Source organism: Lachnoclostridium sp. An76 (genome assembly GCF_002161355.1).
Taxonomy (GTDB): domain Bacteria; phylum Bacillota; class Clostridia; order Lachnospirales; family Lachnospiraceae; genus Mediterraneibacter; species Mediterraneibacter caccavium.
Genome location: NZ_NFHL01000005.1, coordinates 57,672 through 237,672, shown reverse-complemented (window position 1 = coordinate 237,672; position 180,001 = coordinate 57,672). Strand labels below are relative to the sequence as shown.

Annotated in this window: 178 protein-coding genes, 3 tRNA genes and 5 pseudogenes (1 of these 186 running past the window's edge); 135 read left to right on the top strand and 51 right to left on the bottom strand. The window is 49.5% G+C overall.

Annotated features, from left to right (window positions below):
• Window positions 1-84: 84 nt before the first annotated feature.
• Together istB and istA are read right to left on the bottom strand one after the other, a co-directional pair.
• On the bottom strand, window positions 85-840 hold the full coding sequence (istB, locus tag B5G27_RS11055) for an IS21-like element helper ATPase IstB (RefSeq protein WP_242958187.1): 756 nt from the start codon (window positions 838-840) through the stop codon (window positions 85-87).
• Complete coding sequence (gene istA / locus B5G27_RS11050) at window positions 837-2,291, bottom strand: IS21 family transposase (protein WP_206608963.1); 1,455 nt, start codon at window positions 2,289-2,291, stop codon at window positions 837-839. Before istA ends, istB begins: the two co-directional genes overlap by 4 nt.
• Before the next feature lie 220 nt (window positions 2,292-2,511).
• On the opposite strand from istA, the gene B5G27_RS11045 reads away from it, so the two are divergent.
• The 11 genes and pseudogenes from B5G27_RS11045 to B5G27_RS10995 all read left to right on the top strand — a co-directional run.
• Entirely contained in the window at window positions 2,512-2,949 is a 438-nt protein-coding gene (locus B5G27_RS11045) for a hypothetical protein (RefSeq protein ID WP_143449702.1), read from the top strand.
• The gene (locus tag B5G27_RS11040; protein WP_087178918.1) at window positions 2,946-3,125 is read left to right on the top strand and encodes a hypothetical protein; all 180 of its coding nucleotides are present in this window, start codon (window positions 2,946-2,948) and stop codon (window positions 3,123-3,125) included. The genes B5G27_RS11045 and B5G27_RS11040 overlap by 4 nt, the downstream gene beginning before the upstream one ends.
• 103 nt (window positions 3,126-3,228) lie before the next feature.
• Window positions 3,229-3,477 (top strand): Mor transcription activator family protein, encoded by a 249-nt coding sequence (locus B5G27_RS11035; RefSeq protein WP_087178917.1) that lies wholly within the window; start codon window positions 3,229-3,231, stop codon window positions 3,475-3,477.
• A 114-nt stretch (window positions 3,478-3,591) separates the two neighbouring features.
• Window positions 3,592-4,368, top strand: coding sequence for a hypothetical protein (locus B5G27_RS11030; RefSeq protein ID WP_143449700.1), 777 nt, complete (start codon window positions 3,592-3,594; stop codon window positions 4,366-4,368).
• 73 nt (window positions 4,369-4,441) lie between these two features.
• Window positions 4,442-4,813 (top strand): hypothetical protein, encoded by a 372-nt coding sequence (locus B5G27_RS11025; RefSeq protein ID WP_087178915.1) that lies wholly within the window; start codon window positions 4,442-4,444, stop codon window positions 4,811-4,813.
• Between the two features lie 23 nt (window positions 4,814-4,836).
• The gene (locus B5G27_RS11020; protein ID WP_087178914.1) at window positions 4,837-5,037 is read left to right on the top strand and encodes a cold-shock protein; all 201 of its coding nucleotides are present in this window, start codon (window positions 4,837-4,839) and stop codon (window positions 5,035-5,037) included.
• A gap of 67 nt (window positions 5,038-5,104) precedes the next feature.
• Window positions 5,105-6,193: a phage minor head protein gene (locus tag B5G27_RS11015; protein ID WP_087178913.1), complete on the top strand. Its 1,089-nt coding sequence runs from the start codon at window positions 5,105-5,107 to the stop codon at window positions 6,191-6,193.
• A 13-nt stretch (window positions 6,194-6,206) separates the two neighbouring features.
• Window positions 6,207-6,365 carry a hypothetical protein gene (locus B5G27_RS16050; protein ID WP_162611236.1) on the top strand — a complete coding sequence of 53 codons (159 nt, stop codon included), beginning with the start codon at window positions 6,207-6,209 and terminating at the stop codon, window positions 6,363-6,365.
• Window positions 6,366-6,559: 194 nt separating this feature from the next.
• The gene (locus tag B5G27_RS11005; protein ID WP_087178911.1) at window positions 6,560-6,970 is read left to right on the top strand and encodes an HK97 gp10 family phage protein; all 411 of its coding nucleotides are present in this window, start codon (window positions 6,560-6,562) and stop codon (window positions 6,968-6,970) included.
• A gap of 448 nt (window positions 6,971-7,418) precedes the next feature.
• Window positions 7,419-7,589, top strand: coding sequence for a hypothetical protein (locus tag B5G27_RS16045; RefSeq protein ID WP_162611235.1), 171 nt, complete (start codon window positions 7,419-7,421; stop codon window positions 7,587-7,589).
• A 167-nt stretch (window positions 7,590-7,756) separates the two neighbouring features.
• Window positions 7,757-8,074 (top strand): annotated as a pseudogene (locus tag B5G27_RS10995) (23S rRNA (uracil-5-)-methyltransferase RumA); the annotation flags it as partial.
• Window positions 8,075-8,135: 61 nt separating this feature from the next.
• On the opposite strand, the gene B5G27_RS10990 reads toward B5G27_RS10995, so the two are convergent.
• Entirely contained in the window at window positions 8,136-8,360 is a 225-nt protein-coding gene (locus tag B5G27_RS10990) for a hypothetical protein (protein WP_087178909.1), read from the bottom strand.
• Between the two features lie 183 nt (window positions 8,361-8,543).
• On the opposite strand from B5G27_RS10990, the gene B5G27_RS10985 reads away from it, so the two are divergent.
• Window positions 8,544-8,867: a SymE family type I addiction module toxin gene (locus B5G27_RS10985; RefSeq protein WP_087178908.1), complete on the top strand. Its 324-nt coding sequence runs from the start codon at window positions 8,544-8,546 to the stop codon at window positions 8,865-8,867.
• Between the two features lie 6 nt (window positions 8,868-8,873).
• Window positions 8,874-9,155 (top strand): hypothetical protein, encoded by a 282-nt coding sequence (locus B5G27_RS10980; protein ID WP_087178907.1) that lies wholly within the window; start codon window positions 8,874-8,876, stop codon window positions 9,153-9,155.
• A gap of 46 nt (window positions 9,156-9,201) precedes the next feature.
• On the opposite strand, the gene B5G27_RS10975 is transcribed toward B5G27_RS10980, so the two are convergent.
• Window positions 9,202-9,894 carry a hypothetical protein gene (locus B5G27_RS10975; RefSeq protein WP_087178906.1) on the bottom strand — a complete coding sequence of 231 codons (693 nt, stop codon included), beginning with the start codon at window positions 9,892-9,894 and terminating at the stop codon, window positions 9,202-9,204.
• 230 nt (window positions 9,895-10,124) lie between these two features.
• Window positions 10,125-10,283, bottom strand: coding sequence for a hypothetical protein (locus B5G27_RS16040; RefSeq protein WP_162611234.1), 159 nt, complete (start codon window positions 10,281-10,283; stop codon window positions 10,125-10,127).
• Window positions 10,284-10,774: 491 nt separating this feature from the next.
• On the opposite strand from B5G27_RS16040, the gene B5G27_RS10970 reads away from it, so the two are divergent.
• The 8 genes from B5G27_RS10970 to B5G27_RS15860 all read left to right on the top strand — a co-directional run bounded on the left by B5G27_RS10970 (window position 10,775) and on the right by B5G27_RS15860 (window position 23,335).
• The gene (locus B5G27_RS10970; protein WP_087178905.1) at window positions 10,775-10,978 is read left to right on the top strand and encodes a helix-turn-helix domain-containing protein; all 204 of its coding nucleotides are present in this window, start codon (window positions 10,775-10,777) and stop codon (window positions 10,976-10,978) included.
• Between the two features lie 39 nt (window positions 10,979-11,017).
• On the top strand, window positions 11,018-12,442 hold the full coding sequence (locus tag B5G27_RS10965; protein ID WP_087178904.1) for a HamA C-terminal domain-containing protein: 1,425 nt from the start codon (window positions 11,018-11,020) through the stop codon (window positions 12,440-12,442).
• Window positions 12,442-15,075, top strand: a complete 2,634-nt coding sequence (locus B5G27_RS10960) for a DEAD/DEAH box helicase (RefSeq protein ID WP_087178903.1) — start codon at window positions 12,442-12,444, stop codon at window positions 15,073-15,075. The genes B5G27_RS10965 and B5G27_RS10960 overlap by 1 nt, the downstream gene beginning before the upstream one ends.
• A gap of 88 nt (window positions 15,076-15,163) precedes the next feature.
• Window positions 15,164-16,987, top strand: a complete 1,824-nt coding sequence (locus tag B5G27_RS10955) for a class I SAM-dependent DNA methyltransferase (RefSeq protein WP_087178902.1) — start codon at window positions 15,164-15,166, stop codon at window positions 16,985-16,987.
• Entirely contained in the window at window positions 16,984-18,144 is a 1,161-nt protein-coding gene (locus tag B5G27_RS10950) for a restriction endonuclease subunit S (RefSeq protein WP_087178901.1), read from the top strand. Before B5G27_RS10955 ends, B5G27_RS10950 begins: the two co-directional genes overlap by 4 nt.
• 44 nt (window positions 18,145-18,188) lie before the next feature.
• The gene (locus B5G27_RS10945; protein ID WP_087178900.1) at window positions 18,189-21,329 is read left to right on the top strand and encodes a type I restriction endonuclease subunit R; all 3,141 of its coding nucleotides are present in this window, start codon (window positions 18,189-18,191) and stop codon (window positions 21,327-21,329) included.
• Window positions 21,330-21,356: 27 nt separating this feature from the next.
• Window positions 21,357-23,144, top strand: a complete 1,788-nt coding sequence (locus tag B5G27_RS10940; protein WP_087178899.1) for a GmrSD restriction endonuclease domain-containing protein — start codon at window positions 21,357-21,359, stop codon at window positions 23,142-23,144.
• 11 nt (window positions 23,145-23,155) lie between these two features.
• Window positions 23,156-23,335 (top strand): hypothetical protein, encoded by a 180-nt coding sequence (locus tag B5G27_RS15860; RefSeq protein WP_143449699.1) that lies wholly within the window; start codon window positions 23,156-23,158, stop codon window positions 23,333-23,335.
• On the opposite strand, the pseudogene B5G27_RS10935 reads toward B5G27_RS15860, so the two are convergent.
• Window positions 23,317-23,823 (bottom strand): annotated as a pseudogene (locus B5G27_RS10935) (hypothetical protein); the annotation flags it as partial. The gene B5G27_RS15860 and the pseudogene B5G27_RS10935 sit on opposite strands and share 19 nt — an antisense overlap.
• Before the next feature lie 30 nt (window positions 23,824-23,853).
• On the opposite strand from B5G27_RS10935, the gene B5G27_RS10930 reads away from it, so the two are divergent.
• The 10 genes and pseudogenes from B5G27_RS10930 (at window position 23,854) to B5G27_RS10885 (ending at window position 32,592) form a co-directional block, all read left to right on the top strand.
• The gene (locus B5G27_RS10930) at window positions 23,854-24,138 is read left to right on the top strand and encodes a hypothetical protein (protein ID WP_156885080.1); all 285 of its coding nucleotides are present in this window, start codon (window positions 23,854-23,856) and stop codon (window positions 24,136-24,138) included.
• Window positions 24,139-24,149: 11 nt separating this feature from the next.
• Window positions 24,150-25,097, top strand: a pseudogene (locus tag B5G27_RS16925) (hypothetical protein); the annotation flags it as partial.
• Window positions 25,080-25,244 (top strand): annotated as a pseudogene (locus B5G27_RS17080) (phage holin family protein); the annotation flags it as partial. The pseudogenes B5G27_RS16925 and B5G27_RS17080, both read left to right, overlap by 18 nt.
• Before the next feature lie 112 nt (window positions 25,245-25,356).
• Window positions 25,357-25,602: a sigma factor-like helix-turn-helix DNA-binding protein gene (locus B5G27_RS16920; RefSeq protein ID WP_087178897.1), complete on the top strand. Its 246-nt coding sequence runs from the start codon at window positions 25,357-25,359 to the stop codon at window positions 25,600-25,602.
• A 737-nt stretch (window positions 25,603-26,339) separates the two neighbouring features.
• Window positions 26,340-27,632: an IS110 family transposase gene (locus tag B5G27_RS10910; protein ID WP_087178074.1), complete on the top strand. Its 1,293-nt coding sequence runs from the start codon at window positions 26,340-26,342 to the stop codon at window positions 27,630-27,632.
• Window positions 27,633-28,288: 656 nt separating this feature from the next.
• Window positions 28,289-29,185 (top strand): GrpB family protein, encoded by an 897-nt coding sequence (locus B5G27_RS16780; protein ID WP_087178896.1) that lies wholly within the window; start codon window positions 28,289-28,291, stop codon window positions 29,183-29,185.
• Between the two features lie 71 nt (window positions 29,186-29,256).
• The gene (bsh, locus tag B5G27_RS10900; RefSeq protein ID WP_087178895.1) at window positions 29,257-30,267 is read left to right on the top strand and encodes a choloylglycine hydrolase; all 1,011 of its coding nucleotides are present in this window, start codon (window positions 29,257-29,259) and stop codon (window positions 30,265-30,267) included.
• 96 nt (window positions 30,268-30,363) lie between these two features.
• Window positions 30,364-30,651: a phage holin family protein gene (locus B5G27_RS10895; protein ID WP_242958294.1), complete on the top strand. Its 288-nt coding sequence runs from the start codon at window positions 30,364-30,366 to the stop codon at window positions 30,649-30,651.
• 154 nt (window positions 30,652-30,805) lie between these two features.
• Complete coding sequence (gene aroE / locus B5G27_RS10890; protein WP_087178894.1) at window positions 30,806-31,681, top strand: shikimate dehydrogenase; 876 nt, start codon at window positions 30,806-30,808, stop codon at window positions 31,679-31,681.
• Window positions 31,678-32,592 carry a DMT family transporter gene (locus B5G27_RS10885; RefSeq protein ID WP_087178893.1) on the top strand — a complete coding sequence of 305 codons (915 nt, stop codon included), beginning with the start codon at window positions 31,678-31,680 and terminating at the stop codon, window positions 32,590-32,592. Before aroE ends, B5G27_RS10885 begins: the two co-directional genes overlap by 4 nt.
• Before the next feature lie 88 nt (window positions 32,593-32,680).
• On the opposite strand, the gene abc-f is transcribed toward B5G27_RS10885, so the two are convergent.
• Entirely contained in the window at window positions 32,681-34,186 is a 1,506-nt protein-coding gene (gene abc-f / locus B5G27_RS10880) for a ribosomal protection-like ABC-F family protein (protein ID WP_087178892.1), read from the bottom strand.
• Between the two features lie 456 nt (window positions 34,187-34,642).
• Here abc-f and B5G27_RS10875 point away from each other — a divergent pair, with 456 nt between their 5' ends.
• The 4 genes from B5G27_RS10875 (at window position 34,643) to B5G27_RS10860 (ending at window position 39,585) form a co-directional block, all read left to right on the top strand.
• Window positions 34,643-35,479, top strand: a complete 837-nt coding sequence (locus B5G27_RS10875; RefSeq protein ID WP_087178891.1) for a class I SAM-dependent DNA methyltransferase — start codon at window positions 34,643-34,645, stop codon at window positions 35,477-35,479.
• A 42-nt stretch (window positions 35,480-35,521) separates the two neighbouring features.
• The gene (hslO, locus tag B5G27_RS10870) at window positions 35,522-36,397 is read left to right on the top strand and encodes an Hsp33 family molecular chaperone HslO (RefSeq protein ID WP_087178890.1); all 876 of its coding nucleotides are present in this window, start codon (window positions 35,522-35,524) and stop codon (window positions 36,395-36,397) included.
• Between the two features lie 134 nt (window positions 36,398-36,531).
• Window positions 36,532-38,454, top strand: a complete 1,923-nt coding sequence (locus B5G27_RS10865; protein WP_087178889.1) for an NAD(+) synthase — start codon at window positions 36,532-36,534, stop codon at window positions 38,452-38,454.
• A gap of 96 nt (window positions 38,455-38,550) precedes the next feature.
• Window positions 38,551-39,585 (top strand): molybdopterin-binding protein, encoded by a 1,035-nt coding sequence (locus tag B5G27_RS10860; protein WP_087178888.1) that lies wholly within the window; start codon window positions 38,551-38,553, stop codon window positions 39,583-39,585.
• Window positions 39,586-39,638: 53 nt separating this feature from the next.
• Here B5G27_RS10860 and B5G27_RS10855 read toward each other — a convergent pair whose 3' ends face one another.
• Window positions 39,639-40,529 (bottom strand): AraC family transcriptional regulator, encoded by an 891-nt coding sequence (locus B5G27_RS10855; protein WP_087178887.1) that lies wholly within the window; start codon window positions 40,527-40,529, stop codon window positions 39,639-39,641.
• Between the two features lie 127 nt (window positions 40,530-40,656).
• Between B5G27_RS10855 and B5G27_RS10850 the strand changes: the two genes are divergently transcribed.
• From B5G27_RS10850 to B5G27_RS10825, 7 genes are all read left to right on the top strand, one after another.
• On the top strand, window positions 40,657-42,909 hold the full coding sequence (locus B5G27_RS10850) for a glycogen/starch/alpha-glucan phosphorylase (protein ID WP_206608994.1): 2,253 nt from the start codon (window positions 40,657-40,659) through the stop codon (window positions 42,907-42,909).
• Between the two features lie 13 nt (window positions 42,910-42,922).
• On the top strand, window positions 42,923-44,449 hold the full coding sequence (malQ, locus tag B5G27_RS10845) for a 4-alpha-glucanotransferase (RefSeq protein WP_087178886.1): 1,527 nt from the start codon (window positions 42,923-42,925) through the stop codon (window positions 44,447-44,449).
• A gap of 299 nt (window positions 44,450-44,748) precedes the next feature.
• Entirely contained in the window at window positions 44,749-44,880 is a 132-nt protein-coding gene (locus tag B5G27_RS16640; RefSeq protein ID WP_275533041.1) for a hypothetical protein, read from the top strand.
• 322 nt (window positions 44,881-45,202) lie between these two features.
• Window positions 45,203-45,526 carry a PadR family transcriptional regulator gene (locus tag B5G27_RS10840; RefSeq protein ID WP_087178885.1) on the top strand — a complete coding sequence of 108 codons (324 nt, stop codon included), beginning with the start codon at window positions 45,203-45,205 and terminating at the stop codon, window positions 45,524-45,526.
• Entirely contained in the window at window positions 45,523-46,287 is a 765-nt protein-coding gene (locus tag B5G27_RS10835) for a DUF1700 domain-containing protein (RefSeq protein WP_087178884.1), read from the top strand. The genes B5G27_RS10840 and B5G27_RS10835 overlap by 4 nt, the downstream gene beginning before the upstream one ends.
• Before the next feature lie 3 nt (window positions 46,288-46,290).
• Window positions 46,291-47,190, top strand: coding sequence for a DUF4097 family beta strand repeat-containing protein (locus tag B5G27_RS10830; protein WP_087178883.1), 900 nt, complete (start codon window positions 46,291-46,293; stop codon window positions 47,188-47,190).
• A 54-nt stretch (window positions 47,191-47,244) separates the two neighbouring features.
• Window positions 47,245-47,433 carry a PspC domain-containing protein gene (locus B5G27_RS10825; RefSeq protein ID WP_087178882.1) on the top strand — a complete coding sequence of 63 codons (189 nt, stop codon included), beginning with the start codon at window positions 47,245-47,247 and terminating at the stop codon, window positions 47,431-47,433.
• Between the two features lie 159 nt (window positions 47,434-47,592).
• Here the strand turns inward: B5G27_RS10825 and B5G27_RS10820 are convergent, their stop codons facing one another.
• The 3 genes from B5G27_RS10820 to B5G27_RS10810 form a co-directional block, all read right to left on the bottom strand.
• Window positions 47,593-48,768 (bottom strand): SpoIIE family protein phosphatase, encoded by a 1,176-nt coding sequence (locus B5G27_RS10820; protein WP_087178881.1) that lies wholly within the window; start codon window positions 48,766-48,768, stop codon window positions 47,593-47,595.
• A 2-nt stretch (window positions 48,769-48,770) separates the two neighbouring features.
• Window positions 48,771-50,480, bottom strand: coding sequence for a [Fe-Fe] hydrogenase large subunit C-terminal domain-containing protein (locus tag B5G27_RS10815; protein WP_087178880.1), 1,710 nt, complete (start codon window positions 50,478-50,480; stop codon window positions 48,771-48,773).
• Window positions 50,481-50,563: 83 nt separating this feature from the next.
• Entirely contained in the window at window positions 50,564-51,421 is an 858-nt protein-coding gene (locus tag B5G27_RS10810) for an AraC family transcriptional regulator (RefSeq protein WP_087178879.1), read from the bottom strand.
• 206 nt (window positions 51,422-51,627) lie between these two features.
• Between B5G27_RS10810 and B5G27_RS10805 the strand changes: the two genes are divergently transcribed.
• The 5 genes from B5G27_RS10805 to B5G27_RS10785 all read left to right on the top strand — a co-directional run bounded on the left by B5G27_RS10805 (window position 51,628) and on the right by B5G27_RS10785 (window position 58,956).
• A complete protein-coding gene (locus tag B5G27_RS10805; RefSeq protein WP_087178878.1) occupies window positions 51,628-52,911 on the top strand; it encodes an ABC transporter substrate-binding protein in 1,284 nt (427 codons plus the stop codon).
• Window positions 52,912-52,929: 18 nt separating this feature from the next.
• On the top strand, window positions 52,930-53,802 hold the full coding sequence (locus B5G27_RS10800; protein WP_087178877.1) for a carbohydrate ABC transporter permease: 873 nt from the start codon (window positions 52,930-52,932) through the stop codon (window positions 53,800-53,802).
• Window positions 53,802-54,644, top strand: coding sequence for a carbohydrate ABC transporter permease (locus B5G27_RS10795; RefSeq protein WP_087178876.1), 843 nt, complete (start codon window positions 53,802-53,804; stop codon window positions 54,642-54,644). The genes B5G27_RS10800 and B5G27_RS10795 overlap by 1 nt, the downstream gene beginning before the upstream one ends.
• Before the next feature lie 108 nt (window positions 54,645-54,752).
• Window positions 54,753-56,945: an alpha-galactosidase gene (locus B5G27_RS10790; protein ID WP_087178875.1), complete on the top strand. Its 2,193-nt coding sequence runs from the start codon at window positions 54,753-54,755 to the stop codon at window positions 56,943-56,945.
• A gap of 4 nt (window positions 56,946-56,949) precedes the next feature.
• A complete protein-coding gene (locus tag B5G27_RS10785; protein WP_087178874.1) occupies window positions 56,950-58,956 on the top strand; it encodes an alpha-amylase family protein in 2,007 nt (668 codons plus the stop codon).
• 181 nt (window positions 58,957-59,137) lie between these two features.
• Here the strand turns inward: B5G27_RS10785 and B5G27_RS16635 are convergent, their stop codons facing one another.
• Window positions 59,138-59,269 carry a hypothetical protein gene (locus tag B5G27_RS16635; RefSeq protein ID WP_275533040.1) on the bottom strand — a complete coding sequence of 44 codons (132 nt, stop codon included), beginning with the start codon at window positions 59,267-59,269 and terminating at the stop codon, window positions 59,138-59,140.
• Between the two features lie 641 nt (window positions 59,270-59,910).
• Window positions 59,911-60,507 (bottom strand): GTP pyrophosphokinase, encoded by a 597-nt coding sequence (locus B5G27_RS10780; RefSeq protein ID WP_087178873.1) that lies wholly within the window; start codon window positions 60,505-60,507, stop codon window positions 59,911-59,913.
• Between the two features lie 335 nt (window positions 60,508-60,842).
• On the opposite strand from B5G27_RS10780, the gene glnA reads away from it, so the two are divergent.
• From glnA to B5G27_RS10755, 5 genes are all read left to right on the top strand, one after another.
• Window positions 60,843-62,174 (top strand): type I glutamate--ammonia ligase, encoded by a 1,332-nt coding sequence (gene glnA, locus B5G27_RS10775; protein ID WP_087178937.1) that lies wholly within the window; start codon window positions 60,843-60,845, stop codon window positions 62,172-62,174.
• 110 nt (window positions 62,175-62,284) lie between these two features.
• Window positions 62,285-62,833: an ANTAR domain-containing response regulator gene (locus tag B5G27_RS10770; RefSeq protein WP_087178872.1), complete on the top strand. Its 549-nt coding sequence runs from the start codon at window positions 62,285-62,287 to the stop codon at window positions 62,831-62,833.
• A gap of 147 nt (window positions 62,834-62,980) precedes the next feature.
• On the top strand, window positions 62,981-63,817 hold the full coding sequence (dapF, locus tag B5G27_RS10765) for a diaminopimelate epimerase (protein ID WP_087178871.1): 837 nt from the start codon (window positions 62,981-62,983) through the stop codon (window positions 63,815-63,817).
• 123 nt (window positions 63,818-63,940) lie between these two features.
• Window positions 63,941-64,012: transfer RNA gene (locus B5G27_RS10760), tRNA-Gln, on the top strand.
• 36 nt (window positions 64,013-64,048) lie between these two features.
• Window positions 64,049-64,122: transfer RNA gene (locus B5G27_RS10755), tRNA-Pro, on the top strand.
• 69 nt (window positions 64,123-64,191) lie between these two features.
• On the opposite strand, the gene B5G27_RS10750 is transcribed toward B5G27_RS10755, so the two are convergent.
• The 10 genes from B5G27_RS10750 to B5G27_RS10705 form a co-directional block, all read right to left on the bottom strand.
• Window positions 64,192-65,493: a tyrosine-type recombinase/integrase gene (locus tag B5G27_RS10750; RefSeq protein WP_087178870.1), complete on the bottom strand. Its 1,302-nt coding sequence runs from the start codon at window positions 65,491-65,493 to the stop codon at window positions 64,192-64,194.
• A gap of 51 nt (window positions 65,494-65,544) precedes the next feature.
• Window positions 65,545-66,414, bottom strand: coding sequence for a rolling circle replication-associated protein (locus B5G27_RS10745; protein WP_087178869.1), 870 nt, complete (start codon window positions 66,412-66,414; stop codon window positions 65,545-65,547).
• Between the two features lie 271 nt (window positions 66,415-66,685).
• Entirely contained in the window at window positions 66,686-66,886 is a 201-nt protein-coding gene (locus tag B5G27_RS10740) for a hypothetical protein (RefSeq protein WP_087178868.1), read from the bottom strand.
• Window positions 66,870-67,664, bottom strand: a complete 795-nt coding sequence (locus B5G27_RS10735) for an FtsK/SpoIIIE domain-containing protein (protein ID WP_087178867.1) — start codon at window positions 67,662-67,664, stop codon at window positions 66,870-66,872. Before B5G27_RS10735 ends, B5G27_RS10740 begins: the two co-directional genes overlap by 17 nt.
• Window positions 67,664-68,206, bottom strand: coding sequence for a hypothetical protein (locus tag B5G27_RS10730; protein ID WP_087178866.1), 543 nt, complete (start codon window positions 68,204-68,206; stop codon window positions 67,664-67,666). Before B5G27_RS10730 ends, B5G27_RS10735 begins: the two co-directional genes overlap by 1 nt.
• On the bottom strand, window positions 68,184-68,603 hold the full coding sequence (locus tag B5G27_RS10725; RefSeq protein WP_087178865.1) for a hypothetical protein: 420 nt from the start codon (window positions 68,601-68,603) through the stop codon (window positions 68,184-68,186). Before B5G27_RS10725 ends, B5G27_RS10730 begins: the two co-directional genes overlap by 23 nt.
• A 169-nt stretch (window positions 68,604-68,772) precedes the next feature.
• The gene (locus B5G27_RS10720; protein ID WP_087178864.1) at window positions 68,773-69,198 is read right to left on the bottom strand and encodes a helix-turn-helix domain-containing protein; all 426 of its coding nucleotides are present in this window, start codon (window positions 69,196-69,198) and stop codon (window positions 68,773-68,775) included.
• A 537-nt stretch (window positions 69,199-69,735) separates the two neighbouring features.
• Window positions 69,736-70,371: a hypothetical protein gene (locus tag B5G27_RS10715; RefSeq protein ID WP_087178863.1), complete on the bottom strand. Its 636-nt coding sequence runs from the start codon at window positions 70,369-70,371 to the stop codon at window positions 69,736-69,738.
• 100 nt (window positions 70,372-70,471) lie between these two features.
• Window positions 70,472-70,696 carry a hypothetical protein gene (locus tag B5G27_RS10710; protein WP_087178862.1) on the bottom strand — a complete coding sequence of 75 codons (225 nt, stop codon included), beginning with the start codon at window positions 70,694-70,696 and terminating at the stop codon, window positions 70,472-70,474.
• A 50-nt stretch (window positions 70,697-70,746) separates the two neighbouring features.
• Window positions 70,747-72,255 carry a hypothetical protein gene (locus B5G27_RS10705; RefSeq protein WP_087178861.1) on the bottom strand — a complete coding sequence of 503 codons (1,509 nt, stop codon included), beginning with the start codon at window positions 72,253-72,255 and terminating at the stop codon, window positions 70,747-70,749.
• Window positions 72,256-72,463: 208 nt separating this feature from the next.
• On the opposite strand from B5G27_RS10705, the gene B5G27_RS16915 reads away from it, so the two are divergent.
• The 19 genes from B5G27_RS16915 (at window position 72,464) to purD (ending at window position 90,185) form a co-directional block, all read left to right on the top strand.
• Window positions 72,464-72,640: a helix-turn-helix domain-containing protein gene (locus B5G27_RS16915; protein ID WP_334293393.1), complete on the top strand. Its 177-nt coding sequence runs from the start codon at window positions 72,464-72,466 to the stop codon at window positions 72,638-72,640.
• A 567-nt stretch (window positions 72,641-73,207) separates the two neighbouring features.
• Window positions 73,208-74,083, top strand: a complete 876-nt coding sequence (locus tag B5G27_RS10695) for a polysaccharide deacetylase family protein (protein ID WP_242958293.1) — start codon at window positions 73,208-73,210, stop codon at window positions 74,081-74,083.
• A 99-nt stretch (window positions 74,084-74,182) separates the two neighbouring features.
• Window positions 74,183-76,894: a translation factor GTPase family protein gene (locus B5G27_RS10690; RefSeq protein WP_087178859.1), complete on the top strand. Its 2,712-nt coding sequence runs from the start codon at window positions 74,183-74,185 to the stop codon at window positions 76,892-76,894.
• A gap of 112 nt (window positions 76,895-77,006) precedes the next feature.
• Window positions 77,007-77,627, top strand: a complete 621-nt coding sequence (locus B5G27_RS10685; protein WP_087178858.1) for an ECF transporter S component — start codon at window positions 77,007-77,009, stop codon at window positions 77,625-77,627.
• A gap of 144 nt (window positions 77,628-77,771) precedes the next feature.
• Window positions 77,772-78,452 carry a CD225/dispanin family protein gene (locus B5G27_RS10680; RefSeq protein WP_087178857.1) on the top strand — a complete coding sequence of 227 codons (681 nt, stop codon included), beginning with the start codon at window positions 77,772-77,774 and terminating at the stop codon, window positions 78,450-78,452.
• A 3-nt stretch (window positions 78,453-78,455) separates the two neighbouring features.
• A complete protein-coding gene (locus B5G27_RS10675) occupies window positions 78,456-78,923 on the top strand; it encodes a DUF2752 domain-containing protein (RefSeq protein ID WP_087178856.1) in 468 nt (155 codons plus the stop codon).
• Window positions 78,924-78,934: 11 nt separating this feature from the next.
• A complete protein-coding gene (locus B5G27_RS10670; protein ID WP_087178855.1) occupies window positions 78,935-79,459 on the top strand; it encodes a DUF4234 domain-containing protein in 525 nt (174 codons plus the stop codon).
• Window positions 79,460-79,695: 236 nt separating this feature from the next.
• Window positions 79,696-80,622: an orotidine-5'-phosphate decarboxylase gene (pyrF, locus tag B5G27_RS10665; protein ID WP_087178854.1), complete on the top strand. Its 927-nt coding sequence runs from the start codon at window positions 79,696-79,698 to the stop codon at window positions 80,620-80,622.
• Between the two features lie 62 nt (window positions 80,623-80,684).
• Entirely contained in the window at window positions 80,685-81,467 is a 783-nt protein-coding gene (locus B5G27_RS10660; RefSeq protein WP_087178853.1) for a dihydroorotate dehydrogenase electron transfer subunit, read from the top strand.
• On the top strand, window positions 81,467-82,369 hold the full coding sequence (locus B5G27_RS10655; RefSeq protein ID WP_087178852.1) for a dihydroorotate dehydrogenase: 903 nt from the start codon (window positions 81,467-81,469) through the stop codon (window positions 82,367-82,369). Before B5G27_RS10660 ends, B5G27_RS10655 begins: the two co-directional genes overlap by 1 nt.
• Window positions 82,370-82,692: 323 nt before the next feature.
• Window positions 82,693-83,373: an orotate phosphoribosyltransferase gene (gene pyrE / locus B5G27_RS10650; protein ID WP_087178851.1), complete on the top strand. Its 681-nt coding sequence runs from the start codon at window positions 82,693-82,695 to the stop codon at window positions 83,371-83,373.
• A gap of 13 nt (window positions 83,374-83,386) precedes the next feature.
• Window positions 83,387-83,536, top strand: a complete 150-nt coding sequence (locus tag B5G27_RS16155) for a hypothetical protein (RefSeq protein WP_164488450.1) — start codon at window positions 83,387-83,389, stop codon at window positions 83,534-83,536.
• 142 nt (window positions 83,537-83,678) lie between these two features.
• Window positions 83,679-84,143 carry a VanZ family protein gene (locus tag B5G27_RS10645; protein ID WP_087178850.1) on the top strand — a complete coding sequence of 155 codons (465 nt, stop codon included), beginning with the start codon at window positions 83,679-83,681 and terminating at the stop codon, window positions 84,141-84,143.
• Window positions 84,127-84,501 (top strand): DUF6142 family protein, encoded by a 375-nt coding sequence (locus tag B5G27_RS10640; RefSeq protein ID WP_242958292.1) that lies wholly within the window; start codon window positions 84,127-84,129, stop codon window positions 84,499-84,501. The genes B5G27_RS10645 and B5G27_RS10640 overlap by 17 nt, the downstream gene beginning before the upstream one ends.
• Entirely contained in the window at window positions 84,501-86,612 is a 2,112-nt protein-coding gene (locus B5G27_RS10635) for an aminopeptidase (protein ID WP_206608993.1), read from the top strand. Before B5G27_RS10640 ends, B5G27_RS10635 begins: the two co-directional genes overlap by 1 nt.
• Window positions 86,600-87,109: a 5-(carboxyamino)imidazole ribonucleotide mutase gene (gene purE, locus B5G27_RS10630; protein ID WP_087178848.1), complete on the top strand. Its 510-nt coding sequence runs from the start codon at window positions 86,600-86,602 to the stop codon at window positions 87,107-87,109. The genes B5G27_RS10635 and purE overlap by 13 nt, the downstream gene beginning before the upstream one ends.
• Window positions 87,110-87,182: 73 nt before the next feature.
• On the top strand, window positions 87,183-88,208 hold the full coding sequence (gene purM / locus B5G27_RS10625; RefSeq protein ID WP_087178847.1) for a phosphoribosylformylglycinamidine cyclo-ligase: 1,026 nt from the start codon (window positions 87,183-87,185) through the stop codon (window positions 88,206-88,208).
• Window positions 88,209-88,291: 83 nt separating this feature from the next.
• Entirely contained in the window at window positions 88,292-88,900 is a 609-nt protein-coding gene (gene purN / locus B5G27_RS10620) for a phosphoribosylglycinamide formyltransferase (RefSeq protein WP_242958296.1), read from the top strand.
• Between the two features lie 13 nt (window positions 88,901-88,913).
• Window positions 88,914-90,185, top strand: a complete 1,272-nt coding sequence (purD, locus tag B5G27_RS10615) for a phosphoribosylamine--glycine ligase (protein ID WP_087178845.1) — start codon at window positions 88,914-88,916, stop codon at window positions 90,183-90,185.
• Window positions 90,186-90,366: 181 nt separating this feature from the next.
• Here purD and B5G27_RS16630 read toward each other — a convergent pair whose 3' ends face one another.
• Both B5G27_RS16630 and B5G27_RS10610 read right to left on the bottom strand, forming a co-directional pair.
• Window positions 90,367-90,498, bottom strand: coding sequence for a hypothetical protein (locus tag B5G27_RS16630; protein WP_275533039.1), 132 nt, complete (start codon window positions 90,496-90,498; stop codon window positions 90,367-90,369).
• A gap of 30 nt (window positions 90,499-90,528) precedes the next feature.
• A complete protein-coding gene (locus B5G27_RS10610) occupies window positions 90,529-91,545 on the bottom strand; it encodes a glycosyltransferase family 2 protein (RefSeq protein WP_087178844.1) in 1,017 nt (338 codons plus the stop codon).
• 152 nt (window positions 91,546-91,697) lie between these two features.
• Between B5G27_RS10610 and B5G27_RS10605 the strand changes: the two genes are divergently transcribed.
• The 3 genes from B5G27_RS10605 (at window position 91,698) to B5G27_RS10595 (ending at window position 95,803) form a co-directional block, all read left to right on the top strand.
• A complete protein-coding gene (locus tag B5G27_RS10605) occupies window positions 91,698-92,921 on the top strand; it encodes a 6-phosphofructokinase (RefSeq protein ID WP_087178843.1) in 1,224 nt (407 codons plus the stop codon).
• 113 nt (window positions 92,922-93,034) lie between these two features.
• Window positions 93,035-94,780, top strand: coding sequence for a S8 family peptidase (locus B5G27_RS10600; RefSeq protein WP_087178842.1), 1,746 nt, complete (start codon window positions 93,035-93,037; stop codon window positions 94,778-94,780).
• Window positions 94,781-94,891: 111 nt separating this feature from the next.
• Window positions 94,892-95,803, top strand: a complete 912-nt coding sequence (locus tag B5G27_RS10595; RefSeq protein ID WP_087178841.1) for an AAA family ATPase — start codon at window positions 94,892-94,894, stop codon at window positions 95,801-95,803.
• A gap of 85 nt (window positions 95,804-95,888) precedes the next feature.
• Here the strand turns inward: B5G27_RS10595 and B5G27_RS10590 are convergent, their stop codons facing one another.
• Window positions 95,889-97,148, bottom strand: coding sequence for an IS110 family transposase (locus tag B5G27_RS10590; RefSeq protein WP_087178009.1), 1,260 nt, complete (start codon window positions 97,146-97,148; stop codon window positions 95,889-95,891).
• Between the two features lie 316 nt (window positions 97,149-97,464).
• On the opposite strand from B5G27_RS10590, the gene B5G27_RS10585 reads away from it, so the two are divergent.
• Both B5G27_RS10585 and B5G27_RS10580 read left to right on the top strand, forming a co-directional pair.
• Window positions 97,465-98,253 carry a PD-(D/E)XK nuclease domain-containing protein gene (locus tag B5G27_RS10585; protein ID WP_087178840.1) on the top strand — a complete coding sequence of 263 codons (789 nt, stop codon included), beginning with the start codon at window positions 97,465-97,467 and terminating at the stop codon, window positions 98,251-98,253.
• Between the two features lie 150 nt (window positions 98,254-98,403).
• Entirely contained in the window at window positions 98,404-99,150 is a 747-nt protein-coding gene (locus B5G27_RS10580) for a LytR/AlgR family response regulator transcription factor (protein ID WP_087178839.1), read from the top strand.
• A gap of 12 nt (window positions 99,151-99,162) precedes the next feature.
• On the opposite strand, the gene B5G27_RS10575 is transcribed toward B5G27_RS10580, so the two are convergent.
• Window positions 99,163-100,818: a sensor histidine kinase gene (locus B5G27_RS10575; RefSeq protein ID WP_162611233.1), complete on the bottom strand. Its 1,656-nt coding sequence runs from the start codon at window positions 100,816-100,818 to the stop codon at window positions 99,163-99,165.
• 128 nt (window positions 100,819-100,946) lie between these two features.
• Between B5G27_RS10575 and B5G27_RS10570 the strand changes: the two genes are divergently transcribed.
• On the top strand, window positions 100,947-101,513 hold the full coding sequence (locus tag B5G27_RS10570) for a hypothetical protein (protein WP_087178837.1): 567 nt from the start codon (window positions 100,947-100,949) through the stop codon (window positions 101,511-101,513).
• Entirely contained in the window at window positions 101,489-101,821 is a 333-nt protein-coding gene (locus tag B5G27_RS10565) for a hypothetical protein (RefSeq protein ID WP_087178836.1), read from the top strand. The genes B5G27_RS10570 and B5G27_RS10565 overlap by 25 nt, the downstream gene beginning before the upstream one ends.
• 113 nt (window positions 101,822-101,934) lie before the next feature.
• Here the strand turns inward: B5G27_RS10565 and B5G27_RS10560 are convergent.
• Window positions 101,935-102,990: pseudogene (locus tag B5G27_RS10560) on the bottom strand (tyrosine-type recombinase/integrase); the annotation flags it as partial.
• Between the two features lie 33 nt (window positions 102,991-103,023).
• Here B5G27_RS10560 and B5G27_RS10555 point away from each other — a divergent pair.
• Window positions 103,024-103,350, top strand: coding sequence for a hypothetical protein (locus B5G27_RS10555; RefSeq protein WP_242958298.1), 327 nt, complete (start codon window positions 103,024-103,026; stop codon window positions 103,348-103,350).
• Between the two features lie 68 nt (window positions 103,351-103,418).
• On the opposite strand, the gene B5G27_RS10550 is transcribed toward B5G27_RS10555, so the two are convergent.
• The 4 genes from B5G27_RS10550 to B5G27_RS10535 all read right to left on the bottom strand — a co-directional run bounded on the left by B5G27_RS10550 (window position 103,419) and on the right by B5G27_RS10535 (window position 107,818).
• Window positions 103,419-104,315: an ABC transporter permease gene (locus B5G27_RS10550; protein WP_164488449.1), complete on the bottom strand. Its 897-nt coding sequence runs from the start codon at window positions 104,313-104,315 to the stop codon at window positions 103,419-103,421.
• A complete protein-coding gene (locus tag B5G27_RS10545; RefSeq protein WP_070088321.1) occupies window positions 104,312-105,226 on the bottom strand; it encodes an ABC transporter ATP-binding protein in 915 nt (304 codons plus the stop codon). The genes B5G27_RS10550 and B5G27_RS10545 overlap by 4 nt, the downstream gene beginning before the upstream one ends.
• Before the next feature lie 560 nt (window positions 105,227-105,786).
• Window positions 105,787-107,079, bottom strand: coding sequence for an IS110 family transposase (locus B5G27_RS10540; protein WP_087178074.1), 1,293 nt, complete (start codon window positions 107,077-107,079; stop codon window positions 105,787-105,789).
• Window positions 107,080-107,437: 358 nt separating this feature from the next.
• The gene (locus tag B5G27_RS10535) at window positions 107,438-107,818 is read right to left on the bottom strand and encodes a TnpV protein (protein WP_087178933.1); all 381 of its coding nucleotides are present in this window, start codon (window positions 107,816-107,818) and stop codon (window positions 107,438-107,440) included.
• 343 nt (window positions 107,819-108,161) lie between these two features.
• Between B5G27_RS10535 and B5G27_RS16445 the strand changes: the two genes are divergently transcribed.
• The 5 genes from B5G27_RS16445 to bilS all read left to right on the top strand — a co-directional run bounded on the left by B5G27_RS16445 (window position 108,162) and on the right by bilS (window position 113,600).
• Window positions 108,162-108,728 (top strand): hypothetical protein, encoded by a 567-nt coding sequence (locus B5G27_RS16445; protein ID WP_242958291.1) that lies wholly within the window; start codon window positions 108,162-108,164, stop codon window positions 108,726-108,728.
• Between the two features lie 168 nt (window positions 108,729-108,896).
• Window positions 108,897-110,648, top strand: a complete 1,752-nt coding sequence (locus B5G27_RS10525; protein WP_087178834.1) for an ABC transporter ATP-binding protein — start codon at window positions 108,897-108,899, stop codon at window positions 110,646-110,648.
• Window positions 110,641-112,413, top strand: coding sequence for an ABC transporter ATP-binding protein (locus B5G27_RS10520; RefSeq protein WP_087178833.1), 1,773 nt, complete (start codon window positions 110,641-110,643; stop codon window positions 112,411-112,413). The genes B5G27_RS10525 and B5G27_RS10520 overlap by 8 nt, the downstream gene beginning before the upstream one ends.
• Window positions 112,414-112,498: 85 nt before the next feature.
• Window positions 112,499-112,975: an NUDIX hydrolase gene (locus B5G27_RS10515; RefSeq protein ID WP_087178832.1), complete on the top strand. Its 477-nt coding sequence runs from the start codon at window positions 112,499-112,501 to the stop codon at window positions 112,973-112,975.
• Window positions 112,941-113,600: a flavodoxin family protein BilS gene (gene bilS, locus B5G27_RS10510; protein ID WP_330399051.1), complete on the top strand. Its 660-nt coding sequence runs from the start codon at window positions 112,941-112,943 to the stop codon at window positions 113,598-113,600. The genes B5G27_RS10515 and bilS overlap by 35 nt, the downstream gene beginning before the upstream one ends.
• A 130-nt stretch (window positions 113,601-113,730) precedes the next feature.
• Here bilS and trhA read toward each other — a convergent pair whose 3' ends face one another.
• From trhA to rbr, 6 genes are all read right to left on the bottom strand, one after another.
• Window positions 113,731-114,390, bottom strand: coding sequence for a PAQR family membrane homeostasis protein TrhA (trhA, locus tag B5G27_RS10505; protein WP_087178831.1), 660 nt, complete (start codon window positions 114,388-114,390; stop codon window positions 113,731-113,733).
• Between the two features lie 144 nt (window positions 114,391-114,534).
• Entirely contained in the window at window positions 114,535-115,479 is a 945-nt protein-coding gene (gene arcC / locus B5G27_RS10500; RefSeq protein ID WP_087178931.1) for a carbamate kinase, read from the bottom strand.
• A gap of 217 nt (window positions 115,480-115,696) precedes the next feature.
• A complete protein-coding gene (locus B5G27_RS10495; protein WP_087178830.1) occupies window positions 115,697-117,274 on the bottom strand; it encodes a DUF975 family protein in 1,578 nt (525 codons plus the stop codon).
• Between the two features lie 148 nt (window positions 117,275-117,422).
• Window positions 117,423-117,507, bottom strand: a tRNA-Leu gene (locus tag B5G27_RS10490).
• A gap of 165 nt (window positions 117,508-117,672) precedes the next feature.
• Window positions 117,673-119,109 (bottom strand): ISLre2 family transposase, encoded by a 1,437-nt coding sequence (locus B5G27_RS10485; RefSeq protein WP_162611232.1) that lies wholly within the window; start codon window positions 119,107-119,109, stop codon window positions 117,673-117,675.
• A gap of 235 nt (window positions 119,110-119,344) precedes the next feature.
• Window positions 119,345-119,944, bottom strand: a complete 600-nt coding sequence (gene rbr, locus B5G27_RS10480; protein ID WP_087178828.1) for a rubrerythrin — start codon at window positions 119,942-119,944, stop codon at window positions 119,345-119,347.
• 364 nt (window positions 119,945-120,308) lie between these two features.
• On the opposite strand from rbr, the gene B5G27_RS10475 reads away from it, so the two are divergent.
• The 15 genes from B5G27_RS10475 (at window position 120,309) to B5G27_RS10390 (ending at window position 135,095) form a co-directional block, all read left to right on the top strand.
• A complete protein-coding gene (locus tag B5G27_RS10475; protein ID WP_087178827.1) occupies window positions 120,309-121,646 on the top strand; it encodes an IS110 family transposase in 1,338 nt (445 codons plus the stop codon).
• A 303-nt stretch (window positions 121,647-121,949) separates the two neighbouring features.
• Window positions 121,950-122,660 (top strand): sulfurtransferase-like selenium metabolism protein YedF, encoded by a 711-nt coding sequence (yedF, locus tag B5G27_RS10470; RefSeq protein WP_087178826.1) that lies wholly within the window; start codon window positions 121,950-121,952, stop codon window positions 122,658-122,660.
• 17 nt (window positions 122,661-122,677) lie between these two features.
• Complete coding sequence (gene selD / locus B5G27_RS10465) at window positions 122,678-123,844, top strand: selenide, water dikinase SelD (protein ID WP_087178825.1); 1,167 nt, start codon at window positions 122,678-122,680, stop codon at window positions 123,842-123,844.
• A 1-nt stretch (window position 123,845) separates the two neighbouring features.
• Window positions 123,846-124,778: a selenium metabolism-associated LysR family transcriptional regulator gene (locus B5G27_RS10460; RefSeq protein WP_087178824.1), complete on the top strand. Its 933-nt coding sequence runs from the start codon at window positions 123,846-123,848 to the stop codon at window positions 124,776-124,778.
• Between the two features lie 218 nt (window positions 124,779-124,996).
• Window positions 124,997-126,163 (top strand): aminotransferase class V-fold PLP-dependent enzyme, encoded by a 1,167-nt coding sequence (locus tag B5G27_RS10455; protein ID WP_087178823.1) that lies wholly within the window; start codon window positions 124,997-124,999, stop codon window positions 126,161-126,163.
• A 611-nt stretch (window positions 126,164-126,774) separates the two neighbouring features.
• Window positions 126,775-128,694, top strand: a complete 1,920-nt coding sequence (tet(W), locus tag B5G27_RS10445; RefSeq protein ID WP_002586627.1) for a tetracycline resistance ribosomal protection protein Tet(W) — start codon at window positions 126,775-126,777, stop codon at window positions 128,692-128,694.
• Between the two features lie 50 nt (window positions 128,695-128,744).
• On the top strand, window positions 128,745-129,512 hold the full coding sequence (locus B5G27_RS10440; RefSeq protein WP_002586626.1) for a class I SAM-dependent methyltransferase: 768 nt from the start codon (window positions 128,745-128,747) through the stop codon (window positions 129,510-129,512).
• A 171-nt stretch (window positions 129,513-129,683) separates the two neighbouring features.
• A complete protein-coding gene (locus B5G27_RS10430; protein WP_002586616.1) occupies window positions 129,684-130,106 on the top strand; it encodes a sigma-70 family RNA polymerase sigma factor in 423 nt (140 codons plus the stop codon).
• Window positions 130,099-130,311 (top strand): helix-turn-helix domain-containing protein, encoded by a 213-nt coding sequence (locus B5G27_RS10425; RefSeq protein ID WP_002586615.1) that lies wholly within the window; start codon window positions 130,099-130,101, stop codon window positions 130,309-130,311. The genes B5G27_RS10430 and B5G27_RS10425 overlap by 8 nt, the downstream gene beginning before the upstream one ends.
• A 497-nt stretch (window positions 130,312-130,808) precedes the next feature.
• On the top strand, window positions 130,809-131,207 hold the full coding sequence (locus B5G27_RS10415; RefSeq protein WP_087178822.1) for a plasmid mobilization protein: 399 nt from the start codon (window positions 130,809-130,811) through the stop codon (window positions 131,205-131,207).
• Window positions 131,179-132,804, top strand: a complete 1,626-nt coding sequence (locus B5G27_RS10410) for a relaxase/mobilization nuclease domain-containing protein (protein ID WP_002596230.1) — start codon at window positions 131,179-131,181, stop codon at window positions 132,802-132,804. The genes B5G27_RS10415 and B5G27_RS10410 overlap by 29 nt, the downstream gene beginning before the upstream one ends.
• Window positions 132,794-133,180, top strand: a complete 387-nt coding sequence (locus B5G27_RS10405) for a cysteine-rich VLP domain-containing protein (RefSeq protein ID WP_002596231.1) — start codon at window positions 132,794-132,796, stop codon at window positions 133,178-133,180. Before B5G27_RS10410 ends, B5G27_RS10405 begins: the two co-directional genes overlap by 11 nt.
• A 132-nt stretch (window positions 133,181-133,312) precedes the next feature.
• Entirely contained in the window at window positions 133,313-134,047 is a 735-nt protein-coding gene (locus B5G27_RS10400) for a replication initiator protein A (protein ID WP_087325174.1), read from the top strand.
• Entirely contained in the window at window positions 134,044-134,886 is an 843-nt protein-coding gene (locus B5G27_RS10395; RefSeq protein WP_002596233.1) for an ATP-binding protein, read from the top strand. Before B5G27_RS10400 ends, B5G27_RS10395 begins: the two co-directional genes overlap by 4 nt.
• Before the next feature lie 14 nt (window positions 134,887-134,900).
• A complete protein-coding gene (locus B5G27_RS10390) occupies window positions 134,901-135,095 on the top strand; it encodes a transposon-encoded TnpW family protein (RefSeq protein WP_002596234.1) in 195 nt (64 codons plus the stop codon).
• 64 nt (window positions 135,096-135,159) lie between these two features.
• On the opposite strand, the gene B5G27_RS10385 is transcribed toward B5G27_RS10390, so the two are convergent.
• A complete protein-coding gene (locus B5G27_RS10385; RefSeq protein WP_002596235.1) occupies window positions 135,160-135,360 on the bottom strand; it encodes a hypothetical protein in 201 nt (66 codons plus the stop codon).
• 225 nt (window positions 135,361-135,585) lie between these two features.
• On the opposite strand from B5G27_RS10385, the gene B5G27_RS10380 reads away from it, so the two are divergent.
• The 11 genes from B5G27_RS10380 to B5G27_RS16625 all read left to right on the top strand — a co-directional run bounded on the left by B5G27_RS10380 (window position 135,586) and on the right by B5G27_RS16625 (window position 145,666).
• The gene (locus tag B5G27_RS10380) at window positions 135,586-137,202 is read left to right on the top strand and encodes a recombinase family protein (protein WP_002596236.1); all 1,617 of its coding nucleotides are present in this window, start codon (window positions 135,586-135,588) and stop codon (window positions 137,200-137,202) included.
• Window positions 137,203-137,346: 144 nt separating this feature from the next.
• Window positions 137,347-138,444, top strand: coding sequence for a YedE family putative selenium transporter (gene yedE / locus B5G27_RS10375; RefSeq protein WP_087178821.1), 1,098 nt, complete (start codon window positions 137,347-137,349; stop codon window positions 138,442-138,444).
• 10 nt (window positions 138,445-138,454) lie between these two features.
• Complete coding sequence (locus B5G27_RS10370) at window positions 138,455-138,658, top strand: sulfurtransferase TusA family protein (protein ID WP_087178930.1); 204 nt, start codon at window positions 138,455-138,457, stop codon at window positions 138,656-138,658.
• A 13-nt stretch (window positions 138,659-138,671) separates the two neighbouring features.
• Window positions 138,672-138,914 carry a DUF3343 domain-containing protein gene (locus tag B5G27_RS10365; RefSeq protein ID WP_087178820.1) on the top strand — a complete coding sequence of 81 codons (243 nt, stop codon included), beginning with the start codon at window positions 138,672-138,674 and terminating at the stop codon, window positions 138,912-138,914.
• A gap of 175 nt (window positions 138,915-139,089) precedes the next feature.
• A complete protein-coding gene (locus B5G27_RS10360; RefSeq protein ID WP_087178819.1) occupies window positions 139,090-140,250 on the top strand; it encodes an ABC transporter ATP-binding protein in 1,161 nt (386 codons plus the stop codon).
• On the top strand, window positions 140,234-141,100 hold the full coding sequence (locus tag B5G27_RS10355) for an ABC-2 transporter permease (protein WP_087178818.1): 867 nt from the start codon (window positions 140,234-140,236) through the stop codon (window positions 141,098-141,100). Before B5G27_RS10360 ends, B5G27_RS10355 begins: the two co-directional genes overlap by 17 nt.
• A gap of 12 nt (window positions 141,101-141,112) precedes the next feature.
• Window positions 141,113-142,636: a Gldg family protein gene (locus B5G27_RS10350; protein WP_087178817.1), complete on the top strand. Its 1,524-nt coding sequence runs from the start codon at window positions 141,113-141,115 to the stop codon at window positions 142,634-142,636.
• A complete protein-coding gene (locus B5G27_RS10345; protein WP_087178816.1) occupies window positions 142,633-143,571 on the top strand; it encodes a DUF4340 domain-containing protein in 939 nt (312 codons plus the stop codon). The genes B5G27_RS10350 and B5G27_RS10345 overlap by 4 nt, the downstream gene beginning before the upstream one ends.
• A 142-nt stretch (window positions 143,572-143,713) precedes the next feature.
• Complete coding sequence (locus tag B5G27_RS10340) at window positions 143,714-144,121, top strand: hypothetical protein (protein WP_087178815.1); 408 nt, start codon at window positions 143,714-143,716, stop codon at window positions 144,119-144,121.
• Window positions 144,122-144,165: 44 nt separating this feature from the next.
• Window positions 144,166-144,888: a J domain-containing protein gene (locus B5G27_RS10335; RefSeq protein ID WP_087178814.1), complete on the top strand. Its 723-nt coding sequence runs from the start codon at window positions 144,166-144,168 to the stop codon at window positions 144,886-144,888.
• Between the two features lie 646 nt (window positions 144,889-145,534).
• Window positions 145,535-145,666, top strand: a complete 132-nt coding sequence (locus B5G27_RS16625) for a hypothetical protein (RefSeq protein WP_275533029.1) — start codon at window positions 145,535-145,537, stop codon at window positions 145,664-145,666.
• Window positions 145,667-145,871: 205 nt separating this feature from the next.
• On the opposite strand, the gene hydG is transcribed toward B5G27_RS16625, so the two are convergent.
• From hydG to B5G27_RS10315, 3 genes are all read right to left on the bottom strand, one after another.
• Window positions 145,872-147,293, bottom strand: a complete 1,422-nt coding sequence (gene hydG / locus B5G27_RS10325) for a [FeFe] hydrogenase H-cluster radical SAM maturase HydG (protein ID WP_087178812.1) — start codon at window positions 147,291-147,293, stop codon at window positions 145,872-145,874.
• A gap of 71 nt (window positions 147,294-147,364) precedes the next feature.
• Complete coding sequence (hydE, locus tag B5G27_RS10320; protein ID WP_087178811.1) at window positions 147,365-148,459, bottom strand: [FeFe] hydrogenase H-cluster radical SAM maturase HydE; 1,095 nt, start codon at window positions 148,457-148,459, stop codon at window positions 147,365-147,367.
• Complete coding sequence (locus B5G27_RS10315) at window positions 148,456-148,704, bottom strand: TM1266 family iron-only hydrogenase system putative regulator (RefSeq protein WP_087178810.1); 249 nt, start codon at window positions 148,702-148,704, stop codon at window positions 148,456-148,458. Before B5G27_RS10315 ends, hydE begins: the two co-directional genes overlap by 4 nt.
• A 455-nt stretch (window positions 148,705-149,159) precedes the next feature.
• Here B5G27_RS10315 and B5G27_RS10310 point away from each other — a divergent pair, with 455 nt between their 5' ends.
• The 4 genes from B5G27_RS10310 (at window position 149,160) to B5G27_RS10295 (ending at window position 152,589) form a co-directional block, all read left to right on the top strand.
• On the top strand, window positions 149,160-149,846 hold the full coding sequence (locus tag B5G27_RS10310; RefSeq protein ID WP_087178809.1) for a response regulator transcription factor: 687 nt from the start codon (window positions 149,160-149,162) through the stop codon (window positions 149,844-149,846).
• Between the two features lie 77 nt (window positions 149,847-149,923).
• A complete protein-coding gene (locus tag B5G27_RS10305) occupies window positions 149,924-150,850 on the top strand; it encodes an ABC transporter ATP-binding protein (RefSeq protein WP_087178808.1) in 927 nt (308 codons plus the stop codon).
• A complete protein-coding gene (locus tag B5G27_RS10300; RefSeq protein ID WP_087178807.1) occupies window positions 150,843-151,697 on the top strand; it encodes an ABC transporter permease in 855 nt (284 codons plus the stop codon). The genes B5G27_RS10305 and B5G27_RS10300 overlap by 8 nt, the downstream gene beginning before the upstream one ends.
• A 1-nt stretch (window position 151,698) precedes the next feature.
• Window positions 151,699-152,589: a sensor histidine kinase gene (locus B5G27_RS10295; protein WP_087178806.1), complete on the top strand. Its 891-nt coding sequence runs from the start codon at window positions 151,699-151,701 to the stop codon at window positions 152,587-152,589.
• A 117-nt stretch (window positions 152,590-152,706) separates the two neighbouring features.
• Here B5G27_RS10295 and B5G27_RS10290 read toward each other — a convergent pair whose 3' ends face one another.
• Window positions 152,707-153,081 carry a DUF3783 domain-containing protein gene (locus B5G27_RS10290; RefSeq protein ID WP_087178805.1) on the bottom strand — a complete coding sequence of 125 codons (375 nt, stop codon included), beginning with the start codon at window positions 153,079-153,081 and terminating at the stop codon, window positions 152,707-152,709.
• A 168-nt stretch (window positions 153,082-153,249) separates the two neighbouring features.
• Here B5G27_RS10290 and B5G27_RS10285 point away from each other — a divergent pair, with 168 nt between their 5' ends.
• From B5G27_RS10285 to B5G27_RS10255, 7 genes are all read left to right on the top strand, one after another.
• Window positions 153,250-153,504: a YlmC/YmxH family sporulation protein gene (locus B5G27_RS10285; protein ID WP_087178929.1), complete on the top strand. Its 255-nt coding sequence runs from the start codon at window positions 153,250-153,252 to the stop codon at window positions 153,502-153,504.
• 68 nt (window positions 153,505-153,572) lie between these two features.
• Complete coding sequence (nrdR, locus tag B5G27_RS10280; protein ID WP_087178928.1) at window positions 153,573-154,022, top strand: transcriptional regulator NrdR; 450 nt, start codon at window positions 153,573-153,575, stop codon at window positions 154,020-154,022.
• A gap of 18 nt (window positions 154,023-154,040) precedes the next feature.
• Window positions 154,041-154,802 (top strand): tRNA pseudouridine(38-40) synthase TruA, encoded by a 762-nt coding sequence (gene truA / locus B5G27_RS10275; RefSeq protein WP_087178804.1) that lies wholly within the window; start codon window positions 154,041-154,043, stop codon window positions 154,800-154,802.
• Window positions 154,803-154,878: 76 nt separating this feature from the next.
• Window positions 154,879-155,634 carry an exodeoxyribonuclease III gene (locus B5G27_RS10270; protein WP_087178803.1) on the top strand — a complete coding sequence of 252 codons (756 nt, stop codon included), beginning with the start codon at window positions 154,879-154,881 and terminating at the stop codon, window positions 155,632-155,634.
• Window positions 155,635-155,710: 76 nt separating this feature from the next.
• Complete coding sequence (locus tag B5G27_RS10265; protein ID WP_087178802.1) at window positions 155,711-156,823, top strand: CobW family GTP-binding protein; 1,113 nt, start codon at window positions 155,711-155,713, stop codon at window positions 156,821-156,823.
• A gap of 17 nt (window positions 156,824-156,840) precedes the next feature.
• Entirely contained in the window at window positions 156,841-157,788 is a 948-nt protein-coding gene (locus B5G27_RS10260) for a TIGR03943 family putative permease subunit (protein WP_087178927.1), read from the top strand.
• Window positions 157,789-157,888: 100 nt separating this feature from the next.
• Entirely contained in the window at window positions 157,889-158,848 is a 960-nt protein-coding gene (locus tag B5G27_RS10255) for a carbohydrate kinase family protein (RefSeq protein WP_087178801.1), read from the top strand.
• Window positions 158,849-158,955: 107 nt separating this feature from the next.
• On the opposite strand, the gene B5G27_RS10250 is transcribed toward B5G27_RS10255, so the two are convergent.
• Window positions 158,956-159,963 (bottom strand): YeiH family protein, encoded by a 1,008-nt coding sequence (locus B5G27_RS10250; RefSeq protein ID WP_087178800.1) that lies wholly within the window; start codon window positions 159,961-159,963, stop codon window positions 158,956-158,958.
• A gap of 360 nt (window positions 159,964-160,323) precedes the next feature.
• Here B5G27_RS10250 and B5G27_RS10245 point away from each other — a divergent pair, with 360 nt between their 5' ends.
• The 3 genes from B5G27_RS10245 (at window position 160,324) to B5G27_RS10235 (ending at window position 162,972) form a co-directional block, all read left to right on the top strand.
• On the top strand, window positions 160,324-161,199 hold the full coding sequence (locus B5G27_RS10245) for a LysR family transcriptional regulator (protein WP_087178799.1): 876 nt from the start codon (window positions 160,324-160,326) through the stop codon (window positions 161,197-161,199).
• Between the two features lie 101 nt (window positions 161,200-161,300).
• Window positions 161,301-162,047, top strand: coding sequence for an ABC transporter ATP-binding protein (locus B5G27_RS10240; protein ID WP_087178926.1), 747 nt, complete (start codon window positions 161,301-161,303; stop codon window positions 162,045-162,047).
• The gene (locus tag B5G27_RS10235) at window positions 162,037-162,972 is read left to right on the top strand and encodes a SufB/SufD family protein (RefSeq protein ID WP_087178798.1); all 936 of its coding nucleotides are present in this window, start codon (window positions 162,037-162,039) and stop codon (window positions 162,970-162,972) included. Before B5G27_RS10240 ends, B5G27_RS10235 begins: the two co-directional genes overlap by 11 nt.
• 86 nt (window positions 162,973-163,058) lie before the next feature.
• Here the strand turns inward: B5G27_RS10235 and glpK are convergent, their stop codons facing one another.
• Complete coding sequence (gene glpK / locus B5G27_RS10230; protein ID WP_087178797.1) at window positions 163,059-164,555, bottom strand: glycerol kinase GlpK; 1,497 nt, start codon at window positions 164,553-164,555, stop codon at window positions 163,059-163,061.
• Window positions 164,556-164,620: 65 nt separating this feature from the next.
• Window positions 164,621-165,097, bottom strand: a complete 477-nt coding sequence (locus B5G27_RS10225; RefSeq protein ID WP_087178796.1) for a YbaK/EbsC family protein — start codon at window positions 165,095-165,097, stop codon at window positions 164,621-164,623.
• Between the two features lie 283 nt (window positions 165,098-165,380).
• Here B5G27_RS10225 and B5G27_RS10220 point away from each other — a divergent pair, with 283 nt between their 5' ends.
• The 3 genes from B5G27_RS10220 to B5G27_RS10210 all read left to right on the top strand — a co-directional run bounded on the left by B5G27_RS10220 (window position 165,381) and on the right by B5G27_RS10210 (window position 167,106).
• A complete protein-coding gene (locus B5G27_RS10220; RefSeq protein ID WP_087178795.1) occupies window positions 165,381-165,917 on the top strand; it encodes an adenylate kinase in 537 nt (178 codons plus the stop codon).
• Window positions 165,918-165,986: 69 nt separating this feature from the next.
• Entirely contained in the window at window positions 165,987-166,844 is an 858-nt protein-coding gene (locus B5G27_RS10215) for a PD-(D/E)XK nuclease family transposase (protein WP_143449697.1), read from the top strand.
• 124 nt (window positions 166,845-166,968) lie between these two features.
• Window positions 166,969-167,106, top strand: a complete 138-nt coding sequence (locus B5G27_RS10210) for a helix-turn-helix domain-containing protein (RefSeq protein WP_087178793.1) — start codon at window positions 166,969-166,971, stop codon at window positions 167,104-167,106.
• 599 nt (window positions 167,107-167,705) lie between these two features.
• Here B5G27_RS10210 and B5G27_RS10195 read toward each other — a convergent pair.
• The 5 genes from B5G27_RS10195 to B5G27_RS10175 all read right to left on the bottom strand — a co-directional run bounded on the left by B5G27_RS10195 (window position 167,706) and on the right by B5G27_RS10175 (window position 171,481).
• On the bottom strand, window positions 167,706-168,572 hold the full coding sequence (locus B5G27_RS10195) for an aminoglycoside 6-adenylyltransferase AadE (RefSeq protein ID WP_001255868.1): 867 nt from the start codon (window positions 168,570-168,572) through the stop codon (window positions 167,706-167,708).
• A gap of 174 nt (window positions 168,573-168,746) precedes the next feature.
• Complete coding sequence (locus tag B5G27_RS10190; protein ID WP_087178791.1) at window positions 168,747-169,292, bottom strand: AAA family ATPase; 546 nt, start codon at window positions 169,290-169,292, stop codon at window positions 168,747-168,749.
• A 232-nt stretch (window positions 169,293-169,524) separates the two neighbouring features.
• Window positions 169,525-170,094 carry a DNA-3-methyladenine glycosylase I gene (locus B5G27_RS10185; protein ID WP_005934810.1) on the bottom strand — a complete coding sequence of 190 codons (570 nt, stop codon included), beginning with the start codon at window positions 170,092-170,094 and terminating at the stop codon, window positions 169,525-169,527.
• Between the two features lie 39 nt (window positions 170,095-170,133).
• Window positions 170,134-170,934, bottom strand: a complete 801-nt coding sequence (locus tag B5G27_RS10180; protein ID WP_087178790.1) for a helix-turn-helix domain-containing protein — start codon at window positions 170,932-170,934, stop codon at window positions 170,134-170,136.
• Window positions 170,935-170,968: 34 nt separating this feature from the next.
• Complete coding sequence (locus tag B5G27_RS10175) at window positions 170,969-171,481, bottom strand: GNAT family N-acetyltransferase (protein ID WP_087178789.1); 513 nt, start codon at window positions 171,479-171,481, stop codon at window positions 170,969-170,971.
• Window positions 171,482-171,855: 374 nt separating this feature from the next.
• Here B5G27_RS10175 and B5G27_RS10165 point away from each other — a divergent pair, with 374 nt between their 5' ends.
• The 8 genes from B5G27_RS10165 to B5G27_RS10130 all read left to right on the top strand — a co-directional run.
• Complete coding sequence (locus B5G27_RS10165) at window positions 171,856-172,269, top strand: cysteine-rich VLP domain-containing protein (RefSeq protein ID WP_058722955.1); 414 nt, start codon at window positions 171,856-171,858, stop codon at window positions 172,267-172,269.
• 111 nt (window positions 172,270-172,380) lie between these two features.
• Window positions 172,381-172,776: a replication initiator protein A gene (locus tag B5G27_RS10160; protein ID WP_008666017.1), complete on the top strand. Its 396-nt coding sequence runs from the start codon at window positions 172,381-172,383 to the stop codon at window positions 172,774-172,776.
• 183 nt (window positions 172,777-172,959) lie between these two features.
• Window positions 172,960-173,904, top strand: a complete 945-nt coding sequence (gene mobV / locus B5G27_RS10155) for a MobV family relaxase (protein WP_087178788.1) — start codon at window positions 172,960-172,962, stop codon at window positions 173,902-173,904.
• A 72-nt stretch (window positions 173,905-173,976) separates the two neighbouring features.
• On the top strand, window positions 173,977-174,171 hold the full coding sequence (locus tag B5G27_RS10150) for a hypothetical protein (protein ID WP_002334813.1): 195 nt from the start codon (window positions 173,977-173,979) through the stop codon (window positions 174,169-174,171).
• Between the two features lie 144 nt (window positions 174,172-174,315).
• Window positions 174,316-175,893: a recombinase family protein gene (locus B5G27_RS10145; RefSeq protein WP_246612237.1), complete on the top strand. Its 1,578-nt coding sequence runs from the start codon at window positions 174,316-174,318 to the stop codon at window positions 175,891-175,893.
• Between the two features lie 52 nt (window positions 175,894-175,945).
• Complete coding sequence (locus B5G27_RS17075; protein WP_087178786.1) at window positions 175,946-176,329, top strand: DUF6442 family protein; 384 nt, start codon at window positions 175,946-175,948, stop codon at window positions 176,327-176,329.
• A gap of 88 nt (window positions 176,330-176,417) precedes the next feature.
• Window positions 176,418-176,888 (top strand): SdpI family protein, encoded by a 471-nt coding sequence (locus tag B5G27_RS10135; RefSeq protein WP_087178785.1) that lies wholly within the window; start codon window positions 176,418-176,420, stop codon window positions 176,886-176,888.
• A gap of 136 nt (window positions 176,889-177,024) precedes the next feature.
• Window positions 177,025-180,001, top strand: the 5' portion of a protein-coding gene (locus tag B5G27_RS10130; protein WP_087178784.1) for a choice-of-anchor I family protein. It continues 587 nt past the right edge of the window; the window shows 2,977 of its 3,564 coding nt (coding positions 1-2,977); the start codon lies at window positions 177,025-177,027; its stop codon lies off the right edge, out of view.

Below are 180,001 nucleotides of genomic sequence, written 5' to 3'. Positions count from 1 at the left end.
TGTTTTTTGTCAAGTACTTTTCCCTGAAAAAAGCGTCGGAATTCCCTTTTTTCAGCAAGGGATTTTCCCTGCCTTCAGCGGGCATTATGCATCCCTGCGCATGAGGGCGTGCTCCATTCGGTAGCTTTTCCCCTCGAAGATCAATAAATGTCCGTGATGGACAAGCCGGTCGATCATTGCAGCGGCCATCTGGTCATCCGTAAAGATCCCTCCCCATTTTGAGAATTCCAGATTGGTTGTCAGGATCAGGCTCTTGCTCTCATAGCTGTCAGATATAACACGGAACAGCAGCTGGGATCCGTCCTTATCGACTGGTACATATCCCCATTCATCCAGTATGAGCAGGTCAAGGCTGCGGAGATCCCGCAGAAGGCGCTCCAGCGTCCCGTTTTTCCGCGATTCCGCAAGCCTCAGCACAAGTTCTGTTACGGTATAAAACTTCGTCTTGTAACCGAGATTGCAGGCCTTTACGCCGGCTGCGATTGCCATATGGGTTTTACCGATGCCCACTGGACCGTAAAGCACAAGATTCTTTTTCCCCGGGACAAACTCAAGGGTTTCCAGTTCCTCCCTGCTGAATGCAGGGGGAAATTTTACGCAGTGATAGCTGTACCCCTCAAAGGTCTTATAGGTTGGGAACCCGGCCCGTTTAATCAGACGTTTTCGTCGGTTTTCATCCCGGAGAGTCAATTCCGCCTGCAGCAGTTCCAGAATAAACTCCAGCTGCTTCTGCGTCCCTTTTTCCCGGCAGATCTCTGAAATCCTGCCCGAAAGGAAGAGCTGCCGGCTTGCTCCAAGGATCTGTGTACAGAAATCCTCTTTCATCTTCGGTGTCATCATGAAACAGTGTCTCCTTCCTTCAGAAACATATCATCATATACTGCAAGGGATGGGCCTGCCTCCGGCGGTGTATAAATGCCATATCCGGTAATCCTTGCGGCAAGCACGGAAGCATCACAGATGTTAATACTGCCTCTTGTACAGGCCATCTCCATAGCGCTGGCCGCTGCTTGAAAGCCGTACTGGCTGGTCAGCTCATTCATGATCCGGAGGCAGTCCTTCAGTTTCTCTTTCGGCTGGGCATCCATGTAAGCCCTTAAAGCATCCGGTGTTTCGCGGCGCAGCCCGCTGTTTCCCCATGCTCCGGAGTTTTTCATCAGGACAGCCAGCGTGGTACTGTAATCGCTGATATCCGTGCGGTTATCTCCGTAAGCGCGCCGGTGAGTCGTGACGACCTGTCCGCCTTCTGTAAGAATGTCAACGGTATGGGCACGAATTCCCACCAGCACCTGTTTGTTTGCGTTTTCCGGCCTGGTAGAATAGAAATGCTTTCCATCCATACAGACTTTGCCGAAACCATCCGCTTTCAGCCATTCATATCGGCAGACATCGAACCGTTTTGGCGGCAGCATCAGGAGGGCTTTCCTGTCTTCTTCAAACAATTCCCGGATAGGGATCTGTTTCTTATAATGGAGTTCGGAAGCTTTCTTTTCATGGCGGGCAAGCAGCTTCCGGTTGTACTTCTCTATCTCATTGAAATGCGGGACCGGAACAAACAGGTTCGCACGGTTATAATCAACCTTGCGCTCCACATTCCCTTTTTCCCAGCCGGAATAGGGGTTGCAGAAGCGCACCCGGAAGTGATAATGGGCTCGGAAACGGGAGAAAAGTTCTGATTCATGGATCGCATCGCCAATCCGCCGCCCGACACCGGTTGCATTGTCAAAGATCAGTAACGGCGGTACGCCGCCGATAAATTCAAAGATATCCTGCAGGCCCTGGCAGACACACTCCGCAGTTTCTCCGCCGAATACCTGGCTGTATCCATCATTGCTGTAAGGGAACGACACGGTCAGATATTTCTTGCGGCAGAGCTTCCCGGCCTCATAAAAGTCAGCTTCCCCAAAATCAACTTGTGCAGGTCCGGGATCCCAGATCAGTTCCAGGTTTGCTTTCTCCGTTTGGATGGAACGGCATTTCTTCATGTAGCGTTGGACAATGCTGTAACTCCCGGTATAGCCATGTTCCTCCACGAGACGCTCATAGACTCTCTGAGCGGTATGGTGCTGCTTTCGCCAATGTTTCTTGTCTTCGTCCAGCCACTCCTGGATGATGGGCTTGAAGGGATCCAGTTTGGATGGCTTCTCCTGGATAACGGGTGGCTGCGGTGAGAAATCATCCTGCGCAAGATACTTGCGTATCGTTTTGGGATCAGCACCTGTTTTTTTAGAGATTTCACTGATCCGGTATCCACAATTGCTCAAGTCTTTGATATGATTGATTTGGGACATAGTGAGCATCTTCCTTTCCTCCTTTATCTTTGGTGGTGCTTAGATAAAGGATAAATATAATGTAAAGGGGAATCAATATGTCCCGCTTTATTTAGGGAATTTCCCTTGCTTTTTTCAGGGAATTCTGACGCTTTTTTTCGGTAAATTTAGTGTATCATAAACAATCATAAGCAAGATAAGGGGGTTGCACAACCTAAAGTATGAGAAGGTACTTTATAAAGTGTATATCCAGTTTAAGGCTTTTCCACAGATCGCCAGTGAATTAAAGCATGGTGTTGGGTGGATCAGAAGACTGCATGATGATGCAGTACAGGAATTTTCAGAAGTACACAGGGATTTTTTTAATGAATGGGTGATTGACCACATGAAGAACAGTGAACAGATCAAAGAACTGATGAACCGTATTTTAGAGGTTCAGCGAAAGAAACAGCAGATACTTGATGAAGAAGCGGAGATAAAGGCGGCAATTCTGGAACAAATGCAGGAAAATCAGGTTGAAAAACTGGAAAACGCCAACATAAAAATCAATTATGTGGAGAAGTTCGCCAGAAGGACAGTAGACGGGAAGAAGTTAAAAGAACTATACCCTGATGCTTTCCGGGATTGCACCCATGTAACGGAGATATCGCCGCATATAAGGGTTAAGGTGTTGGCATGAGCGCAGATTTAAAAGTGGTCTATTTGTTGGACAGTGTGGAAGTAAAGCGGAACATGACGCAATTACAGCTTGCCGATCTGCTGAAAAATGATGATGTGCTGCTGTTGTCTGTAAACGCTCCGACAGTGAAACACTATCGCAGGAAGAAAAAGGGTGGCAGATCGGTGGCAAAATAGCCCATGATCTGCCTGATTTGTTTGGAATACGCTGACTTTATGGGAGATAATCAGGCTGATTTCCACAACAAATAATTATTGAAACCCGGAAAGGCGGGATAATATGAGTAAAAATGAACGTGCGTTGAACAAACTGAAATCACTGGTTGATGCGGACGTATACATAAAACTGTTGGTCATGTTCGCCGGGGAAACGATTTATTTTCCGGCAGCAGGATCACCAAAGGACAAGCAGGAAAGGAACAGGGCAATCCAACAGGAATATTACAGCGGTGCAAGTGTACCTGATCTGATGGAACTATACGGACTGTCTGAAAGCCAGATCAGAAGGATTATAGCAAAAGTGGGGTAGCATTTTGTTACCTCATTTTTTCTGTCATTTTCTAAGAAAGTGGAAGGTGCGGCAGTAATTTTCTTATGATACAGTTGTTTTATAACAAATATATCAAAAGAAAGGTAGATGGATATGGAACTTGAAAAGTATGTCAAAGCGACCAAAGAAATCATCTGGAACGCCTATTCAGAGATAGAAGCGGCGTTAATGGAACGTGATACAGCGCTTGAAAATCTGAAAGTGTCAGGATGGAAATTTTCAGAAGATGGAATAAGCAAAGAACGGGAAAGTATTATCAGTAAGTTCAATACTGATACACAGACGGCGGTTGCAAATTGCCGGGCTGCTATTCAGAAGCAGAAAGACGGCTACATGAAGGAAGTGCATGATTATTACACACCGGACGGTAGCAAGATTGATCTGAACTTGATGAATCTGATCAAAGCGGGTTTTCAGATGTCGATTGATGAACTCATTGAACTTATCGAAAAGTATAGTGATAATCCTACTATGCTTCGGGTGATTGAAAAATATGCCGCTGAACAGAAGATGATTGGAGAACTTAACAAAAAATCTGCTGATTATGCGGTTGCTTTTATGAAGGCGAGAAATGCGGGAAAAGCGGAAGAAAAGATTTTTGATACCTTTGTGCATCTGTCTTGTGAAGGAATGCGGCACCCGGATGAACATTATACAATGTTTCAGTCTCGGCTTGATGGTTATGAAGAAGACGCAGTTTTAAGCCTGCTGAAAGCAAAAATTTATAAGGATGATGCAACGCAGCAGAGAATTGACCAGATTGAAGCTGAACAGCTTCAGAAGCATAATGATGTAAGAAAAGGGAAGTTCTGGAAACCGGAAATAACGATCACAAGAAAAACTTTTGAAAGTCGTAAAAATCCGTGGTAATTATGGCGGCGCAGAAGAAAGGAAACCAAAGAAATGACTGGAAACATTAATTAAAGAAGGGAGTTGAAAAATTATGTATACCCATAATGATCTTGCAAGCGATTGTGATGCGATTCGGAAGAAGATTGAAAGTACAGACATAACAGAAGAAACATTTGCAGAAATTGAAGAGTCTCTAAGGGCTTTGATTCCAAAAGAAAATGTGGTGTATCAGCAGATTCTTGATCTGGTACAACAGGCGAATGAAATGTGTAAGTTGCACCGGGCAATCCCCGCAACAATTAATTCTGTATATCGTGATCTGAAAATAAAGAAACTTGAAGCGGACGGCGTTGACTTGTCAAATAGTTATAACCGCAATCAGAAGTATGGTAGTTATATTGAACATTGCCTTTCTTGGGCGGGAATACCATTAAAGGTTGAATTAAAGAAAAGCTATCGTTGATAGAGAGAAAGGAAATCAAGGAAATGACTGGAAAGATTACATATTTCAATAATGAGCGAGGATTTGGATTTATCGCAGATGATGAAAGCAATCAGTCTGTATTTGTCCATATCTCACAGATTACTGGAACCAATGGCGATTATCCGGCGGTTGGTCAGCGTGTAGTATATGAGACACGGGAGACAGAGAAGGGAACCGCTGCGGCTGACGTCAGATTTATTTAAGTTATCTTTGGTGGTGGCTGTGGTAGTTCCCGGCTGCCACCATTGATTTTTAGGAGCGGTGAACGTTATGAATAAACGACAGAAAGAAGTGCTTCAAGCGCAGCTTGACAGCGAAAATGATATCATAAAAAAATTAAAACGGGCTTTTGAACGGGCGAAAAAAGACTGTGAAAAGAAAATTGCTGAATTAAATAGCCGGACGGATATGCAGAATTTACAGACGATCATATACCAAAGAAAATATCAGGAAGTTTTGAAAAAGCAGATTGAAGCGGCTTTGAAAGATTTGACAGACCACACATATAAGAATATACAGGAGTATTTACAATCCTGTTATGAAAACGGTTTTCTTGGTGTGTTGTACGATATCAGGGGGCAGGGTGTTCCGCTGATATTCCCGATCAATCAGGAACAGGTTGTGAAAGCTCTACAGACTGATACAAAATTATCAGAAGGTATGTATGAAAGACTTGGGGAGAGCACGCAAAAATTGAAAAGTTCAATACAGGCTGAACTATCAAGGGGAACGGCTAACGGTTCGTCATGGCTTGAAATGGCGGTGGAGATCACCAAAGGTATGAACAGTCCGTTCAGAGTAGCGTTAAATAATGCTATCAGAATCGCCCGGACAGAAGGACACCGCATACAGAACGAATCTGCTTTCCATGCACAGCAGGAAGCAAAAGACAGAGGTGCGGAAGTCGTAAAAATGTGGGATAGCACCCTTGACGGAAAAACAAGACCACATCATAGACAGCTTGATGGACAAATAAAAGAAATAGGTGAACCTTTTGAGATTGCAGGGCGCAAAGCTATGTATCCGGGTGATTTTGGTATTGCATCAGAAGATATTCAGTGCAGATGTTATTCCCTTCAACGTGCCAGATGGATGTTAGAGGGCGGTATCTGCAAGATGAATAATTTTTCTAAGCAGCTTGAATCTTTTGAGGATAAAAAATCTTATGATGATTTCAAGAAAGATTTCTTCTCAAAAGAAAATATCCAGTATATGAACTATGTTGATCTGCTGCGTGAGAGGTATCAGACAAAATATTTTGATGAAAAATTATTGAACAGGCTGACAGACCGGGAATATAACCAATATATTAAGCTGCTGAATGCAACCCCGATCTATAAGCGGTCTGACTATAAATAAGGGGGGGGCGGTTATGGCTATGACGGATATTTTGGAGATAATGCAGCAGATGGCGCATAAAAGGGTTAGTACCACCACCAAAGAAGAGATTGACAGGGCTTTATCAGAAAATAGTTGTTTGAGTCCAGAAGAAGCGTTGCAGGTGTTGGAAGAAATTCCAACAGATGACTGAAATAGGGGTGATTAGATGTTTGCAAAGAGAAAATTAAAAAGAATCTTGTCGGAAATCAACCGTTATGATGAAGAAACACAGACTTATTGTAAAAATCTTATTTTAAGGGTGTTCCGTTCGTGCGACAGCAGAAGACAGAAATGCAGATTTGTTAAAATGGTATATACCAGAATGAAAAAGGCGGGTGTATTTTAATGTCATTACAGTTTGAAGATAACAGTGCAGAGGTAAAAAGACGCTTGTCTGAAAGCCTGATAAGATTTCTGTATGAAGCGGGCGGTGATCTTACATCACAAATTCAGCAGAATAGCAGAGTGGACACCGGACAAACTAAAGGGTCATATAAGTATAAGGTCAATGAGTCTGATCTGACTGCAATAGTTGGAAGTAACCTTGAAAATGCGATCTGGGAAGAATTTGGAACAGGTGAATATGCCCTGAAAGGAAATGGGCGTAAAGGCGGTTGGGTGTATAAGGACGCTAAGGGCAAGTATCACCACACTTACGGTAAATCACCGAATAGACCAATGCATCACGCATATACGGCAAGTAAGACGGCATTGAAAAGGCGATTAGAAGAGATTATCAAAAGCGGTATGAAATAGGTTATATAAGCAATGAGAAAGCAAAGGCGAAGAAATATCCGTCTTTGCTTTTTTCATGGCTATATGGCGATTATATGAGTTGTCAGAGGTATAAGAACATGGTAGAATATGGGCAGGGAATAACCGTGTTGCAGGGTGGCTGACCTCTATTCTTACATAGAATGGGGGTGGTGCTGATGGACAAGAAACCTTTTGATTTCAAAGACCTGATAGCTTTCGGGATGTTCATTTTGGCATTGCTGACATTCGTTTTTACGTTCTGTCGATAATGTTTTTAGGCATAGAAAAACCACCCCGGTAACTTTGGCGAGTGAAGAGGTGGTAATTTCTATGTTGCTATTTACTTCATAAGGTCAACCCCTTGTGGGCGGTTGTTCCCTTTTCACTTATAATATAACACGATTGTTCAGCGTGTTCAATAGGAAATTCAGTGTTGCGGGTGATCTCTATGGAATTACAGAAAGCGTTAGAAGAATATGAAAAATACTTTGGTGAAAGGTATTTCTTTTATATTGGATTTCAGAAAACGGATGAAGAGATTATTTCAGAAATCCAGAAGTGCATCAGTACGGGGAAGAAGCAACGCCCGCCAAAGTATGAAGATGATTTGATTTATTGATATGGTGGCGTTGCCACCCTTTTGCCACCCGCTGAGAATATCCCACACAAGCGCAGACAGACCCGAAACACTGAACTATTAAAAAATGCCTTGCTTTCAAGCCTGTCAGCGGACGCACAAAAGCGCACATATCTCTTAAATACTGAACTTTTTAGCGGTTATGACAAACGGTGCATGTGGAGACGGTTTGCCTTTTGTCCCAACGCAAGCCGGATACGACAATTGAAGTGGATCTGGATATCTCAGAGCTTGAAGTATCCAGTGCGGAAACCAAGGCAACCTATGAAGAAATCAAGTCCTACGTGTTGAAAAAATTCGGGCTGAAAGTGTCAAACCTGTATATCGCCCAGGTCAAAAGAGAATGCGGAATTGTGGAGAGGATCAATTATAATCTTCCGAAGACGGAGGGGAACAGAGTTCCTCAGTGCCCGGAGGATAAGAGAAAAGCCATCAAGGATGCGTTCATACATTTTCAGATGATTTAGAAAGAAAAGGCAGTCAGGAATCAGATCCCGGCTGCCTTGTTCATTGTAGTTTCGATTGTCATCATTTCTTTTTTGGTTCCTTGTCGCGAGCCATTGTTTCGTCAATCGCTCTGTTAATGAAGGCGGTGGTGCTTTCACCCATTTCCTGAGCGTGCTGCTGAACCTCTGTGCGGTGCTCAGGAGTCATTCTAACCTTCACCTCTACGAATTTATCAATATAGCGCTTATTAGCTGCCTTACGAGCCTCTGTGAGGGTTCTGTGGCGGCTGTCCTTTTTCTCTGCCATGTTCTTATTCTCCTTGGGGATGGATTTTTACACAAAATGAGTATAACACACTTTTGGACATGCGACCATACATTTTTTCTTGACGGACATGCGACTATGTCCTATAATACGAATTATGGGACATGCGACCATATCCCAACAAAAAACAGCATATGACAATCAATGAAAAAGGAGGACCTCAGAATGGCAAAGAAAAAAGAATACAGATCACTTAAGATCAGCAGCATTTGGAACTATGGAAGTAATCCTTCTCCGCAGCTCAGACTTCAGGGACGGTGGCTGGAAGAGCTGGGCTTCCAGATCGGCGAGGCAGTGCTGGTAAAATGCGAGGACGGAAAGCTTATCATCACGCCGGATACTATGATAGCCGAGACGGAGAGCAGGGAGAAGGAATTCCTTGATAGAGAGATGGCTTTGCTCCAGAAGAGATTTGACGCTGAGAAGCAGAAGATCCGGCAGCAGATTGTGGCGGAGAGGGAGGCTATGTATGTGGCGGAAGGAAGGTGATCGCCTATGTTTGATGCAAATGAACTTGCTTCTCTGGACTCAAACTATTTTACCGTTATCTACAAGGATATCTATGATGTAACCATCAAATCCAATAACACCGGTCACTACTGGAGCCTGCACAGTCCGGGCTATCCGGAGCCGGGAACAGTTATCATCTTTCATTCGCATTTTGCTTCCTGCCCTTACCATCAGCATGGAAGGGCGATCAGTCTGAGACAAGCGGTAAAAAGCATTAAGAGCCATGACCGTTTCCAGCTCAATGGGCGTAAGCCGGTCAGAAGATAAAAGAGTGGCGCTATCGGAACGGATCCGACAGCGCCATTCGTGTGTTTTACAGTTCGAGGAACTTCTTCGTCAGTTCTTTCGCTGCGTTGATTTCCTGATAGCCACGGGACGGCTTCAGACCGAGCTCAGCAATGATCTGTTCTTTTGAGTAGTCCTGCCTGCCGAGGGTGACGATCTTGGCGTAACGGGGGCTGATTTTGCCCAGGTATTCCACCAGCTCCGTGAAGAGTGTTTCGAGAATCGCTTCTTCCTCAACATTTACATTGGGATCCGCGATGTCGAGACCGACAGTGTTGCCGTCCTCATCTTCGTGGGTGTCCTGGAAGGATGTGAACTGGATGAAGTCCTCACGGCTCTTGAAGCGCGGAAGGTGCTCTGCACGTCTGGGGCAGCCCTTGCAACGGTTCTCCTTGCTGCAGAGGATCGGAAAGCCTTCGTTATCCCATCCGAGAACGCATCTGCCGGGACGGAGCTCCGGGTGCTCTTCAAAATAGTCGTTGATGCCGGAATAGTAGAGGGAGAGCATCTTGTTGAAATCAGCTTCGTCCACCACCATGAATCCGACTCTGAACGGAACACCGTAGTGCTTCCAGGTTCTCAGGTTCTCCGGAATGATCGTGTTGTTACTCTGGAATTCTGCATCCGAGATCAGAACCGGTGCGAGAACTTTGCCTTCAGTTACGGGAGTTCCATCATAGGAACTGTACTTGTTGCAATATTCAATTGTAATCTTAGCCATTTTGATTTCCTCCGTAGATTGGCTGTGGAGGAAACCAAGCGGCTGTTATTCATTTGTTCTTTCAGATGACCGTTCATAGGGATCCTCCTACAAATCGGTCAGCTGCTCTACTTGAACTGACACCTGCAAGTTGCTTCGCTTTGGGTGGCGGTAGAGCACCTCACTTTGTGCACAAGATCGGCAACCACCCGCGGCGAAGAGCCTTTTATTGCCATGCTCAGGGCATTTGATTAGTCTACTGACATCTGGTACAGTTCCCCAAACACTTCTGAATAGTCGGAAGGATTCAGGTCTTCTGAACAAGTGGCACCATACTTTTTGAAAACAAATTCAACTGCTTCAGCACCGTATTTCTTTTCAGCTTCAGCGGCTGTGTTTTCAATATTCATGAGCCAGTCTTCTTTACTGAGTTGACACATATTGGCTACCTTTTACCTTTCTATGCGTCAGCCGTCCTATGAGCTTCGGCATGGATTGATAAAGAAGGCTTGGCGACTTTCGGACACAGCTTGATCGGAACTGCTCATCGCCTGGTTGCTGCCTTCACCAATAAATTACGGCATTTTCCGATGAGATCCCATGACAAGGGACTTGGCATTGACTTGGCATACTTGGCAATTTCAGGTGATGGGGATTTGGCACTCAAGACAGGCAAAAGGTGTATGAGTATCAGTTGGAACAAGCAGTTTAGAGAAAACGGAAGCATGTACAGAGACACTAATTTTTAAAAATTTATTAATAGTGAATTGAAATTCTGTTTTGGCAAAACGGACTTGGAGATAAGTGATTTCAACTTGCGAAAAGTGGATTTTTATGATATGCTACTCAAGATAGGGATAGTATACATAGATTTAAGCTCTGGATTAGCGGAGGAAACCAAATGAAATTTAGCTATAGCAAACTATGGAAGATACTAATCGACAAGAAGATGATGAAGAAAGATTTGATGGCGAAAGCGACCATCACATCTTCTACTATGGCTAAGATGGGGAAGGATCAGCCGGTCAGCATGGAGGTTCTTGGCAGGATATGCGAAGCTCTGGACTGTAACTTCGGTGACATAGTGGACTACATCAAAGAATAATGTGGAGATTTGAAATATTCATGGGAAGGAGGAATCAGTGTGAAACGAATTTGCTTCGGTACATTTATTAAAGTACTGCTGTTGTGCAAAGATCCGTTGCAGGATGTAAAACAACATAAATTTGGTCAAACACTCATTTCCTCCGTTAATGAACTACACGGTCAGTATGTGGATGAAACTACAATCTCTAATTATGCAAGATGCGAAAGGTCGCTTGCCTCGGAGATAACAACAGCCACTGCATCCGCCAACAGGGACTATGTGGTGGACTATTTTGAGAAGAAAATTGTTCCTCAGCTTGACATAGAGACTCTTAAGAAGGGAATTTGTGCTTTTAAGGACATAATCCGCAATGATGATATCGAGGATCCTCTTTTTAAGAATCCGGATGTCACGAGAGAGCAGTGGCTTCGTAAGCTTGTATTTGTTCCTTCGGAAGTGCTGGCGGATCTGTTTTTGATTGCCGGTAAGGTAGAAAACCACTATGGGAAAGAATCGGTGGCATATATCGACAGAGCCTATATAGACTCTTTTGCGTCAGATGCTTCTAGTATTACCTTCAACGCCAGAGTGATTGCGCCTGATGTGATTCTGACAAAGACTCTTCAGGAGAAATATTTCTGCAGGGCCTTTATGCCTGTAGTAGATGGAAACCTACAGATAAAAGGACATAACCATATAAAAGCCTTCAGATACCGCATAGAGTCGAATAGATTCGACTATACGTGGTTGAGAAAGCTTTTGAATGCAAATATAGGCAGATATGTTTTTAACCGTGCTGAGATTGAGAAATATCTGAAGGATGATGTTGAGAGCCTGGGAATGGAGGCGGCTCAGTACGTAAGAGCACATGCCACAGGTAATGAACTGGGAGAGATGCTGATCTACGCCTTTCTGGAGGAAGTACTTAAAGCTCCCAAGCTTATGAGTGCTATTGAATTGAGTACAGAACATCGTTGCTCCGGAATTCATTTTTTAACGATTCCCGGATCAAATACAACGTATGAACTGGTTTACGGAGCATCAAACCTCCAAGGTAATCTTGAGCGTGCTGTGGATCAGGCGTTTGAGGTAATTGAAAAGCTGAGATCGGATCGTTTGTCCGGCATGGAGCTAGTTAATAGTGCAGAATTTAATAAGTCAATTGATATAACAACCGCACATCTAATCAAAAAAATTGTGATACCTGAAGATGGCGGCGATTCTGGTGCCGGTACTGCTTACGGTGTTTTCCTTGGATATACACTTGATCTGAATCCGGAAGACTTCAGCCGTGATGAATATACAAATGCGGTAGTTAAGAGGATTGAGCAGGACATTGAAAAAGCACTTGTACGAGTTCAGGAGAGAATAGCTGATCTTAAGATGGGCGCGGATTCTTTTTACATATATGTTCTTCCGTTTAATGATGCGGATAACGACAGGAGTTCTATTATGACTGAACTTATAGGGGGTACCGCTTGATGGAAATGACAACAATCGGTGCCGCTATCTATAAGGACATCGAACAAAATGAATATCTCAATAAGCTGTACGATAATTTGCTTTTCAACTATGGTTTGCAGCTTTTTGGGCTTAAAGATGTAAAAGCAAGGGAATTGAATGTTCGGGATCTGTTGCGATTTGCCGACATTCTGTCAAAGTCGGTTGATGCCGAAAAGGCTGAACAGCATAAGCTAATGGCGCAAGAAATCGTGGCTCTTCTTCATGCGCTTGACCCGGAGGATGAGCGGATACGATATTATTTAGGATCCGTCTTGACAAATGTTACAAATTTCAGAGGTATGAACATAAAGGCTGCGGATTATAGAAGCAGTGAGCTCTATGAGAGGTTGTTCACTCAGTTCAGCCAGGACTATTTGCGTATACCAGCAGCTCCCGACAAATACTTTTTCAAGGCGCAAAAAGAGATATACGACAAATTCTCTGCGAAGTTCCTGAGTTATTCCGCTCCGACATCGCTGGGCAAGTCCTATGTGATGAGGATGTACATAAAGGAGAAGATAGAAAAATACGGAGATGGCAATTTTACAATAGTAGTGCCTACTAAGGCTTTGATCAACGAAGTGACTGCCAACATAACAGAAGACTTGGGGAATATCCTGTATGAAAAGAACTACAGAATAGTTACCTCAGCTGGTGCAGTCGCACTTGAGGAAGAGCATAATTTCATCTTTGTCATGACACCGGAACGGTTGCTTTATCTTCTGATCCTCCTGCCGGATATGCCGATGGAATACTTATTCGTTGATGAGGCACATAAAATATCACAGAGAGATGATAGAAGTGCTTATTACTACAAGATCGTGGATATGCTGGCGAAAAGAGACCATGCGCCGCATATTATCTTTGCGTCTCCCAATATTCCTAATCCGGACATCTACCTGCAGCTTGTGACGGAAAAAGGAGAAGGAGAAAGCTTTACTCTTGCGACAAGGTTTTCTCCGGTCAATCAGGAAAAATTCCTGATCGATTGCAAAGGGCATGATCTCTATTCATATAACGAGAGTACACAAAAGCTCACAAAGCTTTCCTCTTTTGATCCGAACAAGGAATTGCTTGATTTTGTTCGAGAAATCGGAGAGGGAAAGCGGAACATTATATATTCAAACAATAAAGACAGGGTGATCGAATACGCTTTGGCATATGCTGATCCTTTGGATCCACTTCCGGATTTGGAGCTGCAACAGTTAGCTGAGGATATTCGAAATGAGGTTCACAGCTACTATTATCTGGCGGATATTATCACGAAGGGTGTTGCGTATCATATGGGATATCTGCCGGCAACCATCAGAGTGAGAATTGAACTGCTTTATAAAAAGGGTTCCATCAAGACGTTGTTCTGCACCAGCACATTGCTTGAAGGGGTAAATCTCCCTGCGGATAACCTATTTATCACAAGCCATAAAAACGGTGGCGATATGGGACCGGTGGATTTCAGGAACCTGATGGGACGCGTAGGAAGAATAGAGTTTAATTTGTACGGGAATGTATTCCTTGTTGCGATAAAGTGGCGGACGAATAAGGAAAAATTCTTGTCTTTGCTGAAGGAGGAAATAGAACCGCAGAAGCTGTCGCTTGTTACAGCTCTGAGCGATGAACAGAAAGAGAAGATTGTGAGAACGCTGGAAAGTGGCAATACAGAGCTTTTGAAAGAACCGGACCAGTCTCCAAACGAGTACTCTCTTATTCGTAAGTTCAGCAATATACTTTTGAAAGACATTGTGAATGAGCGACAAAGCAGAGTGAGAAAAGAGTTTGCAGAATATCTGAAGCCGGAAGTGGAGAAAAAGATCGTAGACCGATTCCGTGATACAGAGAATCCAATGGATGAAGATATCACGCTGTCAGTAGATCAAACCGAAAAACTTCAAGATAGAATCAGGGCGGGACTACATTATCCGTCAATCCATATTGGCGGAAAGGCAAACTATACCGAATTGTATAATTTCCTGGTTGAGTTATGCGAGATCTTCAAGTGGGAAACATACGAGATGGATACACTTGGCTATAGAAATAAAGAGAGCAATGACCTGACAAGACTGAAGCATTATGCGTTCGTGCTCAACCAGTGGGTATCCGGTATGCCCATAGAGAGAATGGTGGCTAATCAGATTGTGCAGAATGAGGAAATAAACAGACTGCATGAGGAGGATCCGATAAGAAATAAAAAGCAGGCCCTTGTTAAGTATCGGGGGCATTATGTTGTCTTTGAAAAAACACCGGAGCATGTAAATGCTCTTATTGGAAATATGCTGGAGGACATCGAGGATATTATCCTTTTCAGGATATCAAACTATTTCCTTAGGTTTTCCAAGGAATATAGAGCGGTGCACCTGGACGAGGCATTTATGGATTGGTATGAGTTTGTTGAGTACGGATCTACAGATCCTACCGCAATCTGGATTCAAAGAAACGGCTTCACGCGTGAGGCTGCGACATATATGACTGCCAAAGGAAGAGACTATGTTATTCGCACGAAAGATGGAAAACTTCGTATCAGAGGCGAACTTCTTGAAATTGAGAACCAGAGCATCAGAAGGGAAGCGGAGCAGATAAGGTATAACAGCCCAGAGATTTTTGTGTATCAACAATGACCAAGTCCGTTTTTTGGGACAGCATATAGAATAGAATGAAAGTGAAGGAGTGTAAGCTCCACAGAGACAAACAGTTGGAGGAAAGATAATGGACAACAAGAGCATAAAAAAATTGGAGGCAGACCTTTGGGAAGCTGCGGATCTATTACGTCAGGGATCTAAGCTCACTTCTCAGCAGTACTGTATGCCGGTACTGGGTTTGCTGTTCCTTAGATATGCATATAGCAGATTTAAGAAGGTGGAGGAAGAGATCCTGAAGGACAGACCTGTCAGGAATGGTCGCGTAATGCCTGTAGAAGCCTCCGACTTCGCGGAGAAGAGCGCTCTATATCTTCCGAAAGAAGCACAGTATTCATACCTTGTAAATTTGCCGGAAGATATCAAGGCAGCGAATATCGTTGCTGAAAACGGGCAGCAGATGAACAGTCTGGGAGAGGTCGTGAACCATGCGATGGAGCTGGTTGAGGCTCAGTCTGAACAGTTGGCCGGCGTTCTTCCGAAAGAATATACCAATTTTGCTGATGATCTGTTGGCAGAGTTGCTGCGTATCTTTAACAATAATGCTCTTGATGATGTGGGCGGCGATGTCATCGGACGCATCTATGAATATTTCCTCAGTAAGTTTGCTCCGGCAGTGGCATCTGATGACGGCGTATTCTTCACACCGAAGTCACTGGTAAAAATGATTGTTAATATTTTGGAACCGACTTCCGGTGTGCTGGCGGATATTGCTTGCGGCAGCGGTGGTATGTTCGTGCAATCCGGCGATTTCGTCAATAGTAAGGGAATGTCTGCTAATAAGGCTATGACGTTCTATGGGCAGGAGAAAGTAGAGTACAATGCTCAGCTCTGCCTTATGAATATGGCTGTTCATGGGCTGACCGGTGTTATCAAGTCTGGAAATGAAGCGAACACCTTCTATAATGATGCTCATAATCTTGTGGGTTGCTGTGATTACGTGATGGCAAATCCCCCCTTCAACGTGGACAAGGTAAAAGCAGAAGCTGCCCAGAATGCTGGAAGATTACCGTTCGGGTTGCCGGGCGTGAACAAGGCAAATGAGATCGGCAACGCAAACTATTTGTGGATCTCTTATTTCTATGCTTATCTAAACGAGACCGGAAGAGCCGGTTTTGTCATGGCTTCTTCAGCAACAGACAGTCAGGGAAAAGATAAGGATATCAGAGAACAACTGGTCAAGACCGGTCATGTGGATGTCATGATCAGCGTTGGTAATAATTTCTTCTACACAAAGAGCCTGCCTTGCAGTCTGTGGTTTTTCGACAAGGGAAAGGCAGAAGACCTTAAAGACAAGGTGCTGTTTATCGATGCCAGGAATTATTTCACGGTTGTAGATCGTACCCTCAATGAATGGAGCGACTGGCAGCTGAAAAACATGAATGCCATTGTGTGGCTGTATCGTGGAGAAACTGACAAGTATCGGCAGCTTATTGAGGAATACCATTCTGTTCTTGGAGAAGGTGATTTTGAGGAGATCCTTCATGCTCAGGAGGATCATATTAAAGAACTGAGAAGTGAGGCTAAGGCCGATGCGGACTCTGCTGCCAAGAAGGACAAGAAAAGGATCCAGGCTGAGTTTGATGAGAAGATTGCCGAACAGGAAGAACAGCTCACGATAGCCAAAGAGGCCGTATGGCTTTACAGCAAATTCGGTGATGGAGAGTATCAGGATGTTCCGGGATTCTGCAAGATTTCTACTCAGACTGAAATTGAAGAAAAAAGCTGGTCCTTGACTCCGGGAGCATATGTTGGTGTTGCTCCAATCGAGGATGACGGTGTTGATTTCCATGAGCGTATGGGTGAAATCCATGAAGAATTGTTGAAACTTCAGGAAGAAAGCAATCAGCTGATGGATACCATCTCACAGAACATGAAGGAGATGGGATTATGAAGAATTGGGAAAGTGTAAAGCTTGGGGACCTTTATGAGGTCCATAACGGACTGTCAAAAGGCGGTAAGTTTTTTGGCAGCGGATATCCATTTCTTACGTTTTCAACTGTGTTCAATAACTATTTTCTGCCGGAAGAATTAACTGATTTCGTGCAATCCACAGAAAAAGAGCGTGAGAGCTATTCCATCCTGCGTGGAGACGTATTCGTTACAAGGACAAGTGAAACATCCGATGAATTAGGAATGAGTTGTGTTGCGCTAAAGGATTATCCAAACGCCACTTATAACGGTTTCACAAAAAGGATGAGACCGATCACTGACAGAGTACTTCCGGAGTATATTGGATACTATATGCGGATGCCAAGCTTCAGGGGTGAGTTTCAAGCCTTCTCAACAATGACAACACGAGCGAGCCTGAAGAATGAAGATCTTCTGAGTCTCGAAGTGAAGCTTCCAGAGATTGGTGAGCAAAAGAAAATTGCGGGAATTCTATCAGCGTATGATGCATTGATTTTGAACAATCAAAAGCAGATCAAATTACTGGAGGAAGCGGCACAGAGACTTTATAAGGAATGGTTTGTGGATCTTCGTTTTCCAGGACACGAGAATACAGAGATCCTTGATGGTATTCCTGCTGGTTGGAGAATTGAAGAAGTGGGAAAACTTATTGGTAAGGTCCCACGAACTACGCAAATAATGACTGCCAACTACCATAAGTCGGGCAAAATACCGATCATAGATCAAAGCAAGACATTTATCGCGGGATATACAGACGATGAGACTGCATTGGTTGATCTAGGAGAACCAGTTATAGTATTCGGCGACCATACCAGAATTCTAAAGTATATTCAGTTCCCATTTGCCAAAGGGGCAGATGGAACTCAACTCATTGTTAGCGCAAATAAGAATATGCCGCAATCGCTACTTTATTGTGGACTTGTAAATATTGACTTATCAAATTATCACTATGCCAGACATTTTAAATATTTGAAAGCAGAATCATTACTGGTGCCGATAATTGATATAGCTAAACAATTTGATGAGTATGCAGGTGACTTGTTTAAAAGAATACAGGTTTTGCGCGATGAGATTTCAAGTGCAACTGAAGCCAGAGATCGTCTGCTCCCAAAGCTGATGTCAGGTGAAATAGAACTGTGAGGTCAGTATAATCCTCAGAAACGATTACAAGGAGGGCATCCCTTATGAAATATGAATACTCCGAAAATGTTTTAGTCCAGGACAGCGCGGCAGCTCTTATGCATGATGAGCTGGGGTGGGATGTCGTCTTTGCCTATAATCAGGAAGTGTTGGGGGAGAACGGTACTCTTGGCAGGAAGGATTATCATGAAATTATTCTGTGGAGATATTTTAACCAGGCTCTGAAAAAACTGAATCCGTGGATTACGGATGCACAGATCACAGAGGCAAGGCAAACGCTTTCGTCATACCTATCGTCAGCATCATTGCTTCAGATCAACGAAGAGAAGTATTTCATGATCCGTGATGGTATTCCTGTAACAGTTAAAAAGCCAAACGGAAAGACAGAAGAAAAGAAGGCCATTGTAATCGACTTTAATGATCCTGATAATAATCATTTCCTTGCTGTTAAGGAACTGAAGATTCACGGAGATCTTTACCGTAGACGGACAGATATCGTTGGCTTTGTAAATGGCCTGCCGCTTTTGTTCATAGAACTGAAGCGGAATGATGTTGATGTGGAGAATGCTTATACAGATAACTACACAGATTACCAAGATACCATCCCGTTTCTGTTCTATTATAACGCCTTCCTTATGCTTTCCAACGGTATGGAGGCGAAGGTTGGAACACTAGGCAGCAAATATGAATTCTTTCATGAGTGGAAGCGTCTGTCCGAGGACGATGAAGGTAGCGTGGCGCTGGAAACCATGCTCCGTGGTATTTGCAAGAAGGAGAATTTCCTTGATCTGTATGAGAACTTTATTCTTTATGATCATTCCGATGGAAAGACTGTAAAGATTCTGGCAAGGAACCATCAGTATCTGGGAGTAAATGAAGCAGTGAAGGCATATGGAGAACGCCAGCTTCGTGAAGGTAAGCTGGGCGTTTTCTGGCACACGCAGGGATCGGGCAAGAGCTATTCTATGCTGTTCCTTTCACAGAAGATCCGCAGGAAATTCCCTGGATCTCCGACGATTGTTGTATTGACAGACCGTGATGAGCTGAACAAGCAGATCTGCGGTACCTTTGAGGCTTGCGGTCTTCTTGGTAAGACAGAAGGCAAGAAATTTATGGCGACAAGCGGAACGGATCTTGTTAATAAACTGAAGGGCAATCCGAGCTTTATATTCACACTGATCCAGAAGTTTAATAAGCCGGATGAGCCGCCGATCTATCCCGATCATGATATCCTCATCATTTCGGATGAGGCCCACCGTAGCCAGTATGGAGTATTCGCTGATAATATTGAAAAGCTGCTTCCTACAGCATCTCGCATCGGATTTACCGGAACACCGCTGTTATCCTCCAATGAGATTACGGCCAGGACATTCGGTGGCTATATTTCCGTATACGACTTTAAGCGCGCTGTAGAAGATAAGGCTACGGTTCCGCTTTATTACGAAAACCGTGGCGATAAGATAAAGGAGATCAAGAATCCGGACATCACGGATAAGATTCTGGATGCCATTGAAGAAGCCGATCTGAATCCGGATCAGGCTGAAAAGGTAATGCACGAATTTGAGAAGGAAGTACATCTTCTGACAGCAGAGCCACGTCTGCGGGCAATCGCAAAGGATTTTGTCGGGCATTACAGTGATCTGTGGACTACAGGAAAGGCTATGTTCGTCTGCCTGAATAAGGTCACGTGTGTCCGTATGTACAACTTCGTACAGGAATACTGGCAGGAGGAAATCAAAGCACTTGAACAGAAGATTGCAAGTACCGTTTCTGATCAGGAGCAGATGGAACTGTCCAGGAAGCTGAAATGGATGAAAGACACCGAAATGTGTGTGGTCATAAGTCAGGAGCAGAATGAGATCCAGACCTTTAAGAAGTGGGATCTGGATATTCTGCCGCATAGGACAAAAATGGAGAAGCGGGAACTTGATAAGGAATTCAAGGATTCCGACAGCAATTTCCGTGTTGTTTTCGTTTGTGCGATGTGGCTGACCGGTTTTGATGTTAAGTCATTGTCTTGTCTTTATCTGGATAAGCCTCTGAAGGCACATACATTGATGCAGACAATCGCCAGAGCAAACCGTGTCGCAGCCGGCAAGAGCAACGGTCTCATCATCGATTATATAGGTATTGTCGGAGCCTTGAAGAAGGCGCTGAATGATTATACAGCAAATAAGAACGGGCGGAACGCAATCGATCCGACCGTCAATAAAGAAGAACTGATTCAGCAAATCATAAGAGCTGCCGCAGATGCAAAGCAACTGCTGGCAGGGCATGATTTTGACCTGGATGCGCTGATCAAGGCTGAGAATTTTAAGAAAATGGCTTTGCTTAAGGATGGGGCAGAAGCAATGTGCTCTGATCCGGATACTAAGAAATCATTTGATACATACGCGAATGAGATCAGCAGACTTGTTAAGTATCTTGATCGTAATGATGTTACTCAGGATGTCCGTGATCAGACGGATGCTATCTGCGCTATTTTCCGGGAGATGCAGAAGAAGCGCAAACATATTGATACGACAGATCTGATGGTGGAAATCAACCACATCATCAATGAAAATGTGGAGATCGAGCATCAGGAGGGCGAAGGCCTGGTGGAATCCCGCCGCTTTGATATAAGTCAGATTGATTTTGATCTGCTGGCAGCAGAGTTCGCAAAGGTGAAGAGAAAGAATCTGATGATTAAAGACCTAAATGATCTGGTTCAGGAGCGCTTATCAAAGATGATGGCGGTGAATCCTTCACGCGTTGATTATTATGTCCGCTATATGGGAATCATCGAAACCTATAATGCGGAGCAGGATCGGACAACCATAGAGAAGACCTTTATGGAGCTGATGGATCTGGCAAAGAGTATGTCAGAGGAAGAGCAGAGATATGCCCGTGAAGGGTTCTCCAGTGATGAGGAGCTGTCGATTTATGACCTGCTTTTCTCAGAGAATCTGTCGAAGAGCGATATAGATAAGATCAAGAAGATGTCCAAAGACCTGCTTCAGAAAATAAAAGAGAGAATCGCCGGTATGGATCACTGGACAGATAAGCAGGAGACCAGGGCAGCAGTTGATGTTCTGATCAGAAATGTGCTTTATGAAGAGATTCCGGACAGTATGTTTGATCGGCTGGAAGCATACCGGAAGGCTATATACGAACATATTTATACGCACTATAAGCAGGCGGCGTAATCAATAACTGTTAGGAGGGCTATATCAATGCCGGAGATTTTTAGTAACACAACGCTGACGGTGAATCAGCTGATCGAAAAGATTGATACAGGAGAACTGGGGCTCCCGGAGCTTCAGAGGCCTTTTATTTGGAAGGATACAAAGGTTCGTGATCTTTTTGATTCAATGATGCGCGGGTATCCGATAGGATACTTAATGCTCTGGGAATGCCCGACACTTGAAAAGAAAAAATCCATTGGCGTAGATGCTCACAGTTATGACTCTCCTAAGGAAGTTATTATTGATGGCCAGCAGCGCTTGACATCTCTTTATGCAGTAATAAAGGGTAAGAAGGTCATTAATTCAAAGTTTGATGAAAAGGCAATCATCATTTCTTATTGCCCGCTGGAGAATAAGTTTGAGGTTGGTACCAATGCGACTAAAAGAGATCCGGAGTGGATATACAACATAAGTGAGCTGTTTACAACCAGCAATGCTTTTAAGTATACCGGAGATTTTATCCAAGCGCTTAAGAATTATCGTGAATCGAAGGAAGGAACACTGACGGATGATGAGCAGGCGGTGATTGCCGATCATATTAATGGTGTGTTCAACCTCAAATCACATACACTCCCGATTTTCAGTATTAAGTCGAATGCGGAAGAGGAAGATGTTTCAGAAATATTTGTACGAGTGAATTCTGGTGGAGTACCGCTGAAGCAGAATGACTTCATTTTAACCTTGCTTTCGCTGTATTGGGATGAAGGCCGGAGAGAGATCGAAGCTTTCAGCAAGGAATCCACCGCACCTGCAAAGGGAAAGACGACGTCCTACAACCAGCTTACAGTTGTGAATCCACAGGACATTGTTCGAGTGGTTATTGCGTATGCTTTTGACAGAGCCCGTCTGAAATATGGATACAAGTTGCTTCGTGGTGCAGACTTTGATAAGAAGGGTGCCGTAGATGAGGATCTCCGCATTGAAAGATTCGATACATTAAAGGCAAAGCTTCCGGACGTTCTGGATGTCCATACATGGCATGAGTTCTTGAAAGCAATAATGAATGCTGGATACTTATCGGGCGATATGATTCTTTCCGGAAATGCAATCTACTATACATATGCCCTGTATCTGATAGCGAAGCACCGCTTCGATGCGTCATACAACGACAATATGCATCTTACGTCATTGTGGTTCTTCTATGCTTCATTGATTTCGCTGTATACCGGATCGTTCGAGTCTACAGTGGAAAGTCACTTGAACAGCATAAAGGAACTGAAGACTCTGGATGAGTATAAGCGTTTTATTCTTTCCAGAGTAAATGAAAGACTTACCAATGATTACTTTGATATTACGCTGCTTGGATCTGAGGGTCTGGCCGTATCTGGTAGAGGAAACAATGCATGGAATGCATATGTCGCCTCTCTGAATATTATGAATGCAAAGATCCTGTTCTCAAAGAGCAGCCTGTTGGTATCAAAGTTGTTTGAGCCGGGCACGGACGGGAACAGAAAATCTCTGGAAAAGCATCATCTTTTCCCAAAGGCATACCTGCGTTCTCAGGGGTATAAAGATTCCATGATAAACCAGATGGCGAATTATGCCTTCATAGATTGGAAAGATAACATGGATATTCTGGATGATGCACCGTCAATCTACTATCCGATTGTGTGCGCCGGTCGCTCAGAGGAAGAGATACTTCAGATGGAGAAAGAAAATGCGCTTCCGCACGGATGGGAGAAAATGAAGTATGAAGATTTCCTTGTAGAGAGAAGAAAGTTGATGGCTGCAAGGATTAAGGAAGCATTCGAGCAATTAAGGAAGAATGCAGAGTAAAGGATCGATTTATGAGTGATATGTTTGATGGCGCAAAACGAATAGGAGAAGACATCGTCTTTGATGATCTTGTCGATTTTTCTGCCGGGGATGAAGTGGCTTCCTCGGTTATTCGTGATGCTTCATCAGAGGGGACCGCAACACAGGCTGGATTACAAACGAGAAGTCTTCAATCGGCTATATCATCATAGAGCAGCTGCAGGGTATCATAATCACCGGCTTTTACAATAGCTCTGGCCTCTGCGAGATCCGACATGTGGTTCTGCGGAAGGTTCTGCAACTGTATCAGCCTGCCTGCCCACCTGCCGGAGCGGTTGGCTCCATAGAACTGAAACATACCGTGGGCTCTGCCGTCTTTGCAGACAGCATTCTGCATGGCCTGGTATTTCTTCACGGAGGATTTTGCCAGCTGCAGGCGGAGTCGGAGGGCCTCTTCCACCTGACCGCCGGTATCATTGATCAGCTTTGCCACATCCTTCTTTCCGAGTGATTCTGCTTCCACACCGTTTTCAGAGAGCCAGGCTTTCATCTGCATCACACTGTTCGGGTTCTCTACGCCGGTGATATCCTGCATTGTTTCGGAGAGGGCAGCCTTTGAGCGTTCATCAAAGGTGATGGCGTTCTCCACCACATCCATATCCAGGGCGATACCTCTGTCGTTGATCTCCTGATCGAGATGCCTGCCTCTTATTCTGTGAGTTTATCAGATGTGGAGGCAGACAGCGGCGGCGTGACGGAAGCGGGAACCACACAGAGAGATGTTGTAAGAGAAGGTGTGGTTCAGATCGGCGTGACTTTCCGGGTATCGAAAAAGTGGCTGAATAAGTTTTCGGCATATAAGAAGTTGGCCAGTATTACGGTCGGATACCTGGACATGGAGACCATGAACATCGTGAACACGCAGATGTATATTGACGGGTATCAGGTGAAGCTGGTCAGTGATACAAGCTATGGGAGCTTGTGGGAGGTGTCCTTCACGCTGAAAGAGTTTTGAGGAGGGCGGCTATGTATCCAGTGAGCAATGCCTTCCTTGATGCAGTGAAGGCGAATACAAGAAAATATTACTGGACGGGCAGGATCACTACGACTGCCGGAACGGTTTATGAGTTTGATCAGGAAGATATGGTCAAGGGAAGCGGGTATATCACAAGCCAGTGCTGCGGTTCCACAGAGATCGAACTGGGAACGGTGTATGCTGCGGAGATGGGGATATCGCTTTTTTCCGAGATCAACCGGTATACGCTGGAAGATGCGAAGGTGGAACTTTTCTATCATCTGCAGGTGGCTGCCGGTTCCTATGAGAGAATCCCTATGGGAATCTTTGAGGTGTCGGAGGCGAACAGGAAAGCGAAGTGCCTGGAGATCAAAGCCTATGATTACATGGTGCGGTTTGAGAAGGCTTTTACTTCTCTGGAATCCATCGGTAACGCTTATGATTTCATGGTGCTCTGCAGCACGGCTTGTGAGGTGACGCTGGCTCAGGACAGGACAACGATTGAGGCGATGCCGAATGGAACGGAGAATCTGTCCATCTATTCTGATAATGATATTGAGACTTACCGCGATGTACTGTTCTATGTGGGACAGGTGCTTGGCGGTTTTTTCGTGATCAACAGAGCCGGGGAACTGGAACTTCGGAAGTATGGGAATACGCCGGTGCTGACGGTGGAGAGAAAGCATCGGTTCACTTCCAGCTTTTCGGACTTCATCACGAGATATACAGCGGTCAGCTCTACAAACCTTCGGACACAGATTGCGGAATATTACGCTCTGGATCCGGATGACGGGCTGACCATGAATCTGGGAGTGAATCCTTTGCTACAGTTTGGTCTGGAAGAGACCAGGCGGCAGCTCTGTGAGAATATCCTGAATGATCTGGCTGTCGTGAACTATGTGCCGTTTGATTCAGATACTATCGGGAATCCGGCACTGGATGTGCTGGATTACATCACAGGGGTCATGTGCGCGGTGGCAGATAAGAAACTGTCGAGCGCCGTAGGCTTCAAGGGGATCTGCAGGAAGGTTCTGATCTTTGCGCTGGTAGGAATCGGGCATCTGCTGGATACGCACATTTTCGGAGAAGCCGGTGTGCTCAGAACAAGGCGGCATCATAAGAAGAGACATAACCAATAATTTGATAAAAGCACCCTGGGCGTTCTTCTCCTTTCCGCCTGGGGTGTTTTTGAAAGGTGACGTATAGGATGCGGACCGGCTGACACTGGAGAAGACAGGGCAGGCGCTGGGTGTGAACCGGGAGAGGGTGCGGCAGCTTGAAAGCAAGGCGTTTCGGATTCTGCGGCAGCCTCACAGATGCCGGAAGTTCCGGGCGTACTTTGAGGAATACCTCTCAGCTGCTCCAATCCATCACGTAGGAGTGCGGCGGTTCAATGAGACATGGACGAGTGAAGTGGAGCAGGAAACCTTCAGGTGGGCAGAAAAGGAGTTGGGATATATTTGATGAAGAACCATGAAGGGTATCACGACCCAACGGCAGGAAAGGCGATCAGGCGGGCTCACAGGGCAAAGCGCCGGCGCAGGGGTAGCGAAACGCGGCCTTTGACGTACCTGATCGGGGAAGCGCAGGGGTTTCTGGTGATACTGAAATAGATATTGTGTGCTGTCTGCGCTTATGGTAGTATATGGACAGGGAAACCGAAGCTGGGCGGCTTACCCTCTGATCTTTTCGGAGGGGCGAACCCTCCAGACGAAAGAAAGGAGGGCGATGCCAATGAATGTTACATATTCGGATTTATTCCAGTTGTTGCTTTTCATTGTCGCCCTTGTCAGTCTGTGTTATCAGATTTTCAGGGGAAAGAAATAGCCGCCAACTACTGCGAATAGTTGACGGCTGATGTTGAAAAACATTTAGCTTAAATTGTTCGAGGGTAAGCCGCTTACGGTTTCCCTTTTCTATTCACAATATAGCATATCCGGCGGTAATGTTCAAGGAAAATCTGACGGTAGGCATTGCCTATAGGGCAATCGCAAGGTGGTGCAAAAATTAGTTGGCGTGCAATAAAACTGTTGATAGATAAGACGGATAATCTGGAAGAACATATCAAGGAGCTTCCTGTATAATTCAAATATAGGGAATCCCATGAAAGGTGGTTGAGAAAAAAAGATACCTCAGAGTAAAATAAGATTTGCTGACTTTGAGCGGTTAGTAAAATCTTATAAAACAGAGAGGTATCTGAAATGAAGTATAACACACAAAACGCAAAAATTGCATCTATTACGGAAGAAACTTTAGTCCTTGGGATTGATGTCGGAAGTGAAACTCATTACGTAAGGGCATTCGACTGGCGTAATTATGAATTTTCTGATACACCGTTGGCGTTCAGTAATGATGAAGCCGGATTCCTGACATTCATGGCATGGGTTGAGGATATCAAGGAGAAAGCCGGTAAAACTGCTGTAATCCCCGGAATGGAACCAACAGGACATTACTGGTTCAATCTTGGGAAGTTCCTGCAGGACAGCGGAATGAGACCGGTTCATGTGAATCCGCACCATGTAAAAAAATCGAAGGAGATGGACGACAATAATCCCGACAAGAATGACCGTAAAGATCCAAAGACTATCGCTGCATTGGTAAATGAAGGACGCTTTTCCTATCCCTATATTCCAACAGGGGTTTACGCAGAAATCCGAAGCCTTTCCAATCTGCGCTTTCAGACACAGGAAGAGATTACAAGGATCCGGAACCGGATCGCACGATGGATCAGCATCTATTTTCCTGAATATAAAGACGTTTATGGGAAACTGGATGCAGTAAGCGGGATGATGGTGCTTAAGGAGGCTCCGCTTCCGGTGCAGATAAAAGAACTGGGAGCAGAAGGAATCAATCAGATCTGGCGGAACGCAAAGCTGAGGGGCGCCGGGATGAAGAGGGCAAAGACCCTGTTATCGGCAGCGGAGCACAGCGTTGGGAGCCAGGAAGCACCAGAAGCGGCAAGTATGGAGATCCGGAACCTGTTGGAGGACTATGAGAAGTACAGCAGCCGCATGGATGACCTGATGGCTAAAATAGAAGCAAAGATCAAAGAAGTCCCCTATGTAGATAAACTTCTTGAGATCAAAGGGATCGGACTGAAAACGGTATGCGGATTTATCGCAGAGGTCGGCGATCTGAGCAGGTTTGATGATCCAAAGCAGCTGCAGAAACTGGCAGGATATGCGATCGTAAAGAACAGCTCCGGGAAGCATGCGGGGGAAAGCCATATCAGTTACCGTGGACGGAAGAGACTGAGATATGTGCTGTATGAAGCAGCGATATCTGTAATAGGGAAAAATGGCGAATTCAGGGAGATCCATCGGTATTATCAAACAAGAGAGAAAAACCCCCTGAAGAAGATGCAGTCGGTGATAGCGGTAGCATGTAAAGTTCTTCGAGTCTTCTATGCCATACTGACAAAAGGTGTAGATTACGATGGAGAAAAGATGCTGGGAGATATCAGGAGACCCGCGGTGAGTGTCCAGGCTGCATAAGAAGATAAGCTGACCGAAGGAAGACTGACGTGGTTGAAGTGAGCAGTCAGATATAAAGAGAACTGTCTGCTGACCTCAGCCACGCCGGGAAGAAAACGGATGACTGAAAGAACTGTTGAGAAGCAGAAGAAAAGGCAGAACGTGGGAGGGAAACGTCCGCTGGGAACAGCGCTGTCACGGGAAGCAAGTCAGTAAATGTTATGATTACAAAGAAGGAGCTAGTAGTCGGCAGGAATATTTTCCATAGGGCAAGACCCAGGCAAGGAGCTAAGCTGACACCCTGGTTATGGGCAGGCGGAACGAAGGAAGTGAGGACCAGTACAGAAATGTACAGAGATCCTGGTAGACACGGGAGGTGCGCCGCCATAGATGGATGGGTATATACAAGGCCATGTAAAACGGAAAAATAGAGACGTTTTATTTCGTATACCTATAACCATCTATTTTCGTACCAGATACAGAAAAATGCTCATGATCGAGGCTCATTCATCTGAGATAGAAACTTAGAAATCCCTTGATTTTAAGGGAAAAAACACTTGACTAAATAGGGAGGATAATGATGGGATTTTGATGGATCAATCTGCCTGGAGCAGTCATTGTTATTGTGATGAATCAAACAGAAAATGGACAGACTAAAATAGAGGTGAAATTTGAAAATGAGCCAGCATATTATTGTGACAGATTATGATCCGTCATGGAGAAAAAAATTTGAGGAAGAATCTTTACTGATCCGGGATATTCTTGCGGATAACTGCATCGCGGTCTATCACATAGGAAGTACATCTGTACCGGGCCTGGCGGCAAAGCCTGTTATCGATATTTTGGCTGTGGTCAGGAGCCTTGAAAAGACGGATGGGGCGGCGGAAAAGTTCGCTGAAACAGGTTATGAATATTGCGGGGAGTTCGGGATAGCAGGGAGGCGGTATCTCCGCAAAGGCGGGGATGAGCGGACGCATCAGATCCATATCTTCCAGGCAGACGACTGGGGGAATATAGGGAGGCATCTCGCGTTCCGGGACTACATGCGCACCCATGAAAAAGAGCGGAACCAGTATGCGAAAATGAAAAAGGCTCTTGCGCAGAAGTTCCCCTGGGACATTGACGGATATTGCGATGGAAAAGAAAATTTTGTGCGGGAGATGGAAGCGCTTGCCCTTTCCGAATATGATGGTTCATGGGACAGATTATATATTTCCGCGGGAAACGTGCAGTGTGAGAGAACGATTTCCCCAACGATCGAGGCTGGCAGTGTCTCAGCTGCCCTCCTCACAGAAAAAGGGAATATCTATGTCGGAGTTTGTATTGATACAGCCTGTTCTCTCGGCATGTGCGCGGAGAGAAATGCAATTGCTTCCATGATCACAAACGGAGAAAACAGGATCACAAAAATAGCCGTTGTCTCAGCAGATGGAAATGTGGTCATGCCCTGCGGATCCTGCCGGGAATTGATGATGCAAATGGATGAAAATGCAGGGGAAATCGAAGTTTTGTGCGATTATCAGGCAAAAAAGACCGCAAGGCTGAAGACGTTACTGCCGGATTGGTGGCGGTAATTTCTGTGTATTAATTCAGGAATGTCCCATCAGCACCTTATATGCGGCATAAGGATCAAGGAGGAAGTCATATGTGTACAAGCATTACCTTTAAAAACGGAGATTTCTATTTCGGGAGGAACATGGATCTGGAGTATTCGTTCGGGGAATGCGTGACGGTCACGCCGCGCAGGTTCCCGTTCCGGTTTCGGTATGAGGGCGCCCTTGCGAGCCACTATGCCATGATCGGCATGGCGGCAGGAGAGGCGTCATTTCCTCTCTATGCGGAGGCTGTCAATGAAAAAGGTCTTTGCATGGCAGGTCTGAATTTCCCGGGGAACGCATCTTACGGAAAAGCGGCGGAGGGGAAGGCGAATGCTGCGGTGTATGAGCTGATCCCATGGCTTCTCGGGACATGCGCGTCTGTCGGGGAAGCCGAAGAAAAGCTGGGCACGCTCAACCTTACAGACGATGCATTTTCCGAAACCATGCCGCCTGCGCCGCTGCACTGGATGCTGGCGGACCGGGAGAGATGCCTTGTGATCGAATCGGTCAGGGAAGGCATAAATATCTACGAGGATCCGGTCGGCGTTTTGACGAATAACCCGCCTTTTGAATACCACAGGACGAATCTGAATAATTATCTGAATGTTACGGCCCAATATCCCCGGGCACAGTTCTTCCGTCCGGGAGAGACAGGCGGCGCGGCAGCCGGGGAAGACGGGCCGGATCTGAAACCCTGTTCCCAGGGGATGGGAGGCATCGGGCTCCCCGGAGATTTTTCCGCTGCCTCCAGGTTTGTGAAGGCAGCATTCCTGAAATGGAACTCCGTCTGTGGAAAGAGCGAAGAAGAAAATGTATCTCAGGTTTTCCATATACTGGACGGTGTGGCTATGCCAAGAGGCGCGGTCATCACGCAGGACGGAAACTATGATATCACCACTTATTCCTGCTGTGTCAATGCAGATACCGGGATTTACTACTATAAAACATACGAAAACAGCCAGATTTCCGCCGTAGATATGAGGGGAATAGATCTGGACGGGGATACACTGACCGCATATCCGATGGAGACAGGGCAGGCCATCCGAAAAGTCAACTGACCGGCAGGCGTCCCACAGGCAATGAGGCTTCCGGCCGCACGGAACTCCCTGTCTGTGCATATATATACTATATGCATGGAAAGGGAGTTTCTTATTATGGAGATCACAGAATATATCAAACCGGAACTGATCGTCGTGGCGCTGGCGCTCTATTTTCTTGACATGGCGCTGAGAAAAAGTGCACTCATACAGGAGAGATACATCGTATTCCTCACAGGTTCCGCAGGGATACTGATCTGCGCTCTGTATGTATTTGCTGTGTGTGGATGCAGCGGCCCGAAGGACGTGGCGATGGCGGCATTTACGGCGGTCACGCAGGGAATCGTGGTGACAGGAGTGAGCGTCTATGCGAAACAGATCATCGGGAAGATCGGGAAAAAATAAAAAGCCGTTTCAGGACAATTGTTCCGTTTCTTCGTAGAATAGTAATTTACGGGAAAACAATCTGCCGCTTTAAAGGATTGAAGAGCCGGGCGGCAGTGTGCTATACTGTTACTGCATTTTTATATGAATTCAGATACAGAGAGGAAGGATTATAATGGAAAGAAGGATCAGCGGACATACACAGCTTTACGGACTTATCGGCTCTCCGGTGGGGCATTCCGGCTCCCCGGCCATGTACAACTATAGTTTTGAAAAACTTGGGATCGATGCGGCATATCTCGCCTTTGATGTGCCGCTGGAGAAGACTGCGGACGCGGTGAATGCGCTGAAGACCCTCCATGCGGGCGGGTTTAACGTGACCATGCCGTGCAAGACTGCGGTGGCGCAGCTCGTGGACAGGCTTTCCCCGGCAGCGGAGCTGGTGGGAGCATGCAATACCGTTGTCTTTGAGGCGGACGGCACGATGACAGGACATATCACGGACGGGACAGGCTTTGTGCGCAACTTGAGGGAACATGGGATCGACATTGCCGGGAAGAAAATCGTCCTCATAGGAACAGGCGGGGCGGCGACGGCGATCGCGGTCCAGGCTGCGCTGGACGGGGTGAGTGAGATCGCGATTTTCAACCGGAAGGATGAGTTCTATGTAAACGGAGAAAAAACGGTAGAAAAAATAGAAAACGCAGTCCCGGGTATCGGCAGGGTTTACATTGATGATCTGGATGACGCGGAGGCTCTGGAGAAAGCGATCGCAGAGAGCGATATCCTCATCAATGCCACCCGTGCGGGCATGAGCCCTCTGGAAGATGTGCTGCCGGTCCCGGCGGAATTCCTTCACAAAGATCTGGCGGTGGCTGACGTGGTCTATAATCCGAAAGAAACGCTCCTGCTGAAAAAAGCAAAGGAAGCGGGATGCCGCGCGGCAGTCGGCGGGATCGGGATGCTCCTCTGGCAGGGCGCAGCGGCGTTTGAGCTGTTTACTGGGAAAGAGATGCCGGCTCAGGAAGTGATGGAGAAATTTTTCAAATGAAACGCAGATCGACCAACAATATTCTTCTGGCGCTGACCGCACTGATCTGGGGCAGCGCCTTTGTGGCGCAGAGCGTGGGGATGGACTATCTCGGTCCGTTTACATTTAATTCGGTCCGCAGCTTCCTGGGAGGGGCTGTGCTTCTTCCGGTCATCTTTTTCATGCGGAGACAGAGAGAAAAGAGCGGAGAGGAGAAAGCCGCAGCAGGAGACAGAAAGACGCTGGTCATCGGCGGCATCTGCTGCGGGACCGCCCTTGCGGCTGCAAGCTCCCTCCAGCAGATCGGCCTTGTGTACACCAGTGCGGGGAAGGCAGGGTTTATCACGGCTCTGTACATATTGATCGTGCCTGTCCTGGGGCTTTTCTTCGGGAGAAGAGCAGGGATAAAAGTCTGGATCGGTGTGGCGCTTGCCGTGGCAGGGATGTATTTCCTATGTATTACGGACGGATTTTCCATATCAAAGGGCGACTTCCTTGTGTTCTTATGTGCGGTCATTTTTTCTGTACATATTTTAGTGATCGATCATTTTGCGCCGAAGGTGGACGGTGTGTCGCTGTCCTGTCTCCAGTTCTTTGTGTGCGGGATCCTGTGCGCTGTCCCGATGCTGGCGCAGGAGCAGCCGCAGTTCGGTGAGATACTGGCGGCGTGGATGCCGCTCGCCTATGCGGGAGTGCTCTCCTGCGGTGTAGCGTATACGCTCCAGGTCATCGCGCAGAAAAACACAGACCCCACAGTGGCTTCCCTGCTTTTAAGCCTGGAATCTGTATTTTCGGTGCTCACCGGCTGGGTGATATTGGGAGAACGCCTGTCCGGCCGGGAGCTGTTCGGATGCGCGCTTGTATTTGCCGCGGTGGTCCTGGCGCAGATCCCGGGGAAACAGCCGGCCCCAAATGACCTTCCGACCGGCTGACCGGACCTGGGAGCAGATCTTGGTTTTCGCGGCACATACCCGCCGATCGGTCTCGGATCAGATCCGGGGCTGACCGGACCCGCGATGGTTATATTTCGATCACCCTGGTTGCCACTTTCTCGCGGAAAGTCCGGTCATGCTCCACAAAGAGCATGGTCGGGGCGGAAGCGAGGAGAAGCTCTTCCAACTGGATACGGGAAAAGATATCAATAAAATTCAGCGGTTCATCCCAGAGGAACAGGTGCGCAGGCTCACAGAGAGAGGAAGCCAGCAGCACCTTCTTTTTCTGCCCCTCGCTGTACTCCTCGATCTTTTTTTCGAACTGCACTCTCTCCAGCCCGAGCTTCCGCAGTACGGTCCGGAAAAGAGCGCCATCCAGCCCCCGCTTTTCGGCGAAGGCGGAGAGTGAACCTCTCAGCATGGAGGTATCCTGGGAGATATAAGAGATCTTAAGCCCTCCGGCGAGGCGGATTTCCCCTGTGTGGGGGATATCTTCGCCAAGGATCAGTTTGATCAGGCTGGATTTCCCGCAGCCGTTCTTCCCTGACAGGGCGATGCGCTCCCCCTGCAGGAGCTCAAGGCTGAAATGGCTGAGAAGAGGAGCCGCGCTCTGACCGTGTCCGGCATGATCCCGGTGATGATCAATTGTGATATCCTGAAGAGACACAAGTCTGCGGCTGTGGTGCTCCAGCACATTGATCTTCAGGCTGTCCAGGGATTCCACGTCTTTGAGCAGCCCTTCTTTTTCACGGACTGCGGTTTCTTTCCTGTGTTCCAGAGACTTGGCCCGCTTCATCATTTTTGCCGCCTGATGCCCGATGTGTCCCCGGTCCGGCTTAAGCCCCGCGACCCGGGTGCCGGTCTTTGTCCCTTCGACTTTATCTGACCAGCGCGCAGCCTGCCGGGCGGCTTCTTTCAGTTTGTGGATATCTTTTTTCAGGTTTTCATTTTGCCTGCGTTCGAGCTCATCTCTTGCGCACTTGTCTGCGTACCAGGAAGAAAAGTTCCCCCTGCGCACTTCAATGGACTGCCGGTTCAGTACAAGGACATGGTCCGCGCACCGGTCGATGAGATCGCGGTCATGGGACACAAGGATAAAGCCCTTTTTGCGTGCAAGGTAGTCCGCCACTTTTTCCCGGGCGAGGACATCGAGATGATTGGTCGGCTCATCGATCAGAAGGAAAGCGTGTTCCTTCAGAAAGAGCGCGGCAAGGAGCGATTTTGTCTGCTCGCCAAAGCTTAATGTGCGGAACGGGCGGTAAAGGATCTCAGGGTCAGTATCCAGCAGGTTCAGTTCGCGGATAAGCTCCCACTGTTCCATTACCGGATTTACATGTTCCAGGATCTCGTAAGTCATAAGCGAGGGATCTTCGACGGGATATGGGAAATATTCAAAGTCCACGGACGCTGTGATGGATCCGGTGTATTCGTATTCGTGCATGAGCAGTTTCAGAAAAGTAGTCTTGCCCTTTCCGTTCCGCCCGATAAATCCCAGCTTCCAGTCAGTGTCGATCTGGAAACTCATGTTTTCAAAGACAGGGTCAAAGCTGCCTTCATAGGTAAAGCTTAAATGATCGATCTGTATCAGAGACATCAGTATCTACCTCCTTGTAAACAGGGTAAAAAAGAAACCGCGGGAAAGTAATTTCCGCGGTCTTAATGTCTCATACTTTATTAGCTCTCCATGTGTCTGGGAAGGAGAATGCACGCTGCACTTGAGCGCAGCCAAAACAGCGGCAGCGCTGTGTGATGTATGGGTCAAAAAGATGAAAATACTTTCCTGCGTGTGCATGACAGGACAAAACGTCCGGATAAGGGCGCCTTTGTACAAAATATAAGATAAGATATTACCGTACAGACTGTCATGCGGTTTTGTGATCAGCAGGAAGTAATGATCATCTTTTCAACTCCAATCTTACGGGAGACGCACGGGCGCTCCCTTATTCTGCGAACAGGATAGCAGATGGGACGGGAAAAGTCAAGGGTATGGATTTTATAGTGTCAAGAGAAGGAAAATGTGTTACACTTCTATTTACGGGAGGTTTTGCACATGGAAGCTTACACCAGTTTTGCGTCGGTGTACGACACATTTATGGATAATGTCCCCTACGGGGAATGGGGAACATATATACACAGCCTGCTGTGCAGGTATGGCGTGAAGGACGGGCTCGTCCTGGATCTCGGATGCGGCACGGGGACGATGACGGAGATCCTTGCAGGATATGGGTATGATATGATCGGGGTGGACAATTCCGGGGATATGCTTGAGCTTGCGATGGAGAAGCGGCTTGCGTCCGGGCATGACATCCTGTATCTTCTCCAGGATATGCGGGAATTTGAACTGTACGGCACGGTCCGGGCAGTGGTGAGCGTGTGCGACTCCGTGAATTATATCACTGAGCCGGAGGAGCTTGCCGAAGTGTTCCGTCTGGTCAATAATTATCTTGATCCCGGCGGGCTCTTTCTTTTTGATTTTAATACAGAATACAAGTACCGGGAAGTGATGGGGGACTGCACGATCGCGGAGGACCGCGGGGACTGCAGCTTTATATGGGATAACTGTTATTACGAAGAGGAGAAGATCAATGAATATGACCTGACACTTTTTATCAGGGAAGGATCGGATGATAACGGCGCTCTGTACCGGAAATACAGAGAGACCCATTTCCAGAGAGGGTATACTCTGGAGGAGATCCGGGAACTGCTAAGCAGTGCGGGGCTTGTTTTCCAGGCTGCGTATGATATGGATACAGGGGAAGCGGCATGGGAAAAGAGCGAGAGGATCTGTGTGATCGCCCGGGAGTGCGGGAAACGGCCGCCAGAGGAGAGCGGACCGGCACAGGAAGCCGGAGAAAGCAGGCAGGCACAGGGAGCCCGGGAAGTATAAATTGAGCAAAAGAAAAAGTTTAATGACAGGAGATTGTGAAAGATGGGAGATTATATTGTAAGAGCAGCAGCGGCAAATACGCAGATCCGCGCGTTTGCGGCAGTGACCACGGATCTTGTGGAGGAAGCGCGGCAGAGGCATGGGACAAGCCCTGTGGCGACGGCGGCGCTCGGACGGCTTCTGACCGGCGGGGCGATGATGGGCAGCATGATGAAAAATGCCACGGACATGCTGACGATCCAGATCAAATGCTCGGGGCCGATCGGCGGGCTGACAGTGACAGCGGACAGCCAGGGAAATGTGAAAGGATATGTCCATGACCCGGAAGTGATCCTTCCGCCGAAAAACGGCAAGCTGGATGTGGGCGGAGCGCTGGGGCAGGGCGTGATGACAGTGATCAAGGACATGGGGCTCAAAGAGCCTTATTCCGGGCAGACGATCCTCCAGACCGGGGAGATCGCGGAGGACCTGACATATTATTTTGCTACGTCAGAGCAGGTGCCGTCTTCTGTGGGGCTGGGCGTGCTCATGGAGAAGAATAATACCGTGCGCTGCGCGGGCGGCTTTATCGTGCAGGTGATGCCGTTTATCGAGGATGAGGTGCTCAATAAGCTGGAAGAGAATATCCGGAATATCCAGTCCGTGACTTCTATGCTGGACAACGGGCACACGCCGGAAGAGATGCTCTCGCAGGTGCTGGAAGGGCTGGACCTGGAGATCACGGATACAATGCCGGCGCGGTTTTACTGCAACTGTTCGAAAGAACGGATCGAGAAAGCGATCATCAGCATCGGGAAGAAGGATATCCAGTCCATGATCGATGACGGGGAAGACATTGAAGTGAAATGTCATTTCTGCAATACAGCATACAACTATACTGTGGAAGAATTAAAAGAGCTGCTGAAGAAAAGCAGATAGGTAAGGCAGATGTAAGTGCTGGTCAGACAGCCCAGAGCAGCAGAAGCGGCAGATCCGAAACAGTAAACGCAGACCAGTAAGCATGAAGACGGTCCGGGAGAAAATGTCTGCCCGGGCAGGAAGGTGGAGAGAAGATGAGACATGGATTTGTAAAAGTGGCGGCAGCTACGCCGGACATCCGGGTGGCTGATGTGGAATACAATACAGAGAATATATGCAGGGCGATCGGAGAGGCATGCGAAAGGAAAGCAAAGATCATCGTATTCCCGGAGCTCTGCATCACTGGATATACATGCGGGGATCTTTTTACCCAGGACGTACTCCTCGAGGCGGCGCGCAGGGCGCTGCAGCATATCGCAAAATACACGGAGGACAAAGATATCCTTGCATTTGTGGGGATGCCGCTGGCTGTAAGGGGGAAGCTTTACAATACCGCGGCTGCGCTGAACCGGGGGAAAATCCTCGGATTTACGACAAAGACATTTCTCCCGAACTATGCGGAGTTCTATGAGATGAGGCAGTTTACGCCGGGACCGGACCAGGCAGGATATATCCTGTTCGAGGGGGAGCAGGTGCTCTTTGGCCCCCAGATCCTGTTCGAGGCTTCCGGCATGGAAGACCTGATCGTATCCGCGGAGATCTGCGAGGACGTGTGGTCTCCTGTGCCGCCCAGCATACAGGCGGCGATCGAGGGAGCGACTGTGATCGTCAACTGTTCTGCCAGCGATGAGACGATCGGAAAGGACACTTACCGCAGGGAGCTGATCGCCGGACAGTCCGCAAGGCTGATCGCGGGGTATGTGTACGCCAATGCCGGGGAAGGGGAATCCACCACGGACGTTGTGTTCGGCGGGCACAATATCATCGCGGAGAACGGGGCAGTCCTCAAAGAAGCTGCGAGATATAAAAACGAGATCATTTATTCTGAGTTTGACCTGAAACGCATCGTCAGCGAGCGGCGGAAGAATACGACCTTCCAGGCTGACCCGGATGGAACGCTCATGCGCGTGCCGTTTACCGTGGAAATGGAAAAGGAAGATGTGGAGCTGACGAGGGTGTTCCCGAAGACGCCGTTCGTTCCGTCCGATGAGAGTGCGCGCGCGGAGCGGTGCGAGGAAATACTGACGATCCAGGCGATGGGGCTGAAAAAGCGTCTGGCACATACAAATTCAAAGACCGCGGTTGTGGGGATCTCAGGGGGGCTTGACTCTACCCTGGCGCTCCTTGTGACTGCCCGTGCCTTTGACATGCTCGGAAGAGACAAGAAGGATATCATCGCAGTGACCATGCCCTGCTTCGGGACCACGGACCGCACCTACCAGAATGCCTGCGAGATGTCGAAAAAGACAGGGGCAACACTCAGAGAGGTGCCCATCGCAGAGGCGGTGAATGTACACTTCCGGGATATCGGCCAGGATTCGGAGGAACATGATGTGACTTATGAAAACTCTCAGGCCAGGGAGCGTACCCAGGTGCTGATGGACATCGCGAACCGGACAGGCGGCATGGTGATCGGGACCGGGGATATGTCGGAGCTTGCCCTCGGCTGGGCGACTTACAACGGGGACCATATGTCCATGTACGGAGTGAATGCGTCCGTGCCGAAGACGCTGGTGCGCCATCTTGTAAAATACGCGGCGGATGAGACAAAAGACCAGGAGCTGAAAAGCGTGCTCTATGACGTGCTGGATACTCCGGTGAGCCCGGAGCTGCTGCCGCCAAAGGATGGGGATATCGCGCAGAAGACAGAAGACCTTGTGGGACCGTATGAGCTGCATGATTTCTTCCTTTATTATATGCTGCGCTTCGGATATGAGCCGGCAAAGATCTTCCGGCTTGCGAAGAGAGCGTTTGAAGGGGATTATGACGGCGAAGTGATCCTGAAGTGGCTGAAAACATTCTGCCGGAGATTTTTCTCCCAGCAGTTTAAGCGCTCCTGCCTTCCGGACGGACCGAAGGTGGGGACAGTGGCGCTCTCGCCCAGAGGGGACTGGAGGATGCCCAGCGACGCCTGCGCCGCGGTCTGGATGAAAGAGCTGGATGAGATAGAGATATAGAGAAGAAATGAGGCTCAGGAGAAAAAGAGCAGAACGGAGAGAGCGGGGGAACAGCCTGTGCAGGATCACGGGCAGACGGAACGGAGGAGAAGACAGATGAAACTGATCAGGACAGAAGATGCGGTCGGAAGCGTGCTGTGCCATGACATCACCCAGATCATACCGGGCGTGGTCAAGGACGCGGTATTCCGGAAAGGACATGTAGTGACCGAAGAGGATATCCCTGTACTTCTCTCTGTGGGGAAGGAGCATCTCTATGTGTGGGAGAAGCAGGAGGGGATGCTCCACGAGAATGACGCGGCGGAGATCCTCCGGCAGGTCTGCCAGGGGGAGCATATGGGCGCGTCGGAACCGAAAGAGGGAAAGATCGAGCTGACCGCGGAAGCGGACGGGCTTTTGAAGATCGACCGGGAGAAATTGAACGCAGTGAACGGGATGGGGCAGATAGTGATCGCCTCGCGCCACGGAGACTTCCCTGTGAAACAGGGGGATAAGATCGCCGGGATGCGCGTCGTGCCCCTGGTCATCGAAGAAGAGAAGATGAACTGCGTGAAAGAAATCTGCGGGGATGAGCCTGTCTTCCGCCTGCTTCCCTTCCGGGAGATGAAAGCAGGGATCGTGACGACCGGGAACGAGGTGTACCACGGGCGGATCGAAGATAAATTCACACCTGTGGTGAAGGAAAAGCTGGAAGAATATCATGTGGAAGTGCTGGGAAATACCCTGTGCGACGACAGGCCGGAGATGGTGGAGGATGCCGTCAGAGAGTGGATCGCAAAAGGCGCTGATCTTGTCGTGTGCACCGGAGGGATGAGCGTGGACCCGGACGACAGGACTCCTCTCGCCATCCGCAGCGCATCGGACGAGGTCATCACATACGGCGCACCGGTGCTGCCGGGAGCAATGTTCATGCTGGCGTATCATTATGGAGACAATGGAGAAACATGTATCCCTGTCATGGGGCTGCCGGGGTGTGTGATGTATGCAAAGCGCACGATCTTTGACCTTGTGCTCCCGCGGATCGTGGCGGGGGAGAAGCTGTGCGCGGAGGACTTCTCTGTGCTGGGCGAGGGCGGGCTGTGCCTGAACTGTCCGGTGTGCACATTCCCGAACTGCGGGTTCGGGAAATAGGAACAGGATACTGACTGGGAAAAAGAGCGGGCAGAGGTCTGCCAGCTGTCCGCTCACAGATCTTTCGAGGCGCTCTGTCTCCATCTTCCCGGCGCCTGCCCGTATTTCCTCTTGAAAATGCGGTTAAAGTAAGAGAGATTGTCAAAACCGCATTTTTCAGCGATCTCTGTGACAGGATCGTCGGATGAACGGAGCAGGCGCTCTGACATCGTGAGTCGGTAATCGTTCAGATACTCGATAAAGCCGGCTCCCATATGGGATTTGAAAAACTTCATAAAATGAGACTTGCTGTAATAGGTGAGCGCTGCCATATCATCGATCGTGATATGGTCGGCATAATGCTCCTCTACATATTTCAGGATGGTCTTCATCTTTTCCAGAGACTTTGTCTGCGGGGCAGGCGCAGTCTCTTTTTTCTGCCTGTTGGAGATGAGGAGGAAAAAGAATAAAAACAAATGCCCCTTTACCGCGAGCTGGTAACCTTCCGGGCGGGTCGCACAGAGAAGGTCGATCTCGCGGATGCACTCAGAAGCCGGCTGATACCAGGAGAGCGCCGGGGTCAGGTAAGGTTCGGAAGGGAGTTTTCCCTCCATAAACGGCGTGATAAATTTCGCGGCGCACAGGTCATCGCTCCCGGATATGAGCAGGTCAGGCTTGAAAATGATATTTTCGTATTCCATGACATGACCGGCGTACTGCTCGATGGAGTGGAGCTGTCCGGGGCGGATGACGATGATATCGCCGGACGTGACCGTGCGCTTCTGAAAGTCAGAGGATACGATGCCCCTGCCTTTTTTAATGACGATAAGTTCGACCTCAGAGTGCCAGTGCAGGGGCACTCCGGGAAAATCGCGCGGGATGGAGCAGAGATAGGTGTTGTAGGGAAAATCCGCCGTGGTGTGGGACTTCGTCTCGTGGTAATTCTGGTATTCACTGATATTCATAAGATCAACCTCGCTTTGATAGTATTGTACAATGAAAAGAAATAATATTGCAAGAAATATCTGAGAAAACATATTATACTGCTAAACAAAGGTTACAGTTCACAGGATGTTTCGAAAGGAGATTATCATGAAGATTCAGGAAAGATTAGAGGCGTATCTGGGAAAGACGGTTTCCCAGGCTTCCAATGAGGAAATCTATAACGGGCTTCTTACCATCGTGCAGGATATGGCGGCGGAGAAGGAGCGCACGGACAGTAAAAAGAAACTCTATTATATTTCAGCAGAGTTCCTGATCGGGAAGCTGCTCTCCAACAATATGATCAACCTGGGTATCTACCAGGAAGTGAAGGAGATGCTGGAAAAGAACGGAAAAGACATCTGTGAGATCGAGGAAGCGGAGGCAGAGCCGTCTCTCGGAAACGGAGGGCTTGGAAGGCTTGCCGCGTGTTTCCTTGATTCGATCGCGACGCTGGGACTCGCAGGGGACGGGATCGGACTGAATTATCATCTGGGACTTTTCAAACAGGTGTTTGAAGACCATCTCCAGAAGGAGACTCCGAACCCGTGGATCGGGGAGAAGTCCTGGCTGAAAAAGACAGACGTCATTTACCCGGTGGAGTTCAGAGGGCTGAAAGTGAATGCCAGGATGTATGACATCGAGGTGACAGGATATAACAATAAGACAAATAAGCTGCATCTGTTTGACCTTGACTCTGTGGATGAGACGATCGTACATGACGGGATCGAGTTTGACAAAGAGGATATCCGGAAGAACCTGACGCTATTCCTCTACCCGGATGACAGCGACGAGCAGGGAAGGCTCCTGCGTATCTACCAGCAGTATTTCATGGTCAGCGCGGGCGCGCAGCTTATCCTGGATGAGTGCGTGGCAAAGGGATGTACTCTGTATGACCTGCCGGACTACGCGGTGATCCAGATCAATGACACCCATCCGACCATGGTGATCCCGGAACTGATCCGCCTGCTCACAGCGCGGGGGATGGACATGGATGACGCGGTAAACGTAGTGGAGAAGACATGTGCTTACACAAACCACACCATCCTTGCGGAAGCGCTGGAGAAATGGCCGGTTTCTTATCTTAAGAAAGTAGTTCCGCAGCTTGTGCCGATCATTGAGATCCTGGACGACAAGGTAAGGAGAAAATTTGAGGACGAGAGCGTTGCCGTCATTGACCGGAATGATACCGTGCACATGGCGCATATTGACATCCACTATGGGTTCAGCGTCAACGGCGTCGCTGCGCTGCACACAGAGATCCTGAAAAATTCCGAGCTGAACAACTTCTATAAGATCTATCCGGAGAAGTTCAATAATAAGACAAACGGCATTACGTTCCGCCGGTGGCTGCTGCACTGCAATCCGCGTCTCGCCGGATTCCTGGACGAGACGATCGGGGAGGGATATAAAAAGGACGCCGATGAACTCAGGAAGCTGCTTGCATTCAAAGACGACGATAAAGTCCTGGACCGGCTCCTTGAGATCAAGCACAGAAATAAAGAAGAACTCGCAGCTTACCTGAAGGAGACGCAGGGGATCGAGATCAGCCCTGACACGATCTTTGATATCCAGGTGAAACGTCTCCACGAGTACAAACGCCAACAGCTCAACGCCCTGTATATCATCGACAAATATCTGGAGATCAAAGCAGGGAAGATCCCTTCAGCGCCGGTGACAGCGATCTTCGGGGCAAAGGCTGCTCCCGCGTATGTGATCGCCAAAGATATCATCCACCTGATCCTCTGCCTTCAGGAGATCATCAATAATGACCCGGAGGTGAGCCCGTACCTGAAGGTGGTCATGGTAGAGAACTACAACGTGACAAAAGCAGGGAAACTGATCCCCGCGTGCGATATCTCCGAGCAGATCTCCCTCGCATCCAAAGAGGCGAGCGGCACAGGAAACATGAAATTCATGCTCAACGGCGCGGTGACCCTGGGTACAGAGGACGGCGCGAACGTAGAGATCCACGAAGCTGTGGGCGATGACAATATCTTCGTATTCGGGGCATCCAGCGACGAGGTCATCGAGCACTATGCAAAGGCGGACTATGTGTCAAGGACTTACTATGAAGAGAATCCGGCGATCAGGGCTGCCGTTGACTTTATCACCAGCGATGAGATGCTGGAGATCGGCTGCGAGGAGAATCTGACAAGGCTGAAAAATGAGCTCATCAACAAAGACTGGTTCATGACGCTGCTTGATTTTGACTCTTACAAAGAGACAAAAGAAAAGGCGCTGGCGGCTTACGCGGACAGAAAGACATGGGCAAAGATGATGCTGGTCAATATCGCGGAGGCGGGATTCTTCTCATCCGACAGGACGATTGCGGAGTATAACAGAGATATCTGGAAATTATAGGAGGAAAAGTAAAATGAAAAGAGCGAGCGGAATCTTACTGCCCGTATTTTCCCTGCCGTCAGAGCACGGGATCGGATGCTTCTCAGAGGAAGCTTATCAATTCGTGGATATGCTGAAAAAAGCAGGACAGAGTTACTGGCAGATCCTGCCGCTTGGACCGACTGGTTACGGGGACTCCCCGTACCAGTCTTTCTCCACGTATGCGGGCAATCCCTATTTTATCGATCTCGGGACACTGGTCAGCGAGGGACTCCTGACAGAGGAGGAGAGCAGGGAATACGACCCGGAAGGGCAGGAAGAGGGCATTGATTATGAGTGGATCTATAAGACAAGGTTCAAAGTGCTGAAAAAGGCTTACGCGCGGTTCTGCGGCCGCATGGCAGACGGACATCACGAGGAACGTCGCGAAGGACTTCGTGAGCGGGAGGATTATGAGCGCTTTGTAAGTGAGAATGCCTTCTGGCTGGACGATTACAGCCTGTACATGGCAGTCAAAGACAAGAACAGCGGTGTGAGCTGGAATGAGTGGGACGCTCCGCTCAGGAACAGGGAAGAGGAAGCCCTGTCAGCGGCAAGAGAAGAACTGGCAGAGGAGATCGGTTTCTATCAGTTCCAGCAGTATGAGTTTGACCGCCAGTGGAAAAAGCTCCACGCCTACGCAAATGAGCAGGGCGTGAAGATCATCGGGGATATCCCAATCTATGTGGCGTTTGACAGCGCGGATACATGGGCAGCGCCACAGATGTTCCAGTTTGATGAGAACAACGAGCCCACAGGAGTGGCAGGCTGCCCGCCGGATGCATTCTCCGCTACGGGACAGCTCTGGGGCAATCCGCTGTATGACTGGGAATACCATAAGAGCACAGGGTATGAGTGGTGGATCCGCAGGATCGAGCACTGCCTGAAATTATATGATGTAGTGCGGATCGATCATTTCCGGGGCTTTGATGAGTATTACACGATCCCATACGGGGAGAAGACTGCCGTAAACGGAAAGTGGCTGCCGGGACCGGGCATGGATCTCTTCCGCGCCATCGAGAAAAAGCTGGGACGGCCGGAGATCATCGCGGAGGATCTGGGATTCCTCACTCCGAGCGTACTCCAGCTCCTCAAGGACAGCGGGTTCCCGGGAATGAAGGTGCTCCAGTTCGCGTTCGACGCGAGAGAGTCCTCAAATTACCTCCCGCACACATATCCGACGAACTGTGTCGTCTACACCGGCACCCACGACAATGACACCACAAGGGGCTGGTATCATGAGGTGGGGAAATATGCCAGAGATTTCGCGAAGGAATATATGTGCAAGCCGAGGCTGGACGAAGACAGCCTGGCAGGAGACTTTATCAGCCTGGCAATGGGGAGCGTGGCAGACCTGTGCGTGATCCCCATGCAGGATTACCTCGGCCTCGGGAGCGAGGCGCGCATTAATATCCCGTCCACACTTGGCGGAAACTGGGTGTGGAGGATGAAGAAAGAGCAGTTTGACGAAGAGCTGGCAGAGGAGATACTCAGAGTGACGAAACTCTATGGGAGGATTTAAATCTGTATTTGCGGGGGAACTTCTGTCAGAGTAAAACGTCCGAAAACATCGAAGCGCGGTTATAGAAGACGTATTCAGCACGGATGCGTGGGTGGCTTCGGCTCCGGGGCTCCGGGGCAGCAAAAACTAAACTATAACCAGTAGAGAGGCCCAGCTTGCTGGGCCAAATCGGACGGCTAACCCTCTCCCGGAAGTCCGTGGCACCTTCCGTTTGGTAAAGCTTCCTGTTCTGCCGTTGAAGCTCCCTTCTCACCCAACTTTCGAAATCCTGCATTTGCCTGCGGGGGCCTTCCGATCGGATGCACGCAGAAAACCGACCCTTTGATGCACCTTTCGCGGCGGGCGGGGATATGGCGGCGGTGACTTGGAGTAATCTGATGGAAAGACTTAAAAGAATGGGATGCGGCGTTAATTTCAAAGCGGATGCCTGAGCCGCAGGCGAATCTTCCGCTTTGAAATTGTCCTTAGCCGTATCCCATTCTTTTTACGTCTTTCCCAGATTACGGAACCGGAACCCAAGCCATATCCCCGCCCGCCGCGAAAACGTCCTCAATCAAACCCACGGTTTTCGTACCCATATCCAATCAGCTGGTTCCCCCCCCACAAATACAGATTGGCTTTCTTTAGGAATTCTTAAGTATAACTTAAGTAATATTGCATTGACAGATAATATTATATAGAATATAATATAGAAAACAATACAATATTGCAAATTGTTTTAATAATAAGATATTAGACAGAAAGGGTGATCGCATGGTATTTAATACAGGCGCGGCGCTTCTGGATGCTATCGTTCTGGCAGTCGTCTCTATGGAAGACGAAGGGACGTATGGTTACCGGATCACGCAGGATGTGCGTAAGGTGATCGATGTATCTGAGTCCACGCTGTATCCGGTCCTGCGCAGGCTCCAGAAGGATGAATGCCTGGAGGTCTATGACAGGCAGTTTGACGGCAGGAACAGACGGTATTATAAGGTGACGTCCCGGGGGATGGCGCAGCTGAATCTGTATAAATCAGAGTGGAAGATTTATATCCAGAAGATCAACGAGATATTTGAGGGAGGTGTAACTGCATGAACCGTGTGGAATTTCTGGCTGAACTTGAACAGCGGTTATCCGGGATCCCGGAGGAAGAGCGCCAGGCAGCGATACAGTATTATGTTGATTATTTAGCGGATGCAGGCGAGGAAAATGAGGCTGAGGCGATCAGGGAACTGGGAAGCCCGGAGAAAGTGGCAGAGTCGATAAAGGCAGATTATTTTGGGACAGAATTCGACGAGTCCCGTTTTGACCATAAAGATTATATGGAAAAATACGGGCAGCGCTCCGGCCAGGGAGCAGGTCCCGGCAGCGGGGCCGGCGGCAGGACAGGAGCAGACGGCTATAATAATGGACAGGGAAATGGAAATGGATATGGATATGGAAACGGGCAGGAAAACGGTCGGGGAAATGGAACGGCTCAGAAAGACGCCCCATGGACCAGCAGAGGTCTGAAGATCTTGCTGATCGTCCTTATAGCGATCGTCATCTGGCCAGTGACCCTGGGAGTGGCCGGGATCGTGCTCGGAGTGGCGGCAGCAGTGTTCTTTTTCTTTGCAGGACTTGTCATTGCCGCGATAGCGGTCATGATCTCAGGCGGTGTCGTAGCTGTAACCGGACTGGCGCTTCTAGTCATCCCACCTGCGGGTATGATCGTCACAGGAGTGGGTATACTGCTGTTCGTACTGGGGCTGATGGCAACTGTGGGTACCGTAAAACTCTGTATGATAGTGTATCCGGCTATGATCAGAGGATTTGTCAGCCTGTGCAGGCGCCCGATCTATGGAAAGGCGGTGTAAAAAATGAAAAAAGGATGGAAGATTTTCTGGATCATATGTGCAGTCCTGGCTGCCATCGGGATTTTCCTCGCCGTTGCCGGCACTGCTCTGGGCGGGCTTGCGCTTCTGCGGGACGAACAGGATGAACATATCGTAAGAGACTGGATGGACCGGCTGGGGATCCGGATCAGGAATGAAGTTACAGTGACCACGGATGTATCCGAGCTGCCGGACGGGGAGTACACCCCGGGTGAGATCAACGGGAGAGATATAACATCTTACTCAGGGATCGATGAGCTGGATCTTGAACTTACCGGTATGTCGGTCTGTGTACTGCCGTATGATGAAGAGCTGGGAGAAGTTTACGCCGGCGATATCGTCGTAGATACTTCTCAGTGCAGGGATGACCTGAAGGATATGATAACAGTCACCCAGGATGGCTCAGAACTCCAGGTCCATATGGAAGACCGGGGACGTCTGAATACCCAGGACAGCGGCATCATGTATATCAGCGTGCCGCGGTGGATTTATTTTCAGAAAATAACGGCGGATGCAAAGGCAGGGCTCATCGAGTTGTCAGAAATAGAAGCCAGGGAACTGGAAGTAAAGACGGATGCGGGACAGATCATTGTTTCCGCTTTCTCGGCAGAGCGGCTGGACGCAGAATGCGGCGTCGGGCAGATCATACTGGAAGGCGAAGTGACAGGATCAGCAGAGCTTGATTGTAATATTGGAGAAGTGCTGTGCACCCTGCCGGGGACAGCGGACGCTTACGACTATGAATTAAAATGTGCTGTTGGAGAACTGATGATAGACGGAGAGTTATACAACGGGATCGTGAATAAAAAAGAAATAGACAACGGGAGCGACTGCAGGGTCAAAGCGGAATGCGACATGGGAAGAGTAGAGATCAATTTTGAATAACGCTGCCGGGAAAATGGAAAAATAAGATTTGGCTATTAAGGAAGGAGAAGCAAAATGACAGATAAAAAGTTATATCGATCAAGAACAAATAAAATGCTCTGCGGAGTGTGCGGAGGCATTGGAGAATACTTTAATATAGACCCGACTCTGATCCGGCTGCTCTTCGTGCTGTTCGGGTGTACGGGCGGCGGGATACTCGCGTATATCATAGCAGCGGTCATCATACCGGACAAACCGATGTAAAACGGTATTCGTGGGGGAGCCGGCCGATGGCTGAACGTCCGAAAACCGCCGGTTTGCTGCAGGAGGTTTTCGCGATGGACGGGGATATGGCTCCGATATCTGCGCTTCACTGTTTTCGTACGTTTTGCCAACAGGAAGGCTCCCCCGCAAATACAGATTTCAGTAGTATTTGGCAGTTACCGTCCTCCCCATTTTTTCTGCCGTGGCGATCAGCTGGTCCACGAGGTTCTGCCGCATGCTCAGGTCGAAGTTCAGCTCTGACTCGGCATGCGCCTCATTGACTGCCGTGCCGACGAAAAGGTTCAGCTCCGTGCAGTCTTCGATCAGCAGCTTTGCCAGCCGGGAGGCTCCGTTGTCTGCGTCCAGTTCGTCAAAGAACTCTGCGTCGAATTCGTCATTGACGTATTTTTTCAGGATCTTCAGGCATTTCCCGAGGGTCAGCACGCCCTCTGTGACCAGGTCTATGCCTTCCAGTGTCGCCATGGGCGGTACATCCGGGTTCCGGCTGTCCACCTTTGTTATGATCTCCCGGCCCAGGATACGCGCGGCGATATTGGCGCTCGTGCCGCCTGCCACGACCTTTTTCCCCTCGGTATGCATGAACTCGTGCATCAGCCGCTCATCGTCGTCCTTTGATCTGGGAGGGCCGGTGAAGATATTGACCACTCTGCGGTCGATCACCCGCGCCACTGCCACGGTTGTGTCATCACCGGGCTTTTCTTCATACAGTTCATCGCATGCCTGGCTGAGCATCACTGCGAGCCTGGACGCGGACATGGTCTTTTTCGTACATTTCAGTGTATATTCCGCCATTGCCTCCCAGGTCCAGCCCTGGAGATTGAGGATGGAGCCTGCCCCTGCGTAGATGACCCCGTCGCTCATCAGCACAAAACAGTCGTTCTTTTTTACCTGGAAGCGGTACTCATGGATCTTTTTCCCGCCGATCTCCCGCGTCTCATAGGGATATTTCACGATCTTCCCGTCGCGGATGAAGACGCAGGACGGATTGTCGAATTCCGCCAGATACGCCTCCCCGCTGTGGAAGATCTGGAGGATGGAAAACGTGGCGTAAGCGACTTTCCGGACCTTGCAGATGGGGAGTGTCTTGGCGATCGTCTCCACGCAGGACTCGATGTCAGCCCCCTCGTAGAGCATAGTTCCCAGGATCTTGGATGTCAGTGTGGCGAGGATGTTTGCCTTCACCCCGCTGCCCATGCCGTCCGCCAGGATCATGATATCCGAATCCTGTGTCTTGATGATCTCAACCTTGTCTCCGCAGAGTTCTTCGTTCTGTTTATTCAGGCTTTTCCAAGCCACATCGATACTCACGCTCATAGTCATTCCTCCTCGTTCAGGATCGAATCTCTGAGCCTGGTGAGGGTGACCTTTGTCTCTGCGGTCGTCTCGCCGAGGAGCCCTGCGATCTCCTGAGCCACCATCATCTGCTTCTCAATGACTTTCTGCGCCATTTCCACGGTCTCTACTTTCAGGTTATAGTGCTGTTCCCGGATCTTTTCATCCCTTGTCACATCCTGGAATGTGACGAGGACAGCATCCAGGTTTTCGATGTACACGATGGTCTCCTCAGCGACCATCCTGCCGTTTTCGAGCTGGATCTTCTTGTGCAGCACAGGCTCTCTTGTGAGAAGAGCTGTCTCGATATCTTCGGTCTCTATGAATTCGAATATGTATCTCTGGACCGCCTCTTCGTGCCCTACGCCAAGGAGTTCCTGACCTTTCCGGTTGCAGTCCAGGATGCGCATGTCGCTGCCGATCACAAAGATCATGTTCGGGGTCACATCCATGACTACATTGGACATGGACTCTGCCTGCGCCAGCGCATACGGCATGCACATGGACAGCTCAGCCTTGCCCTGGAAGACAGCGACCGCCTTTTCGCGGCAGGTGGAATACCCGCACGCGCCGCAGTTCAGTTCGTCCTCCGGGGAATATTTCCCTGTGGACCTTAGGATCCTGCGGATCTGTTCTTCTGACGGCATGATATCCGACAGGCTGTGGTCGCCGAATTCTTTCGCCAGTTCTTCTGTGCTCATGTCGGGCAGGTCTCTCGCCGCCTTGTAAGATACGACGTTCTCGATCTTTACTTTCGTCTTTACATAGGAAGTGTTCCAGTGCGCGGATGCCGGGCCCTTCGCGCATCCGCCCTCGCAGACGTTCGCCTCGATGAAACAGTGGTCCAGCTCACCTTTCCGGAGACATTCCAGCATTTCCATACAGTTTTCCAGCCCGTCTACAAATACCTTGTGGTATCCGTCCGCATCCTCTTCTGTGATCACAGACTGGATCACGCCGCCGCTCACAGGATAGAGGCGGTTGATCTTCGGATTCGGGTTTCCCATGGGCTTATCTTCGCATTGATGCAGATCGATCCCTTCCTCGTGGAGCCAGTCCGCCAGCTCCTCAAAAGTAAGGATCGCGTCCACCGCGCCAAATACTCTCTCATCCCCGATAGCCTCCTGCTTTTTCGCGATACAGGGCCCGAGGAAGACGACCTTTACATCCGGCCCGTAGATCTTCTTGATATACCGTCCGTGGGCGGTCATCGGGGATACGACGGGCGCCATCAGCTTCGCGCAGTCCGGGTAATACTTCTCGATCAGGTCGTTCACGCTCGGGCAGCATGTGGTGATGATGTTCGGCATTTCGTTCTGCCGCACCAGTTTTTTGTATTCGTTCGTCACAAGGGCAGCGCCCTCCGCGGTCTCGCGGACTTCCCGGAATCCCAGCTTCTGGAGAGCGTCCACGACCTGTCCGGGCGTGTCGAATTCCAGCACGCCCGCATAGGACGGGGCGATGGATATAACGGTCTTAAATCCCTGCCGCAGATAGTCTTTTACACGTTCCATGTCGCTGGCAAATGTCTTTGCATTCTGAGGACAGACCTCCAGGCAGCGTCCGCAGTTGATGCAGTGGTCCACCATGATCCTCGCCTGCTCATCCTTGACTGAGATCGCTTTTACCGCGCAGTTGCGCACACATTTGTAACAGTGACGGCATTTTGCATCTTTAAAGTCAATGACCTTCATCCCGCAAAACCTCCTTGTCTATTCTTCGTTTTATCTATTGCCCCTATTTTACCAGAGCGGGAGTGGAATATCCAGAGACAGATCTACTCTCCGTGAGTTATCTGGTTCTGGCTCCGCCACTCCCGGGGCGAGACTCCGTATGTGTTTTTAAATGCCCGCGAGAAGTGGAGCTGGTTCGGATATCCCACAGCGTTTCCGACGTCGCTGATGGAGAGCCTGGTCAGCTTCAGCAGTTCCGCGGCTTTTGTCATGCGGTAGCTTAAGAGGAATTCCTGCGGGGACTTGCCCACGGCTCCTTTGAAGATCCTTCCGAAATACGTGCGGTTCAGCCCGCAGAACTGCGCGATCCCTTCTACGGAGATATCATTCTGGAAATTCTGTTCAATATAATTCAGCGCTTCTTTAATATAGAAGTCGCGGACCTTCCCGTTGGACGACAGGTGCATGGTCACAGAGGAGCGGGACAGGTAGTCGATGAAGAGGAAGAGATGCCCGATCAGATGGAAGGGGGACGCGTCCCCGTGCTCCGCGATGTAGAGCATCTCGTCTTTCATGAGTTCCCGCAGCTCTTTTGACGAGGCGTGATACACCGGGTGGTCCGGGGTAAGCCCCGCGAGCTCGACGATCTCCTTTGCCCTGAGCCCGTCGAATTCGATCCATGCATATTCCCATGGAAGCTCCTGGTCTGCGATGTAGGTGTTGATCTGCTTGGGGAAGATCATGAACCCCTGGCCGCTCTTAATCTGGTATTCCTTCGTCTGTCCCTTGGAATCATTTGCCATGAGACGCCCTGTGCCGGACAGGACATAGTGGAAGAGGTAATGGTTCCTGGATGCGGGGCCGAAGGAGTGGGCAGGCACGCACTGTTCCTTGCCGAACTGGTACAGCCCCAGGTCTACGAAATTTTCATTGGGAAATACGGAAAACAAAAAATCACTCATCTGTATCATCTCCACTGTTCTTAATGCATGTCTTTACGGCTATTATAGCGCAAAATATACCATAATGCGACTACACTTTATATAAACAATGTATAAGTTGAATATTGGTATAAAATAAAAGAAATGAAGATATTTTAGGACGCATTTTGAAATGTTATAATAAGACAAAGAAAAGTTTAAGGCTAAAGGAAGGAGCTGGGACTACGATGAAAAGAAAAAATGCGATTAGCATGGCTCTGGCAGCAGCCATGCTGGCAGCGGCCATCCTTCCGGGATGCGGTGCGGATGAAAACTCAGGGAAAACGGAGATCGAGATCCTCCAGTACAAACCAGAGGCAGCAGCGTATTTCGACAAGGTGGAGGAGGAGTTCAATGCGTCTCACGATGACATCCATCTGACCATCAGTTCGCCGAATGATGCCAGTACGATCATGAGGACACGGTTCGTAAGGGAAGATTACCCGGACATTATCGGCATAGGGGGGGATATCAACTACTCCTATTATGTAGATGCAGATATCCTCGCGGATGTATCGGACTATCCGGGGCTGGCGGACATCAAGGAATCCTATGTGGATATCCTGGAAGCGCTGGAGATCACTCCCACGGACGGGACGTACGGCGTGCCCTATGTGGCGAATGCGGCGGGCATCCTGTACAACAAGGATATGTTCGAGGAGCATGGATGGGAGATACCGGAGACATGGAGTGAGCTGATCGATCTCTGTGAGGAGATCCAGGCAGAGGGGATCCTGCCGTTCTATTTTGGGTTCCGAGATACATGGACCTGCCTGGCGCCGTGGAACTCCCTTGCCGTTGACCTGGCGCCTGCGGATACATGTAAGCAGGTGAACGCAGGAGAGACCACATTCACGGATGAATACCGGGAGACAGCGGAGAAATGTCTGGAACTGGTAAGCTACGGGCCGGAGGACCCGTTCGCATACGGATACAATGACGCGTGTACCGCGTTTGCCAACGGAGAGTCAGCGATGTACCCGATCGGAAGCTATGCGGTGCCTCAGATCCTCTCCGTGAATCCGGAGATGAACATTGATTCCTTCGTAACCCCGGGGAATGACGATGCGTCAAAGAATACGCTGAACTCAGGAGTTGACCTGATGTTTGCGGTGACCGCGGCGTGCGAGAATAAGGATGCGGCGTATGAGGTGCTCGATTTCCTGCTGGCGGATGAAAACATCCAGGCTTATATCGACGACCAGAACGCGGTGCCGTGCAAAGAGGGAGATTTCGAGCTGGCGCCCATGCTGGACGGGATGTCGCCGTTTATCGAGTCCGGTAATATGACGGACTACCAGGACCACTACTATCCGTCCGAGATGGCGGTGGACGCACAGATCCAGACATTCCTGATCAACAAGGATGTGGACGCGTTCCTGGCGAAATTCGACAAAGACTGGCAGAGATATAACAGAGACATCATCCGTGCGGTACAGGAGTACAACGAAGAACACGGGACTGACAAATAGGAAAGGAGCGGGCAGATTATGAAACATGCAAACGACAGCAAGCGGACTTATATGCTGATCACCATACCGATCCTGGCACTGTTTGTCTGCTTTAATACGATACCGCTGATCCGCGGTGTCATCTACAGCTTTACAAACTTCAAAGGCTTTGGGACTTATGACTTTGTGGGGTTCCGCAATTACATCGACCTGTTTACTGATCCGAGGATCGGCGGTTCTTACTGGTTCACCATCAAGCTCGCCATCGTGGCGACGATCGTGACGAATGTGATCAGCCTTCTCCTTGCCCTCGGACTGAACAGCAAGATCAAAGGGAAAACCTTCCTGCGCGCGGCATACTTTATCCCGAACGTGCTCGGGGCGCTGGTCGTAGGATACATTTTCCAGTATTTCTTTACATATATCCTTCCGGGGCTGGGCGACGCGCTGGGGATCGAGGCTCTGAGCTCCAGTATGCTCTCCAGCAGCAAGACCGCATGGATCGCCATTGTGATCGTGTGTGCATGGCAGTCCATCGCCATGAATACGATCATCTATATCTCCGGGCTCCAGACAGTGCCTGAGGATGTGTACGAGGCGGGCGACCTGGACGGCGCGACAGGGTGGAAGAAATTTAAATACCTGACCTTCCCGCTGATCATCCCGTTCTTTACGATCAACATGGTACTCTGTGTGAAGAACTTCCTGATGGTATTTGACCAGATCATGGCAATGACAAAGGGAGGTCCTGAGCAGAGCACAGAGTCCATCTCCTATCTGATCTACAATAACGGTCTGTCCGGCGGAAGCTTTGGCTACCAGAGCGCCAATGCGGTCGTATTCTTCATTGTGATCGTGGCGATCTCTGTGGCGCAGATGACCATATCAAGTAAGAAGGAGGAACAGTTATAATGTATGAGAAAATGAAAGCAAGAATCAACTGGCCTGTTACGATCCTTCTGTTTATCGGACTGCTGACAGTGGCGTTCCCGCTGTATATGACCATCGTGATCGCGTTCAAGCAGCCCTCTGAAATGACCAACAGCATTTCCGGCATCCTGTCGCTCCCGTCATCCTGGAGCCTGAGCAATTTTGCACAGGCCATGGAACTTACGGATTTCTGGCGTTCCCTGGGGAACAGCCTTCTGGTGACAGTGACCACGGTAGTGCTCTGCATCCTGCTCCATGCCCTGATGGGATATGCGGTGGGAAGGAATAAAGCGCACAGCAAGATCTACAATGTGATCTACCTGTTTATCGTAAGCGGTATGTTTGTCCCGTTCGCGATCCTGATGATGCCGCTGGCAAAGCAGACCGCTGAGATGCACCTTGATAATTGGGCTGGCGTTATCCTGCTGTATGTGGTATTCTATATGCCGATGAATTTACTTCTTTACACAGGATATCTCGTAAATATCCCGATCGCTCTGGAAGAAGCGGCGAGGGTAGACGGGGCGAGCACATGGCGGACGTTCTGGAGCATCATCTTCCCGATCATGAAGCCGATGCACGCGACGGTTGCGGTCATCACAGCCCTTGCGGTATGGAATGACGTTATGACGCCTCTGATCATCATGTCAGGAAAAGGACAGAACACACTGCCTCTGGCGCAGCTGACTTTCCAGACACAGTTCGGTACGAACTATAACCTGGCGTTTGCGTCTTATCTTCTGGCATTGATCCCGATCATTATCTTCTATGTGATCTGCCAGAAACATATCATCAATGGAGTTGTAAACGGCGCCGTGAAGTAAGTGGCGATGCGCATCCGCGCATCCTGCATGAGCGGGTGTTATGTGCAGAGAAGTACATTCACCCGCTTATTATATTTATGATAGAAACAGATCAGGAGAGACTTAAATATGAGCATATTATATGATGAAAAGCAGAAGACACTTACTCTGCACACGAAGAACACGACTTACCAGATGCAGGTGGACCGGTATGGGTTCCTGCTCCATCTGTATTACGGGAAACGGGCGGACGGCTGTATGGATTACCTGCTGACGTTTTACGACAGAGGCTTTTCCGGGAATCCGTATGACGCGGGCAAGGATAAGACCTACTCAATGGATGCTCTCCCACAGGAATTCCCGTCGCTTGGCACAGGAGATTACAGGACGCCTGCCTGCATCATCAAGAACACGGACCGCACATACAGCAGCGATTTCCGGTATGTGAGCCACAGCATCAGAGAGGGGAAATATTCTCTGAAAGGCCTGCCGGCAGTGTACGCGGATGCAGAGGAAGCACAGACGCTGGAAGTGGTGCTGGAGGACAGGGTCTCAAAGGTGCAGGCAGTGCTGTACTACGGCGTGCTTCCCGAGTACGATGTGATCACGAGGAGCGTAAAGATCGTAAACGGGAGCAGCGGACACGTGTCGGTCAAAAAGCTGGCCCCGGCATGTCTGGACATGCTGGGCGGCGAGTATGACTTTATCACCTTTTACGGGCGCCATGCGATGGAGCGCAATTACCAGAGGCTCCCTGTGGGCCATGGGGTCTCGAAGATCGGCAGCCTGAGGGGCACTTCCAGCCATCAGTACAATCCGGCAGTGATCCTGGCGGAGCGGGAGACTACAGAGACCGCGGGCGGATGTTATGCCATGTCCTTTGTCTACAGCGGCGGATTCCAGAGTGAGGCAGGGATGGATCAGTATTATCAGACAAGGCTGCTCATGGGGCTGTGCGAGGAGCAGTTCGCCTATTCCCTTGAGGCGGGGGAAGAGTTCCAGTCGCCGGAGGTAATCTTAAGCTATTCCTCCGAAGGAATCGGGAAACTCTCCCAGAACCTGCACCGGTGCATGCGCGGGCATCTGTGCAGAGGCAAATATAAAGAGAGCGTCCGTCCTATCCTCCTGAACAGCTGGGAAGCATTCTATTTTGACTTTACCGGAGAGGATCTGGTGAAGCTGGCTGAGCAGGCGGCGGATCTTGGGATCGAGATGTTCGTCATGGACGACGGCTGGTTCGGGAACCGGGACAGTGAGCTCAGGGGGCTGGGCGACTGGACGGTCAACGAGGAAAAGCTGGGCTGCAGCCTGGGAGAGCTCATCCGCAGGATCAATGCTATGGGGATGAAGTTCGGCATCTGGATCGAGCCGGAAATGGTAAATGAAGACAGCAGCCTCTACCGGGAGCACCCGGACTGGGCGTTCGTGATACCGGGGCGCCGGCCGAACCGCTCCAGGCACCAGCTCGTCCTGGACTTCTCCAGAAAAGAAGTGGTGGACTATATCTATGATAAGATCTGCGCGGTCCTGGACCAGGGGAATATCGAGTATATCAAATGGGATATGAACCGGAGCATCGCGGACGTGTACTCCGCGACCGGAGACGGGCAGGGCAGAGTGCTCTACGACTATGTCCTCGGCCTGTATGACTTCCTGGAGCGCATCGTGCAGCGCTACCCGGATATCCTGATCGAGGGGTGCAGCGGAGGCGGCGGCAGGTTTGACGCCGGGATGCTCTATTACACGCCGCAGATCTGGTGCAGCGACAATACGGATCCCATAGACCGTCTGGAGATCCAGTACGGCACATCGTTTATCTATCCGGTGTCTTCCGTAGGGTCGCACGTCTCAGCATCGCCGAACCACCAGACCGGCAGGGTCACGTCGCTTAAGACCAGGGCAGTGGCAGCGACGCCGGGGACCTTCGGCTATGAACTGGATCTCAACAAGCTGAGCGAAGAAGAAAAGGATGAGATCCGCGGTCAGATCAAAGAGTACAAAAAGTACGCGCGGCTCGTCCAGCAGGGGCTGTACTACCGCCTGACAGATCCGCAGACAGCGGACACAGGGGCGTGGGAATTTGCCTCAGAAGACGGAAAAGAAGCGCTCGTCCAGGCGGTGACGATCCGGCAGCATGCCAATATGGATGTGTCCTATATCAAGCTCAGGGGCCTGGCGGAAAATACCGTATACCGCGAGGAGGAGAGCGGCAGGACATACAACAGCACAGCGCTCATGGAAGCAGGGATCCCGGTCCCGGTAGAGCTGGGCGAATACAGGGCGTACCAGTGGCATTTCGTACAGGAAGAGCAGGGGGAGTGAGACCATGGCAAAGAGAAAGGGAAACAGAAAAAGGAATACAGCGGCAGGAAAGCAGGGCGCGGCAGCGGTTCATTCAGCGGCGGCAAGGTCCGGGGCAGCGGACAGAGCAGCGCAGATAGACGGAACCGGGGCAGCAGTTCACTCAGCACCGGCCAGGCCTGAGGCAGCAGGCCGGACGGCGGCTGAGGAGGACCGTGTATTTACAGAGAGGCTGAGCCGCCACCATGACGAGCTGCGCTGGCTGTATATGGAGTTATATGGAAATTCTGATATGTTTGCAGAACTCTGCGATCAGATGAAGCGTTATTATGATTCGAGAAAAGAGAGCCTCAAGGCTCTTGACTTAAAGCGGGAAAAAGAAGGGAAATGGTACCGCAGCCGGGATATGGTCGGCATGATGATGTACATCGACAATTTTGCCGGGAACCTCAAAGGAGTGCAGGAAAAGCTCCCGTATCTTGAGAAATGCAATGTGAATTATATCCATCTCATGCCGTTCCTTGATTCGCCGAAGGGCAGGTCTGACGGCGGATACGCGGTGGCGGATTTCCGCAAAGTGAAACCGGAACTGGGGACCATGGACGACCTGGCAGAGCTGGCGGATAAGTGCCACGAAAAAGGGATCAGTCTGTGCATGGACTTTGTCATGAACCATACGTCCGAGGACCATGAGTGGGCGGTGAAGGCGCGCCAGGGAGACGGCGAATATATGAGCCGGTATTTCTTCTACGCAGATCCGTCGATCCCTGCGGAATACGAGAAGACTGTGCCCCAGGTATTCCCGACAACAGCGCCGGGGAATTTTACCTGGCTGCCGGAGATCGGACATTATGTGATGACCACATTTTATCCGTACCAGTGGGATCTGAATTACCGCAACCCGAGAGTGTTTAATGAAATGATGTACAACTTCCTCTATCTGGCAAACCAGGGGATGGACATCATCCGGATCGACGCGGTGCCCTATATCTGGAAGGAACTGGGGACGAACTGCCGGAACCTGCAGCAGGTGCATACGATCGTGCGGATGATGCGCATGATCGGTGAGATCGTGTGCCCGGGCATCGTGCTCCTCGGAGAAGTGGTCATGGAGCCGGAAAAGGTGGCGCCGTATTTCGGCACGGTAGAGAAGCCGGAATGCCACATGCTCTACAATGTCACTACAATGGCAACGACATGGAACACAGTGGCGACCCGGGATGTGCGGCTTTTGAGGAAGCAGATGGATATCGTCTGCTCGCTCCCGAAAGAGTACACATTCCTGAATTATCTCCGGTGCCATGACGATATCGGCTGGGGACTGGACTACGCGACGCTCAGCGAGTGGGGCATGAAAGAAGTGCCGCACAAAAAATACCTGAACGATTATTTCCAGGGCAGGACAGAGGGCAGCGTCAGCAGGGGCGAACTGTACAACGAAGACCCGGTGACAGGGGACGCACGTTTCTGCGCCACTACGGCTTCCATGTGTGGGATCGAGAGCGCCGGCTTCGAGCAGGATGAGGAGAAAATGGAGCGTGCGGTGATAAAAGACATCATGCTCCATGCGTACATGTTTACCCAGTCCGGCATCCCTATGCTATACAGCGGGGACGAGATCGGACAGGTCAACGACTATACTTACAAAGACGACCCGGATAAAGCGCCGGACTCCCGCTACATCCACAGGGGAAAATTCTGCTGGGACCTGGCGGAAAATATAGAAAAAGAGGGAAGCGTGCAGGAAAAGATCTTCCATGCCCTCACCAGGCTGGAAGAAATCCGCAGGAACGACGCCGTCTTCAGCGCGGACGCAGAGGTATACACAAAAGATTACAGCGACACCTCCATCCTCTGGATCGTCAGGAAGGCGGAAGGAAGAGAGCTTCACGCAGTGTTCAACTTCAGCGATGAAGAAAAAGAAATCTGGATGCCCGAGGTCACAGATTACACAGACTTGCTGACCGGGAAGAGAGAAGTGATAGAAAAAACCAGGCTGCAGTCATGGGGGTTCCTCTGGCTGGAGAGATAAATCTGTATTTGTGGGGGAGCCTTCCTTGTGAATATGACGTCCGAAAACCGTCGGTTTGTTGCAGGACGTTTTCGCGGCGGACGGGGATATGGCTCAGGTTCCGGTTCCGTAATCTGGGAAAGACGTAAAAAGAATGGGATACGGCTAAGGACAATTCCAAAGCGGAAGATTCGCCTGCGGCTCAGGCATCCGCTTTGAAATTAACGCCGCATCCCATTCTTTTAAGTCTTTCCAGCAGATTACTCCAAGTCACCGTCGCCATATCCCCGCCCGCCGCGAAAGGCGCATCAAAGGGTCGGTTTTCTGCGCACATCCGATCGGAAGGTCCCCGCAGGCAAATGCAGGATTTCGAAAGTTGGATGAAAGGGGAGCTTCTGTGGCGAAACAGGAAGATTTATTAATCGGAAGGGACCGCGGACTTCCGGGAGGGGATTAGCCGTTCGATTTGGCCCAGCAAGCTGTGCCTCTCTTGTGATAGAATTCTGCCGGCTGGGGGAAGGTTATCTTTTGGCTGGGAAATCCTCTTCGCTGTAAGTTTCTCCCGACCAGAGTAGTTTTATCTTTTGTCGGGAAAGTTCCCTTCTCGCTACGTTTTTAAACGCTGCATTTGTCGGGGAACCTTCCGGCTTGAGTAAACCAGAAAACAGCGGAGCGCCTTTTTCGAAAACCTTTCAGCGCGGGTGTGTGGGTGTCTGAGGTGACTGCGGAGAGGCTTGAAAAAACTTGAAATCCGGGACTATGCGTTGAGATCAGCAGGGGGCTTGTCTGAGGCAACGCCGAGTTGCTCCCTGCTGATCTCTGCTTTTAGCATAGTCCCGGATTTCTTAGTTTTTGCTGCCACGGAGCCCCGGAGCCGAAGCCACCCACACACCCGTGCTGAATACGTCTTCTATAACTGCGCTTCACTGTTTTCGGACGTTTAGCCAACAGGACGGCTCCCCCGCAAATCCAGATTTACCGATTGTTTTCACTGTACACCTCAAATGATTTTTCCATTCCTTCCAGTATCTCGGAGTACTGCCGGAAGGCGCTGCGCATTTCCATTTCGTTAAAGGGCTGGTTTTTATAGCAGATCCTGTGCTCCATTGCGGCCCAGAAATCCATGGAGATCGTGCGGAACTGAATCTCAACGGGATAATATTCCATCCCGTCCATATAATAGATCGGGACACCCAGGATAAGGTGGTAGCTGCGGTAGCCGTTGGACTTGGGGGTGTTTATGTAATCTTTTTCTTTAATGATGATCAGGTCAGACTGTTTTTTCAGGCAGTCAGCCAGATGGCGTATATCACGCTCAAAAAAGCAGATCACCCGGATCCCTGCAATATCGTGTAAAAGTGCTTTCGCGTCTTCGGGACTCTCCCCGGCATGTTTCTTTTTCAGCTTCTGTTCAATGCTTGCTTTATCTTTGATACGGCTGCTGATCCCGTGGATCGGGCGGCTCTCTTCCTGATCGCCTGCCTGATGGTTCAGGACATCCAGCCGCGCGAGGACCAGGCTGGCTGCGTCAGAATATGGATGGATCAGTGCATAGTATTGTTCTTTTGTCATCTGTATCATACTCCCTTCAACAACAGTGACCAGTTTATTGCAAAATTGTGAAAAAGATGTGTTTGAAATATTATGGTTTCATTATAAAAACATAAAGTCCGGGATATAAGTCCGCCCCGGATGATGAGGTCAGGGACTGTGATCCGAGGGTAAACGATTCAGGGGGGTCCGTGAACAGTGACCGGGGCTTCCCCAGATTTGATTTGACAATTGGGCCGGAGGATTATATAATGGGCAAAGAAACAAGGGCGTTTCCCACAGGTGGAGAACGCCCTTTTCTTCATTATCAGAGAGAAAACAGATCGGAAACGGAATGGAAGGAGGTTTCATTTTATATGCACGATTACACAAAGGAAGATATCCTGAGGATGGTGGAAGAGGAGGATGTGGCGTTTATACGGCTGCAGTTTACGGATATTTTCGGGACGATGAAAAATATGGCGGTTACGGTGAGCCAGCTTGAGAAAGCGCTGGATAACCGATGTATGTTTGACGTATCTTCCCTGGAAGGGATCTCAGGGGAGCTGGATTCGGATATGTATCTTTACCCGGACCTGAGTACGTTTGAGATTTTCCCGTGGAGACCCCAGCAGGGCAAGGTGGCGAGGCTGATCTGCGATGTGTACAGACAGGACGGGACGCCCTATGAGGGGGATCCGAGATATGTGCTCAAGAGGGCGATCGCCCGGGCGGCTGAGATGGGATATACGTTAAATGCAGGTCCTGAGTGCGAGTTCTTCCTGTTCCATACGGATGAGGACGGCCTGCCTACCACGCTGACTCATGAGCAGGGCGGGTATTTTGACGTAGGTCCGCTGGATCTCGGAGAGAACGCAAGGCGTGATATGGTGCTGACGCTGGAAGAGATGGGGTTTGAGATCCTGTCGTCCCATCATGAGATCGCGCCGGCGCAGCATGAGATTGATTTTCGTTATGATGAGGCTCTTGTGACAGCGGATAATCTGATGACATTTAAACTGGTCGTGAAGACGATCGCAAAGAGACACGGCCTGCATGCGACTTTTATGCCGAAGCCGAGGATCGAGACTTACGGTTCGGGAATGCATGTCAACCTGTCCCTGGACCGCGGCGGAGTGAATGTATTCCAGGACAGTGAGGATGTGAATGGGCTGAGCCGGGAAGGGTATTATTTTATCGGCGGGCTTATGAAGCATATGAAGGCCGTCACCTGTATCACAAATCCTACAATAAATTCTTATAAACGCTTTGTGCCTGGGTATGAAGCGCCGGTTTATATGGGATGGTCGTCAAGGACGCGCGGGCCGCTGATCCGGGTGCCTTCCGGGAAAGGGGTCAATACAAGGATCGAGCTGCGCAGCCCGGATGCTGCCGCCAATCCATACCTGGCTCTTGCGGTTCTGCTGGAAGCAGGGATGGACGGCATCAGGAATCAGATCATGCCGCCGGACTGCATTGACGAGGATATCCAGAAAATGACGCCTCAGAGAAGGGCGGAGCTTGGCATACAGGAGCTCCCGAGATCCCTGAAAGAGGCTGTTGAAGAGTTGGAGAAGGATGAGCTTGTCCTGGACGTGCTCGGGAGACGGCTGGCGGATAAGATCATCAAAGCGCACAAAAAAGAGTACCACGACTACTGTATGCAGGTGACAGACTGGGAAATCTCCAATTATCTTTACAGACTGTGACAAAATGGCATGTCAGACGGTGTGGGCAGGTAAGGAGAAAACAGAGTAACGGGGAAATCGGGGAAAAGATAAGGGAAACATAAGGGCAGACAGCGGGAGGTGACGCGGATTTGACGAATATTATTGTTGCGTTTTCCAAAAGGGAAAACGCGGTAAATATACGGAATATACTGACAAGATCCGGGATCCGGGTGTCGGCTGTCTGCCTGACTGGTTCAAAAGTCCTCCAGCATGCGGAAATGTGGAACCAGGGGATCGTTATCTGCGGCGCCAGGCTGCAGGATATGCCCTATACAGAATTAAGGGGGCTCCTGCCGGACGGATTTGAGATACTGCTCATCGCCCCGTCAGACAGATGGATCGATTCCCTGCCGGACGGGATCGTAGGGCTTCCTTCCCCGCTCAAAGCATATGACCTTTTAAATACATTAGAAATGATAAGCCAGGCGCAGGAAAGCCGCAGACGGAAACGAAAGGAAACAGCTCGGAAGAGAAGCAGCGGAGAACGCCAGGTGATCGAGCAGGCGAAGGCACTTCTTATGGAGCGGAACAGCATGTCCGAGGAGGAGGCCCACAGGTACCTGCAGAAGACGAGCATGGAAGGCGGAAGGAATATGGCTGAGACCGCACAGATGGTGCTGTCAGTGATGGATCACTGAACTGTATTTTGACATTGATACTTTTTATAATAATGACGACCGGATAAAAGAAATAATAAAGAGCAGAAATAATAAAGAGCGGTTGACACAGACCAGGGTTCAGGGTATAAATGATAGCAGAAAACAAGAGAAAGTGTGGTATATAGAATGAAATTTACCAAAATGCAGGGACTTGGCAACGACTATGTGTATGTGAACTGTTTTGAAGAAAAGATCGATAATCCTCCGGAGCTGGCGCGCAGGATCAGTGACCGCCATTTCGGCGTCGGTTCAGACGGGCTGATCATGATCAATCCGTCTGACAGGGCGGATTTTGAGATGGAGATGTATAACGCAGATGGCTCCCGCGGAGAGATGTGCGGGAACGGGATACGCTGTGTGGCGAAGTATGTATATGATTATGGCCTGACGGATAAGACGGATATTTCCGTGGAGACACTGGGCGGGATCAAATATCTGGAACTGACCGTGGAAGACGGGAAAGTCAGGACTGTGAAAGTAGATATGGGAAAACCAGAACTGGAGCCGCAGAAGATACCGGTAAAGGCAGATGGAGACAAGGCTGTGGATGAACCGATCCTTGTCGGCGGAGAAGAGTACAGGATGACCTGTGTATCCATGGGCAATCCGCATGCAGTAGTCTTTGTGGGATGTGATGTGAGAGATTTCCCGCTGGAGGAGATCGGGCCGAAGTTTGAGGGCCATGAGAGATTCCCGAACCGGGTTAATACGGAGTTTGTCAGAGTGATCGACCGGCACACGGCAGAGATGCGTGTGTGGGAGAGAGGTTCAGGGGAAACTCTTGCCTGCGGTACAGGTGCATGTGCTGTGGCTGTGGCCTGCGTTCTGAATGGACTGACAGAAGATGAAGTGACAGTCAGGCTTCTCGGCGGAGACCTTCAGATCCGCTGGGACAGAGAAAAGGATACCGTATATATGACAGGACCGGCGGAGGTTGTATTTGACGGAGAATGGCTGGGATAAAGCGGATAATGACTGAAAAATCCGTCGAAAAAAGTGATTGTAAAGAAATTTAAAAAAGTGCTTGATTTTTTGGGAGAGTCTGATATAATAACCATGTTGCTTGCGAGAGCGGGCAACAGATAATGCGGAATGGTGTAATTGGCAGCACAGCAGACTCTGACTCTGTTAGTAGGGGTTCAAGTCCCTTTTCCGTAGCTGGGAATTTGCCGGACAGCAAGTTCCCTATTTTATCGGAGTGTGGCTCAGCTTGGTAGAGCGCTACGTTCGGGACGTAGAGGCCGCAGGTTCGAATCCTGTCACTCCGATTTTTTCTTTATTTTACGGGGTTTTTGAGGATTATCAAAGATAGGAAATCTACTTAAGTTTACTTAAGGTCACCCAACCAATGCAGTAACTTTAGAATTTCTGTCTTTGATAATTTTTTGTTTTTCTGAGAGATTAGAAGTATCATAAGTATAATACTTATTATTAACCTCTTCTGTGTGTCCGAGCATGCTCGCCGCAGTCGTTACCGGAACACCGTTCCGTCTTAAATTGGAATTGATTGTCTTTCTCAGTGCGGTAATTCCTCCACCATGTATTCCCAGATAGTTTGTCAACCGTTTCATACAGTCACTGATTCGCTGACCATTGATATAGCCGCCTCTCCCATCTGTGAAAACAAACTCACTGACACAGCCATATTCCTCCTGAACATTTTTAATCCGCTTCAGAAGAGCCTCTATTTCGTCACACATGGGAAATTGTCTGGACTTCTTTGTCTTTGTCGCGCCAACGTGAAATTCGTTTTTAAGACGGTTATGCTTGATAGATGTATGTATATAGATATATTCATCATGAATATCCTCCCACTTTAGAGAGGCAATCTCGCCGACTCTCATACCCGTCAGCAAAGACATCTCGACACCGTAACGAGGGATAAACTCAGGCTTATCGCCGTACAATTCATCCAACCCCCTTTGAATCATTCGAAGTTCACTGTCATTGAAAACCTGCTCTTCAATAGGCTTTTCATTTTCCACGCAGTGCCTTGTAAATTGCTTTAATTCAAGAAATTCAACAGGATTATCCGTTATGACTTTTTCAATGCGCGCACATTTCACGGTATTCTTGACGCAACTGAACATTTTTTTACAGGCTTCACGGCACAGATTCTGCTTCCGTATGCTTTCCAGCATAAATTTTTTTATGGTATTTTCGTTAATCTGATTTATCGGGAGATTCTCAAAATCAGAATTTGCAAAGAATCTCTTATAATCAGAATCATATCGCAAAATCGAATTGTCGCTAAGTTCCAGATTCTTTGTTTCTCTCCATTTCTCATACATCTGGCGAAATGTCGGTACAATAATCGTTTTGTCCTCTTTAATGTAATAGTCAATGATTGCTTTATCCAATCTCTCCTGACTTACCCTGCTTACCAACCTCCCATATGGCGGCTCAACATTTTCTTGCGGGAAATATGTATTCCAGTTACCGTTTTTGCCTTGCCAGTATTTAAACTTCCTTTTGTGGATTTTTAAAATTTCATTTTTGTTCATTTCAATCATTATCTGAACATATGCCGAATCAATTTTACCATTCTCCAGGTCCAGAATCAATGATTTTACCAATCTTATCTGCTCGCGGAGAGTGCGATTCAGAACTTTTATCTCGCATATATCAAGTTTTTTCATGTGAACCGCACCCTCCTTTCTCTTAAAATTTATCTCTGCCGCTTTCGGTCGTCACTGAATCGGCAACTGCTTTTTAGCGATCAGAAGATAATCTGTATTGCTTTGAGTCAATTCACCTGTTTCCGCATGTTTTTCCAAGTTGTAGATACCTGTATCTATAATGTTTTTCCCGCTTCCATCCGTAGCAATCACGCCAAAATTGGGCGTGAAATCATTTAATTCCTCATTATTTTTCATCTCATAAACCACTTCCGGTTTATGTAATCCCTGCGAATTAAAATATCTTTTTTTGTTGTACATTTCTTTGTTTGTCAACAGCGCGGTGGTCACATACTTTGTGATATATGATGCCGCTTTTTCGGGACTCTCTATCTGTTCGCAATCCGTGAATCCATACTCCCAATCCGCCAGATTGTAGACCTGCCTGTCATGTCTAATCAAAGGCTTACCTGTCCGCGGATGTGTTGCCTCTACAAAGTTTGCAGATACATCCCCCAGCAATCCGTGGAAATGGACAGCCCCCGACTTATGTAGCTCCGGAATAATAAGATAATCAAACCGCTTATATCTGTCTCGCATAAGACGACACCATTTCAAAAGTGCCTTTTTTGCGATATCAAAATTAAAGCTGTCCAGTTTTTCGGGGTCAAATGTTAAGGTGACAAACCAACGGAAATCATTTGCCAGTGCATACCACTTTATACGCCGTCTGATAGCATATATCTGTTTACGCGTCCGTTCTTCCTGTGCCTGGTCTGACAGTACCGGCTTTTTAGCAGGCAAAGCTGAACTGCGGTTATTTCCGAGATATTTCAACTGTGGAGAATGGTAAGCCACTATTTCAACCTTGCCATTGCCAAAGTCAACTGTTTTACGATTATATTCCTGAAAATAATCTTCTGGATTTACTTCAATTCTCATACATACAACTCCATTAATATTGTTTTCTGATGCCTTACGTCACAACATTGCCTTTTGTCAAGTAGGCAATGTGATATTATGCCTTTTATCCTACATCCGTGCAGTACGCATAAATCACATATTCATACATCCAGTCGTTGCGTATCCGCAGAGCGCGCTGTGCTTGGGATGGCAAGCCACCCCAAGCGCGTGCTCCACTATACACAATGACCAGATATACAGTATGCGATTCCCACATACCACACTTACATCTGACACAAGGAGTTATTTATCATTTCCGTTTACGGAAAGTCGGAGTGAAATAATAGCCCTCAGACACAACTGCCATGTAGCCTTTGTCTGTTAACTGAGGCTTATCCTTAAGATAATCTAAGGCATACCACCGCGCCATCTGACGCTTGTCCGTGCTTACAATACGTGTCTCCCCACTGTCCAAATCAATGGCATATAATATTTTAGCGACCTTCTCCATACGGTGTCCCCCTGTCCCTCAATTCTTTGAGCAACGAAATATAGTCTCTGGAGTTATGCGGCATTAGCGGTGTCTCAATATAGGATATTCCTGATTGCGGTGTAACCGCATAACCTTTTCCAACTCCGCCGCGATACGCATGCGCCAAGTCCTTTTTGTACAACCCCGTGGATTGATGGAACGTCTCGTCAGATACAACCTTGCCTAAGATAATGCGCGTCTGGCATTGTTCGGTGATAGCTTTCGGCAAATCAGTTGCATTCAGTTTTTGTGCGGACAAAACCAATCCAAAACCGGCGGCTCTGCCCTTTAACGCTAATTGCTCCAGCAGTCTTTCAATTTCCGCTTTTTCTTTTTTCCCAGCAGCGCTGAGAGCAGAAAGCACCTCGTCAAAAATCAGAAAATGTCCCTCCAGTCCTAATGTGGCAAAATTCGCATCTATATCAGCTCCAGCCACAGAAAAATATTTAGAATATCTTTCTTCCATCTCACAGACGAGCGCAGTAAGTAATTGAATGATTTCATCAGTATTTGCCGCAACTTGGACACCAATATGTCTGGCAAGCATGCCAAATGATGAGTTTTTTGCATCTACCACATATACTCTGTGCTGATTTTTCAAAAGCATCCCCATAAGATAATTCAGATACATTGTTTTCCCCGACCCGCTGGGAGCAGTGTTCAACATGTGTATCCCCTCGTTTGTAATGTGCCATGATATTTCGCCGTATATCGGAATCGGAGCATAATTCAACCCCGGTATATATTTTCCTGCCATTACAATACCCCCTCTCTCAGCAGTTCTATCCCATCATAACGTGAGGGATATTCTCCGTATACATATCTCGACTTGCCATCTGTTTCCTCGTATTCCAGTAAGTTTTCTCCAATATATTGCGACAGTTGCCTCCCGATAAGGGCTGTATCTCTGATTAATCCATTGGGATATAGATCAATAACAATTTTCTTCCCTTTGATTGCATATTTCCATGTGACAGAATGTTCTATTGTTCCATCATTTTCAGATTTGATAAATAATTTTGTGAATAGCATCAATTTCTTACGGATTGCCAGTCTTTTAACAGGAGAATACCTCGATAACAAAACCAACATCAAGGAAAAAACCGTCAATGCGCAGACGCCCGCAAGAGACATATTACTTAACATTTTTTGAATGTCTGGAGTAACTGTTGAGCCACTCCAAACAAGCACCACAAAGGGAAAAATTGTAAATAATAACGCTATGGATAATACTAATTGTTTAGCGGCTGTGACAGCCGCCCCGTCAGTCCTGAGTTTAAGCGTTTTCATTCTCTCCATTTCGCACTTCCTCCATTTTAGTCACTAATAATTTGAGTCCTGTCGCGGAGTACCCGCCAAATTTTCCACCGCTCATATTAGCTTCCAGGCCCACTGTATATTCCACGATACGGTACATTTTGTTGATTGCATTTTTGGAATCCAACTCCATGCCGACCAATGTAAACCCAACCGCCGTTGCATCCATGATAGACGTGCCGCTCAGCCCCTCGATTTTCTGAGTGACGAGTTTGGTATCTGGATTTTGGTATGGACTTCGCGCCCCTTTGATCAATATCTTTTCCGGGACTGCTACATATTTTTTGATCGCCTCCTGTACTGCCGACATCGCCAACAGTTCTTTAACGCTTATCTCCTGATAATTCTTCTTGATATTGTCGCTTTTCTCTGCTTTCATATGTTTTCTCCTTTCCCGCGGGCTGATAAGCCCGCGTCCAATCATGCGTTTTTTGTTTCCGTCCGTGTGAGCTCTACCCGGTACGCTGTTATCATAACAATTATAAGTCTTAAAAAATCCGCTAAATTGGAGGGATTTTCTATTTTATACCTCAACCAATGGGAGACTTTCACTTCTTATTCCGGCGCCGTTTTAACCGCTCATCAGTAATAACATCAAGCAACTTTTCCAGCAGGACATCATTCACACCGGAACAGTTGTCACGCAGATAGATATAGATACTGCTTTCTCTTATACTTGTCAGGATAGCCTCATCTTGATACCTTTCTTTGATTTCATCCAGTTCAATCGGCGGGAGTCCTAACACATCGACCATTTCGAACGTCGAAAATTTTAATTTTCGAAATACTTCCAGTACCTCTAAAATATCAGTCAGTCCCTTTCCAGTTGACTCCCATCGTTGATAAGTTTTTTCTGATTTACCAAGCATTTGAGCAATTTCTCTTTGTTTGAGTTTTAATTCTTTTCGCCGAGCGTAGAGATGTTCTCGGATTCGTTTCTGTAATTCTGTTCTACTGATTTTTTCGTTTTTCATATGAGTTCCCTCATATGATGCGCATCATATCTTGACCTTTCTTTTTATTTTTGGATATATATAAAATCTCCACATTTGCAACTGTGGAGATGCAAAAAATACCGCTGTACATGTACCTCAATCACTGTGCGGATATATTAAATCTTTATAAATTTTTCCAAGAGCCTCTTGACAAAAAAAATTTTTTATGCAACTTTACATATAGAGAGATGAAAATGAAAAGAAGATATGATTTATCTTTTCATAAATTTTGAGGGGTTTGGGGCAAAGCCCCAAGAAAAAAGAGTTTTGCGTATGCAAAACTCGGGGGGATGAATTTAAAATTTTGAAAAATTAGAATTTAAGAATTTTTAGAAGTAAAAAGAGGTGGGGTGCCCCGCCTCTTTATATTTGAAAAATTTGAAAAATTTTCGACCATAACCACATCTAATTTGGCAAGAATTCTTTGAATCCCGTTTTCCATATGTTCATGTAGCAAAGTCTCTTCTAATGTTGCCGTAGATGTAGGGTTTATCCTGAAAGTGTCCTGGCGAGGTCTCATTTCTTCCTGAATGAGTTTACCGCATTTACAACTGATGCCGCCGCAGTTACTGTTGATGCTGTTGCGGTATCCTGCTGTAAACGTCTGATTTCTTCCTGAATCGCCATTTGATCCTGTTGGAATTGATGTGTTTCTAATAAGTTGTATGCTTCTTTCAGGCTGTCAGCGCGTCCCTCATTGATAAAATTCCAAAGATGGTAAATGTCATAATAATTATAAAACTTTGCCGGAAAATCTTTCGCTCCGTTTTGATAGGCAGGATTGCTTTTTGCCTGTTCCAATGCGCTAAGTGCTTCTGCGAGTTTATGGTCTGCGGGTTTTACATAGCGGTTCTGTTTCATGTAGAGTACAATAGCGAGGAGTGCGCCGAAGAGGAGTGAACCACCAAGCCCTCCAATTTGTGGTGAGCCATTGCGGTCGAGATAAAATAAATTTGTATCATGTACAATGAGTAACCCACAAACAAACCAAAATGCAAAACAAACTCCCAATACAATGATTCCTGCCTTCCATTTTTTTGTAGCTTTTTCATAATTACGTTCAGCTTTATTAGCGTTATCTTCTGCTATTGCAACGGGGGCGGTTATTCTTTTCTTTTCTGCTAAATAGTTTAAAATTTCTTGCTTATTCATATCCTATCTCCTATGTGTTTTAAATATTTTTATCTTAGGGTAAAATTTAAAGTGTTAATTGCCGCTATCATCTCCTTTTAAAATTCCGAGATATAGGTTCTTATCTTTTATAATCCTCTCCCGGATATATCCCCACGATGTCACAGGTTCCGTCCAGAATCTTCCAAACCAGTTGTGCCTGTTCCGCCTCCGTCAGGTCGTCTGACTGGGTACAGGAATCAAGCAGGTCAACGGCTTTCTGGAATTTCCCGTCAAACAGCCACTCCCGGGCTAAGTTGGTGACAAACCCTCCCTCGATGGAAAAGGATAATGCTTTCTGTCCCATATTTCCTCCTTATGGAGGACAGGGAAACCCCCGTCCTCCTGAAGCTTGTCCTATGCAGGCTTTGTAGCGCCGCAGGAACAATAGTAATAATCTGTATAGGTCTCATTCCAGCCCTGGTCTTCTGAATGAGTATGGGTACAAGGTTTTGTCTGTGAGCCATCTATCCCATCTCCTGCAATTGCATGCTGGTAAGCGTGCTCTTTAAAACCTACACCGTCTCCAAACACAGCACCGCACTCACAAACCACATCTGCTGTATGGTCATATACTGTCACCCAGTTCTCATGCCAGCGTGTTGCAGTATGTGGTGTCCAGCTACAAACATGGGGCGGTGTAGTCGATCCCCCGCCGCCAGAAGAACCTCCAGATCCACCAGATGAACCGTCAGAGCCGCCGGAAGAACCAGAACCACCGGATGAACCTCCAGATGAACCAGAGCTTCCACCGGATGAGCCGCCGGAAGAGGAACCAGAGCCGCCAGAAGCGGAACCACCGGAAGAAGAACCGGTCTCTTCCGTCTTCCCGTCATCCGTCCCTTTGTCTTCTTCGGTCTTCCCGTCATCGGTCTCTTTCTCATCGTCCGCCGGTTTCTCTCCCGGCTTCACGTTGTCTTTGATCACGTCATCCCCGAGGTCTTTCTCCTCGTCTTTGTCCACGACTTCCACATCTGTGGGGATATCCACGGAACCTACGTCAGAACCGCTGCCTTTGTCATCGGAACCGTCCATTTTGTCATCAGAAGTGCCTGTCCCGTTATCGGAACCGCTGTCTTTGTTATCGGAACCATCCGTTTTGCCATCGGAACCCTCTGTCCCGCTATCCGGTGCATCCGTTTTGTCATCGGAAGTGTCCGGCGTCTCCACTTTGACAGGCTCTTTGAAGGTCACTTCATAGGTCACCTCATAATGCCCCGGTTTTCCGAAGTCCACGTTGTCCTCTTTGACGGTGACGGACTTGATGTTGCTGTCCTCTCCGGCTTCCTGCTGGATATTGGACGCATAGACGTCGAAATCATACTCTTTCAAGTCCTGAGACAGTTTCAGGTTCTTTGTCAGGTCAGCCACCTCAGACACGGCTTCCGGCACGACCGTCACCGGGACAACCGCCTCGGCGGTGCCTTTCGTGCCCTTGCTGTTTTCCAAGTCAAAGGTGATCGCCAGGTCTTTGGCTTTGTCCGTCACTTCCGAGAATGTGAGGGAGACATTCGGCACGTTCTTCCCGCTCATGAGTGTTGTCGCGCCCTCTGTCTTTGCTACGGTGAACGTGTCACCTTTTCCCGGTTCCGGCAGTTCCCCGTCCGTGTCGATCGCGACCGATGTTTTATCGTAGTCAAGGGTCACGGTCTTTACGGAATACCCGGTGTCCGGCTCTACCTCTGAAAGGAAGTCAGACAACGGTGCCGCTTTGTTCTGAATCACAGTCATGGATTGTTCCGTAGTCATGTCCGCTATTGCTTCTGACATCTCTGAGGATTCTGAATCTTCATTGTTTCCACATCCCCCAATCATTGAGACCGTCATTAGCGCGGTAAGCGCGAATGCAATCATTTTTCTTTTCAATGTACATTCCTCCTATTCCCTTTTAGAAATAATACCATCTCACAAAACTAATTGCCTAATAAAGGCATTTTTTATCGTGAGTACATACAATAATCCAAGAATCATTATACCGATTCTAATCGGTATATTCAAGCATATTTTTAGCCCTTAGAATAGAGGCAGAGAAAGGCGGAGCGATATAGTCTCTTATGAACCACTGTGGAACACAATGAAAGAAAAGGGCATTACAACATATGCATTGATTGAAAAACATCATGTACAATCCAAGACAGTCTATAATTTAAAGCACAACAAACATATTACTACCGCGACATTGGAAAGATTGTGCGAGATACTAGAATGTACGCCGAACGATGTCATAGAATTTATAAAAGTTCAAGAGTAAACAAGGGGATAATTCCAAAAAACTGGCATTATCCCCTTGAATTATTATATCTCCTATTTCCCTGTCAATCCTCATTTGCTACGCAAGTGCCTACGGTAAAAGGTTGACAGGTCTTTAAATATTACATGAAATTATCTTAAGCAACCTTAAGTGCATATGTTCAGATTCTCCTTTCCTTTTCCGGTCTATGTGGTCGCTTGTTTTATTAACCTTTTGCTACATTTATTTAAGTTTTACTTAAGTTTCTTAAAATCACACCTCGCAAAGCCCGTAAATGCGTTGTTCGTTGACCGTAGAGGCCGCAGGTTCGAATCCTGTCACTCCGATTCCAGAAAACGGCGGAAAACCGGGCATTGCAGAAGATCCTGCAATGCCCGGTTTTCTTGTATGGGTAAGGTGTTAAGAATTTTGTTAAGAATCTATTCAGTGTTCGAGAACCTGTCATAAAAAGTTAATAATATTTAAAGAGAATTTGCGCTTATATTAAGAAATGCTTCCTATAATCAGGTGTAGAAGAAACTGGGGGATAACTGAACGAAAAATCTTTTACACAATGAGGAGAGGGAAATGCGTAAGAAAAAAACCAGTTACAACTGGTATAAGATTTTGCTGTGCGGTCTGGTGTTTTTTGTGATCGGAGGCACAGTATTCTGTATGATTGCGGAAAGTAAAGAGAGCGCAGAGAAAAGAGCCCGGGCTGAAGCAGCGCAGAAGGCTGAGGAGGCGGCGGAAAGGGCAGAAGAGGAAGCAAGGATAGCCCGAAAAGAGTCTCTTTCCCTGAAACCCGGTGTGCCGGCAGGGACTCTGGAGCCGGATCGGGATGAGAAGATCGTCTATCTGACATTTGATGACGGCCCTTCTGAAAATACGCAGAAGATACTTGATATACTCAAAGAATATAATGCGAAGGCAACTTTTTTTATCACAGGCGCAGATGAGGAACACAGACCTCTGATCAAAAAGGCCTATGAAGAGGGACATACCATAGGTCTGCATACATATTCTCATAACTATTCGGAAGTTTATGCATCTGAGGAAGCTTATTTTAAAGATCTGGAAAAAGTGGGGAAGACCGCAGAGGAACAGATCGGGTTCGTGCCTTATCTCATAAGGTTCCCGGGCGGTTCATCCAATGAAGTGTCGGCAAAATATTCTCAGGGGATCATGTCAAGGCTGACAGAAAAGGTCATGGAAAAAGGCTACCAGTATTATGACTGGAATGTGGACAGCGGGGATGGGAGCGGAGCCGGCACCGAAGAGATCAAAAGCAGGTCAGTCACAGAACGGTACAGCCATGTGATGATACTCTTTCATGATTCGTCGACAAAGAGTGCGACAGTGGACGCACTGCCTGCGGTCATTGATTACTATAAAGAGCGTGGATATGAGTTCCGCGCCATTGACAGGGAAAGTTTTGTCTCCCACCATGCGGTGAAGAACTGAAGAAAAGCAAAAAGCGCGGAGACAATGCTTTATCGACTTATACCCTTTTCTGTGCTATGATTATGGATGCATAATGATAGACAGAAAGGGGTATTTTCTATGGGAAATACGTCTGATTATAAAGCAGATAAGACAACAGGGCAGAAGCAAAAGCACTTAAATATCGGCATCCTCGCCCATGTAGACGCGGGCAAGACAACACTGTCAGAGGGGATGCTTTATTTGAGCGGCAGGCTCCGCAGTATGGGGCGGGTCGACCACGGGGATGCGTTCCTCGATACATATGAACTGGAGCGTGAGCGCGGCATCACGATCTTTTCTAAGCAGGCGATGTTTCAGTGGCGGGATATGGAGGTGACTCTCCTTGACACGCCGGGGCATGTGGATTTTTCTGCGGAGATGGAACGTGTGCTCCAGGTGCTGGACTGTGCGGTGCTCGTGATCAGCGCGGCGGACGGTGTGCAGAGCCATACCATGACGCTCTGGAAGCTTTTGAAGCGGTATGGGATCCCGGTGTTTCTTTTTGTCAATAAGATGGACCGGGATGATGCGGACAGGGAAGGCCTTATGGAAGAGCTGAGAGAAAGACTCAGCGAAGGCTGCGCGGATATGGAAAGCATCTATGCCGGTGATGAAGAGAAGACGGAGAACATGGCGGTGTGCGAGGAAGCGATGCTGGAAGAATATCTGGAGACGGGGGCTGTCGGGAAAGAGGCGCTGCGAAGGGCAGTGGCGGCGAGAAAAGTCTTCCCCTGCTGGTTCGGTTCTGCCCTCAGGGCAGAGGGGATCACAGAGCTTCTGGACGGGATCGCGGAGCTCTCGCCCAGCCCTGTATACGGGCCGGGGTTCGGAGCAAAAGTATACAAAATATCACGCGACAGCCAGGGGAACAGGCTGACCTGGCTTAAGGTGACAGGGGGCGCCCTGAAGGTGAAGGAGATTCTTCCGGATGTTTCGGGCAAGGTCAATCAGATCCGGATCTATTCCGGAGAGAAATATGAGCTGGTCCAGGAAGTGCAGGCGGGGAGCGTGTGTGCGGTGACCGGGCTGGAGGAGACGCATCCGGGACAGGGGATCGGCTGTGAAGAGGCATCCGACCTGCCGGTGCTGGAGCCGGTGCTCACTTACCGGATCGAACTGCCTGACGGGTGCGATGTGCACACCATGCTGAGGGATCTGCGTCAGATCGAGGAAGAAGACCCGCAGCTGCATGTGGTGTGGGCGGAGGAGACGGCTGAGATCCATATCCAGCTCATGGGCGAGGTCCAGACAGAAGTCCTCCAGCAGATGGTGAAGGCGCGTTTCGGCGTGCTCATCGGATTCGGAGAGGGGAAGATCGTTTATAAAGAAACGATCAAAGCTCCTGTGGAAGGCGTGGGACATTTTGAACCGCTCAGGCATTACGCCGAGGTACATCTCCTCCTGGAACCGGGAGAGAGGGGCTCGGGGATGCAGTTCCTGTCGGAGTGCAGTGAGGATGTCCTGGACCGGAACTGGCAGAGGCTGATCCTGACACATCTGGAAGAGCGGGAGCACAAAGGCGTCCTGACCGGGTCTGCCGTGACAGATATGCGGATCACCCTGCTGACCGGGCGGGCGCATCAGAAACATACGGAGGGCGGGGATTTCCGGCAGGCGACCTACCGGGCGGTCCGCCAGGGGCTGAGGAAGGCGGAGAGTATCCTGCTGGAGCCCTATTATGAGTTCCGTATGGAGCTGCCCATGGAGAATGTAGGAAGGGCGATGTCGGATATCCAGAGGATGAGCGGCAGCTTTGAAGGACCTGAGGCTGAGAATGGGCAGGCAGTGCTCACGGGCAGCGCCCCGGTGTCGGAAATGCGGGGATACCAGAAGGAATTCGCCGCATACACAGGCGGGTTTGGCAGGATGTTCTGTACGGTCAGGGGGTATGATGTCTGCCACAACAGTGAAGAAGCAGCTGCGCGGATCGGCTATGACCCGGATATGGATGTGGAAAATACCGCGGATTCCGTCTTCTGTTCTCATGGCGCAGGGATTATCGTGCCCTGGTATGAGGTGGAAGAGCATATGCATGTGGAGAGCGGTGTGAGAGAAACTCCTTCCGGCCAGGAGCTTCCGCCTGTTCCGGTTATCAAACCGGCAAGGCGTACGATCGAGCTGACGCAGGATGAACTGGATGCGATCTATGTGCGCACGCCGGACCCTGTGAAGAGAAGTGTGAGCAGCCGTCCGGTGACTGTGTCTGCGCAAAGTGAGGATGTATCAGGAAAAAGTGGGATGCAGACGGGCAGGTCAGGAAAAAAGAAAGGAAACTGGGAAGAGTATCTTCTTGTGGACGGCTATAATATCATCTTTGCGTGGGATGACCTGCGGGAACTGTCAGAAACGGATCTTGCGGCGGCGAGAGGAAAGCTGGCGGATATCCTGTGCGATTATCAGGGGTACCGGAAGTGTACGCTGATCCTTGTCTTTGACGCGTACAAGGTGGAAGGAAATCCGGGGGAAGTGGCGCGGTATCACAATATCCACATTGTCTATACGAGAGAGGCGGAGACGGCGGATCAGTATATTGAAAAGACTGTGAGGCGGATCTCGCGGAAACACGAAGTGACGGTTGCCACTTCGGATGCATTGGAGCAGGTGATCATCCTGGGGCAGGGAGCCCGGAGGATGTCAGCGGCAGGGCTGAAGGAAGAAGTGGAGCTTGCGAGAAAGGAATTGCGTGAAGAGCATCTGGGAAGAGGAGAGGGACTCAGGCATTATCTGTTTGACCATCTGGGGGAAGAGGATGCGGAAGAAATGGAACGCGTACGCCTGGGGAAGGAGTAAGGTCTGAATTGGCCTGCAAACTGGCCTGCATAAAAAACTCATAACTGGACATTTTAATATGACCACGCCGGTGCTAATATACCTGTATCATACAGGAAAAGAGGATACGCACATGGAAAAGAGAAATGAAACGGTCGTAAAGCTTGCGCAGACAGCGCTGATGGCAGCGCTCTGCTTTGTGTCATTTACATTTTTGCAGATCAAGATACCGCTGCCCGGGGGAGACGCTACGTCCTTCCATCTCGGCAATACCTTCTGCGTGCTCGGGGCGCTCATACTGGGCGGCTGGTACGGCGGACTGGCAGGCGCGGTGGGGATGACGATCGCGGATGTGCTTGACCCGGTCTATATCGTTGGCGCTCCGAAGACGTTTGTCCTGAAGCTCTGCATCGGCCTGATCACAGGGCTCGTAGCGCACAGATTCGCAAAGATCAATGAGAGCACGGACAAAAAATATATCTTCCGCTGGAGCACCATTGCGTCAGTAGCTGGGCTTGGATTTAATGTGATCGCTGATCCGCTGGCAGGGTATTTTTATAAGCAGTATATCCTCGGACAGCCGCAGCAGATGGCAGAGGTCCTCGCGAAATGGAGCACGGCGACTACATTTGTCAATGCGGTGGTATCCGTACTGCTGGCGGGTGTGCTGTACAATGCGCTGCGCCCGGTGCTTCTGAAGACCGGTATGATCCATGCGACAAGGACGAAAACTTCACATGAAATGGCAAATTGACCGCAAATTGACAGCTAAAAAATGCGAAAAAATGCGGAAAATGATAAAATTAACAATTTTCTGGTGACTTTTTACCTTGTTCAATGGTATTATTAATGAAACGGCTTAATATCCTATAACAATCATGAGAGTGAGGTAAGAAAGATGAATTGTGTGAAATGTTATCAGGAAATTCCTGAAGGGTCAAGATTCTGCCCATATTGTGGAGCGGAGCAGACAGCAGCATCGGTGAGTGAGCAGCCGGCAGACGCTGTGCAGGCGACAGCAGAAACGGTAAATGAACAGCCGGCAGACGCTGTACAGACGACAGCAGAAACGGTAAATGAGCAGCCGGCAGACACTGCGCAGACTGCGTCTGCTGCACCGTACCAGGATCCCTATAACGCAGGGGATCAGGGAGCGTACAGTTATGGAAACAGCAGCCAGAATAACAGCTATCAGAACAACAGTTACCAGAATAATAACTACCAGAACAACAATTACCAGAACAGCAGTTGTCAGAGTAATGGTTATCAGAATGGAAATTATCAGAATACACCGTCATACCAGCAGGGTCAGGGCGACACCGTGAACTGGGTTCCGTATCTGGTGGTGTCGATCATATCTACGCTTTGCTGCTGTATCCCGTTTGGTATCGTTGCGATCGTATTTTCTGCGAAGATCAACAGTGCAGTGACATCAGGGAATATGGAAGAGGCGAAGAAAGCAGCGAAAACGGCAAAGATCTGGATCATTGTGGCAGTTGTTGCAGGGCTTATCGCTAATATCGCTTTCCTGGTGATCACGGCGATGAGCGGTGCCGGCTCTTACTACTATTATTATTAAATCATGAGGTGGGAACGAGGCAGGATACTGGGTGACAGGATACGGCAGAGCTGGAAGGCAAGGCTTGGCCTGTCGGCCTGTGCGGCGGCTTTGGCCTGCGCAGGGGCGCTGTACCTGTATTTTATGGGACCGGGGAATATTCCTCTGATCTGTGTGTTCCATGAGGTTACGGGACTGTACTGCCCGGGATGCGGGGCAGGGCGGGCGTGTTATTCGATCCTGCACGGACAATTCCTGGAGGCATTCTGTTATAATCCTCTTATGACGGTCCTGCTTCCTCTGATAGGGCTGTATATCGCAGCACGGATGGTGGATTGGGTCGTTACGGGAGGAAATCATATAGACAGGAAGATCAATGTAAAGTTCCTTACCTGGGTGCTGGTGATCGTAGTGGTGTACGGTGTGTTGAGAAATATCCCTGTATTTCCGTTTACGCTGCTGGCGCCGGAAGGGCTTTGGCAGATATTGTAAAGGAGAAGATTATGAAAATATGTCCGAAGTGTAACAGGCAGTGTGATGATAATACTGCCTTCTGTCCGGAATGTGGGACACCGCTTCCGCAGCAGCAGTATAATGATTCTCAGCAGTACAATGATTCTCAACAGTACAACAATTTTCAGCAGTATAACAATGGCGGGGGTTATGGTCAGCCGGGCTATTATTCTGCTTCCCGGTTTGGGATCACTCCGAGGAGCATTCCGTTGTGTATTATATTTACCCTTATTACGTGTGGGATCTATGGAATCTACTGGATGATCAAGCTGAATGATGAGGTGAATATTGTTTCCGGCGAGCCTCAGGCAACATCCGGCGGGATCGTATTTCTCTTAACAATCGTTACCTGTGGGATCTATGGGCTGTACTGGCTCTATAAGATGGGAGAGCGGTGCGACAGGATCAAAGGAGTGAATGGAAGTTCAGGCATCCTTTATCTGATACTGGGACTTGTCGGGTTCAGCATTATCAGTTACTGCCTGATCCAGGATACGCTGAACAAAGCAGCATAAAAGCGGCATAAACAATCTTGCGGGCGAAATGGCGAGAGAATTGGTTCCCCGGGACAGGGCAGCCTGTATACAAAAGGCTTCCTGCCCCGGGGTTTTTATGGTATAATGATTGCACATTCGTGCAATCCGAAGCGGTTTCACCGCTTCGCCCCGCGGTGTATTCTTTTCTGTGTGCGTGGTATATTGGATGGCACAAAAGAGGTCTGAAATTATCTGTGAATATGGAGGAAATGAAAATGATCAACAAATTAGTAGAGAAAATCAGGAAGACGGGAGCGCCCATTGTTGTCGGGCTGGATCCGATGCTCAGCTATATCCCGCAGCATGTGCAGGATAAAGCATTTGCAGAGTATGGAGAAACTCTGGAGGGGGCTGCGGAAGCAATCTGGCAGTTCAACAAGGAAATCGTGGATAAGACTTACGACCTGATCCCTGCGGTAAAACCGCAGATCGCGATGTATGAGCAGTTCGGCGTGCCAGGGGTGGAAGCGTTCAAGAAGACAGTAGACTACTGCAAGTCAAAAGATCTTGTGGTGATCGGAGATATCAAAAGAGGAGATATCGGTTCCACATCAGCGGCATACGCAGTGGGACATCTCGGAAAAGTTAAGGTAGGCAGCAAAGAATATGTTCCGTTTGACGAGGATTTTGCGACAGTGAACCCTTATCTTGGTTCCGATGGTGTTAAACCGTTTATCGAGGTCTGCAAAGAAGAAAAGAAAGGCCTTTTCATCCTTGTTAAGACATCCAATCCTTCCAGCGGGGAGTTCCAGGACCGCCTGATCGACGGGCGCCCGCTGTATGAGCTGGTCGGTGAGAAAGTCGCTGAATGGGGCGCGGACTGTATGGGAGATGAGTACAGCTATATCGGAGCAGTAGTCGGTGCTACATACCCGGAGATGGGAAAAGTGCTCAGGAAGATCATGCCGAAATCCTATATCCTCGTACCGGGATACGGCGCTCAGGGAGGACAGGGAAAAGACCTTGTACATTTCTTCAATGAGGACGGACTTGGCGCGATCGTGAATTCCTCCCGAGGGATCATCGCTGCGTACAAGCAGGAGGCGTACTCAAAGTTTGGTGCAGAGAATTTCGGGGATGCGTCGAGAGCGGCGGTTGAAGCGATGATTGCAGATATTAGCAGTGCACTTGCCGGTAAATAAAAAGTGAAAGGGGTCAGACCCCTTTTGGGTAAATCGTCTGAATATTCAAAAAAGGAGCACGTATGGCAAGAAAGAAGGAAAATGCGGTCATCCTTTCCCAGGAGATGATCGCCAGGGATATTTACAGCATGTGGATAAAAACGGACGCGGCAAAGGAAGCGGCGCCCGGACAGTTTATATCCATGTATACGAATGACGGGAGCAGGCTCCTGCCGAGGCCGATCAGTATATGTGAGATTAACAAAATGGACAGCAGCCTCAGAGTTGTGTACCGGGTGACCGGGAAGAATACAGGGACCGAGCTGTTTTCCAGGATGAAAGCAGGGGACACGATCCCGGTGATCGGACCCCTTGGAAATGGATTCCCGTATAAGGAGGCTTCGGGAAAGAAGGTCTTCCTCATGGGCGGCGGGATCGGGGTGCCGCCAATCCTTGAGCTGGCGAAGCAGATGGAATGCGGGAAAAAACAGATCATCATGGGATACAGGGATGCAGAGACATTCCTGAAAGATGAGTTTGAAAAATATGGTGAGGTATATGTTTCCACTGAGGACGGCAGTGTGGGGACAAGGGGGAATGTCATGGACGCGATCCGGGAAAACGGGCTGGAAGCGGATGTGATCTTTGCCTGCGGACCGACTCCAATGCTCCGCGCAATTAAAGAATATGCTGAGAAAAATAATATTGTATGCTATCTTTCTCTGGAGGAAAGGATGGCGTGCGGGATCGGCGCCTGCCTTGCCTGTGTCTGCCAGACAAAGGAGAAGGATCACCACAGCAATGTCAATAATAAGAGGATCTGTAAGGATGGTCCGGTCTTTCTGTCAACGGAGGTGGAGATCTGATGGATACGAGAGTGAATATCGCGGGTGTAGAGTGGAAAAATCCGGTGACAGTCGCCTCGGGCACATTTGGCTCGGGAGCGGAGTTCGCGGAATTTGTGGATCTGAACCGGCTTGGGGCAGTGACGACAAAAGGTGTGGCAAACATCCCGTGGGCAGGGAATCCGACACCGAGGGTGGCGGAGACTTACGGCGGTATGATGAACGCAGTGGGGCTGCAGAATCCGGGGATCGATGTGTTCTGCGAGAGGGATATCCCGTTCCTCAGACAGTATGATTCAAAGATCATTGTGAATGTATGCGGAAAATCTGAGGAGGACTACTGCGAAGTTGTAGAGCGCCTGGCGGATGAGGATGTGGATATGCTGGAGATCAATATCTCCTGCCCGAATGTAAAAGAAGGCGGCATCGCCTTTGGTCAGGATCCCGGGGCAGCGGAAAAGATCACAAAGGCTGTCAAGAAATACGCAAAGCAGCCGGTGATCATGAAGCTGAGCCCCAATGTGACCAGCATCGCTGAGATGGCTAAGGCGGTGGAAGCCGGCGGCGCGGATGCGGTGTCGCTGATCAATACGATCACAGGGATGAAGATTGACATCCGCAGAAAAACATTCCTCCTGGCGAACAGGACCGGCGGTGTGTCCGGCCCGGCGATCCATCCGATCGCGGTGCGCATGGTATATGAGGCGGCGAATGCTGTAAAGGTGCCTGTGATCGGCATGGGCGGGATCGCTTCCGCGGAAGATGCCATTGAGATGATCCTCGCGGGAGCGAGCGCGGTATCTGTTGGCACAGCGAATTTCTATGATCCGGCAGTCACGATGGAGATTGTGGACGGGATCGAAGATTATATGAAAGAACAGGGCTTTGAGACGGTCGCTGAGATGGTGGGGATCGTGAAATAAATGAAATAGAATAAGGCTGAGATAAGGAAAGAATAGAGGCAATTTACAGTGCACTATAATAAGGAGCATAGCGGACAGGGTTTTGTCCGCTATTTCTGTATTTTACGTAAGATTATGACTTTAAAAGATTTTATGCTGTATATGAGATACAAATGGAAGTGGGAAATTGTGTGGACAATTCAGATGGCAGTAAGGTGGCAGTAAGGTTTTCCGATGTTTCATTGAAAATAGCAGGGACTTATGTTAGAATTGTAAAGAATTAGAAATCGATCCACGATCTGCATGTCCGGATGCGTGATGAGAATACAGGAGGTTTTACAGGAATGGAAAGCTATAAGAAAGAATTTATCGAGTTCATGGTGGACAGCGATGTGTTGAAATTCGGAGAGTTTACGCTTAAGAGCGGAAGAAAGTCTCCGTTTTTTATGAATGCAGGAGGTTATGTGACAGGTTCTCAGTTAAAAAAACTGGGCGAGTATTATGCAAAAGCGATTCACAATACATATGGGGATGATTTTGACGTACTGTTCGGGCCGGCATATAAGGGGATCCCGCTGAGCGTCGTTACAGCGATCGCATATAGCGAACTGTACGGAAAAGAAGTGAGGTATTGTTCAGACCGCAAGGAAGAAAAAGACCACGGCGCTGATAAGGGAAGTTTCCTCGGAAGTAAATTAAAAGACGGGGACAGAGTTGTCATGATCGAGGACGTGACCACATCCGGGAAGTCCATGGAAGAGACTGTGCCGAAGGTAAAGGGAGCGGCTGACGTGGAGATCGTGGGGCTTATGGTATCCCTGAACCGCATGGAAGTAGGAAAAGGCGGCGAGAAATGCGCGCTTGACGAAGTGAAAGACCTGTACGGTTTTGATACAGCGGCCATCGTGACGATGGAAGAAGTTGTGGAGTGTCTGTACAACAAAGAATACAAAGGAAAAGTTATCATTGACGATACATTAAAAGCAGCCATCGATACATACTATGAAACATATGGAGTAAAATAGGGAGGCGCATACAATGGAAAAAGCATATCTTACAATGAAGAACAGCGGCGCAGGCAGTATTGCCATAGGGATCATCGTTCTGGTCGTAGGGATCACGGTGGGAGTGCTTTCCATCGTGAGCGGCGCCAGCCTGCTGAAACATAAGAGAGAGATCACATTTTGACTGCGGGTTATCCGCAAGTCTGTTACGGGGGACAGATCAAATACGATCTGTCCCTTGTTGGCTGAATATTCAGACGACTTGACCAAAAGGGGTCAGACCCCTTTTGGTCAAGCTGTCTGACAATTTATAAAGAGGTAAGATTTTGAGTGGCAGGAAAAAGAAAATATTCAGGGCAGTGGGGAAGGTCCTGTTTTTATTATATGTTGTTTTTCTGATCTATTTCCTGTTCCTTGCCGAATGGTACGGCAGGACGGGGATATCGGAGGAGTACCGGTATAATCTGGAATTGTTCCGGGAGATCAAGAGGTTTATCATTTACAGGGAGCAGCTGGGGGCATTTGCTGTGTTTGCAAACCTGGCGGGGAATATCCTTATTTTTGTCCCGTATGGTTTTTTTATTTCCGTGGCGAGCAGGGAAAGGGGCTTTTTTAAGACTCTGTTTTTCAGCATGGGCCTGAGCCTGTGTGTGGAGATCATCCAGCTTTTTACGCGGGTGGGGAGCTTTGACGTAGATGATATCCTGCTGAACACGATCGGAGGCGTGTTCGGATATATCATCTTTCTGATATGTAATGGTATAAGGAGAAAACATGATGTTCGGAAATGAAAAAAGCGCTGAACAGCGGCAGAAGGAAAAGGAACGCAGAAAAAGAGGGTCAAGGAAATACGGCAGGGCGAAATTCAAGAATTCCCGGAAGGGGATCCTGTCCTGCATCAGCGGCGCGGGGGCGCTCCTGATCCTGGGAGGATGTATTTTGTACGCATTCCTGGCCCGGGGGAAAGCTGCCGGGATTGTGGGCGGGATTGTGATCATCTCGTTCCTGCTCTCGATCTGGGGGATCCGCTGCGCGATACAGGGATTCCGGGAGAGGGATCGCAGTTATCTGACCTGCAAGATCGGGCTGCCGGTAAACGCGGCTGCCCTGATCCTGTTCCTTGCGATATTTATAGGAGGCTTGAGCTGATGGGTGTGAAAGAGAAGCAGAAAGAAAAGAATGAACAGTACGAGGAGCGGCATGCGCTGGCCGTGGGACGGCTGAGAGGCATTGTCACTGAGGAGACGGTGCCGGAGAAATATGTGCCATATTTTCAGGACACAGCGCTCTTCCTTCTTGAACTGGAAAACGTCAGGCGAAAAGTCGCTTCCGGCGAGTGGGAGAGATACAGCCTGGAGGAAATGCAGAGTTTAAATGAGATCCTGTACAGTGACGTCCTCGGGGAACGGTATGGGAGCAGTTATGCAAATCCGGCCTGTGCGGCGGAAAAGCTGGGGCTGGATATTGGAAGGCTGTTAAGTTTTTTATATACTGAGATGAGGTCCGGGATCCCGTATGCTTTTGAGGACAGGATGGATTACCTGACGATCCTGTGTGAACTGTTCATCGAAGTGTACAACTGCTTTGAGAGAACAGCGGAAGAGCTGGCAAAGCAGATCCGGGATATCATTTACTGGTATGCCAGCGATTACTGCGATGTCTTCCTGGCGGACAGGATCATGGAACAGATCGATCCGGAATATTCGTTCGCGGCGTATATCATCGAACATGCAGATCTGGAGGATGACCGCTGCCTCTACCGCTTCGGAGAATATATCACAGAGAATGAACTGGGGACGGCGAGGCATCTGCGCTCCCTTCCTGAGGAGACGATTCAGAGGATGGCGGACGTGTACACAGAAGGATACCGCATCGGATTCATCAATACAGGAAAAGACCTGTCAAAAAAATCTGTGGTCAATATCCGGTACAGCCTGGGATTTGAGCGAGTGATCCGGGCGGCGGTAGAAAATTTCCGCAAAATGGGCTTAAAACCTGTCATCTACCGGGCGGCATCCGGTGTGATCACAAAGCGGGAGCACCATAAGATCGGTTATTACGGCGCGGTGGCAAACTGGCAGTACGAGTATGACCACCGTCAGGATCAGGCCCTCTTTATGGATAAGCGCTATATCGAGCGCAGGCTGGAGGTCATGCGCACAGTGTATGAGCAGAACAGGGAGCTGGCGGCGCAGTTCGCGGGGCCGGCGGTGATGGAGACCTTCGGGGAGGCTCCGTTTTCTCCCAAAGCAGTGCCGGAAGCGCCGTCCTATACGGAAGAGCAGAGGGAGCTGGCGCTCAAGTATGACAGCCGTTCCGGGCAGATCACAAATGAATATATCAGAGGAGAAGAGCGGAGTTTCACGATCGTTGCCTATCCGGTGCCTGAGATTGGGGAGAAGTACCCGGAGATCTTTGATGAAGTGATCCGGATCAACACGCTGGACGCTAAGCTTTACGAAAAAGTACAGCAGACCATGATCGACGCCCTTGATCAGGGAGAATATGTCCATGTGACCGGAAAGGGCGGGAACCGCACGGATATCCGGGTACATCTCCATCCGCTGGCAGACCCGGAGAAGGAGACGAAATTCGAAAACTGCGTGGCAGACGTAAATATCCCTGTTGGCGAGGTGTTCACGTCGCCTGTGCTGGAAGGGACAGACGGGGTGCTCCATGTGAGCCGGGTCTATCTGGAAGGCCTGGAGTACCGGGATCTGGAACTGACCTTCCGGGACGGGATGATCGAGGACTATCGGTGCGGGAACTTCCCGGATGAGGAGCAGGGCCGCGGATACATTTACGACAATATCCTGAAAAACCACAGCTCGCTGCCGCTCGGGGAGTTCGCCATCGGGACAAATACAACGGCATATGTGGCGGCGAAGAAATACGGCATCGAAGATAAGATGCCGATCCTGATCGCAGAAAAGACGGGACCTCACTTTGCCGTGGGAGATACATGCTATTCCTGGAGCGAGGACATCCGGGTCTATAATCCGTCCGGGAAAGAGATCATTGCAAAGGATAATTCAATCTCCCTGAAAAGGCGCGATGACGTGTCAAAAGCATACTTCAACTGCCATACAGATATAACCCTGCCTTATGAAGAATTAGAAGAAATAAGTGTAGTGACAAAAGAAGGGAAACACATTATACTATTAAAAGACGGAAAATTCGTACTTCCGGGAACAGAGATATTAAATGAACCATTAAAAGAGCTTATAAATTCAAAGGAGGAAATGAAATGCCAAAAGTAGGAATCGTGATGGGCAGCGACTCAGACCTGAAGGTGATGAGCAAAGCTGCATCTATGCTGGAGAAATTGGGGATCGACTATGAGATGACGATCATCTCCGCGCACCGCATGCCGGATACATTTTTTGAGTGGGCAAAGGCAGCGGAAGGAAAAGGGATCAAGGTGATCATCGCGGGAGCCGGTATGGCGGCACATCTTCCGGGAATGTGCGCTGCGCTCTTCCCGATGCCGGTCATCGGAGTGCCCATGTCAGGAAAGAACCTGGACGGCATGGACGCGCTTTACTCGATCGTACAGATGCCGCCGGGAATCCCGGTAGCGACCGTTGCCATAGACGGCGGGATGAACGCTGCGATCCTTGCGGCAAAGATCCTTGCCACATCAGATGAAGAAGTGCTTAAGAAACTGAAAGACTATTCCGCTGAAATGAAAGAGACTGTGCAGGCAAAGGCGGATAAATTAAAAGAGATCGGTTATGAGGCGTATCTGAACAGCTAAAAGCCGGCCGGACGAGACAGTATTGAAAACAGACATCCCGCGGGACAGCGGGGTGCGGTAAGGAGATCAGATTATGGATTATAAAAATGCGGGCGTTGACATTGAGGCTGGCTACAGATCAGTCGAGCTTATGAAGGAGCATGTGAAGAAAACAATGCGCGGGGAGGTGCTCGGCGGGCTGGGCGGATTCTCCGGCGCGTTTTCCCTGGCAAAGATCAAAGAGATGGACGAGCCGGTGCTCCTCTCAGGGACAGACGGATGCGGGACAAAAGTCAAACTGGCGATGATCCTGGACAAACACGACACCATCGGTATCGACGCAGTGGCAATGTGTGTGAACGACATTGCCTGCGCGGGCGGGGAGCCGCTGTTTTTCCTCGACTATATTGCCTGCGGCAAGAATGAGCCTGAGAAGATCGCGGAGATCGTAAAAGGAGTGGCGGACGGATGCCTCCAGTCAGGCGCTGCCCTGATCGGCGGGGAGACGGCGGAACATCCGGGGCTCATGGCTGAGGACGAGTACGATCTGGCAGGCTTTGCGGTCGGCGTATGTGATAAGAAGGACATGATCACAGGAGAGAATTTAAAGCCGGGCGACGTGCTGATCGGCATGGCGTCCTCAGGCATCCACAGCAACGGATTCTCTCTCGTGAGAAAAGTCTTCAATATGAAGAGAGAAGCCCTGGATACATACTATGACAGTCTGGGGTGCACGCTCGGGGAAGCTCTGCTTGCCCCGACTAGGATCTATGTAAAAGCGCTGAAGAGTATCAAAGACGCTGGTGTCACTGTGAAGGCGTGCAGCCATATCACTGGCGGCGGATTTTACGAAAATGTACCCCGTATGCTGAAAGAGGGCACAAGAGCAGTCATAAAGAAGGACAGCTATCCGATCCCGCCGATCTTCAACATGCTTTCCGTGGACGGAGATGTGGAAGAGCATATGATGTACAATACATTCAACATGGGACTGGGAATGGTCCTGGCAGTGGATGAGGCGGACGTGGACCGCGCGATGGAAGCCATCCTGGCAGCAGGCGAGGCGCCTTATGTTGTCGGCAGCATCGTGGCGGGAGAAAAAGGAGTAGACTTATGTTAGAGACAAAGGCCGGATCCGGCACGGAATGTGCAGGAGCAGGCGTCCGTGAAGGAAAATCGTCCGGACCGTGCCGGATCGTGGTGATGGTATCCGGCGGGGGGACAAACCTCCAGGCGATCATTGACCGTGTGAAGGACGGCAGTATCACGAATACTGTGATCGCGGGAGTCATCAGCAATAACAGGAACGCATATGCCCTGAAGCGCGCGGAGGAGAACGGCATCCCCTCAAAATGTATTTCTCCAAAAGATTACGAGACCAGAGAGATCTTTAATGAAAAACTGCTGGAAGCAGTGAATGGATATGAGCCGGATCTTGTAGTCCTGGCAGGATTTCTGGTAGTGATCCCGCCGGAGATGACCGCGCAGTACCGCAACCGCATGATCAATATCCATCCGTCCCTGATCCCGTCTTTCTGCGGAAAGGGATATTATGGACTGAAGGTACACGAGGCGGCGCTTCAGCGCGGGGTGAAGGTTGTCGGCGCGACCGTGCATTTCGTGGATGAAGGGACAGATACCGGACCGATCATTCTCCAGAAGGCAGTGGAAGTAGAGCAGGGCGATACCCCGGAGATCCTCCAGAGGAGAGTCATGGAGCAGGCGGAGTGGAAGATCCTGCCCCGGGCCATCGACCTGATCGCAAACGGCAGGGTAACCGTTGAGGGCAGCCATGCGGTGATAAGCAAATAAGAGGAGGTTACTTATGAAAGTACTGATCGTTGGAAGCGGCGGAAGAGAACATGCCATAGCGGCGAGCGTGGCGAAGAGCCCGCGGGCAGATAAGATCTACTGTGCTCCGGGAAATGCGGGGATCGCAGAGTATGCAGAGTGCGTGGATATCGGCCCCATGGAGTTCGATAAGCTGGCGGCATTTGCAAAAGAGAAAGAGATCGACCTGTGCATCGTGGGGATGGATGACCCGCTGGTTGGAGGTCTTGTGGACGTGCTGGAAGAAGCAGGGATCCGCACGTTCGGACCGAAGAAAAATGCCGCGATCCTCGAGGGATCCAAGGCGTTTTCCAAGGACCTGATGAAGAAATATAATATCCCCACAGCGGCATACGAGAATTTCACTGACCCGGACAAGGCGCTCGCCTATCTGGAGACGGCAAAATTCCCCATTGTCCTGAAAGCGGACGGGCTGGCGCTCGGGAAAGGCGTGCTCATCTGCCAGAACCTGGAAGAGGCGAAAGAGGGCGTGAAGACGATCATGCTGGACAAGAAGTTCGGGACAGCGGGAAATGAGATGGTCATTGAAGAATTCATGACAGGCAGGGAAGTATCCGTTCTCTCCTTCGTAGATGGAAAGACCATCAAGACCATGACAAGCGCCCAGGACCACAAGCGCGCAGGGGACGGGGATACAGGCCTGAATACAGGCGGCATGGGGACATTTTCTCCGAGCCCGTTCTACACAAAAGAGGTAGAAGCATTCTGCGAGCAGCATATCTATCAGCCTACTGTGGACGCCATGGCAGCGGAAGGACGTCCGTTCAAAGGCGTGATCTTCTTTGGGCTGATGCTCACGGCAGACGGACCGAAGGTGCTGGAGTACAATGCAAGGTTCGGCGACCCGGAGGCGCAGGTCGTGCTCCCGCGCATGAAAAATGACATTATCGACGTGGTCGAGGCATGTATCGACGGCACTCTGGACCAGATCGATCTCCAGTTTGAAGATAACGCGGCTGTGTGCGTGGTGCTCGCATCCGAAGGCTATCCGGTGAAGTATGAGAAAGGATTCCCCATCAGCGGTCTGGACGAGTTCAAAAAGCATGATGGGTATTACTGCTTCCATGCTGGGACAAAGTTCGACGGGGATCAGATCGTGACAAACGGCGGCCGCGTGCTCGGAGTGACGGCAAAGGGGAAAGACCTGAAAGAGGCGAGAAAGAATGCATACGCCGCGACCGAGTGGGTGCAGTTTGAGAATAAGTATATGAGACACGATATCGGGAAGGCAATCGATGAAGCTTAAATCTGCATTTGCGGGGGAGCCTTCCTTGTAGATATGACGTCCGAAAACCGTTGGTTTGTTGCAGGACGTTTTCGCGGCGGACGGGGATATGGCTCAGGTTCCGGTTCCGTAATCTGGGAAAGACGTAAAAAGAATGGGATACGGCTAAGGACAATTTCAAAGCGGAAGATTCGCCTGCGGCTCAGGCATCCGCTTTGAAATTAACGCCGCATCCCATTCTTTTAAGTCTTTCCGGCAGATTACTCCAAGTCACCGCCGCCATATCCCCGTCCGCCGCGAAAGGTGCATCAAAGGGTCGGTTTTCTGCGTGCATCCGATCGGAAGCACCCCCGCAAATACAGATTTAATTAAACCCGATGAGCCGTCTTGCCACGCTGTATGCCAGCGATGACACTTTCCGTCCGGGGCGTCCGGGCAGGTTCATGGTCTGTCCCAGGATGCCGTAGCGGATCTTCATGTAGGTCTTGTAGTCTTTCTTTTTCAGGTAATCCCACAATTCTTTTTTCTTGATCAGGTTTTCCTTTTTCTTTGAGCGGATACAGAGGATCGAGGACACGGTCATCATGATGGCAAGGTAGTTGACCATGTATTTCCTCAGTTTTTTGCTTGTGATCAGGCGGAGTTCGTACATGGAGACCATGGCTTTTGTCACAAAGAGCTGCTGGTCGATCCGGCTGATCATGACTTTTTCATTGACGGACTGGTCTTCGCGCCCGATGAAGTACCTGTAAAAGTCCACATTCAGGTAATACAGTGTGCGCACATGCGGGAGCGGATAGTACACATAGATGTTATCCACGTAGAAGGTGTGCTTCGGCAGTTCCAGCTGGCACAGCTTCAGCATTTCCGTGCGGTAGATGACAGAGTGCATGAGGATGTACTGATCCAGGCGGAAACGGCCGATGTCGTCCCAGCGGAAGATCTGGTTCTCCGGGAGCACATTGTCATACCGGATGACTTTTTTGTGCGGCATGCCTACTTTTTCATAGACATAGTTTGCGATCACCATATCTACCTGGGAATCTGCCTCGACAAATCCTTTGACCGCGTCCAGGATCTTTATGAGTGACTCCTCGTCCACCCAGTCATCGCTGTCCACAACTTTGAAATATTTTCCTGTTGCGTGGGCGAGCCCGCAGTTGACAGCATCCCCGTGTCCGCCGTTTTCTTTTTTCACAGCTTTGACGATGGTGGGGTATTTTTCCTGGTAGCGCTCCGCGATCTCCTGGGTGCCGTCTTTGGAGCCGTCGTTGACCACGATGATCTCCACGTCCTCGCCTCCCGGCAGGATGGAGTTGATCGCTTTTTCCATATAGGCTTCTGAATTGTAACAAGGAATGGCAAATGAAATATATTTCATAGATGATTTCCTCCCTCGGGATACTTTTTGTCACTGGTTATAGTATACCATTCTTTCTTATATATTGTAAAATTTTATTTTTTCGGATATAGTAGAGATGCTGAATACGAGGAGCGCCTTGTCTGGCGCGGGAGTTGTCAAGGAGGAAACGGATGAAAAGAAATGTGATCGTAGGACAGTCCGGCGGACCGACCGCTGTTATCAATGCAAGTCTGTACGGGGTAGTGTATGAAGCTCTGAACAGGGAGGATTCGTTTGGGACTGTGTATGGGATGGTCAATGGGATCGAAGGATTTTTAAACGGGCAGGTCATGGACATGGAGCCGCTGGAGCGCTCCGGCGAGCTGGAGCTGGTGAAGACGACGCCGGGTTCATACCTGGGCTCGTGCAGATATAAACTGCCGGAAGATCTGGAGGATGAAGTGTACCCGAAGCTGTTCGAACGGTTTGAGGAGTATGGGATCGGATATTTCTTTTATATCGGGGGAAATGATTCCATGGATACTGTGAGCAAGCTGTCGCGCTATGCGGAGAAGACAGGCAGTGATATCCGTTTTATGGGAATCCCGAAGACGATAGACAATGACCTTGTAAAGACGGACCACACCCCGGGATTCGGGAGCGCGGCGAAGTATGTGGCGTCTACGGTCAGGGAGATCGCAGTGGACGCGTCTGTGTATGATAATAAAAAATCGGTCACCATCGTGGAGATCATGGGACGCCACGCGGGATGGCTGACTGCTGCCAGCGCTCTGGCGCGCAGGTATGAGGGGGATAACCCGGTGCTCATCTACCTGCCGGAGACTGCGTTTGACACAGAGCAGTTCATCAGAGATGTGGAGACGGCGCTTGAGAAAACGCCGAATGTGATCGTCTGCATCTCCGAGGGGATCAATGACGGGAAAGGGACTTTTATCTGTGAGCTGTCGAGCGATGTGGGCGTGGACACGTTCGGGCACAAGATGCTCACCGGCTCCGGGAAATATCTGGAAAATCTGGTCAAAGACCGACTCGGCGTGAAAGTCCGCTCGATCGAGCTCAATGTATGCCAGAGGTGTTCCTCTGCCATGCTTTCCGGGACAGACCAGAAGGAGGCGATCGCTTCCGGGGCTTACGGGGTGAAATGCGCGCTTGAGGGCGAGACCGGGAAGATGGTCGCATTCCGCCGCGTGCCGGGAGAGGATTACCGGGTGGATTATGTGACTGAGGATATAAACCTGATCTGCAACCAGGAGAAGGGCGTCCCTCTGGAGTGGATCACAGAGCACGGATCAGATGTGGGGAAAGAGTTTATCGAGTATGCCCTGCCCCTGATCCAGGGAGAGGTGAAAGTGCCGGTCAAAGACGGGCTTCCCCTCTTTGCGTACAGGAAATAACGTGATTGAGAAAATAAATCAGACTCCTTCTGCATAAGATGAACCATCCCCGGTCTGGATCCCGATGGGAGAAAGACGGGCAGAATGGCAAAAGCTGTGAGAAGGAGAAAAAGATGAGCCAGAAAATAGAAAATATCCTGAACCTGGCGCTGGAGGCCACTCCGGAGGAGCGGGAACGGTCCGGGGAACTGGAGACGGGGTATGACCCCGGGACGAGAGCGTGGGAGCTGATCGTTAAGTATTCGGGAACGCTGGAAGCTGCGCGGGAGATTGCTGTGTCTGTCACAGAGCTCATGAACGGGTATGCCGTTGTCGTTATCCGGGAGGAACGCATTGGGGAACTGGCGGGTCTGACAGAGATCGAATTTATCGAGAAGCCCAAGAGCCTGTATTTTGAGGCTGAGGCGGGAAGGCAGGCATCATGTATCGATGCTGTGCAGTTCCCGCCTTATTCTTTGAGTGGACAGGGGATCCTGATCGGGGTCGTAGACAGCGGGATTGATTACGCGCATCCGGCTTTCCGCAATGAGGACGGCACGACGAGGATCGCGGCGCTGTGGGACCAGACAATCCCCGGCAGTCCGCCTGAGGGATATGCATCCGGCACGGAATTTACGCGGGAAGAAATCAATACGGCGCTGACGGAGCCGGAAGAAAGAGAGCGGTACCGGATCGTTCCGAGCCGGGATATGAGCGGGCACGGGACAGCGGTAGCCGGGATCGCAGCGGGAAACGGCGCAGGCAGCGAGGGACAGCGGTACCGGGGAGCTGCGCCGGAAGCGGAGCTGATTGTGGTAAAGATGGGCGCGCCGCAGACCGAGGGCTTTCCCAGGACGACGGAGCTCATGACGGGTGTGGATTATGTGATCCGTAAAGCGCTCGAACTTAAGAAGCCGGTCGCGGTCAACATCAGTTTCGGCAATACGTATGGCTCCCATGACGGGACTTCCCTTGTGGAGCGCTTTCTGAATGATATCTCCGATACGTGGAAAAATGTGATCTGCGTGGGTAGCGGGAATGAAGGGACTTCAGCCGGCCATGCGGCGGGGCGGGTATCGGATGAAGAAGAAAAGACAGTGGAACTGGCAGTGCAGCAGATGGAGCCGTCACTGAATGTGCAGATATGGAAATCCTATGTCGATGAGATGGATATCTCGGTCGTTGATCCGTCCGGCACCCGGATCGGCCCGTTCAGGGAGATACTGGGACCTCAGAGATTTGTTCTGGGCGGAACAGAGCTTCTGATCTATTACGGGGAGCCGAAGCCATACAGTGTGAAACAGGAGATCTATCTTTCGTTTATTCCCAGAGAATCCTATATAGACAGCGGCGTATGGAAACTCGTGCTCACACCTCGGCGGATCGTGGATGGCAGTTATCAGATGTGGCTTCCCGCTCAGGAGGCGCTGAATGTGGGGACTGCGTTTTTGCTTCCCAACAGTTCTTCTACACTGACGATCCCCTCTACGGCATCCCTTGTCGTCACTGTGGCGGCATATGACGCAAGAACATTTTCCTACGCGGACTTTTCCGGAAGAGGGCCGGCGGCAGTGTATGAGGGGAGCGGCGTGCCGAAGCCTGACCTTGCGGCTCCTGGCGTGAGGGTGAATGCGCCTGTCCCGGGCGGCGGTTACCGGGCTTTCTCCGGGACTTCGTTTGCCGCGCCGTTTGTGACCGGGAGCGCTGCGCTCCTGATGGAGTGGGGGATCGTGCGGGGCAATGATCCCTATCTGTATGGGGAGAAAGTGAAAGCGTACTTAAGGCGCGGGGCGAGGGAACTGCCGGGGTACAGCGAGTGGCCGAACGCCCAGCTGGGGTATGGAGCGCTGTGCGTTCGGGACAGCCTGCCGGATGGGTGAACTGCTGCCTTTTGTTAACAGGAGTATCCTGAAATCCGTAATATACTGAACCTTGCGCCTCTTTTTCGGACGTAGTAAAATGTAACTACATCTGGAAGGGAGGCGTTTTGTATGGAATGGATACCTCTGCCGATCGGCGTGGAGAATTTCGAAGATCTCAGGGAACACGGCTATTATTTCGTGGATAAGACACTGTTTATCAAAGAACTGCTGGATATGAAGGGGAAGGTCAATCTCTTTACCCGGCCCCGGAGATTCGGCAAAACACTGAATATGAGCATTCTCCGATATTTCTTTGAAAAAGGGGAAAAAGATAACAGCAGCCTGTTTCAGGGGCTGAAGATCATGGACGCGGGAGAAAAATATCTTTCCCATATGGGAAAATATCCTGTGATCAGTATCTCTCTGAAATCCATGAAGCAGTATTCGTATGATCTTGCTTATGATATGCTGACAAAAGCAGTAGAATCAGAATATTCCAGACACTGGAAGCAGATCGAAGCAAGCGGTGCGTTGACAGATGCGAAGCTGGAACGCTATCTGAGGATCCGCGATCTGAAAGGCACGGAGAGCGATTATGCGGATTCGTTAAAATTTTTGTCTGAATGTCTGTATGCCTGTACAGGACAGCGTTCTGTTATTTTGATCGACGAGTATGACGTTCCGCTGGAAAACGCGTATTTCAGCGGGTTCTATGACAGGATGGTGGCCCTGATCCGGTCGCTGTTCGAGTCCGCATTGAAGACCAATGACAATCTGGAGTTTGCCGTTGTGACCGGGTGTCTGCGAATCAGCAAGGAATCGATCTTTACCGGTTTGAATAATCTGAATGTAGTGTCTATTACGAATAATTCTTTTGCAGAGCATTTCGGTTTTACACCGGAAGAGGTGGAACAGATGCTGAAAGATTACGGTCTTGAGGAAAATCTGGAGACGGTCCGGAAATGGTATGACGGTTATCTGTTTGGTGAATCAGAAGTCTATAATCCGTGGAGTGTGATCAAGTGTGAAACAATTACGTAGCGGATAGAGAAAAACCAAAGGTCAGCACGAAAAAGCCATCTTTCGGTGGCTTCCAAAAAGTTAATATTGATACAACAACACCTAATCAGGTGGCCGGAACAGTATCATCTTTGATGATATATCCCCTCTGTTTCAGCAGATTAAGCGCCTGCGAAGTAGTCAGTACTTTTGATTGCTTTACAGGACGATGTTCCAGAAAGCCTTCCGGAGTATACGGCTTTAAATCTGTCAGTATGTGCCAGATAGCGGTCAGGAGCATATGACAGACAGCGATGATGGCTTTCTTGTGCCCACGGCGAGATTTTATGCGTCGATAACGGGTAGTAAACTCAGGATGTTTCTTCGATTTGATCAAAGCATTTGCAATCTGCACCAATACTGGTTTAAAATAAGAACCAGCACGGGAAATCCGAGTTGATTTGACTTTTTGATTACTTTGATCATTACGAGGACAGCATCCTGCCCATGAAACGAGGTGTTTGGCTGTGGGGAAGACAGACATATCAGCACCGATTTCAGAAATGACCTGGATAGCAGTCATTGGGTTCTTATCGAATCCTGGTACGGTTCGCAGAAGATTAAGGGCTTCTTCGTATTTGTCACTGAGACGAAAGATTTCCCGTTCTATTTCTGCTTTGTGCTTTTCTAATTCATCGATGTGATCCAGACACTGTCTGAGCTTCACCGCCTGTTCTGCTGAGATAGCACCATCGACAGCAGCCTGTATCTCTTCAATAGGAGTTTTACATCTGCGGTCAACAAAAGGTGCCACATCAAAAGTTCCCCCGGGGTGTTGTAAAATTTGTTCCGTAATGGAACGGGAAGATTTTCCAAATATATCAGAGAAGACCTCGTCCAACTTAAAATTGGAGACGGTAAGACAGTTATGGGCACGATTCTTTTCACCGGTGATCATACAGGTGAGCTTGAAACGGTATCTTACCAGATCCCTTAGCTGACGGATATCAGCGGGAGGGATAAAGGAGGGCTTGACCATACCGCACATATACAGATCACAGATCCATTTGGCATCTTTGCGGTCCGTCTTATTTCCCTTCTGCGGTTTGGTATATTTGGGGTGGGAAAGAGTAACGTGGATATTATTCTTTTCGAGGATATTAAATACAGGGATCCAAAACTTGCCGGTAGATTCCATGCAGACGTCAGTACAATGATACTTTGCAAGCCAGTTACACAGCTCCTGCAGACCTTTTGTAAAGGAAGAGAAGCGAGCCTGCTTATACTCTGTACGCCCATGGGAATCTGTAATACCGATGCAGGCATAGATCCAGGTTTTGTGGATATCAAGGCCACAACAATTGTTTTTGAGAATTTTAAAAGACAATCACATAACCTCCTGATATTTATAGTCATAAGACCGACAGTGACTGGTCATCCGGCAAAATCGAGTCGACTTTGGAAGAGATAAGTGTACGGGCTACGGGAATGCGCCAATCATTGATGCCTTAACGGATGACCGACAACAAATAATTATGCGGGGTCGCCGCTATACAGCCCCACCACTCACCTCCACGTGTTCTGTAGTGTGTCAGTCTTATAAAAGAATAATATCAGAAGGAAGATAGATTAAGAAAGCGAAAGTTAGCCAATACGTTTCATGACTCATTGGTGTCTTTCGCAGAAAGGCGGAATATAATTATGTGAATTCCTGCTATGGAGACAAAAAGGTCTTTGCAAAGCCCTACTGGTCCAATACAAGCTCCAACAGTATCGTAAAAAAACTGATCGAACATGCGGATCTCTCTGTGCGGCAGGAAATCGAGGGGCTGATCGAAGGCGGTACGATCACAAAACCGATCCATGAGGACATCACATACGACGACATGAATTCCACACAGGATAACCTCTGGAACTTTCTGTTCTTTACCGGGTATCTGAAAAAGATACGGGAGGAGCAGGAGGATGAGACGGTACGGATGGAAATGGCGATCCCTAACAGCGAGGTGCGCTATGTCTATAAGAACGCGGTTCTCCAATGGTTTGAGAAGAAGACGGAGAAGAAAGAGCTTACGCCTCTCTACGAAAGCCTGCTGAGCGGGGACGGCGATAAGATGGCGGAGATCCTCTCGGAGAATCTGATGGAGACGATCAGCTTTTACGATTATCAGGAGAGCTATTATCACGGGTTCCTTGTCGGGGTGCTGAAAAATATCGGGAATTACATCGTGCAGTCGAACCGTGGATCCGGGAACGGCAGGCCGGATATCCTCGTGAGATATCCGAGCGTCCGGGGGAAAGCCGTGATCATCGAGATCAAGGTGTCGAAGAACTATCAGGGGCTGGAAGAAAAATGCAGGGAAGCGCTCCGGCAGATTGAAGAACAGGATTATGAAGTATCGCTCCGGCAGGAGGGATATAAAGATATTATGAAATGTGGCGTAGCATTTTACCGCAAAGAATGTATGGTAATCTTTCAGTCGGACATATAGTCTTATGAATCTGGAAAATCTGAATATCCAAGAAGGAGAAAGTTCTGAGTTCCCAGTATAATGCTCCGTTAACACATAGTGGGTTTAACTACTTGAAGGACAGGATGTACTTTTGTATAATATAGTTCAGATTGCAGCAGGCGGGAAGACGTGCCTGAAGCAGAAGAGAGGTATAACTATATGCATACATACTGTCTGGCGGTTTGTGAAGATGAGCAGGTGATACGGGAAGAGATCTGCGGGCTCTGTGGAGAAATCCTGGAAAATGCAGGGATACCGTATGAGATCACGCCGTTTTCTGATGCGGAAGAATTGGGGCGGTTCATTGAGACGAGAGGAGAGATTTTTGATGTGCTGATCCTGGATATAGAGTTGGGGAGCAAGTCCGGGATGGAGTTTGCAAAGGAACTGCGCCGTAAAAAGGGCAGGGTCAGTATTATTTTCCTGACTGGTTATGAAAAGTATCTCAGAGAAGGGTACAGCGTACAGCCGGTCCATTTTCTCCTGAAGCCTATGAAAAAGGGAGAGCTGGAAGAGGCTCTCCTTACAGATTGGGAATTGAACCACAGGTCCAGGGCGGTCCTTCTCCAGAAGGGAAGCAGGAGCCTGAACCTGCCTCTGGCATCTGTCTTATGGGCGGAAACCGGAGGAAACCATAATGTCCATATTGTACTGGAGAATGGAGGAGCAGAGTTCCCGATCTCATTATCAGAATTAGAAATCCTGCTTCCCCCGGGACAGTTTGTACGCTGCCATAACAGCTATCTGGCCAGTCTTGCGCATGTAAGAGAATTTAAAAAGTCTACTCTTTATATGGATAATGGGAGTGAACTTCCTGTGGGCCGTAAATATTATAAGCGGTTTCAGGAAGCATTTATCTCCTATATCACTCAGTAGAAACCGGGACTGTCAGTCCGGGATCCTCAGTGCGGTCTGCAGGGTATAGACGCCGTCATCTGTGTAATGATATATAAGCGTGCTGTGATATTTTTCTGCAATTTCCGCTATTTGTTTCAGCCCAAGTCCATGTGACAGGGAATCTTCTTTGGTTGTCATGAGATTTCCTTTTTTGTCTTTCTTTATCACACCATTAAACGAATTGATACATTTTACGGTAAGATACAGGTCGGCAGATTTGACCTGGAGTTTGATATAGCGCCGGTCAGTTGTCTCGACCTTTTCAGCCGCTTCCAGTGCGTTATCTAATATATTCATAAAGAGACCGCACAGGTCTGTGTCTGGTATATTCAGTTCGTCAGGGACACTGGCCTGCGCCTGAAATCGGATGTTGTTCCGTTTCGCTTTCCCGGCGGCATCCTGGAGAATGGTATTGAGAGTGTGATTGCCGGTAAAACTGGTCTGTGCCAGAGAAGACTGTTCTCCCGCCATGTGTGAGAGCATCTGTCCGAGCCCCTGATAATCTTTCTTTTCCAACAGGCACTGCAGGGCGGTAAGCTGGTGGTTTAATTCATGGCGTGCAGAAGCGTCTTCTGTGATCCGTTGTTCCAGTGCCTGGTAACCTTCTGTCATCAGATGGTTTTTGATCCGAAGGCTCTGGGCCTGCACCCCCTGGTCTATAAATGCGCGCGCCATGCCGTACGCGGAAATCAAAGCGGAAGTGACGGAAAGCCATAAGGTGAGCCAGTAGAGCAGCCCGCTGTATATGCCTGCCTGGAGCTCTGGGATCAGACCTTCTCTGATATAGAAGGCGAGATAACCATCCCCGGACAGAGAGATGATGTATCCGATCAAAAGGGCTGCGGCGCTCCAGGCAGCCGCGATACACAGGTGTTTCCAGAACTGGCGGCGCCGGTTCATCGCCAGGTAAAGCACCAGCAGGATTATGACAGAAAAATTGATCCCGCGGTGGCTGAACAGATCTGACACGCTCTGGGGGAGAAAATAATATCCTTCATCCTGGATCAGTTGGAATGATACAAGTCCGACCAGCGCAAAGAGCAGAGGGATCAGGCTGAAATCTGCTTTTTTTAAAGACACTCCCAACAGGAAGAGACCAAAGATCAGGATAAGGGCGAGCGCAGCGGCGCCCGTAGGGAATGCCGTGCGGTTGGCTAAGGCAGTACTTTCTTTGATATCCAGGTTCTCCGGTATAAAGCGGAGCAGGGGCGGAAACATTGTATGCGATGCATCTGTGATCTCACAGGTCATAACCACCTCTCCGAAAGTTCCCTCCGGAAGCGGGAGAGTAGCCTGGGCCATGGAGACGGCCTCGTACGTTTGAGCTACATTAGACTGATAGATCGGTTCCCCGTCCAGAGTCAGGGAAATCACGGCGCCATTTGTTTCAAAAAGAAGGCTGCCGGAGGGGAGATCAGAGGGAAGGCTGCCATAGAAGCGATAGATCCCGGTGATCTCAGAAGTATTACTGTAACTGTCCCACTCGAATGGCTGTTCCGTACCGTCAGGCATGACTTGCACGGAATCTGTCCAGTCAATATACTGCATGGAAACATTGACCTGTGTAAAAAGATGCAGAAACCAAATAATAAAAGCCGCGGCTGTAACAAAAAGTGCGGCACATATCCAGCGTATCCATCGTTTCATTTGAAAATATCCTCCCAGTATCATTCAAGAAAAATCCTTTGTATCAATCATACTGAAATGAGCCGGGATTGACAAGTCCGGACCTGAAAATTACGTGGATAACAGTTATGATGCCCAGATGACAGGCCATGGCAGGGACTGGAACATGGGGGCTCGATATTGAAAATGGGACTAAGGGAGTGATCGTTTCCGGTAATTATACGGAAACGGTTTACAATCATGGCCTTATAGTGGGCGGTAACTTCAACAACATCGTGGATGAAGGTGACGGAAGGTACGGTCTGCGCATGGAGCTTGCCGATCTGAATGCAGAAGCGGTCACTTCGGAAGAGACTTATATGTATGGAGATATTGAATATTGGGTTATGCCATATGGTGAGGCGTACAGTTTTAAGCTTACAGGGGCTGAAGGGTATGACCTGCCGGGGAGTGTCGAGATCATGCGCGGCGAATCTCTGCTTGTTCAGGGGACAGATTATACTTATGACAAGGCAACCGGGATTGTTGAGATCAGCGCGGAAGCGGTGGATCATCCGCTGACAGTTGAAGCAACCGGGATTGATGCCGATGCAGTGGCGAGGCTCGGACAGACTTTTTATCAGACTTTGAAAGATGCTTTTGAAGCGGCTTCTGGAATGGAGGAATTCAATGGGGCTCCGGCGGCGCGGTCATGGTCTGGGCAGAATTTATCATGAACGGCGGTACGATCAGCGATAATGAAGCACTGGGCAATTATACATATGGCGGGGGCGTGGATGTACAGTTTACTGACGGTGCGTCTTTCACCATGAATGGCGGTACGATCACAGGGAACAGCGCTTATAATGGCGGTGGTGTATATTTTTCAAACAACGGCAGTGAATATAACACATTCCTGTACGGCGGCACAGTCACAGATAATGTGAGCAGGGGCGTATTTGGAGACAGCCCGGAAGATGTGTATACACAGAACGGCGCTGCGCTTGTTATGGGCGACGATATACAGATCCAAATTCGTATTTAACTATCTAATCCTCAAAAACCATTGATTTTTCAAGGCTTCACACCTGTTTTCCGTTCAAACCTTATCTGTTTGCCCTCGTTTTTGCCCTTACGAGCCGAAACAAGGGCAATTTTTTATTCCCCGCCGACCACCTTATCCAGCAGCCTTGCGGAAGTACGCTTCGCTTCCCTTGTAGAGTGAGCGTAGATGTTCATTGTGGTACTGACATCAGAGTGTCCGAGAAGTTCCTGCCCATCTTTCGGCTTTGCGCCGCCGGACAACAGATTGCTTGTGTAGGTGTGGCGGAGCGTGTGGAAATGAAAATCCTCAAGCCCTTTCACTTTCTTCTTTGCCGCCCTGCACATAATCCCTACCGTGCTCGGCGCTTCATACGCCCCGTCTGCTCTCAGGCAGACAAAGGAGATTTCCTTGTAGTCCTCCGGGACTTCCTTTGTCCTTTGCAGGCTGTAAACCTCGTAATAGGTGCGCCCTTTTTCCTTTACTTCTTTGTAGTAGTTCAGGTGATAAAGCTCCCCGTAGCGGAAACGGTTTTTGCGTTGTTCTGTTCTTGCCGCCTGCAGGATTGCCACCAGCGTATCACAGAAATCAACGGTGCGGACTTTGCTCCGCTTTGTCGTTCCCACTTCGGTTGTGTGCCTTGTTCCGTTATAGCGCATACTGCGGCGTACCGTAAGATATTGTTCCTCAAGGTTAATATCCTGCCAAGTCAAGCCGCATACTTCCCCGATACGAAGCCCCGTGTAGTACGCTATCTGCACAGGCAGCAAAGCGGGATTGTCTTTTGCCTTGAGAAATTCCTCCAGCTTTTGGAACTGCTCATGCGTGATAGTAGGAATACTGGAAGAATCTTCCTCACTATCCGAGAAAATATCCGTTTCCTGCTTCCTGCCTCTCAGCTTCACATACTGCATAGGGTTAAAAGTAATCAGTTTTTTCGGGAATACCGCAAAGCGGAAGGAATTTTGCAGCACCGCCGAGAACAGGAGCATATATCCTTTGCTCATGGGCTTTGAAGTTGTCCCGTCCGGGTTTGTCCCACCATAGCTCAGAAAATCAATGAACGCCTGCAAATGGTCGGCGGTCACGGTTTTCAGCTTGCGTTTGCCAATGGGATATTGCTTGATACGGTTTACCGTTCCCTGATAGGACATGACCGTCCCGTTGCTTAAGTTTGGCTTTTCAAAGGCAAAGAACGAAAAGCGTTGGAAGTAAAAATCAAAGAAACCGAAGCAGAGATTGCCGACAGGCTGGATAAAATCCCCGACACGCTCAAAGAGGACGGTTATCCCGATGTACAAGTTTTTATGCGTACTTTCCGAGAAATGGAAAGCGTTGTGGAACAGTACAACCGTGACCTTGCCGAGTGGGAACGCCAAGTCAGCAGGAAACCGACAGCCACCGCTAAAGAACAGCTTAGACCGCCCGAAAAGCAGAGCGTGCTAAAACATTTGCGTGAGATACAGGAACGCAACAAGCAGAACCCACCGCAAAGACAGCGTAAAAAATCCATTGACAGAGATAGCCGATAGGCATTGAAAAACCGCCGTTATGGTTTTACCCATAGCGGCGGATTACATAATCATTTGCAGCTACTAAATTAACAGTTATATTTTTTTGATTTGTTTAACAAAATATAAATTCCAATCAATACCAAAATAGTGATACCAAGTATCATATACATCGTTCCAATATTTACTTGACTTCCGAAAAAATAAAGATTGCAATCAAGGGAATCTTTTATTTTTTCAATAACCTCTGTTGGAATACCTTGATTTTGCATTTCGGCAAGCGCCCCTTGCATTGTATGATTTCGGATAAGTGATGTACCATAAGTGCCTGGCAAAAATGAGATTATTTTTTGCAGCCCTTCTCCAAATGAAGAAATAGGCATATATGCACCACAAATGAAACCATATCCCGCACTGATGATTGTGCCTACCGCTGAAATTTGTCCTTGTGTTGATAAGAAAAAATTAATAATCGAAGATAATGCTGTTCCAAACAAAACAAGAAGTAAAATATCAAGAAACAAAAAGAATATATCTGCGAGTGACATATACCAACCGACAATAGCCACATAAGTAAGACAGATACCCGTTGCAGCAAAGCAAATAATAAGTGTTGAAAGCAAGGTTGCAACATAATAACTCAGCGAAAGTGTAGCTGACTTCACAGGAGATATTCTTAAATCTCTTATCGTACCATTTGCTTTATCTTGCACCATTGAAAAATTAGAACAAAAAGCAACCGTTACACACGAAACAGCAAGAATAGAGGAGATAAGTTGACCGCCTACCAGTCCCTCTATTATACTTTCTGATAGTTTTAATGAATTAGGTAAATTAGATGTAAAACTATCCCGATACACATTCCCAAGAAAAGTTACATAGAGTACAAGCAATATAGCAGGCGTTATCAAAGAGGTAAAGAACATTCCCTTATCTTTGAAAAACAATTTGATATTCCTTTTGATAAGAATGAAAGCCATACTCATTTTTCAGCACCTCCCACTAATGTTTTTCCTGTAACAGCAAGAAAAACATCGTCCATTTTTCCTTTTGTTATTTCGTAATCATTAAACAACTGTGGATTACGAATAATCAATTCAGTTGCAGCCTTTGTATTCGGTACAGAAAGGCGATAACCGTTTCGGATTTGCTCATATTCCACATCAAGTGCTTTAATATCCTTTTCATCTACATCATAAATTGTGATGTAATCCCCAGTATAAATATTTTTTAATTCAAGCGGAGTACCCTCTGCGGATATTTTTCCATCATCAATGATTACAACATAATCAGCTTCCGCAGCTTCTTCCATATAGTGCGTAGTTAAAAATACAGTCATATTTTCATCTTTGCGAAAACTTGATATAACATTCCAAATAAGTCGGCGTGTCTGCGGATCAAGCCCTGTTGTCGGCTCATCAAGAATAAGAATTTTAGGCTTATGAAACAAAGCCCTTGCAATATCAATTCTTCGGCGTTGTCCTCCTGATAATTTACCAACGGTGCGTTTCAATAAATTTTCAAAATCTAATATTTTCGCCAGTTCCTCAAGTCGTTTCTTAAACTCCATTCCAGTAATGCCATATAAAGCGGCACGACTTTCCAAATTATCATAAACAGAAAGGGCAGAATCCAAGACAGATGATTGAAAAACTACGCCCAGTTCACGCTTAATATAGTCCATATCCTTATCTAAATCGTGTTTATCAATAAAAACGCTTCCACTGTCTTTCGACAGTTGTCCACACATAATATTGATTGTAGTTGATTTTCCTGCCCCATTGATACCAAGAAAGGCAAACAACTCTCCTTTTTTCACACGAAAACTCAAATTCTGAACAGCGTTTACACTTCCAAAACTTTTATTAAGATTATTGATTTGAATAATATTGCTCATTCAATTTCCTCCCTATTTAGTCAAGTGTTTTTTCCCTTAAAATCAAGGGATTTCTAAGTTTCTATCTCAGATGAATGAGCCTCGATCATGAGCATTTTTCTGTATCTGGTACGAAAATAGATGGTTATAGGTATACGAAATAAAACGTCTCTATTTTTCCGTTTTACATGGCCTTGTATATACCCATCCATCTATGGCGGCGCACCTCCCGTGTCTACCAGGATCTCTGTACATTTCTGTACTGGTCCTCACTTCCTTCGTTCCGCCTGCCCATAACCAGGGTGTCAGCTTAGCTCCTTGCCTGGGTCTTGCCCTATGGAAAATATTCCTGCCGACTACTAGCTCCTTCTTTGTAATCATAACATTTACTGACTTGCTTCCCGTGACAGCGCTGTTCCCAGCGGACGTTTCCCTCCCACGTTCTGCCTTTTCTTCTGCTTCTCAACAGTTCTTTCAGTCATCCGTTTTCTTCCCGGCGTGGCTGAGGTCAGCAGACAGTTCTCTTTATATCTGACTGCTCACTTCAACCACGTCAGTCTTCCTTCGGTCAGCTTATCTTCTTATGCAGCCTGGACACTCACCGCGGGTCTCCTGATATCTCCCAGCATCTTTTCTCCATCGTAATCTACACCTTTTGTCAGTATGGCATAGAAGACTCGAAGAACTTTACATGCTACCGCTATCACCGACTGCATCTTCTTCAGGGGGTTTTTCTCTCTTGTTTGATAATACCGATGGATCTCCCTGAATTCGCCATTTTTCCCTATTACAGATATCGCTGCTTCATACAGCACATATCTCAGTCTCTTCCGTCCACGGTAACTGATATGGCTTTCCCCCGCATGCTTCCCGGAGCTGTTCTTTACGATCGCATATCCTGCCAGTTTCTGCAGCTGCTTTGGATCATCAAACCTGCTCAGATCGCCGACCTCTGCGATAAATCCGCATACCGTTTTCAGTCCGATCCCTTTGATCTCAAGAAGTTTATCTACATAGGGGACTTCTTTGATCTTTGCTTCTATTTTAGCCATCAGGTCATCCATGCGGCTGCTGTACTTCTCATAGTCCTCCAACAGGTTCCGGATCTCCATACTTGCCGCTTCTGGTGCTTCCTGGCTCCCAACGCTGTGCTCCGCTGCCGATAACAGGGTCTTTGCCCTCTTCATCCCGGCGCCCCTCAGCTTTGCGTTCCGCCAGATCTGATTGATTCCTTCTGCTCCCAGTTCTTTTATCTGCACCGGAAGCGGAGCCTCCTTAAGCACCATCATCCCGCTTACTGCATCCAGTTTCCCATAAACGTCTTTATATTCAGGAAAATAGATGCTGATCCATCGTGCGATCCGGTTCCGGATCCTTGTAATCTCTTCCTGTGTCTGAAAGCGCAGATTGGAAAGGCTTCGGATTTCTGCGTAAACCCCTGTTGGAATATAGGGATAGGAAAAGCGTCCTTCATTTACCAATGCAGCGATAGTCTTTGGATCTTTACGGTCATTCTTGTCGGGATTATTGTCGTCCATCTCCTTCGATTTTTTTACATGGTGCGGATTCACATGAACCGGTCTCATTCCGCTGTCCTGCAGGAACTTCCCAAGATTGAACCAGTAATGTCCTGTTGGTTCCATTCCGGGGATTACAGCAGTTTTACCGGCTTTCTCCTTGATATCCTCAACCCATGCCATGAATGTCAGGAATCCGGCTTCATCATTACTGAACGCCAACGGTGTATCAGAAAATTCATAATTACGCCAGTCGAATGCCCTTACGTAATGAGTTTCACTTCCGACATCAATCCCAAGGACTAAAGTTTCTTCCGTAATAGATGCAATTTTTGCGTTTTGTGTGTTATACTTCATTTCAGATACCTCTCTGTTTTATAAGATTTTACTAACCGCTCAAAGTCAGCAAATCTTATTTTACTCTGAGGTATCTTTTTTTCTCAACCACCTTTCATGGGATTCCCTATATTTGAATTATACAGGAAGCTCCTGTATAATCGGTTTTAATCTCGCATAGAGAGCAATCAATATAATCTTTTCCTGTTCTAATCGAACTCCAAATTAGTAGATGCAGTGCGATACCGTAAATTAAATTCATTATAGCATAATGAATTACCAAAGTCATTATGAAAGAGAACACATCGAATCATAATTGTGGCAGGCAAAGTTTTAATTTTTGACTGCCACAATTTTAATATTCTATATATTACATTTTTTACTTATAGATAATATCGGCATATACAATTTCTCGTGCTCTTGCCTGTATCTCATTCATTCGACCAACCCACAACATCGGGTTTTCTACTTTAAGTTGTTCGGTCACGCCCTCCTTGTCAGCCATTTGCTCAACCAATCGAAACATCATTTCCGTTGCTTGTTCGTCAATGTCGGCAAGGTAATTATTCAATTTGCCGCTTGTGAGCAGCGAAATATAAACCGTCCGTTTATGTTCCTGTAAGTAGTGTTTGTGTCGCTGCCCCCACAAACTGATAGGTTTGTTTTCTTTTTCGGCTGGTAAAGTAAGGCAAGGAATATAATAATCCCCCTGCAACTCATACCATAAACCATTGCTTGCATCATAAATATACTTGTCCATTAAAAAATCCTCCGTTATAATATATTCGCACATATGTCACAGTTCTCCGATTGCCACACTCTGTTATATCTTGTTATCAGATTTTCTTGCCCTTGAATTTGCCCTTATGAGCAATCAGGGAAAGAGTAAACTTGTGTGAAATCATATAAAGAGATAAGGCGAACACATTGCGATAAATCCTTTATTTTCAAGGCTTTTGGAGGATTTTATTGATAACCTACGGAGAGCAATAATCACTCATAATTTTATGGTTTTCAAATTCCAATTTAACGGATCAGGTTCCCGCTGCCTGTGGCTGTCTGAAGATGGATCGCAGATCATAGTCAATGCTCATTCCGGCGGTGTGGATACATGCACAGATGGAGCGGTCTGCGCAAACTGCGGGGCTGTTTACGGAGAACCGGCCGGGCATCAATGGGGAGAGCCGGAATGGACATGGGCAGAGGACCACAGCAGTGCCGGCGTAAAGTTTATCTGCCAGAACGACAACAGCCATATTGAAACCGTTGAGGCAGAGATCAGTATCAGTACGACAGAAGAAGACTGTACGCATGACGGAGAGTCAGTGTACACAGCAGAAGCAGTCTTTAATAAAGAAACCTATACGGATGTATGGAAGAAGACGATCCCCATGAATGGGCATTCGCCCGGAGAAGAGTGGAAGTCTGACGGTACAGCGCACTGGAAAGAGTGTGAGGAGTGCGGAGAACGTCTGGAAGAAGCTTCCCATACATTTGAATGGGTGACAGATAAAGAAGCCACGGAAACTGAGGCGGGTTCCCAGCATGAAGAATGCAGCGTCTGCGGCTATAAAAAAGCGGCAGTTGAGATCCCGGCGACAGGATCTTCGGATGCAGGCGATGCGGGACAGCGGGAGCTGTTATCTGTAAAAGAAGATCAAAATAAATAACAGAGGATTTCGGATATAAGAATACCGGCCTTCGGACTTTTCGAAGGCCGGTATTTTCTGCGCGTATTTTTCCGCGCTGGAAAACAAAAGATAATTTTGTACCAGATCATCCTTATATGTGATAAAATAGGCGGGTAAGCAAAAAATACGGAGAAAGCAGGATGAAATATGAGATCGCTCCTTATCTATCTGAAGGATTATAAAAAAGAAACCATACTGGCGCCTCTCTTTAAGATGCTGGAGGCGTCTTTTGAACTTTTCGTGCCGCTTGTGATGGCAGCTGTCATTGACGTGGGGATCGCCGGCCGGGACAAACCTTACATCGTAAAGATGTGCCTGGTGCTCATTGCCCTCGGCATCATCGGACTTGTCTGTTCGATCACTGCGCAGTATTTTTCAGCAAAGGCAGCAGCAGGCTTTGGCACGGGGGTGAGGCACGCCCTTTTTAAGCACATCCAGAGCTTTACGTTTACTGAGATGGACACGGTAGGGAGTTCCACGCTGATCACCAGGATGACCAGCGATATCAACCAGGCGCAGTCAGGCGTAAACCTTGTGCTCCGCCTGTTTCTCCGCTCTCCGTTCATCGTATTCGGGGCGATGGTCATGGCGTTTACTGTGGATGTGAAAGCAGCGCTGATCTTCGTGGTCGTGATCCCGCTTTTGTCGGTCATTGTGTTCGGCATTATGCTCATAACCATGCCTCTCTACAGGAAGGTGCAGTCCAACCTGGACAGTGTGCTCCTCACTACGAGGGAGAATCTCGCAGGCGCGCGTGTGATCCGGGCGTTCAATAAGGAACCGGATGAGAGGAAACGGTTTGAGAGAGAGAATCAGGCTCTGACCGACGCCCAGAAATTTGTGGGACGTATCTCAGGGCTGATGAATCCTCTGACCTATATTATCGTAAACGGCGGCATCATCGCCCTGATCTATGCCGGAGCCCTGAGGGTACAGGCGGGGGACCTGACTCAGGGCGAAGTCGTGGCGCTGATCAACTATATGAGCCAGATCCTCGTAGAACTTGTGAAACTGGCAAACCTTATTATCACTGTCACGAAGGCTGTGGCGTGCGGCAACCGTATCGAGAATGTGCTGAAGATTACGCCGGAAATGGAAAACGGGAAAAAACAGTGCGATCCTGTCCGTAGTTCCGGCGGGGAAGGCTCGTGCCCTGCGGTGGAATTTTCACATGTGTCTCTTACTTATAAGGATGCGGCGGCTGAATCTTTGACAGACCTTACTTTCCGGGTGGAGAGAGGGCAGACGGTGGGGATCATCGGAGGGACAGGCTCAGGGAAATCTTCCCTGGTGAACCTGATCCCCAGGTTTTATGACGCAACCGCAGGTCAGGTGAAGGTATTCGGAGAAGAGATCAAAGAGTATGATGTGGAGAGTCTCAGAAGCCGTATCGGAGTGGTCCTGCAGAAGGCGGTCCTCTTCAAAGGGACGATCGAGGAAAACCTCAGGTGGGGCAATGAAAATGCCACGGAAGAGGAGCTGGAAGAGGCGTTAAAGATATCCCAGGCAAAAGAGTTCGTTGATACAAAGCCGGGAGGGATGGGGTTCCGCATCGAACAGGGCGGACGGAACCTGTCGGGAGGCCAGAAGCAGAGGCTGACGATCGCCAGGGCCCTGGTGCGCAGGCCGGATATCCTGATCCTGGACGACAGTGCATCCGCGCTGGATTTTGCGACAGATGCAGCGCTTCGGAGCGCAATCCGGGGGATGGGGGATGAGCTCACTGTATTTATCGTGTCCCAGAGAGCCGCGTCCATTCAGTATGCGGACCTCATCCTCGTGTTGGAGGATGGGAAGATAGCAGGTACAGGGACTCACGCAGAGCTGCTCGATACCTGCCCGGCATATCAGGAGATTTATTATTCACAGTTCCCGAAGGAGGTGGCGTCCAATGGCTGAAAAGAAAACGGATAAGAAGAGAAGCCAGTCAGACACATTGCGCAAAGTGTTCCGCTGTCTCGGAAAGTACAGGATCTTTGTCGTGTTTTCAATCCTGCTGGCAGCGGTTTCCGTGGCGCTTACCCTCTATATCCCCAAACTGACAGGATATGCAGTGGACCACATCGTCGGTCCGGGGCAGGTGGACCTCCCGGGGGCGTTGAAAGTGTTGCTGCAGATCGGGGTATGTACGCTGGTCACCGCTCTCGCGCAGTGGCTGATGAATGTGTGCAACAATAAGATGACATACCAGGTAGTACAGGATATCCGGAATGAGGCGTTCCGGAAGATTGAGATACTTCCTCTCAGGTATATTGACGGCCATCCCTACGGGGAAGTCGTGAGCCGGGTGATCGCGGATGTGGATCAGTTCGCGGACGGGCTGCTCATGGGATTTACACAGCTTTTTACAGGGATCGCTACGATCATAGGTACGTTCGGGTTTATGCTGTCTGTCAATGTAAAGATCACATTTGTGGTGGTCCTGATCACCCCGGTGTCTTTCTTTGTGGCAAATTTTATCGCAAAGAGGACATTTACCATGTTCCGGCAGCAGTCTGAGATCCGAGGGGAGCAGACCGGGCTGATCGATGAGATGATCGGTAGCCAGAAGGTCGTCCAGGCGTTCGGCAGGGGCGAGAAGGTCACAGAGGAGTTTGACCGGGTGAACGAGAAGCTGGGGAAAGCTTACCTGCGGGCAACGTTTTTCTCATCCATCACCAACCCTGCCACCAGGTTTGTAAACAGCCTGGTGTATACGGGTGTCGGCATCACAGGCGCGTTTGCCGTGGTCAACGGCTCCCTCACTGTGGGACAGCTTTCCAGCTTTTTAAGTTATGCAAATCAGTATACAAAGCCGTTTAACGAGATCTCCGGCGTGGTGACGGAGTTCCAGAATGCCGTGGCATGCGCCCAGAGGATCTTTGACCTGATCGAAGAAGAGCCGCAGAAGCCGGAGGCGCCTGACGCGGCGGAGCTGAAAGATGTCCGGGGAAATGTAAAGGTACAGGATGTGTCATTTTCCTATGTATCGGAGCAGAGGCTGATCCGGGATTTTAATCTGGAAGTGAAGCCGGGGCAGAGGATCGCCATCGTGGGACCGACAGGCTGCGGGAAGACGACACTGATCAATCTGCTCATGAGATTTTATGATGTAGACACGGGGAGCATTAAGGTGGAGGGGATCGATATCCGGGACCTGACACGCCGGAGCCTGCGGGCAGGGTACGGCATGGTACTCCAGGATACATGGCTTAAGACTGGGACGATCCGGGATAATATCACCATGGGCCGGCCGGACGCCACTGAGGAAGAGGTCATCGCAGCGGCAAAGGCTTCCCATATCCACAGCTTTATCAGAAGGCTGCCAAAGGGCTATGATACGTGGATCACAGAGGACGGGGGCGGGCTGTCCCAGGGACAGAAGCAGCTGCTCTGCATCGCGAGAGTCATGCTGTGCCGGCCGCCTATGCTGATACTGGACGAAGCGACCTCATCCATCGATACAAGGACAGAGCTTAAGATCCAGGCAGCGTTCGCAGAGCTGATGGAAGGAAGGACCACATTTATCGTAGCGCACAGGCTGTCCACGATCCGGGAGGCGGATGTGATCCTTGTGATGAAAGACGGGCAGGTCATCGAGCAGGGAGACCACGAGAGCCTGCTTGCAGAAGGTGGTTTTTATAAGCATCTGTACGAGAGTCAGTGGAGCCAGGCAGCGGGATAGAAGTGGAGATAATGCAGAAAGAAACAGGAGACAGAAATACAGCAGGACAGTCGCAGGATGGGGCAGCAGAAGGAGGCAGCAGGATATGGAAAAACTGAGCACACTGTGCTATATAGAAAGGGATGGGCAGTATCTGATGCTGCACCGGACTGTGAAGGAAAACGATGTGAACAGGGATAAATGGATCGGCGTGGGAGGGCATTTCGAACACGGGGAAAGCCCGGAAGAATGTCTCCTGCGGGAGGTCAGGGAGGAGACGGGATACACGCTGACTTCCTGGAAATATCGTGGGATCGTGACATTCGTATACGGTGAGGACATAGTAGAGTATATGTCGCTGTACACGGCGGACGGATTCACGGGCACTCCCATACCATGCGATGAAGGGGAACTGGAATGGGTAGATAAGGACAGGATCTTCTCCCTTGAATTATGGGAGGGGGATAAAATCTTTTTCAGGCTTCTCGACGAGGGAAGAGAATTTTTCTCATTGAAGCTCGTGTATGATACTGAGGATGTCCTTCAGTATGCGGCACTTGACGGCGTGCCCCTGGAGCTTTGAGCAGCTGTGGTGCGGGTGGCCGGACGGGAAACAGAATAAGAAAAACAGAGAAGATGGGCAGAGAAGACAAGCAGACAGAAAGGAAATGACAGGTATGAAATACGCAGTGGTCTATGACAGTCCTACGGGAAATACGAAGATACTGGCAGAGGAGATAAAAAGCTGCATGGACGGGCAGAATGGAAGTACAGAGGAATGTCTGTATTTCGGGGAGCCTGTCCCGGATGAAGGATTTATGGAAAAGCTGTCAGAGGCAGAGATGATCTTTGCAGGATTCTGGACAGATAAAGGGGACAGCGGAGCAAAATTGGCGGGATTTCTGGAATCCCTCCACAGCAGCAGAGTCTTCCTGTTCGGCACAGCTGGCTTCGGGGGCTCAGAGGAGTATTTCAGCCGGATCCTGGAGAGAGTAGTGTCACATCTGCCATCAGACAATACAGTGGCAGGGAGATACATGTGCCAGGGGAAGATGCCGATGACTGTGAGAAAGAGGTATGAGGCGATGCTGGAGCAGGATCCGGAAGATAAGAGGATGAAGGCGATGATCGATAATTTCGACCGGGCCCTTTCGCACCCGGACAGCGCTGATCTGGAAAAGCTCAGGAGCATACTGTCTGCGCTGTAAGCATCCTTCTTCTAAAATGTATGATAAAAATAAATGTATGCTCAGAATAAGGCGGATAAAAAAATCCCGGCTGCAGGTGCTTCGCAGCCGGGATTTCTTATCCGCTGTTATTTATCATGAGTGAAGGGGATCATGGGAGAAGAAATGCATACATAACGATAAAGTGGCATGCGCTTCCGCCCATGACGAACAAGTGGAAGATCTCGTGGCTCCCGAAATTTTTGTGTTTATTGTTAAAGAGCGGCAGCTTCAGCGCATAGATCACGCCGCCCACAGTGTAGATGATGCCGCCGGCCAGGAGCCAGCCGAACGCTGCAGGGGACATGTTGTTGAGTATCTGCGTGAAAGCCAGTACGCAGGTCCAGCCCATCCCGATATAAAGTACAGAGGATACCCATTTCGGACAGTAGACCCAGAATGCCTTGATCAGGATGCCTGCGATCGCGATCGCCCACACAATGGACAGGAGGATGATCCCGGTCTTTCCTTTCAGGACGATGAGGCAGACAGGGGTATAGCTGCCGGCGATGAGCACGGAGATCATCATATGGTCGATCTTTTTCAGGATAGTGTTTACTTTCGCAGAGATATCAAATGTATGATAAGTCGTACTTGCTGCGTATAATAAAATGAGGCTTGCCGCATAGATGGCCAGCGAGATGATGTAGATCCTGCTGGGTTCATGCGCCGCTTTTATCAGCAGCGGCACCGCGGCGAAGATCGCCATCAGCATGCCGATAAAATGTGTGATCGCGCTGCCGGGTTCTTTGATATGTCTTTTATGTTCCATGATATGCACCTCCATGATGTAATAGCAACAGGTGGTTTTAAAAACTATATTAAGTATATGCATATATTACATCAAGAATACATAAAAATCAATTAAAAAATTGCACAAAGAAAACCGGGCATTTCCCGGTTTTCTGTAAAAGTTTTATTTTTGGAGATTTGATCGGATCACTGTGCCGGTCTTTCCCTTCAGCGCATCTTTCACTTTGTCGAATGCAGTGATATAAGCGCAGCGGCCTTCCCTGCCGTCGACGAATTCTACGGCAGCGCGGAACTTCGGGAGCATATTGTAGATACCGAAATGTCCTTCTTCCATATATGCCCTGGCCTGGTCTGTAGTGAGTTCATCCAGAGGCTGCTCATTGTCCTGTCCGAGGTTGATGCATACTTTTTCCACGTTTGTCAGGATGATGAGCATATCCGCGTTGATGCCCTCCGCCAGTTTCCCGGCTGCCAGGTCTTTTTCAATGACCGCGCTGGCGCCTTTGAGGTGATTGTCCTGCTCCATGACAGGGATGCCTCCGCCGCCGGCAGCAACCACGATCTGATCGGCATCGAGAAGGGCATTGACAGCGTCAAGCTCTACGATCTTCACCGGGTTAGGAGCGGATACAACGCGGCGGAACCCTTTGCCCGCCTCCTCGATCACGTAGTTCCCTTTCTTACGCTCTTCATTCGCCTCCTGTGCGTTCATATATCTCCCCAGCACTTTGGTCGGCGTATAAAATGCCTCATCATAGGGATCCACGATCACCTGGGTCAGTATCGTGCTGACAGTGCGGTAGATCCCTCTGTTCAAAAGTTCCTCACGTATGCCGTTCTGCAGGTCATAACCGATATAACCCTGGCTCATTGCAGAGCAGACGGACATTGGCGCGGGCGTGTATTCGGGATGCGCCTTTGCAAATTCGTTCATGGCAGTGTGGATCATCCCCACCTGCGGTGCATTGCTGTGTGTGATCGCGACCTGATATCCTTCTTCGATAAGGTCTGCGATGCATTTTGCGCTGTGCTTTACAGCAATCTTCTGTTCCGGGAGCGTGGTCCCGAGAGCCCGGTGTCCCAGGGCTACGACAACTCTTTTTTTCATAGTATTCTCCATTTCCGCCGCCTGCTTTCGGACGGCATATTATTTACAGTGGCAGCCGGACCGCAGATGCCTGTCAGCTGCCTGTATCTGCGAAAAGATAACTTATAGAAAGTTTACTATTATTTGCGTTAAAAATCAATACCGGCGCGCATCAGTCCCAGGGCCCAGTCCCGGGGCATACCGGCAGCATAAGCCAGGCGGAGATTTCCGCGTTGTTTCAGCTGCGCAGGGGCGCGAAGACAGTGTCTGCGGCAAGCAGCAGGGTCAGGATGATACAGACTGCCCACCTTACGGGCCGTCCGGCCTTCTCGAACTGTTCGGCCCATTTTGGCGCGAGGAAATAGATGAACCCACAGCCGAGCAGTGCAAAGACGGCCGAACCGCCCGGATAGATCCGCCCGTTCAGGTTCAGTAAAAATCCGCTGTAATCCCGGAATGGGAAGCCGAGAAGAAGGTCGGACACTAAGTTTGAAGTATATTCCAGCAGGGAATATACTGCGAAACATACCGCAAATGCAAGCGCAGGCTTCTGGACTACCCGCTTCGTGAGTGCAAGGGAGAGTATGCCGAATAGCCCGTACAGCGGCACCCATGGCGCGAAAAACATAGTATCATTGTTAAATGTCCCGTTCTGGACCAGGTGTACAAGCATTTCCAGGAGCCATCCGAACAGAGAAAACGCATGGAAGAGGAAAAGCATAGTACACGCATCATATTTCCGCCCGGCTTTTAACGGGGAGCGGACAGCCCGCAGCGGCGGCTGGACAGAAAAAAGGAAGACCGGGTACTGTTCCGGGGCAAAGTAAGAAATCTTTGTATAGGGGCCTTTTGAGTCGTCATAAAGAGCCTTGCGGATCAGCAGTTCATCTTCAGAGGGCACATGCTCCAGACAGGAGTCATTCAGCCGCTCGTATCCCGGGGCGCGGGACAGCACGTAATTCCTGCGCAGGGAAAGGTAGAGCTCAGCTTTGCATGTGGCGATATAAGGATTTACGAATAAAAATTCGAGGAGTCCCAGCGTAAGGACGGAGAGGACGGTCCATCCGGCAAAAGACAGGTCCAGGAGGAACAGTCTCCATTTATTGTGCGCTGTGAGCTGTCTGGACAGGAAGAACGCATCCCGGCGGCTGATCTGCGGATTTTCAGCCAGGATGAAAGGGATCATGCTGTATTCATAGTGTTTGATGATACCGCCGACGATCGTCAGATCCCAGAGAGACTGAAAAAGGGTACGGCAGAACATGACCCATGCAGGCCTGCGCAGGCAGCGCAGCTTGAACAGAAAGAAGATCTTTGAGATCATGGTCCCCCTGTAGCTGTGGATTTCCATAAAAAAGCGCTTCTCACCGATCAGGAGAAGATTATTGATAAATATCTGGTATAAAAATGCGAGCAGGAGCCCGGCGGCAGTGAGGATCAGACCAATGCTGGCGCCCTCGCTGAGGAAAGCGTTGGCTGAGCGCAGGATATTAAAGAAAAGAGTGATATGGTTCGAAAACATATCGATCATGATCTGCCCGGCAGCGCTCACGATGCGGCCACCTATCCCGGGCAGGGACACGCCTTCAAAAAAGTGGCTGACTGTCTGGATGACAATTTCGGAGTTCGGCATGTCGAGGGCAAAGGCAGCGTCAGGCTCAGCTGTGACGGAGATATTCTGCAGAGATATAAATGTCGTTGAGACAGGGTAGGCTGTGGTGAGCATAGCGATGATAAAGCAGACGGAGACTGCTTTCCAATAATTCTGTTTCAGCAGTGTGCGCGCCTTTTTTTTCAGCTCAGTCCTCATCCACATATCGGTCCGCCTCCCGGGAAATCAATGATACTATATTATAATTTATCCAGAGGGGATTTGCAAGCAGGGCGAAATGCACGTGAGATCAGAAAATATACAGAGATGACATAAAAAAGGACCCTTTTTTAAAGGATCCTTTCTCTGGCAATGCGGAAGAGGAGACTTGAACTCCCACAGGATAAAACTCCCACTAGAACCTGAATCTAGCGCGTCTGCCATTCCGCCACTTCCGCTCGACAAATGGTATTCTACCATAAGAAGAACGGTTTGTAAACCCCTAATTTTTATTTGTATGTGTCAAGTAATCGTTGGCACTTTTTCTTATTTGTTGATGTCAGTTTATTTCTGCTATTTTCAGATAATTTTCCCTGGATTTTTTCCGCTCACCTTTCTTTCTTTTAACAGAAGGCTTTTTCAAAAGCTCTTCTTGATGCTGTCCGCATTGCATCCAGGAGTGGCATATGATGTGTGATGGCATCTATATACGGATTCCCTTTCCCGTCTTTCTTCGGTGCTTTCGCAGCACTCAGCGTTTTGACGATTTCCTCCATCTGCATCGTGAATATCAGTCCATCTGTATACCGTTCGATCGTATCGATCAGTTCCCTGTTCTCCTTCCGATACAGGGCTTTTGCCATGTTATTTGCCCCTTGTACGGACCATCTCATCCTCCGATGCTTCATCCGCATTGTGACCACCGTACAGTTCTGGTTCTCCTGCACTCCCATGTTTTTATATATGATCCCTTCTGGTGCGTCAGGCAACTCAATTCCCCTTTCCTGGTATGGAATCAGCCCCTCCCGGTTATTCCACAGATATTTGTATAATTCCCTTGCATTTTTGCTCCCCTTATCTTTCGGATCATCACTCTCTATGCTGTCTGCATAGACCTGGATATATTCCAGCATCTCCTCTACTTTCTTCTGCTCCAGGAGCTCTTTGATCCGTTCCTGAGCTTCTACATCCCGGATATTCTTTTTAATCTCCTTATAAATATGGAACCGATCCAGTTGGAAGATAACCTCCGGGTCATAGGCCTCTTTGATCCAGCTTCCTCCATCTCCGTTCAGGATACGCTGACCGATCTCATCTGCATCATAGATCTTTTCAATCAGTGCTTCCCGTTTTTGATGGAACTGACCGCTTTTCTCCATCCCCGCCAGCATCTTCTTGTTCACAAGGCTGCTCCTTTTCGGGTTATCCGAATCCCACCCTTCATACATCGTGAAAACCTTCATTTCCTGCTTCGGTGCCTTTCTATGCGTGGAATCCTGCATCCGCAGCCACACACCATCCATCTCCTCAAAAAGAATACCAACTGCTCTTTTCCCTTCCGCCAGATCTGCTTCCATCTGCTGTACCGCGTATTCCTCCTCTTCGCTGATCCGTTCTCCCAGCTGTTGGATCAGGTTCCAGACACCCCCATGGCTGATCGTCTGCCCGCAGGTATCACTTATTATATCTGCGCTGACACGATAAGGGGATTCTGTTACTGTAAGGGCAATCTTTTCTGCAAGGTTCGTAGAGATCAGCCCAATCTTCTCCATCTGCATCGCCTGATCCAGAAGATAGATGTGGGCGGTCCTTCCGTCCTCTTGTTCTGTCCGGTAAACTCTTCTGGAATAGGTCACTTCCCCATATACAGTTTTGATCGAGGTTTCCCGTTTGCCTTTGTTCCTGTAAGCCTTTTTATCTCTCTCTTTTGCCAGTTCGTCATCATAGTTTTCCAGAATGATCTGGGTGATCATCCTACCCAACTCGCAAACATAGGAAAAAACTTTCTGCTCCAGCACCTTGAAAGATACCATTTTTTCTTCTACAATAGATTTCATCATACAGTCTCCTTTACGTGTTTTGTTCGCAACTAACATCATAAAGAAAAACTGTATGATTGGGAAGTGGGGATTTTCTCTGCTTCCCTTTTTATTTAGGAATAATTCCTATTTTTGCCAATAATAATTATACACTAACTTTTTATTTTTTCGTAAGGTTGATTTCCGGCTGATCTAGTAACAGCACGGCCGTGATCCGCGCGTCAGTTCTGGTCCTGTATCCAAGATGATCTCCTGTTTATGGCAGTTTGTAGCAGGCCATTGCATATGGGAGAAAATATCCCTGCTCATGCCGGCACACAGGGCATACTTTCGGCGCAGCCTGACCTTCATGTATATAGCCGCAGTTCGTACACATCCACCTGGATACCTGTTCAGAATGATAATACATATTTGATCCCAGCATGTCCGCCAGTGCGCCGAACCGTTTTTCATGGACATGTTCGATCTCAGCGATCTGATAGAAGGCGGACGCGGCTTCTAAAAACCCTTCCTCCTTTGCGGTATCTCCGAACGCCTGGTATACATCGGCGTACTCTTCGTGTTCATTGTGTTCCGCAGCCCGCAGCAGCTCCGGAAGCGTATCCTGCTGGTCGATCGGATAAGAGCCATCAATGTGCACGGTCTCCCCGGAAAGGTCTTTTAAAAGACTGTAAAACCTCTCGGCATGGGCGCGCTCCTGGTCTGCGGTATAGCGGAATACATCAGCGATCGTGAGCATCCCACCCTCTTCGGCACGCTCCGCCGCGATCGTATAGCGGTTGCGGGCCTGGCTCTCTCCTGCGAAGGCACGCATCAGGTTTTCTTTTGTCCTGCTTTCAGAAAAATTAACAGACATGTCAGAACCTCCTAGTATGATAATGGTGTAGTCAATAATGACTACGGGTTAATAGTTACAAAGTCTAAATGAATAACTGAAGGAGGGATTCTCTCTCCATCAGAAGTTATTGTTCCTTACCGTGTCTGAGGCTTCCATGATGCATCAGATCAGATCATGAGGTATAATCACTGAGGCAGGGCGATTGACGACGCCTCCTTGGGACCCGGCCTCCCGCCGGGGAAACCTCTTAGAAAGTCTGTCTGTCCATTCGGTGGTGATTTATGGTTTGGCTGGTTGGGAAGCCTCAGGCTATACCTGTATAAGCCGCTAGGTTGTGTATCCACCTTTTGGAAATGGATGCCTGCCGGAAAGGATGTTTACTATGCATTACAAAAGATTACTTACATTGATTGACAGCGTTTCTTCTTACCTCTCTGTCGGCCTTGATGTTGGCGCTGATTTTACCTGGATGTCTATTGCCCTCCCTAACGGTTCTTTTATCGGGAAGCCCTTTAAGATCGTCCATTCTGATCCAAGGTCCAGAGACCTTGCTGTCGCAAAAATAAAAGAAGCACAAGAAACGTATTCTCTCAAAAGCCGCTGCTTCCTTGAGTCTACCGGGATCTACCACATCCCGCTCCTGTGCTTCCTTCGTGATAAGGGGTTTGACTGCTCAGTCATTAATCCTATCATCACTAAGAATAGCACAAATATCAACATAAGGAAACTGCATAATGATAAATTCGACTCGAAAAAGGCTGCCCTTGTCGGCCTGAACGTTTCTCTTAAGACTTCCATCATTCCGGATGATTCCGTTGTCGATCTGAGGAACCTGGTCCGTGATTACTATTATTTCAAGGACCTCCAGTCTGCTGTCGCCCTCAAACTTACTGCGGAACTGAAAGTGTCTTTCCCCGCTTATGCGAAAGTCTTCAGCAAAGTCACCACACAGTCTTCCTTAAAGCTGCTAAGCTCTTATCCTCTTGCTGAAGACATGCTTGCCGCTTCTAAAGACGATATCGTGAAGATCATCCGCAGCACAGCACGTTTTGGCGAAGCTTATGCCCTGCGTAAGTATGACACCATCATTGCTGCCGCACAGGATGCTGCTGTTTTCGGAAGGGCGCTTCCAAGCAATGCTGTCCGCATTCGCCTTTATATCGATACTTACCAGGAATACCAGAAGCATCTGGACGCACTCCTGAAGGCGCTCCACGAGACGGTCGACCGGCTGCAGGATACTTTGATCTACGACCAGATCTGCCTTCTGCAGTCCCTGCGCGGGATCGGTTTCTTAAGCGCAATCGTCCTGATTGCGGAGATGGGCGATTTTAAACTTTTTTCTTCCCCGAAAAAGCTTTATGCTTACTTTGGGCTTGATCCTGCCGTCAAACAGTCTGGGAAACTCAATGGCGATAAAGTCCATATGTCCAAACGTGGCTCCAGCCTTGCCAGACGGGTCCTTCACATGGTCGCGCTCAATAACGTAAAAGTTGATAAGGGAAGCGGCACGCCTGTGAATCCTGTGGTTTACGACTATTACACCCGGAAGTGTTCCGGCAAGAAAAAGACGGTAGCAATGGGCGCTGTCATGCATAAAATCTGCAACATCATTTTTGCCATGCTTCGGGATAACAAACCCTTCGAGGTCATCACTCCGGAGGAGCACTGCAGGCGCTTTGCCGCAGAGCATCCAGATAAGATACGAAAAGCCGCATAATCAGCACGGCATTCTCAATATTTAGTTTGCGACCAATCCAATATATCGGAATGGTCTGTTAAGGTTACCATTTTTTGCGCTATTGTAAAAAATTAATTTTTTTCATATCACCTCTTGACATTTCTTAGCTGGACTTTTTTATTAAGTAGTATGCTGTCAAAATCCGAAAATATACCAGGATTTTTCCAACTCATTTATTTTGTTGATAAAACCGGGACAGTGTATTACATTATATATAGTTCGGATCATCAGAAGGACCGGCAGTGGAGACAGGCCGGCCAGGAAATAGAGGAGGAAAAACACATGATCACAGTAAATGCAATGGGCGATATCTGCCCGATCCCTGTCGTTAAGACAAAGAAAGCGATGGACGCGCTGACCGGACCGGAGCAGATCGAAGTCCTGGTGGACAATGAGACCGCGGTGCGCAATGTCATGAAGCTGGCGAAAAGCTCCGGCGCCCGGGCGGAACAGGAACAGCTCGCCCAGAGAGAGTACCGGGTGCTGATCACAGTGGGAGAAAACGCAGGGAAGCACAGCGCGCCGGCAGCATCGGATGGGAAGACAGCGGCGGACGGGAAAGCAGCGTCGGACGGGAATGCGGGCGCGGACGGCGGCAACGCAGCAGATCCGGCAGCGGCGGCAGGTGTCCAGGGAGCGCCGGGCTGCGCTTCCTGCATCGGCACAGTGGCTGCCATCGGCTCTGACCGGATGGGAGAGGGCAGCGATGAGCTGGGCCATATCCTGATGAAGAGCTTTCTCTTCGCGGTCACACAGCTCGATACGCTGCCGGATAAGATGCTTTTTTACAATGGGGGCGCAAAGCTGACTGTCGAGGGCTCAGAGTGTCTGGCCGACCTGAAAGCCCTGGAAGAGCAGGGCGTGGAGATCATGACCTGCGGGACGTGCCTGGATTTCTATGGGCTCAAGGATAAGCTGGCGGTCGGAAGTGTGACGAATATGTACAGCATCGTAGAAACGCTCCAGGGAGCGATGAGCGTGATCCGTCCGTAGAGAGAGGAGGAACAGATATGAGCGGAAAATCTCCTCGATCAGGAAAACTTGCTCAGCCGGGAAATGTCCGGCTGACACAATTTGTGAAGCACGGGGGATGTGCGGCAAAGATCGGTCCGGACACTTTATCCCGGGTGCTGGAGCGGCTGCCGAAGTTCAGTGACCCGTCCCTGCTTGTGGGATTTGAGACATCGGACGATGCGGCGGTCTATAAAGTAACGGAAGATACGGCGGTGATACAGACGCTGGACTTTTTCCCGCCGGTGGTAGATGATCCGTATACATTCGGCCAGGTGGCGGCGGCCAATGCGCTCAGCGATGTCTACGCCATGGGCGGAGAGCCGAAGATCGCCCTGAATATCGTGGAATTCCCGGGGGAGCTGGACCCGGATATCCTGGGGGAGATCCTCCGGGGCGGCGCGGATAAAGTGCGCGAGGCGGGGGCTGTGCTCGTAGGCGGGCATTCGATCCAGGACGATGTGCCGAAATACGGACTGGCAGTCACAGGATTTGTCCACCCGGATCAGATCTATAAGAATTACGGCTGCCGGGAAGGCGATGTGCTGATCCTGACGAAGCAGCTCGGGAGCGGCATCGTGAATACAGCGGTAAAGGCGCAGCTTGCGTCTGAGCAGTCTGCCCGGGAAGTGATCCGGGTCATGACTTCACTGAACAAAAAGGCAAAAGAGACGGCGCGGAAATTCACGGTCCATGCGTGTACGGATGTGACCGGATTCGGGCTGCTCGGCCACTGCTCCGAGATGGCGGAGGCCAGCGGCGCTGTGATTCAGATTAATGTGGAAGATGTGGCTTACATGCACGGAGTGAAAGAATACGCACAGATGGGGCTGATCCCGGGCGGGGCGTACCGGAACCGGAAGCATGTGGCGCCGATGCTGGATACGGGCGATCTGGAAGTGAGCGGTCCGGATGCGGGGAACCCGGGATCAGACGGCATAGATGCAGGTAGCACAGATGCAGGTGGCCCGGATGAGATGTGGCTGGATCTTCTCTGTGATCCCCAGACTTCGGGCGGGCTCCTTCTCGCCGTGCCGGAAGAAGAGGCAGAGAGCATGCTGGAGGAATTCGACCGGGCCGGTATGGAGACAAAGGTTTCCGTTGTCGGCAGGGTAGTAAAGAGCGGGTGTGAGAGCGGCAGGATCTGCCTGGGAAAGGGTAAATGACATGAATCTGAAACAGCTGGAAGCGTTTGTGAAGGTGGCGGAGATGAAGAGCTTTTCCTCTGCCGCGAAGCTGCTTTATCTTACCCAGCCCACAGTGAGCGCGCATATCGCTTCTCTTGAGAAGGAACTCAATGCCTGTCTCCTGGTGAGGAGTACAAAGGGAGTCGCGCTCTCAGAGGCGGGCAAGGAACTCTATGCCTACGCGGAACAGATGCTGGAACTGGAGCAGAAGATCCGGGCGAGGTTCGGGCTGGGTGCGGGCGGGAGAGGAAGTGTACTGCGGATCGCAGCGTCCACTGTCCCGTCCCAGTATCTACTCCCGGATATCCTGTCATCTTTTCGGGAGAAATACCCCGGCGAGCAGCTCAAGGTATTTGAGACGGACAGTGCAGGCGTGGTGGACATGATCCTGACCCATAAAGCAGATGTCGGTTTCACGGGGACTGTCCTGGAAAAAGGCGGCTGTACTTACCTGCCGTTTTATCAGGATGAACTGGTCATCATCACTCCTGCCACAGAGCGTTTCCTCAGCAGGCAGGGGGCGGATGTGGCGGCATGGATCAGGGAAGAGCCGCTGATCTTAAGGGAAGAAGGATCAGGCACGAGAAAGGAGACTGCAAGGCTCCTTTCCCGGATGGGGATCGATATGGCAGAGTTCTGTATTGCGGCTGTCATGGAGAATCAGGAGACGATCAAACGTTCTGTCAGGAGCGGGATGGGGATCTCTATCCTGTCCGGGCTTGCGGCTGAGGATGACGTGCGCGCGGGAAAGCTCCTGGAATTCCCTCTGGGAGCGGAAGGGGGAAGCCGGTCGGTCAACCTTGTATTTGACGCGGCTTATCCGGTGCTCCCGGCAGCGGATAAGCTGATCCGAAAGGTAAAAGAGATCTATAAGGTAAAAGAAATCTATAAGGAAAAGAGACCTGTAAGATAAAAGAGAGCTGTAAGATAAATGAGAGCTGTCACGCCGGGGATAAGCTCACTGATTTATAGATATTATCTATAAGTGAAAAAGAGTTATCGCGGTTTTCGATTAGACGGGTGCGGCAGCGCAGTTTATACTGATATCAGCGGAACTATCGCAGAAAAAGGACCCGCGGGAAAAAGGCGCGGGGAACCGGCGGAAGAGCGGAAGGAAGCGGAAAAGATACTATGATCTACATGGACAATGCGGCAACTACGATACATAAACCGGAAGAAGTCAGGGCGGCTGTAATGGCCGCCTTTGATACGATGGGAAATGCGGGAAGAGGGGCGTCCGTCCCTGCGCTGGACGCTTCCAGGATAATCTACGGCACCAGAGAAAAACTGGCGCGTCTTTTTCATGCCGGAGATCCGAGACGGATCGTATTCACTGCGAATTCGACAGAGAGCCTGAATATTGCGCTGAAGGGCCTGTTTTCCAGAGGAGATCATGTAATTACCACAGTGCTGGAGCACAACTCCGTGCTGCGGCCGCTCTATGAATGCCGGGAAAATGGCGTGGAGCTTACGATCCTCGGCTGTGATGGGAAGGGAAGGATTTCCTGTGAGGAGATGGAGGCAGCGATACAGGCGGATACAAAAGCAGTCGTCTGCACCCATGCGTCCAACCTGACCGGGAATATGATCGAGCTGGAAAGAGTGGGAGCTATGGCGAAACGGCACGGGCTTCTTTTTGTCGTGGACGCGTCCCAGACCGCGGGAGTCTGGCCCATCGATGTTGAGAAAATGCAGATCGATGTACTCTGCTTTACCGGTCATAAGAGCCTGCTCGGTCCCCAGGGGACAGGCGGGATGTATGTCAGGGAAGGTGTGTATATCCGCCCGCTGCTGTCAGGCGGGAGCGGGATCGATACTTATAATGAAAAGCATCCTGCAGAGATGCCCACGGCGCTGGAGGCGGGGACTCTGAACGGGCACGGTATCGCCGGGCTGGGCGCTGCCCTGTCATGGATCGAAAAGACCGGCATGGACCGGATCAGGCAGAGGGAGTTGTCCCTGATGAGAAGGTTTTATAACGGAGTCTTTCGGATACCGGGAGTCACAGTGTACGGGGATCTTGAGACAGAAAAGCGGGCTCCTGTCGTATCCCTGAATATCCTGGATTACGACTCTTCCGAGGTGAGTGACGAACTCAGCACAGTGTACGGGATCGTTACGCGCCCCGGCGCGCACTGTGCGCCTCTGATGCACAGGGCGCTGGGGACGGTGGAGCAGGGAACTGTGCGGTTCAGTTTTTCCTTCTTTAATACCGAAGAGGAAGTGGATCTTGCGATAGAAGCCGTGAGAGAATGCTCATGTACGGTAAGGAAGCAAGCAACCGAAAACAAGAGATAGACCGCCAGCACTACACTATTCCGAACCAAAGACCAAAAGATAAGCATTGTGGGAAAATCTAAACTTTTGGATTTTCCTACAATGCCAACTACGGCGGAATCCCTCCCACTCCTTATATCTTTCTGTATACATTGAATTTGTATTTAGTAAAATGCAGACAACACCACGGATCGGCTTTTGGTTGGACAATTCCAACCAAACACCACAGCAGACAGCAGAAAACATTCTGAACGCTAGGAAGCCGGTATGATTGTTACATATAAGGGGAAGAAAAATTTCTTTTAGGTACTTGCTTTCCTAAAACTGATGTGATACAATGATTTAATCCAGAAAAGGAGTAAAAAATATGCGGCAAGGTATTCTTAAATAAAACTATAATCAAATAGTGGGAACAAAGGATTATGATAGCTCCTTTTGTAGGGGCTTAGTTTTTTGTACCCAATTTAAGAATACTTTTGCCTTATCAATTTTGACATATCCCCAAAAACAGCAATCACAAACAGGTGTATGCTGTATATGTGTATGTCCGCAACTTATAATCCCCAGTGGTAAAAGTATTTTACTGCTGGGGATTTTTATGCCCTTTGGGGCTGTAAAGGGAGGACAATCACATGAAAATAATCAATATTGGAATTCTTGCCCATGTAGACGCTGGAAAGACGACCTTGACGGAGAGCCTGCTATATGCCAGCGGAGCCATTTCAGAACCGGGGAGCGTCGAAAAAGGGACAACGAGGACGGACACCATGTTTTTGGAGCGGCAGCGTGGGATTACCATTCAAGCGGCAGTCACTTCCTTCCAGTGGCACAGATGTAAAGTTAACATTGTGGATACGCCCGGCCACATGGATTTTTTGGCGGAGGTGTACCGCTCTTTGGCTGTTTTAGATGGGGCCATCTTGGTGATCTCCGCTAAAGATGGCGTGCAGGCCCAGACCCGTATTCTGTTCCATGCCCTGCGGAAAATGAACATTCCCACCGTTATCTTTATCAACAAGATCGACCAGGCTGGCGTTGATTTGCAGAGCGTGGTTCAGTCTGTTCGGGATAAGCTCTCCGCCGATATTATCATCAAGCAGACGGTGTCGCTGTCCCCGGAAATAGTCCTGGAGGAAAATACCGACATAGAAGCATGGGATGCGGTCATCGAAAATAACGATGAATTATTGGAAAAGTATATCGCAGGAGAACCAATCAGCCGGGAAAAACTTGCGCGGGAGGAACAGCAGCGGGTTCAAGACGCCTCCCTGTTCCCAGTCTATCATGGCAGCGCCAAAAATGGCCTTGGCATTCAACCGTTGATGGATGCGGTGACAGGGCTGTTCCAACCGATTGGGGAACAGGGGGGCGCCGCCCTATGCGGCAGCGTTTTCAAGGTTGAGTACACCGATTGCGGCCAGCGGCGTGTCTATCTACGGTTATACAGCGGAACGCTGCGCCTGCGGGATACGGTGGCCCTGGCCGGGAGAGAAAAGCTGAAAATCACAGAGATGCGTATTCCATCCAAAGGGGAAATTGTTCGGACAGACACCGCTTATCAGGGTGAAATTGTTATCCTTCCCAGCGACAGCGTGAGGTTAAACGATGTATTAGGGGACCAAACCCGGCTCCCTCGTAAAAGGTGGCGCGAGGACCCCCTCCCCATGCTGCGGACGACGATTGCGCCGAAAACGGCAGCGCAAAGAGAACGGCTGCTGGACGCTCTTACGCAACTTGCGGATACTGACCCGCTTTTGCGTTGCGAAGTGGATTCCATCACCCATGAGATCATTCTTTCTTTTTTGGGCCGGGTGCAGTTGGAGGTTGTTTCCGCTTTGCTGTCGGAAAAATACAAGCTTGAAACAGTGGTAAAGGAACCCTCCGTCATTTATATGGAGCGGCCGCTCAAAGCAGCCAGCCACACCATCCATATCGAGGTGCCGCCCAACCCGTTTTGGGCATCCATAGGACTGTCTGTTACACCACTCTCGCTTGGCTCCGGTGTACAATACGAGAGCCGGGTTTCGCTGGGATACTTGAACCAGAGTTTTCAAAACGCTGTCAGGGATGGTATCCGTTACGGGCTGGAGCAGGGCTTGTTCGGCTGGAACGTAACGGACTGTAAGATTTGCTTTGAATACGGGCTTTATTACAGTCCGGTCAGCACGCCGGCGGACTTCCGCTCATTGGCCCCGATTGTATTGGAACAGGCATTGAAGGAATCGGGGACGCAGCTGCTGGAACCTTATCTCTCCTTCATCCTCTATGCGCCCCAGGAATACCTTTCCAGGGCTTATCATGATGCACCGAAATACTGTGCCACCATCGAAACGGCCCAGGTAAAAAAGGATGAAGTTGTCTTTACTGGCGAGATTCCCGCCCGCTGTATACAGGCATACCGTACTGATCTGGCCTTTTACACCAACGGGCGGAGCGTATGCCTTACAGAGCTGAAAGGATATCAGGCCGCTGTCGGTCAGCCGGTCATCCAGCCCCGCCGTCCAAACAGCCGCCTGGACAAGGTGCGCCATATGTTTCAGAAGGTAATGTAAAGATACATAATCGTCAAGACGGCAACAATCAGAAGTTATGGAGGGTAACAATGGAATATAGTAAGGAAGATTTAATGGAAGCAAAAAAGCAAATTTGGGGAGTGGGAGAGAACATGGGAACAGAGGAAAGTAAAAAAATCTGGGAGGAGAACGCACAATTTTGGGATAATGCAATGGGTGACGAATCTAATGAATTTCACAGAGAGGTAGTGCGTCCCAAAGTAACGGAACTTCTATCTCCTAATCCTGCGGATTACATTTTGGATATTGCGTGTGGCAATGGAAATTATTCTTCGTATCTTGCACAAAGAGGCGCTTCGGTTGTCGCTTTTGATTACAGCAAAAAAATGATAGAATTGGCTAAAAGACGGCAATCACAATATGCAAAACAAATTGAATTTTGTGTGGCGGATGCGACCGATAGAAAAAGTATATTAGAATTAAAAAGAAATCGAGCCTTTACGAAAGCAGTTTCTAATATGGCAATTATGGATATTACGGATATTGAACCACTTCTTATGGCTGTTTATGAACTGTTGCAGGAAAGCGGAATTTTTGTCTTTGCAACGCAACACCCTTGTTTTGTCACGTTGACTGAAAAATATATGACACCGCACAGTTACTATGATATAGCGATTGAAGGGCAACCGAAAGAGCAGATTTATTATCATCGTTCCATACAAGATATTTTTAACCTTTGTTTTAGAGCTGGATTTGTCATTGATGGATTTTATGAAGAATGTTTTAAAACCAACAAAGAAATTCCTATGGTAATGATAGTAAGGCTTAAGAAGGTAAAACGTGATAGCTTAAAATAAATTCAAGTTTGTCGGGTAAATAGCAAACCCAGCCGAGCCAGTCAACGGTCAAGATGAACGGCGCATATGCGCAGCCGTTGACAGCCCCGCCCGCCTTTGCTGGTAGGCAATCAAGGGGCGACAGCAAGAAGTGCCACCGCCCCGCACTATTATTCAGAAAGGGGAATTTCCATGACCGACCAGATAGCCTATCAAGAATATATCCAGCGCAGGTACAACGCCTTTTGCAAGACTGTTATCCGCTGTGCCGCCTTGGACAAGATTTTGAAGCTTAAACGGCAATGGGAACGGCAAGTTTCCCTTGACTATCTGATGAACGAGAAGTTTGTCCAGTTTGCCGCGTCGGAGCCGGACGAGGAATACCCATTTACCGTCTGCGGTCAGACCGTCCTGCTCTGCAACGCCGCCCTTGCCGACGCGATCTCTGTTTTGCCGGAGCAGACGCGGGAAGAAATCCTGCGCTATTACTTTCTGCGCCAGCCGCAGCGCGTGATCGGCGCGTGTATTGGCCGGTCACGCAGCACAGCGGGGCGGCATATCCAGCTTGCCTTGCAGCGGCTACGCGAAGAAATGGGGGTGAGCCGGTATGAGTAGACTTCTCCCCTATGAAACAATCCTCAAAGCCCGTGAGGGCGACCCAGAAGCCGTGAACGCTGTCCTGCTCCACTACGCCGGATATATCCGCTATTTCTCAAAAGTGAACGGGCAGGTCAACGCCGAGGTGGAGGACTATGTAAAGCAGCGGTTAATTGACTGTCAATTCAAGTTCCGGCTTGACGAACCACCGGACAAGTCATAAAAACTGAATACCAGCCGCCACCGACGCGGCCAGCGAAAGCAGTAAGTCTTGAAAAAGATTTACTGCTTTTTTTGTTGTCCGGCTCCGCTCCCGGCCATTTTGCCCCCTGCCGGTTGTAGTAGTAAGCGAGGAGGGAATTTTTCTGCCCTGGTGTTTGGCATTTGGAGCATTTACCCGTAGTAGAGGGCAAAGAGAAAGGATTTCTCCAACACCGGGTAGAAACCACTGCGTCCGGTGTCATTTTAGCGAAAGCGGGCAGGAATGCCCTTTACAGGATTAGTAGTAGCAGAAAAAGAGAAACAAACTTTTGTGGTTGCAGTTTTCCAAAAAAGTGGCGGACGGAAGTGAGAGAAAGTTTGCAGTCACGGAGAGCAAGTTTCTACCACGGTGCCAAAATCCGCAATTCTGCAGTTTTGCCCCTCGCGGGAAACTTGTTGGGGAGTGCCTTCCCCAAACCCTGCTCATGCGCCCTTACGGGCGAGAAAGGAGGTCACACCATGCGAAAGAAATACAACACGCCCCACCGCAGCCGCGTTGTGAAAACCCGGCTGTCCGAAGATGAGTATGCCGACTTCACAGCGCGGCTTGCGCCCTATGGTATCAGCCAGTCCGAATTTCTCCGGCAGGCGATACGGCGGGCGACCATACGCCCGGTTGTCCATGTGTCGTCGGTCAATGACGAGTTGCTTTCCGCTGTCGGGAAGCTGACAGCCGAGTACGGCAGGATCGGCGGCAACCTCAATCAGATTGCCCGGTATCTGAACGAATACGGCGTACCCTACAACACCCTTTCCGGCGAGGTACGCGCCGTCATATCCGACCTTGCCGTCCTCAAGTATGAAGTCCTCAAGAAAGTAGGTGACGCGGTTGGCAACACTCAAGCATATCAACTCTAAAAACGCCGACTACGGAGCCGCCGAGCAATATCTTCTCTTTGAGCATGACGAGTTTACCATGAAGCCCGTCCTTGATGAAACCGGCAGGCTTATCCCCCGCGAGGACTACCGGCTGTCCACGCTGAACTGCGACGGGGAGGATTTTGCCGTTGCGTGTATGCGGGCCAATCTCCGCTATCAGAAAAACCAGCGGCGGGAAGATGTGAAAAGCCACCACTACATCATCAGCTTTGACCCGCGGGACGGGCCGGACAACGGCCTGACCGTAGACCGGGCGCAGGCGTTGGGGGAACAATTCTGTAAAGAGCATTTTCCCGGCCACCAGGCCCTTGTCTGCACCCACCCGGACGGGCATAACCACAGCGGCAACATTCATGTGCATATCGTCATAAACAGCCTGCGGATTGAGGAAGTGCCGTTCCTGCCCTACATGGACAGGCCGGCCGATACGAAAGTCGGCTGCAAGCACCGATGTACCGACGCTGCCCTGCGCTACTTCAAATCCGAAGTCATGGAGATGTGCCACCGGGAGGGGCTTTATCAAATCGACCTCTTGAACGGCAGCAAGAACCGCGTCACCGACCGGGAGTATTGGGCGCAGAAAAAGGGACAGGCCGCGCTGGACAAGCAGAACGCCCCCATGATTGCCGATAGTATCACGCCCCGGCAGACCAAGTTTGAAACGAACAAGGAGAAGCTGCGGCAGACCCTACGGAAAGCCCTTGCCACCGCCGCCAGCTTTGACGAGTTTTCCTCTCTGTTGCTGCAGGAGGGTGTGACCGTCAAGGAGAGCCGGGGGCGGCTTTCCTACCTCACGCCGGACAGGACAAAGCCAATTACCGCCCGGAAGCTGGGCGACGATTTTGACCGCGCCGCTGTCTTTGCCGTTTTAGAGCAAAACGCCGCCAGAGCAGCCGAAGCGCCAGCCAGATCCCCCGATCCCCCACGCACCATAAAAGACCGCTTGCAGGTTGCCAGAGCCGAGATAGCCGCCCCGAAACAGGACGGAGTGCAGCGGCTTGTGGACATTGAGCAGAAAATGGCCGAGGGCAAAGGCCGGGGCTATGAACGCTGGGCGAAGATACACAATCTGAAGCAGGCCGCCAAAACGCTGTCCGTCTACCAGCAATACGGCTTTACTTCCCCGGAGCAGTTAGAAGCCGCCGTTGACACCGCCTATCAGAAAATGCGCCAGACCAGCGGCGAACTGAAAGCACTGGAAACGAAGCTGCAAGGGAAAAAGAAGTTGCAGCGGCAGGTGTTGGCCTACGCCCAGACCAAGGCCGCCCGCGACGGGCTGCGGGCACAGAAATCCGAGAAAGCCCGCGCCGCATACCGGCAGGCCCATGAGAGCGATTTTATCATAGCCGACGCAGCAGCCCGGTATTTCAAGGCGCATGGCATTACCAAGCTGCCCGCCCGGAAAGCGTTGCAGGCCGAGATCGAGCAGCTTATCTCCGAGAAAGACGGCCTGTATAACACCTATCACGAACAGAAACAGCGGTTCAAGGAGTTGCAGACCGTCAAGCGGAACATCGACCAGATTTTGCGCCGGGACGAGCCGCACCGCAGAAAGGAGCAGAGCCATGAGCGATAACCTGCCCCACATGGACTACCGCCAGCACCGGCGGGCGCGGCGGCTGGTACATGAGTGCTGTAACTACGATGAGGGGAACTGCCTGCTATTGGACGACGGGGAGCCTTGCGTGTGCGTCCAGAGCATTTCCTTTTCCCTCATGTGCCACTGGTTCCGTGTGGCTGTCCTGCCCCTTGACGGGGAGCTGGCCGCAGCCCTCTTGTGCCGGGGAAGCCGGAAACGGTGTGCCGTCTGCGGGGCGGCCTTTGTCCCCAAATCCAACCGGGGAAAATACTGCCCCGACTGCGCCGGGCGCATGAAGAAAATCAAAGCCGCCGAGAGAAAGCGGAAACAAAGGCAGAGATGTCACGCTTTAGAGCCTTTCAAACCCGCATAAATCAAGGCTTTTTTCGTGGGTGTCAAAGGGTACGCGATACATTTATCCTTTTCCCCCGGAAACGGCGTTTTAATGCGTGACAATACGCCAAAATCAACCCGAACACAGGGAGGTGATCCTATCGCTGATTATATCAGGGCAGACACGCGGCTGCCCGCCTATCTGCCGTATCCCCGTTTCCTGCTGAAAATGGAGATTTCACAGACCGCCAAGCTGCTGTATTCGCTGCTGTTAGACCGTTCCACCCTCTCCCAGAAAAACAAGTGGCTGGACGACGAGGGCAGGATTTATATTATCTATCCCATCGCGGAGATAGCAGAAATACTGGATAAAGGCAGCACCACCATCAAGGGGGCGCTTAATGAACTGGACACGGCGGGGCTGTTGGAACGGGAACGGGGCGGCTTCTCCGCACCGAACCGGCTTTATGTCAAAGTACCGCCAGTGCCACAGGTACAGTTTTCAGACCAACTGATGGCCGGAAGTCCGCCCCTCATAGAGCCGGAAAACCGTCCTACTGATGGTCAGAAAACCGACCTTATGATGGTCGGAAAACCGTCCCCTAACCAAACTACTATAAACAACCTTACAGAGAGCCAAACAAAGGGAGTGAGTGGGGGGCCGTCCGCGCCCTATGGCCGATATGGAAATATTTTTCTGTCACAGACCGAATACGACGAGTTGCAGGCAGAGTACCCTGACAGGCTGGAACGGTTCATCGAGGAAATGAGCCGCTACCTTGCCGCCAACGGGAAAAGCTACCAGAACTATGCCGCCGCCCTGCGGATATGGGCGGGGAACGACAAAAAGGAAGCCCCTAAAAAGGGCATACCAGACTACTCATGCAAGGAGGGCGAGAGTTTATGAAGAATGAAATCAACGCGGTTTTGGAGAATATGACGACCACCATCCCGGAGCCGGAGGACTACACCGGCGAGGACGGTTTACTGTACTGCGGCAAGTGCCGCAAGCCGAAAGAAGCCTATTTTGCGCCGGATAAGGCCGCTATCTTCGGGCGCGACCGCCACCCGGCAGAGTGCGACTGCCAGAGAACCGCCCGCGAGGAACGGGAAGCCGCCGAAAAGCGGCGCAGACACCTTGACACCGTGGAAGAACTGAAACGCCGGGGCTTTACCGACCCCACCATGCGGGACTGGACTTTCGAGAACGACAACGGCAGGAACCCGCAGACCGGGCTTGCCCGCCGGTATGTGGAGCATTGGGAAGATATGCGGACAGACAATATCGGCTGCCTGTTCTGGGGCGGCGTAGGCACCGGCAAAAGCTACCTTGCAGGCTGTATCGCAAACGCCCTCATGGAGAAAGAAATCCCCGTCCGCATGACGAACTTTGCTCTTATCCTCAATGACCTTGCCGCCAGCTTTGAGGGGCGCAACGAGTACATTTCCCGCCTTTGTCGTTATCCGCTGCTGATCCTTGACGACTTCGGCATGGAACGCGGGACGGAATACGGGCTGGAACAGGTGTTCAATGTGATTGACAGCCGTTACCGCAGCGGCAAGCCGCTGATCGTCACGACCAACCTTACGCTGGACGACCTGCACAACCCGGAGGACACCGCCCATTCCCGGATTTATGACCGCCTGCTTTCCATGTGCGTCCCGGTACGCTTTACCGGCGACAACTTCCGGCAGGAAACCGCCAAGCGGAAAATGGAGAGCATGAAGAAACTGATTACCGACTGAAAGGAGTATTGCCTATGGCAGATAACAAGCAGCACGACACCCGCACCACCCGCCGCCCTGACTGTGTGACGGAAATCCGCATGGGCAATTCCGTCCTTGTCGTGTCCGGCTATTTCAAGAAAGACACCACAACCACAGCCGCCGACAAAATGGCGCGGGTACTGGAAGCGGAAGCCGCTGCTACACAGGAGCCGACTTATCCGGCGTGAACCGGGGCATGGAAAAGCGGCCATGCCAGGGAGCATGACCGCTGGAACGAAAATCGGAAGTGCTTTAGCAATTCTTAATCTCATTCTCTATAAAATAATTTGCAATTTCAAAGGCTTTTATTCTTCTCTTTGCCAATGTGATTTGTGATTTATAACGCTCGGAATTATCCTTTGATTCAAATGTTTTTACTGTTTCTCTTAGCTTGTGCAGAGTTGAATCAATTTGCCTTTTGGCCGCGGTTAATTCATCTATTGTATACTTCATGTTTTCTCCTTTAACTTCTGATTTTTTTGTTAAATCAGAGTATACCACGGAGTTATGAACTTTTCTACTGCAAATATGGGACGACAACCCATACCATAAAAATCGGAAAATTGAAAAGCTGTAAAGAAGCAAATTTAACGCTTTTGCCGCTGTACAGCCCCCGCCGTTCCGTGGTACAATGAAACCACGGAATAGTGGGGCTGGCTGTCGGAAACGGAGGATTTTATGTTAAGACAAGCCACCCAAAACCTCATTACCGCCCTTTATCCGAGATTGTCCCACGAGGATGAATTGCAAGGCGAGAGTAATTCCATATCGAACCAAAAAAGGATACTCGAAACCTACGCAAAACAGAACGGCTTTACCAATCTGCGCTGGTACACCGACGACGGTTTTTCCGGCGCGAACTTCCAGCGGCCCGGATTTCAAGCCATGCTTGCGGACATTGAAGCCGGGAAAGTGGGTACGGTCATCGTCAAGGACATGAGCCGGTTAGGGCGAAACTACTTGCAGGTAGGGTTTTACACGGAAATGCTGTTCCCTCAAAAGGGTGTGCGTTTTATCGCTGTCAACGATAATGTGGACAGTGCCAGCGAGGGCATGGACAACGATTTTACCCCGCTGCGAAATCTGTTCAATGAATGGCTGGTGAGAGATACGAGCAAGAAAATCAAGGCAGTGAAAAAGTCAAAAGGCATGAGCGGCAAGCCTGTTACCAGCAAGCCGGTTTACGGCTATGTGATGGACGAGGACGAGAATTTTATTATAGACGAGGAAGCCGCCCCGGTGGTGCAGCAGATTTACCAGCTTTGCCTTGCCGGGAACGGCCCGACCAAGATTGCCCGTATGCTGACGGAGCAGCAAATCCCCACGCCGGGGACGCTGGAATATCAGCGGACAGGCAGCACCCGCCGTTATCACCCAGGCTATGAGTGCAAATGGGCGACCAACACCGTCGTTCATATCCTCGAAAACCGAGAGTACACCGGATGTCTGGTGAACTTCAAAACGGAAAAGCCTTCTTATAAGGTCAAGCACAGCATAGAGAACCCCGTCGAGAAGCAGGCCATTTTCGAGAACCACCATGAGCCGATCATCGACAAGGAAACATGGGAACGGGTGCAGGAGTTACGCAAACAGCGCAAACGCCCGAACCGCTACGATGAAGTGGGGCTGTTCTCCGGGATTTTGTTCTGCGCCGACTGCGGCCATGTGCTGTATCAGCAGCGGTATCAGAACAAAGACCGCAAACAGGACTGCTACATCTGCGGCAGCTACAAGAAGCGCACCCGCAACTGTACGGCGCACTTTATCCGCACCGATCTGTTGACCGCTGGTGTCCTGGCAAATCTCCGGCAAGTGACCGAATACGCAGCCAAGCATGAGAGCCGGTTTGTGAAACTACTTGTCCAGCAGAACGAGATCGGCGGCAAGCGAAAGACCGCCGCAGCCATCAAGCAGCTTGAACAGGCGCAGGAACGCATTTCTGAAATCAGCCGCATTATCAAGCGGCTGTATGAGGACAATGTAAACGGCAAAATCAGCGATGAGCGTTTCATGGAACTGTCGGCTGACTACGAAGCCGAGCAAGCGGAGCTGAAAAAGAGAGCCGCCGCCCTGCAAGCCGAACTGGACAAGTCACAGGCAGCTACCGTCAACGCCGAGAAATTTATGGGCATTGTCCGCAAGCACCTTGCCTTTGAAGAACTGACCCCCACTCTCTTGCGGGAAATGATCGAGAAAATTGTGGTGCATGAGTGCAGCTATGATGAGAACGGCACCCGCAGGCAGGACATTGAGATTTATTACAGCTTTGTCGGCAAGATTGACTTGCCCGAATAACCGCCCGACCTATCCGACACAATGGCCAAGTGTCGGATAGGAACGGCAAAATTTTTTGCACTTCTATTGCTTCTTTATCACACATAAGCAAACTGGCGCGTGAATGAGAGTGCGCGCCTTGGGAAAAGCAGGAGGGAAAAGAACATGGATCTGTCAGATTCAAAGAAAAAACTCGCTCTGGCCGGGATCATCTGCGGCATTGTGGCAGCGTGCCTTGCGGCATTCGGGAACCCGGCAAATATGGCGTTCTGTATCGCGTGCTTTATCAGGGATACAGCAGGAGCGCTGGGGATGCATTCCACAGCGACCGTACAGTATGCGCGGCCGGAGATCATAGGTCTTGTGCTGGGGGCTTTTATTATTTCCATGGCAACAAAGGAGTACCGGTCTATGGCGGGATCATCGCCCATGGTACGCTTTGTCCTGGGGATGATCCTGGCGGTCGGATCACTTGTATTCCTGGGCTGCCCGCTCAGGATGATCATCCGTATGTCAGCGGGAGACCTGAACGCATGGGTAGCTCTGATCGGATTTGTCCTCGGCGTGGGAACAGGAGTCGTCGCGTTAAAGAAAGGATTCAGCCTGGGACGCGCCCACGCGGCAAACCGGATGAATGGATATGTGCTGCCTGTGCTGCTGGCAGGCATCCTTGTACTGGCGCTGGCGACAACGCTGCTCAAGAGCAGTGAGAGCGGCCCGGGGAGCATGCACGCACCAATACTGATGTCTCTGATCGGAGGACTTGTATTCGGAGCTGTCGCCCAGAAATCCAGGATGTGTTTCGCGGGGAGCATCCGCGATGTGATCCTGATGAAAAATTTTGATCTGCTGACTATCATCGGAGGTTTTTTTGTGGTGATGCTGGTATTTAACATCGCGACAGGCAGATTCGACGCTGCGTTTGATACTCCGGGAGTTATCGCCCACTCAGAACATCTCTGGAATATCCTCGGGATGTATGCGGTCGGATTCGCCGCTGTCCTTGCGGGAGGCTGTCCTCTGCGCCAGCTGATCCTTGCAGGACAGGGGGCTTCGGATTCCGCGGTGACTGTGCTGGGTATGTTTGCAGGAGCTGCCCTGGCCCACAATTTCGGGCTGGCGGCAAGCGCCACGGCAGTGAACGCTGAGACAAAGGAAGTGGTCGCGGGCAGTGTGCCGCTTTACGGGAAAGTGGCTGTCATCATCTGTATCGCGGTCTGCTTTTTGATCGCATTTTTGAATAAGAGGAACGAAGGAAAGTAGGAAAATGGAAATGAAGATCGTAGATGCAAGAGGGCTGTCCTGCCCGGAGCCGGTAATGCTGACGGAAGATGCGTTAAAGGAAGGCGGAGGACCGGTAAAAGTACTGGTGACAGAACCTCATCAGAGAATGAATGTAGAAAAATATGCAAAAGACCACGGACGGAAAGCTGTCTCAGAGGAGACGGAAGACGGCTTTGCGGTTGTGATCGAGTAAGGAAAGAGCGGACATGAGGGAAAAAGAGCTGAGACTTGTGGTGACATTTCATACGACAGCGGACGCGATGGCTATGGAAAAAGCCTGCCGGGAACATGATGTCCCGGGCAGGCTCATCCCTGTCCCGCGCTCCATCTCCGCAGGGTGCGGCCTGGCATGGTGCGCGCCGCTTGCAGAGAGGGAGAAGCTCTGCGCGGTCATGGAAGAGCAGGGGATCGGCCCGGAAGGACTGCACGAGTGTCCGGTGTGCGTATAGCGCGGGACAAGCACAAAACTCTGTCACATTTATAACACATAACTTTCACACAATATTGTTAACCTTTAAGACGTGCTTAAATGCCTGTCAGTCTCATAGAATGAGAGCAGGCGGGCGCGTCTTTTTCTTATGGAGAGGGCGCTGGGGCAACGATATGTTTTAGGAGGGTATTGCCTTGATCGAAGTAAGGAATCTGGTAAAGAAGTATGGGGACCATCTGGCTGTGGACCACCTGAGCTTTCAGATCGAAGCGGGACGGATCTATGGTTTCCTGGGACCAAATGGTGCGGGTAAGTCCACGACCATGAATATCATGACCGGTTATCTCGGCGCGACAGAAGGCGAGGTGCTCATTGACGGACATGATATTTTGAAGGAGCCTGAAGAGGCGAAGCGGCACATCGGCTATCTGCCGGAGCAGCCGCCGCTGTATATGGACATGACTGTCCGTGAGTATCTGGAATTTGCTGCGGAGCTCAAAGGGCTTAAAAAGAAGCAGCGCTCCGGGGAAATCGAAGAAGTGGAGAAGATGGTCCGGATCAAAGATGTAGAGCACAGGCTGATCAAAAATCTGTCAAAGGGATACAGGCAGAGGGTGGGGCTGGCCCAGGCTGTCCTCGGCTTCCCGGAGATCATCATTCTGGATGAGCCGAGCGTGGGTCTGGACCCGAAGCAGATCATAGAGATCCGTGAGCTGATCCGGAAGCTGGCAAAGAACCACACCGTGATCCTCAGTTCGCACATTCTTGCGGAAGTAAGGGAAGTATGCGACTATATCATGATCATATCCAAAGGGAAGCTGGTGGCGAGCGACACGCCGGAAAATCTGGAACGCATGCTCGGGCAGAATAATATCGTGGAGATCGAGGCAAGGACAACAACGGCAGAGGTGCGCAGGATCCTGAAAAATGTGCCGGGCATCGAGAGGATCGAGACACAGGCAGGCGTGGACGGGACTGCGAGGGGCATGGTCCGGGAGAAAAAAGGCGAGGATATCAGGGAGAGCATATTCCGCGCGTTCGCGTCAGCCGGTATCCCGCTGATGACCCTGAAAGTCTCGGGGACTACCCTGGAAGATGTGTTCATGGAACTGACCCAGAGGGATACTGTGCCTGCGGCTTTTTCAAAGGATATCGGATGGAAAGAACTGATACCGCAGGCAGAGGAAACCGAAGCTGTGTCCGGGCCTGGGCAGGAAACTGAAGTTGTGTCTGGACCTGAGCGGGAAACCGAAGCACCGGAAACGGCGGATGCAGAAGAAGTGGGGACAGCAGAAGCTGATATTAAGGAAATGACGGCAGGAAAGGGGGAAGAGCAAGATGCTGGCAATTTATAAAAGAGAATTAAGATCTTGTTTTCAGTCCATGACAGGTCCTGTGTTTGTGGCGTTTCTCATCGCTTTTACAGGTATCTATTTCATGGCTTACAATATGATGTCAGGCTACCCGTATTTTTCCTATACATTATCAGGATCCCTGATCGTATTTATCGTGGGGATCCCTCTGATCACGATGAGGAGTTTTTCGGAGGAGCGAAAGAGTAAGACGGACCAGCTGCTGCTGACGGCTCCGGTCAGCCTGCCAAAAGTTGTGCTCGGCAAATATCTGTCAGTGGTAACAGTCATTGCCATCCCGAACGTGATCTTCTGTATCTTCCCTCTGATCATTAAATCGCAGGGAACAGCGTATCTTACGGTGGATTATATTTCTATCGGCGTATTCTTCCTGCTCGGATGCGTATATGCTGCGATCGGGATGTTCCTCTCCGCCCTGACAGAGAGCCAGATCATCGCGTTTATCAGTACATTCGGCATTCTCCTTGTCCTGTACCTCTGGGACGGGATCCTGTCCCTGCTGCCGACTTCTGCGGTCAGCGGCCTGGTGGGCGTGCTTATCCTTATCACGGTGGCGGCATTTTATGTCTGGCATATGACGGGGAACCTCGTTCTGTCCGGCGGTGTGGAGATCGTGGGCGCTGTTGTGAGCATCGCAGTCTATGTGCTCCGTTCGGAGGTTTATGAAAATCTTCTCTCAAACCTGCTGGGAAGACTGGCGCTTGCCAATGTTTTCACCGGTATTACGTCCAACAATATTGTGGATGTGACGGGGATCGCGCTGTACCTGTCGGTCATAGCGGTATTCGTATTTCTGACCGTGCAGGCGATCCAGAAGAGACGTTGGAGTTAGGAGGGCCGGACTGTGAAAAATAAAAAGAATATCAAAAATCTATTTCATACAACAGGGACAAGGCGGGGCGCGTACAGTGTGGGGCTGACTGTCCTGGTGCTTGCCGTGGTGATCGTATTTAACCTGGTCGTGGGGCAGATACCGGAGGCGTTCCGAAATATTGATGTGAGCAGTACAAAGATTTACGAGATATCCGATACGTCCAGAAATCTGCTGGACGGTCTGGATAAAGATGTGGATATGAAAGTGCTTGCAGTCAAAGATGAGACAGACGAGAGGATTACTACTTTTCTGAGCAAATATGCAGCACTTTCGGATAAGATCCATGTGGAATGGATCGACCCCGTGCTTCATCCGTCAGCATTGACGGATTATGAGACAACGGAAAATACGATCGTCGTTTCCTGTGAGGATACGGGTAAGACGACGACAGTCTCTTTCGGAGATATCCTTGTGATGGATGAGTATTCCTACTATTATTACGGGACTGCATCTTATACGGAGTTTGACGGCGAGGGCAAGCTGACGAGCGCGGTCAATTACGTAAGCAATGATGTGGAGAGGACCGTTTATCAGACAACAGGGCACGGGGAAGGTACACTTTCTGCTACTGTGACAGATCTGATGGAAAAGAACAGTTATACGCTCTCGGAGCTGAATCTGCTCATGACAACTTCTATCCCTGACGACTGCGATCTTCTGCTTATGTATGCGCCGGTCTCAGACTTATCAGAGGATGAAGCGCAGATGCTTACAGATTATCTGGGAGCGGGAGAGAAGCTTATGATCCTGCTGGGGGATACGAGCGCCCTGGATCTTCCAAACCTGGCGGGTATCCTGAAAACATACGGTATCCAGGCGGCGGACGGCTATATCGCAGATCCGGCAAGATGCTATCAGAATAATCCGTATTATATTTTCCCGGAACTTTCTGTGTATGGGGATATGGCAGAGGGGATCGAGTCGCAGATGGTGCTGCTGACCAATACGCATGGAATGACTCTTACTGACCCAGAACGCGATACGATCACGACATCCGCGTTTATGTCGTCATCTGACCAGTCCTATGCGGTTACGGAAGACGCGCAGCAGCAGGGTTCCTATGTCCTGGGTGCGTCAGCGTCAGAGTCGGTCAGCACGGGGGACGATGATCCGGAAGATGACGGATCCGGAACAGACGAAACGGAGAATTCGGATGCTGACACTGATGCGGAGAATACAGAGGATACGGACACTGGTTCAGAGGATGGCGGGGAGACCTTAGAGAGCCGGCTTACTGTAATATCAGCCGCAAGCCTAATCGACCAGTCGATCACAGATACCTTCCCGCAGCTTGAGAATACACAGATTTTCATGAACGCAGTCGCGGCTAATTTCGACGGCGTGCAGAATCTGTCTATTGAGGCAAAGAGCCTGGGCGTGGAATATAATACGGTCCAGCACGCAGGGCTGTTCAGCATGCTGATGATATTCGGCATCCCGGCTGTGGTGCTGATCGGCGGATTTGTCGTATGGTTCAGGAGGAGAAGAGCATGACAGAGAAACAAAAAGAGCAAAAAGGCGGGATCCGAAAGCATAAGGGACTTTTCATCCTGGCAGCGGCTCTGATACTCCTGCTCGCAGTCTATTTCGGGCTGCGGGCATGGAACAGGAGCGAAGAGAAGAGCCGGGAAGAAGCCGATAAAGCCGCAGAGATCCATGTGACAGACACAGAGGCAGATGAGATCGTTTCTATGAGCTTTGATGTGGGAAATGGTGAGATGGCGTTCGACAGGACAGACGGCATCTGGCATTATACGCCGGATAAAGATTTCCCGCTGGCGCAGAGTTATCCGGAAGATATGGCGGCAGCACTGGGGGATATCACAGCAGACCGGGAGCTGGAGGATGGAGACAGCCTCGCTGACTACGGTTTGGAGGAACCGGTGTACACGCTGAGTTTTACAGATGCGGACGGAAATAAAACAGACCTGTATTTCGGAAATATGACCGGAGAAGATTACTATGTCACCGTGGGTGATACCGGAACTGTGTACACAGTCGCATCCACAGTCATTGATCCTTTCAATCATACACTGGATGATATGGCCCAGCTCGATGAGTATCCGAGTATCGGCAGCGGCAATCTCGTAAAAGAGACGATCATACAGAATGGAGAGACCACAGTATACGACAGTGCGAACGAAGATCAGGAAGAAGATATCACAGCAGTGGCAGGCGGCCTCGGCGCGGTGGAATTATCCGAAGCAGCGGACTACTCCGTGGCAGATGAAGACCTGGCCGGATTCGGGCTCGATGAGGCATCCAGGATCACTGTGGAAGCAGTTTATACAGAGGGCGATGAAGAAAAAACACTGACCCTGTATATCGGGGGAGAAGACGGAGACGGGAACCGGTATGTAATGATCAATGATTCACGGATCGTGTATCTGATCTCAGATGAGATTTGTGATAATATTCTGAATATTTGAGGAAAAGGGGTCAGACCCCTGTTAACAGGGGTCTGACCCCTTTGGGGTGAATATTCTGAAAATTTAATTGATTTTTAATTGACTTTGCCCGGAAAACAGTGGAAAATATATCCCAAATTCTAATTCAAAAGGATGGTTAAATATGAAGGAAAAATTGATTCGTTTTATGCAGGGAAGATACGGCGTTGACCAGTTTTCTAAGTCCCTGCTTGTCCTGGGGCTGATCGCTGTGGTCGTGTCCTCGGTCTTTGTAGACAATATCGCAGGGCTTATTTTTTACATACTTGGCTGGGCGTTGGTGATCTATTGTTATTTCCGGGTGTTTTCCAGAAATATACAAAAGCGCTATGCGGAAAACCAGGCGTTTCTGGCAAAAACATATGGGATCCGCAATTTTTTCCGGAAGCAGAAAAATATCTGGCAGCAGCGCAGGGTTTACCATATTTATACATGTCCGTCTTGCAAACAGAAGATCCGTATCCCAAAAGGAAAGGGAAAGATCGAGGTGCGCTGTCCGAAATGCGGGACAACATTTATCAAGAAAAGCTGACAGGGAATAGCAGTCTGTGAATCGGTCCTGAAGGGAGAAAGAAAATGACAGATCCATACAGCCTGCTCGGAGTGGACAGGAATGCCCCGGATGATGAAGTGAAAAAGGCTTACCGCAGGCTGAGCAGAAAATATCATCCGGACGCCAACATCAATAATCCACACAAGGAAGAAGCGGAGGCAAAGTTTAAAGAAGTACAGCAGGCGTATCAGCAGATCATGGATGAACGGGAGCACGGATATGCATCTGACGGTTACGGCACCGGTACTGGCAGCGGATCTTACCGCGGTTATGGTCCTTACGGCGGGTTCGGCGGATACGGTCCCTTTGGCGGCTGGAGTGATGATCTCCACGGGAGAAGCCAGCACCGTCAGGAGACAGAAGAAGATGTCCATCTGCGCGCTGCGGCAAATTATATCCGCAGCGGGCATTATAAGGAAGCACTCAATGTGCTGGACGGGATCCGGGACAGGAGTGCTCTCTGGTATTTTTACAGCGCATCGGCAAATTCAGGTCTCGGCAATAATGTGACAGCACTGGAGCAGGCAAGAGAAGCTGTGCGTCTGGATCCGGGAAACATGCAGTACCAGATGCTTCTCGACCGGCTGCAGAACGGCGGCACATGGTATGAGCGGCGGCAGACCGCCTTCGGGTATCCGGGTACATTTGACACCGGCTGCTGTGTGAAGCTGTGCGTGGCAAATATGCTGTGCTACCTCTGTTGCGGAGGAAGCGGGCTTTGCTGCGGGGGATACAGCGGATATTAAATCTGTATTTGTGGGGGCGCGCCAGATGATTGGCTAAACGTCCGAAAACAGTGAAGCGCAGATATCGGAGCCGTATTCAGCGCGGGGATATGGCTGGCATCGGCTCCACTCCATGAGGCAGGAAAAACTACGAAATCAGGGGACACGCTAAAACCAGGGATCAGAAGAGAGGAACTCGGCTTCGCCTCAGACAACCCCTCTTCTGATCCCAACGCGTGTCCCCTGATTTCTACTTTTTCCAAGCCTCATTCCGAAGTCACCTCAACCACCCATATCCCCGCGCTGAAAGATATTCCGAAAAAGCGCTTCGCTGTTTTCTGGTTTACTCAAGCCGGAAGCCCCCGACAAATGCAGCGTTTAAAAACGTAGTGAGAGAGGGGAACGTCTTCGACAAAAAGTAACCCATCCCCAGCCAGCAAAAACATACAATGGGGAAAAACTCTCCGCAAAAAAGTAAAATCCCCTCAGCAGGCAGAATTCTATAGCCAGAGAGGCGTAGCTCGCTGCGCCAAATCGAACGGCTAATATCCCCTCCCGGAAGCCCACATCACCTTCCGTCCGATAAAAATTCCTGTTTCGCTACAGAAGATCCCCTTTCATCCAACTTTCGAAATCCAGCATTTGACTGCGGGGATCTTCCGATCGGATGCGCGCAGAAAACCGCTCCTTTGATGCACCTTTCGCGGCGGACGGGGATATGGCGACGGTGACTTGGAGTAATCTGCCGGAAAGACTTAAAGGGAGAAAGCGTGGCGTTAATTGTCCGGCGGATGCCTGAGGCGGAGCCGAATCTTCCGCCGGACAATTGCTTTTAGCCATGCTTTCTCCCTTTTACGTCTTTCCCGGATTACGGAACCGGAACCTGAGCCATATCCCCGCCCGCCGCGAAAACGTCCTGTATCAAACCGACGGTTTTCGGACGTCATATTCACAAGGAAGGCTCCCCCACAAATACAGATTTACAGATACATTAACAGAATTTCCTAGAACCGGAAATCCCTCCGATTATCCTGCTCGATGAGCCTCAGGTTTTCAAGCACCACTGCCCGTGCCTTTTCATTCGGCACGTTAAGCACTTCTTTTTCGATCAGCTTATCCCCGATCGCTTTTGTCTCAGGCGAAGCATAATCCATCAGGTATTCCTTCAGTGTCATCAGCGCGTTGGGGTGGCAGCAGTTCTGGATCTGCCCGCTCTTGCACAGTGACATGAAACGGTCGCCGGTGCGCCCTTCGCGGTAGCATGCCGTACAGAAGCTCGGGATATAATCCATCTCCATGAGCCAGCGGACGACTTCGTCAAGAGTCCGGTTGTCGCTGACATCGAACTGCTCGGATTTCTCATCTTCCGGCTCCGGCTCGCAGTAGCCGCCCACGCTGGTCCTTGAACCGCCGCTGATCTGGGAGATACCCAGGTGGAGGACACGCTCCCTTGTCTTCTGGTTTTCCCTTGTGGAAATGATCATGCCTGTGTATGGAACGGCGATGCGGATGCAGGCAACAATCTTGGCGAAGGTGTCGTCGTCGATGCCGTTGTCAAAATCATCCGGATTGATATCGTCAGCGTGTTTCAGCCTCGGCACGCTGATCGTGTGGGGGCCGACTCCAAAAGCGGCTTCCAGATGTTCTGCATGCATGAGCAGTCCCGCGAATTCATAGCGGTATTTGTCCAGGCCGAAGAGAACGCCTAAGCCCACATCATCGATGCCGCCTTCCATGGCGCGGTCCATTGCTTCTGTGTGGTAATTGTAATCGTGCTTCGGTCCGGTCGGATGGAGTTCAAGATAGCTCTCTTTGTGGTAGGTCTCCTGGAAGAGGATATATGTGCCGATCCCCGCTTCCTTTAAGAGGCGGTAATTATCCACGGTCGTTGCCGCGATATTGATGTTTACGCGGCGGATCGCCCCGTTTTTATGCTTGATGCTGTAAATGGTCTCGATCGATTTCAGGTAGTAATCCATGGTATTGCGCACCGGGTCTTCCCCGGCTTCCAGGGCAAGACGCTTATGCCCCATATCCTGGAGCGCGATGACCTCTCTGCGGATATCTTCCTGAGAGAGCTGCTTCCTCGGGATATGTTTGTTCTTTGCGTGGTATGGGCAGTACGTGCAGCCGTTGATGCAGTAGTTGGACAGGTACAGGGGCGCGAACATAACGATGCGGTTGCCGTAGAAATCTTTTTTGATCTGTTCTGCCAGCTTGTAGATTTCCTGATTCTTTTCTTCAATAGGACAGGCGAGCAGGACGGATGCTTCCCTGTGGGAAAGCCCCTTGCGTTTTTTCGCCTTCTCGATAATGGAATCGATCAATTCGACATTTTCTTTGTTTTCGTCTGCATATGCGAGTGTCTCAAGGATTTCCTCATGGTTGATAAAATCATCCGCGCATTTTGAATTTACATCATACATTTTATTTTCCTCCTTTTCGTTTCTGAGATTTATCATAAATAATACGGACCGGCATCAGACAATGGCAGCGGTCACATATTCAGTGAGTCTCCGCGGCATACGGCGATGCGGTAACCGATCGCCTGCATCCGGGACTCCAGGTCTTTTAAGCTCTCGGCAGCTTCGCTCCCGGTGCAGAGCTTGTTGTCATAGAGCAGATATTTTTCCCGCACCTGTGCGGGAGAAAGGTTCGGCATCACTACATTCGCCCCGGCGAGGATCCCTCTTTCCCTGCCGTCCGGGGCAATGGTCCCCAGGGCGGTGGTGGCGGGGAGCAGCACTTTGGGCAGCAGGAGCCGTATGAGCCCCAGCAGAAACAGCGTCAGCTCCAGCGTCCCTGCCGGCTGGTCTGCAAAGGGGGTGTCATGATGGGGGATGAAAGGACCGATCCCGACCATCTGGGGATCCAGCTTTTCCAGGAACAGCATATCGTCAGCCAGATTCTCCGGCGTCTGAAAGGGAGAGCCGACCATAAAACCTGTCCCCACCTGGTAGCCGAGATCCTTTAAATCCCAAAGACATCTCTGCCGCTCCTGCGCGCTTAGAGAGGGCGGGTGGAGACGGGAGTAGTGCTCATGGTCATAGGTCTCATGCCGCAGGAGAAAACGGTCTGCCCCTGCCTCTTTCAGGATGCGGTAGCTCTCCCGGGAGCGCTCGCCCACGGAGAGAGTGACCGCGCAGTCCTGCCACCGGGAATGGATGGAAGAGACGATATCCGCCAGACGGCTGTCCGTAAACCAGCCGTCCTCCCCGCCCTGGAGTACAAACGTGCGGAAGCCGAGCTCATAGCCGTGTTCGCAGCAGGCCAGGATCTCATCCGGCGTGAGGCGGTACCGCTCGGCATTGGGGTTGCTCTTTCTGATCCCGCAGTACAGACAGTCATTGCGGCAGTAATTGGTGAACTCGATCAGGCCGCGTATGTAGACGTCATGTCCGTAATGGCGGATGCGGGTTTCCCTTGCTCTCTCAAAGAGGTATTCCGCTGCCTGTTTATTGCGCCCGCGGATAAGTTCTGTCCATTCCTCGCGGGTGAGGGAACGTCTGTCCTCGAGCTGGTCGATGAGCTCTGTGATCCTGCCGGTGCTTTTGTCCGCATTTACAGCGGCATCCAGATGGCCCGCGCTCATATATTCTTCCCGTAGATCGTCTTCGTGCTCACCCCGGGGAGCATCCCCAGTTTCCCCGAAAGCGCGCTGATGACGTTATTTGGCGCATCCAGCGCCACGCTGATGACGTGGATGCCTTTTTTCCGATAAGGGATGCCCATCCTGCCGATCACATAATCGCCGTACTGGCTCAGCAGATGGTTCAGCTCATCCACAGAATCCCGGGATTCCAGGATAATGCCGATGAGTGCGATCCTGTTTTCCATTGGCAGTCCTCCTTATGTTTCCTGTTTGTTTACAGCGTATCCGTCCTGTGAAAGACCGGGATGTACCTGGTCTGCTATATTTTATTTCGCAAAAAATAAAAAGCGCCGAAAAGGCGCTTCTCTACCATAAGAAGAGGGAAAATCCCCCTCATTCCTCTGCGATATATCTGCGCCTTATTGCTCAGGTCTCTCCCAAAATGGAAAGCCTTTGCAGTCAGAACGAATGTCTGTTCCCAGTATAACATGCCGGGAACGAATATACAATAAAATGTTGTCTGTGAAATTTAGCTGCAGCTTATATTATGTAAAAAGATTTTTTATGGGAATGTTAGTCGCATTTGGATTTTAACAGACACAGAAATGAGGAAACAACAGAAATGAGGAAACTTGTCCTCAAACCGACATATGTGATACAATCATGATATTATTTTTTAACGTATAGTAAGGGGAAGATTATGGAGAAACAGTTTACAATTATGGTTGTTGAGGATGATACAAATATTAATAACCTTTTAAAAACAGCTCTGGAAAAAGCCGGATATAAAGTCCTCCAGGCGTTTTCCGGAACAGAGGCGGAACTGATACTTCAGATGAGGGACTCCATTGCTCTTGTCCTGTTGGATCTTATGTTACCGGGGATTTCCGGCGAAGAAGTCTTAAAACATATCCGGGAAAGGGGAAATCTTCCTGTGATCGTCTTAACAGCAAGAGACAGCCTGGATGAAAAGATTGGGATGCTGACCCAGGGAGCAGACGATTATATTACCAAACCCTTTGAAATCCCGGAAGTGATCGCAAGGATCCAAGTCCAGCTGCGGCATGCGGGAAGGGAAATTGAAAACAAACAGATGACCTATCGCGATCTGGTCCTGGATAAGGTCACTTATCAGGTCAGGATTGAAGGGAAAGAGGTCCCCCAGATCACAAAACAGGAGTTTGCCATACTTGAGCTTTTGGTAAGCCATCCGAAGCAGGTTTTCAGCAAAGAGGATATTTTTTCCTATGCCTGGAATGAGCCCTATATGGGGGAAACGAAAACCCTGGATGTACATATCAGTAATATCCGGAAGAAAATAAAACAGGTTACAACTGACGAATATATTGAGACAGTCTGGGGGATCGGATACCGGCTTCACTCGTAGATTTACTCTTTTTTTACTTTTGATTTGCTTTTTATTTGGACTTTCCCGATAAGATAGCATCAGAAACAAAAAAGGAGATGAAAGACTTGAGTGAATATTTACTTTGCACAAGAGGGTTAACGAAACGGTTTGGCCATCACAATGCGGTAGATCATGTGGATCTTCATATACAAAAGGGGGCTATTTACGGGTTTATCGGAAGAAACGGTGCAGGAAAGACAACCTGTCTGAAGATGATCAGCGGCCTTTCCACTCCCACAGAAGGAGAAATTGAAATTTTCGGTTATAAAGGAAGAGAATTGGAACAGATGCGTTCCAGGATCGGCTGTCTGATCGAAGCCCCGGGGCTGTATGAAAATATGACAGCATATGAGAATCTGAAGACAAAGTGCCTGTTCTGCGGCATTCATAAAAAAGGATATATTGAAGATATCCTGGATACAGTGGGGCTTGGTGATACCGGCAAAAAGCAAACAAAGCACTTTTCACTGGGGATGAAACAACGTCTCGGCATAGGACTTGCATTAGTTGGAGAACCTGATCTTCTGGTTCTGGATGAACCTATAAACGGTCTGGATCCCCAGGGGATTGCGGAAGTAAGAGATACGCTTCACCGGCTTCAGCAGGAGCGGAATATGACAATCCTGATATCCAGCCATATTTTAGAGGAACTGTCCAAGATTGCTACTGATTATGGGATCATCCATGACGGAACTCTTCTTCAGGAACTTACAAAAGAAGAACTGATGCGCCGTTGCAGCGAAAGAATTGAAATCACGCTGGATATACCGGAACGCGCAATCCCTGTATTAGACAGACTGGGCTTTACCCAATACCAGGTGACGGATAAAACACACATACAGGTTTATGAAAGATTAAACGAAAGCGCCGGATTAAACATGGAACTTACAAAAGCCGGCATCCCAGTCAGAGGGATTATCATAACAAGCGAAGAACTGGAATCTTATTATCTGAATCTGACGGGAGGTGTTTCAAATGTTTAATTGCATAAAAATGGATCTGTATCGTATGTTTCGGATGAAAAGTTTTTATGTGATCGGAATTATACTGGCAGCAGCTACGTTTTTCACCACATCTATGTCTGTGCTTGACTATAATATGATGAAGGAAGAAGCGGGACAAAATTCCCAGGTATATGAGCAGGAGACCAGTTCGGATGAGGAGCCGGTCAATCTGGGGATGGATGTTACAATTCCTACCCGGCCTGGGGAGATGGTGACTGTATATGATCAGGTCTATGCCAATCTCCACGGGAAGTTTATTGCCCTGTTTATGGTGATTTTTGCCGTACTGTTTTCTGCTTCCGATCTCAGCAGCGGTTATATAAAAAATATCGGAGGACAAATGAAAAACCGTGGGAATCTTATCCTGTCAAAGGCAGTAGCGCTGTTTATCTATACCGTCCTGACAATGCTTTTTTATCTTTGCATACAGACTGTGGCCCAGGCAGTCTGCTTTCATGAATTACAGCTGGGATCGCTCAGGGATTTAGCAGTATATTCAGCAATACAGATTCTGCTCCATTATGTACTGCTTCTGATCTGCATGGCCATTACGATCATTACTCGGAGTAAGGTGTTCAGTATGGCATTCGCGGTTTTATTCTGCATGAATGTGATGGTGATCCTATATAGCACAGTCGATAAAATCCTGGCAAGATTCGGGATTGAGGATTTCAATATGCTCCAGTATACGGTAACAGGAAGAATGGCGCTTCTGGAGATGGCGCCATCGGCCGGGGGCTGTGTAAAAGCACTGACCGTTGCGGTCGTTTTTGGACTGGCAGTGCTGGCGCTGTCCAGTCAGATATTCAGAAAGAGAGATATATAAATTGAAAATACTGGTTTGTTTTCTGATCGCAGTAATTATAGTCCAATGTTTTATTCTGTGGAAATATCAGCGGCAGGTGCGTGACATCTGCCGCCAGTTGTCATTTCTTCTTAAAAATGACAGCAATATGCTTGTTACGGGCGATACGGGATTTGGCGGACTGAAGGAACTGATGGAGATATTGAACCAATTGTTGCTGAACCGCAAAAAAGAGCACAAAAAGTATCTTGAAAAGGAGCAGATGATCTCTGATACTTATACAAATCTTTCCCATGATATCCGGACGCCTCTGACTTCTCTGGACGGTTATTTTCAATTGCTGGAGAAAAGCGAGGACGCAGAAGAACAGAAACATTATATGGAGATCATACAGGAACGGATCCACAGCCTGAAAGAAATGCTGGAAGAGCTTTTTCTGTTTACCAAGCTGAAAAATGAAAGCTATCATCTGGAACTAAAACATTGCTGTGTGAATCAGGTTTTGAAACAGACTATCTTTTCTTATTATGATGAATGGACTGCAAAAGGAATTGAACCGGATATCCATATAACGGATAAATTATTGTACATTAATGGAAATGCGACGGCTCTTCAGCGAGTGTTCCAGAATGTGATAAAAAATGCTCTCGATCATGGGGCAAATGGAATTGGAATAGCTCTGGAAGAAAGAAACGGAAAAAGCCTGATCCGGATCTGGAATGAAGTCAACCATCCGGAAAAGATTGATCCAGAGAAGGTGTTTGAACGGTTTTATAAGGCGGATACAGCCAGGAGCAGGACTTCCAGCGGCCTCGGACTCTCTATTGCAAAAGAATTTACTGAGAGGATGCATGGAAAAATTTTTGCTGAACTTACAGGTAATATTTTCTGTATCAAAATCCAGTTTGTATAATATATAACATGCCTGCATTGCCAGATAGAAAAGGATAACCTGGTTTTTTATATTATCATAACTGCTCCTGGTATTATCATAACTGCTCTTTGTAAGTTAGATTCTTATAACTGATTTTTACGGATGCATTGCCTCGTGCTCCCTTTTGATCTCAGCAAAGCAGTCCGGCGCGGTCCACCCGCTGTTCGTCGGGGTGAGGATCGCTTTGTAAGGGAAGGGGCCTGCCCCGCATTTTCTCAGCGCGGCAAGCGCCTGGTTGAGCCGGCTGTCGTCGAGAAAGCAGAAGACGAGCATGGTATCCGGAAGCTCCGGACCGTCATAAGTGCCCTCGGCAGGCGTCATTTCTTTGATCCCGGCGAGGACGCCCAGAGGCTGGTTATATTCTGAAGGCGCGACCTTTTTCAGCCGGACGCGGAGCGGGAACAGCGCCATCTCCAGCTTTAAAAGGCGGTCTTTTTCGGGCGGGTTAAAAAGTAAGATTGTTTCTTTCATATGATAAATTCTCCTGAAATTATATTTGCAGTCTTTATTTTAAATGAAACAAGAGAAAAAGGAAAGGGCTTCCGCGGGAAAATCAGAGAAAACAGCAGCAGTAACAGGCTGGAGAAAGATTCATATTTATATTATAGAAAGAATGCGGTTATGTGCGGGGGTGCGGGAATGAGGCTTTGCGAATTAAGGGACAGAGAGGTGGTCAATATCTGCAGCGGGAGGCGTCTCGGCTGTATCGTGGATGTGGAGATCAATATCTGCAACGGAGAGGTGGAGGCGGTGATCATCCCGGGACCGGGAAAGATCTGCGGATTCCTCGGGACGGACTGCGAGTATGTGATCCCGTTTGCGTGTATCAGGAAGATCGGGCCGGATATCGTGATCGTGGAGATACAGGAAGAAAAGTTTTTGCAAAAATTTTAACGATTGTGTATAATGGACGCAGATTGCAGAATAAGTCCGAAATGAATGCGGAGAAAGGCGGAAAAAGTATGAGATGTCCCTATTGCGGAAACCCGGATACAAGAGTGATCGATTCCAGACCGGCAGAGGATAAGAGTTCCATCCGGAGAAGACGTTCCTGCGACGAGTGCGGCAGGCGTTTTACGACCTATGAGAAAGTGGAGACCATTCCCCTGATCGTGATCAAGAAGGATAACAACCGCGAGCAGTACGAGCGGTCCAAGATCGAGCACGGCGTGCTCAGCGCGTGCTATAAGCGGCCGGTGCCGGCGGAGGCGATCCAGAAGACCATTGACGCCATTGAGCTGGAGATCTTTAACCGGGAGGAGAAGGAAATCCCCAGCAGCGTGATCGGAGAGATCGTCATGGACAAGCTGAAAGACCTGGATCCCGTGGCTTACGTCCGGTTTGCGTCAGTTTACCGGGAATTCAAGGACGCGAATACATTTATGGATGAACTGAAGAAGTTCCTCCAGTAACAGGGCGGAGAGAATGATATGCGGACCTATAAGCTGACCATCGCCTATGACGGGACGCGCTATCAGGGATGGCAGAGGCAGGCGAATACCGATCAGACGATCCAGGGGATCCTGGAAAGGACAGTCGGGGATATGCTCAGAAAAACAGGAAATCTCCGGGAGGATTTTCCGGTCGAGGTCAACGGTTCCGGGAGGACGGACGCCGGAGTCCATGCCAGAGGGCAGACTGCCAGCGTTGTACTGCCCGGGCTTGCGGCGGAAGGCTTTTTTACGGAAAAGGTAAACTCCGCGCTTCCGGCGGATATCCGCATCCTGGATGCGGAGCTTGTGAAGAATGGGTTCCATGCCCGCAGGAGCGCGGTGGGAAAAGTGTATGAATATCACATTGACACCGGGGAAAAGCCGGATGTATTTGCAAGACGGTACTGTTATCATTATCCCCATGAGCTGGATCTTGACAGGATGAGAGAGGCGGCGGGATATCTGACCGGAACTCATCAGTTCAGTGGGTATACGGATAAAAAGGATGGAAACTCCACAAAGAGGACGATCTATGATATAATGGTCACCGGACAAGACAGCAGAGTGACTCTTGAATACAGGGGGACAGGCTTTTTGTACCATATGGTGCGCATACTGACAGGCACGCTGATCGAGGCGGGTGCACATCAGCGCTCCGCGGAGAGCGTCCTTGACGCACTGAGGTCGGGAGACAGATCCCGGGCCGGATTTCTCGCCCCGGCGGGAGGGCTGTTTCTGAAAGAAGTATGGTACAGATAGAGAGAAACAGGGACAGATACAGACGGATCTGTCCCTCATTCAGTCCGGGGACGGATATGATATAAGGAGGGAATGCATGAAACTCATATCATGGAATGTAAATGGCATACGGGCATGTGTCCAGAAGGGCTTCCTGGATTTCTTTAAGGAAGCGGACGCGGATATCTTCTGCATCCAGGAGACGAAGATGCAGGAAGGGCAGCTCACACTGGACCTGCCGGGCTATCATCAGTATTGGAACTACGCCGTCAGAAAGGGATATTCGGGGACCGCGGTATTCACTAAAAAAGAACCGATTTCCGTGTCTTATGGGATCGGGATCGAAGAACACGACCAGGAGGGCCGCGTGATCACCTGTGAGTTTGAAGATTTTTATTTTGTCACAGTGTACACTCCCAATTCCCAAAATGAACTGGCGAGGCTGGATTACCGCATGAAGTGGGAGGATGATTTCCGCGCGTACCTGAAAAACCTGGAGAAGACAAAACCAGTCGTCGTGACAGGGGATATGAATGTGGCGCATAAAGAGATCGACCTGAAAAATCCGAAGACAAACCGGAAAAACGCCGGATTTACGGACGAAGAGCGCCAGAAGTTCACCGAGCTCCTGGATGCGGGATTTATCGATACGTTCCGATATTTCTATCCGGATCAGGAGGGGATCTATTCCTGGTGGTCCTACCGGTTCAGCGCGCGCGCAAAGAACGCAGGGTGGCGTATTGATTACTTCTGCGTATCAGAGGCGCTTAAGGACAGGCTGGAGGACGCAAAGATCCTGACAGAAGTCATGGGATCTGACCACTGCCCGGTAGAGCTTGACCTGAAAGACTGAGGACGGGCATAAGTCTTCCAAAATGCAGAAAATCAAAAGATTAGATATAGAATAAAGAGGAAAGAAGGAATTTAAAATGACAAAGATCGACATTATCTCCGGCTTCCTCGGAGCCGGAAAGACAACACTGATCAAAAAACTGCTCTCAGAAGCATTCAAAGGGGAGCAGGTCGTGCTGATCGAAAATGAATTCGGGGAAATCGGCATAGACGGCGGGTTCCTCAAAGAATCCGGTATCGAGATCCGTGAGATGAACTCCGGGTGCATCTGCTGTTCTCTGGTAGGTGACTTCGGGAAATCCCTGCGTGAGGTAGTTGATACTTATCATCCCGACAGGATCCTCATCGAGCCTTCAGGAGTAGGCAAGCTCTCGGATGTGATCAAAGCGGTCCGGGATGTACAGGGAGACATCGACGCGCAGCTCAACAGCTTCAGCACAGTCGTGGATGTGACAAAGTGCAGGATCTACCGGAAAAATTTCGGAGAGTTCTTCAGCAACCAGATCGAGTATGCCGGCGCGGTGATCTTAAGCCGGACAGATAAGGCAAAGCCGGAGAAAGTGGAAGAGAGCGTGGCCCTGCTGCGAGAACTAAACAGCAAAGCCCCGTTTATCACGACTCCGATCGCGCAGCTTCCGGGGGAGAAGATCCTGGAGACAATGGAATCCGGCAAGTCCCCGGAAGAAGAGCTGCTCGAGGAGATCATCTGCCCGGAGTGCGGACATCACCACGGGCACGGCGAGTGCTGCGGGCATGACCATGAGCATGGACACCACCACGATCATGAGCATGATGAGCACCATCATGATGAACATGACCATGCTCACGGCGAATGCTGCGGCCATGATCACGGTCACGATCACGGGCACGGACATCATCATCACGGCCATGAAGGGCATCATCATGCGGACGAGGTCTTCACCAGCTGGGGCAGAGAGACGATCCACACATACACAAAGGAGCAGATCTCCGATATCCTAAGGACGCTCGAGGAGGATGGTTCTTACGGAAATGTGCTGCGTGCCAAAGGCATGGTCCCCGGAGCGGACGGAGAGTGGATCTACTTTGATATGGTTCCCGAAGAACATGAGGTGCGCGCCGGAGCGCCGGAATATACCGGGCGTATCTGCGTGATCGGCGCGGAACTTGCGGAGGAGAAACTGGCGGAGCTGTTCGGGCTCGCCGGATGAGACAGGGGAGGACAGAGATGGAAGAACCGAATGTAATGGTCTATTTGATGACCGGATTCCTGGACAGCGGCAAGACGCAGTTCCTTAACTTTACCCTGAAACAGGATTATTTCCAGATCGACGGAAAGACTCTCCTCATCCTCTGTGAAGAGGGGGAGGAAGAGTATGACCCCATGGAAATGCTGAAGTACGGCGTTGTGATCGAACGGGTGGAAGAACAGGAAGACCTGACGGAAGAATGGCTGGAAGAGATGGATAAAAAGCATGAGCCGGAACGTGTCGTGGTCGAATATAACGGGATGTGGAAGGTCAGTGACTTTGAGAGCCTCAGGCTTCCGGACGGCTGGGCAATCGAGCAGAAGCTCACGACAGTTGACGCCAGTACGTTCCAGATGTATCTGACAAACTTAAAACCGCTTTTTGTGGAGATGGTCAGGAATGCAGAGCTTGTGCTGTTCAACCGGTGCGAGGATATCAAGCCGCTGGCGGGGTACCGCAGGAGTGTAAAGGTGGTAAGCCCTCAGGCGGAGGTTATCTTTGAGGATGAGAACGGAGAGGTGGAAAATATCTTTGAGGATGACGTGCCTTACGACCTGAAAGCGCCGGTCATTGAGATCGCGAAAGAAGATTATGGGATCTGGTATGTGGATATGATGGAAAATCCGGACCGGTATAAGGGAAAAGTGGTAGAATTTACGGCAAAGGTAATAAAACCCAGGTCATTCCCATCCAAAGTATTCCTGCCCGGGCGCATGGCGATGACCTGCTGTGCTGACGATACGACATTTCTCGGGTATGTGTGCAAAAGTCTCTATGCCCCGAAGCTGAAACCGGGAGACTGGGTAAAGGTACGGGCAAAGGTCGGTTTTGCCAATGTCTCTGTATACCGGGGCGAAGGCCCTGTCCTGGAGGCGGAATACATCGAGGAAGCACAGCCCATCGAGGAGCTTGTATACTTTAATTAGGCGGATATGCAAAATGAAGACGGGGCGGACGCGGCCCTGGAGCTCATAATGATAGATGCCTGCCGGACAGGGCAGGGGGATATGGAAGGAGAACACGGATATGGAAAAAAATTATGATGTGATCGCATTGGGAGAACTGCTGGTAGATTTTACGATGAACGGGCAGAGCAGCCAGGGCAACGGGATGTTCGAGGCATGCCCGGGCGGAGCGCCCTGCAATGTACTGGCGCTTCTGAATAAAATGGGAAAGAAGACCGGATTTGTCGGAAAGGTCGGAAAGGACCAGTTCGGCACAATGCTCAGAGAAACGATCACAGAAGCCGGGATCGATGCATCCCATCTCATGACAGACGATACGATAAATACAACGCTGGCATTTGTGCACACATTCCCGGATGGAGACAGAGAATTTTCGTTTTACCGCAATCCGGGGGCTGACATGATGCTCACAGAGGAGGAAGTGGATCCTGCATTCATCAGCCAGGCGCGGATCTTCCACTTTGGCACACTTTCCATGACGCATGACGGCGTGCGCGCCGCGACGAAGAAAGCTGTGCAGGCGGCAAAGGACGGCGGGTGCCTGATCTCCTTTGACCCGAATTTAAGACCGCCGCTGTGGAGCTCCCTTGAACTTGCGAAAGAGCAGATGGAGTATGGGTTCAGCGTATGCGATATCCTGAAGATCTCTGACAATGAGATCCAGTTCGTGTCAGGAAAGGAAGATTACGATGAGGGGATCGCGTATCTTCAGGAGAACTATGATATCCCGCTGATCCTCCTGACTATGGGCAAAGACGGAAGCAGGGCTTACTATAAAGGAATGCGGGTGGAGCGCCCGGGCTTTACCGTACAGACGATCGAGACGACAGGGGCCGGGGATACGTTCGGGGGAAGCTCCCTGAACTATCTCCTGGAGCATGATTTCCATAATCTCACAGAAGAAGAGCTGGGAGAGATGCTCACATTCGCCAATGCGGCGGCAGCCATCGTCACTACGAGGAAAGGGGCGATCAAGGCGATGCCGGAGAGAGAGGAAGTAGAGCGGCTCATAAAAGGATAAAGCTGTATTTGTGGGGGAGCCTGTGATTGAGTAAAACGTCCTGCATCAAACCGACGGTTTTCGGACGTTTCACCAATCGTCCGGTTCCCCCACAAATCCAGATCAGATCACCACAGGCCCATCACATGCTGCATCCCGAGGCTGACCGCTGATATCCCGATCCAGCAGCAGAATCCTGTGAAGATCGGCTTCCCGCCGGTCCTGACGAGCTGGATGATATTCGTGTTCAGCCCGATGGCAGCCATTGCCATTACGATCAGGAATTTGCTCAGTTCTTTCAGCGGAGCGGTGATGTCCGCCGGGAGCTGGAAGACCGTAGTCACCACGGATGCCAGGATGAAAAACAGGACAAAGAACGGGAAGGAGCGTTTCAGGCTGAACGAGGATCCTTTTGTATTTTTCTCTTTCCGTCCTCTCCAGAGCGCGAGGATAAGGGTGATGGGGATGATGGCCAGCGTTCTGGTCATTTTTACGATGGCAGCGCTTTCCAGTGTATTGCTCCCGTGGATCCCGTCCCATGCCGTGGCTGCCGCGGTCACTGAGGAAGTATCATTCACAGCCGTGCCCGCAAACAGGCCGAAACCATCGTTGCTCAGTCCGAGTGCCGCGCCCAGAGTGGGGAAGATCAGCGCCGCGAGTACATTGAAGAGAAAGATCACGGAGATCGACTGGGCGACTTCCTCATCTGAGGCATCGATGACAGGGGCTGTCGCTGCGATCGCGCTCCCGCCGCAGATGGAGGAGCCTACGCCTACGAGGACCGCATTGTTGGATTTCAGCTTAAGTGCTTTATACAGGATGAATGCGATGATGAGAGAGGTTGAGATCGTGGCCAGGATGATGGGGAGCGACTGCTTCCCTTTTGCCAGGATCTCGGTCAGGTTCATGCCGAATCCGAGGAATACGACAGCAGCCTGGAGTATTTTTTTTGATGTGTAATTGATCCCTGGAGTAAAGGGGTCTTTTTTTGTGAGAAAAAGCGTGATGACCATGCCGATCAGGATCGAGAATACCGGACCGCCGATCACGGGCACTGCCTGTCCGAGAAACCACGCCGGGACTGCGATAATGAGGCAGAGAGAGAGCCCTGCCCCGTTCTTTTTGATGAAATTCATAGAGATTCCTCCATTATCTTTATTTCCATATATTGGCTCTGTGGATAAGATATCATAAAAAAATCATAAAATAAAATTATTAATATTTATTTTATGATAAATATATGTTATAGTTATCCACAGGGAGTAATTCTGTATAGATACAGTGGCAGAGTGGATGGCATCGGATCAGGAGGCGGAGGCGCAGCTTCCGTCAGTCTGCGGGCATCCACTCGTATGCTGCGGCTTTGACGGACGGTTTTTGAGGGAAAGCTTTGTCCGGTATTTTTAAAGGGGTTTCATATTTTCATACTGACTGTGCGTGGAGCGGCATTGCTGCCGGATTTTGGCAGGCAGCCGCAGAGATAAGGGGAGAAGGACATGCTTGATTTCAGGATGGAAACATTTCTGGCGGTCTGCCAGTGCATGAATTTCACAAGGGCATCGGAAAAACTGAATATCACACAGCCTGCGGTGTCCCAGCACATCCGCTTTCTGGAAAAGCATTATAATACGAAGCTGTTCCGCTATGAGGGGAAAAAGCTGCGTCTTACCGGCGCGGGAGAGATATTGAGGAACGCGTCGCTGACCATGATGCATGACGAGATTTCTTTGCAGAGTGCGATGGTGAAGTCGGAAGAAGAGGAAGAGATCCGTTTTGGGGCGACCAGGACAGTTGGAGATGTGCTGATGGGCAGTATCCTGGAAAAATATCTCGGGAAATACCCGGATGCGGATATCCACATGATCGTGGATAATACGCAGGGGCTGCTTAAGCGGCTCGATGACGGCGAGATTGATTTCGCTCTGGTGGAAGGTTTTTTTAAAAAGACAGAATATGATTTCAGGAAATTTTCGGATGAAAATTATATCGCAGTGTGCGGACCGGCCTATCCGTTCAAAAAGACGCCGGACAGGATCGAGGATCTCTTTGGGGAACGGCTCCTCATGCGGGAGAAGGGCTCGGGTACCAGAGAGGTGCTGGAACGCTGGCTGGACTCGCACAACCTGAGCGCTGAGGACTTTGATAAGGTCATGGAGGTGGGCAGCCTGCACACGATCAAAGAGTTGACAAAAGCCGGGTGCGGTATTACATTTTTATATGAAGCTGCGGTCCGGGAGGAACTGAGGACCGGCGCACTTGTGAGGATCCCGCTGAAGGATTTCAGGGTATCCCATGAATTTACATTTATCTGGCGGCGGGGAAGCATCTACGCTGACAGATACAGAGAAGTCTTCCGCAGATTTTCCGAGTGACACAGCTTACACAGGATACTGCTTATAAACAGTTCCGTTTACATATGAGACGGAGAAATCCCGTATCTCACAGAGAAAAAGAAAAGGAAGTGAAATCCCGGATGCTTAAGGTAGAACATTTATCATATGACGTAGTAGAAGAGGGCAGACAGTCGGAGATCCTCTCTGACGTCAGCTTTACAGTAAACGACGGCGAGATGCTTGTCATCACAGGGCCCAACGGAGGAGGAAAATCCACTCTGGCAAAGCTCCTCATGGGGATCAACAAGGCGACGGGCGGAAAGATCATCCTCAACGGGCAGGACATCACGGATCACACCATCGATGAGAGGGCAAAGGCAGGGCTCGGTTTTGCGTTCCAGCAGCCGCCCCGTTTTAAAGGAATGACCGTTCGCCGGCTTTTATCCCTGGCAGCAGGAGAGCCGCTGGATGAGAAGACATGCTGCGCGCTCCTGAGCAGTGTGGGGCTCTGCGCGATGGAGTACATTGACAGGGAGGCGGACGCCACGCTGTCCGGCGGGGAGATGAAGAGGATCGAGATCGCGACCGTGCTGGCGAAGCACCATGATCTCTGTGTCTTTGACGAGCCGGAGGCAGGGATCGACCTGTGGAGCTTCTCCATGCTGATCAAGCGTTTTGAACAGATACACAAAGAGAAAAAGGAGAGCCTGATCCTGATCTCGCATCAGGAGAGGATCATCCAGATGGCGGACCGCATCATGGTCATCTCTGACGGAAAAGTACAGTCCATCGGGGACGCCAAAGAGATCATGCCGCATCTCTTCGGTGCGGAACTGGATTCCTGCGAGTGCAGGAGACAAAAAGGAGGCGAGCTTTATGGAGTCTAAGAAGATCGATCTGGACAAGGTGACCCAGGATGTGCTGAAAATGATCGACTCCTATGGGTTTAAGCAGGAAGGCGCATACAATCTGCGCTTAAACGGTATGGCAGTGTGCCATGGGGACAGCCGCCATATCAATATTGTAAAAAAGGAAGACAAGCCGGGGATCGACATCCATATCAGCGGTGAGGCAAAGAACGAGCAGGTGCATATCCCTGTGGTCATGTCCCGGGAAGGTGTGGATATCGTTTACAATGATTTCTATATTGAGGACGGCGCGGATGTGACCATCATCGCAGGCTGCGGGATCCACGGAGAAGGCTGCTCCGAGACGAGACATGACGGCATCCACGCGTTTCATGTGGGAAAAGGATGCAATGTAAAATATGTAGAGAATCATTACGCGGAAGGGGAAGGCTCCGGGCAGAAGGTCCTGAACCCTGTGACAAAGATCTATGTGGGCGAGGATTCGGTATTCACTCTTGAGACGACGCAGATCCGCGGAGTGGATTCCACGGAGAGAGAGAATTATATCGAACTTGCAGACAATGCGAAACTTTTCGTCACTGAGAAGCTGATGACAGACGAAGGGCAGACCGCGGTCTCCAACATGGATATTGAGTTAAACGGAGAGAACAGCTCGGCAAGGATCGTATCCCGCTCCGTGGGAAAAGGATCGTCCAAGCAGGTGTTCCATCCCAGGGCCATCGGAAATAACCGATGCCACGCCCATGTCCAGTGTGACTCTATCATTATGGACCAGGCGGAGATCAGCTCCATCCCGGAGATCAATGCGCGCCACGTGGACGCGCAGATCATCCATGAGGCTGCCATCGGCAGGATCAATGACGAGCAGCTCGTGAAGCTCCGGACCTTCGGAATGAGCGAGGAGGAAGCTGAGGCAGTGATCATTGAAAGCTTTTTGAAATAGGGAAACGTACAGCAGAGCTCCCGCCGCTGCCCTGATATAAAGGCAGCGGCGGGAGCTGGTTTCTGTTTTTGAAAGGTTGTACGGATTCAGTTTTCTTTTGCCCATCCGTAAGCATATTTTACAGCTTTGTTCCATCCCTTGATACGGGCAGACCTGTCTTCTTCGCTGATGGAAGGCGTGAAGGTGCGGTCAACTGCCCAGTTCTTGACCACTTCGTCCTTATTCTTCCAATAACCGACAGCAAGCCCTGCCAGATAGGCGGCGCCCATTGCCGTTGTCTCCACGCAGACCGGGCGGTTCACGGGAGCGTTTATGATATCAGCCTGCACCTGCATGAGAAAATTGTTGGCGCTGGCGCCTCCGTCAGCTTTGAGGGAAGCCAGTCCGATCCCGGAGTCGGCCTTCATGGCGCAGAGGACGTCATTCACCTGGTAGGCAATGGATTCCAGAGTGGCGCGGATGATGTGGTATTTGTTCACGCCGCGGGTGATGCCCACGATCGTACCGCGGGCGTACTGATCCCAGTGAGGAGCCCCCAGTCCGGTGAATGCGGGCACCACATAGCATCCGTTCGTATCCTTTACCTTTGACGCCATATATTCGGAATCAGCGGCTGAGTCGATGAGGCGCATCTCATCGCGGAGCCACTGGATCGCTGCGCCTGCCACAAAGATGGAACCTTCCAGTGCATAAGTGACTTTCCCGTCCAGCCCCCAGGCGATGGTCGTCACAAGCCCGTTTTCAGAAAAGACCGGCTGCTCCCCGGTATTCATGAGGAGAAAGCATCCCGTGCCGTATGTATTCTTTGCCTCTCCGGGATGAAAACAGGTCTGGCCGAAAAGTGCAGCCTGCTGATCCCCGGCAGCTCCGGCAATGGGGATCCTGCCGCCTAAGAAAGAAGGATCTGTCTCGCCGTAGACGCAGCTTGACGGTTTGACATCCGGCAGCATACACTTTGGAATATCGAGCTCATCCAGGATTTCATCGTCCCACTCCAGTGTGTTAATGTTAAAGAGCATAGTGCGGGAAGCGTTGGAATAATCTGTCACATGCACAGCTCCCTTTGTGAGTTTCCAGATGAGCCATGTCTCCACGGTCCCGAAGAGGAGTTCCCCTCTTACTGCGCGCGCTCTTGCCCCGGGGACATTGTCCAGGATCCATTTTATCTTTGTTCCCGAGAAATAGGCGTCGATGACAAGCCCGGTCTTCTGCCGGAATCTGTCCGTAAGTCCTTTTTCTTTCAGGGAATCGCAGTATTCGGAAGTCCTGCGGCACTGCCAGACAATGGCATGGTACACAGGCTCCCCGGTATTTTTATCCCAGACGATGGCAGTTTCCCTCTGGTTTGTGATCCCGATGGCGGCGATATCCGACGCTGACGCCCCGATCTTGGTCATTGCCTCCACTGCCACTCCGAGCTGGCATGCCCAGATCTCGTCCGCGTCGTGTTCCACCCAGCCGGGCTGCGGGAAATACTGGGTGAATTCTCTCTGTGCCACGCTGCATATATTCCCTTTCCGGTCAAACAGGATGCACCGGCAGCTTGTCGTCCCGGCATCCAGTGCCATGATATATTTCTGCATATGTATCCGTCCTCCTTTCGTGTCCTGTTAAATGCGTCTGCTCTGCGTTACTCTGAGTTGACCGCCTATGACATTGGCTTGCAGACATCGATCCACTCTTTCGCGCAGGCGTACTGCTCCAATTCCCCGCATGTCAGTTCCACAGCCGAATTCCCGCTGCCCGCGGCCGGGAATACAGTCTCAAACCGCTTCATGGAGATGTCGAGATATACTGTGGTACTTTCCGGGTTCCCAAAAGGGCAGACCCCGCCGATGGCGTGCCCGGTCAGCGGTTCCACATCCTCCGGCGCAAGCATCTTTGCCTTCATCCCGAAGAACTGTTTGAATTTGCTGTTGTCGATCTTCATATCCCCTGCGGTCACGATGAGGATCGCGGCGTCTTTTTCCTTTGTGTAGAATGAAAGTGTTTTGGCGATGCGCGCCGGCTCCACGCCGACCGCCTGTGCCGCGAGCTCTACGGTAGCGCTGGAGACCGGAAATTCCAGGATCTCCTTAGCGATATTGTTTTTCTTAAAATAATCTTTTACGATTTCGACTGACATGATGAAACAGACCTTCCTTTCTGATGTATGCCGGTCAGTGAGTGCCGGCTGTAAGAAAATTATAACAGTTTCAGGGCGGCAGGGGAAGGGCGATTTACATCGCAAGATCCGTATGCTAAAATGAACCTGTCTTATATCATTACAGTTTAAAAATAAAATTCAGAATGTATCAGCTCCATTTTGACGGCGGTACAGATTTTGTATATCGTAAATATTGGGATGAGTCTGAAAATCATTTTATTGGGGAGCTTTAAATTACAGAGGAGCTATAAATATATAAGAGATGATAATTTTAATTACAGGAGCGTCGCACACAGGAAAAACTGCACTTGCTCAAAAACTGCTTGAGAAATATAAATACCCATATTTATCGATCGATCATCTGAAAATGGGTCTGATCCGCAGCGGGAATACAAAACTCACACCCATGAGTGACGACAGGGATTTAACAGTGTATTTATGGCCTATTGTCCGCGAGATCATTAAAACTGCTGTTGAAAATAAGCAGAATTTAATTGTGGAGGGCTGCTATATCCCGTTTGACTGGCAAGAGGACTTTACTTCGGAATATCTTGAAAATATAAAATATTACTGCCTCATAATGAGTGAAGACTATATCAGAAGGCATTTTGCAGATATAAAGCGGTATGCAAATATTATTGAACAGCGTCTGGACGATGACTGGTGTACTGTGGAACGTGCGTTGAAAGACAATGAGGAGATATTAAACTATGCACAGAGATATAAAGTGAACTGCATATTTATCGAAGATGAATACGAAATAAACATTGATTTGGACATTGATTTATATACTCCATAGCGATTTACATTGGAAAATCCATATGCTAAAATGTACCCAGCTTGTATCATCGCAGCCGAAAGATACAATATGACCAACAAGAAAAAAGAAACAAAAGAACCATTGATTACAGGCACATCCCCGCCGGGGTCAGCAGGACTCTTCGCAGAGCGGGAGCGCCGCCTCAAGGATCTGGAGCAGCTTACATTACTGAGCGATGTGTTCATGTCCGTAGTGCTCTCTGACCGGAATGCATGCCAGCATGTAATACGGATCCTGATGGATGATCCGGGGATCGAGCTTGTTTCTGTCAGAACCCAGTATGTGATCTCGAAAGTAATCTCGCATGGGGCAAGGCTGGACGTCCTTGCAGAAGATAAGAAGGGCGTTATCTGCCATCTGGAGATAGAAGGGGCGGATGTCGCTGACCATGCCCGGAGGACCAGGTTTTACGGTTCTGTTACGGATGGGGAATTCCTGAGAAAGGGCCGGGATTACAATGAGCTCCCGGAACGGTATATTTTTTATATCAGCCGTAAAGACATATGGAAAGACGGTTATACCGTATACGAGGAAGAAAAACGGTTCCGGCAGACAGGGAAAAAACACAATGATGGTTCGCACCTGATTTATGTGAATGCCGAGATTGACGACGGCAGCAGGATCGCTAAATTGATGAAGTATTTTAAAACGGCGGATCCGTTTGACGACAGTGAGGGAGAGTTGTCAAAGCGGGTACGATTCCTGAAGACAGAGGAAGGAGGCATAGAGATCATGTGTGAGATAATGGAGAGGATACGTGAAGAAGGTAGAGAATCTGGTATGAAAGAAAGCCATAAGAAAACAGCCTGGAATCTGGAGAAGATGGGGATGCCTCTGGACACGATCGCGAAAGTGGTTGAAGAAGATGTTTCCGTTGTGAGGCAGTGGCTGAAATCGGCGAAATAAGCCGGACTCAACTGCCGGTATGGTTACAATTGCAGAGACAGTAAGTATAATAGAGACAGGAAAACAAGACCTGTCTCTTATTTTTGCATGAAAAGCAGCTTTTAGTATACAGGAGGTGCGTCAGATGGATCAGAAGAAGATCGGGGCGTTTATCGCCCAGCGGAGAAAAGAACTGAATATGACACAGAAAGAACTGGCGGAGAAAATGAACATTACGGACCGTGCGGTATCGAAATGGGAAACCGGAGTTTCCCAAAGTTAAAGATACCACATCAATCCCACGCGGACTTTTGCTCAACCGATACAGCCGGAGGGCTGGATAACAAGAAAAGGCGGTATGCGCCCCGTGGAGGGGTAGCGTACCGCCTTTTCTTGTGGGGGTTTCCAAAGGGGGCAACGCCCCCCATTTGGCACACGACTTTGCGAAGCAAAGTGTAGTGTGTTATACGCTCTGCCGGCGTTGCCGTGAAAATGCCGTTGCCGCCGGGGAGGGCAAGGGCATTTGAAGCGGCAGGAAAACAGGGCTGTGCTTGCGTGGCGTGGAGCCGCAAGCGCAGGTCTGGACTCATCAGCAGACAGGGCGTATATGAAAGCCCCAGTTCCTCGTCCTACGCTCCAACTTGTGGACAAAGTGTCCCGAAGTTGTGGCCACACTCCCGGAAAAGTAGCAGGACAGCGGGCAACCGTCAAGGCTGAAATGAACGGGGTTACACCCGGCCTTGACCGCCGCCCGCCGCCCCGCTGGATGGGTGGACAAGGCGGCCAATCCCTCAAAGTGCTTGTCCGCGCTCTTTCTGATTTTGAGGTATTCAGTTTTTCAAAATTGAATAATCAAAATAAATTTTTTCGATTGAAAAAATTTTATTTGTTATCATCTTCAATGCCATATTTTTTCTTTTGCCGAATCACATAATTACTGATTTTTTCATCATATAGTGGATACTGGTAATCCAACTGGCATGCCACTTCTGACGAAACCTCCCGGAACAATGCCATACATTGTTCAAAGGATTCCCACATATGAGGATAGGAATCCATATTATAAGTGGACATAAGTCGTTCCCACAATTCCTCTGGGACATATTGCTTCATAAATTTATAGTTTTTTCCCAAACTGAAATGAAATCCCTGTTTGATACCAATCAGCCAGGAAATCATGCGAAGCAATTCTTTTCGTACTATATCATTCATATGGTCAATAGCAAAAAGAATTTCTTTGCGGCATAAGCCCTTTACTACATATGTTGTAGTATTCCAAAATTCATTACAGCAATCGTCAAACATTCTTTGAGTAGGCTTCTGCAAGTGGTAGTCTATATCCGTTGGTATTGGCGGCTTTACGATACGGTTGTCTTTATCCAACAGTAACTTTACCAGTTTATCCCATGTAAAATACTCGTCTATCAGTTCCAGCGGCAGCAAAGTTAAATCTATCTTAACATCATCAGTAAACAGCATTAAATATGAAAATCCCTTTTCTACAGCTGGAAATAATTCCATATCTTCCGGCTTTTGCAGAATCAACCTTTCACCAAATATATCTAGCCATTTATCATCACTTGTGAAGCTGTCCATATCCGTAACAAAAAAAGTAATATCAAAATCCTGAAAATCATCAGGCGGAATATTTGTATTTGTTCTAGATCCTTCCAAAGTAACCATGCGAATGCGTTTGTCTGTTTTTGCAAAATTCAAAACAATATCATAAACTTCCTTTTCTGATCTCATTTTTATCTCCTCCAATTATTGAAATAGGTGTGAAGCCATTTTAGGGCTTTCCCGCCTTGATTGCCCATCAGCAAAGACGGGCGGGACTGTCAACGGCGGCGCATTTATGCGCCGTTCATCTTGACCGTTGACTGGCTCGGCTGGCTTTGCTATCTTCCTGACAAATGGGAATGTCTAAGATAGTAAAGACGTCCCACATGCAACTCTTTCTTTTATTGCGGAAACCGTATCTTTAATTGTGAATGTAGTTGTGTCTATGACATTTGATTCATATACTCCCAAACCGGAAAATTGCTCCCACATTGTTTCTACTAATTCAACATTTGTTTTTCTGTCTAATTTTGAACGTTCCACAGCTCGTTTCATAGTTTCTTCTTTACTGGCTCTTAAAACAATATAGTGTACTTCATAATCTTCTCGAACAAGGGCTCTCCATGGTTCTAAAAACCACGGCCCGACAATTCCATCTACAATTACATCATATCCGCCGCGGGCATAGCGCTTTGCAGCTTCTAAAAAGGCTTCAATGACAACTAAATTTTGTTCGTTGGACTCTGGTAAATGCGGCGGTATTGCTCCTTTGCTTAAATAATGAAAAAAGTCGTCTGTGTGCATATGCACAGATTTATCCATGTTCGATTCTTTTGCGACAATCGACGCAGTTGTTGTCTTTCCTGTTCCCGGCGAACCTGTAATCACAATAATTCTTCCTTGATTCATCTACATTCTCCCTCGCAATTCAGATTTACCGCTCTCTTTCTGATTTTGCAGCGTTTCTTCTCTCAAGATTGAAATGGGCGGGAAGCCATTTTAGGGCTTTTCCGCCTTGACTACCCATCAGCAAAGCCAGGCGGGACTGTCAACGGCGGCGCATTTATGCGCCGTTCATCTTGACCGTTGACTGGCTCGGCTGGCTTTGCTATCTCTCGATAAATTGTACCGAAATATTGAATTATTCTGGTACATACAAATAGCAACCTTTCACATGGTCATTTACAATTCCGATTGCCTGCATATACGCATATATAATCGTGCTGCCTACAAACTTAAAGCCTCGTTTTTTTAAGTCTTTACTGATTCTATCTGAAAGTGGCGTTGTTGCAGGAATGTCCGCTTCCGATTTGAAATGATTATGAATCGGTCTATTCTTAACATAAGACCAAATAAACTTATCAAAACTTCCGTATTCTTCTTGGATTTTGATAAATTGCTGTGCGTTTGTGATTGTCGACTTAATTTTTAATCTATTGCGAACAATATTGGGATTTTGCATTAACTCATCAATTTTAGTTTCGTCATAGAGAGCAATTTTTTGATAATCAAACTCGTTGAAGGCTTCCTTAAATGCAGCTCTTTTATTTAATATCGTCAGCCATGATAATCCGGCTTGCATACCTTCAAGAACCAACATTTCAAATAGTTTTCTATCATCATGAACGGGCTTTCCCCATTCCTCATCATGGTATTCTTTATAGAGTTCTGTGGTTGCCCACGAACATCTTTCTCTATCGTCTTTCTTCATGGTATCCTCCGTTTTGTAAAATTTGTTTTTGTCGCCCACTTATTTTCTCCCCCGCTGCGGCTTTGGATTTTTCAGCAAGTCCGACTTTTGTGCAATTCTTTTTAGCCACTTTCTTTCTTCCTCTGACAGCTTCCCATAGTTCAGCTTGAGCCGCTTACAGATAAATGCCATAGCCGCCTGCTCCGGGTCGCTGTCCTCTCTGGTGGTTTCCTCTGCGGTCTGCAAGAAATCTTCCAGTGGGTTGTCCTCTGAGACACTGAAAAAATCGTCCTTATGGGCTTCCCGCAGGTCGAGGGCTATCTTGTTTATGTCCTGCTGTATCACATAGCGGCAAAAGCTGTCATCGTCAATATGGGCGGCGATAAGCTGCCTTAACTGCGGGTCAGTCAAGCCGGGATTGTGTTGTTTCATAATCGTTGCACTCACGGCGTCCACAATGGCGTTTGCACTCTGTACCTGTTTTCCCGCCACGCCGTTCACATAGATTTCAAGGTCGGCCATGAGCCGGGGAAAATCCGGGTGGGTCGCCAGTTCACACAAAAGGGAATTGTCCACCAGCCCGCTTTTCAATAGTTCAATCATATCATCACTCAAATGCAGGTCTGCAAGATCGGCGTTTGGGTGATTTCTTGTTTGAGAACGGCCCAGCAGATAATCAACAGTCACTTCATAGAACTTTGCCAGTTCAATAAGGGCATAGTGGCTGATGTCCTTGAAGTTGTCCCCCTCATAACTGCCTAAAGCGGACTTGGAGAGATGGGTTTTCTCCGCAAGCTGTTCCAGCGTCAGTCCGCGCTCCACACGCAGGTCTTTCAATCGTTCTTGTATGGATAGTTCCATGCTCCCCCTCCCTGTCTGCCCGATAAATGGGAAGTTACAGTTCCGTATTCAGTATGGAATACATTTTCATATCAATAACTTTTCCATTTTTTACAGCATTGTTTCTCAATGTCCCTTCGTATTGAAAACCTGCTTTTTCAAGCGCCCTACACGATGCTATGTTGTAAGCAAAAGGTTCTGCATAGATGCGAATAATATCACTCTTTTGAAAAACATGTTGGCAAATTTGTTTTATGGCTTCGGTCATAATTCCTTTGCCCCAGTATTCTTCTGCAATATAATATCCTAACTCGGCAGTTTGTCTATGTATATTTTCCTGACGATAAACGCCAATACTGCCGATTGCTTTTTCATCTACCGTAATAGCAAAAGCAAAGGTGTCATTTTCATCAGCAGAAAGCATAGCAGAAATAAAATTTATTCCATCTTGTACTGTATAAGGATATGGTATGCCATCTCGAAGATTGTCTTGAACTTTTTTATTGGATATAGCCACGGTCAAATCTTCCGCATCTGACAATAACCATTTTCTTATTTTACAAATCATATTTTCCTCCGCAACTTCCGATTTGTCTCTTCGTACTTATCATTTTACCACAATTCCAAGAGCGTGGAAATAGCCTGTTTTTTAAGCCGATTTCCTACCTTTCGGATATACGGGACGGACGGTCATTTAGGTGTAGACTTATGGTAGTTCATCGATGGACAGCACCTTGAAAACAGAATGACCGTCCGAAAAAGGATGCCCCGGCTGGGGAAGCACCGCAAGGAGCCGACTTCTGGACACTTTGTCCAGAGGTCACTTTGGGACAAGTTGTCCCGAAGTTATGGGGAGCGTGCCAACGCCGGAACATGCCGCAGGAATGGGGCAGGAAAACTTTTCGGGGGGAACGGCAACGGAAAGCAAAATGGAGGGAACGCATGAGAGATAACCCCTATAAAGACTTGCCGCCGCTGGAACGCAGGCCGGACGGTTCCCTTTACCGCATGACACCGGCGCAGAGAAAACAGGCGGCCAGCCTGATACGCCGGGAGTGTTGTTGCTGTGAGGACGGCAACTGCATTGTCCTTGATGATGGGGACACCTGCACCTGCCCGCAGACGATTTCTTTCTCGGTCTGCTGTAAGTGGTTCCGCTGGGCGGTCTTGCCGCTGGACGGGACGCTGGAAGCGGAAATTTTCCGGGATAAGGACTTGAAACGCTGTGCGGTCTGCGGCGGCGTGTTCGTCCCTAAATCCAACCGGGCAAAATACTGCCCCGGCTGTGCCGCCAGAGTTCACAGGCGGCAGAAAACAGAAAGTGAACGGAAAAGGAGGTCTGCTGTGGACAGTTAGGAGCGAAAAAAGCCTTGATTTATCAGGCTTTGCAAGCCCCAAACCGGGGCTGGTGGTATAAAGTATCGCCCGCCCCGGAAAACGGGCTTCTAACCGTCCACAAAACGAACTATGACAAATACCATCTATATCCATCAGCCGGAAAAGGCGTTCAGCTTCACCCGGCTCCCGAATTTCCTCTTTGAAGCCCCTACATTCAAGCCTCTGTCCAACGAGGCAAAGGTTCTGTATGCCTTTATCCTGCGCCGGACAGAGTTATCCCGCAAGAATGGGTGGGCAGATGACTGCGGACGGATTTTCCTGTATTACCCTATCTGTGAAGTGGTCACACTGCTCCATTGTGGGCGGCAGAAAGCGGTGAATACCCTGCGGGAACTGCAATACGCCGGACTGGTGGAGATCCAGAAGCAGGGCTGTGGAAAACCCAACCGCATTTTCCCAAAATCCTATGAAGCGGTTCCAAACACCGACTTTAAGAAATCCCGTTCTGGTACGCCGGAGGACTGAAAACCGTACCCTTGAAGTACGGAAATCAATCTTGAGAAGTACGAAAACCGGACGGTATATAGAAATACAAAGATTAAAATGATTGATTTATATCCATTCCATTCCTATCGTATCAGAGATAATTCCGGCGGGATTTTCCCTGTGGAAAACCCCGGATAGGAAAGGAATGGGGAAAGGAGCAGAATGGCACAACACGCAATTTTACGGTTTGAGAAGCACAAGGGTAATCCGGCAAGGCCGCTGGAAGCCCATCACGAACGGCAGAAAGAACAATACGCCAGCAACCCCGACATTGACACCAGCCGTAGTAAATATAACTTCCATATCGTCAAGCCGGAGGGACGCTATTACCACTTCATTCAGAGCCGGATTGAGCAGGCCGGGTGCCGAACCCGCAAGGACAGCACCCGGTTTGTCGATACGCTGATAACCGCCAGTCCGGAGTTTTTCAAGGGGAAATCCCCAAAGGAGATACAGGCGTTCTTCCAAAGGGCGGCGGCGTTCCTCATTGGCCGTGTAGGACGGGAAAATATCGTGTCGGCGGTGGTACACATGGACGAGAAAACGCCCCACCTGCATTTGACCTTTGTTCCGCTGACAAAGGACAACCGCCTGTGTGCAAAGGAGATTATCGGCAACCGGGCAAACCTGACGAAGTGGCAGGACGATTTTCACGCCTATATGGTGGAGAAATATCCTGACTTGGAGCGTGGGGAGAGCGCCAGCAGGACAGGCCGGAAGCATATCCCCACCCGGCTTTTCAAACAGGCGGTTTCCCTCTCCCGGCAGGCAAGAGCCATTGAAGCCACACTGGACGGCATTAACCCGCTGAACGCCGGAAAGAAAAAAGAGGAAGCCCTCTCCATGCTGAAAAAGTGGTTCCCGCAGATGGAGAATTTCTCCGGGCAGTTGAAAAAGTACAAGGTCACAATCAATGACCTGCTGGCGGAGAATGAGAAGTTGGAAGCAAGGGCAAAGGCCAGCGAAAAAGGAAAGATGAAAGATACGATGGAACGGGCAAAGCTGAAAAGCGAACTGGACAATTTACAGCGGCTGGTTGACCGTATCCCGCCGGATATACTGGCGGAACTGAAACGTCAGCAGCGGCACACGGTAAAGGAAAGGTGATAGATATAAGCAGAAATTTTCGCCGCCTTTGTGCGGCATTGTACCTTGAAAACTGAATATGGAGGACACTGGATGGCAAAAAGTGAAAGCGATATTTTTACACCCCGAACAGGGCAGGTTATACAAGCAGAGAACGGCACGCAGTATTTTGTATGTGGGAACAACCGTATAAAAATCTCCGAACACTTCGCCGCAGGCGGGAAGCCCCTCGGTGATCTGATTGTAGATGTGGTGCGGCATACCGCAGAAAAAGCCGCTTCAACCTGATAGCCCATCATTGATAACACGCCCACGCTTATGATATAATTGCCATAGAGCAAAAGTATTGTAAGCGTGGGTTGTTTCTTTAGAAGGAGGATTTTTACGGTGAAACAACCTTACAATACTACGATTTACAACACGGCGCTTTATATGAGATTGAGCCGGGACGATGAACTGCAAGGAGAAAGCGGGAGTATTCAGACACAACGCATGATGCTCCGGCAATATGCCGCCGAGCATGGCCTGAATGTCATAGATGAATATATCGACGATGGATGGTCTGGAACGAACTTTGACAGGCCGGATTTTCAGAGAATGATTGATGACATTGAGGACGGGAAAATCAACTGCGTTGTTACGAAGGATTTATCCCGCTTAGGCAGAAACTACATTCTGACCGGCCAGTACACGGAAATCTACTTTCCCAGCAAAGGCGTCCGCTATATCGCTGTCAATGACAATGTGGACACCATCAACGGAGAGAATGAGCTTGCCCCATTCCTCAACATTCTGAATGAAATGCACGCCCGCCAGACCAGCAAAAAGGTAAAGGCGGCCATGCGGACACGGTTCGCAAATGGCGCACACTATGGAGCCTATGCTCCGCTTGGCTATGTCAAAGACCCAGATAAGAAAGGCCATCTTCTGATTGACCCGGAAACAAGGTGGATTATCGAAAAGATTTTTGACCTTGCCGTTCATGGCCGGGGAGCCGCCAGCATTACACGGATTTTGGTCGAAGAAAAAGTACCTACTCCCGGCTGGCTGAATTTCCAGAGATACGGCACTTTCGCAAATATCTATGCCGGAGCGCCGGAGGAAAAAGCCTATGCGTGGACGATAGCGCAGGTAAAAAGTATTCTGAAAGAGGAAACCTATATCGGACACAGCGTCCACAATAAGCAGACCAACATTTCATTCAAAAACAAGAAGAAAGTACGCAAGCCAAAAGAGGAATGGTATCGTGTGGAGAACACCCACGAAGCGATTATTTCCGAAGATGTGTTCCGTCAAGTACAGGAGCAGATTTGCAACAGGCGCAGACGGCAGAAGAACGGCACAACGCAGATATTTTCCGGGCTGGTAAAATGTGCGGACTGCGGCTGGTCGCTGGCCTATGGTATGAACAGCCAGAACAAAAATCCCTATGCCCATTATCATTGTAGCAAGTATGGACAGGGCACACGCCAATGCTCCATGCACTATATCCGCTATGATGTGCTTTACGCCTATGTCCTCTCCCGTCTGCAATACTGGTCTGTGCTGGCACAGCAGGATGGGGACAAACTTCTGAAACGGCTACTTAACGCCAGCGACAAGGAACGCAATACTGCAAGGAAGCGGCAGACAGCCGAACTGAAAAAGGCGGAAAAGCGCAAAGCAGAAGTAGACACCCTGTTTGCAAAAATGTATGAGGACTGGTCTGCCGGACGCATTACAGAATACAATTTCAATATGCTGTCCGAAAAGTATCAGGGCGAACAGCGAGAATTGGACGCAAAAATTGAACGGCTTCACGAAGCGATGGAGGCCGCCGCCCAGACAGCGGTTGACGCTGAAAAGTGGATAGGTCTGATGAAACAGTATGTCAATCCCACAGAATTGACGGCTGAACTTCTGAATACGCTGATTGAAAAAATCCTTGTCCATGAAGCGGTCAAAAGTGAGGACGGAAGCCGGGAACAGGAAGTGGAAATCTTCTACCGCTTTATCGGCAAAATCGAATGACACATCTTGAGATACCCAACAATATCTTTAACTAAGGGAAACGGGGCGGTCTATGCCAGATCTGGCATTGCTGCAGCCTCTCAGCCGTATGCTGAAAATCGATGTGAATGATCTGTTAAACGGTGCGATTATTTCTGATAATACATACAGAAAAAAGTGTGGGGAAAATCTGATCAGTTTTGCTGAACTGAATTATTTGAAAAGTTTTAGATATGGATATATCGGGTTTTATCCGCTGGCTATACTGCTCCTTATCTACTGTTTGGTAAAACACATTGAAAGTGCCGGGATTTTGTCGCTTATTGTTGTATACAGTACGGTCGTTTACTATTTCAGATATCGGACATCAAGAGATGTAATGTCACTCGTTATTGTCATATGCGGGATGATCGGTACAGTGGGAAGCCTGATAGGATTTTTTGTGAATACATGGTAGACATAATGTAAATCCATAGCAATTTACATTGGAAAATCCATATGCTAAAATATACCCAGCTTGTATCATCGCAGCCGAAAGATACAATATGACTGATAAGAAAAAAGAAACCCTGAGAAAGGGCCGGGATTACAGTGAGCTCCCGGAACGGTATATTTTTTATATCAGCCGTAAAGACATATGGAAAGACGGTTATACCGTATACGAGGAAGAAAACAATATGAGTGAAATCCTGATCGTTATCTATCATATACTTGCCCTGATCTTTGCGGCGGCGGGGATCGTTGTGCTGCGCAGCCGCTCTTCTTATCCTGATATGAAGGCCGGGTACCATGTAAAAGAAGCGATGAAAAGTAAAGAAACCTGGGAATATGCCAATGGTGTCTGCGGGAAGCTGTGCATGCTCTTTACAGTGGTATTCCTTTTGGTTCCCCGTTTCCTGATCTCGGCTGGCGCGGGGAATGCAGCGGGCACGGCTGTGCTGATCATCGGCGGTGCGCTTGCGGTGGCGGTGACGGTGCTCCTTCCGCTGCGGATGCTTCGCAGAAGAGAGAAATGACAGAGAGTTTCTCTTCCGGTTATCAGTTGCTTTGTTTTAACATAGATTAAATAAAATATGCCATAAGATTTTACATTCTGCATATATAATCTCCTCGGCAGCAAATGGAACAGAAAAAAGCACGGAGGAGATAGTTATGAAAAACAGTTGGAAGAGAACTGCGGCATTTACCCTTGCAGCGGCCATGATATGTGCCCAGGGGATCCTGGTATCGGCAGAGCCCGGACCGGCGGGATTAGCAGGGACGGCGGGATCAGCAGGGATGTCGGGATCTGAGACAGCGGCGCCGGAAGTGAAAAACGGGACAGCAGACATCAGCTACCTGACACTGCAGCCTGGAGAGACGGAGGCATCCGTCAACCTGAACTGGTATGCTCCGGCAGGCACGGAGCGTGCGGTGGTGAAGTTCAGCAGCGCGGCGGGGGAGATTACGGCGGAAGCTTCCGTGAGTGCCCTGACAGCGCCGACAAAGCTGGATACAGGGAAATATACAGATACCGGGCTCATGGTATGCAAGGCGAGTGTGGATGGCCTGGAACCGGAGACGGCGTATACTTATCAGATCTCGTATGACGGCGGCGCGTCCTGGCTCGGGGGATATACATATACCACGGCAGGTACGGACGGCTTCCGGTTCGGGTTTACCAGTGATCCGCAGATCAAGGAGGATCAGTCCAATGACGATCAGGGATGGAATCCCGCAGACGGGACGAATCAGACCGGCTGGGCGTCCATGATGGAGAAGCTGACGGAAGAAGGCGTGAACCTTGTCGTGTCAGCGGGAGACCAGGTGGAGGACCAGAGCTGGGGGAAATCGAGCGAGTACGCGGCGTTCTTTGCCCCGGAAGAGATGGCCTCGGTCGCATATGCGCCGGCAGTGGGAAACCATGACAGGCACTATATGTTCGCAGATCATTTTAACCTGCCCAATGAGATGTCTGTGGCAGGAATGGATGAGGACGGCGTGCTGGAACAGGTAAAGACCACATTCCGCGGACAGAACAATGGGACAAGCCAGAGCCATGGGAATTATATCCAGGCGACAGCAGATGAGATTGCTGGTAATTCTGAGTCGAACGGAGTGACCCCGAATGCGGAAGGGCAGTACGATTTCACAGAGCGCCGCGAGATGGAGACAAAAGGCAATTATTATTACCTCTATGACAATGTTCTTTTCGTTACTCTGAACACCGGGGCGTATCCGGGCGGAAATGACGGGGAGAATGCCGGGAACGCCAGCGTTCCCAGCGCGTCAAAGGACAATTCCGAGGCAGAGGCAATGGTGGAGAACTTCCGGACGACCATGAATGCGGCGGTTTCCGAGTATGCGGGCCAGTATGACTGGCTGATCGTAACGCATCACAAATCTACGCAGACAGTCGCAAAACATGCGGCGGATTCTGATATTGAGAATTATGTGGACGCGGGATTTGAGCAGGTGATGGATGAGTTTGACGTGGATTTTGTCCTCGGCGGACATGACCACGTGTATTCCAGAAGCTATGTGCTCAAGAACGGTGAGAGAAATGCAGAGCGTCTCGATACATTCCATGACCCGGACGGGACGATCTATCTGACGGGAAACTGCTGCTCTGACATGCAGTATTACACTCCGTTTGCCTCTCTGGACAAGACGAATAATGCGGATTATCCGCGCCTTGCGAACGGGGAGACTGGATCCGCGGAATATCTGGCAGGGAACCTTCCCTACGGCAATCAGGAGTGGAACCAGGAGTACAGTCCGAGCTACGCGGTGTTTGATGTAAAGGGAAATAAGATTTCCGTAAATGTGTACAACCTGGCGGGAGACAGTGCGGACCCGGACAGTGAGCTGATCGACTCTTTCAGTGTGGCAAAGAATGCGGACGGCGGGGAGAAGACCACAGGGGAAGAAAACGGAAAGGCTTCTCTGGACCTGATCCAGGATGCGCGCTATGACGCCGGGATGTCCAATGCGGACGGCGGAGTGATGGAGATCGTTGACTATAATACAGAGACCGGATGGGCATATGCAGTCAACGGCCAGACAGGGAACCTGACAGCGATCGCACTGAAAGATATGGCGGACAGTGAAAATGTGGATCTCCTGGACGGGAATGATATCGATGTAAAGTCCCTTGTGGAGGAGAACTGTGAAGGCTTTGCCTATGGCGATATGACTTCGGTCGCTGTCTCGGCGGACGGGTCAAAGCTTGCTGTGGCTGTGCAGGCGGCAGGATATGCGGACAACGGGCGCGTGGCAGTGTTTACATGTAATGAGGACGGCACACTGACATTTGCGGAGGCATATGAGACAGGTGTGCAGCCGGATATGGTGACATTTACCCCGGATGACACAAAGATCCTCACTGCAAATGAAGGAGAGCCGAGGGAAGGGTACGCGGACGGCGCCGCAGACCCGGCAGGTACGGTGACCGTGATCAATATAGAGGACGGCACGGCGGTGAACGCGGATTTCACTGCATATGACAGTGCAAAAGAGCGGAAGGAACTGACAGACGCAGGCATTATCCTGAAAAAAGGCGCGGATCCGTCCGAGGATCTGGAACCGGAATATATCGCGGCGGGAAATGACACGGCGTACGTAACGCTCCAGGAGGCAAACGCGATCGCAGTGATCGATCTTGACAGCGCTGAGGTAACAGGGATCTATTCCGCGGGATATGAGGACCACAGCAAAGTGGCGGTGGACATTGATAAAAAGGACGAGGCATACGATCCGAAAACTTACGGCTCATTGAGGGGGATCCGCATGCCGGACAGCATCGCGCTGTACAGCGCAGACGGGGTGGATTACCTTGTGACGGCGAATGAGGGCGATTCCAGAGAATGGGGCGATTATCTGAACGAAACAGAGCGTAACTTCAAGGACGGAGAGACTTCCCCGAGCGGAAAGATCACAGCGGAGAACAGCGGCCTCACAGGCAAGGTCGTGTTCTTTGACAGCAGTGACTATGACGGGCTGGATGAAGGCCTGGACTATCTCTTCGGCGGCCGTTCCTTCACAGTATACAGGGCAGATGAAAACGGGATCACGGAAGTGTATGACAGCGGCAGTGAGTTTGAGGAAAAGACAGCTGTCTATGTACCGGAGAACTTCAACTGTTCCAATG

What these genes read in the sequence shown, in the direction of transcription:
- B5G27_RS10785 (WP_087178874.1), top strand. Translation starts at nt 56,950, where the DNA reads ATGGCAAAGAGAAAGGGAAACAGAAAAAGGAATACAGCGGCAGGAAAG.
- B5G27_RS10635 (WP_206608993.1), top strand. Translation starts at nt 84,501, where the DNA reads ATGGGTGTGAAAGAGAAGCAGAAAGAAAAGAATGAACAGTACGAGGAG.
- B5G27_RS10895 (WP_242958294.1), top strand. Translation starts at nt 30,364, where the DNA reads ATGGAGATCACAGAATATATCAAACCGGAACTGATCGTCGTGGCGCTG.
- selD (WP_087178825.1), top strand. Translation starts at nt 122,678, where the DNA reads ATGAGCGGAAAATCTCCTCGATCAGGAAAACTTGCTCAGCCGGGAAAT.
- B5G27_RS10415 (WP_087178822.1), top strand. Translation starts at nt 130,809, where the DNA reads ATGCGAAAGAAATACAACACGCCCCACCGCAGCCGCGTTGTGAAAACC.
- istA (WP_206608963.1), bottom strand. Translation starts at nt 2,291, where the DNA reads ATGTCCCAAATCAATCATATCAAAGACTTGAGCAATTGTGGATACCGG.
- B5G27_RS16915 (WP_334293393.1), top strand. Translation starts at nt 72,464, where the DNA reads ATGAAAGAAAAGGGCATTACAACATATGCATTGATTGAAAAACATCAT.
- B5G27_RS10235 (WP_087178798.1), top strand. Translation starts at nt 162,037, where the DNA reads ATGGAGTCTAAGAAGATCGATCTGGACAAGGTGACCCAGGATGTGCTG.
- purD (WP_087178845.1), top strand. Translation starts at nt 88,914, where the DNA reads ATGAAAGTACTGATCGTTGGAAGCGGCGGAAGAGAACATGCCATAGCG.
- B5G27_RS10820 (WP_087178881.1), bottom strand. Translation starts at nt 48,768, where the DNA reads ATGAGCGTGAGTATCGATGTGGCTTGGAAAAGCCTGAATAAACAGAAC.
- B5G27_RS10575 (WP_162611233.1), bottom strand. Translation starts at nt 100,818, where the DNA reads ATGAAACGATGGATACGCTGGATATGTGCCGCACTTTTTGTTACAGCC.
- B5G27_RS10605 (WP_087178843.1), top strand. Translation starts at nt 91,698, where the DNA reads ATGAAAAGAAATGTGATCGTAGGACAGTCCGGCGGACCGACCGCTGTT.
- B5G27_RS10720 (WP_087178864.1), bottom strand. Translation starts at nt 69,198, where the DNA reads ATGAAAAACGAAAAAATCAGTAGAACAGAATTACAGAAACGAATCCGA.
- dapF (WP_087178871.1), top strand. Translation starts at nt 62,981, where the DNA reads ATGAAATTTACCAAAATGCAGGGACTTGGCAACGACTATGTGTATGTG.
- istB (WP_242958187.1), bottom strand. Translation starts at nt 840, where the DNA reads ATGATGACACCGAAGATGAAAGAGGATTTCTGTACACAGATCCTTGGA.
- B5G27_RS10805 (WP_087178878.1), top strand. Translation starts at nt 51,628, where the DNA reads ATGAAAAGAAAAAATGCGATTAGCATGGCTCTGGCAGCAGCCATGCTG.
- B5G27_RS10985 (WP_087178908.1), top strand. Translation starts at nt 8,544, where the DNA reads ATGGCAAAGAAAAAAGAATACAGATCACTTAAGATCAGCAGCATTTGG.
- bilS (WP_330399051.1), top strand. Translation starts at nt 112,941, where the DNA reads ATGCGGCACTTGACGGCGTGCCCCTGGAGCTTTGAGCAGCTGTGGTGC.
- B5G27_RS10740 (WP_087178868.1), bottom strand. Translation starts at nt 66,886, where the DNA reads ATGGAGAAGGTCGCTAAAATATTATATGCCATTGATTTGGACAGTGGG.
- B5G27_RS10485 (WP_162611232.1), bottom strand. Translation starts at nt 119,109, where the DNA reads ATGATGAAATCTATTGTAGAAGAAAAAATGGTATCTTTCAAGGTGCTG.
- B5G27_RS10825 (WP_087178882.1), top strand. Translation starts at nt 47,245, where the DNA reads ATGACAGATAAAAAGTTATATCGATCAAGAACAAATAAAATGCTCTGC.
- B5G27_RS10660 (WP_087178853.1), top strand. Translation starts at nt 80,685, where the DNA reads ATGGCAAGAAAGAAGGAAAATGCGGTCATCCTTTCCCAGGAGATGATC.
- B5G27_RS10950 (WP_087178901.1), top strand. Translation starts at nt 16,984, where the DNA reads ATGAAGAATTGGGAAAGTGTAAAGCTTGGGGACCTTTATGAGGTCCAT.
- B5G27_RS10810 (WP_087178879.1), bottom strand. Translation starts at nt 51,421, where the DNA reads ATGAGTGATTTTTTGTTTTCCGTATTTCCCAATGAAAATTTCGTAGAC.
- B5G27_RS10570 (WP_087178837.1), top strand. Translation starts at nt 100,947, where the DNA reads ATGGCAGGGACTGGAACATGGGGGCTCGATATTGAAAATGGGACTAAG.
- purM (WP_087178847.1), top strand. Translation starts at nt 87,183, where the DNA reads ATGGATTATAAAAATGCGGGCGTTGACATTGAGGCTGGCTACAGATCA.
- glnA (WP_087178937.1), top strand. Translation starts at nt 60,843, where the DNA reads ATGCACGATTACACAAAGGAAGATATCCTGAGGATGGTGGAAGAGGAG.
- hydE (WP_087178811.1), bottom strand. Translation starts at nt 148,459, where the DNA reads ATGAGCGCGGGCCATCTGGATGCCGCTGTAAATGCGGACAAAAGCACC.
- B5G27_RS10260 (WP_087178927.1), top strand. Translation starts at nt 156,841, where the DNA reads ATGGAAGAACCGAATGTAATGGTCTATTTGATGACCGGATTCCTGGAC.
- B5G27_RS10695 (WP_242958293.1), top strand. Translation starts at nt 73,208, where the DNA reads ATGCGTAAGAAAAAAACCAGTTACAACTGGTATAAGATTTTGCTGTGC.
- B5G27_RS10790 (WP_087178875.1), top strand. Translation starts at nt 54,753, where the DNA reads ATGAGCATATTATATGATGAAAAGCAGAAGACACTTACTCTGCACACG.
- B5G27_RS10305 (WP_087178808.1), top strand. Translation starts at nt 149,924, where the DNA reads ATGAAAGACTTGAGTGAATATTTACTTTGCACAAGAGGGTTAACGAAA.
- B5G27_RS10390 (WP_002596234.1), top strand. Translation starts at nt 134,901, where the DNA reads ATGGCAGATAACAAGCAGCACGACACCCGCACCACCCGCCGCCCTGAC.
- B5G27_RS16155 (WP_164488450.1), top strand. Translation starts at nt 83,387, where the DNA reads ATGGAAAAAGCATATCTTACAATGAAGAACAGCGGCGCAGGCAGTATT.
- B5G27_RS10865 (WP_087178889.1), top strand. Translation starts at nt 36,532, where the DNA reads ATGAGACATGGATTTGTAAAAGTGGCGGCAGCTACGCCGGACATCCGG.
- B5G27_RS10195 (WP_001255868.1), bottom strand. Translation starts at nt 168,572, where the DNA reads ATGAGATCAGAAAAGGAAGTTTATGATATTGTTTTGAATTTTGCAAAA.
- B5G27_RS10365 (WP_087178820.1), top strand. Translation starts at nt 138,672, where the DNA reads ATGAGGGAAAAAGAGCTGAGACTTGTGGTGACATTTCATACGACAGCG.
- B5G27_RS10640 (WP_242958292.1), top strand. Translation starts at nt 84,127, where the DNA reads ATGATGTTCGGAAATGAAAAAAGCGCTGAACAGCGGCAGAAGGAAAAG.
- B5G27_RS10180 (WP_087178790.1), bottom strand. Translation starts at nt 170,934, where the DNA reads ATGGAACTATCCATACAAGAACGATTGAAAGACCTGCGTGTGGAGCGC.
- B5G27_RS10855 (WP_087178887.1), bottom strand. Translation starts at nt 40,529, where the DNA reads ATGAATATCAGTGAATACCAGAATTACCACGAGACGAAGTCCCACACC.
- B5G27_RS11035 (WP_087178917.1), top strand. Translation starts at nt 3,229, where the DNA reads ATGAGTAAAAATGAACGTGCGTTGAACAAACTGAAATCACTGGTTGAT.
- B5G27_RS10395 (WP_002596233.1), top strand. Translation starts at nt 134,044, where the DNA reads ATGAAGAATGAAATCAACGCGGTTTTGGAGAATATGACGACCACCATC.
- B5G27_RS10255 (WP_087178801.1), top strand. Translation starts at nt 157,889, where the DNA reads ATGGAAAAAAATTATGATGTGATCGCATTGGGAGAACTGCTGGTAGAT.
- B5G27_RS10290 (WP_087178805.1), bottom strand. Translation starts at nt 153,081, where the DNA reads ATGAAAGAAACAATCTTACTTTTTAACCCGCCCGAAAAAGACCGCCTT.
- B5G27_RS10270 (WP_087178803.1), top strand. Translation starts at nt 154,879, where the DNA reads ATGAAACTCATATCATGGAATGTAAATGGCATACGGGCATGTGTCCAG.
- B5G27_RS10175 (WP_087178789.1), bottom strand. Translation starts at nt 171,481, where the DNA reads ATGATTTGTAAAATAAGAAAATGGTTATTGTCAGATGCGGAAGATTTG.
- B5G27_RS10670 (WP_087178855.1), top strand. Translation starts at nt 78,935, where the DNA reads ATGAAAATATGTCCGAAGTGTAACAGGCAGTGTGATGATAATACTGCC.
- truA (WP_087178804.1), top strand. Translation starts at nt 154,041, where the DNA reads ATGCGGACCTATAAGCTGACCATCGCCTATGACGGGACGCGCTATCAG.
- B5G27_RS10185 (WP_005934810.1), bottom strand. Translation starts at nt 170,094, where the DNA reads ATGAAGAAAGACGATAGAGAAAGATGTTCGTGGGCAACCACAGAACTC.
- purE (WP_087178848.1), top strand. Translation starts at nt 86,600, where the DNA reads ATGCCAAAAGTAGGAATCGTGATGGGCAGCGACTCAGACCTGAAGGTG.
- B5G27_RS10860 (WP_087178888.1), top strand. Translation starts at nt 38,551, where the DNA reads ATGAAACTGATCAGGACAGAAGATGCGGTCGGAAGCGTGCTGTGCCAT.
- B5G27_RS10405 (WP_002596231.1), top strand. Translation starts at nt 132,794, where the DNA reads ATGAGCGATAACCTGCCCCACATGGACTACCGCCAGCACCGGCGGGCG.
- B5G27_RS10265 (WP_087178802.1), top strand. Translation starts at nt 155,711, where the DNA reads ATGACAAAGATCGACATTATCTCCGGCTTCCTCGGAGCCGGAAAGACA.
- B5G27_RS10835 (WP_087178884.1), top strand. Translation starts at nt 45,523, where the DNA reads ATGAACCGTGTGGAATTTCTGGCTGAACTTGAACAGCGGTTATCCGGG.
- B5G27_RS10310 (WP_087178809.1), top strand. Translation starts at nt 149,160, where the DNA reads ATGGAGAAACAGTTTACAATTATGGTTGTTGAGGATGATACAAATATT.
- B5G27_RS11030 (WP_143449700.1), top strand. Translation starts at nt 3,592, where the DNA reads ATGGAACTTGAAAAGTATGTCAAAGCGACCAAAGAAATCATCTGGAAC.
- B5G27_RS11020 (WP_087178914.1), top strand. Translation starts at nt 4,837, where the DNA reads ATGACTGGAAAGATTACATATTTCAATAATGAGCGAGGATTTGGATTT.
- yedE (WP_087178821.1), top strand. Translation starts at nt 137,347, where the DNA reads ATGGATCTGTCAGATTCAAAGAAAAAACTCGCTCTGGCCGGGATCATC.
- B5G27_RS16625 (WP_275533029.1), top strand. Translation starts at nt 145,535, where the DNA reads ATGCGCGCAGAAAACCGCTCCTTTGATGCACCTTTCGCGGCGGACGGG.
- B5G27_RS10850 (WP_206608994.1), top strand. Translation starts at nt 40,657, where the DNA reads ATGAAGATTCAGGAAAGATTAGAGGCGTATCTGGGAAAGACGGTTTCC.
- B5G27_RS10730 (WP_087178866.1), bottom strand. Translation starts at nt 68,206, where the DNA reads ATGGAGAGAATGAAAACGCTTAAACTCAGGACTGACGGGGCGGCTGTC.
- mobV (WP_087178788.1), top strand. Translation starts at nt 172,960, where the DNA reads ATGGCACAACACGCAATTTTACGGTTTGAGAAGCACAAGGGTAATCCG.
- B5G27_RS10745 (WP_087178869.1), bottom strand. Translation starts at nt 66,414, where the DNA reads ATGAGAATTGAAGTAAATCCAGAAGATTATTTTCAGGAATATAATCGT.
- B5G27_RS10960 (WP_087178903.1), top strand. Translation starts at nt 12,442, where the DNA reads ATGGAAATGACAACAATCGGTGCCGCTATCTATAAGGACATCGAACAA.
- B5G27_RS10780 (WP_087178873.1), bottom strand. Translation starts at nt 60,507, where the DNA reads ATGACAAAAGAACAATACTATGCACTGATCCATCCATATTCTGACGCA.
- B5G27_RS10610 (WP_087178844.1), bottom strand. Translation starts at nt 91,545, where the DNA reads ATGAAATATATTTCATTTGCCATTCCTTGTTACAATTCAGAAGCCTAT.
- B5G27_RS10190 (WP_087178791.1), bottom strand. Translation starts at nt 169,292, where the DNA reads ATGAATCAAGGAAGAATTATTGTGATTACAGGTTCGCCGGGAACAGGA.
- malQ (WP_087178886.1), top strand. Translation starts at nt 42,923, where the DNA reads ATGAAAAGAGCGAGCGGAATCTTACTGCCCGTATTTTCCCTGCCGTCA.
- B5G27_RS10690 (WP_087178859.1), top strand. Translation starts at nt 74,183, where the DNA reads ATGGGAAATACGTCTGATTATAAAGCAGATAAGACAACAGGGCAGAAG.
- B5G27_RS10135 (WP_087178785.1), top strand. Translation starts at nt 176,418, where the DNA reads ATGACTGATAAGAAAAAAGAAACCCTGAGAAAGGGCCGGGATTACAGT.
- B5G27_RS10455 (WP_087178823.1), top strand. Translation starts at nt 124,997, where the DNA reads ATGATCTACATGGACAATGCGGCAACTACGATACATAAACCGGAAGAA.
- B5G27_RS10440 (WP_002586626.1), top strand. Translation starts at nt 128,745, where the DNA reads ATGGAATATAGTAAGGAAGATTTAATGGAAGCAAAAAAGCAAATTTGG.
- B5G27_RS10945 (WP_087178900.1), top strand. Translation starts at nt 18,189, where the DNA reads ATGAAATATGAATACTCCGAAAATGTTTTAGTCCAGGACAGCGCGGCA.
- B5G27_RS10150 (WP_002334813.1), top strand. Translation starts at nt 173,977, where the DNA reads ATGGCAAAAAGTGAAAGCGATATTTTTACACCCCGAACAGGGCAGGTT.
- B5G27_RS10240 (WP_087178926.1), top strand. Translation starts at nt 161,301, where the DNA reads ATGCTTAAGGTAGAACATTTATCATATGACGTAGTAGAAGAGGGCAGA.
- B5G27_RS10315 (WP_087178810.1), bottom strand. Translation starts at nt 148,704, where the DNA reads ATGGAAAACAGGATCGCACTCATCGGCATTATCCTGGAATCCCGGGAT.
- hydG (WP_087178812.1), bottom strand. Translation starts at nt 147,293, where the DNA reads ATGTATGATGTAAATTCAAAATGCGCGGATGATTTTATCAACCATGAG.
- B5G27_RS16045 (WP_162611235.1), top strand. Translation starts at nt 7,419, where the DNA reads ATGGAATTACAGAAAGCGTTAGAAGAATATGAAAAATACTTTGGTGAA.
- pyrF (WP_087178854.1), top strand. Translation starts at nt 79,696, where the DNA reads ATGATCAACAAATTAGTAGAGAAAATCAGGAAGACGGGAGCGCCCATT.
- B5G27_RS10595 (WP_087178841.1), top strand. Translation starts at nt 94,892, where the DNA reads ATGGAATGGATACCTCTGCCGATCGGCGTGGAGAATTTCGAAGATCTC.
- B5G27_RS10520 (WP_087178833.1), top strand. Translation starts at nt 110,641, where the DNA reads ATGGCTGAAAAGAAAACGGATAAGAAGAGAAGCCAGTCAGACACATTG.
- hslO (WP_087178890.1), top strand. Translation starts at nt 35,522, where the DNA reads ATGGGAGATTATATTGTAAGAGCAGCAGCGGCAAATACGCAGATCCGC.
- B5G27_RS10345 (WP_087178816.1), top strand. Translation starts at nt 142,633, where the DNA reads ATGACAGAGAAACAAAAAGAGCAAAAAGGCGGGATCCGAAAGCATAAG.
- aroE (WP_087178894.1), top strand. Translation starts at nt 30,806, where the DNA reads ATGGAAAGAAGGATCAGCGGACATACACAGCTTTACGGACTTATCGGC.
- B5G27_RS10215 (WP_143449697.1), top strand. Translation starts at nt 165,987, where the DNA reads ATGACCAACAAGAAAAAAGAAACAAAAGAACCATTGATTACAGGCACA.
- B5G27_RS10165 (WP_058722955.1), top strand. Translation starts at nt 171,856, where the DNA reads ATGAGAGATAACCCCTATAAAGACTTGCCGCCGCTGGAACGCAGGCCG.
- B5G27_RS10245 (WP_087178799.1), top strand. Translation starts at nt 160,324, where the DNA reads ATGCTTGATTTCAGGATGGAAACATTTCTGGCGGTCTGCCAGTGCATG.
- B5G27_RS10535 (WP_087178933.1), bottom strand. Translation starts at nt 107,818, where the DNA reads ATGGACAAGTATATTTATGATGCAAGCAATGGTTTATGGTATGAGTTG.
- trhA (WP_087178831.1), bottom strand. Translation starts at nt 114,390, where the DNA reads ATGGAACATAAAAGACATATCAAAGAACCCGGCAGCGCGATCACACAT.
- B5G27_RS10220 (WP_087178795.1), top strand. Translation starts at nt 165,381, where the DNA reads ATGATAATTTTAATTACAGGAGCGTCGCACACAGGAAAAACTGCACTT.
- abc-f (WP_087178892.1), bottom strand. Translation starts at nt 34,186, where the DNA reads ATGTCTCTGATACAGATCGATCATTTAAGCTTTACCTATGAAGGCAGC.
- B5G27_RS16040 (WP_162611234.1), bottom strand. Translation starts at nt 10,283, where the DNA reads ATGAATATTGAAAACACAGCCGCTGAAGCTGAAAAGAAATACGGTGCT.
- B5G27_RS10970 (WP_087178905.1), top strand. Translation starts at nt 10,775, where the DNA reads ATGAAATTTAGCTATAGCAAACTATGGAAGATACTAATCGACAAGAAG.
- B5G27_RS10225 (WP_087178796.1), bottom strand. Translation starts at nt 165,097, where the DNA reads ATGTCAGTCGAAATCGTAAAAGATTATTTTAAGAAAAACAATATCGCT.
- B5G27_RS10145 (WP_246612237.1), top strand. Translation starts at nt 174,316, where the DNA reads ATGAGATTGAGCCGGGACGATGAACTGCAAGGAGAAAGCGGGAGTATT.
- yedF (WP_087178826.1), top strand. Translation starts at nt 121,950, where the DNA reads ATGATCACAGTAAATGCAATGGGCGATATCTGCCCGATCCCTGTCGTT.
- B5G27_RS10750 (WP_087178870.1), bottom strand. Translation starts at nt 65,493, where the DNA reads ATGAAAAAACTTGATATATGCGAGATAAAAGTTCTGAATCGCACTCTC.
- B5G27_RS10715 (WP_087178863.1), bottom strand. Translation starts at nt 70,371, where the DNA reads ATGAATAAGCAAGAAATTTTAAACTATTTAGCAGAAAAGAAAAGAATA.
- B5G27_RS10990 (WP_087178909.1), bottom strand. Translation starts at nt 8,360, where the DNA reads ATGGCAGAGAAAAAGGACAGCCGCCACAGAACCCTCACAGAGGCTCGT.
- B5G27_RS10460 (WP_087178824.1), top strand. Translation starts at nt 123,846, where the DNA reads ATGAATCTGAAACAGCTGGAAGCGTTTGTGAAGGTGGCGGAGATGAAG.
- B5G27_RS10515 (WP_087178832.1), top strand. Translation starts at nt 112,499, where the DNA reads ATGGAAAAACTGAGCACACTGTGCTATATAGAAAGGGATGGGCAGTAT.
- B5G27_RS10685 (WP_087178858.1), top strand. Translation starts at nt 77,007, where the DNA reads ATGGAAAAGAGAAATGAAACGGTCGTAAAGCTTGCGCAGACAGCGCTG.
- B5G27_RS15860 (WP_143449699.1), top strand. Translation starts at nt 23,156, where the DNA reads ATGAGTGATATGTTTGATGGCGCAAAACGAATAGGAGAAGACATCGTC.
- B5G27_RS10840 (WP_087178885.1), top strand. Translation starts at nt 45,203, where the DNA reads ATGGTATTTAATACAGGCGCGGCGCTTCTGGATGCTATCGTTCTGGCA.
- B5G27_RS10370 (WP_087178930.1), top strand. Translation starts at nt 138,455, where the DNA reads ATGAAGATCGTAGATGCAAGAGGGCTGTCCTGCCCGGAGCCGGTAATG.
- B5G27_RS10675 (WP_087178856.1), top strand. Translation starts at nt 78,456, where the DNA reads ATGAGGTGGGAACGAGGCAGGATACTGGGTGACAGGATACGGCAGAGC.
- B5G27_RS10955 (WP_087178902.1), top strand. Translation starts at nt 15,164, where the DNA reads ATGGACAACAAGAGCATAAAAAAATTGGAGGCAGACCTTTGGGAAGCT.
- B5G27_RS10910 (WP_087178074.1), top strand. Translation starts at nt 26,340, where the DNA reads ATGAAGTATAACACACAAAACGCAAAAATTGCATCTATTACGGAAGAA.
- B5G27_RS11040 (WP_087178918.1), top strand. Translation starts at nt 2,946, where the DNA reads ATGAGCGCAGATTTAAAAGTGGTCTATTTGTTGGACAGTGTGGAAGTA.
- B5G27_RS10385 (WP_002596235.1), bottom strand. Translation starts at nt 135,360, where the DNA reads ATGAAGTATACAATAGATGAATTAACCGCGGCCAAAAGGCAAATTGAT.
- B5G27_RS10285 (WP_087178929.1), top strand. Translation starts at nt 153,250, where the DNA reads ATGAGGCTTTGCGAATTAAGGGACAGAGAGGTGGTCAATATCTGCAGC.
- B5G27_RS10830 (WP_087178883.1), top strand. Translation starts at nt 46,291, where the DNA reads ATGAAAAAAGGATGGAAGATTTTCTGGATCATATGTGCAGTCCTGGCT.
- B5G27_RS10210 (WP_087178793.1), top strand. Translation starts at nt 166,969, where the DNA reads ATGGATCAGAAGAAGATCGGGGCGTTTATCGCCCAGCGGAGAAAAGAA.
- B5G27_RS10550 (WP_164488449.1), bottom strand. Translation starts at nt 104,315, where the DNA reads ATGAGTATGGCTTTCATTCTTATCAAAAGGAATATCAAATTGTTTTTC.
- B5G27_RS10495 (WP_087178830.1), bottom strand. Translation starts at nt 117,274, where the DNA reads ATGTGGATGAGGACTGAGCTGAAAAAAAAGGCGCGCACACTGCTGAAA.
- B5G27_RS10725 (WP_087178865.1), bottom strand. Translation starts at nt 68,603, where the DNA reads ATGAAAGCAGAGAAAAGCGACAATATCAAGAAGAATTATCAGGAGATA.
- B5G27_RS11025 (WP_087178915.1), top strand. Translation starts at nt 4,442, where the DNA reads ATGTATACCCATAATGATCTTGCAAGCGATTGTGATGCGATTCGGAAG.
- bsh (WP_087178895.1), top strand. Translation starts at nt 29,257, where the DNA reads ATGTGTACAAGCATTACCTTTAAAAACGGAGATTTCTATTTCGGGAGG.
- B5G27_RS10545 (WP_070088321.1), bottom strand. Translation starts at nt 105,226, where the DNA reads ATGAGCAATATTATTCAAATCAATAATCTTAATAAAAGTTTTGGAAGT.
- B5G27_RS16635 (WP_275533040.1), bottom strand. Translation starts at nt 59,269, where the DNA reads ATGTGCGCAGAAAACCGACCCTTTGATGCGCCTTTCGCGGCGGGCGGG.
- B5G27_RS10735 (WP_087178867.1), bottom strand. Translation starts at nt 67,664, where the DNA reads ATGGCAGGAAAATATATACCGGGGTTGAATTATGCTCCGATTCCGATA.
- B5G27_RS10795 (WP_087178876.1), top strand. Translation starts at nt 53,802, where the DNA reads ATGTATGAGAAAATGAAAGCAAGAATCAACTGGCCTGTTACGATCCTT.
- B5G27_RS10710 (WP_087178862.1), bottom strand. Translation starts at nt 70,696, where the DNA reads ATGGGACAGAAAGCATTATCCTTTTCCATCGAGGGAGGGTTTGTCACC.
- nrdR (WP_087178928.1), top strand. Translation starts at nt 153,573, where the DNA reads ATGAGATGTCCCTATTGCGGAAACCCGGATACAAGAGTGATCGATTCC.
- B5G27_RS10335 (WP_087178814.1), top strand. Translation starts at nt 144,166, where the DNA reads ATGACAGATCCATACAGCCTGCTCGGAGTGGACAGGAATGCCCCGGAT.
- B5G27_RS10300 (WP_087178807.1), top strand. Translation starts at nt 150,843, where the DNA reads ATGTTTAATTGCATAAAAATGGATCTGTATCGTATGTTTCGGATGAAA.
- B5G27_RS16780 (WP_087178896.1), top strand. Translation starts at nt 28,289, where the DNA reads ATGAGCCAGCATATTATTGTGACAGATTATGATCCGTCATGGAGAAAA.
- B5G27_RS10565 (WP_087178836.1), top strand. Translation starts at nt 101,489, where the DNA reads ATGGTCTGGGCAGAATTTATCATGAACGGCGGTACGATCAGCGATAAT.
- B5G27_RS10940 (WP_087178899.1), top strand. Translation starts at nt 21,357, where the DNA reads ATGCCGGAGATTTTTAGTAACACAACGCTGACGGTGAATCAGCTGATC.
- B5G27_RS10475 (WP_087178827.1), top strand. Translation starts at nt 120,309, where the DNA reads ATGCATTACAAAAGATTACTTACATTGATTGACAGCGTTTCTTCTTAC.
- B5G27_RS16630 (WP_275533039.1), bottom strand. Translation starts at nt 90,498, where the DNA reads ATGCACGCAGAAAACCGACCCTTTGATGCACCTTTCGCGGCGGACGGG.
- B5G27_RS10885 (WP_087178893.1), top strand. Translation starts at nt 31,678, where the DNA reads ATGAAACGCAGATCGACCAACAATATTCTTCTGGCGCTGACCGCACTG.
- B5G27_RS10540 (WP_087178074.1), bottom strand. Translation starts at nt 107,079, where the DNA reads ATGAAGTATAACACACAAAACGCAAAAATTGCATCTATTACGGAAGAA.
- purN (WP_242958296.1), top strand. Translation starts at nt 88,292, where the DNA reads ATGGTATCCGGCGGGGGGACAAACCTCCAGGCGATCATTGACCGTGTG.
- arcC (WP_087178931.1), bottom strand. Translation starts at nt 115,479, where the DNA reads ATGAAAAAAAGAGTTGTCGTAGCCCTGGGACACCGGGCTCTCGGGACC.
- B5G27_RS10380 (WP_002596236.1), top strand. Translation starts at nt 135,586, where the DNA reads ATGTTAAGACAAGCCACCCAAAACCTCATTACCGCCCTTTATCCGAGA.
- B5G27_RS10680 (WP_087178857.1), top strand. Translation starts at nt 77,772, where the DNA reads ATGAATTGTGTGAAATGTTATCAGGAAATTCCTGAAGGGTCAAGATTC.
- B5G27_RS10425 (WP_002586615.1), top strand. Translation starts at nt 130,099, where the DNA reads ATGAGTAGACTTCTCCCCTATGAAACAATCCTCAAAGCCCGTGAGGGC.
- B5G27_RS11005 (WP_087178911.1), top strand. Translation starts at nt 6,560, where the DNA reads ATGTCATTACAGTTTGAAGATAACAGTGCAGAGGTAAAAAGACGCTTG.
- B5G27_RS10160 (WP_008666017.1), top strand. Translation starts at nt 172,381, where the DNA reads ATGACAAATACCATCTATATCCATCAGCCGGAAAAGGCGTTCAGCTTC.
- rbr (WP_087178828.1), bottom strand. Translation starts at nt 119,944, where the DNA reads ATGTCTGTTAATTTTTCTGAAAGCAGGACAAAAGAAAACCTGATGCGT.
- glpK (WP_087178797.1), bottom strand. Translation starts at nt 164,555, where the DNA reads ATGCAGAAATATATCATGGCACTGGATGCCGGGACGACAAGCTGCCGG.
- B5G27_RS10655 (WP_087178852.1), top strand. Translation starts at nt 81,467, where the DNA reads ATGGATACGAGAGTGAATATCGCGGGTGTAGAGTGGAAAAATCCGGTG.
- pyrE (WP_087178851.1), top strand. Translation starts at nt 82,693, where the DNA reads ATGGAAAGCTATAAGAAAGAATTTATCGAGTTCATGGTGGACAGCGAT.
- B5G27_RS10980 (WP_087178907.1), top strand. Translation starts at nt 8,874, where the DNA reads ATGTTTGATGCAAATGAACTTGCTTCTCTGGACTCAAACTATTTTACC.
- B5G27_RS17075 (WP_087178786.1), top strand. Translation starts at nt 175,946, where the DNA reads ATGCCAGATCTGGCATTGCTGCAGCCTCTCAGCCGTATGCTGAAAATC.
- B5G27_RS10815 (WP_087178880.1), bottom strand. Translation starts at nt 50,480, where the DNA reads ATGAAGGTCATTGACTTTAAAGATGCAAAATGCCGTCACTGTTACAAA.
- B5G27_RS16640 (WP_275533041.1), top strand. Translation starts at nt 44,749, where the DNA reads ATGCACGCAGAAAACCGACCCTTTGATGCACCTTTCGCGGCGGGCGGG.
- B5G27_RS10250 (WP_087178800.1), bottom strand. Translation starts at nt 159,963, where the DNA reads ATGAATTTCATCAAAAAGAACGGGGCAGGGCTCTCTCTCTGCCTCATT.
- B5G27_RS16050 (WP_162611236.1), top strand. Translation starts at nt 6,207, where the DNA reads ATGGCTATGACGGATATTTTGGAGATAATGCAGCAGATGGCGCATAAA.
- B5G27_RS10975 (WP_087178906.1), bottom strand. Translation starts at nt 9,894, where the DNA reads ATGGCTAAGATTACAATTGAATATTGCAACAAGTACAGTTCCTATGAT.
- B5G27_RS11015 (WP_087178913.1), top strand. Translation starts at nt 5,105, where the DNA reads ATGAATAAACGACAGAAAGAAGTGCTTCAAGCGCAGCTTGACAGCGAA.
- B5G27_RS10430 (WP_002586616.1), top strand. Translation starts at nt 129,684, where the DNA reads ATGACCGACCAGATAGCCTATCAAGAATATATCCAGCGCAGGTACAAC.
- B5G27_RS10525 (WP_087178834.1), top strand. Translation starts at nt 108,897, where the DNA reads ATGAGATCGCTCCTTATCTATCTGAAGGATTATAAAAAAGAAACCATA.
- B5G27_RS10355 (WP_087178818.1), top strand. Translation starts at nt 140,234, where the DNA reads ATGCTGGCAATTTATAAAAGAGAATTAAGATCTTGTTTTCAGTCCATG.
- B5G27_RS10800 (WP_087178877.1), top strand. Translation starts at nt 52,930, where the DNA reads ATGAAACATGCAAACGACAGCAAGCGGACTTATATGCTGATCACCATA.
- B5G27_RS10875 (WP_087178891.1), top strand. Translation starts at nt 34,643, where the DNA reads ATGGAAGCTTACACCAGTTTTGCGTCGGTGTACGACACATTTATGGAT.
- B5G27_RS10340 (WP_087178815.1), top strand. Translation starts at nt 143,714, where the DNA reads ATGAAGGAAAAATTGATTCGTTTTATGCAGGGAAGATACGGCGTTGAC.
- B5G27_RS10600 (WP_087178842.1), top strand. Translation starts at nt 93,035, where the DNA reads ATGAGCCAGAAAATAGAAAATATCCTGAACCTGGCGCTGGAGGCCACT.